This window comes from Nonomuraea sp. NPDC050227 (assembly GCF_044459705.1).
In the GTDB taxonomy this organism is placed as follows: domain Bacteria; phylum Actinomycetota; class Actinomycetes; order Streptosporangiales; family Streptosporangiaceae; genus Nonomuraea.
This window is the reverse complement of record NZ_JBITJF010000017.1, coordinates 1-220388: the sequence shown is the minus strand read 5'-3', so window position 1 is coordinate 220388 and position 220388 is coordinate 1. Positions and strand designations below refer to the sequence as shown.

Below are 220388 nucleotides of genomic sequence, written 5' to 3'. Positions count from 1 at the left end.
CTGGAGGCAGGCGCCCGGTCGCGGCCGGATCATCTCGTGGGCCTTATTGGTCACCTGGTCCGGCCCCATCTCATTGACCGTTCTTCATTAATCGAACAACTGAGTGATCAGGGGGACTGAAGTGGCGCAACCCCGAAGACCGGCCCAGCTCCGAACCGGAACGACCTACTAGAGCAACTGGAGCGCCGAACGTGGCGGGAAGCTACGCCAAGATCTTTAACGAGATCTGGGCAGACCCGGACTTCAGGTCCCTCAGCAGGGGCCAGCAGTGGCTGTACTTCGCGCTGATCAGTCAGCCGGAGCTGAACTTCGCCGGCGTGGTGACGACGACGGATCGCCGTCTCACGGGTTGCGCCGCGGGGTTCACGGTGGATGAGCTGCGGGCCGATCTGAAGGTGCTGGAGGCCCGCAGGTACGTCGTCGTGGACGACGAGCATGACGAGATCCTGGTCCGCTCCTACGTGCGCCATGACGGCGCGTGGCGGACCCCGAACGTCCTGACGAGCATCGTGCGGGCGGCGGTCGGTGTCCGGTCGACCGCCATCCGGGCCACCCTGGCGGAGGAGTTGGCGCGGCTTCCGCTCCAGGAGTTGTCCGGCAAGAAGGCCGAAGACATGCGGGCGTCGGTCACAAGGGTTATCGAAACCCTTAGGCCAAGGGTTGCCGCAACGGTTCCCGCAAGGGTTAGCCGAAGCGTTACGGCAAGGGTCACGGAGACCCTTCCGGAAGGGTTGGTTCAACCCTCGGCCCAACCCATTGCCGAACCCATCGTTGTTGTTGCTGTTGTAGGTGAAGAAGTTAAAGACCGTACTTCGGTCACTCTCCCTCACGATCCTTCGCCTCCTTCGGAGTCGGAGAGTGAGGGCGTTCTCATCGAGCTGCCGACCAAGCCGAAGATCGAGTGCGGCAGCGACCAGGATCCCGACTTCGTCGCCTTCTGGACGAACTACCCGCGCAAGGTCGGCAAGCCGTCCGCCCGCACCGCATGGCGCAAGGCGATCAAGGCCGGCGTGGACCCGAAGGTCGTGATCGAGGCTGCCGCCGCCTACCGGGACGACCCCGAGCGGCGACGTCGCGGCAAGCAGTTCACGCCGCACCCATCCACCTGGCTCAACGATGACCGCTACGAGCCTGACGAGGACGACGAAGACGACACCTGGACCTGGAGCGACGTCCAAGAGGCTGCCCCGGCGGAGTTCAACTGATGAACGACGACTACCGGGCGCTGCCCCACGACATCGACGCCGAGAAGGCCGCCCTCGGTGCTGCTCTGATCTCGCCGAACGCGGCTCACGCGGTGTTCTCCCACCTGTCGATGGATCACTTCTACCGACCTCAGCACAGGCTGATCTTCCGCGGCGTCGTCGACCTGTACCGGCGGGGCGAAGCCGTGGACGTGCTCACGGTGCGCGCCGAACTCAACAGGACCGGGACGCTGAGTCAGGCCGGTGGCGACATGTACCTGTCGGACCTGGCGGCGTTCGTGCCTACCGCTGCGAACGTGGGCTTCTACGTTGCCCGGGTTCGCGAGCTGGGCACGAAGGCGATCACGATCCAGGAGCTGTCCCGTATCGCGGGGGAGGGCTACAACGAGTCCATCAGCTCCGACGAGATGCTGGTCGCCACCGAGGACGCGCTGACCCGGTTTCGCGCGCTGGCGACGGATGAGAACCAGATCGAGGGGTTCTCGACGCTGGGCGCGTTCATCGACGAGGCCGACACCGAGTACGACTGGCTGATCCCGGGCGTGCTGGAGCGCATGGATCGCGTCATCGTCGTGGCCTCCGAGGGCGCCGGCAAGACGACTCTGGCCCGGCAGATTGCCGTCCAGCTCGCGGCCGGCGTCCACCCCTTCTCGCCGCACACGCGGATCCCGCCGGCGCGAACCCTGTACATCGACCTGGAGAACCCGCCCGCTCTGGTGCGGCGCAAGGTGCGCCAGCTCGTCAACCTGGGTCGGGAGCACTCCGGCTGGGACGACGACCGGGCGTGGAGGTGGACCCGGCCGGGCGGCATCGACCTTCGCAAGCCGCACGACCAGCACCTGGTGGACCGTGTGATCGAGCAGTCTCGCGCCGAGTTCGTCGCGATGGGGCCGCTCTACAAGACGTTCCTCGAAGGCGACGCGAAGGCCGAGACCGTCAACGGGCAGGTCGCCCGCATTCTCGACGGGTTCCGTGCCCGTCACGGTGTGGCCCTGTGGCTCGAAACGCACGCCCCGATGGAGCAGCAGGGCATGCGCTCTCTCCGCCCGATGGGGTCCGGCGTGTGGTCCCGCTGGCCTGAGTTCGGGCTGGCCCTGCGCAAGTCGAAGGACAGGCCAAGCCGGGTTCATCTGGAGCGGTTCCGCGGCGACCGCGACGAACGCGCCTGGCCGCACCACCTCGAACGCTCCAGCCCCTGGCCGTGGAGCGCCGTCTGGGACGGCGGTTTCCCGGTCGAAGAAGCAACCAGCGCTTGACGCCCTGAAAGGACTCTTGCTGTGACGGCACCTCCTGAGACCACTGCGGGCTTACTGAAGATCCGCGAGGACTGGCTGAAGGTCATCGCGATCGAGAGCCCGCACGGCGGGTTCGACATCGCCGTGGTGATCGACGGCTCTTACGACCGGCAGTACTACGACCCGGCCGACCTGAAAGAGACCTGGGCCAAGCGCCTGAAGGCGGCCCTGGCCGTGGACGGTCTTCCGCTGGGCGTCCCGCTGAGCCAGTGCCCGAACAAGGCGGCGCTGCTGGGCGGCGAGCCAATGCCGGCGCTTCCTGTCCCGTCCCCCGCTAGAGAGGAGACCCCTAACCATGGCTGACACCAAGATCGACACGCCCGCTGACCAGATGCGGTTGGCGGTTCGACGGCTGCGCTGCGATCACCGCTACCCGATCCAGCCGCCGCACGGCTCCCTCGCCCACCCCGGCCCCTGCCTGAACTGCGGCTTGCCGCACCCCGGCGACGAGCAGGTCCCCGAAGCGCTGGCAGGTGCGCTGGTCTTCCTACTGGACGAGCTGGCCCGCCAGTACGACATGCCGCCCTGTGACAAGCCGGACGGCTGCTGCAACGGCTGTGAGCGGCGCGACGACTTCGTGTACGCCAACGGCCTCGCCCAGATCATCAACGGAGACAAGGGATTTGCCTCATGAGCGACACCAAGATCACCCCGAATCCGTACAGCCCCTACGCCAACGCCGATCCGGAGTGGCGGCATCTGATCCCGTCGCTGTTCGGCATCGTCCCGGAGCCGGGCGTGCTGTGCCTGACCGCGTGCGACCGGATGGCGGTCGCGCCGGAGGAGGCGCTCAAGGACGCCACGGACGGGCTCGTCGGTGTGGAGAGCTTGCCGGATGGGCTGTGCCCGAGCTGCGTGGCCATGGCCAAGGCAGGCGAGGTGCCGGTCCCGGCGCGCTCCCAGGAGTGCCGCGAGTGCGGCGAGTTCGGCACGCAGGGCGAGTGGTGCGCTCTGTGCCGTCAGGACCTGCACGACGAGTGGTGGCCGACGCGAGAGGCGGCGAAGGCATGAGCCTACCCACCTACGGCGAGGTGTACGCGAAGGCCGCCGAAGGGTCGCCGTTCTCGAACTCGACAGAGGGCGACGCCTGGATCACCAACAACTGCCAGCGCTGCATCCACGACAAGCCCGCCCGCAACGACGACTACGAGAACGCCTGCCCGATCCTCGGAGTCGCCTACTGCGGGAAGACGCCCGCCGAGTGGATGCGCAAGGAAGGCTTCCGCCTGGGCGACCAGTACACGTGCCTGTTCTTCCGCGACGAGAACGACGGCGGGCCGGACGAGCCGACGCCGGTCCCGGACCCTCCCGGCCAACTCACGCTGTGCCCGCGAGAGCCGTTCGAGCGTCCGGGGCGGATGTTCGCCGACACGAAGCCGCAGGAGGTGTCCGTCCGTGGCTGACACCGAGAAGACCCTCAGCGACGAGCTGCGAGCCGCCGCCGCGAAGCTGCGCGAGGCGGCTGCTGACGCGCATGGTGGACCGTGGGGCATGGCTGACGTCGGCATCGCGGTGATCTCCGCTGACGTGCAGCCGTACGGCGCTCCGTGCGTCGCGGACCGCCTCTACGAGGGCGACGCACGATGGATGGTCCTCACGAACCCGCTCCTGGGTGAGCCTCTCGCCTCCTGGCTGGAGACGACGTCGCACGTCATCGACTCGTTCCGCCTGCCGACCCACCCACTGCACGAGCCGTGCGACGACCCGTGCTGCTACACCGCTCACCACGCTCTGGCTGTGGCTCGGGTCTTGAACGGGACCTCGACGTGATCGGCCTCGACATGTGGGCGGCCCGCCTCGTCAGAGCCCCGTGGGCCGACACCGCTCCCGCCGCTCCTGTCGTCGTCTCCGAGGTGGCCGAGTCGAGCCCGATGCTCACCACGTACGCCGACACCGTCTTGGAGGTGGAGGCGGCGGAGCTGGACGTGGTGGCTGACCTGGACCGGCTGACTGCTGGCGGGCTGTCGCCACTGGAGGCGTGCCGGGCGCTGTTCGGCGGAAGCGACGCGGAGGCGGGGGACGACTCGAACGGGATCGGCTCTAGCGGGCCCCAGAAGGCCGCTACGGGACGAGAAGAGGCGTCTCCGGTCTCCCTGTAGCGGACGGGTGGCTGAGAGCCCTTTAGAAGCGGCTCTCAGCGCTCCGAGATCAGAACTCCAGTCCTAATCAAGATCGACATGCAGCCTCTCAGGGGCCATGTTCGAGAGAGGAAGCGAACGATGAGCACAGAGACCATCACCGCCGCCATCGTCCCGTGGGGTCAGGTCGAGCCCGGCTGGGTCGTCCTGTCTCGCGGGCAGATCGTCACCGTCTGCGAGGTCTGGCAGAACTGGGAGAAGGGCGTGGGCCTGCTCATCCTGTGCCCCGCTACCTCAGACAGGGAGGAGCACGTCGAGCACCGTGAGGAGCACGCCGACGACCTCACGGCTGTGATCTCGCGGGCGGACGTTCGGCAGTCTGGGGAGGCGTCCCGATGACGCCACCGACAAAAGAAGTCGTCGAGCAGAGGGGGCTGATCCGCCGCTTCCGCCGCTGGCTGCTGGAGCCCCTGGCCCAGCCGTTCACGCCAGGGTTCATCGCCGTCACCGCCGCGCTCGGGCTGCCGGCCATGGCGTTCGGCTTCTGGTTCGGCCAGTACGCAATGGAGACGGGCAATGGGCGCGTGCTGGCCATCGTCCTGGTGTTCGCGCTCGCCGGGTTGGCGGACCTGTTCCGGAGGCTGAACCGGGCGCGGCGGTCGAGGTGACGGGCTACTCGCCGGCGGGCGTCTTGCGGGGGCGGCCGACCTTGGGCTTGGCGGGCGGCCAGTGCGGTTCTACGAGCTTCAGGGCGGCGTCGAGGTCTTCGCGGGCGAGGCGGAGGAAGGCGCGCAGGAAGTCGTCCATGGTGCGTTGCCGCTCGGCGAGCCCGTCTTTGACGGGGTCGTACTCGTCTGGCTGGGGGCGGAACGCCTTGGCGCTCAGGCGGTGCTCGGTCGGCATGAGATCAGTGTGCCAGAGGGGCTAGCCACCTTCTAGTGGGCGTGCTATGTTCATCTCAACAGAAGGTGGCTAGCCACCATACGGAGCCAAGGAGAACGAGATGCAGGTCATGGAGATCGGAACCCGGATCCGCTACTGGGACACCGACTATCCGGCGCTGGGCACCATCCTCCGGGCCCGCATCGACGGCCAGGGCGAGGACGCCGAGGCCGAGTACCTGATCCGGTGGGACAACGACCCCGACCAGGAGGGCCCCACCTGGTCCTGGTGGATGGAGATCGTCCCCGTCTAGCAGACCCCGAGGGCCCCGAGAGGGGCCCAACCCCCTCTCCCTGATCACCCGAAGGTGGTGAGAACATGTCCGACTTCGTCGCGCCGCCCGGTGCCAACGACGCCATCCGCGAGCACCTGGTCAACTCCGCTGAGATCGCCCGCCGTACGGGCGTCACCAAGCAGGCGGTCAGCCTGTGGATCACCCGCCACCAGTCGCTAGCGGAGCTCGTCATCACCTGGGTCGGCTCCCACAACCCGATGTTCTGGTGGCCGGAGGTCGAGGCCGAGCTGGGCCGGCTCGGCCTCCCCGGCGCCCAGGCTGGCGAACCCCGGTGCGGCGCAACCAGAGTCCACGACCAGAGGACACTCATCTGCGCCCGGGCGGAGGACCACGACGGCAGCCACATCGACCGCTACCGTCGCGCCCGCTGGGCCGACGGCGGCCCGGCGACCGACCTTGAGGGCCGGCCCCTGCTGGGCGGCACCGTCCCGACCTCGGACCCGCGGGCGTTCCGCCGTCGCAGGACCACCCCGGCCCGCCTTGGAAAGACCGGAGGCGCAGCATGACCCCCGTCCACCCGCCCGACCTGCACGGCCGGCCGTGCATCGCCTGCACCGACCCCGACGCGTACGAGGCGTGGCAGGCCACCCAGCGCTCCCACGCCGACCAGTACAGCGGGTGGGCTGAGACGCTCCGGGCCGCCGGCCAGGTGATGAAGGAGCGGTCCGTCTGGGCGGCCGTCCGCGGCGAGGACAGCGCCGACTACGCCATCCTCAACGTCCGGCTGTGCGGGGAAGCCAACGCTCTAGCGATGCGCGCCAACAGCATCCGCCACCACATGGAGGTGGTCGCGGCCAGCCACACCGAACCCGTCCAGACGACCCTCCCGGCATAGGAGGACGCGATGGTCGACAAGCTCGTCGCCACCGGCGACGCCGACGCTGACACCTACCTGCACATCGCCCGCGAGATGCGCGCATGGAAGGCCGCCCTACGCCTCGCCGAGGAGTACGTGGTGGACGGGCACCGGTACGAGAAAGTGCCGTGGCCGCGCGCCGAAACCGCCCTCAACCCCGTCGGGTACACGCTCGCCGCCGACGTCGTCGACCTCGCCCCGATCGCCATCGACTCCGCCCGCGAGCGTGCACGCCGGCACCTGGAAGCCGTACAAGCCCGCAACCCCGCGACGGCCGACCTGATCGCCGCTCACGCCGCCTACCTGCTCGGCCCCGAACCGAACGGAGACCCCCGATGAACCCGATCGTCATGCCCGACCGCACGACCGACCTGTACGTGTGGCTGACCGTCCGCGAAACCGCCGGCCCGTACCAGGTCGACGGCGCCCACCTGGACGAGGAGGCTGCCCGCGACCAGGCCGAGAAGCTCGCGGAAGCCGACTTCCCGCCCGGCACGGTGTTCTCGTGGGCGCCCGTCACAGGTGACGACCCAGACGGGCCGCAGGTGCTGTTCGCAGACACACCCGACCAGGAGGACGTGCAGACCCGCCACCAGGTGCACTGGCGGCCGGTCCGGCTCGGCGGCGAAGGCGAAGACTGACGACCCTCACGGGCGGGACCTTCGCTGTCCCGCCCGCCCCTGACCAGACCCCCTGAACGGAGACCGACCGATGACCGCCACGCTGACGCAGCAGCCGATCTACACCCTGGCCTGCGACGCGCCTGACTGCGGAGCCACCTTCGAGGCGAAGCATGACTTCGACCAGGGCAGCGATCGGGCGACCCGACGTGCTGCCCGCCGCGCTGGCTGGGATGTACCACCGCCGCGCGGCAAGGGCTCCCGCTCGCCGTACGACTTCTGCCCCGAGCACAAGCGCCGCTGACCTCTCGCCCTCTCCGCCTACACGGGAGAGACCGCAACCCAAGACCCCCGAGCAACCGAGAAGGCGACATGAGCAACGAACTCACCCCGAACGAGCGGGAGGTCCTCGCCGACGTGTTCGGCGACGACCCGACGTACAAGGAACAGGAGCGCGAGTACGTCGTCGTCTCCTACTGGCGGGGCAAGGGGAGGCTGTCCGCCCACGGCCCTTACCCGCAGCACCTCGCCGAGAAGAAGGCCAAGGCCGAGGGCGGCATCGTCGCCGAACGAGTCAAGACCACGACATGGGGACCATGGAGCCTCGCCTCTCCGGACTCCTCCTCCGAGGAGGGCTGACCCGATGCCTAAGGACACTCGCCGCTCGGGCTACCCGGCTGACGTTGCTGTCCCGGACTGGCTGCTGAACACCGCCGTCCGGGCCTGGCAGCAGAACCCCTCCCTGCCACTCAACGACCGCATGCGAGCGGTCCTCGTAGAAGCGCTCACCGAGTACCGGATCGCCTACTGGCCCGAGGAGGGCTGACCCGATGGCTACGATCTCCGCCGCGCAGCTCAGCCTCCTCCGCCGCTCCCACGAGGGCACCGTGTACGTGGACCGCGACCCGGGATCGTCACGCCCGGGAAGCGGCATCCACCGCCGCACCCTCGACGCTCTCCGAAACGCCGGCCTCCTCCGCAAGGGCGACTACGTGCCGTTGAAGGGCCGCCCGCTGGTCGTCACCACGAAGGGCGTAGCGCTCCTGATCCACCTCGGACAGACCCCTGCCCCGGAGGAGGGGTGACCCGTGGCCGACTTCAACATCCCTCGCGGCCCGATTGACTCCGAGCCGCTACGCGCCATACTCGCCGACCCCAGCGAGTCCACGCGCCTCGCCAAGACGGCCGCCCTCCAGACGGCGCTCGACGGTGTCGAACTTGGCGAGTGGGACCGCACCATCCTGGTCTGGTTGGCGGGATGGGAGCCTTCCACCGTCGCCGTCGTCTGCTCGTGGCTGCACCGGGTTAGGGAGGCGCCCCGTGGGTGACCGAGAGCCGAAGCGCATCCAGAGACGACGCACGAAGGGCTACAAGCTCCCCGAGGGGGCGGTCTGCGTAGACCGCACCACGAAGTGGGGCAACCCTGTTCGGATCACACCGGAGCGCAGCGAACGCGACGGCAGGCGCATGTACCGCGTCCACGGCAGCCCGATGGACATCAGCGGCGGACCGTCCTACAACGACCTGGAGACGGCACGCTACTTCGCCGCGAAGTTCTTCAAGTGGGACCTGCTCAACGGACGGTACGGAGACGCCTACCCGTCCCTGGACGAGATTCGACGCGAGCTGGCAGGCAAGGATCTCGCGTGCTGGTGTCCAGAGGGCCCCTGCCATGCGGACGTGCTATTGGAGATCGCGGACGGAGCGTACGCCGATGCCTGAGCCCATCCCAGCAGAAGCCGAACAGGCTGTCGCTGACGACCTCATGGAGGCGTTCGCCAACGTGCCGTTCCGCTTCTGGACCTGCCTCAATAAGGCGCACAAGGACGTCACCTGGAACGGCGACGTCGCCTCCTGCGACACGTGCGGGCTCACCTCAACCATGAAGGACGCCTGGACCAAGCTCGTCCGCGAGCACGAGCGCAAGAGGACCGCCGAAGAGATCGCCACCGCCATCGAGGCCCGCCGCTGCTCGATGGACCGCAAGTTCTGTGTCTCGTGCGTGTGCCGTCCCGAGGATGCTGCCCTCGCCCGCCAGATAGGAGAAGCCCGTGCCTGAGGACGTGACCATCGTCGTGGACGAGACAGAGGGCAGCCCCTTCGATCGGATCCGCCGCATCGCTGTCGGCGCTGCTAACGGCTGGGCGCTGGGGCCGAACGGCTTCTACCAGCAGCCACGGATGACGGGTGCTGACATCGCACATGGGCAGGTCCGCGCGGACCTGCTACACCTGCTGGAGCTGGGGCTCATCAGCATCGACGAGCAGCGCCTCAACGAGCTGCGCATGTACAAGCCGTGGAGGGAGGAGGACCGTGGCTGATGACCTCCGCCACCGCTACGCCGAAGCGCTCGCCGCGAAGTTCACCGAACCGGTCTACCGGTCCGACAGGGACGGCGAGAACGAGTGGGTCGAGAACCCTGAGCCCGCCGACCGGATCGACCAGACGCCGTACGTCATGGTCTCCGCAGGGGATGGGTGTCGGGCGTTCTACACGCCGTCGTGTGCCGAGCTCGCTGAGGTGGTCGCCGCTGTACGAGACGAGGAACTGGAACGGCTCCACGCCGTCCTCGCCCGTGTCCGTGCTCAAGCTGCAGAGTGGGCGCAGCTCGCCGAACGCGGAGACCCCTGTGCAGAGCGGGTAGACCTGGCTATTGCTGACTGTGGACGCGACGTCCTCGCCGCTCTCGACGCTAGCCTGCCCCCACCGAAGTCTCTCAAAGTGGAAGACGTGCCCATGGCCAGCGGAGGAGACTGAGACCGGCGGGCGAGACAGCAGTCCGCCCTGTTCAAGGAGGCCAAGTGACGCCGATGCCGAACGACCCGGACCTCTTGAGCGAAGCTCTTTGCAAGACCGCACTCGCCGGCGTAACCGTGAACACTCCCACGCAGGGACGGAACGAGGTCTACCACCTGCTGAACCACGAGCTCAGGCCGCTCTGTGGCTGCGGCGAAGCCGACGGGCGGCGTCTAATGGCCGTCGAAGCTCCCTGGATGCTCCGCTGTGGTAGGTCCGGGTGTCTGGAGCACTGGCGATTCATCAAGAAGGCCAACGAGGTGCTCGTCACAGCAGCAGGGGACTGCTATCACGACTACGTGGATTGCGAGGCGTTCCTGAACGGACGTCGCGGCAGCCTGCATGCGCAGTACCACCTGCATGATGTTGAACAGACGGACGTGTTCAAGGCTGAACGAAAAGGAAAGCGCCCTTGCCCGACCTGCCGGTGAGCGAGCTGCTCCTTAACCTCGATGAGCCTTCTACCCGAGAGCACGTCACCCGATGCGCCGCCTGCAAGCACACCCTGCGCACCCCTGAGTCTCGTGCTCTCGGCATCGGCCCTGACTGCGCGTCCAAGCTCGGCATCGCACCCCGCAAGCCTCTCCGGATCACTGGTGTCCCTACCGGGTGGGACGTGGAGGGACAGACAGACCTACTGGAGGAGACGTGACCCGCTACTTCCATCCGATGCACGTCTACGACACTAGGGACGGATGGACCTGGGGTGTGCTCGCCTACGAGGAGCCGGCCGGGTTCTGCGTGTGGGATGAGGGGCTTCAGATGTTCATCGGCGCAGGCATCACAGAGCCCGTGGCGATGCTCAGCCTGGGGGAGCCGTACGAGACCCCGGACGGCCGGATATGACCGCCGTCGAACACTTGTGGTCGGTCGATCAGGACGCCTACGAGGACGTCAGCGACGACGGACGGTACGTCGAGTGGAAGCCCACCGGGTACGCCTCGTTCCGCTGCTCGTGCGGCATCTTCGAGCACGGCCGCTCCGACATGATCGTGGCGCTCGCCAAGCTACACCTCGGCGAAGACGAGTTGTGAGACGATTACTGTCGTTCCCGCCACTCCGGCATACGCCAGACTCTCACTAGACAGCGAAAGCGGCCCTCCGCACCACCGGAGAGCCGCCTCGTCCCACTAGTCCTCGCCCACCGCAATGCCCTCATAAGCGGTCTCCTGTAAGCGTACTGCTCAGAGGGGGACAAAGTGGCCCTGGACTGCCCCGTCGCATCCTGCGACCGCACCATGCCCGGCTCGGCCCGCATCTGCGGAGCCTGTGAGGCCGAACTCGACCGCGAACTCGCCGCCGTCCCGGACCTGTGGGCGGACCTCGATCTCGCCATCACTAGGCAGACCCGCCTCACCAGCGGGGGAGTCGGCGGACGCGGCAACGAGAAGCCACTCCCGTGGAACGAACGAGCATCGGAGGCGGCTGACCATCTCGCCGTGATCCTGCTCGGCTGGACCCGAGTCCTCGTCGCCTCCGTCCACCCCTTGCAAGGCCCCGTCTGCGCCTCCTGCGACCACCCGTCGTGCACGTACATCCACCTCGGCCGCGAACCCCACCACGACCCCGTCCACGTTTCTCGTTGGCTCCGCAGGCACGCCGGCCCGCTCATCGCCCACCCCGCCGGCCCCGACGCCGTCGAGGAGATCCTTCTCGCCGCCAGGAACGCCCGCTACGCCACCGACGCCCCACCGCGGGATCTCGTCTACGCCGGCCCGTGCGACGCCTGCGAAGGCGACCTGTACGCCCGACCTGGCGCTGTGTCGGTCTGCTGCCGCTGGTGTGTGGACGAGGACGGGCAGCGGCCCCGCTACGACGTCCACGCCCGCCGCGAGTGGATGCTGAAAGCCCTCGAAGACCGACAGTTCGGCGCCCCGACGATCGCCCGCGCGCTGACGTCGCTGATCCGGCCGATCAAGCCCGCCCTGCTACACACCTGGATCTCCAGGGGCAAGCTCCAGCCGGCAGGGCTGGACGAGTCGGGGCGCATGGTTTTCCGCGTGGGCGACGTGATCGACCTCATGGCCTCGGGCGACACGAGGGGTCGTCAGCGTGACCTGGTAGTTGCGTAGACAACGATCAGGTGACATGATCCCTGGTGATAGCTTCGGCGAGAGCCGTCGAGAAGCCCGTCCATCTCCTCCCCGAGTGGGCGGGCTCTCGCCATTTCTGGGCTCCTATACGCCGCTAGAGACTTCAAGACGCGCGCCCTGTGCTGGAGGCGCGCTGCTCGCGTGACCACTCCTGCCCCCGTAGGTGACTGTCGCGTGAGCCGGGTTGGCGGCCCTCGTCCCGGCGAGGGAGCGGGGCCGCCAACCCACCCCCATATGCGTGCGGCCCTGACTAGCTGGGGGGTTGGGTCCAGGGCCGCACAACAACCCCCTACAGCCCCCTGGAGACACGCATGCCCCGGTTCAGGAAGAAGCCCGTCGAGATCGAAGCCATGCTCCTCCCCATCGACCCCACACCCGCGCAGGGCATGGAGGTCTACCAGTGGATCGAGCAGCACATCGGCTCCACCCAGCCCGCTGGTGAAGGCCCCGGATACAAGCCTGTCGCTACAGGGGTCACGATCGACCCCACCGACGGCCAGATCGTCATCCGCACCCTCGAAGGCGATATGAAGGTCAGTCCCGGCGACTACGTCATCCGCGGCGTTGCTGGAGAGTTCTACCCGTGCAAGCCGGACGTGTTCGCCGAGACGTACGAGGCGGTCTGAGATGGCAGAGACGACGACCGCCAAGCCGTACCTGTGGGCCGACGCTGATCGCCTGATGTGGCGTACGGAGTCAACCGGCGGCAAGATCGTCATGCCGCACGAGCCGTTCCTAACCTGGCTACGCTCGGAGAACATCGACCCCGCCAGGGCGAAGCGGTGCGAGGTCTACGAGGCCCGCGACGGCAAGCCGCCGTACGCGATCGTCACCCTGTACGAGCTGGACGAGAACGGCCGCAGAGTCCTCGACGAGGTACGCGAGGAATGCGTGACCTACACCGAGATCGTGCCCCTGTCGTCGCTGCCTCCCTTGACGGAGGTGTGAGCGGTGAAGGTCTACCTAGCGACCAGCGGGTCATACTCCGACTTCCGTGTCCAAGGAGTTTTCGCCCGCGAAGAGGATGCCGCAGCGTACGAACTCGGCGAGAGCGTCTCCGAGTACGAGCTGTGGGAAGGCCCGCAACAGGTCCGGGATTGGCACGAACTGACCTGGTACCCGGACCTGCCCGAGCCCGTGTATGAGCGGGACAGCTACTACGGCGGCACGATGAAGATGCCGAACCCGTATGAGGAAACCCTCGTCTACAACCGCCGTCACTACGACGGGGACGAGCGCCGAGTCGAGCACCACTGGAGGGACGCGGGCGGGGCTCACATCGGCTGCCTGAGAGTGTCCGGCTGGAGTCTGGAGCACATCCGCAAGGTGTTCGGGGAGCTGCGGGCCGAGTGGCTGTACTGCAAGTCGCTCGGCATGGTGTGGGACCCGAAGAAGTTCAAGTGGACGCCCGGCGAGGTGGACACCGATGTCTGACCTGCTCTCCTGGTTGAAGGCCACGATAGAGGGCGACAAGGCAGCAGCCGAGAAGGCGCAGCCGGGCCCCTGGCACATCGGCAAGGCGGTCGATCCGACCAGGCCGTGCAACGTGCACACCTTCCCCGGCGCGCGTGGAGTGGCTGACGAACTGCTGTGGCTCGATGCCGAGCACGTCGTTCGCCACGACCCCAGGGACACGATCGCCCGCTGCACGGCAGAACTGGCGCTGCTCGACGAGCACGCCGAAGCGAAGGCGCACTACGACAAGCACCTGTCAGCGCCAGCAGGGGAGCTATACGGCCTCTACTCGGCGATCAAGTGGCTGGCTTCCGGCTACCGCCATCGCGAAGGCTTCAACCCTGAGTGGCTGCGCGAATGAGCAGGTCAGAAGCCCTAAGCAATCCTTAGACCTCCGGGCGGGTATGAGGACACACCTACCGTGTGCGCCTTCGCTGGGAGCACCCGCCCGGAACAACCCCCCACCCTGGAGCCGGCATGGACGCCCTACAGCTCGACCTCGCCACGCTCGTAGGCCGCCTCCAGCAGGTGCAGGACGAAGGCGGCTGGGAGCACGCCTGCCCGATCGTGTTGGACCGCATCCTCACCTGCGACCTGCCACGCCTGCGCGAGCACCTCAGCGTGGAAGCTGCCGCGCTACTCGACGCCGGCTAGTAACCCGACTCGAATACCTGTTCGTCCTGCTGGGTATCCTCGCTTCCATGCCGCCCGTCGTGAAACTCCCAGCTCACCCCGCTGGAGCAGGTCACATCCTGGCGTGGCGGCAACGCGCCGACCGGACGTGGGAAGCACTGGTCGAGTACGTGATCGACGCGCCTGGTTTCCGCGGCGGCCTACAGAAACCCGCACAGTCATGGATGCCGGCACGCGAGGTCCAGCCCGTACAGGGCGAGGACTACAGCAGAGTGCCACGCACTAGGCAAGACGAATGACAGACCCGCTCTGCTCAGGAATCACCTTGAAGGTTCCGGTAACGGGCCCATCCTTCCTTCATCTCAGCACGCGTCCTGAGCCCCGTCCGCGCTTGTATTCGCGCCATGTACGTGTGAACAGTGGACAGAGTAACCTCAAGCCGCCGAGCGATCTGGCGGTCCGTGAGGCCCTGCACCACAAGATCCATACAGTCCTGCTCGCGCGGCGACAAGGTTCCCCACGTCTTATCAAGCTCGCCTCGAATACGTCCCAGTGACTCAGCAGCCGCAACGAGATCTTGCACTGCGTCCTGCCGCTCAGCCGCATCCAATTCCGGCGACACCACCTGATCGGCAAGGGTCGCCACCTGCTCCTCCTGCTTGGCTTCCACGGCAGCGAGGTCGATCTGTCCGCCAGGGAATTGCAGAGAGCTGACGCGGTCGATCAAACGCCCGAAGGCATCCCTGTGCCTCCGCATGACCAGCCACACCGCCAGGACGACAGCTACTGGCCACGCCACGGCGCCGACCAGGCCGGCAATGGCCTCGATCAACTTCGCCCAATCCGCCACACGCCGATACTGCCTGGCCCGTCAGGCTGCCGGTAGGGCTGTGGCTTGACCGTGACATCAAGAACCCTGCGGCTGATCCCCGCAGGTTAGACGGCCCCGAGCTCCCCGGACTCGGGGCCGTCGCCACACCTCACGTCAGAGCGAAGATGACCTTCTCCTGGTGAATGGTGCAGTGGTAGGACCGCAGGGGGCCGAACACGCCCACGAACGGCCCGCCCATCGGCAACTCCCTCGCGGGCACGACCCCCTCATCCACGAGGCCGTCGGTGTGGAACCCGGACGAGCAGCACCAGATCCCATCCAGGTTGGAGCTGGTCATCGGGTTGAGTGACCGGCGCTTGAGCAGGGTTACACCGTGTCGGATCATCGTCGAATCTCCTTCCGGGAGGGTGGCTAGCAGCACTGGATTGTGCATGCCGCCGGCGCTACTGTCCCCTCCTGCCGGTTTCGTCACTCTCGGTACAAGTCGGCACCCTCTGGATACCTACTCTGCGTAACGACAGCAGGAGCGTCTGACCCAGAACCCGCCTCGACGACTTGAACCCTTGGAGGCGACATGGGGCGGCAAGCCCGCAAATGCAAGGGCCGCAAGACCAACGGCGAACCCTGCAACAACTACGCCATCACCGGCGGCATGGTGTGCCACGCTCATGGCGGACGCGCCAAGCAGGTGAAGGCGAAGGCGGCCGAGAGGGTAGCGGAGGAGAAGGTGCGCGCCGCTCTGGCCCGCATGGATGTGGACCCGATCACCGACCCGCTGTCGGAACTGTCGAAGATCGCAGGCCAGGTCGTCGCCTGGAAGGACACGATCGCCGGCACCGTCAACGAGCTCACCAGCCTCCGCTACTCGACCGAGGGCGGGGAACAGCTCCGGGCCGAGGTCGCCTTGTTCGAGCGGGCGCTGGACCGGTGCGAGAAGTTCCTGTCGTCCATGGCCCGGCTCAACATCGACGAGCGTCTGGCCCGCATCTCCGAACGGCAGGCCGACATCATCATCAAGGCGATCACCGCGACCCTCGCCGAGCGAGGCTTGTCGGTGGAGGAGCAGGCGGAGGCGCGGCGTGACGTTGCTCGTAGACTCCGCGTTGCGTCGAGCGGCTGACGCCCTCGACGAGGCCGGCCAGCCGAGCCCGTACCTGAACGACCCGGTCGGCTGGGTTAAGGAACGGCTCGGCGGCCACCTGTGGTCCAAGCAGCGCGACATCGCCGAGAGCATCGTCCACCACCGCCGCACCGCAGTGAAGTCCTGCCACAACGCCGGCAAGAGCTTCCTCGCGGCGCAGATCGCCTGCTGGTGGATCGACGTCCACCCGCCCGGCGAAGCGTTCATTGTCTCCACCGCCCCGACCTACGCGCAGGTGCACGCCATCCTGTGGGAGGAGATCCGCAAGGCGGCGAAGAACCCGGCCGGCGACCCTCTCCCGGGCCGGGTGCTGCAGTCGGATGAGTGGAAGCTCGAAGACGGCACCCTGGTGGGGTGGGGCCGCAAGCCTGCGGACCAGGACCAGCACGGATTCCAGGGCATCCACCGCCGCTACGTCCTGGTCATCCTCGACGAGGCGTGCGGCATCCCCGAACAACTCTGGGTCGCCGTAGAAGCGATCACCACAGGTGCCGACTGCCGGATCCTGGCGATCGGTAACCCGGACGACCCGAACACGGAGTTCGGCAACGTGTGCCGGCCCGGCTCCGGCTGGAACACGATCCGCATCTCCGGGTTCGACACCCCAAACTTCACCAACGAGCCCTTCCCCGAGCACCTGCGACCACTCATGCTGTCGCCGGAGTGGGTGGAGGACAAACGGCGCCGCTGGGGCGAAACCTCGCCCCGGTACACGGCCAAGGTGCTGGGCGAGTTCCCCGAGGTCGGCGACGACACGCTGATCTCGCCGCGCTGGATCGAGGCCGCCCAGCAGCGGACGCTCAACCCGGGCCCGGTGAACGTGCTCGGCGTGGACGTGGCCCGCTTCGGCTCCGACCGGTCGGTGTTCTGCCTCGCTCGCGGCCCTGTCGCTCGCATCATTGGCGACCACGCACACGCCCGCACCACGGAGACGACTGGCAAGGTCATCGCCGCCAAGCGCGAGCACCAGGTGCACGAGATCCGCGTGGACGGTGTCGGCGTTGGCTCCGGTGTCGTCGACGAACTCTTGGAAGCAGGGCACGACGTCCTGGACATGCAGTCCGGTGCCGGCGCCATGGATCGGGAGCACTTCGCCAACGCCCGCGCCGAATGGTGGTGGGGGCTGCGCGAACGGTTCGAGCAGGGTGACATCGACCTCGACCCCGAAGACGACGAGCTCGCCGCACAGCTTGGGACGCTCAAGTACAAGTACACGGCCCGCGGCCAAGTCCTCATCGAGTCGAAAGACGACATGAAGAAGCGCGGCCTGCCCTCCCCGGACCGGGCCGACTCGGTGATGCTCGCCTACGCCCACGTACCTCCGCCTGACGAGATCGTCGACGGCGACGAACTCGACGACGAACTGGCGCTGAGCATCAGCCCGTACTGAGCTGAGGGAGGCCGCCGTGGGTATCGCCTCCCGACTCCAGGAGACCTTCTACCGGGTGACCGGCCGGACCGAACTGGCCGAGGTCGTCAAGGCCGAACGGCAGATGGTCGCCCACCTGCAAGAGTCGATCGCCGACCTTGAGGCCCGCATGTACGAGCCGGGGTGGCAGCGGCTCACCGCCACGGTGGAGGAGGAGTTCTCCCGGGGCGGGCTGGAGCAGATCACAGCGGTGTGCCGCATCATGACGATCAAGTCGCCGCTTCTCCGCCGCGGCCTGTCGCTCCGCACGGGCTACGTGTGGGGGCAGGGCGTCCAGATCAGCGCCCGCGCCACGGGGGAGCAGGGGCAGGACGTCAATAGCGTCGTTCAGCGCTTTTTGGACGATCCCGGGAACCGGCGCACGCTGACCGGCGACCAGGCGCACGAAGAGCTGGAACGGGCCCTCTATAGCGACGGCAACGTGTTTCTCGCCCTGTTCACCAGCCCGCGCACTGGACGGGTGCAGGTGCGGACGCTGCCTTGGGACGAGATCACAGACGTCATCTGCAACCCCGAAGACCGCAGCGAGCCCTGGTTCTACCGGCGCGAGTGGTGGCAGGACGTCCGCACCGACTCCGGCGTGATCCAGGAGAGGCGCGTCGCCTACTACCCAGCGCTCGGCTACAACCCGCCCCTCAAGCCGCGACGGCTGACGTTCCCCTACTACGGGGACAACCAGCTCGCCGAAGTGCTGTGGGACGCCCCCGTCTACCACGTGCGCGTCAACGCACAACTCGGCTGGAAGTTCGGGGTGCCCGACTCGTACGCCGCGGTCGACTGGGCGCAGGCGTACAAGTCGTTCTTGGAGGACTGGGCGACCCTCATCAAGGCGTTGTCACGGTTCGCCTGGCGCCTCACAAGCAAGGGCAGCAAGCAGGCCGCGGCCCGCGCCCGCATCGCACAAGCTCCAGCCACCGACCGCTACAGCGGAGATCCGCAGCGCGCCGGCGCCACGGCGTTGATGACGCCCGACATGAGCCTAGAAGCGATCCCCAAGAGCGGGGCAACGATCGACTCCGAGTCAGGCCGGCCTCTCGCCGCCATGGTTGCCGCCGCCCTCGACGTGCCGGTGACGATGCTGCTCGGCGACCCCGGCACCACCGGCGCCAGGGCGACGGCGGAAACGCTGGACACCCCCACCGAGCGAAGCATGGAGCTGCGCCGCTCCGTGTGGGCGGAAGCGTACCGGCGCATCCTCGACCACGTCATCGACCAGGCCGTCAAGGCTCCGCAAGGTGCCCTCAAGGGCAAGGTCGTGCGGGACGACGACAACATCGAGACCGTCGAGCTCGCCCAGGACACCGACCGGACGGTGGACATCTCGTTCCCCGACATCGACGACCTCGACCCCGGCGTCATCATCGACTCGATCACCAAGGCAGACGGCACTGGCTACCTGCCGCCCCTCGTTGTCGTACGCCTCCTCCTGGAAGCGCTCGGCGTGAGGGACGTCGAGTCCATCCTCGAAGCGCTGACCGACGAGGAAGGCAACTTCCGGCCCCCTGAAGGATTAGCGAAGGGTGCCGGCCAAGCTGCCATCGATGCCTTCCGTCGTGGGGAGGACCCGGCGGCGCTGCTTGCCGACCGCAAGCCAGGCCAGGCGAACGACGGGCCGGCCGATCCTGAGCAGGCCGACAAGCAGGACCAGGCCGACACCTCTGAGGATGACGACGAGGAGTAGGCGATGGCGATCACAGCAGAGACGCTGAGGATCGCCGAGCAGCTCCGCCGGCAGGTTGGCTTCATCGTGGACGGCGTCACCCGCTCCCTGACTGCTGCCTGGGTGAGGGCGTGGGATGAGGTGGTGTTCGATCTCGCCGCCGCGATCACCGAACTCCTCCAGATCGGCGACGGTCGGTGGCCGACGAGGCGGCAGATCGAGCGGACCAGCCGCGCCATGCGGGCATTGGACATCGTGGGGGCGAGCCTGGAACGCCTTGCCACCTTGACGCGCTCCCAGACCGCTACAGCAGCCGCAGAAGCCGCACGGGTGGGACTGCAGGGGCAGGGAGACCTGGTCGCCTCACAGCTCCCGTACGGGTCCACTCAAGCGCTCGCAGCCCGCTACAGGGCCCAACAGCCGGACACCATCGACGCGATCGTGCGCCGCACCGCCGAGCAGATCAACGCCGCACACTGGCCGCTCGCCGATGAGGCAACCGAGGCGATGAAGCGCGAGCTCGTGCGGGGCGTGGTGGTTGGCGACAACCCGCGCACCGCTGCGGCCCGCATGGTGAAGAACCTGGAAGGCGAGTTCAACGGCGGCCTGACCAGGGCGCTCAACCTCGCCCGCACCGAAACCCTTGATGCTCACCGGCAGGCCGCCGAGATCGGGCAGGAGCAGCACGGCGACGTCCTCGAAGGGTGGGTGTGGCATGCGGAGCTCAACTCCAGTAGGGGCCGGACCTGCCCGAGCTGCTGGGCCCTTCACGGGAAGGTCTTCCCGTTAAGCGTTCCGGGGCCGATCGATCACCAGCAAGGCCGCTGCAGCAGGACACCGAAGACCAAGAGCTGGGCGGATCTGGGATTCGACATCGACGAGCCTGACGACCTCATCCCCGACGCCCGGCAGGTCTTCAACGACCTGCCCGAGTCGGAGCAGGTCGCCATCATGGGCCGCCGCCGCCTCGACCTGCTCACGTCCGGCGACATCAGCTGGGACGACCTGTCCGAGCTGCGTACCACCGATGGATGGCGGGACTCGTACGGGGTGCGATCGGTCAAGGATCTGGAGCGCATCGCCTCCGGTCGCCAGCCGGAACCGCAGACACACGTCACGCCTCGACCGGCACCGCAGCCCGCGCCGGCCCCCGCTTCTGAACCCATGCGGGCAGTGCCGGAGGATGCGCAGCCCTACCACCGGACGCTCGACGGCATCGAAGACCTCGCCGACCTCGTCGAAAGCGGCCCGCCAGACGACCGGAGGCCGCTTGGCGGCGGAGCAGTCGCCGAGGTCGAACTACTCACCTATCCCGACGGCCGCCAGGTGGTCCGCAAAACGGCACGGCCCGGCTCAGGCGGAACGCAGGAGGCGGCGAGCGAGCAGCTCGCCAGCCTGGTTGCCCGCACGCTGGGCTTGCCGGCGCCGGGCGTCTACCGCAACTCCGACGACGCCATCTTCATGGAGTACGTCGCCGGCAAGACAGCTCAGGAGATCATGGGCTGGGGCGGCGACCTCACCCCGGACCTTCGGGCGGCGATCGACAGCAACGAGGGCGCCCTTCTCGGCCTCTTCGACGTGCTGATCTTCAACTGGGACCGCAACGCCGGCAACTGGCTGCTCGACGACCGGGGCCGTCTGGTGCCGATCGATCACGGTGTCGCCTGGACCGAGATGCCGTCCGAAAGCGTCGAGAGCCTGCTGGAGTACATCCAGTCGCCGTTCGCCGACCGGGTGACGGGTGACACCAACCCGTTCACGAAGGCAGACATCGCCGAAGTCAGGCAACGCCTCGAAGGGCTGAGGGCCGACTTCGACCACCTCGGCCACGGCTCCTGGATCGACTACGGGATGCAAGTCCTCGACCTGCTCGCCGACCGTGCACGAGGGCGCCGGAACCTGATCGCGAAGGTACGGTGACGTCGTGGCCGTCGTGGTGAACATCGTCAGCGTGCGGGACGGGCAGCTCGTCTCCCGCGCGACCTTGGCCGATGACGGAACCGTCACCTACCAGGGCGACGCCGCCCGGTCCGCTGTGCGCCGCTGGCTGCTCGCGAACCGTGGCCGCACCGAGGCCGACGCCATCCGTGCTCTCGCCGTCGACGGGTGGTCCAACGGCTACCTCATGGTGCAGCGCGACCAGTAGACCGCACCCTCCCTGACCTCTCGGCTGTCCCGTTCGCGCCCTCTCAGCTGCCCGGATGGAGGCTGATTGCGCCCTACGGGCCGCGTTGGCGTCGCGGTGTAGGGCGGGGAGCTAGCCAGCCCGCAGCGGCGGGACGGCCGACCTCTATCCATCCCGCTCGGAGGACCTGATGTCCGTGCCCGAACTCCTGACCATCATCGCCGCCCTGTGTCTGCTCGCCGCAGCCATCTACGCCGCCGTCCACAAGGCGTGGATTGCCGCGCTCGTGTGCACAGCCGGAACCCTGCTCGTCTTCGCCGGCTTCCTGCCTGACATCACCTGACCTGGAGGTCACCATGCCCGATCAGCAGGCGCTCACCGAGCGCGTGTCGCTCGCTGAGGCCGCCGGAGGGCAGGCCCCGAAGGGGCGCCGCTTCCGGGCACGCATCATCCAGGGCGACATCCAGGGCTCCAGCGGCTTCTATCCAGCGGAGATGCTCAAGCGGGACGCTGCAGTGTTCCGCGAGGGCCTGCCGGTATTTCTCGACCATCCGGGCGCCACCGAGTCCTACGACCGGCCTGAGCGGTCAGTCAGGGACCTCGCCGGCAAGCTCGCCTCTACCGCCGTGTACGAGCGGGACGGCCTGTATGCGGACGTCGAGGTGTACCCGCACTGGGCTCCGGTGGTTGAGGCCATGGCCGGCGACATCGGCATGAGCATCCGAGCCTCCGGGACGGTCGAGGCGTCGAAGGACGAGTCGATTCGTGGGCCGATCGTCACGTCGCTGACCGAGGCCGCGTCCGTGGACTTCGTGACCGCGGCTGGCGCTGGAGGGAAGGTCGTCGCTCTCCTGGAGTCCGCGAGGGCCCAGTCAGGAGACCTGCTCCGCAAGGCCACCGAAGCGCGTCCCTTCTCGGGCAGCCCCAGCGGCGGCGACATCCTTTCCTGGCGGGAGCAGCGCGCCCTCACCGAGGCGGCCAACGTCGGAGCGTGGCTCGAATCCCGCATCCACAGCATGTTCACCCAGCTCGCCGACGACATGTACGGCGACGGGCGCCTGACACGAGAAGAGCGCATCACCTGCTCCTCCGCGATCGGCGACGCCCTGGCCGCGTTCACCTCCCGCATCGAGGCCGACGCCGCCCACCTCTACCAGCGCGACCCGTGGCGAGAGCCCGAGGCCGTGCCTGCCGAAGTCGCTGAGACTACGGCCCCTGACGTACCGGCGCCGCCGGTCACCACCCTGAAGGAGGTAGCCCCCGTGAGCGGAGGCACCGCACAGGGCACGCCGAACGGCGGCCCGATCGACCTGAGCGAGGCGGCAGAACTGCGCACCGCCCTCGCCGAGACCAAGCAGAAGCTCGCCGAGGCCGAGCTGGAGATCGCCAAGTTGGGCGACCAGTCGCGTGAGCTGGCCGAGACCAAGGCGAAGCTGGAGGAGTCCACGCGGGAGAACCTGCGGCTCAAGGCCAACGACGCCGCTCGCGCCAAGACCGCGGAGACCCTGGCCGAGTCGACACTGCCTGAGACGGCGCATGAGCGCGTCATCGAGGCCGTTACCGGCAAGAACCTGCCCCTCAACGACGAGGGTGCTCTGGACGAGGCCGCGTTGGTCCGCAACATCAAGGCCGCGATCGAGTCCGAGCGCGCTTACCTGACCCGATTCGCTGAGGCGGCTGGCATCGGTCAGGTCCGCGGGCTCGGCGAGAGTGGCACCCCGCGGGTCAACGTGGAGTCCGAGCTGAACGACATCTTCGTGTCGCTCGGCATGAGCGAGAGTGCGGCCTCCGTCGCCGCGAAGGGGCGTGGCTGACATGGCTACCAACCGCGTGTTCGAGCACGGCCACCAGTTCGAGGCCAACGTCTCTGCCGTCACCGGCACCGGCGCCGGCGGCAAGGTGCTGTCCGGTGACCCCGTCGTCATCGGCCAGCTTCCGGCCGTCGCCCTCACCACCGAGGACGCCGACGGCATGGCCACCATCCAGACCGACGGCGTCTTCAACCTGCCGGTCAAGGGCGAAACCACCACCAACGCCGCCGTCAGCGTCGGCGACATCGTCTACTTCGACAGCGACAAGCTCAACAAGGACAACACCAACGGCGTCCGATTCGGCTACGCGCTGGAGGCCGTCTCCAGCGGTGCGACGACTCGTATCCGCGTCAAGGTCGGCTACTGAGGCCGGGAAGGACTACCACCACCATGACCGATCTGACGACCCTGCCGGACGAGGGCACCCGTCCCGCCGCAGAGGCCACCCCGGCGTGGCTGAAGGAAGGCGCCGGGCAGGGCATTCGTAGCCTGCGCGCCCGCCGCCAGGCCGACCCGAACTACGGGGGCAGGCTGGTGGAAGCGGCCCGCCTCTACCAGCGGGCTTGCCATGGCGACCGCAGAGCCCTGATCGACTTCGAGGAGGCGATGACCACCAGCGACTTCGGTCTGCTGTTCGCTGACATCCTCGACAAGCAGCTGCTGGGCGCCTACCAGGACTGGCCGTCCACGTGGCAGATGTACACGCGCCGCGGCACTGTGCGCGACTTCCGGCCGGTCAAGAGGTTCGCCCTTGACGGCGCGGCGTCCACCCTGGACGAGGTGCCGGAGCGCGGCGAGTACCCCGAGGCTGCGCTGATCGCATCCGAGTACGAGTACCGCGTCACCAAGCGGGGCCGCCGCCTCGACTGGACGTGGGAGATGCGCGTCAACGACGACCTGGACGCCTTCCGCGAGCTTCCGATCATCCTGGGGCGTGCGGCGAAGATGACCGAGGACAAGTTCGTCACCGGGCTGTACGCCAGTGCGAGCGGCCCGAACAGCACGTTCTTCTCCGCCGGGCACGGCAACGTCGTCACCGGCAACCCTGCGCTGTCCGTCGAGGCGCTTGAAGTCGCCATGACGGTGCTGGCGTCGCAGCGAGACAGCGACGGCAATCCCATCTTCATCGACAACCTCGTGCTTGTTGTCCCGCCTGCGCTTGAGGTCGTGGCCAACAACATCCTCAACGCTGTGCAGATCGACGCCGCGACTGGCGGCGGCGATGGCACGGGCCACAACCAGTTGCGCGTCAACAACTGGCTCGCCCGGCGCGTCAGCGTGGTCGTGAATCCGTGGCTGCCGATCGTCTCGGCCACTGCCAACGGCAACACTTCGTGGTATCTGATCGCCCAGACCATGGCCGGGAGGCCGGCGATGGAGGTCGGTTTCCTGCGCGGCTACGAGCAGCCGCAGGTGTTCGTTAAGGCCCCCGACTCGCTGCGCGTTGGCGGCGGGATGGCCGCAGTGGAGGACGGCGACTTCGAGACCGACGCCATCCGCCACAAGGTGCGCCACGTCCTGGGCGGCGTCCTGATGGACTACAAGATGGCCGTCGCCTCGAACGGCACCGGCACGCCGTGAGCCTGCCGCAGCCGCGCAACGCCACGGAGACGTACCTGGCTGCGATTAACGACCGGCTCGGCGAAATCCTCGACCGGCTCCCCGCACGCACGCAGGAGCCGGACGAGGGGCAGGTCGAGCTGCGAGAGCCGGCCACGCCGAACTCTGACAGCGACAAGCCCGCGGAACTGGCTGAGCCAACACCGCGGGCGCCTCGCAGACGAACGAAGAAGACAGGAGGGGCCTGATGGGCACCACCGCCAAGGGCGTGGCCGGCGGCCTCGCCAGCCTGAACGCGTCGGGCCGTGTTCCGGCGTCGCAGAAGATGCTCACTGCCACGGCGACGCTGGACTTCGCGTCCATCGCCGCGGGCGCTGTGGGCACGCTGACCGCTACCGTGACCGGCGCCGCGACGGGCGACTTTGTGATCGTCGCTCCGCCCGGCAACCTGACCGCCGGCCTGGTGCACTCGGCCTTCGTGTCCGCGGCGAACACGGTGACGGTCCGGATCATCAACGGCACCGCAGGCGCTGTCGACCCGGCGTCCGCTTCGTGGGGTATCGCCGTCATCCCCGCCTCCTAGGAGGTGCCGGATGGCGATCGACTACACCACCGACCGAGGCCGGGTCAGGCTGCTCATCCCTGATGTGGACGAGGCCAACCTGCTGCTCGCCGACGACCAGATCGACGCCTTCCTCTCGCTGGAAGGCTCAGTCAAACTGGCCGCTGCCCAAGCCTTGGACGCGATCGCCTCCTCCGAAGCGCTCGTGTCCAAGGCCATTCGCACGCAGGATCTGCAGACGGACGGGCCGAAGGTTGCTGCCGAGCTACGCGCACGAGCGTCAGAGCTTCGCCGTCAGGTCGACGAAGGCGTCGGCGACGACTCGGTGGGATTCGACATCGTCGACTTCGACCCGTACACCGGCTACCTCGGGTACGAGCCCTGCTGAGAGGAGGCTGCATGTCTCCTCTCGCAGGCCACCAGCCGATCGCGGCCAGGTGGTCCGAGCATCACAGGCCGGTTGCCACTGGTTCCCAGACGGGCCGCTGCACCATCACGCGGCCCGGCGTCGGGGAAGGCACAACCGACCCAGACGGAACCTGGCATCCACCTGCGGCAACGACGGTCTATTCGGGGCCATGCAGGATCACCGCGCCGTCCCCATCGTCGATCGTCGTGGTGGGGGAGCAGCAGACAGCCGTTGCCTCGTACGAGGTCGCGATCGAGTGGGACGCGGCCGAGGTCCTAGAACACGATCTCGTCACCCTGGACAGCGCCCCGGACCCGGCGATCGTCGGCAAGCAGCTCATCGTCACCGATATTGCGTATGCGACCGAACGATTCGAGCGGGTCCTGCGCGCGAAACTCAACCTCAGCGAACCGGAGGCGTGATGGGCTGGGACGTCTCCGAAGTCGACGGCCTGATCAAGCACATCGCTGCGGCACCCCCGAAGGCGGAAGCGCTCACTCGTGTCGTGGTCAAGAAGATCGCCTTCGATACCGTTGCCGGCGCACAGGGCCTCGTACCCGTCGACACCGGAAACCTGAAGAACACGATCGGCCAGGACTTCGACGACGACGGCATGGGCTTCGAGGCAGGCCCGACCGCCAACTATGGCGCCGACGTCGAGTACGGCACACAGCCGCACGAGATCCGACCCCGAGACGCCAAGGCCCTGCACTGGGTCGACAGCGAAGGCCAGGACATGTTCCGCCGCCGCGTCTGGCATCCCGGAACCGAGCCTCAGCCGTACATGCGGCCCGCGTTCGAGAAGGCCACAGCGCCGATCGACGACGTGATGTCACAGGTGGGGAAGAAGGCCCTCGAATGATCCCTGTCGCGCCGTCGACTCCGCACACCGATGCCGTGGTGGAAGCCATTGCCGCGATCCCCATGCTGGTCGACCGGGCCAAACTGCCATCAGGGGCGGGATGGCAGGGCACCCCGGGATCGTCAAGCTTCGTCCGGTACGCGGTCGTCTATCCGTTCCCTGGCACGCCTGAAGGCAACACGGCCGAACCGTACGAGTACCTGAACTATCAGGCGCAGATCAGCATCTTCGGTGCGACAGCAACCCAGGCCGAACGCGGGTTCGACGACGTGAATGCCGCCCTGATCGGCCGGCGCCTGGACGTCGCCGGGCGGTCCACTTACCCGGTCCAGGCACCCCCTGGTCAGAGGCCGTTGAGGCGGGACGACTCCCTGCCGACGCCTGTGTATATGGCGGTCGTGGAGATCCAGTTCAAGTCTCAGCCCGCCTGACCCCATCCCGTAATTCGTAGCCCGACACCGGCAGGTGCACGGGCTCTTCGGCATGCCCGAAAGGAGCCCGTAGTGGCTACCCGCACAGCTCAGGCGGTCACCGTCGCTGGTGTCACGCCCACCTACAACGCCGCGACGGCGACGACCGGAGACAAGGTGAAGGCCGGACCTCGCAACTGGGTCCACTACAAGAACGGCTCCGGTGCCGGTATCACCGCCACCGTGTCCGGTGTCGGTCAGACCTCCTACGGGGTGGATCAGCCCGACAAGGTCTACAACATCGCTGCTGGCGCGGAACTGCTGATTCCGCTGCTTCCCGAGTTCGGCGACCCGGACGACAACGGGCTGGCCACGATCATCTGCTCGTCCGTCACCAGCGTGACGTTCGCGGCGCTGCGGATCTGACATGCCGCGCAACCGGATCAAGGTCCGATCTAAGACGACGGGCCTCACCGCAGAGATCGCCGCAGAGGCGCTCGACCACTTCCCCGACTACGAGCCCGTCGAAGCTGCGCCGGAAGCGGTGTTCGTCGAGCCTGACCTCCCGCCTGCAGAGGCGGTCGAGACCCCCAAGACTTCGCGCCGCAGCACGGCGGCCAAGACCACTGAAGAGGAGTGACCCATGGCTGCCGACCTTCTGGGCGACGGCAACGTCAAGGTGACGTTCTGCCTGACGATCGCGAACATCTCCGCGCCGACCGCGGCCGAGTGCAATGCGGGCGTGGACCTGCAGGAGTACATCACCAAGGACGGGCTCGGCATCAGCCCCGAGCAGGCCGCGGTGGACAACACCGCCCTGGCTTCGCGGGACGAGACCGAGGACGCCGGTTCGGTGAAGTACTCGATCGAGCTGACTGTGAAGCGGAAGGAAGTCTCCGCCGAGGACATCGGCTGGAACACCCTCACCGACCGGACGCTCGGCTATCTCGTCGTCCGCCGCAACATGGCGCACGAGACCGCCTACGCTGCCGGCCAGCACGTCGAGGTGTACCCGGTCCGGTGCGGCCGGCCGAACATGCAGCCGCCGGAGCTGAACGCGGCGCAGCGGTTCGTGACGAAGATGTTCAACCACTCCACCTCCGACCCGGACGCGCTGGTGGCGGCATAGTGCAGAGCATCGACGACATCCTCGGGCAGATCCGTCTGCCCGAGCGTAGCTACCAGCTCTGCGTACGGCCGGACCTTCAGGCCCAGTGGGAGCAGGCCGAAGCGGAACTGGAGGCTGCCCAACGCGGCGACTCCGGCTCTCTCGCCGGCGTCAGCGCCGCGGCCAAGGCGGCTGCAAAGAGGGTGCAGCAGATCGAGGCGGAGATGGCCGAGCACACGGTCCCCATCACGCTGCGCGCTCTCACCCACAAAGCGTGGTCTGATCTGATCGCTGCGCACCCGCCCAGGGAGGACTCTGACGACGGGCTGTGGAACGCTGAGACGTTCAGCCGGGCGCTGCTTGCGGCGTGCGCGGTCGACCCGGAGATGAGTGTCGAACAGGCCACATCGTTGGTTGATCGTCTGCCGCTCGGCCAGTGGAACGGCCTGCAGGCGATGCTGTTCGACCTGAACGCGTCCGGTGTCGACCTCCCAAAATCCAGGCGAGCCTTCGAGATTCTCCGGAACTCGCGGAAGAAGTAGCACTCGCCGCCGCGTACGGGGTGCCGCGGTCGATCCTGCTCGGTCGGCAGCGCAAGTCTGTGATCGAGCGGGAGTACGACGAGAAGGGGCGCCTGGTTCGCGAGGTGCTGACTCACGATGCTGAGTGGCTGGAAGAGGATCTCGCCTACGCTAAGGCGCACCGGCGGAACAAGCTGGACGAGTGCCCTGCTTGCGGGCTCCCTCTCTCAGAGACGACCGATCCTGAGAATGAGGGGATGTACGAGGCTCCGCCCCCGATGCGGTGCCACGCCTGCACTCCTCTGGAGCACAGGAAGAACGAGTACAGAGAGTCCCCTCCGGGGCTGCTGTTCCGCGTCTACCTGAAGGTTCGGTCGGCCCTCAGATAGAGCGCAACATCGCGTGCATGATGGCGCCCAGCACGATCCCGCCGAGGCTAAGGATCATGCCTGCGATGGAGAGGGGCCGGTTGTTGGCGGTCCCGATTCGTGCCTTCGTGAGCCCCACCCCGGAGAAGATCACGCCCACGACGGCGAGCAAGATGCCGATCCGGGCGAGCAGCATGGTCAGGTCGCACACCACGGCCAGGATGCCGACGATCAGCCCCACGAGCCCTGCCCAGTTGTGGGTTGTGGGGGCTGGCATTGGGGGCCGGTAGCCGGGGGGCGGACCCTGCCACTGCTGCTGCTGTGGCTGTGGGGCGTACAGGCCCCCGCCTGGGTTGGGCGGCTGCTGCGGGTATTGCCCGTACGGCTGTGACGGCTGCTGCGGATACGGCTGGCCGTACTGGTCGTGAGGGCCGGGGTGCGCCATGTGGGGCTCCTGAGGGAGTAGGGGTGCGCGCGTAAGACGCGCCGACAGCGGGTGCGGTTTGCACCGTTACACGACAGGACCGCTCAAGTCCTGCAATCGCGCAATTTCGGGCTCCAGGGCGGAGGTGACTCCGCCGTGGCCGACCGCACCGTAACCGTCCGCCTCGATGCCGACGTCAAGCCGTACATGTCGGCGCTGGCCAAGGCAGAGGCGGCGACGAAGCGCCTGCGGGACGCCATGTCAGGCGACCTCAAGGTTGACGCCGACACCCGTGCGGCGACGGCGCAGATTCAGGCGCTGCAGCGCGAGGTAGACCGTCTCTCTGGCAAGAGGACCACTGTCTCCGCTGACGCGGATACGGCGCGGGCGCAGGCGGAGTTGGACGAGCTTCGGCGACGCCTGGACGAGCTCAATGTCCGCCGCGTGATGAATGTGGACCTGGACGACGGGGCTGCCCGGTCGGAGCTTGGCTCGATCCAGCGGGATCTGGAGAGGCTGAACGCCACCAGCGCCGATCCCAAGGTTCGTGTGGACTCTGCGGCTGCGCTGGCGCAGGTGCGCACGATCCAGTCGGAGATGGCACGGGTCGATGGCCGGTCGGCCAAGGTCAAGGTCGACGCTGACGTGAGCGGAGCCCTCCGCAACATCGCGATCGTCGCCGCGGCACTGGCGAGCCTGCCGTCTGCAGTGTCCATCGGTGTGGGCGTGGCGGGCTTGGGCGCGGCGTTCGGTGCGGCTGCTGCTGGCGCGGCAGGATTCGCCGCAGTTGCAGTGCCTGGGATCTCTCGGGTGACGGATGCGCTCAAGCAGGCCGAGACGGCTGGCGGCGGTGCCGGCGGCGCGATGAAGAGTGCCGCCCAGAAGGCCGCCGAGGCGGCGTCCGCTGCGCTGCGGCTGGCCGAGGCGCAGGACCGGGTCACCGACAGTGCCCAGGCGGTTAAGAGTGCTCAGCAGGCCGTACGGGACGCCATGGCCGGCGTTCGGTCCGCCCAGCAGGACGCGGCTCGGGCGGCAGAGGACGCCGCTGACCGGCAGGCTCAAGCGGCCGCTCGCATCGCCGACGCGGAGCGCTCTGTCCAGGACGCTCACCGCGCCACCCAGCGGGCGATCGAGGACCTCACGCGGGCACGTGAGAGGGCCCAAGAGCGAATCGAGGACCTTGCTCTGGCGACGGAGCGCGGGGCTCTCTCGGAGGAGAGGGCTCAGCTCAGCATCCGCCGAGCGCGGGCCGAGCTGCAGCGCATCCTGAACGATCCCAAGGCGTCCGCGCTGGATAAGGAAGACGCCGCGCTCCGGCTGCGAGAGGCCGAACTGTCTCTGCGCGAGATCCAGGAGCGCAACGGAGACCTCGCCAAAGAGCGCGAGGAAGCCGACCGGAAAGGCGTCGAAGGCTCAGACGAAGTCGTCGCAGCCAAGGAGCGGATTCTCGACGCCCAGCAGCGTGAGGCGGACGCTGAGCGGGCTCTCGCGGACGCTCGGGCGGAGTCGGCGCGTGCCGCCCGCGACGGGGCACGTGATGTCGCCGATGCGAACACTCGCGTCGCTGACGCTCAGCGGAAGGTGGCCGACGCCCAGCAGGCGCTGGTTAAGGCCCAGCGTGACCACCTGAGGGCCGTTCAGGCGCTCAAGGTTGAGCAACTCCAGCAGAAGGCTGCCCTGGAGCAGACTGGCGGCGCTGCTGGTGGGGCCGCGTCGAAGATGGCGGAGCTGTCGGCGGAGGAGAAGAAGCTCGCTGCGGCGATCAAGTCGTTCCAGGAGGACTACCTCGCCTGGCAGAGGTCGCTACAGCCGGACGTTTTCTCTGTCATTGAGAAGGGGCTCGACGTCCTCCGGGTCGGCATGGACCGGGCAACGCCGCTGGTCAAGGGAGGAGCAGCAGGTCTCGACCGGTTTGCCGACTCCGCGAAGAAGGCGCTGGAGTCCAAGGAATGGACCAACTTCTTCGACGACCTCGGACGACGGGCCCCCGACGCAATCGCCGGCCTCGGCAACGCCGCCATCAACGTGGCAGGCGGGCTGCGCGGCATCGTCGAGGGGTTCCTGCCCTACACGGGGCCCCTGACGGACTGGGTGGAGTCCATCACCCAGGACTTCGAGGACTGGGGGACCAACCTCAAGGACAGCCCCGAGTTCAAGGAGTTCCTGGCCTACGCCGCCGAGCAAGGGCCGAAGGTCGCAGAGATCGTCAGGAACATCGCCGAATTCATCGGCAACGTGGCTGCAGCCGGCGGCCAGCTTGGGCCTGGCGTTCTCGACTTCTTCGTGTCCTTGTCGGAGAAGCTGGCCTCTCTGCAACCTGCTCAGGTCGAAGCCATCGCGAAGGGTGTAGCGGCGATCTTCACGGCTGCCAAGCTGGGCACCACGCTCAAGCTCGGCGGGTTCGTGCTCCTCGCTGACGTGCTGTCCAAGATGAGTCCCGGCCAGATTCAGGCTCTCGCGATTGCCATCGTTGCGACTGTCAGCGCCGTGAAGGGCTACCAAGCCGTGACAGGCGCGGTCGAGTGGTGGCAGACCCTGTCCGGCAGCCTTGACAAGGCGGGCAAGTCTGCGGAGGGTGCCAAGGGCAGGTTCTCTGGCCTGTCGGGGACGCTCAAGGCCGGCGGCATGGCGGCGGTCCTGGCTGCTGTGGCGGTCGTCGCGGACAAGGTCGGCGATGCCCTTTCCGGCCTGAACCCGGACATCGATGGACTCGCCAAGCAGATGGCGAGCCTCGCGCAGCAGAGTCGGCCGGCCGCCGCTCAGCTCAACGTGTTCGGGTCGAACCTGGACACGCTGGCTGGCGACATGGCCCGATCTGGCACTTGGTTTGCGCCGGTGGTGGGCCAGTTCGAGTCCTTGGGGGACACGGTTGGTCGTCTGACGAGCAGTAACCCGTTCGCGCAGCTCACCACCGAGGTGGCGTCCATGGCGTCGTCCGTCACGGGCGACCTGTACAGCATGGACACGGGTCGGCAGAGGCTGGAGAACTTCGACAAGACCCTCACCCAGATGGTGCAGAGCGGCAACAGCAAGCAGGCCGCGGCTCTGTTCAACGAGCTTGCCAAGCAGGCTGGGCTCGCTGGCGGGGACGTGGACAAGCTGCGGGCTTTGCTGCCTGGCTACAGCTCGGCTGCTGCGGCTGCCCAGCAGGCGACGGCCCCGACCGGGGACGCGCTGAAGGATCTGGGGAACTCGGCGGATGGGGCGGCCACGAATGTGGACACGCTCCGCTCGGCGATCAGCCAGCTCACCAGCCTCACGGCTACTGCCATGCAGTCGGAGATCAACTACAAGCGGGCGGTGGATGACGCAGCCGCCTCCATCAGGGAGAACGGCCGAGCCCACGACACCAACAGCGAGGCCGGGCGTCGAAACCGTGAAGCGCTGATCGGGCTGGCGGAGAAGGCCAACGCCTACCGGGACGCTCTCATCGAGCAGGGCACTCCGCTCGATGAGGTGACTCGGAAGGTCGGCGCGCAACGGGATTCCTTCATCGGCCTGGCGGAGAAGATGGGCTTCTCACGCAAGCAGGCCGAGGAACTCGCAACCAAGTTGGGTTTGATCCCAGGCAACGTGAAGACGGACGTCAAAACGCCGGGCGGCAAGGAAGCCCTCGACCTCATCCGAGAGTACGAGAAGAAACTCCGAGAGCTCGACGGCAAGACGATCACCACCACGATCCGCGAGTACTACATCCGCAAGCAAGAGAACCTCAAGGCCCGCGCCGGCGGCATCTTCGCCTACGCCGAGGGCGGCATTCAACGGTTCGCTGCTGGTGGGCGTAGCACGCCGCCGAACATGGCGACCGGCCCGACCATCTTGTACGGGGAAGGCGCCGACCAAGAGGCGTTCATCCCGTACGAGCAGCGCTACAGGTCGAGGGCGATCGATCTACTCTCGCAGGTGGCGTCCGATTTCGGCCTGGAGGTTTACTCCGCTCAGGCCTCGCAGCAGGTGCAGAGCCTGACGAGCGCGATCGATGCGACGAGCATGCAGGTCGGTACCGGCCTGACAGGCGCGGTGAGTGCTCTGCAGGCGACGCTGGGGCAGGCTGGTTCGCTGACCTCGTCCATCTCGCAGGTCGGGGCCTCGGCGGAGCAGCTTGACCAGTCGTGGCTGGCTGGCTCGCAGGTCATCGGGGACTCGATCAACCTGCTCGGCGCGGGCGTGGACGGGCTATCCGGCAGCGTGTACGAGCTGACGCAGACGATGGCCGCGATCGGCTCCAAGGGCGCTGTGGGAGCGTCAGCGAAGAAGACCACGGGCTCCCTCAAGGGCAAGTCGGGCGGTTTCGTCGAGGGCAACCAGCCCAAGAAGCCGGCTGGTGGCATGGTGTCTGGCTCTCAGCCGGTCTCTGGGTATGCGTCGAGCGGTCCGGTGAACGCCAGCAAGGTGTCCAAGCCTCAGCAGATCTCGGGCTCCTACGGTGGCCTGGGCGGCTCGTACGGCGCGGGCTCGAACGGCTCGGGAAGTGCGAGCGTCGCCCCGCAGGTGACCAAGACGGTCAACTTCTACGGGACCACCGTGAAGGAGACGGTCGACTCCGACATCTTGTGGGCCAAGGCCGACCTGTACACGCGCGGCTGAGCCGCCTTTCAACATCAACACGTGAGGAGGGCAGGCTCAGCCATGCCTTGGGATCCAAACAGCGGCCAGACGTTCGGCGAGTACATGAGAGACGGGGAGCCGCTCGGAGAGGGCCGCACCGCTGACGTGGTCGTGGGGGAGCGCACCTTCCTGACCACTGATCAAGTGCGTGAGGGGACCCGCGACGACGGAACCCGCTTCCAGCATCGGATGGATCAGCGCGGCCATGAGGTGATCCGAGAGACCAGCCCGGACGGCCGCGAACGCCAGCACGTCCGCATCAACCTGCCTTAGGAGGGCGTTGTGGCGTTGCAAGACGGCGTGTTCTCCGACACGTGGATCAAGGCGCTCGGGAACACGATCGCTCTCGACCTGGATGACACCACGCCGGGCGTCCACAAGGGGGCGCTGTTCACGGGGTCGGTCGCGGGCGGCACGATCGATTTCGATCAGACAAACCCGGCGTACGGATCGAGCCCGTGGAACGCCAACGAGGCCAGTGGGCCCGGCTACACGGCAGGCGGTCTGAACATCACAGTGGTGTCCCTGGGCGTGCTGTCCACCGCGAACAAGATCGGGTGGAAGATCAGCACTCTGCTGTGGACGTCCACCACGATCACCGCAGAAGGGCTGCTCGTCTACACGTCGACCCTGTCCAATCGGGCGCTGCTGTACCGGTGGTTCGGTCAGCCCTACCCGACCGCTGACGGCGATTTCCAGATCACGTTCCACGCTGACGGCGTCTTCCGCGAGAAGCTGCGCGCCGCCGCCTAACTCCGCTGTTTCGACCTTCGACCCTCGCCGACGTGCGGGGGTTTTCGCATGTAAAGGGGGCCGAACGTGGCCAAGTCTGGATATTCGATCACGACGGAGGGGGCGGTGGCGCTGTCGGCTGCCACCGCCAAGACCATCCTGGGCGTCAAGAGCGGCGCGACGACCGCCAATCATGGCGTGGACTGGACCCGGTACAAGATCGGTTTCGATGGAACGTCCGCTGCTGCTGTTCCCGTCCTGGTCGAGCTGTGCGCGTGCTCTTTCGGGGCGAATCCGCCGGGAACCGCCAGCACGTCGGTGACGATCAACCAGGTGCGAGGTCGTCTGGCGTCGACCGGCTTCTCGGCGGCGAAGAACTGGACCACCGAACCGACCACGATCGTCGTCATCGACTCGTTCCTGCTGACACCGAACGGCGGCACCGTCCTGTACGACTTTCCGCTGGAGACGAACCCCGACTCGCCGCTCGGCGAGGGGTTCGTGATCCGCTGCACGGCACCTGCCGCAGTCAACGTCAGGGCGTCCATGGGCTTCGAGCGCTGCTGATGGCGATCGCGATTGCCACGTCGCCGCCGCTTGTCTCTACCGCCTCTGCGACGTCGCTGCCCACCGCCGCGTTCGACGCGCCCGCTCAGAGCCTGCTGGTCGCCTGCACGATGATCGGCGGCCTGGCTGCGCTGTCCAACTCCGGCGCCGCGCTGACGTGGACACAGCGGCACATCACCGCTGACAACAAAGACGCCATCTGGACTGCCCCCGTTCCCGATGCCCGAACAGGGATGACGGTGACGGTGGCGCGGGACACAGCCGCGACCTTCGTGGGCGGCTTCTCCGTGTACGTGTTGACCGGCGCCGGGCTGAGCAATCCAATCGGGGCGACCGGTAACGGCACCAGTACCACCAACAACATCACGCCGACCGGCTACAACTCCACGATCGCCAACTCGCGCGGGTTCGCTGTCGCCCGGGACACCGCTGCTGGCGGCACACCAACGTCGACCGATGACGAGCAGGCGTGGGTGCGCGGCATCAACACCGCCGGCATGAGCGTCGTCAAGGCAGCCAACACCGCCACCCCCGGCACAGGCGTGACGTTCAACTTCGATGCCTTCGGCACCTCCGCCGCGAACTGGACGTGGATCGCGGTGGAGATCACCGAAGAGCAGCCGATCCCCCCGACCCGCGTCTGGACGCCTCCGACCGCCGTGCATCGCGCTGCGAACTGGTAAGGGAGGGGTGCGGTGGCCCGCTCCGGACGCTCATTTCCGAACCGCCCCATCGTTGCCCGCCATCCCCGCATGTTCGGCAACAGCGTCACCCTCGGCGCGTTCGAGCTAGAGGTTGAGTTCCCGGCGATAGCGGTCACCACCCCGGACGCGCGGGTCCTGCTCGGCCCGTTCGAGACCGAGATTGAGTTCCCGCCTTTGGCGTTCTCGTACGATCAGCGGCCCACGCTGGGCGTGTTCGAGATCGGGGTCGAGTTCCCGCCGCTGTCGATCACAGTGCCGATCAAACCCGGCGACTCCCTGACAGGGGCGGCGGGGGAGGTCGAGTGGAACGGCACTCTGTGGGGGCCCAGCACGAGCGTAAGAGTGCTGCTGCCGGTGCAGGGGTGGATGGGCACACCGAACATCGACAACCTCAACGAGGAACGCCCCAACAGACACGGCGCGTGGGATGCGCGCAAGCTGGCCCAGCAGCGGCTGGTCACGCTGAAACTCCAACCGGACTCAGCGTCCGACCCGACGCAGATCGACACGCTTCTCGACCAGATCGCCGCAGTCACAGGCATCCCCGACAGTGAGGATCCTCTGCCGCTGGTCGTCAAGTCGTACGGGGAGCCGCGGCTGGCCTACGGGCAGATCATCGCCCGCGACATCGAGCTGGACGAGGCGTACAACGTGGGCTTGCCCACAGTGAGCGTGCTCGTGGCGTGCGCTGACCCGCGCCGGTACAGCTTGGAGCGGCGCGGCGCGACAGTGCCGTTGGAGAGCGTCACAGGGCTCGGAAACGCGGGCAACATCGCCACGCATCCGCTCATCCGGGTCGAAGGGCCCGCCGTGGATCCGACCCTGGCGAACCAGACGTCCGGCCGGATCCTGGAGCTGTCCATCACTCTGACCGGCGGACAGCTCCTAGAGATCGACACCGACAACGGCACGATCACCCTGGCAGGCGAGTCCCGCATGAGCGCCTTGACCGGCGCCAGCGTCCCGGTCCAAGACTTCGTCCTAGCGCCAGGACCGAACGACATCCAGTACAGCGCGACCAGCGGCGGAGCCAACGGCGCGGACTTCCTCTGGCGTGATGCCTGGCTGTAGGTGACGGGGGTGAGTGGTGCCCGCCGTCATCCGCTCGTGGACCCAAGGGATCGGCCCTAATACCGCGACGTGGCAGGTTAACGCCCCCACAGGCGTCACGGCGGGGATGTCGCTGCTGGCGTTCCTGAGTGTGGACGGGGGCGGCGTCGCCAACATCACCGGCGGCGGCACCTGGCAGCAGATCGGCCACATCGCCGGCACGCCGGGCGTCCTGACGGCGGTGGACGTCTGGTGGCGGCTCGGCACCAACGCCGAGCCGTCCCAGTACACGGTCAACCAGGCCGGCACCGCGGACGGCGTGTGCGTCGTCGTCGCCATCGCGGGGGCGGTCACTACTCAGCCGCAGGTCGGACTGGGGAATGCATTCACCAACAGCCAGGCGGCCATCTCGCCGTCGATAGTCCCGGCTACCTCTTCGGGATTGGAATTCCGGTTCGCCGCCGGTACCCCATCGAACGTGGCCGTCAGCTGGTCGACGCCAGTCGGCTTCGATGAGCTGGCGGACATCCAGTCTGAGGACGACGTGTCCGGGCAGGTCGTGTGGCGGCGTGTGTCGAGCACGACGGCAACGGGGCAGCAGTTCCACCTGGCGAACGCCAGCCTCCTGTGCCTGGCAGCGCTCGTCGTGGTCGTGGAGTCGTCCACGGCGCAGGTGCCGGACCCGCCCGTCGTGCAACCTTTCACACCAGGTCGCGGAACCAGCCGCTACCGGTATGTGGTCACCCGGCTGCTGGACCGCACCTACCTCGGCGACCTGGATCTGAAGGGCGTCTCGTTCGACAAGCGGATCTTGCAGGCGGGCAGCTTCAGCGCCACGATCCCGATCCCTAACCGGCGGGTCCGCTCTCAGGTGGCCGACATCATCCCGCTGGACGACACCGTCCTAGACCGCGGCCCTGGTGTGATCACGGTGCAGATCTACAGGGATGGCGATCCGTGGGGCGAGTACTGGATCACCGCAGCGACAATCGGGCGCTCCCGGAGGGGTACGCCTGCTGTGCAGCTCCGGGGCTCCACCCTGGACGCGTATCTCAGCCATGTCGAGATCCAGAACGATCTTTTTTACACCAACACGGACCAGATCGACATCGCGCGCGCCCTGCTCAATCACGCGCAGGCTCAGGCCGGTGCGAACATCGGCCTGGCCCTGCAATCGGGCACGTCAGGCGTGAAGCGGGACCGCACCTACTTGGACAGCGAGGGCGGCACCTACGGGCAGCGGCTCGTCGAGCTCGCCCAGGTCGACAACGGCTTCGAGTGGGCGATTGACCTCGCGCTCGTCTCCGGCGTGCTGGAACGTCAGTGGCGCTGGGGGTACCCGACGCTTGGGCAGGCCGAACCACAGCACGTCCTGGTGGATTCGGCGCACGGCGGCGACATCTTGGAGTGGAGTGAAGAGATTGACGCCCTCCGCGGGGCGACGAGGTGGCGGGCGCGCGGCTCGTCCATCTCGACGGACGCCTCTACGTCGGCGACTCCGCTCGTGTCCACCGTCGCGTCCGCGACCGCTCATCTGGCCGCAGGCTGGCCGCGGCTCGACCGGACGATCTCATATCCGACGGCGACCGTGCAGGCCACGTTGGACGATTACGCCGCGTTCTGGGCAGCGAAAGCGCCGGGCGCGCTGCGCGTGGACCAGGTGACGATCGCGCTCGGCGCCAACCCCACGCTCACGCCGAACAGTCTCGGCGACACGGCGATGATCAAGCTGGACAACGAGTGGCACGTCCGCCAGTCCCGGATCCGGCGCGTGATCGGCATGCGAGTCACCCCTACCAGCCGTGACTCCGGCAAAGAGGAAGCGCAGCTCGTGCTTGAGGGACAGGAGGCCCCGGGTGCCTGACGTTTTCCCCAACGATTTGATGGGCGAGATCCGGCAGCTCCAGCGAGATGTCGAGGAGCTCAAGGCCCTCATGCGTTCCCAGCCAGGCAAAACCGTCGCGTCGCAGGGGTGGGCCATGCACTCCATGACGGCACCCGACACCTCCGGCCTCCCATCAGGCGCAGGGCATGTCTACTTCCGGGGCGGCCTGCTGCGGTACCGCGCGGCTGGCAACGTCGGGGAGGTGACGCTCCCGGCGCCCGTCGTTCTGGCCGACATGGGTGACATCGCCACAGCCGATGCTGGATCGACGTACACGGCTACCGTGCAGCAGTTGATCAACGAGATCAAGACGGTAGTCAGGGCCTTCCGCGCCGACGCGCGCTCGAAGGGCCTCATGCAGTAGCTGCCCCCATAGTCGTGCCGTCCCGCTACCGAGGATGGGCGGGACGGCACCCCAATCACGAGGGGATGTGCATGAAGCGGTTCGTTCCCCTCGCCGAGCACCCGTTCGAGCTGCTGTTCGGGCTGCTGTTCCTGCTCAACGGGACAGCCATCTCGTTCGGGGCTGGACCACCTGCCAGCATCAACGCCACCCTCCCTCCCGCCGTCGTTCTGGCTTGGGGGGCGATCCAGCTACTGGCGGGGCTGCTCATCGTCGCCGGGATCATTCTGCGCTACTGGCGCCCAAGCCTGCTCCTGCTCGGGCTGCGCCTGGAAAGGGCCGGCTTGTGGCCGCTCGCCGCGGCTGTCTCCGTCTACGGAGTGGTCGTGGTCCGCTACGCCGGCGCCCCAGCCGTCTACACCGCGGGCGTGCTCGCCGCTGTCGCTGCCGCCTGCGCCGCGAGGGCAAGAACGCTGGCACGTCTGGAGAAGACCATCATCAAATACTCGGGAGGTGCGGGTGGCGACTGAGTGGCTGACGCCCGCGGTGATCACCTTGCTGGGCGGCGGCCTCACGTCAGCGCTTGGGGTACTCGTCAAATCTCGCATCGACTTGAAGAAGGCACGACTGGACGAGGAACGGCAGCCGATCGAGCTGGAGAACGTGTTCATCGGCGGCGCCGAGAAAGCTGTCGCTGCGCTACAGGTGGCGTTGGACCGGGCAGAGTCCACGATCAACCGCCTGGAGCAGGCGCTGACCGAACGGGATCAGAAGCTTCAAGAGCGCGACCTTCGGATCGCTGAGCTGGAGATGGAAGTGACCCGGACGCTGGCACGTCTGGCCCGGCTACAGGACCAGTGCGAGAAGCTGCAGACCCGTCTGGCTGACCTGCGGATCGATCCGCGTGAGGGAGAGACGCCGTGAGAGCTGGTGAGCCGCCCATCACCCGGCGTGCCGCGCACAACTCAGGAACCGGCAACAAGCCGCCGCGGCGGGTGGTCATTCACGCCACCTGCCCCGGCGTCGGCTATCCGGCCGCGTCAAAGAAGGGCGCTGCGTCAGGGACGGCGAAGTACTTCCAGATGCAGTCCTCAGGCGGCAGCGCCCACTACATCTACGACTCCTCCCGGCATGAGGAGCACTGCGTTCCCGAGAACACGATCGCCTGGCACGCGCCCCCGAATCCGCACACGATCGGGATCGAGATCTGCGGCGAAGCCTCTTACACGCGCGAGCAGTGGCTGTCGTCAGAGGTGTGGCCGGCGGTCGAGGAGGCCGCGGCCCGCACCCGGGAGCTGTGCCTGCGCTACGACCTGCCGATGAGGAAGCTGACCGTGGCGCAGGTGCGTGCGGGCGCGGCCGGCGTGTGCGGCCACGTGGACGTTTCTCTCGCCTTCCGGCAGACAGACCACAGCGACCCGGGCCGGCACTTCCCCTGGGACGAGTTCATGCATCTGGTCAACAGCGACGGCGAGGGGCCCGATCCTGTCACCTCGCGGACGGAGGACATCGTGAACGCTCTGCCCGTTCTGTCGGTTGGCGCTGACTGCTACGACGTGAAGACCGTCCGGGCGCTGCTGTTCGCCCGCGGTGGCCTCAACGAGAAGGTGTACGGCGGCGCTGTGGGCTTGCGCTCGTGGCAGGAGTCCACCAAGTACGACGCCGCCCTCAGCGAGGACGTGAAAGCCTTCCAGCGCCGCTCCAAGCTCGCCGATGACGGCGTGGTGGGCCCGCTGACGTACGCCGCTCTGCTGAGGGTGTCGTGAGCGACGGTCTTCTGGCCCGGTGGTGGCCGCTGCTCTACCAGACGTCTCTTCCACGGCATCCCGAGCTCGTGGAGGAGAGCACGCCTGAGCGCGTGCCGGGCCTCGTCGACGAGGCCAACTGACGAGCCCTCTGCGGCTCACCCAGAGCGTCCCCGCACGGCGGTGGGCGCTCTCTTCGTATTCACCTCATCGAGGAGCATCCTCAAAATGCGCATCACCAAGAGCGCGATCGTCCTGTCCGCTGCCGCCCTCGCGGCCGGTCTCGTCGGCGCTGTGCCGGCGTCTGCCACTGCTGACGTGCCGGGCCTGCAGATCACGCAGGTCGGCTACAACGCGTACGGCCCGGACACGATCTACAACCGCAATCAGGAGTTCGTCGACGTCAAGGCCGACGGGGCCGCGGGTCGTGCCGTGAACGTCACCGGCCTGACTGTGGCCGACCAGTGGGGCAAGTCCCACGAGGGCGCGGACGACAACCCGCACGGCTGCAACACCTACAAGGTGACGTCGTTGCCTGGCATCACTCCGATCGACGGCAACGTGCTCCTGCCTGCCGGGCACACGATCCGCGTCTACTCGGGCGCTGGCACGCCGTCCGTGTCCGCGGGCGGAACGGTGCACGCCGTCTACATGGACTCGCGGTGCGGCTACCACGGCCACATCTGGGGCAACGGCGGTGACACCGCCTGGATCACCCTCGGGTCGAACAGCGAGAGCTTCGCCTACGACTTCGACAACGGCTACACGGTCAAACCCTGAGGAGGGTGTCATGAACGTTGGTAAGTACGCGAAGACCTTCGTCGCCGCGCTGTTCGCCGCTGTGGTCGTCGCCAAGTCCGCGGTCACCGATAGTGTGATCTCTCCGCAGGAGTGGATCGACATCACACTGGCGGTGCTCACGTCTCTGGGCGTGTGGGCGGTGCCGAACGCTCGGCGGTCTGAGGACCTGCCGCGCTAGTCTGGTTTGTACGTCCGAGCATCCATCGGGGTAGCGTCCGGAGCGCCACTGGTTCGGCAGCCCGCCAGCGGCTTCCGCCCCCGGTCCAGGTCCGGCGCGAACCGCTGGCATTGGTTCGCCTACTCCGATGGATGCTCGGACCTCCTGCCTCTGCCACGGGAGACCGTGGCACCCGCATGAGCGGTACAGCGGCGGGACTCCAGCAAGAAGCCCTCGCTCTCCTTCGGGAGGGCGAGGGCTTCTTTGCGTTGTTCAGGGCTGTACGCGCTCGATCTCGATGGCCAGCACGCCGAGCGCTTCCTTCTCTGGCCCGTAGATGCGGCGAATGTTGGCGAGCTGCTGCTCACGCGAGGAGTCGGGATTCACGCGCTCCGGCCCCTCGGTGTCGAGCAGTTCCTCGAAGCTGTCGTAGACCGCAACCCGTACGACCTTGGTCAGGCACTCATCACCGTCGCATCGGAACAGGATGCGCTGCCCAGCGGCGAGGTCGCGCAGGTTCGAGTAGAGGACCCGGACCTCGACGGACTTGCGGCCAGCAGAGACCAGATCGAAGTAGGGGCGGTAGAGGTTCATGTCGCGTGCCGGGGTCTCCCTGCGCTGCCAGCCATCGAGGCTGAAGGCGTCGCCGCGCTGGTAGGCGCCAAGGCCGGCGCGGATGTAGGAGACGACGTCGCCAGGCAGATCGTCCAGGGGGAACCATTCGATCTTGTCGCACTTGCTCGGTTCGGCATTCACCGGTTCCCCACCCCATCGGCTCGTGGCGAAGAAGACGCCGATGCGGGCCTGGCCGTCGGGGTCGGCGTGGTGGCAGACGCCGGCGAAGTCGAGGTCTGCGGGGTTGATGTCGATGCCCAGCTCCTCGCGAGCCTCCCGTGCGGCCCCCTCAGGTAGGGTCTCGCCGGCGTCGAGGCAGCCCCCCGGGACGGACCAGAGGCCGTCGGCGAACCCCGTGTTGGCTCGCAGCAACAGCAGGACCTTGTCCCCCTCGATGAGGATCAGGTGGACGCCGACGTGGGGCCGGAACGGTTCAGGTGTGGACATGGCCGTGCTCCCCGTGGTGGCGATGAGTCGTGGGTGTCACGCTACGCGGCCACACGGGGAGCACGGGGTCTGTTTGCCGGGATGGATCTAGACGTCGCTGCCGGGCAGCTGGGCGCTGGCCATCGCGTGGACCATGGCGGCGAGGTGGTCGGCGAGCTGCTCCGGCGTGCGGTTGTCGGTGTGCAGGTGGTAGGCGGTGGAGTCAGTGTCGGCGATCTGGTCGTAGTGGTCCTGCAGCCGTCGCAGCAGGGCGCGGTCGGCGATGAGGTCGCGATCGGATGCGGTCTGGTCGGGTTTGCCGGTCATCCGCGCGGTCAGCTCGTCCAGGTCGGTGTGCAGGTAGACGGTCAGGTCCGGCTGGGCCAGGTAGCCGACGAAGGGCGCGATGGTCGCGACGACGGTGCCATTGTCGAGGCCGTGGACGGCGGAGTGGTTGGCTATAACGGAGTTGATGTAGCGGTCGGCGACGGCATGCCCGGTCTCCAGGGACTGGCGGGCCAGGTCGGAGGCGTGTAGCGCCCCGGCGAGGTAGAAGGCCAGCTGCGGTAGCGCCTGGGCGTGGGCGTTGATGTACGGCTGCAGATCAGAGACTGGGGCGGGCACCGTGTGGAAGGCACGGCAGTCCAGCCGTTCGGCGAGGTGTCGGGCGAGGGTGGACTTGCCGGATCCGCTGATGCCCTCCAGGACCACGAAGATGCCCGATCGTGCTGTCTTGGCCGGCTGGTAGGCGGCGGGCAGCTGGTTGCTGATGCCGGGGGCGATGATGGTCATCAGAGGGTCCCTTCGGTGAAGGCGTCCAGGTGGGCGGAGACGGCCGCCAGCAGGCCGGCCGGGTCTTGTGCGTACGGGGTGACGTCCAGGCGGAGGTCGGGGCGAAGTAGACACGGGCTGAGCTCGCCGGCCGAATCCAGGCGCAGCGCCCAGAACCCCTCGATGCACTGCGCTCGCTTGGGGCAGGTGGTGCACTGGCCGACGTGGTGGCGGCCGAGGGAGGCGTCGATGACCTCGATCGTCATTGGTCCGCGCTGGCCGGGGACGTTGAAAACGTGGCGCCCCTGTCCCGTACCGGAGGTGACGACCTCCCCGCTGGTGGCGATCGAGCGCAGGTAGGCGGTGATGTCCCCGGAGGGGACCTTGGCGCTCAGCTGGTTGTGGTCGGTGTCGACCAGCTCGATGATCTGCAAGCTGGTGCCGAGCTCGCGCGCGTAGGCGATGATGTCCATCACCTCGTGCGCGTTCTGCTCCTGCAGCAGCAGGTTCAGCTCGACGATCGGGATTACCTCGATGGCGGCCTCGATCCCGGCCTTGATCTTGGCGATGTCGCCCGGCTTGCCTTCCGCGATGGCGGCGATGGAGGCGTCGGAGAAGTAATGCAAGCTGACCTTGATCCGGTCGAGTGCGGTGGCGGCCAGCCAGTCGAGGTCCTTGGTGAGGGTGAGCCCGTTGGTGATGAGCGTGGTGGTGTAGTCGCTCATGTCGTGTGCGGGCAGGCCCTGCAGGATCGGGCGGGCCAGCGGGGACAGCAGCGGTTCGCCACCGGTGAAGAAGACGCGGCGGATCCCGGCGGCGGTCATCGCGTTGATCGCGGTCAAGAAGTCGTCGGCTCCCATCGCCCGCCGACGGGGCTGGATGGTCCGGTCGTGGTGGGTGATCCGGGGCGGGATCTCTCCTTCGTTGTGGCAGAACCAGCACCCGAGCTGGCAGCGGGGAGTGAGAGAGACTCGCAGCTGGCCGCCGCGGCGGGCGAAGTCGCCGCCCAATGGCGCCGCAGTGGGGAAGCCGAGCGCGGTCGGTGGCATGATGCCTCCTCTGGTCCGGTGTGACTCCAGAAAGCCCCGAACCGGTGCCCCATGCAGGCGCGCTTGCATAGGTCGGCAACGGTTTGCATGTACTGCAAACCGGCGTGCCTCCAAGGCGTTGGCCAGCTACGGTGAAGCGGGGACTCTCTTCTGTGGAGCAGCCGATGACACTGCGTCACGCTGGCGAGATCGTAAGAGCAGCTCGACAGGCCAAGGGCATGACGCTGGCCGATCTTGGCCGGTTGACGGGGTATTCCGCCTCTCAGGTCTCTCGCCTGGAGCGCGGAATCGTGCCCCTGACCGACACGGTGGTGCTGCGTAGTTTTGCTTCCGCGTTGGGATTGTCGCCAAGGGCGGTTGGGCTTCTCCCCGACGCCGGCGTCCACGCCGCGACGGATCACGCTGTTACACGCCGCCATGCTGCGGATACATTACGTGGTGGGAGTCATGACGACGAGGGGACCGATCCGATGCGGCGTCGCACACTGCTCACAGCAGCCGGACTGAGCATCCCGCTGTCCCTACTCCAACGCCTGGACGACGCCCTGGCGGTGCCGCCGCAACCGGACGGCATGGCCGAGCCGGCACAGATCGCCCAACGGCTACGGTCAGCGCGCCACCAGTTCGACGCTGCCGAACTGGCCGCCCTTGTAGCGGCCCTGCCCGGACTGCTCGCCTCAGCGCGAGAAGCAGCCGAACGGGCCGACAACCCGGCAGGGTGGGCGCTGGTCTCGGCGAGCTACAACCTCGCCACCGACACCCTCAACAAGATCGGCAACAAGTCGTCCGCCCGGCTCACCGCGGACCGAGCGATGCTGTACGCCGACCGGTCACAGGACCCCGTCGCCAAGGCGGCCTCGGCGCGCGCACTGGGCATGATGCTGCGCACCCAAGGCCGCCCCGACCTCGCCACCGCCGTCATGACCAACGGCATCGACCAACTGGCGACGACCGGACACCAGACGACTGCCCAAGCCAGCATGTACCTGCGGCTGCTGTGCGCCCGCGCCTACACCTACGCCTGGGCCGGAGACCGGCAGCGAGCCCTCGACGGCATCGCCGAGGCCGAGCAGGCAGCCGGCCGGATCCCGGCAATGAAGCCCACTGCCTTGCCGTTCGCGACGCTCTACCGCGTCGACATCCACTACGCGCTCGGCGATGCCGGCGCAGCCGTGCACGCCGCTCGGGACCTGCGAGACGAGATGTACCCGACGCCCGAGCGGCGCGGGCGTCTCCACACTGACCTCGCCCGCGCCTACTGGCGGTGGGGCAGGCCCGAACAGACCGCGGCCGAGCTGTTGGCGGCGTACCGGCACGCGCCGGCGGAGGTGCGGGATAGGCCGTCAATCCGGCGGATCGCGGCCGAGGTGGTGGAGCGCCACCCGTGCGTCGCTGGTGTGCGCCAGCTCGCCACGGCGATTGCCCGCCCTCCCGCTATGCCCGCCGCCATCTGACTGGCCTTCGGCAACGAGAAGCCCCCGCCCGGTCCTCGCGGATCGGGCAGGGGCTGCTTCGCGTTGTACGGCTACTGTTCGCGGTATCCCTCGCTCGTGAGGTCGACGCGCCGGTTGTGAAGGTAGCTCTCGACCTCGCCCGGGTCGGAGAACGAGCGGATGTCCTTGTCGCTGATGCCGTCCACCGTGAAATCCTCGGTCACCTCGTTGCCGTTGACAGTGATGGTGATCGTGTCCGTGCCCCAATCGGGCTTGTCGTTCTCGCGAGTGAAGGTGATCGTGCGCGGGGCCATGGTGACGATGCGGGTCGGCCACCCGGCTACCTCGGCCTCTCCCTCGATGACGTACAGCAGTTCGTCGTCGCTGTCGCCGTAGCCCTGCTCCGTTGCCCATGTCTGCGCGTCAGCGGGGAGGTCGTGCCAGGTGATGGTCGACTCGGCGAGTTCGGTTGCGCCCTCCGGCATCCGGTCGCCAGACGTGGCAGAGATGAGGGTGTACGTGGTCACGGTGGACTCCTGGGGGATGAGGTCGATGGGGACGATGGCTGCGACTCGGCGGCCGTGCCGGGTGATGTAGGTGATCTGTCCGGCGTACTCTGCGCGGTTCACCAGGTCCCCGAACTTGGCGCGTCCTTCGCGGAGGCCGATCTCGTTCTCGCTCACATCCATGAGAGTACACAGTTTGCATTGTGTACACAATAGGCTTTGGTCTGGGAAAACGAGAGGCTCGCCCCAAGCAGGGCGAGCCCCATGTGTCGTACGGCTAGCTCAGGCTCGACGCCAACGCCAGTACGGGTCGGAGCTCTTGTAGGTGCACTTGTAGCGGACCTTCGTCACCTTCGCGTACCCGTACCGCCCGTGCGCTGCTTTCGGACAGAACGCTCCCGGAGTGATGCACTCCCAATGGGACCCGACCTGCCGGTAGCAGGAGGCGGCGGCAGCGTTCACGTGCACTGTCGTCGCGGAAGCAGGCAGCGAAGCGACGGCGGGGGCGACCATAGCGGACCCGGCGAGGGCAGCGGACACGAGCAGGCGTCTGAGCACAGAGACTCCTGAGGTGGGGGATGGAACGTGACAAGGGTGAGACGCCGGCCGGTTGGCGGAAGTTGCCGGGAGTTGCTGTCCGGATGCGGACACAGAGAAGCCCTCACCCTGCCGTAGGCAGAATGAGGGCTCTTCCAGAAAGGGGACTACGCGTCGGCTAGGAGTCGATCGGTGGCGTCCGCGGGCGCCACATGCATCACCGCTCGCTGCGTCTCCCAACCGGGGGTTGCGTCGCCGATGCTGTGGATCGCGGAACGGAGGAAGCAGAGGGCCTTGACCATGGCGTCGGCAGGATCGTCGGCTTCGACGATCATCTGGACGTCCACCACTCCATCCGTGATGGTTGCGGCCAGATCAGGATCCTCGACTGCCGAATCGGTGTCTTCCAGGTCGAGTAGGGCGTTCATCAGGTCGTTGAGGCGCTCGTCGAATCCTGTGAGATCGCCGATGCACTGAACTTCCTGGATCGTCATGTACTTCATGGCGTGTCCTCGTCCCAACAGGTCGCTCTTCGCAGTTGGCCGAGCAGGTTCCTCTTGTAGTTGTTCCCCGATGGCGTGCACTTCACTGTCTTCATGTGAAGACCGCATGGGCACTTCATCATGAAGTACTTCTTTCCTTTATCGACATCCCAGCCTTGAGCCTCCGCGTCGGCCAGGACCTCTTCCAGCTCCTTGATCGGGTGTCGCGGTCTGACCACTTTGTCCACCTGTCGACGACTTCGAGTCTACGTTCCGGCCCAGTGCCCCGATAGACCGCCCCCGCCGTAGATTGGCATAGCGTGTGACGCGCGTCTTCCTTTTTTGGTTGACACCTGAAGATGCGGAAGTCCAGTCGCACACTCGTTCGGTCATAGGATCCTGGCGAACCACCACGCACCGGGGGAGACCGCCATGGCTGACTACGAACTGCCGCAGGATTTGATCGACGCGCAGAAGGCGTTCTACGCGGCCGAGGCGCGCTGCGCTGAGCTGGTAGCCGCTGAGCCCTCACCTGTCGCCATAGCGGCGCTGGAGGCGGAGCTGAGCGACGAGCAGCGTCAGGCCCTCGCCGCGGCGCGGGAGGAGCGGCTGCAGGCGGTCGAGGTGCTGCACCGGCATCCGTTCTGGAAGGATCTCCCGGCCGGCGACAAGATGAAGGTTCAGGCGAAGCTGCGCGAGGCCGCCAAGGGGTGAGCCCCGGCCCCATCGTGGGAAGGCCGGGGCTCACAAGCCGGCTACTGCTCGGCGACCAGCAGTGTCGTCGTGATCTCGCCGCTGCCTTTGCACATCGAGCAGGTCATGCCGTCCTTGACCTTGGCGCCCTTACAGTCCCAGCAGGTCTCGCGGATCTGGTCGGTGCTCATGGTGGTCTCCCTCTGTGGTGTCGGGTTGGGTAGTTGGTCCGTCAGACAGCGAGGTCGAGCTGCTGTAGGTGCTGGCGCTCCTGTGGTGTGAGCCCGCCGTAGATGCCGTACGGGATGTCCTCAGCGAGGGCGTAGGCGAGGCAGGCCGCGCGGGCAGGGCAAGCGGCGCAGATGCGTTTGGCGGGGCCGGCCGGGGCGCCATGCTCGGGGAACCAAGCCTCTGGGTCGGCCTCGACGCAGAACGCGCCATCCATCCACGAGGTGGCGGTCACATAGTCGTCCATGTCGGCGAGAGCGTCGATCAGCATGGGGCTTCCTTCGTCACTTTGAGTAGTTCGCGTGATGTCCACGGGATGTCTACGAGCGATGTCCCGGAGACATCGTTTGGACATCCACCCCCCGCGTACGCGCGCACGTGTGGAGAGGTCCGGGAGCGGGTGGGGCGGTCGCCGGGGGAGAGGGGCTCACTATCCGTCACTGTCCCCGCCTCCCGGGGTGTGGGACTCCAGTGGTGGCGCCGGGTCGGGCCCACCCTCTACCTGGGCCTCCCCGCCCCTGCCCGAGGGGCCATCTGGGGGTATCCGCAGCTGAGCATGTGGGCCTCCCTCGGCCGGCTTGGGGTCGTCTCCCCCTTCGGCTCGCCCGGACCGCAGCTCCTCCTCCGCCTCCAGCGCGCCCACGACCAGCTCGCGCTCCCCCGCGCTCCGCCGCCACTGCCCCTGCTTCGGCTGCTCGATCAGTCCCCTGCGCCGCCAGGCCGCCCGCCGTGCGCTCGCCCACGCGCGGCTGCGAGGCGAGACGGCGTCGTTGGACATCGCGGTGGTGACCAGGCCGGGGGAGAGGTGCACCTCCACCAGGGCCCGCAGGTGCGGGTCGGCGATCTCGGCCGTGAGCGCGTCCATCTCGCCGGGAGGCTCGATCGTCTCGCTCACCACCAGGCGGGGTCGGCCATCAGCAGCGGCCACACGCCGCCCCTTCCGGCCCGCGCGTTCCCTCGCCTCCCGGACCATCTCCCGCTGGCGGTCGCTGGCGTGCTGCAGCAGCGTGTCCGGCAGCCCCGCCCACCTGTCCCGGTAGAACGGCAGCCGGTCCGCGGTCGAGGGTTCCAGCGTGGGCGCGATCCCTTCCGTCGCCGCTGCGGCCTCCATCAGCATCACGTCCGTCACCTCCGGCGTGAACAGCAGCGTTGTGTCATCGGAGCCGGACGACTGGACGTAGAACGCTCCAGGAGGGAGCTCGCTCGTCCTGAACCGGTTCCAGCCGCGCAGCAGGAACTGGGAGTCTGCGTCGTTGCGGGTGCGGCCGGCGAAGCTCGTGGTGAAGTTCGGCAGCAGCTTTGGATGCACCGAATCCTGGTTGAAGTACTGGGTGGCGCCGTGAACGGCGAGGTTAAACGCCCGCCCTTCCGACGTCACCTTGTTGGTGTCCTCGACGATCGCCGCAGCTGCCTTGCGGGTTTTGGCCCAGATGACGCGCACCTCATCGGCGAAGATCTCCACAGCAGGCCACTCCCGGGTAGCGGGGAGGACCTGGTTGTGCTCGGGCAGCAGCAGCTCGGCGCGTAGGGGAATCATCGCCGCAGCGTCGGCCATCATCTCCGCGGCCTGCTCCTCCGTGACGGCGATCCGGTCGATCCGGGGCAGCAGGTGGGCGTACGCCTTGCCGCCCGACTTGAGGTCGATCACCCAGATGAGCTTCGGCGTGTAAGCAGCAAGCAGGGCCCGTAGGCGCAGCAGGTTGGACTTGGTGGAGCCCGTCTTGCCGCCGTACAGGCCGTGGATCGACCCGTAGCCCTCGACGAACGGCCACACGTAGAACGGCTCACCGTCGTCGGTGCAGCCCAGCCACACCGCGTCGTAGGCCGTCGTCGGCATCTGCGGCGGGTCGAACGCGACCGTGCGTGCTTCGATGCGGCCTTCCTGCCAGATCAGTACTGCTCGGGCGGAGGAGGTGTGCTTGGGGTCCTGCCTGATGTCGCGGATGCTGCCCTTCGGCCAGTGCATGCCGGTCTCGATGTGGCGGCGGGCGGCGGGCTTGTCGATGTCCTCCCGGGTGACGTTCACGGGCAGGCGGAGCGGGAAGGCCACCTGGCCGGCGCCGGTCACTTCGGGCCGGGTGACGGTGACGCCGGCGAACCCGTTCGCGGCGAACACCATCGGCAGGGTGGCAGCCCAGTTGCGGACGCGCTCGCGCAGGTGCCGCCATGCGCGCACGTCACGCGGCAGCCACCAGGCCGCGACAACGGCCAGGGTGAGGGTGAGCCAGGCCACGTTGAGGATCTCGGTCGGCCCCCACACGGTGGCCGCTGTCATCCACAGGCCGAGCACTACGAGCGCTCCGGCTACCGTGTCGGCCTGCACGGGCAGCACGCCCGTCCGGTCGACAAGCACTCGCGCTGCAGCGGCCAGAACAGCCATCGCCATGGCCACGGCTGCCCACGGGGCGGCCAGCAGGTGAGCGGCAGCAGCGAAGACGTACAACGCCGAGCACGCCCACCAGACGGCGTGGAGGTCCCGGTGCCGCCACAGCCGCCGTCCGATACGCCGGGCGAGCCACCATCCCGGTACTCGCGCCAGCCACCACAGGAGCGGAACCGGCCACACCAGCAAAAGGACAGGCAGCGGCAGGCGCACGAACCACGGCGCCTTGCCCTCAGGGAGGGGAGGTGCTGGCACCAGCTCAGTGCCTGTCCCGCCCTCGCGGTGAGCGGTCAGTGCTCCCCGGGCTGGGCGCCGCATCAGATGCCACAGCGTCGCGGCGACACCGACGAGGAGCAGTGACAGCAGCATCAGGTGTCCTCAGGGGAGGGGAGCGTCTGCGGCGGGTCGAGTGAGCCGATGCCGGCGGCGAGGACCACCAGGACAGCAGCGATGCCATGGAGAGCGTGCCAGCAGAACCGGGCGCACGCGGCCAGCAGGAGTAGGGCGACAACGACGGCGATCTGGAGTGAGCGGCCTGCGATCCGCCTCCATCCGCATGCCTGGAGTTGAGCGCGGATCTGGCTCGGGGTGAGCGCCTCGGGCGACACCTCGCGCACACCACACACGAGTAGGGCTAGGAACAGCCACGGCAGCAGAGTTATCACGCCATGCTCCGCCTCGGGTCGGCCTTACGTCGCTGACGCCACGGCAGCTCGGCAACCCACTCCTTGCGTTTACGGGAGGCGTGGGCGGGATCGACGTCCGCATGGGTGGCGAGATCCTTGACAGTGGGGTAGCGGTCTTCGGCGACTTCGCTCTCCCAGAAGTCACGCATGACCTGCGTCTTGGATGCGTCCCGAGGGTCTTCGTTGACTCCGTTGTTGACGCCGCCGCCGATCAATTCCGGGGTCAACAGCGGGGTCATGTACGGGTCGGCCGCAAGTAGCTGCGCAAGGTCGTACGAGGCGTTGTCGTTGACGTCGAACTTGAGTCCCCCGTTGACCGATTCGACGGTCAACGGGGAGGTCATCGGGAAGGTCAACTTACCCGCCTCTCGGGAGGGCGGAACGGCACCGTTGTTGACCTTGCCGTTGATCCCAGAATTGACCTGCGCCGAGGTTACGTCGAAGGTCACACGCTCGGTCAACGCCATCAGCGTCACCGCCGCCTTGTCGAGCGCGCGCTGGGTAGCCTCCGCCGAATCGAACCGCTGCTCCTGTTCGATCGCGGCGATGGCCTCGGCGCGCTTCTCCTGCGTGACGGGGTCGGCCCAGCGGGCGATCCGCTGACGGGCGACGAGGGCGTCAACGCTGCGCAGGGTGTCGATCTGGTCGAGCAGCGCCTGCTGAGCCGTCTCGTCGGAGGCGAGGCCGGCGTGCTCGACTGCCTGCGCGACCCTCTTGCGGAACAGGCCGAGCGCCTTGCGCCGCTTGCTGGGCTTGGCGTGCTGCTGGTCGTCCACCCGCAGGACGGCGAGCGCTGCTCGGCTGATGCGCCGCTGACGGTCGACGTCGCCCGCGGTCCTGTCGGTTGCCTCCGCTAGGCCGAGCCGCACTAGGACGCGTTCGGGGGTGAGCCGCCAGTTGATGCGGCCGGTGCCGCGGATGCGGTGGCGTTCGATGGCCATGCCGCGCTCCCAGAGCCAGGCGGCGACCAGCGGGGCGGCCAGGCGGAAGACGGCCTCGGGGAGGCTGCGGGCGTCCATGCTGGACAGGACGGCGGTCAGGCAGGTCAGCGCCCACACCGCGATGCCGTCGATGCCGGCGGAGAAGTTGGCGCGCATGTTGCGGCGGGCGCGTACGGCACTCGTGATGATCGCGACTTCGATGAAGGCGAACAGCAGCAGCCGCAGCGGCCCGTCGAGGCCCAGCACGTCCCCTGAGAAGCGCCACATGCCCTGCGCGGACACGCCCGTCGCGATGGACGCGGCCACGACCGTCAGCAGCTCCTCGATCGGCTTGCCGGAGAGGAGACGCCGGCCCTGCGCCATGAGGCCGCGCAGGAGGAAGACGGACAGGACGAGCCCGAGAATCCCGGCGATCCATGGGACGTACCACGGGACAGGTCCCGTTAATTCAAGTAGGTTCTGCATCGATCGGTCCTCTCGGTGATGCGGGAGTCCGGTTGCAGGGCCTCTCGCTCGGGTTGCAGCCTGAGCGGGAGGTCCTTATTCGTTTGTGGAGGTTGGTGGCCGTCCCTGGGGAGGTCCCGGCCCGCAGCGAGCGCCACGACTGGTGGAAGTCGGGCGGCGCGAGCCCTCCCTCAGGGGCGGCGTCTGCACCCCTGCCCTGGCCCCCTCCAGTACCAGGGCAGGGGTGGTCTAAGGGTCAGCGCCGAAGATGACGCAGATAGATGCCGTATGCCCTCTGCATCAGCGCGACGCGTAGATCACCTTCGGAGATGCGGCCCTTTGCCGCCGCCTTGGCGTAATCGCCGGTGATCGGCACGGGCCCCAACTGGTTCAGCATGTAGAGCAGAGTCACTGCAGCCAGCACGTCGCAGTCCTCGGCGGGCCGCCACGGCTTCGTCTGATGGCCTCGCCGGCCAGCCTCGGTGAGCCACCAGCCGCCTTCGGCGTCGATCTCGAAGGAGTAGACGGCACCTTCGGGAGCGATGGCGGCGAACTCGTCGCGGAAGTCGCGGGGGATCACGGCTTGTCCTTCGGTTCCGGAATGACCTGCTTGACCAGGTGGCCGGCTGCGCGCTTGCGGCAGGCAGTCCCAGTGGGGCCTTCCCAGTCGCCGTCGGCGTTCTCTTCGACGGTGTCGCCGCACGCCAGGCAGAAGAGGAAACCCATCACGCGCCTCCCGTCTGTCTGCACGGGGCGATGCTGCGACGCAGCCGGGCGGCGGTGAGGCGGCGCCACTGCCTGAACAGCAGCAGCTCGTCCTCGGCGCGGGCACGCCGCAGAAAGCCGTCTGGGCATGGCGAGTCGTGGCGCACGTCTTCAGCGGGGGGAGGCCCGTCATCTCCGCTGGAGGTGACCGGGCTCTCCCGGCTAGGCAAGTCGGGGAGGGCCATGGCACGACCATAGGCAGTTACTCATCAGTAGTCTAGGTAATAGTCTTCAAATCATCATCTGATGTCCTTAAGATCCCTAAGTAGATTGAGCTAAATGAAGGACTGATGGTAGGCAGACCTACCGTCGAACCGTGATCGACTATGAGTCGGAGTTCCCCGTGTACCTGCAGGTGGCGAACCTGATACGCGCCCGTATTGAGGCGGGGGAGTGGCAACCCCGAAAGCGGCTGCCAACGGTCACTGACCTGGTGCACGAGTACGGCGTCGCCCGCAACACGATGATGCAGGCGATCGAGCACCTGCGAGACCTCGGCATCATCTACACGGTCCGGAACCGTGGATCGTTCGTCCGCCTCGGGTCGGATCTCGTCACTGTCATCGAGCTGGGGCCTGGGGCTCGCAGCTTCTCGCGACTGGCGAACTCAGACGAGCGCGAGCGTCTGGAACTCGATGAAGACGGATGGGTCACCGTGATCGAATCAGGCGACGGGGCGATCGAGGTCTACCCGGCCGGCCTGGTCGAGATTCACGGCCCCCAGCAGTAGGAAGAACGAAGGCCGGTTCGCTCGCCTCGCGTCAGACCGGCCTGTGCCCTACTTCTCCTTCACGTTGCTCCGCCGAGCGTCTGTAGGACGCTAGCTGTGACCACGCGCTTGACTCCGCCCACCTCGATCACTTGGGCAGGGAACTCGCCCCGCTTGATCAGCTCGTATGAGTAGCTGCGGCTGATCCCAAACGCGAGGCCGGCGGTGGGTGGGTCCACGGTGGCGGGCCACTGCTTGATCTCGTTCAAGGTGGGGACATCGGCTGGCGGCTTCTCGGCGAGAGATAGCGAAGGGTGCGCCTCCAGGAAATCTGCGAGAGCTCGAAGTGCTGAGATGATTACGTCTTGGCTCACAGGCCACCGCGGTTCTTGGCTGCCTTCGCTTTGCGCATCTTGAGCGTCATTGCCTCGTAGTAGGCCGTCCTGGCGTTCGTGGCGCGCTTCACTCTCTCGGCGTACGGCATCGTGGAGTCGGGATCCACGCGCTCAAGCCAGTAGTCCAGCGATGCGGGGGAGCGTCGCCGCATGTTGACGGTGGCGGCCAAACGGTCGGTCTCCTTCGCCCAGCGGGCGTTGGCCGCGATGCGGGCGATAGTTCGTCGTTCAGCGGGAGTGGGCATGTACAGCCTCGGCTCTCACAAGTCGGCAGGCACCCAGAAGTAGCACTCCTCGCCGCTGGAGAACCCGCCATCTGTGGGAAGGATGGTGACAGTGATGTAGCCAGGTGCGTACGTCACCAGGTTGTTGGCGAGCGTCTCGCCGCCTTTGGAGACGCGCTCCCAGTAGCAGCCCTTCAGGCCCTTATCGAGGGTGCGGTAGCGGCCCGGCTTGATGCCTCTCTTGCCACCGACCTGGTGTTCGCCGTCGTCAAAGCCGCCCATGGCTTGCTTCCACGTCTTGATGTACTTGGGGCAGAAGTGCAGGACGGCGCTGCGCTCCACGGACCCGATCATGCTCTTGTAGGTGGCGATCCCTTCGACGTTGGGAGGATTTCCGCCCTGGTCGTCGTAGATCGTTTCTGAGCTGCCTTGGCCGCAGAAGTCGTGCCCGAAGCTGATCAGGTCTTCGTCGGTGGCGTCTTGGTAGCCTTCCGGGAGCTTCTTTCGGGCGTCCCTGATGAACGCCTTCTCCTTGCCGGTGAGCTGCCGGGTGGAAGTGGGTGTCTCGCTCGCGGCCCGTGTAGTGCTCTCCGTCGTCTCTGCGGGGAGGGAGGAAGCCGGCGTCGCGGCGGTGGGAGCTGCCGTGGTTGAAGTCGAGCAGGCAGTCAATGAGGCCGCGATCACGGCTATGCGGACCGTGCGTAAGCGCATGGCGTGACTCCAGAGACGGAAGGTCCGGACGAAAGAAGACGCGCTGCCGCCGACTGTGGAGTACACAAGAGAGCGGCGGCGTGGGCCCGACAGCTCCGTGAGGAATCTGCTTCCACGCCGCCGCGTTCACCCCCTCTTACCCTCGTTTGTCATGGGCATGCCTAGACACGCCTAGGCATGTCTGGGGCTGTCTGGGCGGTTCCCGGCGGACTGGGGGCGTCCTGGGATCACTACCGTTCTTCCATGATCAATTGGGAGCCTGATCCTGAGCGGCCTCGCTGGGTCCAGCTCATGGAGGTTCTCCGCACGCGGATCCTTGAAGGGGTCTACCAGCCGCGGACAAAGATCCCCAGCTTGACGCAGTTGACCCAGGAGTTCGGGGTTGGAATGAACACCGTGCGCCATGCAGTAACGGACCTGGAGGAGCAGGGGTACGTGCTGCCGGTGTCCTCGCTTGGCACGTTCGTTCGGCCGAAGGAAGGCTGGCCGAAGGTGTGACCTATCCGGTTGTCTGCGCGATCAGGAGTTGCTGGCATAGGACGGCAGACAGGGCGTCGAGGTCGGGCTGTAGGACGCAGTCATGCAGGCCGGCGGCGGCCTGTGCTGGCGTAGGGGGAGCGATGCGGACAGCCGTCCACATTTCATTCCGCCTGTGTCGAATGCGCCAGCCTGGATAGGTCTGCTCTATGAGGGCGAGCTTGTGATCTTCGGTGCTGTATGTGGGTTCTGGGTGGGATGACGTCATTGTCATTTGAAAGCTGCCCCCCTGGCCGCTTCTCGTTCCGGGTGTCCCGTCTTGCTCCCCCGTGTCGGGATCCGTTCATATTGCGTCATCTCTGGTTGATTCGGAAGGGTTCTTGAAGTCTCAACCATGACGGTCAAGTGACCGTCATGGTTACCTGCCATGTCTGGAGGGATTGCAGGGAGTGCCCGAGCGGTGGGAGTGGAATGGGAGTGGATCTCCGCGTTTCGCGTTGACGTGAGTTGAGATCCGTTGAGGCCGAACTTGGGCCTGAGCTGGGGGAAGAGTGTTTCGGTGCTGGTTCGCTACGGCGGATCGCGTTGTTCACACCGAAGAGGTCACTGGTTCGATCCCAGTATCGCCCACCAAGGTCAAGGGCCACATCCCAACATGGGAAGTGGCCCTTTTGATCTTTCCGGTGACCAGCTGAGTGACTGTCCCGCTCGGGGGCGTCACCAGGGAAGATCCGATCCATGACAGTCGCGCCGTCCTGGATGACGGGCTGGATCTGGTGCCGATAGACTTTCTTGGTGACTGCTGATCCGCTGGCATGTCCGATCAGCCGCGCGATGCTCTCGATGGGGACACCGTCTGCGGACAACAGTGACACGAAGCTGTGCCGCATCTCCCGAGGCGTCCAGTCGGCACCGACCAGACCGGCCCGCGTGATCACCCGGCGGAACTCGCGACGCACGTTGCCTGCGCTCATCATGGTGCCGTTCCGGGTGGCGAAGATCAGTCCCGCATCCTGACCATAGCCTGGGGCTGCGCCACGGACGTTCAGATGATCCCAGAGCGCGACCAGGGCCCGAACGCGTCGACGGGGAAGCCGGAGCGTACGGCGCGACTTGGGAGCCTTGGTGTCCCCGCCGGCACGCACCGACCGCCAGACATGGACGGCGAAGTCTTCGCGCTCCCAACCGTTCGAGCTGAGGCACACACCACTCAGGTTCCCTTCCTGGATCAAGGCAATGGGGCCGATCGTCACGCCGACCTCCAGTGAGGCCCGCGCATGCCTGCGAGTGCCCGGCTCGCTTGGGAGGCGTCCCCCCGTCACCTGCTGTCCTCTGGGAAGTGTCACGTGATCCGTCGTCACCGTGTAGGCATTCCCGCCCTCATAGTCACAAGCGTCTGCCTCTCCGCGCTGGCCGCCGGTGATCTCGGGGTGTTGTGGTGCATGACGTTGTTCGCGGCACCGGACGCGAGCGTCCAGGTGACGCGGCCGAACGTGGTCCTGTTGATCCTGGCGGGACTGGTGGTGGCCTGGCGTTGTGGGAGTTCCTGCCCGGGCCGCTGGCGGAGCAGGACCGGGACGCAATGCGGTTGCGCGTAGTGCTGTACGTCGCGGCGGCGTCCGCCCTGGTCACCCCGTTCCTGACGGCCTGGTCTCCGTGGGTGGCGGTGGTGACGTTCGCGCCGATGCTCGGGGTCGTGCTCCTGCTCTCTCCAGCCCTGGGAGGCACCCGAAGACATGTCCTCATCCTGCGTGTCAGCGGCGCCCTGGGATGCGGGTGCGCCGCCGTCGGCTTGGGGTTGGCGTTGGCCGGGCACGCAGTCGGAGCGCTCGCATCGGTCGCCGACTTGGCGTCCTTGATCTGGAACGTGCTGGCCCCGCGGGCGCAGCGGGACGACAACCGCTTCCAGCGGGCCACTGTCAAGTACGGCATCCTCGCTCTGGTGCTGCCCGTCGTGCTCACGATGGCGGGCACGACGACGTCGTGGCGGTCGCCGGTCTCCTGGCCGTGGTCTGGCTGGCCCGTTCCGCCGACTTCATGATCCCTGGTGCCGAGCGCAAGGCCGCGTAGCTGACCCACTACCTCTTTCGGTGGGACGACGGCAGCCGGGGGAGTGAGAGATTGAGTGACAAATTGAGTAAGACGTCAGGGAGGCCCGCCGCAGCGTGACCATGCACATGAGTGCCCACCAAATGTGGACCTGAGGAGCAAATACGCCTGATCACCTTGTCAATATGCCTGCTGCACACCGAAGAGGTCACTGGTTCGATCCCAATATCGCCCACTCGTCAGGTGCAGGTGGAGGGTTTTGAATGCTGTGTCCTGGGTTGAGTAGAGGTGGGTTACTGGAATCTTGTGCCACTTGATGAGAGGAAAGTGGCAAAGGACGACGGGGCTACCAGCCAGAGCTCCGGCGCAAGGTGCCGGCCCTTCTCGAGGCGGGGCGCAAGGTCACCGACCTGGCGCACGATCTGGAGATCAACAGTCAGACGATCCATACCTGGCGGTGGCAAGACCGCATCGATCGCGGCTTGGAGCCCGGCTTGACCAGCAGCGAGAAGGCCGAGCTGGTGGTCGCCAAGTGCCGCAGATGGCCTCCACCCGCCCGTGGTGGGCGTCGGAGACGACCAGGTGGACGCCGGACAGGCCGCGCGCCGTCAGGGTGCGCAGGAAGGCCAGCCGGTCGGCGCCGTCTTCGACCGGGTCGTCCTGACGTTGTCCGAGCCTGGTTCCGAGCCGGCTGTGGGCGGCATCCAGGGGCACGCCGTGAGCGCGCCCGGAAGGGAGGTGTTCTCGCGGGTCCTGGCCGCTGCGCCGGCACCCGGCAATGTCCGGGGCATCGGCATCCGTCCCCACGTTGTCGTCGACGCGCCGGCAGCCGGTGCCATGACGGGGGCGATCGCCAACCTGTCCGGCGGCGCGATCGTCGACTGGGCCGACCGGCTCCTGGCAGGTGATCGCCGAGCACCTCGCCGTCCTGGACGCCACGCTCGCCGTGGACGACGTGTCCTTGGACGCCGCGCTCAACGCTCCAACGAACACGATCTCCGAGAGCCATTCAACGGACGAAACAAAAAGGCAAATAAATGCGGCCGGTAAAGCGGGTCGCGCTCTCCTGCGGCCGGGAAACCGGCCTTCACCTCGCATTCAATTCATTTCCCATTCATCTGCAAGAGCATTTAGCGACTCTCGGTTCGCAGGAGAGCGGCGAGAGCGGAAGCGGGTTACGTGGGCACGCAATCGGAAGACCCGGCCATTCTGCGCGACATCGTGACCGCCGAACTCGGGCGCGCGGCCGCGCGGGAGTGGTCGATCGCCGAGGACGACCTGTGGTGCAAGGTCACTCCCGACGCCTACCCGATGCCCCACCAGGGATGGAAGCTGCACGTCTCCGCGACGATGCTCTCCGCCCCGGTGACGCTCGCCCGCGTCTCGCGAGTGCTCACCGAGGCCCGTTGCGCCTTCAAGTTCCCCGCCCGGCTGAGCGACTATTGGAAATTCCTCGAACCGCACTGCAGCCGGGCGCAGGCCGGGAAGTTCATCACCGCCTATCCCCTCGACGACGCCGAGTCGGTACGCCTGGCCGCCTTGCTCGATGACGTCACCCGGGGACTTCCCGGCCCGGTGATCCTTTCCGATCGTCCGTACCGGGCAGGCGGGATCGTCCACTACCGCTACGGCGCCTTCAGCGGGCATCGTGTGCTCGGCAACGATGGGTTCTACGAGATTCGGCTGCGTTCTCCGGAGGGCCGGCTCGTTCCCGACGAACGGCGGCCGAGTTTTTCCCCGCCGCCGTTCGCGATCTGCCCGTTCGAGGTTCCGGGGGTGAGCCGGCGCCCGCGGGCGTCTGCGGTGATGCTCAATGACCGGTTCATCGTCCGTAAGGCCGTACGGCATGCCAACCGGGGCGGCGTCTACCTCGCCGAGGACACCGCCACCGGCCACGAGGTCGTCGTCAAGGAGGGGCGTCCGCACGCGTGCGCCGATCTGAGCGGCCGCGACGCGCGGGATCGGATCGCGGCCGAACGTTCCTGCCTGGAGGACCTCGCCACGGCCGGGATCACGCCGGCCGTGGTGGACTTCTTCGAGCAGGGCGGCCACACCTTCCTCGTCGAGGAGTTCGTGCCGGGGATCACGCTGCAGCGCTGGTCGGACGAGAATGCCTGCCCCCTGGGCGAGGACGGGTTCGGCAGCGCGCCGGCTCAGGTCCTGCCCGTCATGAGCCGCCTGATCGCGTCGCTGAAGACGCTGCACGGCCGAGGCTACGTGTTCGGCGACCTGTCGCCGAACAACGTGATGATCTCGCCCGGCGGCGAACTACGGCTCATCGACCTGGAACACGCGGCCGTGCCGGGCACCACCGTCATGGTGGGCGGGACCCCCGGCTACCTCGCCCCGGAGCTGGCGGGCCACACGGGGGAGTTCCGGCCCGCCCCGCACGCAGCCGCCGACCTCTACAGCCTCGGCGCCATGGCGTACTTCCTGGCGGTCGGGGCCCACCTGGACCCGCCGGGCCCCGACCAGGCGGCCAGGGTGGCGGCGGTCGCAGCGGCCAACCCCACGCTCGCTCTGCTGCGACCGCTGGTGGAGGGCCTGCTGTCGGCAGAACCGGAGCGCCGCTGGTCGCTGGACAGTTGCCTCCGCTTCCTCACCGCGCTCGCCCCGGAGCGGGCCGCTCCCCACCACCGGTCCCGGCCGCCGCAGCGGATCGGCCGCCTGATCGACGACGGGATCGCGCACCTGGTGGAGACGATGGACACGGGCGAGGACGCCCCCTCGCCGTGGCCCGACACCGCCGACGGCGTCGAAGCCGATCCGTGCTCGGTCAACGGCGGCGCGGCGGGAATCCTCGGCGTCCTGACGCGGGCCGAACCGCACGTCCCGGCGACCGCCGAACTCGCCCGCTGGTTGAGGCGGCGGCTGGCGGCCGAGGACGTCTGGCCGCCCGGCCTTCACTTCGGGCGCTCCGGCGCGGTGTGGGCGCTGTACGACGCGGCGACGGCCATGGGCGACGCCGAGCTGGCCCGGTTCGCGGTGCGGACAGCGCGGCGGCTGCCCACCGACCACCCCAGCTCCGACATGACGCACGGACTGGCCGGATGCGGCACGGCGCTCCTGCACATCGCCCTGGCCTCGGGAGATCTCGCGCTACGGGACCGGGCCGCCGAGGCCTTCCAGAACCTGCACCAGGCGCGGTCGTACAGCAACGGCCACCCGCAGTGGCCGACGCCGCAGACGTTCGACTCGGGGCTGGCCGGGGCCAACCACTTCGGTTTCGCGCACGGCATCGCCGGCATCGGGACCGCGTTGCTCCACGCGGGCCGAGCCCTCCACCGGCCTGACTGGACGGCGACCGTCCACGAGATCGCCCGCGCCCTCCGCGAACACGCCGACGTGGACGGCGACACCGTCTGGTGGCCGACGCAGCGCGGCGACCTGTCTACAGTGCGCCCGCGCCGGCCGTACTGGTGCAGCGGCTCCTCCGGGATCGGCTCCTTCCTCGTGAGGTACTGGCGTGCCACCGGCGACCCGTCCGCGTTGGACCTGGCGCGCAAGGCCGCGGCGGCCGTGCACCGTACGCGATGGCAGTCAGGGCCGGTGCCGTGCCACGGACTGCCCGGCGACGGTGAATTCCTGCTCGACATGGCCGATTTCACCGGCGACGACCGCTACCGGCGGTGGGCGCGAGATCTGGCCGGATGTCTGGAGCTGCGCGCGGCCGATCGTCGCGGCCGCCTGCTCGTCCCCGGCCCCCGGGGAGACTTCCCGCCGACCTTTCTCGCCGGTACGGCGGGGATCGTCGCTTTCCTCCTCCGGCTGCGCGACCGGTGCGCCCGGTTGTGGATGCCGGAGGAGGCCCCCAGACTCGCCGCTCCCGCAGCGGGACGGCGATGACAGACGGCCGCACCACAGGCGGCCCCGGCATTCACAAGGAGGTGACGACCATGTCCTTCGACGTTGAGGACCTGCAGGCGCTCCAGGAGCTAGAGCCCGGCGCCAACGAGGCGCTCCGGCTGACCAACTGCATCAAGCACTTCGGCTGCACCGACAACTGACAGCCGAACCCGCCCGCCCGGACCCGGGCGGGCGGGGCCCTGTTCGATCCAGACGTCTGGTCAACAGCGTTCGGTCAAGAGACAAGGACAGGCCCGGCCCGTGCACGATCGTTCCCGCTTCGATTCGGAGCCGCCTCCCGCCCCCGGGACCTGGCGCAGGGTCGTACGGCTGTTCATGCCGCACCGGCTCGCCATCTGCTTCGTCGTCCTGCTCGTCGTGGCCTACTCCGCACTGAACGCCGCCGTGCCGTTGCTGACCCAGCTGGTCTTCGACCGGGCGCTGTTCGGCGCGGGCGGTCCCGACCTGCCGCTGCTCGCGCTGATCGCCGGACTGGCGGCGGCCACCGCCTGCGCGGTGGGCGTGGTGGACCTCGGCCAGACGTGGGTGTCGGCCCGCGTCGCGCAGCAAGTGGTGCACGCGCTGCGCGTGGAGCTGTTCGGCCGTCTCCAGCGCATGCCGCTGGCCTTCTTCGCCGCGACACGAGGCGGCGAGATCCAGTCGCGGCTGGCCAACGACACCGTCCAGATCGAGAACGCCGTCAAGGACACCTTGCCCAGCACGTTGTCCGGCGTGCTCGGATTCGTGGCCGCCGCCGGCGCGATGGTGGCACTGTCACCGCAGCTCGCGGGCGCCGCCCTGATCCTCACACCCGTCGTCGTCTGGGTGGCCTCCCGCTCCGGGCGAGCGCTCAAGAACCTGTCGGAGGTCAGCCAGCGCTCCCGCGCACAACTGTCGGCCATCGTGGCGGAGCGGCTGTGCCTGGGCGCCGTCATCCTGGCCAGGGTCCACGGCAGAAGCGCGGACGAGGCGGGCGGATTCGCCGCGGAGAGCCGGCGGCTGATCCGGCTCGGGGTACGGTCCGGGCTGGTGGCCCAAGGGGTGCTGAGCGCGGGACACGTCTTCTTCGTGCTGACCCCGTACCTGGTGTTCGTGGCGGCGGGCCTGTCCGACGGAATCACCCCGGGCACTCTGGTCGCCTTCACCGTGCTGCAGGCCAGGCTCTACCAGCCCCTTTGGCAACTCCTGCACATCTCCACCGACTTCCGCTCCGCCCAAGGAGCCTTCGAGCGGGTCTTCGACTACCTCGACATGCGGCCCGAGCCCGAGCTGGAGCCCGGGCCCGAGCCAACCCCGGACCTCGTCTCCGGGCCCGGCGCGCTGGCCGTCCATGAGGTCATGTTCCGGTACGCCGCGGCGGAGCGGGACCGTCCGGCGCTGGACGGTGTGAATCTCACCCTGCCGGCCGGATCCACCACGCTGGTCGTCGGCCCGAGCGGCTCGGGCAAGACGACACTCGGCCACCTGCTGGCCGGCCTGCACCCGCCCACCGAGGGGTCGGTCCTGGTCGACGGGGCAGAGATCGCCCGTCCGTCACCCGGACGCGTCTGCATCGCCACCCAGGAGCCCTTCCTCTTCCAGGGGTCGATCGCCGACAACCTCCGGTACGCCGCCCCCGACGCCACCGCGGACGATCTCGTGCGGGCCTGTCGGCTCACCCGCGTCCACGAGCGGATCACGGCACTTCCGGACGGCTACGACTCGCTGGTGGGAGAGCGGGGAGCGCTGCTGTCCGGCGGCGAACGACAGCGCATCGCCCTGGCTCGCGCGCTCCTGGCCGACGCGTCGGTGCTGGTACTCGACGAGGCCACCTCCGCCCTCGACCCAATGACCGAGCTGGAGGTCGTCGAGGCGGTCCTGGCCGAGCGGGCGGGACGGACGACGGTGATGATCACCCACAGGTTCGGCGTCCTGGAGTCCTTCGACACCGTCGTGGCCCTGGACGGCGGCCGGGTGGCGGAACACGGAGATCGCCTCGACCTGCTCGGCGACCGCCACGGGTGGTACGCGCGGATGGTACGCGCCCAGACCGGCGTCGCATAAGGACTCCGCCCTGCGCCCTGCACCGCGTCGAACCCGTCGCACAGGGCTTGAGCTGCACACGTCCTTCAGATGGCTACGACCGCGGTCCTCATCGCCCCTACGAGGGGTTCCAACAAGTGCATGCTCCGCGTCTCGGGGGAGGGGCTGGTCCGCCGCCGCCGGTGGCTCCGCGTCGAGCATTCGTGGGTGTCATTCCTGAGGACGATCTCCAGCGAGCTCTACCCTCCTGGGTTGAGCCGGAGGTCCTCCGCACGTCAGAGGCGGCGGGCGTACGCGGTTGGCAGCGTGAAGAGGGTGAAACGTGCACTCATCATCACCGCCCTGGCTCTCACGCTGGCCGGCTGCGGATCGACCCCGCCGCAGCGCCTGACCGTCCCGAAGCCGACGGGCCCGCATTCGGTGGGAACCGTCTCGGTCCACCTGGTGGATCAGTCCCGCCCGGATCCCTGGAACGGCTCCGGCAGGAGGCGGGAGCTGATGGTCAGCCTGTGGTACCCGGCCCGGGACGCGCAGGCCCATCCGGTCGCCCCCTGGATGCCGAGGGCGGCGGCGGACCGGTACCTGAAGATGAACGACCTGGAGCCTGGCTCGGTGCTGCTGGACAGGACCGACGGTCACGAGGGCGCGCCCGCCGACACGAGCCTGGGCAAGCTGCCGGTCGTCCTGTACTCGCCGGGCGCCAACGCCTCGCGCGCTTACGGGACCGGCGTCGTCGAGGAGCTGGCCAGCCGGGGATACGCGGTGGTCACCGTCGATCACCCCTATGACGCGGCGGTGGTGGAGTTCCCCGGCGGACGGGTGGAGACGGGGGCCGAGGTGACCGATTTCGCCAAGGCGGTCGACGTCCGGGTGGCCGACGTGCGTTTCGTCCTGGACAGCCTGCCTGCCCTGGAGGAGAAGGTGCCCGGCCGTGCCGGGAAGCCGCTCTTCGATCTCGCGCGGATCGGGATGTTCGGGCATTCGCTCGGCGGCGCGGCCACCTCCTCCGCCATGTACGCCGACCCGCGGATCAAGGCCGGGCTCGGCCTGGACGGCGCCGTCTTCGGCAAGGTGGCGAAGTCCGGCCTCGACCGGCCGTACATGGTCGTCGACACCGACGGGAAGGGCGGCATGGCCACCAATCCGACACTGCGTGCCTTCTGGGACGGGTTGCGGGGATGGCGGCTCAACGTGACGCTCAAGGGGGCGGCGCACAACTCCTTCGGCGACGACGTCCTGCTCATCCCCATGTCGGCCGGGCCGCTGGGGCTGGGGAAGGAGCAGTTGGAGGAGGTCGTCGGGACGATCCCGGCCGAGCGGGCGCTGGCCTTCCAGCGCGCCTACCCGCTGGCCTTCTTCGAGCAGACGCTGCGCGGCCGTCCGCAGGCGTTGCTGCGGGGCCCGTCAGCCGCCTTCCCCGAGGTCTCCTACCGCCGCTGACGGCGCCCGCCCGCCGGCCGTGACCACGCCGCCCTCGTAGGCGGCGATGACGAGCTGCGCCCGGTCGTGCGCGGCGAGCTTGGCCAGCAGGCTGCGGACATGGGTCTTGACCGTCGCCTCCCCGATGCCGAGCCGCTCGGCGATCCGCGGGTTGGTCAGCCCCCTGGCCACCAGCACCAGCACCTCGCGCTCCCGTCCGGACACCTGGGCCAGCCCCGCCGCCAGCCCGGCCGGGATCGCGGCGGGCTCGCGCCGGGCGAACTCCGCGATCAGCCGCGTGGTGACCGACGGGGCCAGCAGCGCCTGCCCCTCCCCGACGATGCGCAGCGCCGCCAGCAGGTCGCCGGGGCCGGTGTCCTTGAGCAGGAATCCGCTGGCTCCGGCGCGCAACGCCCCGTAGACGTATTCGTCGAGATCGAACGTGGTCAGCATCAGCACCCGTGTCCCGGCGGTCGCCGGGTCGGCCCGGATCAGCTCGGTGGCCCTGATCCCGTCGAGGCCGGGCATGCGGACGTCCATGAGCACCAGGTCGGGCCGCAGGTCGCGGGCCAGGTCCACGGCCTGCTGCCCGGTGCCGGCCTCGCCGGCGGTGGTCAGGCCGGGGGCGGTGTCGATCAGCCTGCGCAGGCCCGCGCGCAGCAACGCCTGGTCGTCGGCGATCAGTACCGTGAACGTGCTCACCTGTCGTCCTCCCCGGACCCGGACCCGGACCCGGACCCGCTCGGCAAGGGCAGTCTGGCGCGGACGGCGAAGCCGCCGCCGGGCTCCGGCCCGGCCGAGAACGTTCCGCCGTGCAGGGTCACCCGCTCTTCCAGCCCGGCCAGCCCGTGTCCTCCCGTACGCGGCGCACCCCCGCGACCGTCGTCGACGACCTCGACCACCACTTCCACCACTTCGCGCCGCGCCCGGGTGACGACGGTCACCCGGCACCGGGCCGGGCCGGCGTGTCGGAGCACGTTGGTCAGCGACTCCTGTACGAGGCGATGGACGACCAGGGCCGCCTCGCCGCCGAGCGCGAGGCCAGGCTCGACGTCGAGCTCCACCCGCACGTGACCGTCCGGGATCGCCGCGACCAGCTCACGCAGTCTGTCCACCATGCGCGGCGCGCCGTCGTCCCGATCTTCCGGGATGTCGCGGAGCAGGCCCAGAAGGCCGCGCAGGTCCGTGAGCGCCTTCCGGCTGGTCTCTTCGATGATCGACAACGCCTCCCCGGCCTCCTCGGGGTGCGTGGCGGCGACGTGGTTGGCGATGCCGGCCCGCATGGAGATCAGGCCCATGCTGTGGGCGACGACGTCGTGCACCTCACGAGCCACCCGCAGCCGTTCCGCCGTCGCCGCGGCCTGCGCCGACCGTGCGACGGCCTGCGCGGCGTACGCGCGCTGCTCCCGTACGGCGAGCCCGATCGTCCAGGCCAGGCCGAGCAGCAGCCAGGCGAATCCGCACACCGAGGCCGCCTCCGTCCAGGAGGGGGCGCCGATCGCGGCGCCGGCGGCGGTCACCGCCAGCGCGGCCACCAGCGCCGTCACCGCCGTCCGGCGCGCCCGCAGCAGCGCCACCGCGTGCAGGGCGACGGCCAAGGGCACGAACGCCTCCTGCCACCCGGCGAACGGCGCGATCACCGCCGCCACCAGGACCGCCGCGCACACCGGCACGGGCCACCGGCGCCGCACCGCCGTCGGCAGGCAGGCCAGCGCGATCACCGGCGCGGCCACGAAGGGCGGCACCCCGGCGGACTCGGGCGCCAGCACCGCCGGCACCGAGAACCCGGCGGCCAGGGCGACGGCCGCGAACACGTCGACGGCGACCCAGTGTCCCGGCCGCAGCCTGCGCGCGATCAAGGGACGCCGTTCGGCCATGCGCCCACCCTAGACGGGCCGGCCGCGGCGGCGGGCGTGACGTGGATCATGAAGGTGGGTCACGAAGCCGGTGATCTAGGGTGCGGGCATGTCGTACGTGCTCCACGGTGTCGTCGGTGAGTTCGACCGTCTCCGCTCACTTTCGGGAGAAGTGCCACGGGCTGTGGTGGCGCCTCTCGGGCAACGCCTGGGGCTGCTGCCGGTGACCGACGAGATCTTCGGCGAGCCGACCGCCGCGCGGCAGGAGAGCGGGCCGTTCACGCTCATGTCCCCGGGGCTCGCCGGAAGGCTGAAGGACTGGTCCCGCGGCGGCCAGGTCGCCTACGTGGAAGCGGACTTCTGGGGTGGCAGCGGCAGCCAAGCCGCCGCCCTGTGGGAGAACGGCCGTCGCGGCTGGGGGCCCGAGCACGCCTCGATCCAGGCCGGGCCGCCGCGCGACGACTGGCCGATCAACGCCGTGCTCGCGCGCCTCGGAGCGGTCAGAGCAGGTGCGGCGGACCTGTTCGACGCGGTCGGCCTCGGGCGGGAACGCGACCTGGAAGGGTGGCGCCGGGCGGCCCTGGATGCCCTGGACGCCCCCGGTTACGACGCGTGGGAGGCCGCATGCCGCGCCAGGCAGGAGGCCGACGCCCGCGCCGCCGCCGAACGTGACAGGTACGCCAGGCGTGACGACGTCCCCGTCGTGCTCGACGGCAGGACGGTGATGCGAATGCTCGGCCTCCCGCCCTCCCCGATGGTCGGGGCCGCGATCCGGCATCTCCAGGAGGTGCACCTGGAACGCGGTCCCCTCACCCGCGACGAGGCCGCCACCGAGCTCCGCCGCTGGGCCCGGAGCTTCCGGAGCACCCGATGATGCACGCTGCGCCCGGCGGGGCTGACCTGCCGGTGGCGTCCGCCCGAGCGCCAGGCCGAGACGGCCGCCCACGGCGATTTGGCCCAACCAAATGACCGGGAATTGGCTCTAGGTTGACGCCGATGTCGCCCCCCTAAGATCCACGATCATGAATTCTTATCCGATGCGTCTCATCGCCGCGGGCGCCTTCGTGGCGATGGCCGCGGCGGCCACACCCGCGTACGCCGCCGCGCCCGCCGGCGACGCCGTGGTGAACGGCTCGCTGGACAACGGGGTCAAGGGCTGGTGGGCGTCCAAGAACACGCCGATCAAGGTGACGGGCGGGCGGCTGTGCGCCGAGGTGCCCGCGGGGGGTGACAACGTGTGGGCCGCGATGGTGGGGCAGAGCGGCATCGAGGTCCGGGGCGGCCAGACCTACCAGTTGAGCTTCGAGGCGACCGCCACGAAGACGACGAGGATCAGGTCGCTGGTCCAGGGCGGCGGCACGAAGCCCGCCGCGATCGTGGACGGCTACCCCGAGGTCGGCGCCAGCTCCAAGAAGTTCACCTACGCGGCCACGGCCAAGGTGTCGGACTCGGAGGCTCAGGTGTTGTTCCAGGTGGGCGGTGCGGACGCGCCGTACACGTTGTGCCTGGACAATGTGTCTCTCGTGCCCGTGCACCAGAGCGTCGTGAACGGCTCGCTGGACAACGGGGTCAAGGGCTGGTGGGCGTCCAAGAACACGCCGATCGAGGTGACGGGCGGACGGCTGTGCGCCCAGGTCCCCGCGGGCGGTGACAACGTGTGGGCCTCGATGATCGGGCAGAGCGGCATCGCCGTGGAGGCCGGGAAGACGTACCGGCTGAGCTTCAAGGCGTCGGCGACGCGGCCGGTGAAGATCAGGTCGGTGGTCCAGGACAGCGGCTCGAAGCCCGCCGCGATCGTGGACGGCTACCCCGAGGTCGGCACCGGGTCCAGGACCTACTCCTACCAGAACACCGCCAAGACCTCGGACCAGGAGGCCCAGGTGTTGTTCCAGGTGGGCGGTGCGGACGCGCCGTACACGCTGTGCCTGGACGACATCCTGCTCACCGACTAGAACGTCGGCGCAGCGGTCCGGCCGTCCTGGCGCGAGCCCGGCGGACCGCTGCGTCGGTGGGGCCGCCGGTCACCGAGGCTCGTCCGGCACGCCGGTGACCGGCGCACCGCCCCGCGCCGCCGCGCGTGCCCGCTGCTTCTTCTCGCGGATGACCGCGTGGGCGTCGGCGACGGGGCCGAGGTGCCGGAGCTTGTCGGGATTGACGATCGAGCGGATGGTCTGGATGCGTCCGTCCAGGATGTCGAGCGTCCAGATGCTGACGATCTGACCGTCGCGGTCGCGGATGATCGCGCCCGGCTGGCTGTTCACCTCGTGCGCCTCCAGCACCGCGCCGATCCGGGCGAACGGCGCGACGGCGGCGGACAGCACGCGCGCCACCTTCGCGAGGCCGAGGACGGGCAGCGTGCTGCCGATCTTGCCGCCGCCGTCGTTGACCAGCCGGACGTCGGCGGCCAGCAGTTCCCGCAGCCCTTCGACGTCCCCCTCCCTGAGCGCGCCGAAGAACCGCCCGGCAAGCCGGTCCCGGGACCGGCGATCGGCCTGGAAGCGGGGGCGGCCCGCGTCCATGTGGCGGCGCGCCTGCACCGCGAGCTGGCGGCAGGCCGCCTCCGACCGCTCCACGGCTGAGGCGATCTCCCGGTGGCTGAAGGCGAACACCTCGCGCAGCACGAAGACCGCGCGCTCCAGCGGGCTCAGCCGCTCCAGCAGGATCAGCGCCGCCATCGACACCGAGTCGGCCAACTCCGCCGACCGCTCCGGGTCCTGGTAGGGGTCGGTCAGCAGCGGTTCGGGGAACCACGGCCCGACGTAGGCCTCGCGCCGGACGCGGGCCGAGCGCAGCACGTCGATCGAGATCCGGGTCACCGTCGCCGACAGGAAGGCCTTGGGCGAGTCGGGCTGGGCTGCGGCGCCCTCGTAGCGCAGCCAGGTCTCCTGGACGGCGTCCTCGGCTTCGCTCACGCTGCCCAGGATCCGGTAGGCGATCGCGAACAGCAGCGGCCGTAGCTCCTGGAACTCCTCGGTGCGGGTCACGCCGACCATTGGTACCACCATGGCTGGACAAAGGCGACAAAGTGTCGCAGGTCACACTCGCCCGAGCTCACATCCGTGCGGGGCTGTCTCGTCCAGGGGGTGTAACAGCTGAAAGGAGCACAGCATGCAGAAGGTCTGGTTCGTCACCGGCTCGTCCCGCGGCCTGGGCCGCAACTTCGTGGCGGCCGCCCTGTCGCGCGGTGACCGGGTCGCCGCCACCGCCCGGAGCACCGCGAGCCTGAAGGAACTGGTCGACGTCCACGGCGACGCGGTGCTCCCGCTGGAGATGGACGTGACCGACAGGGCCGCGGTCTTCGAGAGCGTGCGGCGGGCGAAGGAGCACTTCGGCCGGCTCGACGTCATCGTGAACAACGCCGGTTACGCCCAGGTCGGCGCGGTCGAGGAGCTGACCGAGCAGGAACTGCGCGACCAGCTGGAGACCAACCTGTTCGGCGCGGTGTGGGTGGTCCAGGCCGCGCTGCCGTACCTGCGCGAGCAGCGCTCAGGGCACATCATCCAGCTGTCCTCGGCCGCCGGGGTCATCGCCATGCCGCTCGGCGGCGCCTACCACGCCTCCAAGTGGGCCCTGGAGGGCCTGAACGAGGCGCTCGCCGGCGAGGTCGCCGAGTTCGGCGTCAAGGTGACCATCGTCGAGCCCGGCGGCTTCGCCACCCGGAACGGCAACAACCCCGACCCGCTCGCCAACGGCCACATGGCCACGACCGACCCGGCCTACGACGGTCTGCGCCAGCGCCTCGGTGCGATGGCGGGGAAGATGCCCGCGGGAGACCCGGCCGCCGCGGCGCAGGCGCTCCTGAAGCTCGTCGACTCCGCCAACCCGCCGATGCGGGTGCTGTTCGGCAAGGGCTTCCACCCGCTGATCCAGCAGGCCTACGCCGACCGGCTCCAGACCTGGGCCGACTGGCAGGACCTCTCGATCGAGGCGCACGGCCCGCTCCGAGCCGGCTGACCGGCCTGCCCGGTCCTGACCCCTGACAAGAACACCGGTCCTGACCCCTGACAAAAGTAAGGGTCCGAGCCTGTCTTTCGGGCATGTGGGGGGTGGTGGCGTCATTTCTACAGTTCTGTGCATGATCAGAACTCGCCGTAACCCCGCCCCCCTCCTCCTCGCCCTGACCCTGGCCCTCCCGGCGGCGGCCGCGGCGGCGGCGCCCGCCGCTGCCGCCTCCGCCGCGGGCATCTCCGACGTGCGCGTGGCGATCCCGCACCCCACCGGCCAGTACGAAGTCGGTCGCGACACCCTGCATCTCGTCGACGCCGACCGCCGCGACCCGTGGGTGCCCGCAGCAGCACGCGAGCTGATGGTCTCGGTGTACTTCCCGGCGCGCACCGGCGGGAGCGCCGCGCCGTACATGACCGTCGACGAGGCCCGGCTGCTCCTCAAGGGGCAGCGGCTCGACACCGTCTTCAAGCCCGGGCAACTCGCCGACGTCAGCACCAACGCGCACCTGAACGCCCGTCCCGTCGGCGGCCGGCACCCCTTGGTGGTGCTCTCCCCGGGCTTCACCCTCAACCGGGCCACCCTGACCACGCTCGCCGAGGACCTCGCCTCCAAGGGGTACGTCGTCGCCCTCGTCGATCACGCCTACGAGTCGTTCGGCACGACCTTCCCCGGCGGCCGTACCCTGACCTGCGTCGCGTGCGAGACGGTGGAGAGCGCCCCCTCCGACGAGGCGGAGAAGGAGCTGATGGCCAAGGCCGCGGTCAACCGGGCGGCCGACCTGTCCTTCGTGATCGACCGGCTGATCCGTCCCGCACGGTCCGCGCCCGCCTGGCGGCACTGGCAGATGATCGACCCGCGCCGGATCGGCGCCGCGGGCCACTCGCTCGGCGGCAACGCCGCGGCCGGTGTCATGGCCGCCGACCGGCGGGTCCGCGCCGGGGTGAACCTGGACGGCTCGTTCTTCGCCCCGGTCGCGGTCTCCGGCCTCGGCGGGCGGCCGTTCCTCATGCTCGGCACCAAGGTCCAGCACTCACCCGGCGCCGCCGACACCACCTGGACCCGGGACTGGCCCCGCCTGGACGGCTGGAAGCGCTGGCTCACCGTGGCCGACTCCGGCCACTTCACCTTCATCGACCTGCCCATCCTGGGCGCCCAGGTGGGGATCGTCGACCCGGCCGCGCCCCTGTCGGGCAAGCGGTCAGGCGAGATCACCACGTCGTACGTCGGCGCCTTCTTCGGCCGGCACCTCCGCGGCGAGCAGCAGCCCCTGCTGGACGGCCCGTCCGCCGCCAACCCGGAAGTGGCCTTCCAGAACCCCTGAGGCCGGGCCGGCCGCCTGTGCTCGCCGGCGCGCCCTGTCCGCGGGGCTGCCGAACGGGCTTCCGCCCCCGGCCTCCAGGTGGTCGCGCAGACTCGTCATGTAGTGCCGCCAGCTGCGGCTGCACATGCCGAAGCACTCCAGGTCCCGGCTCAGGCCCCGGTGGTGGAAGACGAGCTCGGACGTGCCGTCGTCGGCCGGGGTGACGGTGAAGGTGGGCCTCGTGCCGATCCAGTCAGGCAGGAAGGGGCAGTCGACGACGGTCCAGCGCACCGACGTCGGCCGGGTCGCCTCCTCGACGTGGATCACGAGGGGCTCGGGGGCGTTCATGAGGAACCGGAGCTCGCCGCCGGTCGTGCCGGACCCGGTCGCCGGGTTCCACCATGCCGCGAGGCCCGTGACGGTGGTGAGCGCGTCGAAGAGGGCGTCGGGAGAGGCCTTCACCCGCATGGTCGTCCGGTAGTCCGCAGTGCTGGTCATGGCCGGGTCCTTTCAGTGGTCGGAGGCCGATGCCGCGGCGGCGATCGGTTCGAGCTCCGCGGCCAGCTCGTCGAGCTCGTCCGGGCTGAGCACGTCGTACGCCGGCGCGGCCAGTTCGTCGGTGAGCGCCTCGATCCGCTGCTTGATCTCGCGGCCGGCGTCGGTGAACCCGCCGGCGGCGTCCACGAGGCCGCGGTCGCGCAGCCCGTCGACCACGGCGGTCAGCCGGGCCTTGGGCAGGTGGTGGATCCGGCCGAACTCCTCCGCCCGCATCCCGAGGGAGACGGCCATGAGGACGTGGGCCTCGGTGCCGCCGATGCCGTGGGCGACGAGGGCGGCGTTGTGGCCGTCCCCGCGGTGCTCCCGCAGCAGCGTCGCCGCGTGCCAGAGCCTGGCGACCGGCTCCTCGGGCACGTCGAGCGCCCGCAGCCCGGCGTACAGGGGCCGGCCCTCGGCCGGCGCGCTGAGCCCGGCCCGGGTGGCGAGGTCGGCGGCCCGTGCCAGACCGGGCGAGCCGGCGAGCTCCCCGATCAGCTGCCGCAGGGCGGCGGCGCTGCCCTGTTCGCGCACGGTGATCGCCTCCTGCGGAGTGATCTTTCCCCACACCCAGGGGATGTGGCGGGCCACCTCGCCGTCGGCGAAGTTGTAGAAGACCGCGTGGACCACCTCGGCCGGTGCCAGGCCCAGCGGGGCGGCGCGGCCGGCGAAGTAGCCGTCCCAGTAGTTGCGCATGCCGACGGCCAGGAACGCCTCGTTGGCCACCTCGGAGAAGGTGGCGGTGGCGATCGGCTCGGTGAGCTCGAACATGCGGTGGATCCTGGCCTGCGGGTGGTGCTGCATCGGTCGGCGTCTCCCTCGGTCGTGCTGGTCGTGACAGCCCCTCGTGGCGACTGTTCACCCTGGCTACGAACGACGCGGCCCGGATCCGACAACTCCGGCCGATAATTTTCCGCCCTGATTGTGATCTACGTTGTAAAGGCGACGGCTCTGGGGGCAGGTTTCCCGATGGGAGGATTCAATGTAGGTTAGCCTAACCTAACTAAGGAGCTCTGTGGTGGTTGATCCTTTTCGTGCCTTCGACGTCCGGGTTCGGGGCCTGCGGCGGCTGAGCCCGTCGTTCCTCCGCGTCACCTTCACCGGGGATGACCTGCACGAGTTCGCGGACAACGGGTACGACCAGCGCGTCAAGCTGGTCCTGCCGACCCCCGGCGCGGGCGTCACGCGCTTCCCGCGCGGAGCCGACTGGTTCAAGCAGTGGTACGCCCAGGGCGACGAGCGCAACCCGCTGCGCACCTACACCGTCCGCGCGGTCCGCCCGGAGGCGGCCGAGGTCGACATCGACGTCGTCCTGCACGACGACTGCGCCGGGCCCGCCGGGCCGGCCGCCCGCTGGATCGCCGCCTGCGAGCCGGGCTCGCAGGCGGCGATCTTCGGCCCGAACGGCCTCTACGACGGCTTCCACGGCGGCCTGGAGTTCCGGCCGCCCGCAGGCTTCGGCACCGTGCTGCTCGCCGGTGACGAGACCGCCGTCCCGGCGATCGTCGGCATCCTGGAGCGGCTGCCCGCCCATGTCACCGGCGAGGCCCTGCTGGAGGTGCCGCGCGAGGAGGACTTCCTCCCGGTCGCCGGCGCGCCGGGCGTGCGGGTCACCTGGCTCGCCCGCGGCGACGCTCCCTGGGGCGCCCGCCTGGAGCCCGCCGTCGCGGAGGCCGCCGCCAGGCTCCTTCCGGCCGGCGCGGCAGGCGCCGAGCCCGAGGAGATCGACGTCGACGCCGAGATCCTCTGGGAGATCCCCGAGACCGGCGACGGCCCCTGCTACGCGTGGCTGGCCGGCGAGGCGGCCGTGATCAAGCGGCTGCGCCGCCACCTGGTCTCCGAGCGCGGCATGGACCGTAAGGCCGTGGCCTTCATGGGCTACTGGCGTCAGGGCCGCTCCGAGGACGCGTGAGCCCGCCATGACGACCGCCCCCCTGCCCCCGGACCGCTCCGGTCCCGCGCTCACCGGCACTGACCTGTGTCTCGGCTACGCGGGTCGTCCCGTCGTCGACGGCGCCTGCGTCAGCCTGGTCACCGGCGCCGTCACCGCCCTGGTCGGCCCGAACGGCAGCGGCAAGTCCACCCTGCTGCGCGCCCTGGCCCGGCTGCACCGCCCCGACTCCGGCGAGGTCCGGCTGGCCGGCGGCGCCGACGCCCTGGCCCTGTCCGCCCGCGACTTCGCCCGCCGGGTGACGCTGCTGGCGCAGAGCCGTCCCACCCCGACCGGCGTGCGCGTCAAGGACGTGGTCGGCTACGGCCGCCACCCCCACCGCGGCCGCTGGCGCGCGGGCGACCCCGGCGGCGAGGCCGCGATCGAGCACGCCATGGAGCTGACCGGCGTGCGCGCCATGGCCGGACGCGCCGTCGACGAGCTGTCCGGCGGCGAGATGCAGCGCGTGTGGCTGGCCACCTGTCTGGCCCAAGACGCCGGGGTGCTCCTGCTCGACGAGCCCACCACCTTCCTCGACCTGCGCTACCAGGTCGAGCTGCTCGAACTCGTGCGCGACCTGGCCGACCGGCATGGTGTGGCCGTCGGCGTCGTCCTGCACGACCTCAACCAGGCCGCCGAGATCGCCGACCGGGTCGTGCTGCTCCAGGGCGGCCGGGTCCGCGCCGCCGGCGCGCCGCCTGAGGTGCTCACCGAGGACCTGCTCACCGAGGCCTACGGCATCCGCGTCGAGGCCACGATCGACCCGCTCACCGGACTGGTCCGCACCAGGCCGCTGGGCCGCCACCTGGCGATGAAAGGCTGAAAGATCCCCATGCGTTCCCTCCCGGCGGTCATGGCCGCCATGTTGCTGCTGACCGCCTGCGGCACGACGGAGCCCCCCGCCGCCCCCGCGGCCCGGGAGCCGTCGGCGGGCGCCGCGGCCCCGATCACCGTGACCGACGCCCGCGGCAAGCGGGTCACCCTCGACAGGCCCGCGACCCGCGTCGTCGGCCTGGAATGGGGGGAGGTCGAGATGCTGGTCGCCCTCGGGGTCCAGCCGGTCGGCGCGGCCGACGTCAAGGGCTACGGCACCTGGGTCACCGCGGCCCCGCTCGACGCCTCCGTCAAGGACGTCGGCACCCGCCAGGAGCCCAGCGTCGACTCCATCGCCGCCCTCCAGCCGGACCTCGTCGTCATGGAGTCCGACGACTCCGCCCTCATCGGCCAGCTGGAGAAGATCGCCCCGGTCGTCGTCGCCAAGGGCAGCGACGCCGCCGCGAACCTCACCCGCATGCGCGACGACCTCACCCTGCTCGCCACCGCCGTCGGCAGGACGGAGCAGGCGACCAAGGTGATGGCCGACTTCGACGCCGCCATGGCCGACGGCAGGGCCAGGATCGCCGCCTCCGGCTCGGCCGGGCAGAAGTTCATGATGGCCGACGGCTGGAAGGACGGCAGCAAGATCTCCATCCGCCCGTTCGGCAAGGGCGCCCTGGTCTCCGACGTGGCCGAGCGGCTCGGCCTCACCAACGCCTGGACCGGCCAGGTCGACGCGCAGTGGGGCCTCGGCAGCACCGACGTCGAGGGCATGACCGCGGTCAAGGACGAGAACCTGCGCTTCTTCTACAACGCCTCCGACGGCGTGGACGTCTTCGCCGACCTGGCGGGCAACTCCCTGTGGAGGTCGCTGAGCTTCGTCAAGCGGAACCAGATCACCAAACTGCCCGACGGCATCTGGACCTTCGGCGGCCCCCTGTCGTGCCGGCAGTACGCCGACGCCCTGGTGAAGGCCTACGCCGGGTGATCACCGCAGTCGAGGCCCCCGCGACGCCGCTGCGCAGGCTCGGCGTCGCGGGGGCCTTCCTCGTGACCCTGGCCGTCATCGCGGCCCTCGCCGTGCTGCACCTGACGCAGGGCACCTCCGACACCGACCTGTTCGCCCTCGACGAGCAGGCGATGAACGTGCTGGTCGCCGCCCGGCTGCCGCGGCTGCTGGCGGCGGTCAGCGTCGGCGTCGCGCTCGGCGCGGCGGGCGCGCTGCTGCAGTCGGTCGCGCGCAACCCGCTGGCCTCGCCCGACACCCTCGCCGTCAGCAACGGCGCGTACCTGGCGGTCGTGCTGGCCGCCACCTTCGGGCTGAGCCTGCCGGCCTTCCTGTCCGGCGGCCTGTCCTTCCTCGGCGGCTTGGCCGCGGCCGCTCTGGTGCTCGCCCTGTCGGCCGGCGGCAGGACCGGCACCACCCGGCTGATCCTGGCCGGCTCCGCGACCGCGCTGGCCCTGCAGTCGGCGACCACCCTGCTCATGATTCTCTTCCAGGAGGAGAACACCGGCCTGTTCGCCTGGGGCAGCGGCTCGCTCGTGCAGAGCGACCTCGGTGGCGTCACCCAGATGGCCCCGGTGATCGTGGTGGCGGTCGGGGCGGCCGTCGCCCTCGGCTCCCGCCTCGACATCCTCGGCCTGGGTGACGACACCGCCTCGGTGCTGGGCGTCGACGTCCGGCGGTTGCGGCTGACCGTCGTCGTGCTCGCCGTCCTGCTCTCGGCCGCCGCGGTCACCGTGGCCGGGCCCGTCGGCTTCGTGGGGCTGTGCGCGCCGGTCGTCGTGCGCCTGCTGGCCCGGCGGCTGCCCGGGCTGGGCCGGCATCGCGTCCTGGTGCCGCTCTCGGCGCTGGCCGGCGTGGTCGTCCTGCTCGCCGCCGACGTCGCGCTGCGGTTCGTGCTCGGCGCGCAGGCGGGGGTGGACGTGCCGCCTGGCGTGGTGACCGCGATGCTGGGCGCGGGCGTGCTCATGTGGCTGGCCCGCCGGCACCGCGACGCCGGTCCGGCCCGGCGGCCGCCGACCGTCCGCGCCGCCGACCCCGGCCGCGCCGCCTTCGCGGTGATCCTGCTGTCCGGTACGGCGCTGCTGGTCCTCGCCGTCGTGCTGGGCCTGCTCGGCGGCGACACCTGGTTGCTGCTCGGCGACGTCGCCAACTGGCTGTGGGGCAGGACCGGCAGGGCGCTGACGTACGTGCTCGACCAGCGCTGGCCGCGCGTCGCGGCGGCGGTCCTGGCCGGTGCGGCGCTCGCCGTCTCCGGCGCGGCCTTCCAGGCCGTCTCCCGCAATCCGCTGGCCGAGCCGGGCGTGCTCGGCATCACCGCGGGCGCGGGCGCGGCGGCCGTCGCGACGCTCACCCTCGTGCCCATGGCCGGGATCGCCGTGGTGTCCGGCGCGGCCGGGGTCGGCGCGCTCGCCGCCTTCGCCCTGGTCCATCTGCTGGCCTGGCGCGGCGGGCTCAGCTCCGACCGGCTCGTGCTCATGGGCATCGGCGCGCACGCGCTGTTCAACGCGGTCACCGTGCTGATCATCGTCAAGTCCGACCCGTGGAACACCGCCAAGGCGCTCACCTGGCTCTCCGGTTCCACCTACGGGCGGGTTCCGGCCCAGCTCCTGCCGGTCGTCGTGGCGCTCGCGCTCTTCCTCCCGCTCGCTCTGTGGCTGCGGCGCGACCTCGACCTGCTCGCGCTCGACGAGGACACGCCCCGGGTGCTCGGGGTGCCGCTGGAACCCGTGCGGCTGCTCGCGCTGGGCGGCGCCGTGCTCGTCACCTCCACCGCGGTCTCGGCCGTCGGCGTGGTGGGGTTCGTCGGGCTCGTCGCCCCGCACGCGGCCCGCGCGCTGGTCGGCGGCAGGCACGTGCGGCTCCTGCCCGCGGCGGCGGTGCTGGGGGCGGTGCTGGTGAGCCTGGCCGACACGCTGGGCCGTACCGTGATCGCGCCCGCCCAGGTGCCGGCCGGGCTGGTCACCTCGCTGCTCGGCACGCCGTACTTCGTGTGGCTGCTCTGGCGCTCGCGCGCCGGGGGCCGGGCCGCCGCACCGTGAGGTTCCCGGGCGTGCGGGTTCACGCCCACTCGGCGCCGAGCAGCCGTTCCAGCTCGGCCTGCGTCCGGTCGGGGTCGTAGCCGGGGACGGCCTCGCGCATGAGGTCGTGGGTGCGCCGCTGGACGTCGGCGGCCGCCGCCCGTACCGCCGCGAGCGTCTCCTCGGCCAGGTCCTGGCCGCCCAGCCGCAGGGCGCGCTGGTCGTAGCGGACGTCGAGGACGCGTCCGTCGGCGTCGACGGTCACCCGCACGTGGCCCGACGGCCCCTCGCCGGTGCCGATGACGGCCCGCAACTCCTCCTGCGCCGACTCCAGCCAGGCCAGCATGCGCTCGCCCCGGCGGGCGGCCTCGTCGAGCTCGCGTTCGCTGATGTTGGCGGGGTCGATCTCCGGCCCGAACACGCTTCGCCTCCTAGTAAAGGTCGTTGAGTGCCTGCTCGACCCGCGCGCGTACGAAGGTCTCGTCCAAAGGCGCGGGCACGGCGGCGGTGGCGTCCCGCACCCCGTCGGCGATCTCCCGCGCCTGCCGCGCGGCGTCGTCCTGCGCGGCCCGCAGCACCTCGGCGGTCTTCCTGCCGAGCGCGGCCTCGTCCAGGCGCAGCGCCCGCGGGTCGATGCGCAGGCGGGTGGGGACGCCGTTGCCGTCGGCGGACGCCTCGACCAGCCCGTCGTCGCTCTCCGCGCGGCCCTCCACCCGGCCGATGGACGCCCGCGCGTCGTGCAGCGCCCGGATGGCGCGGCGGCTCTGGGCGACGTACTCGTGCAGGTACTCGGCGTCGTCCTCAGGAGCTGGTGAACGCATGTCGAACCCCCGACAGTCAGTCACGTGAACGTTCAGTGTAGAGGTAAACCTCTGTGCCGGAATTGACTGGATATGCTTTCTGGGCATGACGGGATTTGAGATCGCCGCGGGGGCGGTGGGTCGTGACGGCGCGTACGTCACCGACCATGGGGCGAACTACGACGCCGCGGTCACGCGGCTGCGGCAGCGGGGGAGCGGCGCCCGGACGTTCGGCGGCGAGGGGCTGTTCGCCACCATCATCGCCACCTACAACGAATGCCTGCAGACCTCGCTCGACGCGCTGACGGGGATCGGCGGGCAGATCGCCGAGACCGGCGAGGGGCTGCGCACGGTGGCGAGGAACACCCGGGCGGCGGAGAGCGCCACCGTCGAGAGCTTCGAGAGCCCCGCATGGCGGTGACGCTCGACCCGCACGTGGCGGGCTTCCTCAACCTCATCGGTTTCCCCTGGCCGAACGACAACGAGGACGAGTGGCGTCTTGAGGCCGACGACTGGCGGGTCGTCCTCGCCGCGTCGTCGGCCCAGGGCGCCGCGGCCGACGAGTCGGTCCGCAACGCGGGGCAGTCCTACCAGGGCGACTCGGCCACGCACCTGGCCGGCCACTGGAACCAGGTCGGCGACGGCGGCGGCCACATCTCCCAGGCCGCCTCGGCGGCGAAGGTCGCCCCGGCCGTCCTCGACGGCACCGCGAACGTGGTCAGCGCGGTCAAGCTGGCCGTGGGCACGCAGGCCGCGTACGGACTGACCGCCGCCACCCAGGCGCTGCTGTTCGGCGGCGCCGCGGGCGGCATGATCGCCCTCGCCCGCATGCAGATGACCCGCCACGCCGTGGGCAGGGTGGCGCTCGAAGGCGCCGAGGGCACCGCCAGGGGCCTGGCCCCGGTGCTGAGCGGCCGGGTGACCGAGACCATGCGCCGCATCATGAAGGAGATGGAGAAGCGGCCGCACGCCCGCGACGGCATGCTCCAGATCCGGCGCAGGCGCGGCGGGGGCGGCGGCGGCAAGGGCGGGAAGGGGGGCGGCTACGACCCGAACGCCTCGGCGAGCTTCGACAACGCCGCGCAGCGGATGCACGGCAGGTTGCCCAACAGCAACGACGTCAGCAAGATGACACCGGAGCAGGCGAGGCAGGCGGCGGCCGAGGTCAAGGACAGCATCCTCACGCGGAAGATGAACGAGGCCAAGCTCGGCAGGGACTCCGGGCACGCCGCCCGGCTGGAGCAGGAGCAGCAGCTCCTGAGAGACCTTGAGCGCAAGGCCAACGAGGGGAAATAGCACCACATGCAGACACAGACGGGCGACGACCTGATGGCGCGCATCCTCGCCCGCCCCGCCGACGACGAGGCCCGCGGCCAGGCCGCCAACGACCTGCTCAACGAGCTGTTCGACGGCTATCCCGTCGAGAACCTGCGCGTCCTGCTGCGCAGCGGCGACGACGACGCCGTGCAGACCGGCGCCTGGCTGCTGTCGGAGCTGGGCGAGCCGGCCGAGCCGCTGCTCGACGAGGTCCCCGCCCTGCTGGCCCACCCGCGCACCCAGGTGCGGTTCTTCGCCGTCGAGTTCGTGCTGCTCGCCGCGGACGAGCGGCACGCCGGCGTCATCGCCCAGACCCTCGCCCTGAGCCGGACCTCCGACACCGCCATCCGGTGGAAGGTCCTGCACTTCCTGGCGATGGCCTCGACCGAACAGCTCATGGCGGGGCTGTCCCGGCTGGCCGACCCCGAGGTCGGACGGCTCGCGGCCGGGCTGGTCGCCGCCGACGCCGAGGACCCCGACCCGGGCGAGGTCGTCGCCGCGCTGGAGGGCGACGACCCGGTGGCCCGCCTGTTCGCCGCGGCGATCGCGACGCGCATGGCCGAGGACGACGCGGCGTTGCTGCGTCTCGCCGCCAGGGTGAAGGACGAGGAGGTCAGTTCGTTCGCGCAGTGGCAGCTCATGCGGCTCCAGGGCTAGCGCGCCCGCCTCACCGGCCGTCGAGGAGGAGCGGCGGCAGGATCAGCAGCCAGAAGACGGCGACGGCCACGCAGCTGATCAGGGTGCGGGCGAGGCGTGACGGGGCTCGCCGCCGGCGGATCGGCGTGTCCACGGCCCTGGTCACCGCGGCTCGGACGCGGAGCCCAGGTTCTGCTCCAGCCGTTCGATGCGCTCGATGAGCGGCTGCAACTGCTGCCGCACCGCCACGGCCAGCGCCTGCGCCGGATCGCCGGCGGCCGACGTCTGGGCGCGCAGGTGCACGTAGCCGGCCAGGGCCGCCGTGACGGCCCGGCGGACCAGGCGGGACTCGGCGCCCAGCGCCCGCAGGACCTGGCCGGCGGTGCCGTCGGGCTCGGTGATCAGCCCCAGGAGCAGGTGTTCGCAGCCGACGTAGTTGTGGCCCATCGCGGTCGCCTCGGTGACCGTCAGTTCGAGGGCGCCGGCGGCGGCGTCGCTGAAGTGCACCACCGGGTTCCCGCCGGCCCCGCCTTCCTCGCCGGTCGGCCGCCGGTCCAGGTCGCGCTGGACCTGGGCGGGGTCGATGTCGACCGCTCTGAGCACGTGCAGCGCCAGGTTCTGCCCCTCGGCCAGCATCCCGGCCAGCAGGTGCCCGGTGCCGACGGCCGGCGCCGCGTCTGCGCGGGCCCGGTCGATGGCCAGCTTGACGACCGTGCGGGCGCGGTCGGTGAAGCGTGGCAGCCGTTCGGCCAGGTCGCCGGCGTCCAGCTCGCCGAGGGCGGTCTGGCGGATGGCGGTGATCCTGCGCACCGCCTGCTCCAGCGCGCGCTGGCAGATCGCCGACACCGGGACGCCGGCGGCCTTGACCGCCTCGGCCAGCTCGTCGGGGAGGTACACGTTGATCTTCGGCATGGCGACGCCTTTCCAGCCTTGGGGGTATCGGCGGGTTACCTCCTACCTATACACCCATGGGGGTTAGCTGTTCCAGACGTTATGCCCCCATCGTGCTCAAGGCGTGCCGGGAGCTGGAGCGCGAAGGGCGGGTCGAGGGGCGGCCGGGGATCGGATCGCCGTACCGGCTGACCGGCCGGTACGCGGCGCACGTCAGCGGACGGGCGGATCCCACCAGGTCAGGTTGGCGGCGGCCTGGGACACCGGTTCGATGATCTCCCACGCCTCGGCGATGCGGCCGCCGTCCAGGCGCCAGATGTCCACGACCACGATCTCCGGTCCGCCGTCCGGCGCCTGGCGGCGTGAGTGCATCACGACGTGGTCGCCGTCGGCCAGCACGTGGTCGATCTCCACGCGCATGCCGGCCAGCGGGACGAGCGCGGCACGCACGGCGCCGAGCCATTCCGTCTTGGTCGAGGCCGCCGAACCGGGCCGGTGGTGGCGGAAGTCGTCGCTCAGCAGGGGCGCGAGCGCGTCGACGTCGCCCGTCCCGATCAGTTCCGTCAGCGCGCGCTGCACGACGGCCTTGTTGTCGTTCGTCATGGGGGACACTCTGGCCAGCCCTGCCGGGGATGTCGATGAAAAGGGATTTCATGGCGGACGTCCAGTAGTCTCGGCGGCCATGCGGACTGTCGGGGACATGTTGCGGCAATGGCGGCACCGCCGGCGGCTCAGCCAGCTCGATCTCGCGATCGCCGCCGGCGTCTCGGCCCGGCACGTGAGCCTGGTCGAGACCGGTAAGTCCAACCCGAGCCCCGAGATGATCCTGCGGCTGGCCGACCGGCTGGACGTACCGCTGCGGGAGCGCAACCGGCTGCTGCTCGCCGCCGGCTTCGCCCCCCGGTACGCCGAGCAGCCGCTCACCGGGGACGCGCTGTCGACGGCCGGGGAGGCGATCGCGCGGGTGCTGCGCGCCCACGAGCCGTACCCGGCGGTCGTCCTCGACCGCCGGTGGAACATCGTGATGAGCAACCGGGCCATCGACCCGTTCCTCGTGGACGTCGCGCCCGACCTGCTGCGCGCGCCGGTCAACATCGTCCGGCTGGGGCTGGCGAGCGGCGGGCTCGCTCCCCGGATCGTCAACCTGCCCGAGGTGCGCGCGGTGCTCCGGGCCCGGATCTCACGCCAGCTCGCCGTCGCCCCCGACGCCGAGCTGCAGGCGATCTACGAGGAGCTGCTCGCGCCGGGCTTGGAGGAGGCGGGCCGGTCGGCCGAGTCGGAGGTCACCGTCCCGATGATCTTCCGGTTCGGCGACGCCGAACTGCGGCTGTTCTCGACCACCACCACGTTCGGCACCCCGATGGACATCACGCTGGACGAGATCTCGATCGAGTCGTACTACCCGGCCGACGCCGAGACCGCCGCCTATTTCGTGAAGTTCGGCGCGGAGGTGCTGGCGGGGGAGTGACCGCGTGGGCGGGTTCTCCCGGGATGGACCGGGTACCCCCGATCGGCGATGACGTTCGTCATCGCCGATCGTCCACTTCCGCATCTGCCGGTCGGACGGCGGCGCGGCGGAGACTTTCCGGCGACGGCGACTTCGTGCCCCCTTCGGATCCTCCCGGAGAGAAGGGGCCTCGACGTCTGAGCACTCCGGAAGGGAAGACTCCGATGAGCAAGGTCATCAGCGCCCACGCGGTGTCGGTCGACGGCTTCATCACCGGCCGCGACCCCGGCGCCGGGCGCGGCCTCGGCGACGCGTCCATGCTGTTCGACTGGTACTTCGACGGCGACACCCCCAGCCAGGTCTTCGACGGGTTCAAGCTGAGCGCGCCCAGCGCCCGGCTCTTCGACGCCCTGGCCGGCCGCGTCGGCGCGATCGTCGCCGGACGCCGCACCTACGACGACTCCGACCACTTCGGCGGCGGCAGCCCCCACCCGGGCGTCCGCCTGATCGTCCTCAGTCACCGCCCGGCGCCGGAGATCACCGGCCGCCAGACGCTGGTCACCACCGGCGTCCACGACGCGATCGCCGCCGCCCGCCAGGCCGCCGGCGGCAAGGACGTCGGCCTCATGGGCGGCGGCGTGGTCACCGAGGCGCTGCGGGCGGGCCTGGTCGACGAGGTCGTCCTGCACCAGGTGCCCGTCCTGCTCGGCGGCGGCCGGCCGTTCTTCGGTGAGCTGCCGGAGCACGTACGCCTGCGCCTGGTCGAGGCCGTGCCCGCGCCGGGCGTGACCCACCTGCGCTACGAGGTGGCCCGATGATCCTCGTCACCGGAGGGCTCGGCATGATCGGCGCGCACACCGCCCGCGCGCTCGCCGACCTCGGACGCCGGGTCGTCGTCACCGCGCACCGCCGGGCCGAGGTCCCCTCGTTCCTGGCCGGCCGGGTCGCCGTGGAGCCGCTGGACGTCACCGACCGGGACGCCTTCCTGGCCCTGGCCGCCCGCCACGACGTCGGCGACATCGTCCACCTGGCCGGCGGCATCCCGGGCGCGGACCCGGTGGACTTCTTCCGCGCCGACACCACCGGCCTGCTCAACGCGCTGGAGGTGGCGCGGGCCAGGGGCGTGCGCAGGTTCGCCGTCGCCAGCAGCCTGGGCGTCTACGCCGGGCGGCCGGAGACCCGGTGGCACGAGGAGCTGCCGCTGCCCGCCGCGGACCTGCCGCACCCGATCGTCGCCCTCAAGAAGGCGGCCGAACCCCTGATCACGCACGGCCTCCTGGGCAGCGGGGTCCAGCCGGTCGTGCTCAGGATCGGCAGCGTGTGGGGGCCGCTGATGGACCCGGAGTCGCCGTTCAACCACATCCCGCCGTACGTCGGCGCCGCCCTGCGGGGCGAGCGGCCGCCGCCGCTGCACGCCGGCGACGGCGGCGACACCTGCTACGCGCCCGACGCCGGGCGCGCGATCGCCCTGCTGATGACCGCGCGAGCCCTGCCGCACACCGTCTACAACGTCTCCAGCGGCCGGCCGTTCACCAACCGCGACCTGGCCGACGCCGTACGGGCGGCCGTCCCCGGCTCCCGGCCCGGCCTCCTGCCCGGACGATCCGGCCCTGACGGGGACGACCCCTGCCTCGACATCGCCCGGCTCACCCGCGACACCGGCTTCGAGCCGGCCTTCGACCTGGCCGCGGCGGTCGCCGACTACGTCGCCTGGCGCGCCCGCAACCCCCGCTAGCGCGACCGGGCGAGCGGCCCGGGGTCAGACCACCTCGAAGGTGCTCATCATGGCCATGTCCTCGTGTTCGAGGTTGTGGCAGTGCAGGACGTACCGGCCTCGGTAGCCGGTGAAGCGGGTGATGATCTCCACGGTCTGCGCCTCCCGCAGCTCGACGGTGTCCTTCCACTCCGGCGGGCCGTCCGGCCGTTCGCCGCCGACCGAGAGCACCTGGAAGGGCGCCAGGTGCAGGTGCACGGGGTGGGCGACGTCGCTGGTCACCCGCCAGATCTCCACCTGGCCGAGCTTGGGCCGGGCATCGACGCGGCGCACGTCGAAGGGCTTGCCGTTGATCAGCCAGCCGGTGTGGCCGCGCAGGTCGCCGCTGCTGAACTCGAAGTCGCGGGTCACCGCGGCCGAGGCCGGGTCGAGGCGTTCGACGGTGGACAGGACCTTGGGGATCGCCGAGTCGTCGCGGGCGTCGCGCTCGACGGTGAACCGCATCACCCGGGCCTGCGGCCCTTCCCCGAGCAGGTTGCGCAGCTCGACGTGGTCGCCGACCCGGTAGGCGGCGAAGTCCACGATCACGTCCGCGCGCTCCCCGGGCGCCAGCCGGATCCGCTGGAGCGGACGCGGCGCCGCCAGCAGGCCGCCGTCGCTGCCGATCTGGGTCAGGGTGCCGCCGGGCGACAGGGCCAGCTCGTACGTGCGGGCGTTGGAGGCGTTGAGCAGCCGCAGCCGGTGGCGGGCGCGGTCCACGCCGAGCCGCGGCCAGGGCGCGCCGTTGACCAGGATGACGTCCCCCAGCACGCCGCCCATGAACGCCTCGCGGGCGCCGGGGCCGTCCTGCCTGCCGGGGTAGGGCATCGTCCCGTCGGCCTGGAAGGCGCGGTCGCAGATCAGCAGCGGCACGTCCCGATCGCCCGACGGGAGCGGCAGCCGGTCCTGCTCGTCGTCGTCCACGATGAAGAAGCCGGCCAGGCCGCGCCAGACCTGCGGCCCGGTGTAGTCCATGCGGTGGTCGTGGTACCACAGCGTGGCCGCGCGCTGCTCCAGCGGGAAGACGTGGTCGCGGTGCGCGCCCGGCTGCACCAGGTCGGTGGGGAAGCCGTCGGACTCGGGCGGGGTGTGCCCGCCGTGCAGGTGGGTGACCGTCGGAGCGGGCAGCCGGTTGCCGACGCGCACGACGGTCCGGCGGCCGGAGCGCGCCCGGATGGTGGGGCCGGGGAACTGCCCGTCGTACCCCCAGACCGGGGTGCGCAGGCCCGGCAGGATCTCCACCTCGGCCGGACGCTGGAGGAGTTCGTAGTAGTCGGCGCCCGCGTCCGTCCTGGCCGGTCTGGCCACGGCGGGTCGCGGGAGCGGCACGGCGTACGGCGCGGGCAGCGGCGCCTGGCTGGTCATCAGCTGGGGCAGCGGCGTGCGGGTCAGCAGCGAGCAGCCCGAGACGCCCGAGACGCCCAGCGCCGCGCCCACGCCGAGCAGCCGCAGCGCCTGCCGCCTGGTCATGCCGGTCATGCCGGTCATGCCGGTCATGCCGACGTCGTCCGGAGGCGGCCGGCGGACCAGACCCGCGCGGTCTGCACCATGCTGCCGCCGAACATCAGCACGCCGAGCGGCACGTGCACGCCCTTCACGTGCGCCATGCCCAGCGCCATCTGGACCAGCGTCGCCACCAGCATGCCGACGGCGGCCAGGATGGCCGCCCGCTGCTTGGTCATCACCGCGGCGACCAGGTACAGCAGCACGGTGGCCGCGACGGCCATCGCCGTGGCGCTGTGGGCGGCCCGGCCGCCCGGCGAGCTGAGCAGCAGCCCGGCGGTGACGGCCTGCAGCAGCAGGGCGACGGTCTGCGCGGCGAGCGCGATACGCAGGAACATGACGTTCTCCTAACGGGACGAGGTCGAGGGACGGGCGGCGACCGCGGCGACGACGACCAGCACGAAGGCGGCCAGCGCGGTCAGGGTGCGCAGGGTGTGGAACAGCTCCCACCGATGGAAGACCTCCGCGTGGCCGGCCGGCACGGAGCCGGCGGCCCACTCGCGGAACCGCGCGTGCAGCGGGACGTTGCCGAACACGGTGATCAGCAGCGAGGCCACCGCCAGCGCGGCGGCGCCGGAAGCCAGCCGGCGCGGCAGGTCGCGACCGGCGAGCGCCAGCCCGAACGTGGTCAGGATCGCCAGGGCCATCGCGCTCTGCATGACCGGCTCGTTGACCTTCATCATCGTGGTGTGGAAGGTCAGGCGCACGTCCAGCGGCACGGCGCCGAACGTGGGCACCACGTTGGCGGCGCCGTATCCGAACGCGCCCGCGAGCAGCCCGGTCGCCAGCAGCGCGGCGCCCTGGAGGTACCTGACTCGGGTTCTCATGTCTGGTAATCGTCGTCCGGCCGGGGCTTCGTGGCGTCCCACCGGCGGACTCATCTGCCGCTACCCCAGCGGGATCAAATGCCGGCCGCGTCTACGACGACGGATGTAGTGCCGCGCTACCGCGCCGTACCGACCGGCGCCGTAAAAAGGCCCGTGACCAGGGCGTTCCTGGTCACGGGCCGGGGTGTACGCGGGGCCGTCAGGCGTCGCAGAACCAGCCGTTCTCGACCCAGCCGTTGACGTTGACGTTGCCGTAGGCGAAGCCGTACACCCATTCCTTGTAGGCGCCGTCGAAGCCCTTGACGGTGAAGGTCTGGCCCCGGTGGAGGGTGCCGACGAAGTCGCGGACCATCAGGTCGTCCGCGCACACCGTCAGCCGGCGGCCGACGTCGTCCGCCCCCGCGTACGGGTACGGTCCGGCGGCCTGGGCCACCCCGCCGCTCACGGCGAGCACCGCCGCCAGCGTGCCCGCGCCGACGATGAGCCGTGCGATGTGCTTGCGCGTTTTCATCGAAACCGGTCGTCCTCTCTCGGTCCTTCGGGAATGTCCGTGCGGCAAGCTACCCGGCCAGGCCGAAAAATGGGGGGTTTCCGATATTTCCGGGCGTTAACGAAGGTAGGAGGCGCCGTTGAGGTCGAGGACGGTGCCGCTGGCCCACTCGGCCGCCGGCGAGGCCAGGTAGAGCACGGCGGCGGCGATCTCGTCCGCCTCCCCGACCCGGCCGAACGGGCTCTGCGCGCGGATCGCGTCCCCCGCGGGCGGTTTGAGGTGCTCGGTGGTCATGTCCGTCGCCACGAAGCCGGGGGCCACGGCGGCGACCGCGATGCCGTGCGGGGCGAGGGCGACGGCCAGCGACTGGCTCATCGCGTTCAGGCCCGCCTTGCTGGCCCCGTAGCCGGGGGCGTCGGGCTCGCCGCGGAAGGCGCCGCGGGAGCTGACGTTCACGATGCGGCCGCCGGCGCGCATGTGGCGCAGCGCGCACCAGGCCAGGTTGGCCGGGCCCATCAGGTTCACCTCGAACGCCTGGCGCCAGGCGGCCTGCCACTCCTCGTACGACGTCGTGGTGATGGGGTGGAGATGGTAGACGCCCGCGTTGTTGACCAGGACGTCGAGCCCGCCCAGCGCCCCCGCCGCCTCGTCGGCCATGCGCCGCACGCCCTCGGGGTCGGCCAGATCGGCCTGGACGACGACGTGCCCCGAACCGGCCAGCTCGCCCAGCACGCCCTCGGCCGCCCGCGCGGAGTCGCGATGGTGGACCGCGACCCGGTCACCCTGGGCGGCGAACGCGATCGCCACCGCCCTGCCGATGCCCCTGGACGCTCCCGTGACGAGTACCGCGCGACCGCTCACCCGCCGCACCCTAGCAGCCGCCCGCCGAAGGCTTCCGCGGGCCCCGCAGGCGCCGGGTCAGCCGCCGTGTTCGGCCCAGTCGTGCAGGGCGTCGACGGTGCCGGAGGCGTCGAGGTTGAGCGCCGCCTCGATCAGCGCCAGATGCGTGAACGCCTGCGGGTAGTTCCCCGCCATGTGCCCGTCGCCGGTCATCTCCTCGGCGAACAGCCCGAGCGGCTCGGCCCGCGCGCACAGCGTCTCGAACCGGTCGCGGGCCTCGGCCGTCCGCCCGGCCAGCACCAGCGCCGAGACCATCTCGAACGAGCACATCAGGAACGCCCCCTCCGGCCCGTCCACGCCGTCGCGGGTGGTCTCGGGGTCGTAGCGGTGCACGAGCGCGCCGCCCTCGCCCAGGCGGGCCTGGATGTGGTCGAGGGTGCCGAGCACGCGGGGGTCGTCGCCGTCCAGGAAGCCGAGCAGCGGCAGCCGCAGCAGCGAGCCGTCGGCCTGCTCGGACCCGTAGGACTGGGTGAAGGCGCCGACGTCGGCGTTGTAGCCGCGCTCCAGCAGCTCGGCGCGGACGGCCGCGCGCTCGGCCCGCCACTGCGCCAGGGGCAGGCCGGGCTCGCCGGTCGCCTCCGCCAGCCGGACCGCGCGGTCGAAGCAGACCCAGGCGTACAGCTTGGAGTAGGTCCAGTGACGTTCGCCGCCGCGCACCTCCCAGATGCCGGCGTCCGGCTCCCGCCACCGCTCGCGGGCCCGCTCCACCAGCCGCCACAACACCGGGCCGCCGCTCAGCTCGCCGGTCACGCCGTGGTAGGCCATGGCCGCGTCCAGGATGTGGCCGTAACCGTCGAGCTGATGCTGACCCGCGGCGCCGTTGCCGATGCGCACCGGACGCGAGCCCGCGTACCCCTCCAGATGGCCGAGGACGGTCTCGTCGGCGACCGGCCCGCCGCCGACGCCGAACACCGGCGGCAGGTCGCCCTCGTGGATCGCGCACTGGCCGAGCAGGAACGTCAGGTAGCGGCCCGCCTCCTCGCGATGGCCCAGGCGCAGCAGCGCCAGCACCATGAGCGCGGCGTCGCGGTGCCACACGTAGCGGTAGTCCCAGTTGCGCTGCCCGCCGAGCCACTCCGGCAGCGACGTCGTGGGCGCCGCGAGCAGCCCGCCGCTCTCGTCGAACAGCAGCCCGCGCAGCACGACCGCGCTGTGCCGCACCTGCCGCGCCCCCACCCCGTCGTAGGCCGACCGCGACGACCACGACCGCCACGACCGCACGGTGTCGGCCAGCAGCCGCTCGGGGTCGCTGACGGGCGCGTGCCCCTGACCCGCGTAGTCGAGCGCGACCGCCCACGACTCGCCCGCGCCGAGCGTGGTCTCGGCCATGAGCCCTGTCGTCGGCCCTTCCGCCGGTTCCGCCATGCCGGTCAGCAGCAGGCCGGACTCCTCGGCCAGCACGCCGTCGCGCGGCGTCCAGCGGGCCTCGCGGGTGGCGTAGTCGGGCCTGGCCAGCACCCGCGAGCGCACGACCGCCCGCCCCCTCTCGCACCTGGCCCACCGCACCAGCAGCCGGACGGGCACCACGCCGCTGCCGCCCGTCCCCGGCGGCGACGTGGCGAAGAAGTCGTGCACCACGACCTCGCAGTCGCGGCCGACCCAGCGGGTGCGCAGCACCAGCGTCTCCTCGACGTAGCCGCGCCCCTCGACCCGCGCGCCGGCCACGTCGAACTCCCACGCCCCGCCGAGCCGCCGGTCGAGGATGCGCGCGAACACGCTCGGGCCGTCGAAGCGCGGCGCGCACATCCACTCCACCGCCCCGCCGGGCGCGACCAGTGCCGCCGTGTGACAGTCCGACAGGAACGCGTACGCCCCGATCGGTGGAAATCCCCCGGCCATCCGTGCACCCCGTACCTCTTCATCGCGCCCCCCGTGCCGGGTTGCCCGATGTCGCCGCAGATTAAACGGGGTGCGCGGGCAGCCGCCGGTCGAGCAGGAGCGCGCCGCGGCCCGGCAGCAGGGAGGCGCACCACTCGCGCAGCGCGGCCGGCCGGGGGCCGCCGACGTCGGCGGTGTCGAGCAGGTCGGCCCAGTCGAGCAGCGACTCGGCCAGCATGAGGGGCACGCCGCTGCGTTCGTGCACCTCGGCGGCGGCCTCGAAGTGCTCGCTCGCCCGCGCCGGGTCGCCCATCGTCACGCACAGGTGGGCCAGGTAGTGGTGGCCGCAATGGTGGGCGACCGTGCCGTGGCCGAACGTCTCGCCGTCGGCGGCCAGCGACGCGTACAGCCGTTCGGCCAGCTCGGGACGGCGCAGGTGCGCCGCGGCCACGGCCAGGTTGTCCAGGGCGGGCCGGTGGGCCATGTTGCGCGGCGGCACGCCGCCGCGGTCGGCCAGGATGCGGTCGAGCAGCGGCCCGGCCTCCTCGTCGCCCATCTCGCACAGGTAGCGCAGCACGGCGTGCACCGGGTCGACGCGCGGCGCCTGGGCGGCGCGGCGCAGCCGGTCGCGCAGCTCCCACAACCGGCCCTGCAGCCGGCGGATCTCGGAGATCTGCTCGGAGTAGATGGCCACGGCCTCCAGGCGGCGGCCGATCTCGGTGCCGAGCCGCATGGCCGACAGCGCCTCGGTCTCGGCCTGGGCCAGGTCGCCCTGCATGAGCGTCAGGCCCGCCCTGGAGTAGCCGATCAGCCAGTTGAGCTGCGGCTGGGCCAGCCGGCGGGCCAGCTCGTCGGCCTGGTCGAGCAGCGTCGCGGCGCGCGCGGTGTCGCCGCTGTCCAGCACCGGCGGGGTGCGCTGGACGTAGGCGTGGAACAGCGCCAGGTCGTCGCCCGTGCGGCGGGCCGCCTCCAGCATCTCGTCGCCGTCGCGGTGGCGCTGGTGCAGCGGGTCGGCCGGGATGATCGTCAGGCTGCGCATGCCGAGCACGCTGGCCAGCGTGCGCGGGTCGCCCGACTTGCGGGCCAGCGCCACCGCCTCGTCGCTCAGCGCGAAGCGCCGCTCGCCGTCGGGCGCCCAGATCAGCTCGGAGGCGAGCAGGGCGGCCAGCAGCGCCCGGGTGCTGAGGTCGGTCGAGTCGACCAGCTTGCGCGCCTCGGTCAGCAGCGCGATGCGGCGCTGGTCGGGGGCGGCGGAGATGCTGGAGAAGCCGCGGTCGCCGCCGAGCGCGGCCACCACGATCAGGTCGTCGCGCCCGCACTCCCTGGCCAGCTCGGCGGCCTGGTGCAGGGTCTCGCGCGCCTCCGGGTGCCCGGCCAGCCACATCGCCCGGCCGCAGTCCATCAGCAGCTCGGCACGCCGTTCCGGGGAGGCGCCGGGGAAGTCCGCCAGCAGGCCGAGCACCCGCTGGTACCAGGTGACCGCCTCGCGGTGGGCCAGCCCGGCCAGCGCGTGGCGGGCCGCCTGCACGCCCGCCTCGGCGGCCTCGGCCGTCCGGCGCGGATCGCGGCCGTGCTCGGCGGCGGCCAGCAGATGGGTGGCCACGACGTACGGGCGCGACTCCATGGCCTGCGGGTCGGCCTGGCACAGGGCGTCGGCGACCCGGCCGTGCAGCAGCCCGGCGCGGGGGGCCGACAGCGTGGCGTACAGGGCGGTACGGGTCAGCTCGTGGGAGAACTGGCACTGGCCGCCGTCGGCCATGGTCACCAGGCCCGCGCCCATGGCCTCCTCGACGGCGGCCACGAAGCGCGCCTCGTCCAGGCCGAGGCCCAGGCGCAGCGCGGCCGACTCCATGCGCTCGCCCACGGCCAGCAGGCTGACCAGGTCGCGGGCGTCGGGGTGGAGCTGCGCCAGACGCGCCCGGACCATGCGGGTGACCGAGTCGGGGACGGTCAGCGCGTCGAGGTCGGCGCCCGCCGCCAGCTCCCTGGCCACCTCGGTGACCAGGAACGCGTTCCCGCCGGTGATCCGGTACAGCAGCTCTGGGTCGCCGTCGCTGCGCACCTCCGACAGGGCCCGGCTGACCTCGTCCATGCCGAAGGAGGAGACCTGCACCAGGCGGCCGCCGGCGGTCAGCTTGTGCAGCTCGGGCATCGCCGACTCGACGGGCACCGGGCGCGAGGTGGCCAGGATCAGCAGCGGCAGCGAGTCGGCGTCCCACATCAGGGAGTGCAGCATCTGCAGCGACTCCAGCGTCGCCCACTGCAGGTCGTCGATCACCAGCAGCACCGGCCGCACGGTGGCCAGGCGCTCGATGAGCGTGCGGGCCGCGGCCATCAGGTGGTAACGCTCGGAGACCGGCTCGGTGGCGGGCGGCACGGCCAGCGACAGCGGGGGAGCGGCCAGCGAGGGCGCCAGCCGGACGAGCTGCCCGCACTGCTGGTCGACCCCGGCCCGCAACAGCAGCGCCGGCGAGGTGCGGGCCAGCCGCTCGACCGCCCCGGCGATCGGCTCGTACGCCTGCCGCGCCGGATCGGTGCACCGCCCCGCCAGCACGGTGAACTGCCGCTTGAGCGCCCGCCGCGCCACGACCGAGGCCAGCCGGGTCTTGCCGACGCCCGGATCGCCCTGGAGGATCACCAGCCCGCTGCCGAACTCGGCCGCCCCCAGCTCCTCCTCCAGCGCCCGCAGTTCCTCGTCCCGGCCGACGAACGGCAGCACGTGCCCGCTGTCCAGCCAGGGCGCCAGCCCGCCGGCGTGCTGGTTGTCGGCGCTCTGCCAGTGGAGCTCGTAGGTGTGCATCGGCTCCCGCAGGCCCTTGCCCGGCAGCCGGCCCAGGTCCTTGAACTCGTGCCGGCTGCGGCCCTGGGCCAGCCGGCGCACCAGGTCGGTGCAGAGCACCTGGCCGCCCTCGGCCACCGCGACCAGCCGGGCCGCCTCGACCGTGGGCAGCCCGCTGACGTCGTCGGCGCCCCAGCACACGTCGCCCGCCGCCAGCGCGGCCCTGATCGAGATCTTCTCCAGCGCCCGCTCGTTCTCGGCCGCGACGGCCTGCTCGACGGCGATGACCGCGTCGAGCCCGGCCGTGGCCGAGCCGAACACCGCCATCAGCCCGTCGCCGAGGCTCTTGGTGAACGTCGAGCCGCTGGCCGTCACCACCGAGTGCAGGAGCTGGTAGAGCCGGCGGAAGACGACGTTGGCGCGTTCCTCGCCCAGCCTGATCCGCAGGGCTGTGGAGCTGACCACGTCGGTGAACAGGATGGTGGCCGTGGTCAGCGTGCCCGGCTCGTGCGGGGTGCTCACGCGGGTGGTCCCTCCTTCCGCACGGGGGCCCTGGCCGCCTTGCCCACGCCCCTCCGCACGCCCTTGCGGACGCTGTGGCGGAGCCTGCGGGTGCGGCGCGCCGTCTTCGACTGCCGGACGCGCCACTGGGCGGCCAGCTCCTCGGGGATCTGGAAGGCGGCGTGGCCGCCCGAGTAGCGGTCGATCATGGCGATGACGATGTGCTTGCCCGCCCGGCGCACCAGCCAGCGCACCACCGCGTCGACCGGGCCCATCAGGCGGCCGTACCGGTTGCCGGCCCTGGCCGCGGCGAACAGCGCGTTGAACCACCACGCCGGCGGCGGCACGTCGAGCAGCGCCGGGACCTGGGCGGCGTTGTGGCGGGCGTCGCGGAAGACCCAGTGCACCAGGCTGCGCGGCAGCTTGCGCCAGCCCAGGTGCATGAACTCCTCCATCTCCGCCAGCAGCACGGCCATCAGCCTGCGGCCCTCGTCGCTCGACTCGTACAGGCGGCCGAGCCGTTCGCTGACCGGCGGCACGTCGTCGAGGGTGAGCGGCCGGTCGCGGCACGCCTCGACGCCCATGAGGTGGCCGAAGACGCTCCACGTGTACAGGTGGGCGGCCTTGTCGTCGTCGCTGAGGCGCACCCCCATGCTCTCCAGAGCCTCCCACGTGACGACCGAGAAGTCGAAGATGGTGGCCAGCAGCAGTTCCTGGTTGACCGGCGGGCCGAACCTGGCGGTGTCCCAGTCGTCGCCGAAGTGCTCGGTGGCCAGCGCGCGCACGAACGAGTGCAGGATGCGCAGCCCGATCGCCGTCGTGTGCCCGGGACGGCCCGGCGTCAGGCTGTCGGTGGCCTTCAGGCCCATGACGTCCACCAGCATCTGGCCGGTCTCGGCGACCCGGCGGGTGAGGCTGTGGGTGGCCAGGTCGGACACGCCGGCCAGCACCTTGGCGCTGGAGATCTCGACGTAGGCCATGGGCAGGCACTTGCAGAACAGCGCGACCGACTGGTACAGCCCGTAGTCGGAGAAGACGGCCTGGCCGCGGGCCAGCAGCTCGGCGTCCTCGCCCCACTCGGGCAGGTCCTTGCCGAAGTCGATGGCGTCGAAGATGGCCGAGGGGCCGGTCTCGCCCGAAGGGGCCCGCGCCTCCCGCTTGGCCCGGCCGAGCTCCACCACGACCGCGCGCAGCAGGGACAGCGCGTTCTCCCCTGCGGGCCTGGTCTCCAGGTAGCCGGCCACGATCTTGTCGATGTCCGGGTCGGCCTGCTGCCGTAACTGCCGGAAGCGTTCCGCCGGCCAGCGCTCGGCGGGGCCGTTGTCGTGCTCGTTCATGTTCCCCGTACTCCAGATCCGGTCAGAGACCTCCGCGTTTGCGCAGCGCCTCGACGTCCAGCAACGTGATGGTCCGCCCCTTCATGGCGATGAGGCCGCGGGCGGCGAGCGACTGCAGGGCCCGGTTGACCGCCGGGCGGGACGCGCCGATCAGCGCGGCGAGGTCCGACTGGGTCAGCCCCGGCATGTCCACGACCGGGCCCTGGGTCTGGCCGCGCTTGACCGACAGTTGCAGCAGCAGCTTGGCCAGGCGCCCGCCCAGGTCGAGGAAGGCCAGGTCGGCGGCCTGCCCGGTGAGCCTGCGCACCATCTGCCCGAGCATGCGCAGGAACTCGTCGGCGAGCCCGGGATGCTCCCGCATCAGCTCCAGCAGCCGCGCCCTGGGCAGCGCGAAGATCCAGCAGGGGCGCACGGCGATGATCGACGCCGACCGCGGCGAGTCGTCCAGAAGCGCCATCTCGCCGAAGGTCTCCGCCCGGCCCAGCATGTTGAGCACGATCTCGTCGCCGTGCTCGGTGGTGAAGACGACCTTCACCAGGCCGTCGAGCAGCACGTACAGGGATTCGCCCGGATCGCCCTGGTGCAGGATGATCTGCCCGTTGCGGTATCTGCGCGCCACCCCGGCGCGCACGGTGCTGGTGATCCCGGCCGGTCCGAGCACGCGGAACAGCGGGACCTCCGCCAGCACGGCGGCGACCGCCTGGACGTCGTGTGGAACCGCCCCGCTGCTGGCGCTCATGGAAGAACTTTAGGACGCCAACGCCGATCGGGCAGTAAGTGGTAAGCGATCTCCCGAATGTGACGAGCGCCACACCCGCACTGTGTCGTCCGCGACAGTGCGCGAAGGCCGCCGGGAGCACCGTTGGGGGGCCGGTCGAACGAGGTTGACCCCCGAGGACCCCGGCCGGCGGGGAGACGATGATGCAGTTGGATACGTTGGAGCGCCGCGACACCGCCACGCTCGTGTCGGACGCCCAGGAGGGCGACGCCCAGGCGTGGGAGCGGCTGGTCGAGGAGTTCACGCCGATGCTGCGGTCGAGGATCCGGCGCTTCCGGCTCGGCCACGAGGACGCCCAGGACGTGCTCCAGACCACCTGGTTGCTGGCCTGGCAGAACCTCAAGAGCGTCGAGGACCCCCAGCGCATGCCCGGCTGGCTGGCCACGATCGCCTTCCGCGAGTGCCTGAAGCTGACCAGGCGCACCCGGGAAATCTGCACGCCCGACCTCGACACGCTCGGCAGCACGGACGACGTGGACAGGGAACTGGCCAGGATCTGGCTGGCCGGCACGCTGGAGGAGCTGGTCGAGGAGCTGCCCGCGGCCCAGCGCGTGCTGTTTCGAGCACTCACGGAAACCTCCGAGCCGCACTACGTGGACGTCGCCCGCCGGCTGGGCCGGCCGGTCGGCAGCATCGGCCCCACCCGCGCCCGCTGCTTCGCCAGGCTGCGCGGGCTCCTGCAGGACCGCGAGATCACCAGGGACTTCCTGGACTGAGTCCTAGTTTCCTGACCGGTCAAGAGGGATCGCCTCCAGGAAGGGCTCGAAGTCGAAGCGCGCCATCTCGTAGGCGTCGGGATCGGTCTCCTCGGGGAAGGCGTACATCTTGCGCCGCGTCCCGGGGAGCAGCCGGTCGGCCCGCGGCGCCTCGGGGACCGGCTCCGGCAGCGTGCCGCGGGCCGTCTCCGCCTCCAGGGCCGCGGTGAGCTCCGGCCCGAACGGCGGGTCGTAGAGCGCGCCCACCCGCTGGTAGGTGCGGAAGTAGCCGACGATGAAGCGCATGCGGTCGGGGTAGGACACCCAGTCGGTCACCCCGGCCGTGGCCTGCTCGACGTCGTCCGGGATGAACTCCTCGGCGAGCTTGCGCACCTTCTCGTTCCTGATCGGCCGCCAGGCGAGCGCCATGTCCACGCCCGGCGGCGGGGCCAGCGGCCGGCCGACCCTGACGTCGCTGAGCGGCGTGCGCACGGCGAACAGGTGACGGGTGTACAGCGAGGACCACTTGGCCTCCAGCACGCGCGTCAGCCACGGCTGGTCCTCGTGCCGGGCGCTGAACAGGGGGAAGCGCGGGTAGGGCCGCCGGGTCACCAGCGAGCGCAGCGACCGCCACGACATCCGGGTCAGCCACCGCACCGGCCGGTACAGCACCAGCTCCAGAGCCTTCTGCGCGCGCTTCTGCTCGTAGGCCGACAGCGCCACGCTGGCCCCGAACATCAGCTCGGCCCGCTCGTCGGGGTCGGTGGCCGCGTGCGCCTGCCGCAGCAGCAGGGCGGCGTCCCGCAGGTAGCGCTCGTCGGCCTCCTCCAGCAGCCCGGACAGGAACTCTGGCGGCATCGGCGTGTTCTCCGACTCCGGGCTCACCTTGACGTAGCAGTCGGGCGTGCCGTTCCACAGGTTGGCCGCCAGGCTCGCGGTCTCCAGGAAGATCGCCCGGTTGGCCAGCGCCAGCCCGAGCCGGTAGCTGGGGCCGAGCAGGGTCAGCAACATGGCGCGGAACAGGCGGCGCAGGCGCGCGGGCACGTGCAGCCGGTCGCCGAAACCGGTCAGGAAGGGCGAGCCCGGAGTCAGGTCGAGGCTCTCGGCGACCGCCTTGGAGGTCCATTTGGCGTAGCAGTACCAGTTGGTCGCGTCCTGGCCCAGGTGCTGGGCGAGGTCCCCGGCGACACGGTGGTAGCCATGGGCGATGACCATGGCCTCAAGCGCAGGGTTCCTGTCCTTGCAGGCGGCGATGCGCAGCACGTCGTCCGCCGTCATCGGAGCGCCTGGCGCAAGCGCTTGTTCCACTTCGGACATGAGGTCTCCCGTCAGTGGTCCCCCCTGGGACCGTCGATCCTCACCGGGTCAGAGCGCGTCCGGTGACGTGAGATACAGGGCGGCGGTCCCGCTTTCCCCGTGACCGCCGCCCGGAGCGTAGGGCGGGTGACTTGCGGTGCGGTTGCAGGGCGATCCGAGCCCCTGCCGGAGCGCCCGCCGCCCCGGGAGGGGCCCGGGGCGGCGGCCGGCTACTCCAGCACCGAAATCTTGCTGATCACGACGAAGCCGCCGAGCGCCCCCGCGGAGCCGGCGGCCGTCGTCGTGGTGAGGTTGACCACCAGGTCATAGGTGCCCGGGCCGAGCTGGCCGCGCATCGGGACCGACGCGGTGTACCGTCCCGAGCCAGGGGTGAACGTCATCTCCACGGGAGGCGAGGGATGACGGGTCTCACCACCTCCCAGCAGGTCGGCGATGATCTCCACATGCCACCGTCCGGCCAGCCAGTCGACCAGCTCGCCGGCGACCTCCCAGCTCACGTCAACGGTCCAGCCCTCGCCGCATCTCACGACGTTCGTGGGCTGGGCGCCCGGGTCCACAACCTGACCGTGCAGCACGCCGCTCAACTGCTCGGCCGGAACCTTCATCACCTGGAACTCACCGGTCGCCATGTCGCTGTCTCCTTTCCGGGGGGAACCAGGTCCCCGTACGGAGAGGCAGAGCGGTGGGACAGCCGGGTAAATACCGGGTGTATTCAAGGACACAATGCCGGGACATACCGCCCGGCCACTACGGTGGAGGCGTGATCCACGACCGCCCGGACCCCGCGTCGAGGGCCCGGCTCGCCGCCGGATGGCTCGCGCTCGCGGGCGGCTCCCCGGCCGCGCGGGCCGCCGGCGCCGAGCTGATCGCCCGCTGGGCCGAGCCCCACCGCCGCTACCACACCCTCGCCCATCTCGCCGCCGTGCTGGCCGCCGTCGACGACCTGGCGGGGGAGGCCGCCGACCCCGCCGCCGTGCGCCTGGCCGCCTGGTTCCACGACGCCGTCTACGAAGGCAGGCCCGGCTGGGACGAGGAGCGCAGCGCCCAGCTCGCCCAGGCGCGCCTGCCGCGCTGCGGGGTGCCGCCCGGCCGGATCGCCGCGACCGCCCGGCTGGTCCGCCTGACCGCCGCCCACGACACGGTGGCCGCCGGCGACCGCGACGGGGCCGTGCTGTGCGACGCCGACCTGGCCGTGCTGGGCCGCCCCGGCTACGACGCCTACGCCGCCGACATCCGCCGCGAGTACGCGCACGTGCCCGACGACCTGTTCCGGCAGGGCCGCGCGCAGGTGCTGCGCAGGCTGCTGGCCGCGCCGCGGCTCTACCGCACGGACCGGGCCCGCGAGCTGTGGGAGGAACCCGCCCGCGCCAACATGACCACCGAGCTGGCCCGCCTCGCGGGAGGCTAGGGCACGCCGGCGTCGTGGCGCTTGCGGCGGCGCAGACCGGCGGCGATCAGGCGGCGCAGCAGCTCGCGCGAGCTGACCGGCTCGGCGCCCAGCGACACCGCCCGCGCGTGCACGGTCTCCGGGACGTCGTAGTGGTCCCGGTCGAAGGCCCGGCCCGGCACCCCGAGCCGGGCCGCGAACGCGTGGAGCTCCTCCAGCGAGCTGTCGCTCACCAGGTGCGACCACATCAGGCCGCGCGGCCCCGGCCAGTCGGGGGGATCGATCAGAACCGTCACGCCCTCAAGGGTAGGACCCTGCCGCGCACGCCCAGCTCGCCCAGATCGGGCACCACGACGTGCGCGCCGTGCCCGGCCAGCGCGGCGGCGTCGCCCGGACCGTCCCGGGTGACCGCCACGACCAGCCCGAAGCCGCCCTTGCCGCCCGCCTGGACGCCCGGCAATGCCGCGTCCACCACGGCGGCCTGTCCGGCGGGCAGCGCCAGGCGGCGCGCGGCCTCCAGGAACAGGGCGGGGTCCGGCTTGCCCGGCAGGTTCATCAGGGCCGCGTCGCCACCATCCACGACCAGGTCGAACAGGTGCGCCACGCCCGCGGCGGCGACCAGCCGGCGGCCGTGCAGGCTGGCCGAGACGGCGGCCGTGCGGGCGCCCCGGTGGCGCAGCTCGTGCAGCAGGGCCACGGTGGCGGGGAAGGCGGCCACGCCGTACTTGTCCACCTGCGCGAGGAAGATCTGGTCCTTGGCCAGGCCGAGCCCGTGCACGGTGGGCGCGCCCGGCTCGTCCTCGGGACCGCCTTCGGGCGCGGTGAGGCCGCGCGCGGCCAGGAAGGTGCGCACGCCGTCGAGCCGCGGCCGGCCGTCGACGTGCCGGAGGTAGTCGTCACGGATGTCGAACGGGTCGCAGCGGCCGCGCAGGAAGGCGTCGAAGACGTGTTTCCAGGAGGCCGCGTGCACCCGGGCGGTGTCGGTGACCACGCCGTCGATGTCGAACACCACGGCGCGGATCGAGGCCAGATCGATGACGGGCTCGTTCACACTGTGAACGTAACCGCTCTACCAGGCGACGGGTAGCTCCTTGACCCCGTACACGATGGCCAGCTCCCTGAACGGCACCTCGCCCGAGACGTGCAGGTCCGGGAAGCGGCGCAGCAGGGCGGGGAAGGCGATGCGCATCTCCATCTGGGCGAGCGGCGCGCCGATGCAGCGGTGGATGCCGTGGCCGAAGGCCAGGTGCGAGCGGGCGGTCTCGCGGCCCGGACGCACCTCGTCCATGTCCGGGCCCAGCGAGGGGTCGCGGTTGGCGCCGGTCAGCGAGCACAGCACCATCTCACCCTTCTTGATCGGCACGCCGTGCAGCTCCAGGTCCTCGCGGGCGAAGCGCGGGAAGGCCACCTGCACGACCGTCATGTAGCGCAGCAGCTCCTCGACGACGTCGTTGACGTAGCCGTCCACCTCGCGCACCTTCGCGGCCTGCTCGGGGTGGCGCATGAGCCAGAGCGCGCCGAGCGCGAGCATGCTGGTGCTGGTGTCGTGGCCGCCGGTGAGCAGGCCGTCGGACATGCTGGCCAGCGTGCGGTCGTCGAGGTCGTCGCCGTGCTCGCGCAGGAGCTGGCCGAGCAGGCCCTCGCCGGGATCGCGCCGTTCGCGGGCGACCAGGTCCACCAGGTACGCCATCGCGTCGTTGATCGCCTGAAGGGACGCCTCGGGGCCGGCCGACAGGTCGAACCGGTCCTTGCTGATCCTGACGAAGTCGGCGCGCTCCTCGTACGGGACGCCGAGCAGCTCGCACACCACCAGCGACGGGATCGGCAGCGCGAAGTCCTCGACCAGGTCCGCGGGCGGGCCCTTGGCCTCGATGCGGTCCAGGTGCTCCTCGACCATCGCCTCGATGCGCGGCTCCAGCCGGCGCAGGCGGCGCATGGTGAACTCGGGGGTCAGGTACTTGCGCAGCCGCGTGTGCTCGGGCGGGTCCCGGAAGCCGAGGCCGCCGGGGTCCTCCTGGTTGGAGCCCAGGCCGGAGATGCCGGCGAAGTCGTTGCTGAACCGCTCGTGGTCGCCGAGCACACCGCGTACGTCCTCCCAGCGCGTGACCAGGTGCACGGTCTGGTCACCGGGGATCTTCATGGGGAAGACGGCGTGCTCGGCCCGGATGCGGCCGAGCTCGGCGACCGGGTCGAAGTCCTCGCGCATGAACTGGACGAAGGGGAACTCTGAGTCAGACATGGATATCCGTCCTGCTGGGATACATCGCACTATGTTGGGATAAATCCCTCGGTAGATGGTCCCATCCGGACAGGCGGCTGTTGCCCTCCGAAAGGACGAAATTGCCGCTCACTCTCACGTCCCACCTGGCCACCCGCCCGGTCGTCCATCTGGCCGCGCGTCCCGCCGCCCGCCGCGTGATCCCGTGCGGGAGGCCGTGCGGTAGGCGGGGGTGCGCCTCATTGTGCGCCGGGTCGCGGGCCGCCGACTAGCCACAACCCCCTTCTGGTACGGCGTGTGTCACAGGAACCGGTGGGAGACAGGGGAAATCGGTGGCGTTTGGCGTACAAGGGGGCGACAGTCTGCGATGATCTCGTCCCAAGACAAGCTGGAGTTGAGCCTCGCGGATAGTGACTGATGCCGACATTTGAGGAAATAGCAGCCTTCGTCGCCGAGAAGCCGTTCGCCACCGCCGTCATCGCCCTGCTGGGCCTGGCCGGGCTCGTGCTGGCGTTCCTGGTGCTCCGGATGGCCTGGCGCGCGGGCACCTGGTTATTCGCCCGCTACGTCGCCCCCCGTCCCGTCGAGGACGTGCTCACCGTCGTCGCAGCCTCCATCGCCACCGGCGTGTCCGCCCAGGGCATGTGGCGCTTCTCCGGCGACGTGCTGGGCCTGGACGGACCGCTCCGGCTGCTGCTGTTCGCCTTCATCGAGGTCGCCATCATCACCTCGGCCGTCCGCGCCCGCCGCAACATGCGGGAGAACTTCTCCGCCGGCATCGACGGCATCGCGGTCTGGGCGCTGACCTGCCTGACCGCCGTCCTGTCCAGCATGGACGCCCGCAGCCTCCCCGAGGCCGTCTTCCGCCTGGCCGCCCCGCTGGTCGCCGCCTGGCTCTGGGAGCGCGGCATGGCCATCGAACGCCACCGCATCCGCGGCACCGGCCGCATCAACTGGCGCCTGACCCCCGAACGCCTGCTCGTCCGCATGGGCCTGGCCGAGGTCAGCGACCGCACCGCCTCCGAGGTCGACGCCCACCGCCGGCTCACCCGCGTCGCCCTGGCCGCCAAGCGCGCCAAGGCGCTGCGCGACAGCGGCGCCTCCGAGCGCAAGATGCGCGGCGCGCTGGCCAGGCTCGACAAGGCCATGGACCAGGCCGTCGAGCACACCGGGCTGGCCGTCGACCAGCAGCGTCAGGAGGCGCTGCTGGCCCAGATCGCCGCCCTGTACAACACCACCGCGCTCATCGACGCCGACCCGCGCGTGCCGTGGGAGCCCGAGGCCGACCACCGTCCCGTGCCCGCCCGCCCGGCGCTGCCGCCCGCGCTGGCCCAGCTCGTCGAGGACGAGGACGAGGACGTCGAGGTGTTCGACGCCACCCCCCAGGTCGTCGACACCGCCCAGCGCGCCGCCCAGATCAGGGCCGCCCGCGAGTTCTGGGACCGGCAGATCGCCAAGCGCATCGTGCCGCGCTCGGTGGACATCGCCCAGGAGATCGGCGTCCCGCTGGCCACCGCGCGCGAGTATCGTGCCCTGTGGAAGCTGGAGCCGCAGGCGCACGCCCTGATCGAGGCTCTGTACCAGCAGCACGGCATCGTCGACACCGGCGCCTTCCCGGCCATCGCCGACGACGGGCGGGTGCTGGCCAAGTAGGGGAGCTCGGTTGCGGGAGCGCACGCTCGAACGCGTCAGGAAACTCCTGGCCAAGGCCGAACGCACGGACAACGAGCACGAGCGGGCCACCTTCCTGGCGGCCGCCTCCGCCCTGATGGCCAAGTACGGCATCGACACCCTCCCGCCGCCCGGCACCCGCCAGACCCCCGGCGACCGGATCGTCACCCTGCCCGCCCCGTGGGCCAGGGAGAAGGCCCGCCTGGTCAGCCTGGTGGCCCAGGCCGTCCGCTGCCGTCCGCTGCTGATCGGCCGCGGCGACGGCGGCCAGCGGGTGCACGTGTTCGGCTTCGCCGCCGACCTGGAACGCGCCGACGTGCTGGCCACGTCGCTGCTGCTGCAGATGGCCTCCGGCCTGGCCCGCGTACGGCCGCCGGGCGAGCTCGCCGCCGCGCGGGCCTACCGGCGCTCGTGGCTGCTGGGGTTCACCGACGAGGTGTACCGGCTGCTGCGCGAGGCCGAGTCGCGCGCCGCGACCGAGGCCGAGGCCGCCGGGGCCGGCACCGCGCTGGTGCTGGCCGACCGCCGGGCCGAGGTCGACCTGGCGGTGGCCGCCCACTATCCGCGCATCCGCATGTCCGTCCCGACGACCAGCGGCACGGGCTACCGCGCGGGCGTGCTGGCGGGCCGGCACGCCGACCTCGGACGCGCCGGCATGCCCACCGCCACCGCCCGCGAACTGCCCCGCTGAGCCGCCCGGCCGCTCAGCCGCCCGGCCGCTCAGCCCAGCGCGGCCGAGACCAGTGAACGGGCCTCCTCCTGCACCTTGGCCAGGTGGTCGGGGCCCTTGAAGGACTCGGCGTAGATCTTGTAGACGTCCTCGGTGCCCGACGGGCGGGCGGCGAACCAGGCGTTCTCGGTCGAGACCTTCACGCCGCCGAGCGCCGCGCCGTTGCCGGGGGCCGTCGTCTGCACCGCCGTGATCGGCTCGCCGGCCAGCGACGACGCCGTCACCTGGTCGGCCGACAGCTTGGCCAGCACCGCCTTCTCCTCGCGGGTGGCGGGCGCGTCGACCCGGGCGTAGGCGGGCTCGCCGAACCGCTCGGTCAGGCGGCGGTAGTGCGCGCTCGGCGACTCGCCGGTCACCGCCAGGATCTCCGAGGCCAGCAGGGCGAGGATGAGGCCGTCCTTGTCGGTGGACCAGGGGGAGCCGTCGCGCCGCAGGAACGAGGCCCCGGCGCTCTCCTCGCCGCCGAACCCGAGCGAGCCGTCGAGCAGCCCGGGGACGAACCATTTGAAACCGACCGGCACCTCGTACAGGCGCCGGTCGAGCGAGGCGGCGACCCGGTCGATGACGCCGCTGCTCACCATCGTCTTGCCGACCCCCGCCGCGGCGGGCCAGCCTTCGCGGTGGGCGTACAGGTAGGAGATGGCGGCGGCCAGGTAGTGGTTGGGGTTCATCAGGCCGTCGGGGGTGACGACGCCGTGGCGGTCGGCGTCGGCGTCGTTGCCGGTGGCGATGTCGTACCTGTCGCGCTGGGCGATCAGCGACGCCATCGCGTACGGCGACGAGCAGTCCATGCGGATCTTGCCGTCCCAGTCGAGCGTCATGAACCGCCAGGTGGGGTCGACCAGCGGGTTGACCACGGTCAGGTCGAGGCGGTGGCGCTCGGCGATCTCGCCCCAGTAGGCCACGCTCGCCCCGCCCAGCGGGTCGGCCCCGATGCGCACCCCGGCCGACCTGATCGCGTCGAGGTCCACCACGGACGGCAGGTCGTCGACGTACGCGCCGAGGAAGTCGTAGCGGCCGGCCGCGTCGAGGGCCTTGGCGTAGGAGATCCTGGACACGCCCTTCATGCCGTCGGCCAGCAGCTGGTTGGCGCGGTCCTGGATCCAGGAGGTGGCGTCGGTGTCGGCGGGGCCGCCGTGCGGCGGGTTGTACTTGAAGCCGCCGTCGGAGGGCGGGTTGTGCGACGGCGTCACCACCACGCCGTCGGCGAGCCCGGACGTGCGGCCCCGGTTGTGCCGCAGGACGGCGTGCGAGACGGCGGGGGTCGGCGTGTAGCCGTCGCGGGAGTCGATCAGCACCTCGACCCCGTTGGCCGCGAACACCTCCAGCGCCGACACGCGGGCGGGCTCGGACAGCGCGTGCGTGTCGATGCCCAGGAACAATGGCCCGTCGGTGCCCTGGGAGGCGCGGTATTCGCAGATGGCCTGGCTGGTGGCCAGGATGTGGTCCTCGTTGAAGGCCGTCCGCAGCGAGGACCCGCGGTGGCCCGACGTGCCGAACGCCACCCGCTGCGCCACCTCGGCGGGGTCGGGGTGCAGGGCGTAGTAGGAGGTCACCAGCCGGGCGACGTCGACCAGGTCGGCGGGCTGGGCGGGCTGTCCTGCGCGATCGTGCGTCATGAGGCCACTTTACAAATCCGCCCCCTTCGTACGGGTGAGCGCGCCCGGCGGCGTGGGAAGATACAGGCGCGTCTGCCTCCAGAACGGAGTTCTGTTTCCATGCGTTTCGGATATTTCCTGAATGAACGGCAAGGGCCCGACCCGCTCGGCGCGCTCCGCGACGAGATCGCCCAGGCGGCCGAGGACGGCTTCGCCTCCGCCTGGCTGTCCCACATCTTCGGCCTCGACGCCCTCACCGCGCTGGCCGTGGCCGGCTCCCAGGTGCCCGGCATCGAGCTCGGCACCTCCGTCGTGCCCACCTACCCGCGCCACCCGGCGGCCCTGGCCCAGCAGGCGATGACGGCCAACGCCGCGCTCGGCGGCCGGCTGGCGCTCGGCATCGGCCTGTCGCACCAGGTCGTCATCGAGCACATGTTCGGCCTCAGCTTCGAGCGCCCCTACCGCCACATGAAGGAGTACCTCGACGTGCTGCTCCCGGCCAGCCGGGGCGAGCAGGTCAAGGCGGCGGGCGAGACGATCAGGGCCGACGTGCGGCTCACCACGCCGGGCGCGGGCTTCCCGGTGCTCATCGCCGCCCTCGGCCCGCGCATGCTGAAGCTGGCCGGCACGGTCGCCGACGGCACGGTGCTGTGGATGACCGGCCCGAAGACGGTGGCCGAGCACGTCGCCCCGACCATCACCGCCGCCGCCGCGGAGGCGGGCCGCCCGGCGCCGCGGATCGTCTGCGCGCTGCCCGTCTGCGTCACCGACGACCCCGCCGCGGCCGTCGAGCGCGCCAACGAGATCTTCGCCGTCTACGGCACGCTGCCCTCCTACCGGGCCATGCTCGACCGCGAGGGCGCCGCCGGGCCCGGGAACGTCGCGGTGGTCGGCGACGAGGAGTCGGTGCTCGCCCAGCTCGAACGGCTGCGCCAGGCCGGGGTGACCGACTTCGTCGGCGCGACCTTCGCCGAGCGGGAACGCACCCGTGAGCTGCTCATCGGCGCGTCGAAGGGTTCATAGGGGGACATCTCAATAAACTCCGGCAAGGTGAAGCGCTTGCTGCATGGCATAGACGTGTCGAACTGGCAGGGCTCCGTCGACTGGGCCGGTCACGCCGAGGCCGGGGTCTCCTTCGCCTTCGCCAAGGCCACCGAGGGCGGCGACTGGACCGACCGGTGGTTCGCCCGCAACTGGTCAGGAATGCGCGAGAGCTGGCTGGTGTGCGGGGCGTACCACTTCGCCCGGCCCAAGGGCGACCCGATCGAGCACGCCCGGCACTTCCTGGCGGTGCTCAGGTCGGCGGGCGGCCTGCGCAGGGGCGACCTGGTGGCGCTCGACCTGGAGACCGGCGACGGGCAGCGCCCCGAGCAGGTCGCCAGGTACGCGCGCCGCTGGTGCCACCACGTCGAGCGGCACGCCGGCCTGCGGCCCTTCATCTACACCTTCCACTGGTTCGCCCGCTCGGGGAACTGCGCCGGCCTGGCCGACTACCCGCTGTGGATCGCCTCCCCCGAGAGGCCGCGCGGCGAACCCCTCGTGCCGCCGCCGTGGCGCGACTGGACAATCCACCAATATGCCAGCAGTCCGCTCGACCGGAACATCTTCCATGGCACCCGCCAGGACCTGACAAGGCTGGGGTTTCACCCGCGATAGCATCGGTGTTCACCATCGAACCAGCCTCGGTGCCGCACATCGAGCGCGATCCAAGGGAGACACCGTGTCAGCCGAGCTACGCATCACCCTCGCCGGAGCCGAGCGTGTGGTCGCGGCCGGCACGACGGCCGGTGAGGCGCTGGAGGCCGACGGCCGCACCGTCATCGCGGCCCGGGTCAACGGCGAGCCGCGCGACCTCGCCCACCCGCTGGCCCAGGACGACGTGGTCGAGCCGATCGAGGTCTCCAGCGAAGACGGCCGGGCCATCGTCCGCCACTCCACCGCGCACGTCATGGCGCAGGCGGTGCAGGAGCTGTTCCCCGAGGCCAAGCTGGGCATCGGCCCGCCCGTGGAGAACGGCTTCTACTACGACTTCGACGTCAAGCAGGCGTTCAACCCCGACGACCTCAAGCGCGTCGAGAAGCGCATGCGGGAGATCGTCAAGCAGGGACAGCTGTTCTCTCGCCGGGCCGTCAGCGACGACGAGGCGCGCGAGGAGCTGGCCGGCGAGCCGTACAAGCTGGAGCTGATCGGGCTCAAGGGCGGCGCGGCCGACGAGGAGAGCGTCGAGGTCGGGGCCGGGCAGCTCACGATCTACGACAACCTCGACGCCAAGACCGGCGAGCTGTGCTGGAAAGACCTGTGCCGGGGGCCGCACGTGCCCTCCACCCGGTCGATCCCGGCGTTCAAGCTCATGCGCTCCGGCGGCGCCTACTGGCGCGGCAGCGAGAAGAACCCGCAGCTCCAGCGCATCTACGGCACCGCCTGGGAGTCCCGCGACAAGCAGGACGAATACCTGAAGATGCTGGAGGAGGCCGAGCGGCGCGACCACCGCAGGCTCGGCGCCGAGCTCGACCTGTTCTCCTTCCCCGACGAGCTGGGCTCGGGCCTGGCGGTCTTCCACCCCAAGGGCGGCGTGATCCGCAAGGTGATGGAGGACTACTCGCGGCGCAGGCACGAGGAGGCCGGCTACGAGTTCGTCAACACCCCGCACATCACCAAGGAGAACCTCTACCAGGTCTCGGGCCACCTCGACTGGTACAAGGACGGGATGTTCCCGCCCATGGAGCTGGAGGGCGCCCGCTACTACCTCAAGCCGATGAACTGCCCGATGCACAACCTGATCTTCAGGGCGCGCGGGCGGTCCTACCGCGAGCTGCCGCTGCGGCTGTTCGAGTTCGGCACGGTCTACCGCTACGAGAAGTCCGGCGTGGTCCACGGCCTGACCCGGGTACGCGGCCTGACCCAGGACGACGCCCACATCTACTGCAGCCGCGAGCAGATGCGCGACGAGCTGACCTCGCTGCTGCGCTTCGTCCTCGACCTGCTGCGCGACTACGGCCTGGAGGACTTCTACCTCGAACTGTCCACCAAGGACCCGGAGAAGTTCGTCGGCTCCGACGAGGTGTGGGAGGAGGCCACCACCACGCTGCGCGAGGTGGCCGAGGCCGAGAACCTCCACCTGGTGATGGACCCGGGCGGCGCGGCCTTCTACGGGCCGAAGATCTCCGTCCAGGTGCGCGACGCCATCGGCCGCACCTGGCAGATGTCCACCATCCAGCTCGACTTCAACCTGCCCGAGCTGTTCGACCTGCAGTACCAGGCGGCCGACGGCTCCCGGCAGCAGCCGGTCATGATCCACCGGGCGCTGTTCGGCTCGGTCGAGCGGTTCTTCGGCGTCCTGGTCGAGCACTACGCCGGGGCGTTCCCCGCGTGGCTGGCGCCGGTGCAGGTGGTCGGCATCCCGATCGCCGACGCCCACGTGCCCTACCTCCAGGACGTCGCCAAGCGGCTGCGCGAGCGGGGCATCAGGGTCGAGGTCGACGCGGCCGACGACCGCATGCAGAAGAAGATCCGCAACGCCCAGAAGGCGAAGGTCCCGTACATGCTGCTGGCCGGCGACGACGACATCGCCAACGGCGCGGTGTCCTTCCGTTACCGCAACGGCGAGCAGAAGAACGGCGTGCCCGTCGAGGAGGCCATCGCCGAGATCGTCAACGCCGTGGAACGCCGCGTCCAGGTCTGACCCGCCGCTCCAGGCCCGGCGAGCCTTCCCGGCCTGCCGGGCCTGAGCCGTGCTTCGGGCGGCCCAGGCCCGGCCGGGTGTCAGTGCCGGCCGGGTGTCAGTGCCGGCCGGGTGTCAGCGGGGGAACAGGCGGAAGGCGACCGCCGGGCGGCCGTCGAAGCGTTCGGCGGCCTCCCGCGCGGAGCCCTCGATCAGCTCGCGGGCGTAGACCTCCGGGGCCTGGTCGGTCAGGGCCTCGATGTAGGCGCGGTGCTCCAGCAGCGAGCGCACGCCCCGCTCCAGACCGTCGGTGACGTCCACGGCGTGGGTGGGGGAGTTGGAGCCGGCGACGGCGACCCAGCGCACGCCGTTCCAGGGCGCGGCGTCGGTGTCGGGAAATATCCAGCGATTTCCGGCGTCTCCGGCGGCGTCCAGCACGGCCCGGCCCACCGCCCGGTGGTCGGGCGTGTTCCAGTACGTGCCGCCCCACGTGTCGTCGGGGTTGAGGGTGATCACCAGCTCTGGGCGGTGCCTGCGGATGGCGGCGGCGATGTCCCTCCTGAGCGCCGTCCCGTACTCGACGACCCCGTCGGCGTGGTCGAGGAACTCCACGGTGGTCACCCCCACCACGGCGGCGCTGGCCCGCTCCTCGCGCTCGCGCACCGGCCCGCACGCGGCGGGGTCGAGCGTGTCGATGCCCGCCTCGCCGCGGGTGGCGATCAGGTAGGAGACCTCGCGCCCGGCGTCGGTCCAGGTGGCGACGGCGGAGGCGCAGCCGTACTCCAGGTCGTCGGGGTGGGCCACGACGGCCAGGGCGCGCTGCCAGTCGGCGGGCATGGGTTCGAGTCGCTGTGCCATGCCCTCACCCTAGGCCCGTCGCGGAGGGCGGAGGATCACGCCGGAAGAGCGGCCCCTCGGCGCGGGGTCCTATGCTGCTTGGTATGCACGATCAGGCAGGAGCCGGGGCGCCCGACAACTTCCAGCGGCTGTGGACCCCGCATCGCATGGCCTACATCAAGGGCGAGAACAAGCCGACGGGCACCGGGCCGGGCGACGGCTGCCCGTTCGACGAGATCCCCCGGATGAGCGACGAGGACGGCCTGATCGTGGCCAGGGGAGAGGTCGTCTACGCCGTCCTCAACCTCTACCCGTACAACTCCGGCCACCTGATGGTCGTGCCCTTCCGGCACGTGTCCGGCTACGACGAGCTGACCCAGGCCGAGGTCGCCGAGCTGGGCGAGTTCACCCAGCGGTCGCTGCGCGCGCTGCGCAAGGCAAGCGGCGCGCAGGGCTTCAACGTGGGCATGAACCTGGGCCAGGTCGCGGGCGCCGGCATCGCCGCCCACCTGCACCAGCACGTCGTGCCGAGGTGGGGCGGCGACACGAACTTCATGCCGGTCGTGGCCCAGACGAAGGTGCTGCCCCAGCTCCTGCACGACACCCGGCAACTGCTGGCCGACGCCTGGGAGGACTGACGACACCGGTCGCGGCGCCGGCCTGAGGCGCCGGCCGGCGGCGTCGATCCCGGGCCCGCCGCCCGAGGCGTCAGTCGCCGGCGTGGGCCAGGTGGGAGGGGGCGGGGGCCTCGGCCGGGTGTTCGCGGCCGAGCGCGCCGATGCCCGCCGCGAGCAGCAGCGGCACGGCCAGCGCCAGAGCCATCGACAACACCGCGGCGCCCGAGTCGTTGACCAGCATCCCGATCACCCCGCTGACCAGCGTGCCGATCAGCCCGGCCCGCAGGGCGGGGGAGTGGCGGAACGCCGCGGGCACCACGCCCGCGCTGGCCTGCTCGGGCCGCAGGATCGCGTAGACGAGGAAGGCCACGGCCGCGATCACGATGGGCATGAGGTTGGGGCTGAGCAGCGTGGCCAGCATGGCCTGGAGCTTACGGAAGATCACCTCGAACGCCTCGCCGCTGAGCACCTGGCCCACGAACCTGCCCAGGTGCGTCTGCTCGTCGGGCGGACGCAGGTAGTTGAGCACGGCGAACGTCATCACGATCACCGCCCCGGCCACGCAGAACGCCCCCAGCTTCACGATCGACACCCGCTTGCCGGCCACCAGCAGCGCGGTCACCGCGATGCCCGGCACGAACGCGATCACGCCGCCGAAGTCGCTGCCCATGCCAGAGCCGCCCAGCACCATCGCGAACGCCCCGAGCACCACGATCGCGGCCACCCCCGGCCGCCCCGGCCAGCGGTGGGCGATCACGGTGGTGGCCAGCAGCGTGCCGGTGGCCAGCAGCGCGAACGGGATGTTGCCCAGGCCGTAGTAGCGGGCCCCGACCTCGGCGCTGTAGCCCATGACGCTGTTGAGCTGCAACGTCGTGCCCGTCAGCAGGTCGCCGGCGAGCGTGAGCGCGGTGATGCCGGCAACCACGGCGAGCGGGCCGAGCGGACGACGCCGCCAGGGCCCGCCGAAGGCCAGCGCGGTGACCACGACGACCCAGCCCAGCACCCCGGCGACCAGTTGCGGCAGGGTGGACCAGGGCAGCAGGTTGACCAGGTAGCTGGAGACCGGCAGGGCGGCCAGCGCGACCGCGGCCAGGCGCACCGGCGACAGGCCCTTGCGCCGCCGCAGCAGCAGGAACGCGACCACGTAGAACAGCACCTGCAACACCGCCACGACGGTGAAGTAGACGCCCTTGACCGACCGGATGGCCTGCGCGGTGGCGTCGGCCCGGCGCAGCCGGTCGATCGTCGCACCGGCGTCGCCGAGTTGCAGCGGCACCCCGACGACCGTGGCCGGCGCCGGCACGCCGAGCCGGGCCAGCACGGTCGCGGTCAGGTCGGGCAGGATCGAGATGTCGGCGCGGCGGGTGGAGGCCGCGCCCAGCAACCGCCCCTGCGCCCCCGGCTCACGCAGCGCGGCCACCCGCAGGTGCGGCACGGAACCGTGGTCGGACAGGCCGGCGAGCAGCACGGTGGTGCCGGGCGGCAGGATCGACAGCAGCGCGCCGGCCTTGGCGTCGGCCAGGCGCAGCGCGTCGCGGCGCTCCTTCGGGCCGAGCTGCTCGGGCACCTTGGGCAGCTTGCCACTGGCCAGGTAGGGGTGGACGAGGTCGTCGACGTCCATGGCGATCAGCGGGCACTGCTCCAGGTCGGCCGTGCGGACCTGGAGCGGGGAGGCGTGGTAGCGCTGCACCGCGCCCTGCCGGTCGGCCAGCGCGAGCGCGGCGCCGGGGCCGATCGCGATCGAGCACCGGCCCGCGGCCTTCAGCGCCTCGCCCAGCGTGCCCGCGTTGCGCTGCCCGGCCACGTCGATGAGGTAGCGGTAGTCGGGGATGACCGCGCCCGCCCCCCGGGTCTCGGGGGCGGGAGGCGCGCCGCAGGCGTAACCGGCGGCCGACCTGGTGCCGGCCGACACCGTGAGCCAGCCGTCGTAGGGGCAGGTGATGTTGCTGACCGTGCGCACCGACAGCGAGCCGATCGCGCTGCCACGCGTCAGCTCCCACAGGTTGGGGGCGTCGGCCTGGTTGACGTCGTCCCAGCTGAGGCCGGAGACGCCGATGAGCGCCACCCTGCCCGCGCCGGGAGCCGAGCCGCCGGCCGTGGCCGTGCCCTGCAGGCCGAGCAGTACGGAACCGGCCAGAACGGCCAGCACCACGAGCGCGCGCCTCACCCCGACGACCTCCCGCGATCGATGACGTCCGTGGCACGCTAGAGCACGTCGCGATCCGGCGCCACCGATTCCCCTACCTTCTCACGGGCGGCGGCGGGCGCGGTCCGTCAGCCGCGCACGGGGGTGAGCCAGTGGCGGTAGCGGTCGTCGCGCCCGTGCACGGCGGCCTCGTAGGCGTCGTGCAGCTTGCCGGTGACCGGTCCGGGGCCGCCGAACTCGCAGTGATCGACCGCGCTGACGTGCACGATCCCGGCCGCCGTGCCGCAGACGAAGATCTCGTCGGCCGTGTACAGGTCGGTGCGCAGCAGGTCCTCCCGGGTGACCGTCAGCCCCAGGTCGGCGGCCAGCCGCGCGACGGTGTCCTGCGTGATGCCCTCCAGCGCGCCGGCGTGCGGCGGAGGCGTGGTCAGCACGCCGTCGCGCACGACGAAGACGTTGGCGCCGGTGCACTCGCTGACGTTGCCGGCCGCGTTCAGCAGCACCGCCTCGTCGAAGCCCGCCTGCATGGCCTCGGACTTGGCCATCACCGAGTTCAGGTAGGGGCCGGTGGCCTTGGCCGCGGTCGGCGTCACCCGGTGGTCGTTGCGCTGCCACGAGCTGGTCATCAGCCGCACGCCCGCCTCCAGCAGCGCGCCCCACTCCCAGGACGCGATCGAGACCACCGTCGGGCAGCCGCGCGCCGCCACGCCCATCTCGCCGTAGCCGCGGTGGGCCAGGTGGCGGATGTAGCACGAGGACTGGCCGTTGGCCGCGACCGTGGCCAGCGTGGCCGCGCGCAGCTCCTCCAAGGTGTACGGCAGCGGCATCCCGATGATCCGCGCGCTGCGCGCCAGCCGCCGCAGATGTTCGTCCAGCCGGAACACCGCCGGGCCGTCCGGCGTGTCGAAGGCCCTGGTGCCCTCCAGCACGGCGGTGCCGTAGTGCAGGGCGTGCGTCAGGACGTGCACCCGGGCCTCGCCCCAGGGCACCAGCTCGCCGTCCATCCAGATGTGCTCGGCCTCGCGCATCGTGCCGCTCCTCTCCGTAAATGGCCGCCAACAATCACAAGATGTAGGCCAATTCATTGATAAGTGGCACAGTAACCGGATAATAGTGGCGTGGGAAGAGAAGAAAACCTTGTCACCCTGGTCCGCGACCGGCTCCGGCTCCACGAGGGCACGGCCAGCCGGCGGCTCGCGGGCGCGCTGACCGACCTGGCCCAGACCGGCGCCATCGCCCCGGGCACCCGCCTGCCCTCCGAGCGCGACCTGGCCCAGGCGGTCGGGCTCAGCCGCGGGACGGTCGCCGCCGCCTTCAACGCCCTGTGCGAGGAGGGCCTGTGCGAACGCCGGCACGGCAGCGGCACGTACGTGCTGGGCGTCCCGACGTTCGGCGGCCTGCTCCAGGGCGGCGCGGTGCTGGCCGACCTGTCGACCTCGGTCGTCCCCGACCCCTCGCACCTGGCGGCGCCCCCGCTGGACGCCGCCGCCCTGATGCGCGCGCCGAGCGGCCACGGCTACGACGCCATGGGCGACTCGCGGCTGCGCGCCGTCCTGGCCGCCCTGGACGCCGGGCCGCACCGCGAGATCCTGGTGACCTCGGGCGCCCAGCAGGGCATCGACCTGGCGGCCCGGGTGCTGCTGCGGCCCGGCGACCGCGTGCTGGTCGGCGACCCGGCCTACGGAGGCGCGCTCAGCGTGTTCCGGCGCGCCGGGGCCCACGCCGTCCCCGTGGACCTCACCGACCCGGACGCCGTGCGCGACGCCCTGGCCCGCCACCGCCCGGCCGCCGTGTACGCGCTGCCGGTGGACAACCCGACCGGCCGCGTGGCCGACCTGCGGCACGTGGCCGAGCTGGCCGCGGCGGCGGACGTCCCGCTGGTGGAGGACCGGACCCTCGCGCCCGTGGTGTTCGACGGCCGGACGCCTCCGGAGCCGCTGGCCCAGGCCCATCCGCACGGCACGGTGACGGTGGGCTCGTTGTCGAAGGTGTTGTGGGGCGGCCTGCGGGTGGGCTGGCTCACCGCCCCCGAGCCGCTGCTGGCCCGGCTGCTGGAGGCCAAGCTCGACGCCGACCTGGCCACCAGCGCCGTCTCCCAGCGGCTGGCCGCCGACCTGCTCGACGGCGACCCCGTGCCGGCCTGGCTGGCCGAGCTGGCCCGCCGCCGCGACCACTTCACCGCCGCGCTGTCCGCGCGCCTGCCGTCGTGGACCTGGTCACGCCCGGAGGGCGGCCTGTCGGTGTGGGTCCGGCTGCCGGGCGCCGACACCGACAGGTTCGCCGCCGTCGCCCGCGAGCAGGGCGTGGCCGTCGCCCCCGGCTCGCTGTTCTCCCCCGACGGCCGCCACCGCGACCGCCTGCGCCTCAGCTTCGCCCTGCCGCCCGCCCTCCTCGACCAGGCGGTCGCCGCCCTGGCCCGCGCCTGGCAGCAGACCGGCCGCTGAGCTCCCCGCCTGGGACACGGCGACGCCACGCCGGATCCCCGGCGTGGCGTCGGCGGACGAACGTGGCGGGACGGGCCTCGGCTCAGCCCACCTTGACCTTCACCGGCTTGCTCTCGTGGTGCTGCCGGTCGAGCGAGGTGATCAGGTACGTGCCCGGCTTGGCCGAGTACGACGCCGTCGTCACCACGGCCGCCAGGTTGCGGGCGTCGGTGGTGTGGCAGTCCTTGCCCGACTCCGGCACCCGGTACACCGCGTAGGCCCGCGCCCCCTCGGACGGCGTCCAGGACACGGTGGAGCCGCTCGCCTTGACGCCGGCCGGCTTGCCGGGGGCCTCGCCGCCGCGGTCCTCCATGATCGGCAGCAGCGCCGGACGGCTGTAGTGCTCCTTGGCCACCCGGTCGATCGCGCCGAGCGGGTTGGTCAGGAGCTGCTTGGCGCTGAAGTAGATGTCGCCGTCGACCTGCTCGTAGCGCCGGTTCACCGTCAGGTGCGCCGACAGCTCGCCCGGGTTGGCCCAGGCGGCGTTGGTCCTGGTGCCGACCTGGTAGAGCGCCTGGCCGATGTAGAGCTGGACGTCGGTGCCCTTGACCGCGCCCGCCCACCAGGCCGTCAGCGTCTTGTAGTCGGCCGCCTTGAAGCCGCGCGGCCAGTAGAGCTGCGGGGCGACGTAGTCGACCGTGCCGTCCTCGATCCAGGAGCGGGCGTCGGCGTAGATCGAGTCGTAGGCGGACATGCCGGCCGTGGCCGACCCGTCGGGGTCGTTGGACTTGTTGCGCCAGATGCCGAACGGGCTGATGCCGAACTTCACGTGGTTCTTCGTGCCGTGGACGGCCGCGTCGACCTTGGCCACCAGCTTGTTCACGTTGTGGCGGCGCCAGTCGGCCAGCTTCCGGCCCTTGCCGTACTTGGCGAAGGCCGCCTTGTCGTCGAACGTGCCGCCGCCGCCCGGATAGGGATAGAAGTAGTCGTCGAAGTGCACGCCGTCGACGTCGTAGCGGCTGACCACGTCGGTGATGACCTTGGTGACGTGCTCGCGCACCTGCGGCAGGCCGGGGTTGTAGTAGAGGCCGCCGCCGTACTTGACCGTCCAGTCGCGGTGCTGCTTGGCCGGGTGGTTCGCCGGGAGCTTGGACAGGTCGGCGGTCTCGGCCGCGCGGTAGGGGTTGAACCAGGCGTGGAACTCCAGGTTGCGCTTGTGGGCCTCGTCGATGAGGAACGGGAGCGGGTCCCAGCCCGGGTCCTTGCCCGCGGTGCCCGTCAGGTACTGCGACCAGGGCTCCAGCGAGGAGCGGTAGAGCGCGTCGGAGGCGGGCCGGACCTGGACGAAGACGGCGTTGAGATTGCGCTTGACCGCGCTGTCGAGGATCTTGACGTACTCGGCCTTCTGGCGGGCCTGGCCGAGGCCGGCGCGCGAGGGCCAGTCGATGTTCTTGACCGTCGCGATCCACACCCCGCGCAGCTGGCGCTTGGGGTAGCGGGGGTCGGGCTTGCAGGCCGCCGTCGCCTCGGCGGTGGCGGGGGCGGTGGTCGTCGTCTTCTTGGTCGCTGCGGGGCTCTCGGTCGCGCCGGGGCCGAACACGTAGGCGGCGCTGGTGGTCACGACCGCGAGGGCTGCAGCGGCTAGGAGTGGGCGTCCAGTTCGCATAGTGCAAACCAGTCTGGCAGCTGCTCCCGCGTGATCGGACCTGAAAAAAGAAATGCAGTCGTGATGCTTCTGTTACGAAACGGTAGATGTGTGATCAAACGTGCGGGCCGGGAGGGACATGCCGCCCTCCCGGCTCAGCGCCGCTCAGTCCGTACCCCTTACTCGGTGGCCGCCACCTTGCTCGCCAGGTTCGGCGGCAGCGGCTCGTAGCGCAGGAACGTGCGCGTGAACGTCCCGGTGCCGTGCGACATCGAGCGCAGGTCGATGGCGTAGCGGGTGATCTCCAGCTCGGGCACCTCGGCCTTGACCAGCGTGCGCCCGGTGCCCACCGGCTCGGTGCCGAGCACGCGCCCGCGCCGCGAGGACAGGTCGGACATCACCGAGCCCACGTGGTCGTCGGCCACCAGCACCGACAGCTCGTCCACCGGCTCCAGCAGCAGGGTCGGGACCTTCGAGGCCGCCTCCTTCAGCGCGAGCTGGCCCGCGATCTGGAAGGCCATGTCGGAGGAGTCGACCGAGTGGGCCTTGCCGTCGTAGAGCGTGACGCGCACGTCCACCATCGGGTAGCCGGCCACCACGCCGCGCTCCATCTGGGCCCGCACGCCCTTCTCCACCGACGGGATGAACTGCCGGGGCACCACCCCGCCGACGATCTTGTCCACGAACTCGAACCCGCCGCCCGAGGGCAGGGGCTCGACCTCCAGGTGGCAGATCGCGTACTGGCCGTGGCCGCCGGTCTGCTTGACGTTGCGGCCCATCGCCTGGCACCGGCCGCCGAACGTCTCGCGCAGCGGCACCCGCAGCTCGATCCGCTCGACCTCGACGCCGTGCCGGTTGGCCAGGCGGTCGAGCAGCACGTCGGTGTGCGCCTCGCCCATGCACCACAGCACGAGCTGCCGGGTCTCGGCGTTGTTCTCCAGGCGCAGCGTCGGGTCCTCGGCCACCAGCCGGCCGAGCGCCTGGGCCAGTTTGTCCTCGTCGGCCTTCGACTTCGCCCTGATCGCCACCGGCAGCAGCGGATCGGGCATCTGCCAGGACGTCATCAGCAGCGGACGGTCCACCTCCGACAACGTGTCGCCGGTCTCGGCCCGCGACAGCTTGGCCACGGCCACGATGTCCCCGGCCGAGCCCTTGGCCGCCGGGCGCTGGGTCTTGCCCAGCGGGCTGGTCAGCGTGCCGATGCGCTCGTCGACGTCGTGGTCCTCGTGCCCGCGGTCGGCCAGGCCGTGGCCGGAGACGTGCACGGTCATGTCGGGGCGCAGCGTGCCGGAGAAGACGCGGACGAGGCTGATGCGGCCCACGTACGGGTCGCTGGTGGTCTTGACGACCTCGGCCACGAGCGGGCCGTCGGGGTCGCACGCGATGCCGCCGACCGGCTTGCCGGACAGGTCGGTGATCTCGGGCATCGGGTGTTCCAGCGGCGAGGGGAAGCCCTGGGTCACCAGCTCCAGCAGCTCCGTCATGCCCACCGCGTGGCCGTCGCCGAGCCCGCTGCACAGCACCGGGAAGAAGCTGCCGCGGGCGACCGCCTTCTCCAGGTCGTCCACCAGGACCTTGGTGTCGATGGGCTCGCCCGCCAGGTAGCGGTCCATGAGCGACTCGTCCTCGCTCTCCTGGATGATGCCCTCGATCAGCTCGCCGCGCCGCTCGTCGATCTGCGCCTCGTACTCGGCGCCCGGCTCCTTCTCGGTGCGGGCGCCGGTCGCGTAGTTGTAGAACTTCTGCGACAGCAGCCCGATCAGGCCGTTGACGTGCCCGTTGGTGATCACCGGCAGGTAGAGCGGCGCGACGCCGTCGCCGAAGACGTCCTGGCAGGTGGCCAGCACCTCGTCGAAGTCGGCGCGCTGGTGGTCGATCTTGGTGATCACGACCGCCCTGGGCATGGCGACCTGGGCGCACTCCTCCCAGAGCATCTGCGTGAGCCCGTCGATCCCCTCGGAGGCCGACACGACGAACAGGGCGGCGTCGGCGGCGCGCAGCCCGGCGCGCAGGTCGCCGACGAAGTCGGCGTAACCCGGGGTGTCGAGCAGGTTGATCTTGATGCCGTTGTGCACGAGCGGCGCCAGCGCCAGGTTGACCGACCGCTGCTGGCGCACCTCGACCTCGTCGAAGTCGGTGACCGTGTTGCCGTCCTCCACCCGGCCCGGCCGCTGGACGGTGCCCGTCGCCGCGAGCAGCTGCTCGACCAGGGTGGTCTTGCCCGCTCCCGAGTGGCCGACCAGCACGACGTTGCGTATCGCGTCCGCCCTGTCGGCCGTGGGTGCCCTGCCCGCGGCTCCCATGGCCCCGCCGGAGTTCCTTTCCGCCACTTCGCCTCCCACGTCGTCGGTGCATCCAACGCCGCGCCCGCGCGGAGGGTGTCAGGAACCGCATGGACGCGGTGTGTTCACCAAATACCCCTGTGGCGAATATCACAAGGGGTGCGGGGCAAAGAAAGTGGCCGCTCACGTGATGGCCTACGATCGGACCGCGATGCTCAAACTCCTGCGACCGGCCATGACCCGGATACTCACCCCGCTGGGCAGGGCTCTCGTCGGCCGCGGGATCGGCCCGAACGCCGTCACGGCGATCGGCACCCTCGGCACGGTGATCTCGGCCCTGCTCCTGTTCCCGCTGGGCCAGCTGGCCTGGGGGGCGCTGCTCATCACCGTCTTCGTGCTGTTCGACCTGCTCGACGGCGTCGTGGCCCGGCTGGGCGGCAAGGGGGGCACCGTCTGGGGCGCCTTCCTCGACTCCACGCTCGACCGGGTGGCCGACGCCGCCATCTTCGCCGGCCTGATCATGTACTTCGTCGCCGGGGGCGACACGCTGATGGCCGGCGTGACGCTGGCCTGCCTCGTCGCCGGGTCCCTGGTCTCCTACGCCAAGGCCAGGGCCGAGGGCCTCGGGCTCACCGCGGACGTGGGGCTGGCCGAACGTCCCGAACGGCTGGTCGTGGCCCTGGTCGCGACCTTCTTCTCGGGGGTCGGGGTGCCGTACGTGCTGCCGCTCGGGATGTGGCTGCTGGCGGCGGCCTCCACCATCACCGTCGTGCAGCGGGTCGTGCACGTCCACCGGCAGACGAGGGAGCGATGAGCGAGAAGACCTCCATCGGCGACCGCCTCGTGGCGGCGGGCTTCGCGGCGGGCTGGAAACTGGTCCCGCTGCTGCCCCAGCGGCCCACGGCGGCGGTCTTCCGCCTCCTGGCCGACCGGGTGTGGCGCAAGCGCGGCAAGTCCGTGCGCCGCCTGGAGTCCAACCTGGCCAGGGTCACCGGCATCGACGCCGGCAGCGCGGAGCTGCGCGAGCTGAGCAGGGCCGGCATGCGCTCCTACTTCCGCTACTTCCACGAGGTCTTCCGCCTGCCCTCGATCCCGCGGCCGGAGATCGTCCGGCGCACCCACGTCATCGGGGCCGAGCACATCCACGACACCCTGGCCACGGGCCGGGGCGTGGTGCTGGCCCTGCCGCACATGGGCAACTGGGACGCGGCGGGCGCCTGGCTGGTCGGCGTCGGCCATCCGTTCACCACGGTCGCCGAGCGGCTGAAGCCCGAGTCGCTGTTCCGCCGCTACGTCGCCTTCCGCGAAGGGCTCGGCATGGAGGTGCTGCCGCTCACCGGCGGCGACGGCCACAACTTCGGCACCCTCGCCGGCCGCGTGCGCAAGGGCGGCGTGGTCTGCCTGCCCGCCGAGCGCGACCTGACCAAGAGCGGCATCGAGGTGCGCTTCTTCGGCGCCACCACCAAGGTGCCGGCCGGGCCGCCGCTGCTGGCCGTCCAGACCGGCGCCGCGCTGCTGCCGGCCACCGTCTACTTCGTGGGCGACGACTGGGGCATCCACATCCACGAGGAGATCCCGGTGCCGGCCGAGGGCACCCGGCAGGAGAAGGTGGCGGCCGTCGCCCAGGCCATGACGGACGTCTTCGAGAAGGGCATCGCCGAGCACCCGGAGGACTGGCACATGTTGCAGCGGCTCTGGCTGGAGGACCTGCCGAAATGAAGGTCGGCATCGTCTGCCCCTACTCCTGGGACATGCCGGGCGGGGTCAAGCAGCACATCGACGACCTGGCCCAGGCGCTGATGGCGCAGGGGCACGAGGTCTCGGTCATCGCGCCCGCCGCCGACGACGACGAGCTGCCCCCGTACGTGACGGGCGCCGGCCGGGCGGTGCCGGTGCCCTACAACGGGTCGGTGGCCCGGATGTCGTTCGGGTTCCTGTCGGCCGCGCGGGTGCGGCGCTGGGTGCGTACCGGCGACTTCGACGTGCTGCACATCCACGAGCCGCTGATCCCGAGCCTCGGCGTGCTGGCCTGCTGGGCGGCCAAGGGGCCGATCGTGGCCACCTTCCACGCCTCCTTCACCCGCTCGCGCGCCATCGCGGTGGCCGAGCCGCTGCTGCGCAGCGCGCTGGAGAAGCTGAGCGGCCGCATCGCGGTCTCCGACGCGGCGCGCAAGAGCCTGGTCGAGCAGTTCGGCGGCGACACCGTGCTGATCCCCAACGGGGTGACCGTGGCCCGCTACACCGAGGCCGAGCCGCTGCCCGGCTGGGGCCCCGACGGCGCCACCATCGGCTTCCTCGGCCGCATGGACGAGGAGCGCAAGGGCCTGCCGATCCTGCTCGACGCCTTCAACGCCCTGGCCGCCGAGCGTCCCGGCCTGAAGCTGCTCATCGCCGGGCCCGGCGACGCCAAGGACGTCTACGACAAGGTGCCCAAGCCCTTCCACGAGCGGGTCACCGTGCTCGGCATGGTGAGCGAGGCCGACAAGATCCGCGCCTACCACTCGGTCGACGTGTTCTGCGCCCCCAACACCCGGGGCGAGAGCTTCGGCATCGTGCTGGCCGAGGCCATGGCCTCGGGGGCGACGGTGCTGGCCAGCGACATCCCGGCCTTCCGCAAGGTGCTGGGCGAGGGGCAGGCCGGCGCGCTGTTCGCCAACGGCGACGCCGCCTCGCTCGCCCGCGAGGCCGCCGCGCTGCTCGACGCGCCCGAGCGGCGCGCCAAACTGGCCGCCGAGGCGCTGGTGGCGGTCAGGAAGTACGACTGGTCCACGGTCGCCCGCGACGTGGTGCGCGTCTACGAGACGGTGACCACCAGCGGCGCGGGCCGGGTGGAGGAAGACCTGTGACCGCCCGCCGAGAGCTCCTGTAGGGAACCGCTGTGACATCCACCATGATCGTGCTGATCGTGGGCATCGTCGTCGTGCTCACGGCCGTCTACATCTCCTGGCGCGCGGGCCGGCTCGACCGCCTGCACATCCGGCTCGAACTGGCCCGCGAGGCGCTGGACGCCGCGCTCATGCGGCGCCGGGCCGTGGTGCTCGAACTGGCCGGCTCGCGCCTGCTCGACCCCGCGACCTCGCTGGTGCTGGCCGCCGCCGCCCACGAGGCCAGGATCGCCGGGCCCGAGGAGCGCGAGCACGCCGAGAGCGACCTGTCGCGGGCCCTGCGGGCCGCGGTGGACCAGGAGCGTTTCCGGGAGAAGCTGGCCGAGGCGCCCGGCGGCGGCGACCTGCTGGAGGAGCTCGACGCCGCGGTGGCCAAGGTCGTCTATTCGCGCCGGTTCTACAACAACGCGGTCGGGGTCACCCGTACGGCGCAGCGGCGCTGGCTGGCCAGGACGCTGCGATTGGCCGGTCACACCGAGTTCCCGGAATTCTTCGAGATTGATGACAATCCGCCCGCAACTATGTCGCCTGAATGACCAAATGTGGGGAGGCCGGTAAGCTTCTCCCGATTTCTGGGCAAAGGCGAGGAGTTGTTGCAAGGTGCGGCTATCCCGGATGATCTCGGTGACTCTGGCAGGGGCGGCCGTGCTGGGGCCCGTCGCGGCCTGCTCGTCCGACGAGCCTCCCGCGTCCGGCAAGGCGCCGCAGGCGGCCACCGCCGCCCCCTCGGAGGAGCCCACCGAGCAGGCCGAGGGGCACCCGTTCACCGGGCAGCCCTTCGAGGAGCTCAAGCCGGTGCTCGCGGTGAAGATCGAGAACACCGCCGCGGGCAAGCCCCAGCTCGGGCTCAAGAGCGCGGACGTCGTCTACGTCGAGCAGGTCGAGGCCGGCCTGACCCGGCTCATGGCGATCTTCTCCTCGAAGATCCCGGCCAAGGTGGGCCCCGTGCGCAGCGCCCGCATCTCCGACCTGCACATCGTCCCGCAGTTCGGCAAGCCGGCGTTCGCTTACTCCGGCGCGCAGACCAAGATGTTGCCGTTCATCGCCAAGGCCCCGCTGTACGACGTGGGCGACACCCGCAACCCCGGCGCCTACTTCCGCCAGCCGGGCCGCTACGCCCCCTACAACCTGTTCGCCAACACCAGGAAGCTGCTGTCGGGCGCCCCCAAGGCCACCGAGGCCAAGGACATCGGCTTCACCTTCGGCGACGCGCCCGCCGAGGGCGGCGTGGACAAGAAGTCGTACACCGTCAGGTGGCCCGCGGCGCGCTTCACCTTCGCCTGGTCGGAGGCCAAGAAGCAGTGGCTGATCTGGCAGGACGGCAAGAAGGACATGGCGGCCGAGGGCGGCCAGCTCGGCGCGCCCACGATCGTCGTGCAGTACACCAAGACCGAGCGCTCGCAGTTCCACGACTTCCACCAGAGCTACACCCCGCTCGTGCACACCACCGGCAAGGGCAAGGCCGTCGTGCTGCGCGACGGCAAAGCCTACGCGGCCAACTGGGAACGGGAATCGGAGGAGACCGGTACGACGTTCACCACTGAGAGCGGCGAGCCGATGAACTTCGCCCCCGGCCAGGTCTGGATCGCGCTCGCCAGCCGCAAGCCCGTCACCCCTTGATAGACCGTTCTGTATAAGTTGAGCGGCAAATCCTGACATCGTGGCATGTCGGGGGAGGGGTCCATCAGGACCTACGATGGGTTTGATAACTTACCGTCCGCCCTGAGAGCCCGTGAGGAAGACCGTGTCCAGCACGCCTGAAAGCACCCCCGTCACCGGAACGGCCCGCGTCAAGCGCGGCATGGCCGAGATGCTCAAGGGTGGCGTCATCATGGACGTCGTCACCCCCGAGCAGGCCAAGATCGCTGAGGATGCCGGCGCCGTCGCCGTCATGGCCCTTGAGCGTGTGCCCGCCGACATCCGCGCCCAGGGCGGCGTGTCCAGGATGAGCGACCCCGACATGATCGACGGCATCATCGCCGCCGTGTCGATCCCCGTCATGGCCAAGGCCCGCATCGGCCACTTCGTCGAGGCCAAGGTCCTGCAGTCGCTCGGCGTCGACTACGTCGACGAGTCCGAGGTGCTCACCCCGGCCGACTACGCCAACCACATCGACAAGTGGCAGTTCACCGTGCCCTTCGTCTGTGGCGCCACCAACCTGGGCGAGGCCCTGCGCCGCATCACCGAGGGCGCGGCCATGATCCGCTCCAAGGGCGAGGCCGGCACCGGCGACGTCTCCAACGCCGTCACCCACATGCGCACCATCCGCGCCGAGATCAGGCGCCTCACCACGCTGGCCGAGGACGAGCTCTACGTGGCCGCCAAGGAGCTGCAGGCCCCCTACGAGCTGGTCGCCGAGGTCGCCAGGAACGGCAAGCTGCCGGTCGTGCTGTTCACCGCGGGCGGCATCGCCACCCCGGCCGACGCCGCCATGATGATGCAGCTCGGCGCCGAGGGCGTGTTCGTCGGCTCGGGCATCTTCAAGTCGGGCGACCCGGCCAAGCGCGCCGCGGCCATCGTCAAGGCCACCACGTTCTACGACGACGCCGACGTCGTCGCCAAGGTCTCGCGCGGTCTCGGCGAGGCCATGGTCGGCATCAACGTCGACGAGATCCCGCAGCCGCACCGGCTGGCCGAGCGCGGCTGGTGAACCGGCGCGTCGTCGCAGGTCGGCGGCCCGCCGTAGGTCCATGATCGTCATGTGACGATGAAAAGCTTCGTAAGAGGCGGCATTCGCGAAGGATGTCGCCTCTTTCGTGTTGTCCGCGGTTCACCGGCCTGTCATGAGACTCGGTCAGGCTACGGGCGTCCCTCACCCTTGATCGTCCCGAGGAGCGCACCGTGTCCCAGCTGAACCGACGGCACTTCCTGGTCACCGGCCTGGCGGCGGGCGCCGCCGCCGCGATCCCCGCCACCGCGGCGAGCGCCGAGCCGGACCCCGCCGCAGAGACCGCGCAGGCACTGGCCTCGCGCGGGCTGACCACCGACCCCTTCACGCTCGGCGTGGCCTGCGGCGACCCCGACCACGAGGGGTTCGTGCTGTGGACCAGGCTGGCGCAGAACCCGCTGGCCGAGGACGGCTTCGGCGGCATGCCGCAGCGCCCGTTCCCGGTGCAGTGGCAGGTCTACGCCGACGAGCGCGGGCGCCGCGTCGTCCGGTCGGGGGTGGCCGTCGCCGTGCCGGAGTGGGGGCACAGCGTGCACGTCGAGGTCGACCGGCTGAGCTCGGACCGGGACTACTGGTACCGCTTCCGCGTCGGCCCGTACGTCTCGCCCATGGGACGGGCGCGCACGGCCCCCCACCCGCTGTCCTACGGCGGCGCGCTGTCGATGGCCTTCGTCTCCTGCGCCCAGTACGAGCACGGCTGGTTCACCTCCTACCGCAGGCTGGCCGAGGAGCACCCGGACCTGATCCTGCACCTGGGCGACTACCAGTACGAGTACACCAAGGACACCTACACCATCCCGGGCGGCAACGTCCGCGACCACGAGGGCCCCGAGACCGAGACCCTGGCCGGCTACCGCCAGCGGCACGCCCAGTACAAGGCCGACCCCGACCTGCAGGCCGCGCACGCCGCCGCGCCCTGGCTGGTCGTCTGGGACGACCACGAGCTGGACAACAACTGGGCCGACGAGGTGCCGGAGAAGCCGGAGGTGCCCCAGCCGGACTTCCTGGCCCGCCGCGCCGCCGCCTTCCGCGCCTACTACGAGAACATGCCGCTGCGCCGCACGTCGATCCCGCGCGGCATCGACATGCAGCTCTACCGGCGGATCCGGTGGGGCAGGATGGCCACTTTCCACATGATGGACACCCGCCAGTACCGCGACGACCAGGGCTGCGGCGACGGCTACCGCGACTGCCCGGCCGCCGTGGACCCGGCGCGCTCGATCACCGGCGCGGCGCAGGAGCAGTGGCTGATCGACGGCTTCCACCGCTCGCGCGCCCAGTGGGACATCCTGGGCCAGCAGGTGTTCTTCGCCCAGCGCGACAACAACGCCGGCCCCGCCAAGATCACCTCGATGGACGCCTGGGACGGCTACGTCGCCTCCCGCCGGCGCATCACCCAGGGCTGGGTGGACGCCGAGGTGCGCAACCCGGTGGTGCTGACCGGCGACGTGCACGCCCACTGGGCCAGCGACCTCAAGCTCGACTACGACGACCCGACCGGGCCCACCGTGGGCTCGGAACTCGTGGCCACCTCCATCACCACGGGCGGCGACGGCGCGGACTCCGACCCGGCGACGCATCCGTACCTGACGATCAACCCGCATCTGAAGTTCTACAACAACCAGCGCGGATACGTGCTGACGAAGATCGAGCGCGACCTGCTCACGGCCGACTTCAAGGTCGTGCCGCAGGTGCGCGAGCCTGGGGCGCAGGCGTACACGCGGGCGACGTTCGTGGTGGAGGACCGGGTGCCGGGGGTGCGGCAGACGTACCTGCGGCCGCTGGACCCGGCGATCGGCGCCAGGAAGCAGGTGACGGTGGAGGACACCGTCCGGCTGGAGACCGAACGCCCGTAGCCCTGAGGCAGGCGGCGTCCCCGGGGGCTGGGACGCCGCCTTTTCTTCGCCCGGAATATTAGCCAGGCTAAGTTAGTTGGGCTAAGCATGAGGGAAGATCCCACCCAGATGGCCGAGCAGGTCTCCAAGGTGCTGCGCCACCTGGTCCTGCTGCTGCGGCGCTCCAGCGCCGGCCAGCCCGTCACCACCCAGCAGTACGCCGTGCTCGGCTCGCTCGAACACGGCCCGCGCCGGATGACCGAGCTGGCCGAGGAGCACGCCGTCCAGCTGCCGACCATGACCGTGCAGATCAACCGGCTGGAGTACGCGGGCCTGGTGGCGCGCGGCTCCGACCCGGCCGACGCCCGCGTCAGGACGGTCGAGCTCACCGGCGAGGGCCGCGACCGGCTGCACGCCGTGCGCCGGGCCAGGATCGCCCGCCTCGCCCAGGACCTGGCCGCGCTCACCGACGACGAGCGCGACGTTCTCGCGGCGGCCCTGCCCGTCCTGGCCAAGCTCGGCATCGACAGAACCACCCAGTAAGGGGACAACATGCAAACCGGCGGCGGAATCCTGCGCCAGCCGATGTCCGTCTGGGCCACCGCGTTCGCCGCGGTCGTGGCCTTCATGGGCATCGGCCTCGTCGACCCCATCCTGCCCTCCATCGCCCAAGGGCTGCACGCCACGCCCAGCCAGGTGTCCCTGCTGTTCACCAGCTACTTCCTGGTCACCGCCGTGGCCATGCTGATCACCGGCTGGGTCTCCAGCCGCATCGGCGGCAAGCGCACGCTGCTGGCCGGGCTGGCGCTTGTCGTGGTGTTCGCCGCGCTGGCCGGCACCTCCGGCAGCGTCGCCGAGCTCGTCGGCTTCCGCGCCGGCTGGGGTCTGGGCAACGCCCTGTTCGTGGCCACCGCGCTGGCCGTCATCGTCGGCGCGGCCAGCGGCGGCGCGGAGTCGGCCATCATCCTGTACGAGGCCGCGCTCGGTCTCGGCATCTCGGCCGGCCCGCTGGTCGGCGCGCTGCTCGGCGACTGGAACTGGCGGGCGCCGTTCTTCGGCACCGCCACGCTGATGGCCGCCGGTTTCGTGCTGATCGCCACCCTGCTCAGGACGGGGCCGAGGCCCGCGGTCAAGACCAGGCTCAGCGCCCCCATCCGGGCCCTGGCCCACGGCGGGCTGTCCACGACCGCCTTCACCGCCCTGTTCTACAACTTCGCCTTCTTCACGATCCTCGCTTTCACCCCGTTCATCCTGCACATGTCGCCGTACGGCATCGGCGCGGTGTTCTTCGGCTGGGGCGTCTGCGTGGCGCTGGCCTCGGTGTTCGGCGCGCCGCCGCTGCAGCGCAGGATCGGCTCGGTGAACGTGCTGCACCTGGCCCTGGGCCTGCTCGCGCTCTTCCAGGTCGGCATCGCCGTGTCGGGGACGGCCGGGGCGCACGTCGGCATCATCGTGTTCACCGTCCTGTCCGGCATCCCGATCGGGCTGAACAACACCGTCTTCACCGAGTCGGCCATGGAGGTCTCCGACGCCCCGAGGCCCGTCGCCTCGGCCGGATACAACTTCGTGCGCTGGATGGGCGGCGCGCTGGCGCCGTTCGTCGCGACCAAGCTCGGCGAGGAGACCGGCATCGCCGTCCCCTACGTCGTCGGGGCCGCCTGCTGCGCGATCGGCATGGCCTTCCTGTACGCCCGCCGCCACCACCTGAGCGCCCTGGCCCGCGTGGACGCCGTCCAGGCCGCCGCCTGACTCCGCTTTTACGCCAGAGTGCTCTGGTAGGAAGATGCCGGGCCATCATGGTGTTGAATTGTCGGAAACCGGACCTTAACGGAAGGATCGCTGTGCCCACGATCGGTGTACTCGCTCTCCAGGGAGACGTGCGCGAGCATGCGCGCATGCTCCAGGAGGCCGGCGCGTCGGCCGTCGCCGTGCGCCGCCCGGCCGAGCTCGACGCGGTCGACGGCCTGGTGATCCCCGGCGGCGAGTCGACCACCATGTGGAAGCTCGCCGACACCTTCGACATGCTGGAACCGCTGCGGATGCGGATCAAGGAGGGCCTGCCCGCCTACGGCTCGTGCGCCGGCATGATCATGCTGGCCGACCGCATCGAGGACGGCATCGAGGGCCAGCAGACCATCGGCGGCATCGACATGGTGGTCAGGCGCAACGCCTTCGGCCGCCAGGTGGACTCGTTCGAGTCGGACCTGGACTTCGCGGGCGAACGCGTCCACGCTGTGTTCATCCGTGCTCCGTGGGTGGAATCGATCGGCACTGACGTTCAGGTGCTGGGCACGGCCGAGCCTGGGGATAGGATCGTCGCGGTCCGTCAAGGGCCGTTGCTCGCGACCTCGTTCCACCCGGAGCTGACCGGGGACACGCGCGTGCACCGTTACTTCGTAGACATGGTGAGGGAGCTCTAGGTAATGTCCGGCCACTCCAAATGGGCGACGACGAAGCACAAGAAGGCCGCGCTCGACGCCAAGCGCGGCAAGCTGTTCGCGAAGCTCATCAAGAACATCGAGGTGGCGGCACGGACCGGTGGCCCTGACCCGGACGCCAACCCCACCCTCTTCGACGCCATCTTCAAGGCCAAGAAGAACTCCGTGCCCAACGACAACATCGAGCGGGCGCGCAAGCGCGGCGGCGGTCTGGAGGCCGGCGGCGCCGACTGGCAGACCATCATGTACGAGGGCTACGCGCCCGGCGGCGTCGCGGTGCTCATCGAGTGCCTCACCGACAACCGCAACCGCGCCGCCTCCGAGGTCCGCGTCGCGCTGACCCGCAACGGCGGCTCGCTGGCCGACCCGGGCTCGGTGTCGTACATGTTCAACCGCAAGGGCGTCGTGATCGTGCCCAAGAACGGCCTCGACGAGGACACCGTCCTGATGGCCGTGCTCGACGCGGGCGCCGAAGAGGTCAACGACATGGGCGACTCCTTCGAGGTCGTCTCCGAGGCCGGCGACCTCGTGCCGGTCCGCAAGGCGCTCCAGGAGGCCGGCATCGACTACGACTCGGCCGAGTCGAGCTTCCTGCCGACGATGAGCGTGCCGCTCGACGAGGAGGGCGCCAAGAAGGTGTTCCGCCTGATCGACGCGCTGGAGGACAGCGACGACGTCCAGAACGTCTACGCCAACTTCGACGTCTCCGACGACGTCCTGGCCGCCCTCGACTGATCCCGCGCCACCGAGGGCCCGGGGGCGACCCCGGGCCCTCGCTCTTTCCCGGGGCCGGTTTCCGCCCTTGACCTGGCACTTGCCGGGCCCGCGGGTGTTCGACACCAAATGCCCACCCGGCCGTTACGCGTGCGCCCGCGCCCTGACGCGGCTAGGGTCGGGCGACGTGAATTCCCCCATCCCACCGACTCCTGTCCCCGTGCCCCCGGCCGCCCGGCCACCGGCGTCCTACCGCGCGCTGGGCTGGCTGCTGGCCGTGCCCGCCCTGCTCGGCACCCTGATCACGCTGGTCCTGCCGACGGTCCAGACGATCGTGCTCAGCCTGCACAGCGGCGGCGTGCTGCAGCCGAGCAGGTTCGTGGGCCTGGACAACTACGGCAAGGTGCTGGGCGGCGAGGAGTTCTGGCGGGCGCTCGGCTTCACGCTCTCGCTGACCGTGGGGCCGCTGCTGGTGGCCGTGGCCGTGGGGCCGCTGCTCGCCCTGGCGCTCGACCGGGGCGGCGCCCTGGTGCGGCGCGCGGGCCTGGTCGTGTCGTCGCTGGCGATCGTCACGTTCTCGCCGATCGGCGTGGCGGCGGCCTGGCTGCGGGGGACGTCGCCCGACGGTCCGGGCATCGCCACGCTGGCCGAGGGCCTGCGCGACCCCGCCACGGCCCCGGGGACGCTGCGGCTCGTCGTCGTGGCCGCCACCTTCGGGGTGGTGTGCGCGCTGGCGCTGACGGCGTTCCTGCCCGCGCTGCGCGGCGGCACCGCCGGGCGCGCCACGGTCGTGGTGGGTGTGCTGGTGGCGCTGGCGACCGTCGCCGTGGGGGCGCAGGCGTTCTCGATCGGCATGGCGCTCACCCGGGGAGGCCCTGAGCGCGCCACACAGACCCTCGCGGGCCTCCAGTACGACTTCGCCTTCAGAATGGCCCAGTTCGGCCCTGGGGCGGCCGTCGCGGCCCTGACGGGCGTGCTTCTCGGCGTGCTCGGCGTCGTCGCGGTGGTCGCCGCGGTGGCCGCCCGCCTCCGTGTCACCGTGCTCCCCGAGCGGGATCGGCGTGGAGCGTTCCCCGGCTCGGATCCCGGGCGGGCGCGGGCCGGAGGCGGCGTCGCCGCCGGGGCCGTCGCGCTGGTGCTGGTGGTGGCGGTCGGGCTGGTCTGCGCCTGGCCGTGGATCTCCGGCGTGCTCGCGGGCGGCGACGGCGCCGCGTCCGGCGGGCTGCGCGCGCAGGTCAACACCTGGGTCCCCGCCGTGGCCGGCGCGCTGGTGTCGGTCGGCGTGGCCTACCTGGCCGCCCTCGGCATCGGCGGCCTGCGTCCCCTGGGCGCGCGCAGCGAGTGGCTGCTGCTGCCGTTCGCCCCGTGGCTGTTCGTCGGCACCGGCCCCCTCGGCGTGGCCGACTGGCAGAACATGCGCAACCTGCGTCTCGTGGACACCTTCTTCGCCCTGTTCCCGCCGCTGCTGGTCAGCGTCCCTGCGCTGCTGGTGCTGACGCTGCTGTGCAAGGGGCTGGCCGAGCGGAACGACCGGGACTTCTTCGGCGGCGTCCTGCTGCCGTCCCTGCCGATGGCGGGCGTGCTGGCCGGCGCCGTCACGCTGGTCAACGCCCAGGACGTGCTCTGGCCGCTGCTGGTGGCCCAGAGCCCGGAGCTGTTCACCGTGCCCGTCGCGCAGATGGGCCGGCTCGGCGGCTTCCACGGCGTCCCCGACGTCGGCGCGAGCACCCCGCTGGTCGTCGTCGTGGTCGCGCTGGCCGCCGTCGTGGCCGCCCAGCTGCGGTACCTCGACAGGCTCGCCGTCAGCGTAAACGGATCGCGACCCGCCCGTACCAGCCCGTAGGTTGAGTGGTTGTGGAAATTCGCGATCTCACCCCTGACGACCTCGACGACGTTCTCGACCTGCGTAAACGTTCCTTCGGCCCGATCTCCGGCGCGGAGGCCGAGCGGTGGCGCCGCACCGTGACGCCCACGCTCGGCGAGGGCCGCTACCTGGGCGCGTTCGAGGGCGGCAGGCTCGCCGCCTCGGCCCGGCTGCGCGGCTTCACCCAATGGTGGTATGGCCGTCCGCAGCCCATGGCCGGCGTCGCGGGGGTCACCGTCAACCCGGAGGACCGCGGTCACGGCGTCGGCACCGCCATCATGCGCGCCGTCATCGACCGCGCCGCCGCCCACGGCGACGCCGTCTCGGCGCTCTACCCGGCCACCACGCCCCTGTACCGCTCGCTCGGCTACGAGCACGCCGGAGCCCGGCACATGATCACGCTGCCCGCCGAGTCGCTGCGCCGCATCAGGCCGTCCGGCGAGGTCAAGCTGCGCAGGATGGGCCCCGCCGACGCCGCCGAGGTCGTCTCCCTGCTCCACCGCACGCACGAGGCGGCCCGTTCCAGCGGCCCCGTCGCCTGGGACGAGAACGCCTGGCGCGTCTGGCTGTCCAACGAGGACGACTTCCTCTACCTGGCCCCCGACGGCTACCTCGTCTACCGCTGGAACGGCGACGACATGCACGTCGAGAACCTGGTCGCCGGGTCGGGGGAGACGGCCAGGGCGCTGTGGTCGATGGTGGGCAGCTCGTCGTCCATCGCCAGGAAGGTCACCGCGCCGGTCGCCCCCGACGACCCGGTGCTGTGGCTGCTCGGCGAGCGCTCCACCGACCGCGTCACGCAGGTGCGCTGGATGTTCAGGGTGCTCGACGTGGCCGCGGCCGTGGCGCGCAGGGGCTTCCCCGCCGCCGTCACGGGCGGGGCCGCGGTCTCCGTGGACGACCCGCTGCGCGGCGGCGGCTCCTTCCGGCTGGAGTTCTCCGGCGGCTCCGGCACGGCCGTCCCGGCCACTCCGGCAGACGGCGGGGGCGCGGCGCTGAGCGTCGGCGGCTTCTCCGCCCTGTACGCGGGCGTGCCCACCGCGACGCTGCGCAGGACCGGCCTGATGTCCGGCGACGACCGTCACGACGAGCTGCTCGACACGGCCTTCGCCGCCAAGCCGTACATGCTCGACTACTTCTGACGGGCCCGCCCGCCGTTCGCGGCGGGCGATTCACGGTGCGCGGCCAGCTCGGCCGGGGTAGAGTCTCGTGCCGAACAGATGTTCGGCGGCGCGGGAGGCAAGCCGGTGCGGGTGATGGGCGTCGATCCGGGGCTGACCCGGTGCGGCCTGGGCGCGGTCGAGGGCCGGCCGGGCGCGCCGCTGTCGCTGGTGGCCGTCGGGGTGGTGCGCACGGGTTCCGACGAGGAGCTCGGCGCCCGGCTGGTCGGCATCGAGGCCGGCATCGAGCGGTGGCTCGACGAGGTCCGTCCCGACGCCGTGGCCGTGGAGCGCGTCTTCGCCCAGCACAACGTCCGCACCGTCATGGGCACCGCGCAGGCGGCCGGGATCGCCGTGCTGTGCGCGGCCCGGCGCGGGCTGCCGGTCGCGCTGCACACGCCCTCGGAGGTCAAGGCCGCCGTCACCGGCAGCGGCACGGCCGACAAGAAGCAGGTCGGCACGATGATCACCCGGCTGCTGCGGCTGGCCGAGATGCCCAAGCCGGCCGACGCCGCCGACGCGCTGGCCCTGGCCATCTGCCACATCTGGCGCGGCGGCGCCCAGCACCGGCTGGCCGAGGCCATGGCCCGCGCCGGCAAGGGGCGCTGACCCGTGCGGCAAGCGCGGGCCGGCCGTTTCGTGGAGTTCGTGGAGAAGGAGACCGAGTCGTGATCGCGTCGGTGGCGGGCAGGGTGGCGTCGGTCGCGCCCGACGGAGCCGTGATCGAGGTCGGGGGCGTCGGCATCCTCGCCCACTGCACCCCCGGCACGCTGGCCACGCTGCGCGTGGGCGAGCAGGCCAGGCTGGCCACGTCGCTGGTGGTGCGCGAGGAGTCGCTGACCCTCTACGGCTTCGCCGGCGACGACGAGCGGGCCGTCTTCGAGATGCTCCAGACGGCCAGCGGCGTCGGCCCCAAGCTGGCGCTGGCGATGCTCGCCGTCCACACGCCCAACGCGCTGCGGGTGGCCGTGGCCGCCGCCGACCTCAAGGCGCTCACGCGGGTGCCGGGCATCGGGCAGAAGGGCGCCCAGCGCATCGTCCTGGAGCTGAAGGACCGGCTCGGCACCCCCGAGGAGGCCGTCAACGCGGCGATCGGCGGGGAGCGGCGCGCCGCCCTGTGGCGCGAGCAGGTGCACTCCGGCCTGGTGGGCCTGGGCTATTCGAGCAAGGACGCCGACGAGGCGGTGGCCGGGGTCGCGCCGGAGGCCGAGGCCGACCTCGCCGCCGGGCGCCAGCCGCAGGTGGCCGCGCTGCTGAAGGCCGCGCTCCGGTCGCTCAGCGTACGATGATCATGAAGTCCGAGACGACGCCCCGGCGCGCGGGAAGGAGCGGTGGCCATGAACTATGAGCGCGAGCTGGTCTCCGCCGACGCCGGCGGCGACGAGCTGCAGATCGAGGCGGCGCTGCGGCCCAAGCGGCTGGGCGAGTTCATCGGCCAGGGCCGGGTGCGCGAGCAGCTGTCCCTGGTGCTGGAGAGCGCCATGCGCCGGCAGCGTCCGCCCGACCACGTGCTGATGAGCGGGTCGCCCGGCCTGGGCAAGACCACCCTGGCCATGATCATCGCGGCCGAGCTCAACATGCCGCTCCGCATCACCTCCGGCCCCGCCCTGGAGCGGGCCGGCGACCTCGCCGCCATCCTGTCCACGCTGACGGAGGGCGAGGTGCTGTTCATCGACGAGATCCACCGCATGGCCAGGCCCGCCGAGGAGATGCTCTACCTGGCCATGGAGGACTTCCGGGTCGACATCGTCGTGGGCAAGGGGCCGGGCGCGACCGCGATCCCGCTCGACATCGCGCCGTTCACGCTGGTCGGCGCCACCACGCGGGCCGGCCTGCTGCCGGCGCCGCTGCGCGACCGGTTCGGGTTCACCGCCCACATGGACTTCTACGAGGTCGGCGAGCTGGAGCAGGTGCTCCACCGGTCGGCGCGGCTGCTCGGCGTCGTCCTGCCCGAGGAGGGCGCCCACGAGATCGCCCGGCGGTCGCGCGGCACGCCCCGCATCGCCAACCGGCTGCTGCGCCGCGTCCGCGACTTCGCCGACGTGCGCGCCGACGGAGTGATCGATCGAGACATTGCCTCGGCCGCGCTCAATCTTTACGAAGTCGACGCCGAAGGGCTCGACCGGCTCGACCGGGCGGTGCTCGGGGTGCTGCTGCGCAAGTTCGGCGGCGGTCCCGTCGGTCTCTCCACGCTCGCCGTGGCCGTGGGGGAGGAGCCCGAGACCGTCGAAGTGGTGGCCGAGCCGTTCCTCGTGCGGCAGGGGCTGCTGGCCAGGACCCCGCGCGGCCGGGTCGCGACCGCTTCCGCCTGGACACACCTGGGTATGACACCACCGCCGGACGCTTTCGGGGCCGCCGTTTCACCGTGATCACGAAACGGTTGCAACCATTTCAAATCGGGAACTTCCCCGCGCGCCGAATCGCTGCCTCGTTGCCGCGTTTCATAACAACCGCCTACACTCCGTGCCTTGGCTGGCTGTGTAGGCTGACGGGCTGAGCGGCGCGGCCCGAGAGCTACGCAACGGAATTTCCGGCGCGAGGCCGGTGTCAAATTCTTGAACGACTATGGAAGGTCGCCCCTATGGACATGGGACAACTCGGAAGCATCCTGCCGCTGATCCTTCTGGTGGTGGTGTTCTACTTCCTGCTGATCCGTCCGCAGCGCAAGCGCCAGCAGGAAGCGCAGCAGATGCAGAACTCCTTGACCCCGGGCGCCCGCGTCATGACCACGACCGGCCTGTTCGCCACGGTCGTCGCGGTGGACAACGAGGACGTCGTGCTGGAGGTCGCGCCCGGCATCGAGACGCGCTGGGTCAAGGCGGCCATCGGCCGGGTGGTCCAGCCCGGTGACGCTCCGGTGGTGGCCGACGAGCCGGTCGTGACCGACGTGGCCGACGGTGACGCCAAGGAGTCCGACACGACCGTCGAGCCCAACGGCGATCAGGGCTCCAGCAGCAAGCAGTCCTGACTAAGCTCTGCGACAAACCCCTATCTGAGAGAATCGACGACCAGTGGCCCGACCGACCAGCCGCCACAGCCGACCAGGGCGCACGCTCTTGGTGCTGCTGGCGCTCATCCTCGCCCTGGGCGGGACGATGTTCCTGCAGAAGGCGTTCACGCCGAAGCTGGGACTCGACCTCGCCGGCGGAACGACGGTGACGTTGTCACCCGTGACCCAGTCCGGTCAGTCTCCGCCTGAAGAGATCCTCGACCGCGCGGTCAACATCATCCGCGACCGGGTCAACGGCACCGGCATCTCCGACGCGGAGGTCGCCAAGTCCGGCGACAACATCATCATCTCCATCCCGGGCGTCGGACAGAGCGAGGCCATCAAGCTGGTCGCCACCACGGCGGAGCTGCGCTTCCGCCAGGTGCTCGCCATGGAGGCCACGCAGGTCCCGCAGAACCTGACCACCGAGGCGCCCACGCCGGGCGCCTCGCCGTCTGCCAAGCCGTCCTCGACCGCCAGGCCGTCGGGCAAGCCGTCCGGCACGCAGTCGGCGACCACGCCGAGCGCGTCCCCGACGGGCAAGGCGCTGTCGTCCGCGCTGACCGCGCCGACGCCGGGCGCCACGCCCGAGGCCACGCAGACCGGCCGCGGCCAGACGGCCCAGAACCAGACGGGTCAGAAGCAGAACACCAAGGGCAAGAACGCCACGCCGACGCCGTCGCCGAGCACGCCGCCCGCGCAGCCGAACCAGGACCCCAACGCCGGCATCAACACGCAGGGCATCGACCCCGCGGTGCTGCAGCAGTTCCACAAGCTCGACTGCTCCGACCCCAAGAACCGCGGCCAGGGCGTCCAGGACGACCCGAACAAGCAGTACGCGGCCTGCGAGACCGACGGCAGCTACAAGTACGTCCTCGACGTCGCCAAGGTCGTCGGCACCGACATCGACACCGCCTCGGCCGGCGTGCGCCAGGGCACCGTGGAGTGGATCGTCCAGCTCGACTTCAAGAGCAAGGGCGCGGGCGAGTGGAGCAAGCTCACCACCACCGCCTACAACGCCCAGGAGCCGCGCAACAAGGTGGCGGTCGTCCTCGACGGCGTGGTCATCACGGCCCCCAACATCATCAGCCCGATCCCCGGCGGCCGCGCCGAGATCACCGGCGGCTTCGACCAGGTCAGCGCCACCAACCTGGCCGACCAGCTCAAGTACGGCGCCCTCCCGCTGAAGTTCCAGCGCAGCTCGATCGACACCGTGTCCTCGACGCTCGGCGCCGACCAGCTCGAAGGCGGCCTGATCGCCGGCATCATCGGCCTCGGCCTGGTGGTCGTCTACTCGCTGCTGTACTACCGCGGCCTCGGCATCGTCGCGGTGCTGAGCCTCGTCGTGGCCTCGATCCTGACGTACACGGCGGTGGTCGTGCTCGGCCACAACGCCGGCTTCCGGCTCTCGCTGCCGCACATCATCGGCCTGGTGGTCTCGATCGGCATCACCGCCGACTCCTTCATCGTGTACTTCGAACGCATACGTGATGAGATGAAGGAAGGTCGGCGGACGCTTCGCGCGGCCGTCGAGGTGGCCTGGGTCCGTGCCCGGCGCACGATCCTGATCGCCGACGCCGTCATGTTCATCGCCGCCATCGTGCTGTACTTCCTGGCGGTGGGCGGTGTGGCCGGGTTCGCCTTCGCGATGGGCCTGACCACGCTGATCGACATCGTGGTGGTGTTCATGTTCACCAAGCCGTTCATCGCCCTGCTGGCGAGGCTGAAGTTCTTCGCCAAGGGCCACCCGCTGTCCGGCCTCGACGCAGAGCGCATGAGCACCGAGCCGGCCGCCACGACCACTCCGCAGGAGGCCTGAGATGGGACTGGGGCGTCGCCTCTACCGCGGCGAGATCGATGTCGACTTCGTCGGCAAGTGGAGGCTCTGGTACAGCCTGTCCGGCCTGCTGCTGGCCGTCTCCCTGGCCGGCATCCTGTTCAACGGGCTCAACCTGGGCGTCGAGTTCAAGGGCGGAACGGTCTTCACGTTCCCGGCCAGCAGCGGCACCGTCGAGGAGGTCCGCGAGGACTTCCGCACGCAGGGCGCCCACCAGGTGATCGTGCAGCGGGCCCGCGACAACTGGCGGGTCACCACCGAGACCCTGACGGAGTCGACGCTCAACCAGATGCAGACCACGATCGCCAAGGAGTACAAGGTCCCGGTCAAGGACGTCAGCGTCCAGTCGATCGGCGCCTCCTGGGGCGGTGAGGTCTCCCAGAAGGCCTGGATCGGCCTGGGCGTCTTCATGCTGGCGATCATCCTGTACCTGTCGATGGCGTTCGAGCCGAAGATGGCGTTGTCGGCGATCGTCGCGCTCATCCACGACCTCGTCATCACCGCCGGCGTCTACGCCTGGTCGGGCTTCGAGGTCACGCCGGCGACGCTGCTGGGCTTCCTGACCATCCTCGGCTACTCGCTCTACGACGCGGTCGTGGTGTTCGACATGATCAAGGAGGTCACGGCCAAGCTGGGCACGACCTCCAAGATGACGTACTCGATGGCGGCCAACAACGCGCTCAACCACACGCTGATCCGGTCGCTGAACACCTCGCTGGTCGCGATCCTGCCGGTGGCGGCCATCCTGTTCATCGGCACCACGCTGCTCGGCGCGGGCACGCTGAAGGACCTGTCGCTGGCCCTGTTCGTCGGCATGATCGTCGGCACCTACTCGTCTCTGTGCGTGGCCACGCCGATGCTGGTGACGCTCAAGGAGCGGGAGCCGAAGTACCAGGCCATCGCGCGCCGGCTCGCCTCCACCACCGGCAAGGGGGCGAAGGGTTCCAAAAGCGCAGCCGTAGCGAAGGGCTGAGCCCCGTCCGTGGCTCGTCACGGCGCCCCCGTCCGTCAGGGCGGGGGCGCCGTCGCGTTCAGGGGGGCCGTGCGGCGCCGGATGGGGTCGTGGGGCACCCCGGGCTGGGCTCGTTCCCGGCGGGCGTCTGAGGCCCGTCACAGGCCGTCCGGGACGTCGCGAGGTCCGAGGAGGGTCCGGAGTAGGCCATCATGGAGCGCGGCACCCACGAGGAAGGCGATGGAAGCACGATGAGCGAGCTCAGCCAGTTGATCCTGGACCGGATCAGGGACGTCCCCGACTATCCCAAGCCCGGCGTGCTGTTCAAGGACATCACCCCGCTGCTCGGCGACCCCGTCGCGATGGCGGCCGTGGTGGAGGAGCTGGCCGGCCTCACCGAGGTGGACAAGATCGTCGGCATCGAGGCCAGGGGCTTCATCCTGGCGGCGCCGGTGGCCTACCGGGCGGCGGCCGGGTTCGTCCCGGTGCGCAAGAAGGGCAAGCTGCCGGCCGCGACGCTGGAGGAGTCCTACGACCTGGAGTACGGCTCGGCCACCATCGAGGTGCACCGCGACGCCTTCGCGCCCGGCGACCGGGTGCTCATCGTCGACGACGTGCTGGCGACCGGCGGCACGGCCAAGGCCACCATCGAGCTCGTCGAGCGGGCTGGCGCGCACGTGGTCGGCATCGCGGTGCTGATGGAGCTGGCCTTTCTCAAGGGGCGCGAGCGTCTGCCGGCCGTCGACCTGCACTCCCTGGTGATCGTCTGAGACGGCCCGAGCGAGTCCGGGTTCCCAGCCTGGATACACTGGGGGGATCTGGACTCGAACGTGAGGAGTCTGAGTGCCCCGTGATGTGGTCGCGCCCGACGTAACCGACGCAGGTAATGCCGACGCGCCCGGCGTTCCTGCGGTGCGTCGACGGCGGTTTGGGGGTGGGGCCATGAATCCGGTGCTGGAGCCGCTGTTCCGCACGGTCCGGGCCACCCATCCCAAGGCCGATCTGCGCCTGATCGAACGCGCCTACGACATGGCCGCCTACCACCACCGCGACCAGAAGCGGAAGTCGGGCGACCCCTACATCACCCACCCGCTCGCCGTGGCGACGATCCTGGCCGAGCTGGGCACCGACGACGAGACGTTGTGCGCCGCGCTGCTGCACGACACCGTCGAGGACACCGCCTACAGCCTCGACGAGCTGCGCGCCGACTTCGGCGACACGATCGGCTCGCTGGTCGACGGCGTCACCAAGCTCGACAAGGTCAAGTTCGGCGACGCGGCGCAGGCCGAGACCGTGCGCAAGATGGTCGTGGCGATGTCGCGCGACATCCGCGTGCTGATCATCAAGCTCGCCGACCGGCTCCACAACATGCGCACCATGCGCTACCTGCCCGAGCACAAGCGCCACCAGAAGTCCCGCGAGACGCTGGAGATCTTCGCTCCGCTGGCCCACCGGCTCGGCATGAACACGATCAAGTGGGAGCTGGAGGACCTCGCGTTCGCCATGCTCTACCCCAAGCGCTACGACGAGATCGCGCGCATGGTGTCCGAGCGCGCGCCGCGGCGCGACCTGTTCCTGCAGGAGGTCATCGAGAAGGTCTCCGGCGACCTGCGCGAGGCCAAGATCCGCGCGGTGGTCAAGGGCCGGCCCAAGCACTACTACTCCGTCTACCAGAAGATGATCGCCCGCGACGTCGCCTTCGACGACATCTACGACCTGGTGGGCATCCGGGTCCTGGTCGACAGCGTGCGCGACTGCTACGCGGCGCTGGGCACGATCCACGCGCGCTGGAACCCGGTCCCCGGCCGGTTCAAGGACTACATCGCGATGCCCAAGTTCAACATGTACCAGTCGCTGCACACCACGGTGATCGGTCCCGAGGGCAAGCCGGTCGAGCTGCAGATCCGCACCCACGCGATGCACCACAGGGCCGAGTACGGCGTGGCCGCCCACTGGAAGTACAAGGAGGAGGTCGGCGCGCCGGGGCCCACCGGAAAGGTCAAGCCGGGCAGCGACATGGCCTGGCTGCGCCAGCTCCTCGACTGGCAGAAGGAGACCTCCGACCCGGGCGAGTTCCTGGAGTCGCTGCGCTTCGACCTGTCGGTCTCCGAGGTCTACGTGTTCACCCCGAAGGGCCAGGTCATCGCCCTGCCCGAGGGCGGCACGCCGGTCGACTTCGCCTACGCCGTCCACACCGAGGTCGGCCATCGCTGCATCGGCGCGCGCGTCAACGGGCGGCTGGTGCCGCTGGAGTCGCGGCTCGGCAACGGCGACACGGTCGAGATCTTCACCTCCAAGTCGCCCGACGCCGGGCCGTCGCGCGACTGGCTGAAGTTCGTCAAGTCCGGCCGGGCCCGCAACAAGATCCGGCAGTGGTTCTCCAAGGAGCGCCGCGAGACCGCGATCGAGGCGGGCAAGGAGGCCATCGGCCGCGCCATGCGCAAGCAGGGCCTGCCGCTGCAGCGCCTGATGTCCGGTGAGGCGCTGCTGGCGCTCGCCCGCGACCTGCGCTATCCCGACGTCTCGGCGCTCTACGCGGCCGTGGGGGAGGGGCACATCGCCGCGCAGGCGGTCGTGCAGAAGCTCGTGGCCTCGATCGGCGGCGTGGAGAGCGCCGAGGAGGACATCGCCGAGACGTCCCTGCCGACCCGGCTGCGCGGCCGTCCGCGCGGCGGCGGCGCGGGCGTGGTCGTGGCGGGCGATGCCGACGTGTGGGTGCGCCTGTCCAAGTGCTGCACGCCGGTGCCCGGCGACGAGATCGTCGGCTTCGTCACCCGCGGCCACGGCGTGTCCGTGCACCGCGCCGACTGCACCAACGTCCAGCAGCTCAGGGAGCAGCCCGACCGGCTGGTCGAGGTGAGCTGGTCGCCCGGCGACGACAGCGTGTTCCTGGTGGCCATCCAGGTCGAGGCCCTCGACCGGCCGCGCCTGCTGTCCGACGTCACGCGCACCCTGTCCGACCAGCACGTCAACATCCTCAGCGCGTCCGTGACGACCTCGCGCGACCGGGTGGCGATCAGCAAGTTCACCTTCGAGATGGGCGACCCGAAACACCTGGGCCACGTGCTCAAGGCCGTGCGCAGCATCCAGGGCGTCTTCGACGTCTACCGGGTGAGCGGCGCCGGCAGCTGAGCGGCCGCGGGTCAGCCCTTCAGGTCCGGCAGGTTGACCACGATGGCCTCCTGCGTGCTGCGCGCGATCACCACGACGGCCTCCCGCTCGGGGTCGGGGTTCTCCTCGCGGTGCGGGGTGTAGGGCGGCACGTAGACGTAGTCGCCGGGGGCCGCCTCGATGCGCCGCTCGCGGCCGTCCTGGAGGAAGACGAAGCGCGGCGAGCCGCTGACGACGTAGATGGCGGTCTCCGAGGCGCCGTGGTGGTGGTCGGAGGAGCGGGTGGCGGGCGCGACGTGCGTCTGGCCCATCCACAGGGCCGAGGAGCCGGCCGTGGCCCCGCTGACGGCGGCCAGCCTGCGCATCCCGGCGCTCTGCGCCGTGTCGCCCGACAGCGCGTCCGAGGCGATGTGACGCAGCGGGAGGTGGAAGGGGTCGCCCTCGGCCCGGTAGCCCTCCCACAGGCGCCCTCCGGCCCGTTCCAGGACGCCTGAGGCCACCGAGGTCAGCAGCTCCGGGTCGGAATGGGCCGCCAGCAGCTCGTCGGCCAGCGCCGGGTCGTGCCCGCGCAGCTCGCGCAGCAGCCACTTGCCGTTGCCCCGCCACCTGCCGCCCACGTCGAGGGCCAGCCTGGCGGTCTCCTGGACCACCTGCCAGCGGATGAACAGCTGCTCGCCGGGGTCGGTCGCGCCGGCCAGGTCGTCGAGCAGGTCGGACAGGGCGTACCGGGCCTGGTCGGCGCGGGCGGCGGCCAGGCCGCCGGGACCGGCGGCCAGCCGGTCGCCGAGCGCCGCCTGAAGGTCGCTGGCCCGGCCGCCGGTGCGGTCGACCAGCACCGCGCCGTCGGCGCACATGCGGGCCACGCCCGGCTTGCGCTCGGCCAGGTCGCGGTCGACGTAGGCGTCGAGGCTGGTCTCGCTGTGGACGTACAGCTCGACGGGCCAGCCGTGCCAGCGCAGGGACTCGCGGTAGGGCACGGCCAGCCCGTCGAGCACCACCACGACGTCGAGGTCGGAGGTGCTGGTGCGGCGCTCGGTGAGCACGCTGCCGCCGACGAAGGCGTACAGGGCGCCGGGGAACAGCTCGTCGACGAGGGCGCGCGCGACGCTGACGGGGTCCATGCCGTCAGCGTAGGACCCCGGCCGCCTTCCGAAGATCGGTTCAGCTGAACTCGGTCAGCGTGCGCTCGGCCTCCTCCAGCCATGAACGGCGGGCGACCAGCGCCTCCTCGGCCTCCTTGACGTCCTTGGCCCGGCCGGCGGCCTGCGCCTTGGACAGCCGCTTCTCCAGCTGCTCGATGGAGGCGCGCAGCTGGTCGACCGTGCTCTGGGCGCGGGCCCTGGCCTCGGGGTTGGACCGCTTCCACTCGGCGTCCTCGGCCTTGCGCACGGCCTCGTCGACCTTGCGCAGCCCGCCTTCGAGCCGGTCGCGCTGCTCGCGCGGCACCGGTCCGGCGGCCTCCCAGCGCTCCAGGACGTGCCGCAGCGCCGCCCTGGCCGTGCGCGCGTCGGTGACCGGGAGGATCTTCTCGGCCTCGGCCAGCAGCTCCTCCTTGACCTCGGCGTTGGCCGCCAGCGAGGCGTCGCGCTCGGCGAAGACCGCCGAACGGGCCTGGAAGAACTGGTCCTGGGCGGCCTTGAAGCGGCCCCACAGCTCGTCCTCGGCCTCGCGCGAGGCGCGCCCGGCGGTCTTCCACTGCTGCATCAGCTCGCGGTAGATCGCCGCGGTCGTGCCCCAGTCGGTGGAGCCGGCCAGGGCCTCGGCCTCGGCGACGATGCGCTCCTTGGCCGAGCGCACGCCCTCACGCTGCTCGTCCAGGCCCGCGAAGTACTGCTTGCGGCGCTTGGCGAAGGCGGTGCGGGCGGCCGACAGCCGCTTCCACAGCGCGGCCTCGGTGACCCGGTCGATCCGGTCGGCGGCCTTCCACTCCTCCACGAGCTGGCGCAGCCGTTCGCCGCCCGACTTCCAGTGGGTGGTCTCGTCGGCGATGCGCTCGGCCTCGGCGACGATGCGCTCCTTGACCGCCCTGGCCTCGGCGCGCGCCTGGTCGCGGGCGGCCTTGACCTCCTCGCGGCGATGGCCGACCAGCTCGGTCAGCCCGTCGAGGCGGGCCGTCAGCGCCGCCAGGTCGCCCACGGCGTGGGCGTCGGCGACGGCCTCGCGCAGCTTGGCGATGCTCGCCTCGGCCTGCGCGGGCGCCAGGTCGGTGCCCTTGACCCGCTGTTCGAGGAGCTGTACCTGGCCGGACAGCTCGTCGTACTTGCGATGGAAGTAGGCCAGTGCCTCTTCGGGTTCACCGGCCTGCCAGGAGCCGACGGCCCGCTCTCCCTCAGCCGTACGCACGTAGACGGTGCCGTCGTCGTCTACCCGGCCCCACGGGTCGGTGCTCACCGTGTCCTCCCGCACTATCCATCAGACCCTTCGGGACTACTTCGTCCCTAGTTTGTATTACGTCAGCTCTTGCCGGCGATTGTCACGTCTTTGATTTCGAGGGTTTGCTTCGGTGCTCCGGTCCCATCTCCCATGTCAGCGATGACGCCCGCTTTGTTCACCTTGTCCAGGATGTCGAGCCCCTTGGTGATCGTACCCACCGGCGTGTAATCCGGGGTGAGTCCGAGATCGCCGTAAACGAGGAAGAACTGGCTCCCCGTGCTGCCCGGCGCCGAGGTCTTCGCCATCGCCACCGTGCCGCGCTTGTACGTGGCCCCCTGGAGGTTCTCCTCGGCCATCACGTAGCCGGGGCCGCCCGCGCCGTCCTGGCTCTTGCCGTCGGCCTTGGCCGTCGGGTCGCCGCACTGCAGCATGGGGAACTTGTCGCTGCCGAGCCGGTGGCACTTGCTGCCGTCGTAGAACTTCTTGCTCGCCAGGAAGGCCAGCGAGTTGGTCGTGCACGGCGCCTTGGCGTTGTCGAGCTCGACCACGATGTCGCCCAGGTTCGTGGCGAGCGTCATCGTCTTCTTGGCCGGCTCGGTCTTGACCTTGGTCGGCGGCATGCCGACGTCCTTGACCTGGCCGCCGGCGGCCTCCTTGACGTAGTCGCAGGTGCCGGTCGCCGCGTTGTACGGCTTCGGCCCCGTGCTGGCCGCGGCCGACGCGGTGTCCTGCGGGGCCGAGGCCGAGGGCGAGGCGGACGCCTCGGTCGTCGAGTCGCCGCCGCCGAGCAGCGCGACCGCGGCCACGATGCCGCCCACCACGACCACCACGCCGACCGTGGAGCCGATGATCGCGGTGCGCTTGGCCTTCTGCTCGCGCTCGATGCGGCGCTGCATCTGCCGCTCGTAGTGCTCACGTGCCAGCTGCTTCTGCCGGTCCTTGCCCGTGGCCACCGCTTTGCCTCCCATAGTCAATCAACTGAGGTGGGCGAATCGTATCGGCCAATGGGTAATGATTCGCAGCCCGGCGACCCGCACCGGTACCCTTCGGTTACATTCCCATTGGCTTTTCGACGAGATCACCTGAGGCAGATGCTCATCGCAGGCTTCCCCGCAGGGGCCCTCCAGACCAATTGTTACGTCGTCGCGCCCGCGGCCGGCGAGGAGTGCGTGATCGTCGATCCGGGCCAGGACGCGGCCGAAGGCGTCGACGAGCTGCTGCGCGAGCACCGGCTCAAGCCGGTCGCGGTGCTGCTCACGCACGGCCACCTCGACCACGTGTGGTCGGTCGCCCCCGTCTGCGGCGCGCGCGACGTCCCCGCGTGGATCCACCCCGACGACCGCCACCTGCTGAGCGACCCCTCGGCCGGCTGGGGCGGCGGCGTCTCGCTGTTCGGCGACATCAGGCTGAGCGAGCCCGACGACGTGCGCGAGCTGTCCGACGGCGCCGCGCTCAGCCTGGCGGGCCTCGATCTCGTGGTCGACCACACCCCGGGCCATACCAGGGGGTCGGTGAGCTTCCGGCTGCCCGGCGACGAGATCATGTTCTCGGGCGACCTGCTGTTCGCCGGCTCCATCGGCCGCACCGATCTTCCCGGCGGCGACTACGCGACCATCCTGAGCAGCCTGGCCACCAAGTGCCTGCCGCTGCCTGACGATACGGTCGTCCTGCCGGGCCACGGACCACAGACCACGATCGGCCGCGAGCGCGCCACCAACCCTTACCTGAAGGAAGCGGCGCCGCAGGCCGGTCCCACACGAGGGATCTAATGAGCTTCCAAGCACCCAAAGGCACCTTCGACTGGCTGCCGCCCAGCTCCGAGGCCATCCTGGCCGTGCGCGAGGCACTGGCCGCGCCGCTGCGGCAGGCGGGCTACGGCTACGTCGAGACCCCGGTCTTCGAGGACACCGAGCTGTTCAAGCGCGGCGTGGGCGAGTCCACCGACGTGGTGTCGAAGGAGATGTACACCTTCCCCGACAAGGCGGGCAGGTCGCTGACCCTGCGCCCCGAGGGCACCGCCTCGGTCGTGCGCGCCGTGCTCCAGCACAACCTGCACAACGGCCAGCTCCCGGTCAAGCTGTGGTACTCCGGCAGCCAGTTCCGCTACGAGCGCGCCCAGAAGGGCCGCTACCGCCACTTCTGGCAGGTCGGGGCCGAGGCCCTCGGCTCGGAGGACCCGGCGCTCGACGCCGAGCTGATCCTGCTCGGCGCGCGCGGCTTCGCCTCGCTCGGCCTGCGCCAGGTCAGGCTGCTGCTCAACTCGCTCGGCGACCGCAACTGCCGCCCCGCCTACCGGGCCGCGCTCCAGGACTTCCTGCGCGGGCTCGACCTCGACGAGGAGACCAGGGCCCGCATCGACATCAACCCGCTGCGGGTGCTCGACGACAAGCGGCCCGAGGTGCAGGCCCAGCTCACCGGCGCGCCGCTGGTCGTCGACCACCTGTGCGCGGCCTGCAAGGCCTACCACGAGGAGGTCCGCTCGCTGCTGACCGCCTCGGGCGTGGCCTTCGAGGACGACCCCCGGCTGGTGCGCGGGCTCGACTACTACACGCGCACCACGTTCGAGTTCGTGCACGGCGGGCTCGGCTCCCAGTCGGCCGTCGGCGGCGGCGGCCGCTACGACGGGCTCAGCGAGATGCTGGGCGGCCCGCCGCTGCCCAGTGTCGGCTGGGCGCTCGGCGTCGACCGCACGTACCTGGCCATGGAGTCCGAGGGTCTGCTCGGCGAGGCCGCGCCGGGCCGCGTCCAGGTGTACGGTGTCCCGCTGGGCGACGACGCGCGCCGCCGCATGTTCCTGCTTATCTCCGAGCTGCGCGAGGCGGGCGTCAGCGCCGACATGGCCTTCGGCGGCAAGGGGCTCAAGGGAGCGATGAAGGGCGCCGACAGATCCGGCGCCCGCTTCGCGCTGATCCTGGGCGAGCGAGACCTCGCGGCCGAGGCCGTGCAACTGAAGGACCTGACCACCGCAGAACAGACCCAGGTGCCGCTGGCCCAGGTCGCCGACGTTTTGAAAGGGAAAGTGCAGTGATCCGCACGCATACGGCCGGGTCGCTCCGTGAGGAGCACGCCGGGCAGCAGGTGACGCTCGCAGGATGGGTGGCCCGCCGCCGTGACCACGGCGGCGTTGTCTTCATCGACCTGCGCGACGCCTCCGGCTCGGCGCAGGTGGTCTTCCGCGAGGAGGACCACGCCCACGACCTGCGCGCCGAGTACTGCGTGCAGGTGGTCGGCCAGGTCAGGGTGCGCCCGGAGGGCAACGAGAACCCCGAGCTGCCCACCGGCGCGATCGAGGTCGTGGCCGAGCGGGTCGAGGTGCTGAGCGAGTCCGCGCCGCTGCCGTTCCCCATCGAGGGCAACGTCGGCGTGTCGGAGGAGGCCCGGCTCAAGTACCGCTACCTCGACATCCGCCGCCAGCAGGTCGCCGCCGCCATGCGCACCCGCTCCAAGGCCACCTACCTGGCCAACGAGGTGATGCACGAGCTCGGCTTCGTCTACGTCGAGACCCCGACGCTGACCCGCTCGACCCCCGAGGGCGCGCGCGACTTCCTGGTGCCGGTCCGCCTGCAGCCCGGCAACTGGTACGCCCTGCCGCAGTCGCCCCAGCTGTTCAAGCAGCTCCTCCAGGTCGCCGGCCTGGAGCGCTACTACCAGCTCGCCAAGTGCTACCGCGACGAAGACCTGCGGGCCGACCGCCAGCCCGAGTTCACCCAGATCGACGTCGAGATGTCCTTCGTCGACCAGGAGGACGTCATCGAGGTCGGCGAGAAGCTGGTCGGCCGCCTGTGGCGGGAGATCCTCGGCTACGAGATCCCCATGCCGCTGCCGCGCATGACCTACGCCGACGCCATGGCCCGTTACGGCTCCGACAAGCCCGACCTGCGCTTCGGCCAGGAGCTCGTCGAGATGACCGACTACTTCTCGGCCACCTCCTTCCGCGTCTTCCAGGCCGACTACGTCGGCGCGGTGGTCATGCCGGGCGGCGCCTCGCAGACCCGCAAGGAGCTCGACGGCTGGCAGGAGTGGGCGCGCAGCCGCGGCGCCAAGGGCCTGGCCTACGTGCTGGTCCAGGAGGACGGCACGCTCGGCGGCCCGGTCGCCAAGAACCTGTCGGAGCAGGAGCTGTCCGGCCTGGCCGCCAAGGTCGGCGCCGCCCCCGGTGACGCGATCTTCTTCGCCGCCGGCGCCCGCTCGGCCTCCCGCGACCTGCTGGGCGCGGCCCGCCTGGAGATCGGCCGTCGCTGCGGCCTGATCGACGAGTCGCAGTGGTCGTTCCTGTGGGTGGTCGACGCCCCCATGTTCGAGGAGGACGGCGAGGGCGGCTGGACGGCCGTGCACCACCCGTTTACCGGCCCCAAGCCGGAATGGGCCGACAACTTCCAGGACCACCCGGGCGAGGCCCTGGCCTACGCCTACGACATGGTCTGCAACGGCATGGAGATCGGCGGCGGCTCGATCCGTATCCACCGGGCCGAGATGCAGCAGCGGGTCTTCGACGTGCTCGGCATCTCCAAGGAGGAGGCCGAGAGCAAGTTCGGCTTCCTGCTTGAGGCGTTCAAGTACGGCCCGCCCCCGCACGGCGGCATCGCCTACGGCTGGGACCGGATCTGCATGCTGCTGTCCGGCGGCGACTCGATCCGCGACGTGATCGCGTTCCCGAAGACCGCCTCCGGCTTCGACCCGCTGACCGGCGCGCCGACGCCGATCACGGCCGACCAGCGCAAGGAGGCGGGCGTCGACGCCCAGCCCAAGTCCGAGGCCTGACACGACGACGGCGGGCGCCCCCTTTCGCAGGGGGCGCCCGCCGTCGTGTTGCGCGTGCTACCGCACGGTGACGCGCTTGATGATGATCGGGTTCTTCGGCGCGGTCGAGCCGCCGTCGCCCACGATGTCGTCGCCGTTGACGATGACGCCGTCCTTGGCGACCTTCTCGATGATCTCCAGGCCCGAGCGGACCATGCCGAGCACCGAGTACTGCGGCTCCAGCTGGCCGTTCTCGTCCGACAGCGAGATCGCGAACTGGCTGCTGTTCTGCCCCGCCGCGCCGTCGGGCTGGGTCAGGAACACCACGCCCTTGGTGTAGGGCATGCCGACGGCCTCGTCGCCGTACACGTAGCCGGCCGTGCCCTGCCCGTCGGTCGGGTTCCTGCCGTCGGCCTTGGCCTGCGGGTCGCCGCACTGCAGCAGGAACAGGCCGGCCGTTTCCGGGGTCACCAGCCGGTGGCACTTGGTGTTGTTGTAGAAGCCCTTCCTGGCCAGGAACGCCATCGAGTTGACCGAGCACGGGGTCGCGTTCGCGTCGACGTCGATCACGATGTCGCCGTGGTTGGTGCTCACGGTCATCGTCTTGAGCTTGAGGTTGGGCCGCTTGCCCGGCAGGCCGACGAACTTGTTGGGCGCGGACTCGTCCCGCTTGTAGGTGCACGACACCTTGCCCGCCTGCTTCGGCGGCGTGGTGCTCGGCAGCGACGTCGGCGCGGGGATGCTGGTGCTGGCGGAGGGCGAGGGCGTGCTCGCCGCCGCGGCCGTCTTCTTGTCGTCGCCCATCAGGGTGGTCGCGGCGAAGATGCCGCCCGCCACCACGACGACGGCCACGCCCGCGCCGATGAAGGTGTTCCGCCTGGCTTTGGCGGTCTGCTCGGCCGCGCGCCTCGCCTGCCGCTCCTTGTGCTCCCGGGCCAGCTCGCTCTGGCGGTCGTCGCCGCTCACCGGTTGTCTCCTTCATCTTTGCCGACACATGACCAAACAACTCCGCGAATGCTACCGGCCTCCGATATGTGCCGGGCGTAAGTGGCGGAAGCCGCAGAGTGGGGCAAGTGAGGAGAGAACCATTTCGCGGGCAGATACGTAGTCCAGGTGAGCCCTCCAAGGAGTGACCGTGTTCGACCAGATCCTCGGCCTGCCGGCCCATCCGCTGATCGTGCACCTCGCCGTGGTGCTGACGCCGCTGCTCGTCCTCGTGGGCGGGGCGTACGCGCTGGCGCCTCGCGTGCGGGCCGTGACGGCGTGGGCGGTGGTGCTGCTGGCCGTGGCCGCCCCCGTGGCGGTCCTGGCGGCCAAGGAGAGCGGGGAGAGCCTCAAGCGGGCCCGCTTCACCGGCGTGGAGGGCCCGCTCGGCGCGCGGGTCGCCGTCCACGAGGGCTTCGCGACCCCGCTGCTGCTGTCGGCGGCCGGGCTCGCCGCCGCCTGCCTGGCCCTGGTGTACGCCACCACCCCCGCGCGCGGCTCGCTCACCCGCGACCGGTTCGGCAGGCCCGTCACGCTGGCGCTGTCGGCGCTGACGGTCGTCCTGGCCGCCGTGGCGGGCTACTTCTGCTTCCGGGCGGGCGACTCCGGGGCCAGGGCCGTGTGGGCCGCGGCGGGTCTGACCGGCGTGTAATCTCGCGTTGTGGATAGCCTGTTCGATTCGGCGGCTGAGGAGGCCACCCCGCAACCCCTCGCGGTGCGGATGCGCCCGCGCACCCTCGACGAGGTGATCGGGCAGCGGCATCTGCTGGGCTCCGGCACCCCGCTGCGGCGGCTGGTCGAGAGCGAGGCCCCCATGTCGCTGTTCCTGTGGGGCCCGCCCGGCACCGGCAAGACGACCCTGGCCTACGTCGTCTCCAACGTCACCAAGCGCCGCTTCGTCGAGATCTCCGCCGTCTCGGCCGGCGTCAAGGACGTGCGCGCCGCCATCGACAACGCCCGCCGCGAGCTGGGGATGAGCGGCCGGCAGACCGTGCTGTTCGTCGACGAGGTCCACCGCTTCAACAAGGCCCAGCAGGACGCGCTGCTGCCGGCGGTGGAGAACCGCTGGGTCACCTTCATCGGCGCCACCACCGAGAACCCGTACTTCTCCGTCATCTCGCCGCTGTTGTCGCGCTCGCTGCTGCTCACGCTGGAGTCGCTGTCCGACGACGACGTGCGCGCGGTCCTGGAGCGGGCGGTGGCCGAGCCGCGCGGCCTGGGCGGGCGGGCCCGGCTCGCGCCCGAGGCCCTCGACCACCTGGTGCGCCTGGCCGGCGGCGACGCGCGCAGGTCGCTGACCTACCTGGAGGCCGCCGCCCTGCTGGCCGACGACATCACCGTCGAGGTGGTGGAGAAGGCCGCCGACAAGGCGGCGGTGCGCTACGACCGCCAGGGCGACCAGCACTACGACGTGATCAGCGCGTTCATCAAGTCGATGCGCGGCTCCGACGCCGACGCGGCCCTCCACTACCTGGCCCGCATGATCGAGGCCGGCGAGGACCCGCGCTTCATCGCCCGCCGCATCGTCATCTTCGCCTCCGAGGACGTCGGCATGGCCGACCCCACCTGCCTGCAGACGGCGGTGGCCGTGGCCCAGGCCGTGCAGCTCATCGGGCTGCCCGAGGGGCAGATCAACCTGGCGCACGCCGTCATCCACTGCGCGATGGCGCCCAAGTCCAACGCGGTCGTGAAAGCCATCGGCGCGGCGGTCGGCGACGTCCGCAAGGGCCTGATCGGCCAGGTCCCCGGCCACCTGCGCGACGCCCACTACCCGGGCGCGGCCAAGCTCGGCCACGGCGGCGGCTACAAGTACCCCCACGACTTCGACCACGGCCTGGTGCGCCAGGACTACGCGCCCGAGCAGGTCCGCGACCGCCGCTACTACGAGCCCACCAGGCACGGCGCCGAGGCCCCGGTGGCCGACCGCTGGGCCCGGATCCGCGACTTCCTGCGCGGCTCCTGAGCCCCGCCCGCGCGCTAGATTGAGCGCCATCATGACCGACCACCGCGCGAGCTTCGACGCCCGCATCACCTTCGGCAACGGCGGCGACCTCGCCGTCCACGGCTTCCGCGTCGACCTGCCCGGCCCCGACGCCGCCGAGGACGAGATCGCCGCGCTGTTCGTGGCCTCGCTCGGCCTGCTGATGACCGACGGCGTCGAGCTGGACAACGTCGAGATCTTCGCCGAGCCGCACAAGGGCACCAGGGGAGGGCCCTCCGACCGCGCCGCGCAGGCCGCGCCGGCGGCCGGGGGAGCGCTGGTCGAGCTGGCCCGCCCGCCCGCCGACGGCGGCACGTACCTGGTGGCGCCCGGCGGCGACCTGACCGGGCTGCCCCTGGCCCGCACCGCCGAACTGCCCGCCGTGGTGGTGCGCGTGGCGGGCGCCGAGGCGCGGGAGATCGGCGTGGGCGCGCTGGCCGCCTTCGACGTGCGCGGCAGGGCGGTGCTGCTGCACACCGGCGCGCCCGGCGGGGGGCGGCTCACCCCGGAGGCCGCCTCGTGGCTGGCCGGGCGCGGCGCGTCCCTGGTCGGCACCGACGCCGACGGACTCGACGGCCTCCACGGCGTCGGGGGGTCGGCGGCTCTGGACGTGCTGCTGGCGGCGGGCGTGCCGGTCGTGGAGCGGCTGGCCGGGCTCGACCGGCTGCCGCCCACCGGCGCCCTGTTCACGGCCGCGCCGCCGCTCCTGGAGGGCGTCGGGCGGGTTTCCGTACGCGCCTTCGCCCGCGTCCCCGAGGCGTGACAGGAGGCGTGACAGGAGGCGGGCCGGGTGGCGGAACGCCTGGTCGGAGCGGCATGTGATCGGTCACGGAAGTGTCCGCAGGTGGCCTCGCCGCCGGATCCGGCCCGTTTTCCTCACTAACCTTGTCGCCGGGACGCGATAGGGTTCATGCCGTTCCGGCCCAGCGTACGAGGGAGATGAGCGGATGCTTACCGCTGGAGAGGTCGCCGGGCTGATCGCGGCCACGGGCTGGATTGTCCTGGTCTGCGTTCTCGCCATGGTGCTCGTCAAGCTCGCCAGGCTGCTCACCGAGACCACCAAGGCGGTCTCCGACCTGAACAACCGCCTGGTGCCGCTGCTCGACGACGTGAGCGTCACGGTCAACGAGACCAACAGGCAACTCGTCGCCGTCGAGGCCATCGCCCAAGACGTCAAGCAGGTCAGCGCGCACGCCGCCAAGCTCAGCGCGGTGACGCAGACCATCTTCACCGGCCCGTTGATCAAGGTGTCGTCGCTCGGCTACGGCGTGCGACGCGCCATCGAGGCCCGCAGGCCCGCCCGGGTGAGGCGGTCCCGGTGATCAGACGGCTGTTCTACCTCTCGCTCGGCGCGTTCCTCGCCTTCTGGGTGATGCGCAGGCTGCAGGCGCTGCACCCGACCCACGTCGTGCGGCGCACCGCCGACGGCGCGGCGGGGATGCTCGCGCGGGTGAGAGACTTTACCTCTGACGCGCTAGGCGAGGCCGCCGAGCGCGAAACCCAGTTGCGGGTGCGCTTCGGGCTCGACAACGCTGAAATCGACAACTGACTACCAGCAAAGGATGGCCACAATGGAGTCGGCAGAGATAGCCCGCCGCTTCCTGCGCTTCTTCGAGGAGCGTGGGCACAAGGTCGTGCCCTCGGCCAGCCTGATCGCTGAGGACCCCACGCTACTCCTGGTTCCTGCCGGTATGGTGCCGTTCAAGCCGTACTTCCTGGGGCAGCGCAAGCCTCCGGCGTCACGGCTGGCCACCGCGCAGAAGTGCGTGCGCACGCCCGACATCGAAGAGGTCGGCAAGACCACCCGGCACGCCACCTTCTTCCAGATGCTGGGCAACTTCTCCTTCGGCGACTACTTCAAGTCCGAAGTGATCCCGTTCGCGTGGGAGCTGCTCACCAGGTCCGAGTCCGACGGCGGCTTCGGCTTCCCCGAGGAGCGGCTGTGGGCCACCGTCTACCTTGAGGACGACGAGGCCTACGACATCTGGCGCAACAAGGTCGGCCTGCCCGAGAGCCGCATCCAGCGCCGCGGCCTGGAGGACAACTACTGGCACATGGGCGTGCCCGGCCCCGGCGGCCCCTGCTCGGAGATCTACTACGACCGCGGCCCCGAGTACGGCAAGGAGGGCGGCCCCGTCGCCGACGAGGACCGCTACCTCGAGGTCTGGAACCTCGTCTTCATGCAGTACCAGCTCAGCCAGGTCCGCACCAAGGTCGACTTCGACATCTCCGGCGAGCTGCCGGCCAAGAACATCGACACCGGCATGGGCCTGGAGCGCATGGCGACGATCCTGCAGGGCGTCGACAACCTCTACGAGATCGACACCACCTACAAGATCCTCGACAAGGCGGCCGAGCTCACCAAGACCCGCTACGGCCGCGACCACCGCGCCGACGTGAGCCTGCGCGTGATCGCCGACCACGTGCGCACCGGCACCATGCTGGTCGCCGACGGCGTCATGCCCGGCAACGAGGGCCGCGGCTACGTGCTGCGCCGCATCCTGCGCCGCTCGGTGCGCAACCTGCGCCTGCTCGGCTCCGGCGACGAGCGCTACATGCACGAGCTGACCGACGTCGCGATCAACGTGATGGGCGAGCAGTACCCCGAGCTCAAGGCCGACGCGCCGCAGATCCACGCGGTCATCGACGCCGAGGAGACGTCCTTCCTCGGCACCCTCCGCACCGGCACCGCGATCTTCGACGTGGCCGTCGAGGAGACCAAGCGCAAGTCCGGCTCGACGCTCTCGGGCGACCAGGCCTTCCAGCTTCACGACACCTACGGCTTCCCCATCGACCTCACCCTGGAGATGGCGGCCGAGCAGGGCCTGAAGGTCGACGAAGAGGGCTTCCGCCGCCTGATGAAGGAGCAGCGGCAGCGGGCCAAGGCCGACGCGGCGGCCAAGAAGACCGGCAACGCCGACATCTCGGTCTTCGGCCACCTGCTGGAGAAGGCCGGCAAGATCGACTTCCTGGGCTACGACGAGACCGAGGCCGAGACCACCGTCGTCGGCATCCTGGTCGACGGCGTCAGCGTGCCGGCGGCCGGCGCGGGCACGACCGTCGAGATCGTGCTCGGCCGCACCCCGTTCTACGCCGAGGGCGGCGGCCAGCTCGCCGACCAGGGCGTCATCCGCACGGCGGGCGCCGAGGTCGAGATCCTCGACGTGCAGTCGCCGCTCAAGGGCCTGATCGTCCACCGCGGCAAGGTCCGCAGCGGTGAGCTGAAGGCGGGCGACGAGGCGCAGGCCGAGATCGACGTCGAGCGCCGCCGGGCCATCTCGCGCAGCCACAGCGCCACCCACCTGGTCCACCGCGGCTTCAAGAACGCGCTGGGCGAGACGGCCGCGCAGGCGGGCTCGGAGAACTCCCCGGGCCGTTTCCGCTTCGACTTCACCGCGGCGGGCGCCGTCCCGGCCAGCGTGCTGCGCGACGTCGAGGACGAGGTCAACGCGGTGCTGATCAACGACCTCAAGGTCAACGCGTTCTACACCTCCCAGGCCGAGGCCAGGGCGATGGGCGCGCTGGCGATGTTCGGCGAGAAGTACGGCGACGAGGTCCGCGTGGTCGAGATCGGCGACTACTCGCGCGAGCTGTGCGGCGGCACGCACGTCCACAGCTCCGGGCAGCTCGGCCTGGTCAAGGTGCTGGGCGAGCAGTCGGTCGGCGCGGGCGTGCGCCGGGTCGAGGCGCTGGTCGGCATCGACGCCTTCCGCTTCCTGGCCCGCGAGAGCGTGCTGGTGGCCCAGCTGTCCGAGCAGCTCAAGGCGCGCCGCGAGGAGCTGCCCGAGCGCATCGAGGGCATCGTCACCCGCCTGCGCACCGCCGAGAAGGAGCTGGAGAAGGTCCGCTCGGCGCAGGTGCTCCAGGTGGCCGGCGAGCTGGCGTCCCAGGCCCGTGACCTGCACGGAGTCTCCGTGGTGACACACCGCGCGCCTGATGGCACCGGCGCCGACGACCTGCGTAAGCTCGCGCTTGATGTGCGTGGCAGATTCCCGGCCGACCGGCCGGCGGTCGTGGTGATCGCCGGCGCCCCCTCCGACCGGCCCGTGGTGGTCGCCGCGGTCAACGAGGCGGGGCGCGAGCGGGGGCTCAAGGCCGGAAGGCTGGTCGGCGTCGCCGCCAAGGCTCTTGGGGGTGGCGGTGGCGGCAAGGACGATGTCGCGCAGGGCGGCGGTACGCGGCCCGAGGCGATCGGCGACGCGCTCGGCCTGGTCGAACAGGCCATCGGCGAGCAGATCGGATGACATGAGGTTCGGTTCGCGGATCGGCGTCGACGTCGGTTCCGTCCGCATCGGCGTGGCGCGCAGCGATCCCAGCGGGACGCTGGCCACGCCGGTCGAGACCGTACGCCGGGGCAAGGGCGACCTCGACCGCCTCGCCGAGATCGTCGCCGAGCACGAGGCGATCGAGGTGATCGTGGGGTTGCCCACGTCGCTGTCCGGGCGTGAGGGGCAGGCGGCCGGGCTGGCCCGCGCGTTCGCCGCCGAGCTGGCCGGCCGGCTGGCGCCCACGCCCGTGCGGCTGTTCGACGAGCGGCTCACCACGGTCGCGGCCCAGCACGGGCTGCGGGCCAGCGGCGTACGCGCCAAGAAGCAGCGCGGGGTCGTCGACCAGGCGGCCGCCGTCGTGCTGCTCCAGGACGCCCTCGACTCCGAACGCGCCACCGACAGACCACCAGGCAGGCCCGTCGAACCGCCCCCCGCGGCGGCCGACGGACCTGCCTCATGACCGGGCGGCACCACGAGGCCCGTCACGAGGCCCGTTGTGAGGGCATGGTTCGTGCGCAGGCCCCGATCTCGCCCGCCGGGCGTCCGACCGGCGAGGTGGCCGCGTGAACACCACCTCCGACGACGACGGCGGCGAGGTGATCCCGTTCCTGCGGTCGGACTCCGAGCAGGAGACGCCCCCGGCGGCCGAGGAGCACCCTGGAGCCAGCCCGCGGCCGGCGGGTGGCGACTCTGCCAGGAGCATGCCGCACCCGCTGGGCGAGGGGGCTGCCGACAGCGGCCCGCACCCGCTGGGCGAGGGGGCCGCCGGGAGCATGCCCCACCCGGTGGGCGAGGAGGCTGCTGGGAGCATGCCCCACCCGCTGGGTGAGGGGGCTGCTGGGAGCATGCCTCACCTGGCAGGTGAGGCGTCTGCGGGGAGCGGCTCGCGCCCGGTGGCTGAGGAGGCTGCCGGGAGCAGTCGGTCGTCGCGCCGTGGCCGGGCCCTGGGCAAGGCGGGGCTGGTCTCCGCCGCGCTGGTCGCCGCCCTGGTGGCGGCGGGCGCGGGCGTGCTCACGGTGGTCAGGCCGTACCTGAGCCCCGAGGACTTCGAGGGCATGGGCAGCGGGACGGTCACCGTCCGCATCCCGCCCGGGGCGAACGCCGAGGAGATCGGCACGGCGCTGGCCGACGCCGGCGTGGTGGCCAGCTCGCGTTCGTTCGTGAACGCGGCCCAGGAGCGGGCCGTGGCCAACCGGCTGCGTCCCGGCCACTACCGGCTGCGCAAGGGCATGGCCGCGGGCGCGGCGCTCGACCTGCTGCTCGCGCCCGCCTCCCGGCTCGTCAGGCGAGTGGCGGTGCCGGAGGGGCTGCGCGCGGGCGAGGTGCTGCGGCGCGTCGCCCAGCTGGCCGCGCTGCCGCTGAAGGAGCTGCAGAGCGTGGACAAGAGCCTGCTCGGGCTGCCCTCGTACGCGCCAGGGATCGAGGGTTTCCTGTTCCCCGCCACGTACGACGTCGAGCCCGGCGACAAGGCGGTGGACGTGCTGGCCGCCATGGTCGAGCGGTGGGGCGTGGCCGCCCGGCAGATCCACCTGGCGGAGGGGGCCCGGCGGCTCGGCCTGACCCCGCTGGAGGCGCTCACGGTCGCCAGCCTGGTGCAGGCGGAGGGCGGCACCGACGCCGATTACCCCAAGATCGCCAGAGTGATCTACAACAGACTCAAGAGCAACACCCCGCTGGAGCTCGACACCACGGTCCTGTACGCGCAGAACCGCCGGTCACTGAAGGTCACCGAGAGCGACACCAAGGTGAACTCGCCCTACAACACCTACCACCGCCGCGGGCTGCCGCCGGGGCCCATCGCCAATCCGGGGGAGAAGGCGCTGCTGGCGGCCCTGAATCCGGCCGCAGGTGATTGGCACTGGTTTGTGACGACGGATCCGGCGCATAGAATCACCAAATTCACCAACAAAGAGAGCGAGTTCGTGAGATACCGGGAAGAGTTGAACAAGAACCTCGGGACGGACTGATGTTCGGCGGGACCCCCCCTGTGCCCGCGCAAAAGCCCCATACCGGGTCATGCGCCCTCTTCCCATCCCCTAGCATGGCTACCCAGAGTGATCTCCGCTGGTCGTGGGAGCATGCCCGGCGGATCCCCCCGTTTCGCCCGGTGAGCTCCGCCGGTTCGGCACAACCGCTTGACGCCGAACGGGCCGTACCGGGAGATTGGCCAGCGCAGCTATGAGCGATCTCGATCTGAACTCCCTGCTCGGCACCGAGGACGACGAGGGCCGGTCCCGGCGCCGTGCCCGCGGCTCCGGCAAGCGCGGCGGCAACCGCCGGCGGCGCAGACGTCGTAACCGCGGCGGCTTCATCGCGCCGTTGCTCGCCTTCGTCGTGCTGGCGGGCATCATCGGCGGCGGCGGCTACTACGGCTACCTGTGGGTCAGCGACGCCCTCGTGCCCGACGACTACACCGGCCAGGGCACCGGCGAGGTGATCGTCGAGATCAAGGACGGCCAGAGCGCGTCGGAGGTCGCCGAGGAGCTGGTGCGCCTCGGCGTCGTGGCCAGCGCCAGGGCGTTCAGCACCGCCATCGGCAACGCCGGCAAGAGCGGGTCGCTGCAGCCCGGCCAGTACAAGATGCGCAAGAAGATGGCGGCGGCCGACGCGGTGGCGATGCTGAGCCCCGAGAACAAGCTGCTGGCCAAGGTGGGCGTCAAGGAGGGCCTGCGGCTGTCCGACACGCTGACCACGCTGGCCAAGGCCACGGGCAAGCCGGCCAAGGGCTTCGCGGCCGCGGCCAAGGACACCGCCGACCTCGACCTGCCGTCGTACGCCAAGGGCAAGCTGGAGGGCTACGCCTTCCCGGCCACCTACGAGTTCCCGCCCAACGCCACCCCGGCCCAGATCCTGGGCACGATGGTCAAGCGGTTCAACCAGACGGCCGACGAGGTCGACCTCGAAGGCGGCGCCAAGGCCCTGGGCCGCAAGCCCCAGGACATCGTGGTCATCGCCAGCATCATCCAGGCCGAGGCCGGCCGGTTCGAGGACATGCCCAAGATCGCCCGCGTCATCTACAACCGGCTCGACCGCGACCCGGAGATGAAGCTGGAGATGGACAGCACGGTCATGTACGCGCTCAACAAGTACCGCACCGCCGCCACCATCGCCGAGACGAAGACCAAGAGCCGGTACAACACGTACATGTACCTCGGCCTGCCGCCGGGCCCGATCTCGAACCCGGGCCAGCACGCCATCGAGGCGGCGCTCAACCCGGCCAAGGGCGACTGGCTCTACTTCGTCGCCACCGACCCCAACAGCCGCGTCACCAAGTTCGCCACCACCGAGGCCGAACGCCAGGCGCTGCTGGCCGAGTACAAGCGGAACGGCGGCTGACCTCCGCCGCGGGAGCCGTCCGACGACCGGCGGCCCCGCGGCGTGGTAGGAGTAGGGACCGTGTTTCCGGAAGGAGTGTCGATGCGGGCTGCGGTCATGGGCTCGCCGATCGGGCATTCGCTCTCGCCCCACCTGCACAGGGCCGCCTACGCGGCGATGGGGCTCGACGGGTGGAGCTACGAGGCGATCGAGTGCGACGAGGCGCGGCTGCCCGGCCTGCTCGCCGGGCTGACCCCCGTGCGCGGGCAGCACGACGGTGAGGAGCAGGGCGGCGAGCGCGTCTGGGCCGGGTTGTCGCTGACGATGCCGCTCAAGCGCGCCGTGCTGCCGCTCCTCGACACCGTCTCCGACCTGGCCGTCGAGGTGGGCGGGGCCAACACCGTGGTCTTCGCCGACGGCCTGCGCCACGGGCACAACACCGACGTTTACGGCATCGAGCAGGCGCTGGCCGAGGCGGGGGTGCCCGCGCCGCGGTCGGCGACCGTGCTGGGCGGCGGCGCCACGGCCGCCTCGGCGCTGGCGGCCCTGCGCAACCTGGGGCTGTTCGCGGCCACGCTGCTGGTCCGCGACCCGGCCAGGGCGGGGGAGACCGCCGAGGTGGCCGAACGGCTGGGCGTGGCGCTGGCGGTGGAGACGTTCGACAAGCTCGACGCGTACACCGGGGTGGACCTGGTGGTCTCCACGCTGCCCGCGGGGGCCGCCGACGCCTTCGCCGGACGGCTGGCCCGCGTGCCGGCGCTGTTCGACGTGGTCTACGCCCCCTGGCCCACCAGGGCGGCCACGGCCGTCCGCGACGCGGGCGGCACGGTGGTCGGCGGCTTCGCGATGCTGCTGCACCAGGCGGCGCGCCAGGTGGAGCTGATGACCGGCCGCCCGGACGTGCCGGTCGAGGCCATGCGCGCGGCGGGCGAGGCCGAGATCGCCCGGCGGGCCGCGGCCCGTCCGCAGTGATCTTCCCGGAGATTACCCGCGCCGACGGGATGATTCGAGGCGCCTGCGTGGTTGTGGTAATGTAGCTCTCTGATCGGTCCGGCATGCCTTGCTGGACGCGCAAGCGGAGGTCTCCCTCCCACCCGAGTCGCCGAAAGGTGGCCGGGTCCAGGATCACGCCGGACTCTCCGGGGAGCTCGAGGCCACGAAGCCACAGAGCTCAGTGGCCCCGCATGCGCGACGTGCGGGGCTTTTCGCGTCTTCGGCGCGGAAGGCCCCCGCCACGACGAGCACGTAGGGATCGCAAACCTAGGAGGCCCCATCAGCACTGAGCCCCGCATCAACGAGCGTATCCGAGTTCCCGAGGTTCGCCTCGTGGGCCCGAACGGCGAGCAGGTCGGCATCGTCAGCATTCACGACGCGCTGAAGCTCGCCCAGGAGGCCGACCTCGACCTCGTCGAGGTCGCGGCCACGGCTCGACCGCCCGTGTGCAAGCTCATGGACTACGGCAAGTTCAAGTACGAGTCCGCGATGAAGGCGCGCGAGGCGCGCAAGAATCAGGCGCACACGATCATCAAGGAGATCAAGCTCCGGCCGAAGATCGACCCGCACGACTACGAGACCAAGAAGGGTCACGTGGTGCGGTTCCTCAAGGCGGGGGACAAGGTCAAAGTCACGATCATGTTCCGCGGACGTGAGCAGTCCCGGCCGGAGCTCGGCTTCCGGCTGCTGCAGCGGCTGGCGGAGGACGTCCAGGAGCTCGGGTTCGTGGAGTCCCAGCCCAAGCAGGACGGCCGTAACATGATCATGGTGATCGGTCCGCACAAGAAGAAGGCCGAGGCCAAGGCCGAAAAGGCTGCCGCCAAGGCGCAGCGTGGCGAGGAGCCTTCCGGGTCGGAAGAGGAGTCTTCCGTACCGGAAGCGGAACCTTCCGTACAGGAAGCGTGACCTGCGGCTGGGGTTAGCCTTACACCACGCGCCCCGGCAGCCACCGGCAGACGAACAAGCCGCGACCGGGCCGGCCAGCACCGGCCCGGCCACCGGCACGACCGAATTGAGGAGAGACGGCGACATGCCGAAGATGAAGACGCACAGCGGTGCGAAGAAGCGGTTCCGGCTCACCGGCACCGGCAAGCTCAAGCGCCGCCGCGCCAGCCGCGCGCACTACAACGAGTGGAAGTCGTCCACGCTGACGCGTCGTCTCAAGGGTGAAGTCGTCGTTTCGCCGGCAGACACCAAGAAGATCAAGAAGCTGCTCGCCAAGTAGCGCGAACCCCCGGGGAGAAGAAACATGGCACGCGTGAAGCGGGCGCTCAACGCCAAGAAGAAGCGCAAGGTCGTCCTCGACAGGGCGAGCGGTTACCGTGGCCAGCGGTCGCGGCTGTACCGCAAGGCCAAGGAGCAGATGCTCCACTCGATGACGTACGCCTACCGGGACCGCAAGGACCGTAAGGGTGCGTTCCGCCGTCTGTGGATCCAGCGGATCAACGCCGCTGCCCGCGCCAACGGCATCACCTACAACCGCCTGATCCAGGGCCTGCGCCTGGCCAACATCGAGGTCGACCGCAAGATCCTCGCTGACCTCGCGGTCAACGACGGCGCGACCTTCGCCACGCTCGTCGAGGCCGCCAAGAAGGCGCTCCCGGCGAACGTGAACGCTCCGGCCACCGCGAGCTGAGGTCGCCTTCAGACACAGAGGGCCCACCGTCACGGTGGGCCCTTTTGCTGTATCCACGCACGATCAGGGGGAGAGCATGGCCGGGTCCGAGCTGACCAACGTGAAGTCGCCGAGGGTGAAGGCCGCACGCAGGCTCACCAAGCGCGCCTTCAGGGAGCAGGACCGCAGGTTCCTGGCCGAAGGGCCGCAAGCGGTGCGCGAGGCGCTCAAGCTCGACGGGGTGACGCTGGAGCTGTTCACCACCGCCGAGGCCGAGCTGCGGCACGCCGAGCTCATCACCCAGGCCACGCTGCAGGGGGTGCCCGTCCACCGGGCCAGCGGCGAGGTCATGTCGGAGCTGTCCCAGACGGTGACCCCGCAGGGGCTGCTGGCGGTGTGCCGGCTGGTGCACGTGCCGCTGGAGGAGGCGCTGGCCGGGGAGCCGAAGCTGGTCGCGATGCTGGCGCACGTACGCGACCCGGGCAACGCCGGCACCGTCATGCGGGCGGCCGACGCCGCCGGGGCGGACGCGGTGATCTTCACCGACGCCTCCGTCGACCCCTACAACGGCAAGTGCGTGCGCGCCAGCGCGGGCAGCCTGTTTCATCTGCCGGTCGTCATCGGTGCACCGGTCGCCGCCGCCGTGCGTCAACTGAGGGAGCGGGGCATGCGCGTGCTGGCGGCCGACGGCGCGGGCAAGCACACGCTCGACGACGTGGATCTTTCCGGACCGACTGTGTGGATCTTCGGGAACGAGGCCTGGGGACTGCCGGAGGAGATACGCGCCGAGGCGGACGATGTGGTCAGAGTGCCCATCTACGGACAGGCTGAAAGTCTCAACCTGGCCACCGCCGCGGCGGTGTGCCTTTACTCCTCCGCCAGGGCTCAGCGAGTGCCCTAGGCGGCCGGAAACCCGCTATTGTCGGCGTTGTAGGCGGAGGAGGCGAGGTCGTGCACGGCGCAGAAACCGACGGGCGAGTCGTGGCCGCAGCGTGCACGATCTCCATCGACGACCTCCCCGACGGTCTTATCGTGACCGACCGATATGGGTGCGTGCTGGCCGTCAACCGGGCCGCCGCCCGGCTCACCCGGGTCGCCATGGAGCGCGCCGTGGGCCGGGAGATGAACGAGGTCTTCCCCTTCCGCGACCACGACGGGCGCGAGTGGTGGAAGGCGCTCGATCCCGAGGGCGGGCTGCGTACCAGGACCAGGGTGCCCGAGCGGCCGCTGCACCTGCCGGGCGGCCAGGAACTCTACGTCGCGGCCCGGCTGGTGCGCGAGCCCGAGCGCGGCGGCGAGGTCGAGCGCGTCACGATCACCCTGCGCGACGGCGGCGCCCGCGCCCGGCTGGAGCGCAGCCGCGCCGACCTGGTCTCCACCGTGGCCCACGAGCTGCGCTCGCCGCTGACCAGCGTCAAGGGCTTCACCGCCACCCTGCTGGCCAAGTGGACGCGCTTCACCGACGAGCAGAAGCGCGTCATGCTGGAGACCGTCAACAACGACGCCGACCGCGTCACCCGGCTCATCACCGAGCTGCTCGACGTCTCGCGCATCGAGTCCGGGCGGCTGGAGGTGCGCCGCCAGGTCGTCGACGTGCCGGCCAGGGCGCGCCGGCTGGTCGCCGGCCGGGTCGCGGCGGGCGACTCGGAAGACCGCTACCGCCTGATCGTCGGCGACCGTTTGCCGGAGATGTGGCTCGACCAGGACAAGATCGACCAGATTCTGGGTAATCTGGTGGAGAACGCGGTGCGCCACGGGCGTGGCACCGTGACGATCGAGATCGAGTCCGTCGGATGGGGAGTGGCCGTGTCGGTGCGCGACGAGGGCGAGGGCATCGAGCCCGAGCTGGCTCCGCGCGTCTTCCGGCAGTTCTGGCGGGGCGGCAACAGCCGCCGGCGCGGCGGCACCGGGCTCGGCCTGTTCATCGTGAAGGGCCTGGTCGAGGCGCACGGTGGCACGATCACCGTGCAGCGTGCGCCCGAGGGCGGCGCGGAGTTCCGATTTACCGTGCCCACCGGCACACCCGACTTCGCCACGGTCTGAAGCCCCGAGCGGCTCGACACCCGTCGAAGTCGGTCCGGTGGGCGGGCCCCACTAGACTCATTTCCGCTCAAGCCCTGGATACGGAGCTCACTCTTGTCTGACTACGACCCCGTCGAGGTGACGCCGTTGCATGCCGACGAGCTGTCCCGCATGGAGGCCGACGCCCTCACGGCGATCAAGGCGGCCGACAGCCTCGACGCACTCAAGCAGGCCAGGCTGGCGCACGCGGGCGACCGCTCGCCCATCGCCCTGGCCAACCGCGAGATCGGCGCCCTGCCGCCGGCCGCCCGCGCCGAGGCCGGCAAGCGCGTCGGCGGCGCCCGCAGAGCGATCAACGAGGCGCTGGCCGCCCGCCAGGCCGAGCTGGAGGCCGAGCGCGACGCCCGGGTGCTCGTCGAGGAGACCGTCGACGTCACCCTGCCGTGGGACCGGCGGCCGCGCGGCGCCCGTCACCCGCTGACCACGCTGCAGGAGCGCGTCGCCGACGCGTTCGTCGCCATGGGCTACGAGGTGGCCGAGGGCCCCGAGCTCGAAGGCGAGTGGTTCAACTTCGACGCGCTCAACATCGCCACCGACCACCCCGCCCGCTCCGAGCACGACACGTTCTTCGTGGACTCCACCGAGTCGGGCATGGTGCTGCGCACCCAGACCTCGCCGGTGCAGATCCGCGCGCTGCTCCAGCGCGAGCTGCCGGTCTACGTCATCTCGCCGGGCAAGACGTTCCGCACCGACGAGCTCGACGCCACCCACACCCCGGTCTTCCACCAGACCGAGGGGCTGGCCGTCGACGAGGGCCTGACCATGGCCCACCTCAAGGGCACGCTCGACAGGTTCGCCGAGGTCATGTTCGGCGAGGGCATCACCACCCGGTTCCGGCCGAACTACTTCCCCTTCACCGAGCCGTCCGCCGAGATGGACCTGAAGTGCTTCGTCTGCCGCGGCGCCTCGGCGATCCCCGGCAACCCGCCGTGCCGCACCTGCAAGTCCGAGGGCTGGATCGAGTGGGGCGGCTGCGGCATGGTCAACCCGCGGGTGCTCATCGCCTGCGGCGTCGACCCCTCGCGCTACTCCGGGTTCGCGTTCGGCATGGGGATCGAGCGCACGCTGATGTTCCGCCACAACGCCGAAGACATGCGAGACATGATCGAGGGGGACGTGCGCTTCACGCTCCCGTTCGGAATGGAGATCTGATGAAGGTCCCGCTCTCCTGGCTGCGGGAGTACGTCGATCTCCCGGCGGCCACCGCGCACGAGGTGGCCGACAGGCTCACCATGGCCGGGCTCAAGCTGGAATCCATCACCTCCTACGGCCACGACGTCAAGAACGTCGTCGTCGGCGAGGTGCTGGAGATCGAGGAGCTCACCGGCTTCAAGAAGCCGATCAGGCACTGCAAGGTCGAGGTGGGCGAGGCGACGCCGCGCGAGATCGTCTGCGGCGCCACGAACTTCGTCGCCGGCGACCGCGTCCCCGTCGTGCTGCCCGGCGGCGTGCTGCCGGGCGGGTTCGAGGTGGGCGCGCGCAAGACGTACGGGCGCATGTCCGAGGGCATGATCTGCTCCGAGCGCGAGCTGGGCCTCGGCGACGACCACAACGGCATCATGGTGCTGCCCGCCGGCACGCCCATCGGCACCGACGTGGTCGAGCTGCTCGGCCTGCGCGACGACGTGATCGAGCTGGAGATCACGCCCGACATCGGCTACGCGCTGTCCGTCCGCGGCGTGGCCCGCGAGGTGGCCACCGCGTTCGGCGTGGCCTTCCGCGACCCGGCCGACGTCGAGGTGCCCGCCGAGAGCGAGCCGTCCTGGCCGGCCTCCATCGGCGACCCGACGGCCTGCGACCGGTTCGTGCTGCGCGAGGTGCGCGGCTTCGACCCGGCCGCCCAGAGCCCGCTGTGGATGCGGGTGCGGCTGAGCCGGTCCGGCATGCGCCCGGTGTCGCTGGCCGTCGACATCACCAACTACCTGATGCTGGAGCTGGGCCAGCCGCTGCACGCCTTCGACCGGTCGAAGCTGACCGGCGAGATCGTCGTCCGGCGGGCCCGGGAGGGCGAGCGGCTGGAGACGCTCGACCACGTCGTGCGCGAGCTCGACCCCGACGACATCCTCATCACCGACCAGTCGGGCCCGATCTCCATGGCGGGCACGATGGGCGGCCTGGAGACCGAGATCTCCGACGGCTCGACCGACATCGTCATCGAGGCCGCCCACTTCTCGGCCACCGGCATCTCGCGCGAGTCGCGCCGGCACGGGCTGGTCTCGGAGGCGTCCAAGCGGTTCGAGCGCGGCGTCGACCGCGAGCTGCCGCTGGTCGCCTCGTGGCGGGCGGTGCGCATGCTGGCCGAGCTGGGCGGCGCGACCGTGCAGCCCGGCGTGACGCACGCCGAGGTCGACGTCACGCCGGCGCGCATCGCGATCCCGGCCGGTCATCCGTCGGCCGTGGCGGGCGTCCCGTACTCCAAGGAGGTCGTCGTCGGCCGCCTGGAGCAGGTGGGCTGCCTCGTGACCGACGGCGACGACCCGGCCGTGCGCCAGGGCGGCGTCGACCCGACCGGCGTCGTGACCGGCGGCGAGCTGGCCGCCAGGCTGGCCGTCACCGGCCCCGACATGATCACGGTCACCCCGCCGTCGTGGCGGCCCGACCTCACCGACCCCAACGACCTGGCCGAAGAGGTCATCCGGCTCGAAGGCTACGACCGGCTGCCGTCGGTGCTGCCCAGCGCCCCGGCGGGCGCCGGGCTGACCGAGGGGCAGCGGCTGCGCCGGCGGGTTGGCCGGGCGCTGGCCGAGGGCGGCTACGTCGAGGTGCTGAGCTACCCGTTCATCGGGGCCGACGACTTCGACCGGCTGCAGCTGCCCGCCGACGACGCGCGACGCCGGGCCATGCGCCTGGCCAACCCGCTGTCGGAGGACGAGCCGCTGATGCGCACGACGCTGCTGCCCGGCCTGCTCAAGACGCTGGTCCGCAACGTCGGGCGCGGCTTCGGCGACGTGGCGCTGTTCGAGACGGGCGCGGTCTACCGGCCCCGGGAGAACGCCCCCGCCGCCGCTCCGGTGCTCGGCGTCTCGCGCCGTCCCACCGAGGAGGAAGTGGCCTCGATCGAGGCGGCGCTGCCCGACCAGCCGCTGCGGGTCGCGGTCGTGCTGGCCGGGGAGTTCGAGCGGTCCGGCTGGTGGGGCTCCGGCCGGCAGGCCTCGTGGGCCGACGCCGTGCAGGCCGCCCGGCTGATCGCCGCCGAGTCGCGGGTCGAGCTGTCCATCAGCGCCGACCAGCACGAGCCGTGGCACCCGGGCCGGTGCGCCGCCCTCTACGTGGGCGACACGCTGGTGGGGCACGCCGGTGAGCTGCACCCGCGGGTCATCGAGGCTTACGGGCTGCCGCCGCGCACCGCGGCCATGGAGCTGGAGCTGTCGCGGCTGGAGTCGGCCATGCCGGGGCCGGTGCAGGCGCCGCCGGTGTCCCCGTACCCGGTGGCGACGCAGGACGTGGCGCTGATCGTGCCCGACTTCACGCCGGTGGCCGACGTGGAGGCGGCGTTGCGCGACGGGGCCGGCGAGCTGCTGGAGTCGGTGCGGCTGTTCGACGTCTACGCGGGTGAGCAGGTGGGCGAGGGGAACAAGTCGCTCGCCTACACGATGCGGTTCCGGGCGGCGGGCCGTACGCTGACGGTCGAGGAGACGACGGCGGCCAGGGACGCGGCGGTGGCGATGGCGGCCGACCGCGTGGGAGCCCAGCTCCGCAGCGCCTGAGCCGATCAGAAGGGGCCGGTACGGATCGTCGTACCGGCCCCTTTGTCATGTGTTCAACGTGCTGAGGTCGATGTCGATGTCGAACGGGACGGTCAGTTGGAGCCGGTCGTGGTGGATGCCCGTGCAGACGTAGGCGCCGGTGGCGAGGTTGAGCTCGTAGACGTAGACCACCGGCAGCGCGCCCGCCCTCTCGACGCGCCAGAAGTGGGGGATGCCCGCCTCGGCGTAGAGGGTGGGCTTGCGCTTCCTGTCGCGCACCTCGGTGACGGGCGAGACCACCTCGACGGCCAGGACGACATCCTTGGCCTGGTAGCAGGTCAGCGCTTCGTCGGCAGGCGCCTGCGGCCCCAGGACGATCAGGTCGGGCTCGGGCCGCTGTTCGGGCGCGAGCTTCACGGCCATCTCCTGGCACACCTGGAGGTGGTCGGGTGCGGCATCGGCGAGCGCTCGGTGCAGACCGAAGACCATGTCGTGGTGAAAGCGGTGCCGGGGGCCCACGAAGACGAGGCTTCCGTCGATCAGCTCTGTGTGCGGAGGCAGATCCGGGATGTGATCGAGGTCCTCGGCGACGTAGCCCTGCGGCGGAGGGAAGGCCCAGTCGGGGAGGATCGCTTCGGCAGGCATCGTCCAACGCTAATCAATGCACTCCGCTCACGCCTCGGGAACGAACGTACGCGTGTGCAAGTCGCGGGAGAATGTGGGGCATGAGGGAGTTGCTGGTGTTCGGCGAGCGTGGGGATGCCGAGGAGGTCGCCGAGACGCTGGGGGAGTGGTTCCCGGGGCTCGGGGTGCCGCGGGTGGTGCGGGAGACGCTCGCCGGTGAGGACGACGCCGAGGACGCCCAGTGGCTCGTCGTCGTGGAGGGGCTCGACGAGCAGGCCCTCGGCCAGGTGGATGAGCTGGTGGAGCGGTACGACGGCTGGCGGGAGCGGGAGTAGGGCGGCCCCGGCAAGTGGAGCCCCCCGGCCGGTGGAACGGCCGCTCGGGGAGGGCAGGGTCAGGTCGGTGGAACGGCTGCCCGGGGTGGGCCGGGCAGGTCGGTGGAACGGCTGCCGATGGCGGGCCGGTCAGGCCGGGGTGGGGTGGTCGGATGACTGCTCGACGCGGCGGGCGCGTTCGGCGATCGCGTGTTCGTCGGTTCTGGCGTCGTAGCGGCGGAATCCGGGCAGGGCGGCGGCCAGGCCCAGGACGGCGCCCACGCACAGCAGGCCGCCCGCGCCCAGCGAGAAGCGGGTGCCGCCGAAGTTGGCCATCAGGCTCGCGCGGGCGTTGCCCAGCATCGGGCCGCTGGCGTACGACAGCAGCTCGATGCCCGCCAGCCGCCCGCGCAGCTCCTGGGGGATGGTCTGGTTCCACATCGTCGTACGGAAGATGCCGCTGATCATGTCGGCCGCGCCGGCCAGCGCGATGCACAGGAAGACCAGCCACACGGTGGGAGCCAGCGCGGTCAGCGTCATCGCCACGCCCCACAGCGCCGCCGCGACGATCACGCCGAGGCCCTGCCGCTGGACGCGGGCCGTCCAGCGGCCGGTCACCGAGGCGGCCAGGGCGCCCACGGCGGCGGCGGAGTACAGCAGGCCGAGCGACTCGGGCGAGCCCAGCTCGTCGGCCAGGAACGGGAACAGCGCATTTGACATGGCGAACACCATGGCCGCGATGTCCACCAGGTACGTGCCCATGAGGTCGCCGCGGCCGGTGGCGTAGCGCACGCCCTCGACCAGAGAGCTGAGCGAGGCGGGCGCGGCGTCCTCGACGGCGGGCAGCGACCTGATGCGCCACAGCAGCGCCAGGGAGAGCACGAAGGTCGCCGTGTCGATGGCGTAGGCGACGTGCGTGCCGAGGTGCACCAGCAGCAGGCCGCCCAGCGCCGGGGCGACGATCGCGCCGACGTTCCAGCGCAGGCTGTTCAGCACCGCCGCCGCGGCCTGCTGGTCGTGCCGGACCACCTGCTGCATCACAGCCTCCAGGCTCGGACGCTGCAGGCAGGCGATGCCGGTGGACAGGGCGCCCATCACGTACAGAACCCAGACCTGCGGGTGGGGGAGCATCGCGTTGACCACAAGGGCGGCGGTGGTGACCAGCAGGCCCAGCTCGCTCAGCACGATGATCCGGCGGCGGTCGAGCGCGTCGGCGATCGCGCCGCCCCACAGCCCGCACACCACCATCGGCACGAACTCCGCCAGGCTCATCATCCCGACCGCGACGTAGGAACCGGTCAGCTCCTTCATCTGGTACGGCAGCGCCACCATGGTGATCATCGTGCCGAACATGGTGACGACGCCCGCGCCGAACAGCAGGCGGTAGTCGCGGGAGTCGCGCAGCGGGCTCAGGTCGGGGGAGAGATGACGGAGCAGGCGCATGAGTGGTGCGGGCACGAAGTCTGATTGTCCGACCACGTCCGCGACGAGGGCAAATCATTTAGGCACGGCGAAGGCCCCCGGGGGAACCGGGGGCCTTGGCGGGAGGGGTGTCAGGCGGCGGGCACCTTGTCGAGGAAGCCGAGGACCCTGCGGATCCGGCCGTCCTCGGCCAGCTCGACCACGTCGAAGCCGACGGCCAGGGGCTCCTCGCCGGCCGGGCCCAGGTGCCAGGTGAAGCGGGCGATGTGGTGGTGGGCGTCGAACACCTCGCCCGGCGTGAACACCAGGCCGGGGAACATGCCCTGCGCGCCCTCGATCACGGCGGCGATCCCGGCGTGCCCGGCCACGTCGGCCATCGGGTCGGTGTAGGTCGCGTCCTCGGTCCACAGCTCGGCGACGGCCTTGGCGCGGGCGTCGGCGTCGGTCTCGTTCCAGGCGGCGATGTAGCGCTCGACGAGTTCGGCGGTCATGATGATCTCACTTTCTTCCAGAAGTTCTTTCAACGGTTCTGAGGAGACGGTTCTCAGGAGACGGTTCTCAGGAGGGGCGTCAGCGGCGGGCTTTGCGCAGGCCGGTGATCTGCAGCTCGGCGAACAGCCCCACGACCAGGGCCTGGGCGATGGCCCAGACCGCGCCGAGCGTGCTGAACTCGAGCGCGCCGGTCACGACGGCGGCCACGCTGCCCAGGGTCCAGGCGATGTTCAGGCCGATGACGGCCTTGACGGCGGCCGGGTTGATCGCGGGGCGGGAGGCCAGCAGGCCGACGGCGGCGCCGTACACGAGCAGGAAGATCCCGATCTCGCGCAGCAGGCCCGCGCCCGGCCCGAGCAGGTCGCTCGCGGGGCCGGCCAGGGCCAGGTAGACCAGCCCGTTGACGCCGGTGACGACGGCGTCCGCAACAAGAGCGAGGCGCAGGAACCTGGTCCGGTCGGCGGTGACGGTGAGGGCGGTCATCTTGGCTCCTTCAAGTGCTGGTTGCGACACTTGAACGATGTCAGCCGGGGCGTAGGGGCCGCGATTACGCGCCAGGTAATGAACTCCGCGAACCGGCCGCCGACCTGCGGGTTCTCCGGAGAAAATGAACGGGGCGCCCCCTTGCGGAGGCGCCCCGGAGGGGTTTCAGGAGGGTGCGGGTCCCAGAAGCACGGTTCGAGAGTGTGGCGTCAGGGGGTCGCGTCCCGGGAGCGGGGTTCGGGAGTGGTGTTCCGATCGTGCGGCGGCTCCCGAGGGGTCAGGAGCCGAGGACCTCGCGGCGCAGGTGGGTCTTGAGGATCTTGCCGCCGGGGTTGCGGGGCAGCTCGCCCTCGCGGAACCACACGTGCGCCGGGATCTTGAACTTGGCGATCCGGTCCGCCAGGAACGAGCGCAGCTCCTCGGCCGTGACCGATTGGCCCGCCGCCGGCCGGATCACCGCGCCGACCTCCTCGCCCAGCTCGTCGTGCGGGACGCCGATCACCGCCACGTCGTCCACCGCCGGGTGCTCGAACAGGGCGGCCTCGACCTCGGCGCAGTAGACGTTCTCGCCGCCCCTGATCACCATGTCCTTGGCGCGGTCCACGATGTAGACGAAGCCCTCCTCGTCGATCCTGGCCAGGTCGCCGGTGTGCAGCCAGCCGTCCACGAACGTCTGCGCCGTGGCCTCGGGCTGGTTCCAGTAGCCCATGATCACGTTCGGGCCGCGCACGCACAGCTCGCCCACCTCGCCGGCGGGCAGCTCGGCGCCCATGGGGTCCACCACGCGCACGTCCACGACGGCCGAGGGCATGCCGATGCTGTCGGGCCTGGCGTGGTACTCGGCGCCGCCGTTGCCGATGGCCAGGGCGGTCGTCTCGGTCATGCCGTAGCCGTTGGAGGGGGCGCGGTCGGGCAGGTTCGTGGTGATGCGCTCCAGCAGCTTGGGCGGGGCGGGGGCGCCGCCGTAGCCGAGGGTGGTCAGCGACGACAGGTCGTACTTGCCGAAGTCGGGGTGCGACATGAGCTGCCAGGCGTTGGTCGGCACGCCGATCATCGTGGTGACGCGTTCCCGCTCGATCAGCCGCAGCGCCTGCTCGGGGTCCCACTTGTACATGAGCACCACGCCGCCGCCGGTGAACATCGAGGTGATCATGGCGGAGAAGCAGCCGGTGACGTGGAACAGCGGCACGGTCAGCAGCGTCACCCGGCGCACGCTCGCCGCCGCGCCCGCGTCCTTGCCGGCCATGGTGACCGAGCGGACGAGGCCGTAGGCCACGGTCATGGGGGACTGGCCGAGGTTGCGGTGGCTGCCCAGCGCGCCCTTGGGCCGGCCGGTGGTGCCGGAGGTGTAGAAGATCGTCGCCGGGTCCTCGGGGGACAGCTCGACGTCGGGCAGCCGCACGTCGGCGGTGACCTCGCCCAGCACGTCGCCGAACGACCGCGCGCCCTCGGGCGCCTCGCCCCTGGTCACGATCATCGGCACGCCCGTGGAGGCCAGCCTGACCGCCCGCTCGCCGTCGGCGATCAGCACCTTGGCCCCCGAGTCGCGCACGCCGTAGGCCAGCTCGGCCTCCGTCCACCAGGCGTTCAGCGGTACGGCGATGGCTCCGGCGGCCAGCGCCGCCGAGAACGAGACCACCCATTCCGGGTAGTTGCGCATGGCGATGGCGACGCGGTCGCCCTTGGTGACGCCGTACTCCTCGACCAGGCGGCGGGCGAGGGTGGCGGCGCGGCGGAAGTGCTCCTCGAAGGTGATGTGCTCGTCCTCGTAGGCCAGGAAGACCTGCTCGCCGTGGAACCTGCTGGTCTCCAGCAGGGCGCGGAAGTGTGCCGGCGCGTGCTTCCACGTGCGTACCCCGGTGTCGCCGATCTCCTCGGTCTCGAAAAGCTGGCCGGGGCCGGTGAGCTGGGCTTGGACCTGGGCGTGCGAAAGGGACATGCGCAGAACTCCCGCATCAGACGATTCTTCTGGACTTTCACAGTACCGACCGGTAGGTACGTCGCGCTAGAGCAGCCAAAACCCCGGGGGCAGGTGGCCGTGAAAGTTTCATCTAGAAGCCGATATTTTTCGCTTGCCAACTGCTCTTTTGGCAGCGGCGCGCGATCGGCATTGACCGCTCTCCTGCATGTCAATACCGTCTGCGATGCGATCCGCTGGGGATCGAAAGGTTTCGGAATCGAGTGCCTGCCTCCGGAGGTAGATGCCCGTGCTCTCGTCCCTGTCCGTCAGAGTCCTCGCGCTGCTGGGGATTCTCGCAGCATTCCTCCTCCCCGCCACCTCGGCCGACGCCTCGGCGCCCCTGCGCTCGCACGCGTCCGCCAAGGGCAAGTTCATCGGCACGGCGCTCGCCACCACCCCGCTGTCCGGCGAGACCTCCTACCGCACCATCGCGGCGACCGAGTTCAGCCAGGTCACCCCCGAGAACGCGATGAAGTGGGACGCCACCGAGCCCAGCCAGGGCCAGTTCAACTACTCCGGCGCCGACGCGATCGTCGCCTTCGCCGCCCAGAACGACCAGCAGGTGCACGGCCACACCCTCGTGTGGCACAACCAGACGCCGGGCTGGGTGCAGGGCCTGAGCGCGACCGCGATGCGCGCGGCCATGCAGAACCACATCGCCAACGTCGTCGGCCACTTCGCCGACAACCCGGCCGTCGTCTCCTGGGACGTGGTCAACGAGGTCTTCGAGGACAACGGCAACCTGCGCACGTCGTTCTGGTACAACACGCTGGGCTCGGGCTACATCGCCGACGCCTTCCGCGCCGCGCGCGCCGCCGACCCCGACGCCAAGCTGTGCATCAACGACTACAACACCGAGGGCATCAACGCCAAGAGCACGGCGATCTACAACCTGGTCTCCTCGCTGCGCCAGCAGGGCGTGCCGATCGACTGCGTCGGCTTCCAGTCCCACCTGGCCATCCAGTACGGCTTCCCCAGCGACTTCCAGCAGAACCTGCAGCGCTTCGCCGCCCTCGGCGTCCAGGTCCGGATCACCGAGCTGGACGTGCGCATGCAGACCCCCAGGGACGCCGGCAAGGACGCCACCCAGGCCACCTACTACCGCAACGTCGTCAACGCCTGCCTCGCGGTGACCGCCTGCCAGGGCGTCACGATCTGGGGCTTCACCGACAAGTACTCCTGGGTGCCCGACACCTTCCCCGGCCAGGGTGCCGCGCTGATCTACAACGAGAGCTACCAGCAGAAGCCGTCGTACACCGCCGTGCACGACGCCCTGGCCGGCGGCGCCGGCACCGACACCACCCCGCCCAGCACGCCGGGCGCCCCCACGGCGGGCAACGTCACCGCGGGCTCGGCCACCCTCACCTGGGCCGCCTCCACCGACGCCGGCGGCAGCGGCCTGGCCGGCTACGACGTCTACCGCGAGCAGGGCGGCACCGACACCCGGCTCGGCCAGTCCACCGGCAACAGCATCAACCTGACCGGCCTGACCGCGGGCACCCAGTACCAGGTCTACGTGCGGGCGCGCGACGGCGCGGGCAACCTGTCCGGCGAATCCCCGTCGGTCACCTTCACCACCCTCACCGGGGGCGGCGGAGGCGGCTGCACCGCCGCCGGCACCGTGCAGACCCAGTGGAGCGGCGGGTACGTCATCCAGCCCGTGACCGTCACCAACACCCGCACGTCCCAGATCAACGGCTGGACGGTCACCTTCACCCTGCCCGCCGGGCACACCCTGACCGGCTCCTGGAACGCCGCCGTCACCGTCAGCGGGCAGAACGTCACCGCCAGGAACGCCGGGTACAACGGCACGCTCGCGCCCGGCGCGAGCACCAGTTTCGGGTTCCAGGTCAGCAGGCCGGGCGGCGACACCGCGACGCCGTCCGCCTACACCTGCGCCTGACCCGCGCAACCTCCCCGGGCGGACATGGCCACCGCCCGGGGACCCGCGCGGACATGGCCACCGCCCGGGGACCCGCGCGCCGGCGCGGCGGGGGCACGGGAGGGTGCCCGAACGGGGCCCTTGGTGGGGCCTGCGCGCGGTGGTACACAGTGCACATGGCAGAGATCATCCTGTTGCACTCCGCACAGGGCCTGCGACCGGGGGTAATAGGGGCCGCGGAGGCGCTTCGCGCGGGCGGGCACGTCGTGCGCACGCCCGACTACTACGACGGCGAGGTCTTCGACGACCTCGAATCCGGACTGCGCAAACGGGACGCGATCGGCTTCGACGAGCTCGCGCGCCGCTGGCGGGAGATCGCCGCGCAGGTGCGCGGACCGGTCGTGTTCGCCGGGTTCTCGCTGGGCGGGTTCGGGGCCCAGCTCCTGGCCGCCACGCATCCGCTGGCCCGGGGGCTGCTGCTCTACCACGGCTGCGCGGCCGTGGCCGAGGTGAGCGCGCAGGGGTGGCCGGTCTCGGTGCCGGTGCAGCTCCACTACGCGGAGGGCGACCCGTGGGTGGACGCCGGTGACGTCCGCAGCCTGCGGACGGAGCTCGGGCCGTTATTCGAGTGCTTCATTTATCCGGGAAATGTGCACTTGTTCGCCGATCCCGATCTTCCCGGATACTCCGAAGAGTCGGCGGCGCTTATGTGGAAACGATCCCGCGACTTTATTGCGCGGATATAAGGCGATTCGCGGATATTTCGTACTTGGGTCTATCAAAAGGGGCGATCTTTACTTTATGATCTCATCGGCCCATCAAGATCGACGGAAGGATCGCTCGTGACGATCGAGATCAAGAAGGTCGAAGAAGTCGAGACCACCGGAAACAGCAACAGCTGCTGACCTCTTCGGGCCTCCCGCGACGCGGCCCGACCCCGCGGGAGGCCCTCACTCGCCCGGGAGCCGCCTTCATGCCCAGGATTCAGGTGAATCCGGTCTTCCCCCTGTTCATCGACGACGCCCGCGGGCGCGTACGGCTCGGCGACTTCCCCCCGACCGGCCAGATCCTCGACCCGGCGCCGCCACCCCTGCGCCGCCTGCTGCGCCTGTGCGCCGAGACCCCCGTCGAGCAGTCCGACCTGTACGACCTCCTCGACGACCTCACCCCCGCCGAGATCGACTCGGCCGTCGAACAGCTGCGCGCGGCCCGCTTCCTGGTCACCGACGCCGAGCTGGTCACGCTCGCCGCCGACGCCAGACTGTCCAGGTTCGCGCTGTTCATGGCCATGTTCCAGCCGGCCGACCGGGCCGTGGCCGCGCTCGGCGACCTCGCCGGCCGGCACGTGGCGGTGCTCGGCGCCGGCGCGATCGGCGGCCAGGTCGCCCTGCACCTCGCCACCTCCGGCGTCGGCCGCCTGACCCTGCTCGACGACGACCGCGTCGAGATCGGCAACCTGCACCGCCAGCACCTCTACACCGTCCGCGACCTCGGCCAGCCCAAGACGGCCGCGGCCGCCCGCCGGCTGCGCGAGCACTGCCCGGACGTCCGCGTCACGCGCGTCGAGCGGCGCATCACCGGACCCTCCGACGTCGTCACCGACGCCGACCTCGTGGTCAACACCGTCGACACCCCGCAGCCGCACATCCGCCGCTGGGTCAACGAGGCCTGCGTGCGGGCCGGCACGCCGTTCGTCACCGGCGGCTTCAACCAGCACGTCGGCCTGCTCGGCCCGCTGGTCGTGCCCGGCAAGACCGGCTGTCTGGCCTGCCAGGAGGCCGCCCTGGCCGCGCGGTACGGCTCCACCGTCCTGCCGGCCAACGACAACCCCGGACGGGCCATCCCGTCGTTCGGGCCGTTGTGCGGGATCGTGTCGGGCATGCTCGCGTCCGAGGTGATCCGCTTCCTGACCGGCACCGGCGACCCCGCCGTCGAGGGCCGCAGCCTCTGGCTCGACCTGCTCACGCTGACCACCACGGCCTACGACTTCGACCGCCGCGACGGCTGCGAGGTGTGCGGGTGAAGGCCGAGCCGCTGACGGACCTGTCGTTCCTCAGCGTGGTGGCCGACGGCCCGGACGACTACGTCATCGGCAACGGCGAGACGTTCGTCAACGTGCCCGGCGTGGCGGCGGCCGTGGTCGAGGCGCTCGACGGCACCAGGACGGCCGCCGAGGCCCGCGCCCTGGTGCTGGCCGAAAGCGGTCTGGACGTGGACGTCGCCGAGTTCGTGACCGGGCTCGGCGCGGCCGGGCTGCTCAGCCGGCCCCGGCGTCCGCCCAACCTGTGGGACCGGATCAGGCCCGGCCACGTGGCCTGGCTGTTCTCCCGCCCGGCGCACGCCGTGCTGGCCGCGCTGACCGTGTGCGCCCTGGCCGCGGCGGTCGCCAGGCCCGGCGTGCTGCCGTCGTTCTCCTCGCTGGTCTGGTCGGACAGCCTCACCTTCACCGTCGCCTTCGCCGCGGGCTCCTGGCTGCTGGTGCTGGTCCACGAGCTCGGCCACATCGCCGCGGCCCGGTCGCTCGGCGTGCGGGCCGAGCTGTCGCTCGGCACCCGCCTGCAGTTCCTCGTCGTGCAGACCAGGATCACCGGCATCTGGGGCGTGCCCAGGCGCGCCCGCTACCGCGCCCACCTGGCGGGCATGCGGGTGGACTGGTTCCTCGCCTGCGCCGGGACCTGCGTCCTGTACGCCGCCGACCTGCCCGTGGTGCGGCTGGTGGTGGTCATCTGCCTGTCGCAGATCGCCTGGCAGTTCCTGTTCTTCATGCGCACCGACGTCTACTACGCCATCGCCAACGCCGGCGGCAACAAGAACCTCATGGCTGACGCGCAGGCGTACCTGCGGGCGCGGCGCACCCGTACGGCGCCGCGCGGCGTCCGGGTGTACGCCTGGTTCCTCGTGGCAGGGCGGGTGCTCGGGCTGGCCTTCTTCGCGCTCTACACGGTCCCGGTGACGGTCGCCGTGTGCCGCCGGGCCGTCGAGGAGCTGCCGGGCTGGCAGCCGGTCGCCGCTCTGGCCGTGGTCGGCGCCGGCTGGGCGCTCTACCTGGCCGTCCTGGGCCGCCGCCTGCTCGCCTCGATCCGCCGCCCGGCCTCCTGAGAAGGCCGACGCAGGGCGCACGGTCCCGTTCTCCTGAGAGGGCCGGCGCAGGCCGCACGGTCCCGTCCTCCTGGGAGGGCCGGCGCAGGTCGGCACGGTCCCGGCCGCCCCCTCCGCGGCCGGGACCGTGGCGATCAGGCGCCCCCGCGGCTCCTGGCGACGACCTCCTCCGTGGTGAGCGGCGCCTTCGGGTGGTGCGTCAGGCACATGGGCACGCGCGCCTTGGCGAACCCGCCGCCCTCACCGGCCACGTAGAACTCGCCCGCGCCCAGCCGGGAGATGTCCGGCACGTCGCCGCCGCCCTTGAACTGGGCCATCTCCCTGGCCGCGCTGATCTGGATCGGCGCGTTCAGCAGGCCGAAGAACTGCGTGGCGCAGTTGCCGGGGATCTGGTTGTGCAGCCCCTTGGGCGCCTGCGTGGCGAAGACCAGGCCCAGGCCGTACTTGCGGGCCTGGGAGGCGAGCAGCACCGTGCTGCGGGTGGAGACCGACGCGCCTCCCGCCGCGGGGGCGAACGTCTGCGCCTCGTCCATGACGAACAGCGCGCCCAGCGGACGGTCCTGGGCGGGGTGCCGCTTGAACCAGACGAACAGCTCCATCTGCAGCCGGCTGACGAAGCTCTGCCGCTGCTCCAGGCCCGGCAGCCCGGCCAGGCTGATCACCGAGACGCGGGCCCGCCGGCCCGGCGGCGGCGTCACCAGCAACCCGGGATCGACCGGCTCGCCGGCCCCGCCGAACAGCGGGTCGTTGTCCATCGCCGCGGTCAGCGACTGGGACAGGTCCGCCGCGATGCGCCGGGCGCTGGCCAGCTCGCTCACCCCGTCCGGCAGGTCGGCCAGGTACGCCGCGAACCCTCTCAGACTGGTCGCGCCGCCGCCTCCGTAGGCGGCCAGGGCCCGCCTGAGCACGGCCTGCCCGCGCAGCGCCTTCTCGGTGTTGGCGTCCAGCCTGACCCGCGGCACGATGAACGCGACCGCGGCCTCGACCGCCTCGGCGAACTCGTCGGGGTCGCCGGCCAGGCTCGCCAGGTCGGGCAGCGGCTGGAAGCTCAGCGGGCGTCCGCCCGTCCGTCCCGGCGTCCAGACGGTGACCTCGGTGGCCGCCAGGTACTCCTCGGCGCGGCGGGCGTCGCCCTCCGCCCACGTGCGCGGCGGCTCGGGCCACGGCTCGTCCAGCCGGGCCAGGTCGTTGTTCGGGTCCAGCACGATCGAGGAGACGCCGCGCAGCGCGCACTCCTCGACCAGCCGCCTGATCAGCACGGTCTTGCCCGAGCCGGAACCGGCGAAGATCGCGGTGTGCTTGCGCAGCGCCTCCAGCGCGATCCGCACCGGCTCGCCGTCCGCGATCCGCCGCCCGATCGTCAGGGAGTGGTCCTGGTCGCCGCCGTCCTGGCTGCGCGCCGTGACGGGGATCCCGGGGGCCGGTACGGCGGGAACGCTCCACGCGTCGGCCAATGCCTCGGTGAGGAAGCCGATCCCGGACGTCGGCCGCCGCGCGGCGAGCCAGGCGGCCAGGTCCGGCGGGCTCTCCGCGACCAGGGCGCGCAGCGCGGCGAGGGTCAGCAGGTCCTGGCGGCTCATCCGCAGCGTCCTGCCGCCCGCCCGCTCGAACGCCGCGATCGCCTCCCGCGTCGCCGGCCCCGGCGACCACGGGGTGTCGCGCAGCAGGAACAACCGGCGTTTGGGCACCTCCGCGTCGAGTCCGGCCGCCACGCACGCCTTGCGGAGGCGGTTCAGCGCCGCGTTGCCGTGCGTCGCGCTGACCGCGCGGAAGGCCCAGTGGACCTCGTCCTCCCTGCTCTCGTCGAGCGTGCGGCGCAGCCGGGCGTGCAGCGGGGGCTTGGCGCTCGGCGGCGGGTCCAGGCTGAAGGCCCGGCCGGCCTCACCCCGCTCGGCGATCCACGCGGACAGCCCGGCGGCCAGCAGCGCGGGCATCGCGGTGTCCTCACTGGCCTGGTCGATCACCGGAGCCTGCGCGGCCGCCAGCAGCTCGGCGAAGCGGGCGTCGAGCGCGGCGAGATCGGCGGCGCCGGCCGCCGCGACAGGGCCGGCGTGGTCGGCAGGACGCGGCGCCGCCTCCGCCGTGAACCCGGTCAGCTCCCTGACCTCGCCCTCCAGCAGGCAGGCGCGGACGTGCCGGTCGATCCGGATGAGCAGCTCGCGCGGGGTGAACCCGGGCGCCTGCTCGAACGCCTCCGGCCGGACCGGCCACGTCGGGTAAGGCGGCTTGACGCCCGCCTCGCCGTACTGCACCTCGAAGCGCGTGGCGACCAGGGAGCGGGCGGTGGCCGCGTCGGGGATGGTCATGAGCGGGACCGCCTGGCGGAAGCGGTCGCGCACGGTGTCGACCGCCACCTGCTCGATGAGCGCCCACGTGGCGGGGATGCAGGTCACGACCGTCAACGTCCGGCGGGTGACCTCGCGCAGCGCCATCAGGCCGCCCGCGATGCGCTCGATCATGAGCTGCTCGGCCGGGTCGTGCCCGGCGCCGCCGTAGGTGGTGACCCGGGACTGGGCGACGAGCGGGTCGATCTGGTCCACCGCGACGATCGTGGGGCCGGTGAGCGCCATCAGCCGCGAGAGGTCCCTGACGATCTCCTGCGGCGTGCGCCCGAGCTGCCGGATGCCCCAGCGGGCCCGCTCGCCCGGCTCGCCCTCGGGCGCCGACGACAGGTACGACTCCCCGAGGTCCTGCAGCCCCGGATCGTCTCCGGCCAGCAGGACCAGGGCGCGCGCGGCGTCCTGGCTGTCGCGGCCGACCTGGCCCCCGACGCGGCGGAACGCGGTGACGAAGGCGTCCAGCTCGTCCCGGGTGAGGCCGCGCTTGCCGGTGATCGAGCGGCGGGCCATGCGGGACAGCCCCGCCATGATGGCCAGGCGGTCCAGGAGCACGGTGAGCTGCGTCTGCCCGTCGTGGCGGGGCCGGGAGAGGCTGTCCAGCAGGGAGACCACGATGCTCTCCCAGAACCCCTTGGCGTCCAGCAGGCCGACCAGGACGAAGTAGCCGTCCTCGCGCTGGGCGCGTTCGCGCAGCCAGCCGAGCAGGTGGGTCTTGCCGGTGCCGCGCTGGCCCTGCACGACCACGCCGATGGGGCTGCTGTCCGGCCGGTGGGCGGCCTCGGCCAGCCCGTCGAGGAGGATCTTCGTCGACGCGCCGTGCAGGCCGTCGACGTGGAAGGGGGAGCGGCGCCACACGTCGTCGGCGCCCTCGGTGTAGTTGAACGTCAGCGCGGCCAGGTCCGCGATGCCGCCGCCGCTCACAGCTCGCCGATCCACAGCAGATGCTTGTCCTGCCCGCCTATGATCACCGCCGCTTCGCGGTCCTCGGGCGTGAGCGTCTTCTGGTTCGACTCCGGGACCAGGTTCACGTCCGGGAGGCGTTCCATCAGGACGAGCGTCTCGTCCACCTCGTGCTTCGGCACGGCGGGGAGCAGCCGCCGGAGCGGGGTCAGGCTCACCCACGAGCCGGGCGCGGCGGCCAGCTCGGCGTACGCGGCCCGGATGCGGGACTCCAGACCGGCGGGAACGACGTCCGGCTCCGGCTGGAAGATCTCCGACAGCCGCTGGTCTGTGCGCCGCATGAACCGGGGCAGCCATTCGAGCAGGGCCCGCGCGATGGCCCCCGACGAGCCGGTCTGCGGCGGGATCGCCCCCGCCCGCAGGTCCTCGGCCAGCCTGGCCCACCCGGAGTCGGTGAGCACGTGCACGAAGGCGCGGCCGCCCCTGGGCCGGTGGCTCTCGACCAGCTTCAGGTCGTTGAGCTTCAGCCGCCGCTGACCGTCGATGGTCAGCCTGTAGTGCTCCTTGAGCTCGCTGTTGGAGACCTCGCGGGCTTCGACGGCCAGCACCAGCAGGGCAGTGAACTCGGGCAGGGTCAGCCCTTTGTCCGGCATATCTCATCCTTCCGCTCTGCGGCGGTTCCGCAGAAACTGGCCGATCTGACGGACGACGGTGTCCATGTCAGTCATCACCTGAGCATCGGGAAAGCGCAGCACGGCGTAACCGTCGAGTTGCAGGAGCACGTCCCGCTGCCGGTCCGCGGCGAACTTGGCCGGCGCCCGGTGGTCGGGGCCGTCGATCTCCACGACGCACCGCTCCCGCTCCCAGAGCAGGTCCACCCGGATCGGCACGTCCAGCGGCCCCGGCCGGTACGTCTGGTTCCAGGCCCGGCCCCCGGCCCACGCCCGCGCGGACAAGGCGGCCTCCAGCGCCCGCTCGCTCGCGCTGCCCGGATGCGGCCTGCCCGCCACCGGCGGATACGCGACGGCGGGCGCCCGATCGGCGGTCGCGGGAACCGGGACGGCCTCGCGGGCGTCGCCAACGGCTGCGGGGAGCGGGGTGGCGATCGTCCGCACGCGGTCGTCGTGCAGGGGCGCGCCCGCCAGCCAGACGCCGGCCCGGCCCCGGTGCGCCAGCCACTCGCACCCGGCGACCAGCACTTCCCGGGCCGCCGCGCCGAGCCCGTCCGGCACTCGTACCAGGACCGCCAGCCGGGCCCGGCCGAAGCTGTCGGCCAGCACTCTGACCAGCCCCGCCGCCCGGACCTCCGGCGCCAGAGCGCTGGGTGCGCCCGTCAGCGCCCGCCGGGCCAGCTCGGCGAGGAACGGCCCGAAGTGGCCGGTCACCGAGGCCCTGCGCAGGGCCAGCGCCTGGACCGCGGCCACGTTCACCCCGGACGGGCCCTCGATGCCCTCGGCCCCCGGTAACCAGGCCGGGAACAGCGCGATGGCCGCCTTGTCCAGCTCACGCAGGACGGAGGCGGCCAGGTCGGCGACGGAACGTTCCTCGGCGGCGAAGTAGGTGACGACGGCCGGGGCGTCGTCCGGCAGGGGATCGAGGGCCAGCGCCACGGCGTCGGGGTCGGCGTCGAGCCGTACCACCTGGCCGATCGGCAGCTCTGCCCACGACGGCACGGCTTCCCTGCCCTCACAAGATCGGAAACGTCGTCACTTGGGAGGGTAACCCCGTCCCTAGCGGGCTGTCACCCAGACCGGGGACGCAGCCTCCACGGACGGAACGTGGGCGCGGGTCAGCAGGGCCTGGGACACGCTCGCCTTCACCAGGGCCGCCGTCCGCACCACCGGGACGAGCGTGAGCGCGAACAGCAGGCCCACCGCCGTGTTGAACACCACGAACGGCACGGTTCCGGTGCCGAGGCCGAGCAGGGCGGGCAGGCCGCCGTCCACGCCGGGGATCGCGGCGATCGCCCAGCCGTAGACCGGGAAGGTCAGGCCGAGCAGCGCGCCCGCCCACCACACCGCGCTCACGACGGCGGCGGCCAGCGAGACCGGGAAGGTGATGATCGCGTGCAGCAGGTCCATCGCCGCCTGGCCGGAGGCCAGCGGGTTCATCATGCGGCGGAAGGAACCCGCCCCCGCGGGGGTCTGCGCGTAGCGGGGGCGGGCGATCGGGTGGCCGAGCACTCCGGGGAGCGCGGCGCGCTCCAGGTCGGCGAAGTGGCGGGCCATGGCGGCGGTGGCGGCCAGGACGGGCAGCCCGACGAACACGACCGCCGAGCCGAGACCGGCCGAGACTCCGGCGACGGCGAGGGTGAAGGAGGCGGCGGCCGTGGGGAGGCCGAGCAGGGTGTAACGGGTGTCGGTGGCGACGCGGTGCTGGAGGGTTGTCATGGCTACGACGCTACGGGCCCGGCGGGGGAGCGCTCGATCCTGGCGGCGGGCCATTACGTGGTAGGGCGGGCCCTACCGCGCCTCCCGGCGGACCCCTGGGGAAACGGTCGCCGCTACCGCGGCTGGTCCACCCGGATCACGGTCAGCTCCTGTGGACGCACCGGCTCCCGGCAGTGCGCGCACACCGTGAGCGGCTCCAGGGGCTCGCCGCACGAGTGGCGCCACACGGTGGGCGGCTCGCCCTCGGTGACGTACCGGTCGCCCCAGTCCATCAGGGCGAGCAGGACCGTGTGCAGGGCCTGGCCCGACTCGGTGAGGACGTACTCGTGGCGCGGCGGGTGCCGCTCGTACGGCACCCGCTCCAGCAGGCCCACCTCGACCAGCTTGCGCAGCCGGGCGGTGAGGATGTCGCGGCTGGCGCCGGTGTTGCGGGCGATCTGGTCGAAGCGGCGCACCCCGAGCATGATCTCGCGCATCGCCAGCAGGCTCCACCGCTCGCCCACGACGGCCAGCGCGTTGGCGATCGAGCACTCTCTCGGGCGGGACAAGGCCCCTCCGCTCAGGTAGGTCCGGATTTCCAACTTACCATCAGGCGGCCCGTCCAGGGATGGCGGCGAGCAGCTCGCGGGTGTAGTCGGCGCGCGGCGAGCCGAAGATCTCGGCCGCCGTGCCGCTCTCCACGATCCGGCCCGCCTGCATCACGTGCACCCGGTGCGAGATCATCCGGACGACGGCCAGGTCGTGGCTGATGAACAGGTAACTGAGCCCGAGGTCGCGCTGCAGCTCGGCGAGCAGCTCCAGGATCTGGGCCTGGACCAGCACGTCCAGCGCGGAGACGGCCTCGTCGAGCACGACCAGCTCGGGGGAGAGCGCCAGCGCCCGCGCGATGGCCACCCGCTGCCGCTGGCCGCCGGACAGCTCGTGCGGCAGCCGCTCGGCCACCGACGCCGGCAGCGACACCTTCTCCAGCAGCTCGGCGACGGTCCGCGCGCGCTCGGCCGGGGTGCCCACCCGGTGCACGCGCAGCGGCTCGGCGATCGACTTCTCGACCGTGTAGCGGGGGTCGAGCGAGGCGTACGGGTTCTGGAAGACCGGCTGCACCCGGCGGCGGAAGGCGAACAGCTCCCGGCGGCCGAGCGAGGTCAGGTCGGTGCCGTCGAACAGGATCCGGCCGGAGGTGATGCCGTCCAGGCCGAGCAGCAGGTTCGCGGTGGTCGACTTGCCCGAGCCCGACTCGCCCACGACCGAGACGGTACGGCCGCGCGGGATCGTGAAGGAGACCCCGTCCACCGCCGTGAACTCCCCGGCGCCGCCCCGCAACGGGAACACCTTGCGCAGGTCCTCCACCACGACCAGGTCCTCGGCGCTCTCCTCGGGGCCGGGCTCGGCCACCCGCACCGACGACAGGCTCGGCACGGCCTTCAGCAGCCGCCGGGTGTACTCGTGCCGCGGGTCGGCCAGCAGCTCGGCCGCCGGGCCGGTCTCCACGATCTCGCCCCGGTACATGACGGCCACCACGTCGGCCCGCTCGGCGGCCAGCGCCAGGTCGTGCGTGATGAGGAAGACGGCGGTGCCCATCTCGGCGGTGAGCTGCCCGAGCTGGTCGAGGATGCGCCGCTGCACGGTCACGTCGAGGGCCGAGGTCGGCTCGTCGGCGATGAGCAGCTTGGGCCGGCAGGCCAGGCCCATGGCGATGAGCGCCCGCTGCCGCATGCCGCCGGAGAACTCGTGCGGGTACTGCCCGGCCCGCCGCTCCGGCTCGGGGATGCCGACCATCTCCAGCAGCTCGGTCACGCGCCCGCGCGCCGCCCTGCCCGCGGCCAGGCCGTGCACCTCCAGGGCCTCGGCGATCTGGTCGCCGATGCGCATGAGCGGGTTGAGGTTGGACATCGGGTCCTGGGGCACCAGGCCGATGCCCGCGCCCCGGACGGCGGTCATCTCGCGCTCGCTCACCCCGGCCAGGTCGCGGCCGTCGAACAGCACCTGGCCGGTGGTGATGCGGCCGCCCGCGGGCAGCAGCCGGTTGACCGCGGCGGCCGTGGTGGACTTGCCCGAGCCCGACTCGCCGACCACGGCCACGGTCTGTCCCGGCAGGATCTCCATCGAGACGTTCTTGACGACGGTGACGTCCTGCTTGCGGGTGCGGAAGGCGACGGAGAGGTCGCGGATCTCCAGGAGCGGGGTCATGCGGTCCTCGATCGGTGGGTGATGGCCTGCAGCAGGCCGGTCCAGAGGGCGTCGGTGGGCGTCGGCGCGGCCGTCGTCAGCAGGCGGTTGCTCGCCAGCGCGATCGCGACGTCCCGGCCGGGGACGAACCCGACGGCGCACCCGACGTAGCCGGGGTGGCCGAGCACCGTGACGGTCTCCTCCCGCAGGTCGAGCCGGTAGGTGCGGAAGCCGAGCGCCTGGCCGGGGTCGGGGCCGGGGGTGAAGAACTCGCGGGCGACCTCGGGCCGCCACAGCCGGTCGTGCTCCTCGTAGCGGGACAGGGCGGTGGCGTACCGCAGCAGGTCCGGGACGGTGGAGAACAGTCCGGCATGGCCCGCCACGCCGCCGAAGGCGTGGTAGGCGTTGCCGTCGGCGACCTGGCCGAGCACGGGCTCGTGCCGCCAGCCGGCGAAGTCCGCGCTGCGGAAGGGCACCGGGTACGGCTCGGAGGTGTCGAGCATGCGCATCTCGACCCGGTCGTCCAGGGCGCTCATGGCCGCCTCGGGCCCCGCCGGCCGCGCGTACGTGGTGCCGGCCAGCCCGAGCGGCCCGGTGACCAGCTCGGCCACCGCCCGGTCCAGCGACGTGCCGGTGACGCTCTCGACCACCCGGCCGAGCAGGATGAAGCCCAGGTCGGAGTAGTGCCGTTCGCGGCCGGGCGCGTAGCGCGGGGCGGGCATCCGCGGGTCGAGGTACATCGGCCACCACTCCCACAGCCCGGCCCGGTGCAGCAGCAGGTCCCGCACGGTGACCTGGTCGGGGCAGCCCTCCGGCAGGTACGCGGCCGCCCGCTCGTCCAGGTCCACCAGGCGGTCGGAGACCAGGCGGAGCAGGGCCGTCGTGGTGGCGACGACCTTGGTGACCGAGGCCAGGTCGTGGTGCGTGCCGAGGGTCATGGGGGCCTCGCCGGCCAGAGCGCCGCCGTCCGTCCGGCGCACGGTGCGGTGGCCGGTGCACTCGGTCAGGTCGAACCACGGCGTGCGGGCCGCCCGGACCAGGCCCGCGGGCGGACCGGGTTCCGGGCTCACCGGTCCGGGGCCGGGCGGCGCGGCGGGAGCCGGGGTCATCGGCGCAGCACCAGCGAGCGCGGCGGCGTGGTCAGCGGGGCGGGCAGGACGAGCGGGCCCGCGCCCGGCGTCAGCGTGCCGAGCACCCGGGCGGCCTGCGCGCCCGTGCCGCCGGGGACGGTGCCCGGCAGGCCGTGGGCGGTCAGCCAGCCGATGAGCGCGAAGGCGATGGCCTCCTTGTCGTCGGCCGGGGCGCCGAGCTCGTCGGACAGCGACACCCGCACGCCGGGCAGGGCGGCGCGCAGGCCGTCCATGATGACCGGGTTGCGGCAGCCGCCGCCGGAGACGACCAGCACGTCCACGCCCGCCGCGGCGACGTCGGCCGCCACCGTGCGGACGGTCAGCTCGGTCAGCGTCGCCACCAGGTCAGGGCCGGACGGCTCGCGGCCCGCCCTGGCGATCGCCGCCTCGACGTAGGCCAGGTGGAACAGCTCCTTGCCGGTGCTCTTCGGCGCGGCCAGCCGGTAGTACGGCTCGTCGAGCAGCACGTCGAGCAGGCGTTCGTCCACCTGGCCGGAGGTGGCGATCCGGCCGTCCTCGTCGTAGCCGCGCGGGTTCAGGCCGCGACCGGACACCACGGCGTCGACGAGGGCGTTGGCCGGGCCGATGTCGTAGGCGCTCAGGCCGCCGTCGCGCACGACGGTCATGTTGGAGATGCCGCCCAGGTTGAGCGCCGCCGCGCCGCCCGCACCGCCCGTGCCGCCCGTGCCGCCCGTGCCGCCCGTGCCGCCCGTGCCGCCCGTGCCGCCCGTGTGTCCGTCCGACAGCAGGCCGCCGAGCAGCAGGTCGTCGAGCACGGAGACCAGCGGGGCGCCGTGCCCGCCCGCGGTGATGTCGCGGATGCGCACGTCCGACAGCACGGGCGCGCCGGTGCGCTCGGCGATCCAGGCGGGCTGGCCGATCTGCAGGGTGCCGCGCGCGTGCGCGCCCTCCACCCAGTGGAAGACCGTCTGGCCGTGCGAGACGATCAGGTCGGCCGGACCGGCCTGCTCGGCCGCGGCCGCGGCGGCCTCGGCGAAGCACTGGCCGATGAGCGTGTCGAGCACGCACACCTCGGCCAGCGTGACGGGCGCGGGCGGCAGCGCGGCCACCAGCCGGGCGCGCAGCTCGTCCGGATAGGGGGTGCTCGCGGCGTGCAGCACGCGGCCGGTCAGCACGTCGCCGTCGAGGCCGAAGTCGACCAGGGCCACGTCGATGCCGTCGTGCGAGGTGCCGGAGATCATGCCGAGGATCTTCATGCCGACTCTCCCAGCGCCACGCGCAGCCGTCCCTCGCTGCGGTCCAGCAGCGCCGCCGCCTCCTGCGGCCCGAGCCCGAGCCGGGCGCCGAGCACCGCCTGCTTGACGTTGAAACCGTGCTGGTCGAGCACCTGTTCCGCCTCCTCGCGGTCCACACCGGCGATCGTCCGCACGATCCTGATCGCCCGTTCCCGTAGCTTGCCGTTGCTGGCCTTGACGTCGACCATCAGGCTTCCGTACGTCTTGCCGAGCCGGACCATGACGATGGTCGAGAACATGTTGAGCACGAGCTTCTGCGCCGTGCCCGCCTTGAGCCGGGTCGAGCCGCTGACCACCTCGGGCCCGACCAGCACCTCGATCGCGTGCTCGGCCTCGGCGCTGAGCGGGGTGCCCGGGTTGCAGGACAGGCCGACGGTCAGCGCGCCGCGCTCGCGGGCCCGCCGCACCGCCCCCAGCACGTACGGCGTGCGCCCGCTGGAGGCGATGCCCACCACCGTGTCCAGCGGCCCGACGCCGGCCGCGTCGATCGCCGCCGCGCCGGCCCCCGCGTCGTCCTCGGCGCCCTCGCACGGGTGCACGATCGCCCGCTCGCCGCCGGCGATGACGGCGAAGACCTGCTCGGGCGGGGTGCTGAAGGTGGGCGGGCATTCGGAGGCGTCCAGGACGCCGAGCCGGCCCGGCGTGCCCGCGCCCACGTAGACCAGCCGGCCGCCGGCCCGTACCAGCTCGGCGGCGGCCTCGATGGCCGGGGTGATCTGCGGCAGCGCCGCGGCGACCGCGGCGGGGACGGTGGCGTCGGCCGCGTTCATGGTCGCGGCGAGCTCGGCCACGCTCATGGTGTCGATGCCCGCGAAGCGCGGGTCGGCCGATTCCGTGGTCAGTTCTGAGAGGTTCACCGCTTGCCTCGGGTTCTGGGGTCGAGAGTGTCACGCAGGCCGTCGCCGAGCAGGTTCAGGCCCACCACCAGCAGCACGACGACCGCGCCCGGCGCGATCAGCGTCCAGGGGGCGACGAACACCAGGCTGCGCGCCTCGAAGATCATCGAGCCCAGCGAGGGGGCGGGCGGCGGCGTGCCCAGGCCGAGGAAGCTCAGCGACGCCTCGGTCAGCACCGCCCACGACAACGACAGCGCCACCTGGATGACGATGATCGAGGTGATGTTGGGCAGCACGTGCCTGAGCATGATCTGCCAGCGGCTCTGGCCGGTGGAGACCGCGGCCTTGACGTACTCGATCTCCCGCAGGGAGAGCACGGGGCCGCGCGTGACACGGATGAAGATGGGGACGTACACGATCGCGATGGCGACGGCGACCGTGAACCAGTTGCGGTCCAGCACCGAGGCCAGCGAGAGCGCGAGCAGCAGCGGCGGGAACGCGAACAGCACGTTCGTCACGCCGCCGATGGCGCCGTCGGCGAAGCCGCGGTAGAAACCGGACACCAGGCCGCCCAGCGTGCCGACCACGGTGGCGAAGGCCACCGCGACCACCGCGATGAGCGCCGAGTTGCCGACCCCGGCCGCCACCCGGGAGAAGACGTCCCGGCCGAACTGGTCGGTGCCGAACAGGTGCGTCCCGGACGGCGACAGGAACCGCTCGGGCGGGTTCTGGGCGATCGGGTCGTAGGGGAGCAGCCCGGCGTACGACAGCGCCGCCACCACGGCCAGCACCAGCAGCACGATCGTGCCCGCCAGCATGGCGGGGCTCCTGCGCAGCGCGGTCACGACGCCCTCACCCGCGGGTCGATGATCCGGTACAGCCCGTCGGTCAGCAGGTTGACCAGCACGAACGCCAGCGCGATGACCAGGACCGTGCTCTGCACGACCGCATACTCCTTCTGCTGGATGCCGAGCAGCACCTGCCGGCCCACGCCGGGCACGGAGAAGATCTGCTCGACCACGACCGCGCCGCCGAGCAGGTAGCCGAACTGCAGCCCCGTCATCGTCACGATCGGCACCAGCGCGTTGCCCAGCACGTGCCGGACCTGCAGGCGGCGCGGCGGCACGCCCTTGGCGCGGGCGGTGCGCACGAAGTCCTCCGAGCGCACCTCCAGCACCGCCGTACGGGTGGTGCGCAGGATCGGCGCGGCGATGCCGAAGCCGAGCACGAGCGCGGGCAGGAACATCTGCTGCAGGTTGAGCAGCGGGTCCTCGGCGAGCGTGGCGAAGCCCTGGCCGTTGGGGTTGAAGCCGAACGACGCCGCGAAGATCGACAGCAGCGTCGTGGCCAGCAGGAACGCCGGGACCGACAGCCCGGCCAGGCTCACGACCTGGCCGAAGGCGTCCCGCGGCGAGTTCGTCCTGGACGCCGACAACATGCCGAGCGGCACGCCCAGCAGCAGCGCCAGCACGATCGAGAACACCGCCAGCTCGAACGTCACCGGCAGCGAGTGCAGCGTCATCTCCAGCACGCCCTGCTGCGAGCGGGCCGAGTAGCCGAAGTTGCCGGTGAGCATGTTGCCCAGCCAGGAGAAGAACTGCGTGACCGGCGACTGGTCCAGCCCGTAGTACTGCTCCAGGGCCACGCGCTGCGCCGGGGTGAGGGCAGCCGCCTCCGTGCCGAGCCCCGCGGTGATCTGGTCGCCCGGGATCGCCCGGAGCATGACGAAGACGAACACGGCCACCCCGAACAGGGTGCCGATCGTCGAGGCCACGCGCCGGACGGCCCGGCCTGCGAGGATCCGGCGCATCAGGCGACGGACGTCGTGCGCAGGTACTGCAGCGACCCGCTGACCATCGGTACGAACCCGGACACGTTGGAGGTGGTGCCGGTGTAGGTGTAGCTGGTGAACAGCCAGATCCAGGGCGCGTTGGCCTCCAGCTCGGCCGAGACCTTCTCGTAGATCGCCTTGCGGGCGGCCGGGTCGGTCGTGGCCTTGCCTTCGGCGAACAGCTTGTCCAGCTCCGGCGAGCTGTACCCGGCGACCTTGTTCAGGTTGCCCTTGCTGGTGAAGTAGCGGCCGTAGGAGCCGTCGGGGTCCGGACGCCCGCCGTTGAGCGCGACGGCCGCGTCGAAGTCGGCCGCCACCCAGCGGTCCACGAACGCGCCGGACTCCAGCACCTCCAGGTCCAGGGTGATCTTGGCTTCGGCGAGCTGCGCCTTGAGGTTCTGGGCCTCGTTCACGGAGGTGGCGTACTCGCCCTGGGAGACGATGGCCTTGACCGTCACGCCGCCGGACTTGCCCGCCTTGCCGAGGTACTCGGCGGCCTTGGCCAGGTCGCGGGTCGGGCAGGGACGCTTGGCCGGGTCGGACTTGAAGGCCGGGGCGGTGATCGGCCCGGTCACCTCGCCCTCGCCGAGCGCGGCGGTGTCGAGCACCTGCTTGCGGTCGATCGCGCACTGGATCGCCAGGCGCACGTTGACGTCCTTGAGGTCGCCGCGCTGGGCGTTGAGCTGGAGGGCGTGGTAGCTGAGCTGCGGCGTCTTGGTGACGGTGATCGTGCCGCCGCCCTGCGCGGTCTGGGCGACCAGCGGGTCGTTGAAGACCGCGAGCTGCACGTTGCCCGACTGCATGGCCGAGACGATGGACGACTCGTCCGGGATCACCCGGAACTCGACGCTGCCCACCTTCGGCTTCTCGGCGCCCCAGTACTTGTCGTTCCTGGCCAGCGTCAGCGACTGGCTCGGGACGCGCTTGCCCAGCGTGAACGGGCCGGTGCCGTTGGGGGTGGCGTTGAGCTTCTCCTCGGTGTCGTCGGAGGAGAGCATCGCCATGTTGACGGTGGCCAGGTTCGCCGGGAGCGCGGCGTCGGGGCCGGTCAGCTCCAGCACCACCGTGCTCTCGTCGGGGGCCTCGACGGACTTCACCGACGCCAGCGACGCCCGCGCCACGGCCGCCGTCTTCTCGTCCATGATCTTCTCCAGGGACGCCTTGACGTCCTTGGAGTCGAAGGCGCTGCCGTCGCCGAAGGTCACGCCCTTGCGCAGGGTGAGGGTCAGCTTCTTGCCGTCCTCGGACGCCTGCCACGACTCGGCCAGGCCCGGCACGACGTTCAGGTCCTTGTCGAACTCGGTGAGGGTGCCGTAGATGTTCTGCAACACGTTCACGGCCGTGAACTGGGTGGCCTTCCACGGGAAGAGCGTGTCGGGGTCGGAGGTCACGCCGACGACCAGGGCGCCGCCGGACTTGCCCGTGGCGCCGGTGCTGGTCGCGGGCCCGGAAGATGATGAACAGGAGGTCAGGGCGATGGACAGCACTGCGGCGGCGCCGATCGCGGAGAGCGCGCCACGGGGCATGTGGTCTCCTCAGGGGCAGTAGGTCATAAAATTACGCAGACCCTACCACTGGTGTACTAAATTTCCTCAACAGGGATGGATGACGAATGGTCGAGGACGACGGAAGCCTGCTGATCCGCATCCGTGCGGCCATGCCCGCATTACGGCCGTCGGAGCGGCGCATCGCCGAGACGTTCACCGGCGACCCGGCCGCCGCCGCGAACCTGTCCATCGCCGAGCTGGCCGCCCGCTGCGCCACCTCGACGACCTCGGTCGTGCGCTTCTACCAGCGCATGGGATACGCCCACTTCAAGGACTTCCGGATCGACCTGACCAGGGCCGCCGCCCGGGAGGAGCTGACCACGTCGAGCCTGCCGGAGGTGTCGGGCGACATCGACCGCCACGACAGCCTGGAGGGCATCGTCTCCAAGGTCGCCACCAACGAGACGCTGTCCATCGCCGACACGGCCCGTTCCCTGGACATGGGGGCCCTGGGCCGGGCGGTCGCCCTGCTGCTGGCCGCGCGCCGGATCGACACCTTCGGCGTGGGCGCGAGCGCGCTGGTCGGCCTCGACCTGCAGCAGAAGCTCTCGCGCATCGGGCGTACCGCGATCAACTGGCACGACGCCCACTCGGCCTGGACGTCGGCGGCCACGCTCGACGCCGGCTGCGTGGCCGTCGCGGTCTCGCACACCGGCGCGACCGTGGACACGGTCGAGTTCCTGGCCATCGCCCGCCGGTCGGGCGCGGCCACGGTGGCGATCACGAACTTCCGCGACTCGCCGCTGGCCGCCACCGCCGACGTGACGCTGACGACGGCCGCCCGCGAGACCCAGTTCCGCTCCGGCGCGCTCGGCAGCCGCATCGCCCAGCTCATGGTCGTCGACTGTCTGTTCACCGGCGTGGCCGCGGCCAGTTACGACGAGTCGATGGCGGCCCTGCGCAACACCTATGCGGTCGTCCACGACCGGACGGTGCACAAGCGGGGGTGAACCGGCCTGACCAGCATGGAAGTCTTTCTTTGGCGGCACGTGAACCTAGTGACAAAAAGTGATGACACGGCTACTTTAGGTTGACATTCTGGTGGTGAGGCATCGTCTACCAGGAGAGACACCACATGCAGCTGATCACCCGTGCCGACTGGCACGCCAAGAAGCCCACCACCAGTTACACCCGGCTGGCGTCCACCAGGGGCGTCAAGATCCACTACACCGGCGGGAAGGTGCCCTCCGACCTGCCGGACGCCGACAACCACGACAAGTGCGTCGACCTGGTCAGGGACATCCAGCGCATGCACATGTCCGGCGGGCGCGGCGAGACCTACATCGACCTCGGCTACAACATGGTGTGCTGCCCGCACCGGCGCACCTTCATGGGCCGGGGTCCGCACGTCCTGCCCGCCGCCAACGGCCCGGGGCTCAACTCCGGCCACTACGCCGTGCTCGCCCTGCTCGGCAACACCGGGTTCACCGAACCGAACGACGACCTGCTCAACGCCCTCGTCGACGCCATCGAGTACCTGCGCGAGCACGGCGACGCCGGCGACGAGGTCAAGGGCCACCGGGACGGCTACGACACCGACTGCCCCGGCGACCCGCTCTACCACTGGGTGCGAGGGGGCGCCGAACGCCCCTGAGCCGCATGCGTCCCCGAGGACACCCCGCGAGCGGCGGCCGCCACGGACGTCCATGGCGGCCTCGACGGCCACCGCGTGCGCGATGAGAGGCGGGGCGCTAGACCAGGCGGCCCACGTGGGCGAGTGCCTGCTTGAGCAGCACGCCCTGGCCGCCGGTCATCTCCTGCTGCACGGCCGGCGAGGACGCCTCCTCCGGGGTGAACCAGACCAGGTCCAGGGCGTCCTGCCGGGGCCGGCAGTCACCGGCGACGGGCACGATGTAGGCCAGCGACACCGCGTGCTGGCGCGGGTCGTGGTACGGCGTGACGCCCGGCGTCGGGAAGTACTCCGCGACCGTGAAGGGCTGCGGCGAGACGGGGATGCGCGGAAGGGCCACCGGCCCGAGGTCCTTCTCCAGGTGGCGCAGCAGCGCGTCGCGGACGCGCTCGTGGAGCAGCACCCGCCCCGAGACCAGCGCCCGGCTGACCGTGCCGTCCGCCGCGATCCGCAGCAGCAGGCCCACGCGGGTCACCACGCCGGTCTCGTCGACGCGTACCGGCACGGCGTCGATGTAGAGGATCGGCAACTGGCCGCGCACCGACTCCAGCTCTTCGGGTGCCAGCCATCCAGGCGCGGTTTCGGTCTTTTCGGTCATCTGCCGATCGTATGCCCCCCGCCGCCACTGACAGCGTAAGCCCCACCGACCGATCCCCGGACGGGGTCAGGCCCGCCTGGCCGGCCTGCTCCTGCCCGCGATCCAGGACGCCGTGCAGACGACCAGCACGATGCCCATGAACGGCAGGTACTCGGCGACTCTTCTCATGACAGATCACGCTCCGCTCTCGACTTGGCGAGCCGCCGGCGTTGCGGCTCGACGGTGTACCGGGGGTCGCACGCCGAGGCCGTCCCGGCGTGGAAGATCCCGAACCGGGTGCACACCGACCCGGCCAGCAGGGCCGCCCCCGCGGCCACCGCCGCGACCCTGCTGCGCGCGCCCAGGCCCTGACCGAGCAGGGCGCCCGCGACCGACAGCGCCTGGCCCGTCCTGAGCAGGCGGCTGCGCCGCAGCGGCTCGGCGGTCAGGCCCATCCGGCGTTCCATGCGGACGGCCGCCGCGCACTCCAGGGCCGCCCCCAGCAGCGCCGCACGCCGGGCCGGGCCCGCCTGCGCGACCGGCGCGGCCAGCATGCCGAGCCCGCCCGCCGACGCGGCGGCCGAGCCCGCGAACAGGAACGGCATCTCCCTGAACCCGTCGTGCCAGGCCGGGACGGCGGTGTCGCAGATCAGCGCGGCGGTGTAGGTGGCCAGCGCCGGCCCGGTCAGCCCGGCCCCCACCGTGGCCGCCCGGCCCAGCCGGGGGAACCGCCCGGTCACCCCGGTGAGCGCGGCCAGCCCGGCCTGCGGCCCGTACGCGGTCAGGATCCAGGTGCCGACGCTCATCGGCGAGGTCACCTTGAACACCCGCAACATGTTCAGGAAGCGCGACGGCTTGCCCAGGTCGTGGATCAGCGAGTACAGCGAGCCGCCGACCGCGCCCAGGGCGGCGACCTTGGCGGCGCGGGCCAGCGCCGGGCGTCCGGTCAGCTCGGCGGCGGCGGCCAGCGTGGAGGAGGCGCCGGCCAGGCCGCCGAGGAACAGGTAACCGGCGATGTCGTGGTCGCTCCAGGGCGTGCTGTTCAGCACCGGCAGGCCGTAGTAGGAATCCGCCTCCGGCTCGGGCGGCCGCAGCGAGCGGCTGCCGCGGCCCGCCGAGCCGGGCGTGGCCTCGCGCTCGGTGCGCAGGCCGGGCGCGTCGTCCAGGCGCACGTCGGTCTGGTTGCTCATCCGCCCCTCCTCCAGGCCGCCGCGGCGGCCATCCCGGCCAGCAGGACCAGCGCCGCCGCGCCGGCGTGCCGCCACATCGACGGCAGGTCCGCGGTGGTCACCACGGGGTCCGGCGGCAGGCCGTACACCTGGGGCTCGTCCAGCAGCAGGAAGAAGGCGCCGGTGCCGCCCACCCCGTCGGCCGGGTCGTGGCCGTACAGGCGGGCCGAGGACACGCCCGCCGCGCGCACCTGCTCCAGACGGCGGTCGGCGCGCTCGCGCAGCTCGTCCAGCTCGCCGAACTGGATGGAGTCCGTCGGGCACGTCTTGGCGCAGGCCGGCTCCTGGCCGACCTCCAGCCGGTCGTAGCACATCGTGCACTTGGCGGCCGTGCCGGTCTCCGCGCGCCGGCCGATCACCCCGAACGGGCAGGCGGGCACGCAGTAGCCGCACCCGTTGCAGACGTCCTCCTGGACGACGACCGTGCCGTACTCGGTGCGGAACAGCGACCCGGTCGGGCAGACGTCCAGGCAGGCCGCGTGCGTGCAGTGCTTGCACACGTCGGAGGCCATCAGCCAGCGGAAGTCCAGGTCACGGGCGCCGGTCTCCTGGTGGCCCAGCGGCTTGCGCTGCTCGACGAACGCCACGTGCCGCCAGGTGTCGGCGCCGAGCCCGACGGAATTGTCGTAGGACATGCCGGTGAACAGCAGCCCGTCCTCCGGCACCGCGTTCCACTCCTTGCAGGCCACCTCGCACGCCTTGCACCCGATGCAGACGCTGGTGTCGGTGAAGAAGCCCATGCGCCTGGGCGGGTCGTCGTAGCCGGCGTCGAGCGGCGCCCGGTCGAGGTCGAAGGCCACGGCTCACACCTCCGTTCCGGTGTGCTCGGTCACGCCCGCCCGCCGCCGGTAGGCCAGCACCAGCTCCGGCAGGGCCGGGCCGCGCGGCCTGCGCCCGGGACGGATGTCCGCCGACAGGGCCTTGACCTCCTGGATGTGGGAGTTGGGGTCGAGCGAGATGGCCGACAGCTCGTTGGCCGCGTCGCCGGTGGCCAGGCCGTTGGGGCCGAAGTGGAAGGGCAGCCCGATCTGGTGCAGGACCTTGCCGTCCAGGTGCAGCGGCGCCATCCGGTCGGTGACCAGCACGCGGGCCTCGATGGCGCTGCGCGCGGTGACGATCGTGGCCCACTCGCCGTGCACGAGCCCGCGCTCGGCGGCCAGCTCGGGCGAGACCTCGCAGAACATCTCCGGCTGCAGCTCGGCCAGGTACGGCGTGTGCCGGCTCATGCCCCCCGCCGTGAAGTGCTCGGTCAGCCGGTACGTGGTCACCACGTACGGGTAGACCGACGCGCCCGGCTCGGTCCCGCTCGGCTGGTACCGGTTGTCCTCGTGCCGGTAGAGCTTGCGGGCCGGGTTGCGCTGCCGCCCGTAGAGCGGGTTGGCGACCGGCGAGTCCTGGGGCTCGTAGTGGCTGGGCAGCGGGCCGTCCACCACGCCCGAGGGGGCGAACAGCCAGCCCTTGCCGTCGGCCTGCATGATGAACGGGTCGATGCCCGACAACGCCGCCGGTCCCTGCGCCCCCGGCTCGGGCCGGTAGGACGGCGGTTTGCGCTCCTCGAAGTCCGGCACGTCGAGCCCGGTCCAGCGGCCGGCGCCCGCGTCCCACCAGACGAGCTTCTTGCGCTCGCTCCACGGACGGCCGTCCGGCGCGGCCGAGGCCCGGTTGTAGAGCACCCGCCGGTTGGCCGGCCACGCCCACGCCCACTCGGCGGCCACCCAGTCCTGCTCGGCGGCCGGTTTGCGGCGGGCGGCCCGGTTGACGCCGCCGGCGTACACGCCGCAGTAGATCCAGCAGCCGCACACCGTCGAGCCGTCGTCCTTGAGCTGGCTGTAGCCGTCGAGCGGTCGGCCCTCGGCGTCCCAGCCGTTGATCTCGGCGAGCACCGCCTCGGCGACCGGCTCGGCCGTCTCGCCCTCGACGGGGTAGTCCCAGGTGAGGTCGAGCAGGGGCCGGTCCATCGGGTCGGCGGAACCGGCCAGCTTCTGCCGGATGATCCGCCCGAGGTGGTACATGAACCACAGGTCGCTGCGCGCGTCGCCGGCCGGCTCGACGGCCCGGTGGTGCCACTGCAGCCAGCGGTTGGTGTTGGTGAAGCTGCCGCTCTTCTCGGTGTGGGCCGCGGCGGGGAAGAAGAACACCTCGGTGCCGATCCTGGACGTGGTCAGCTCGCCCGTCTCGATCTCGGGGCCGTCCTTCCACCAGGTGGCGCTCTCGATCAGGTTGAGGTCGCGCACCACCAGCCAGTCGAGCTCGGCCATGCCCAGACGTTGCATCCGGGAGTTGGCCGAGCCCACCGCCGGGTTCTCGCCGAGCAGCAGGTAGCCCTTGCAGGTGCCGTCGAGCTGCGCGAGCACCGTGTCGTAGGTGCTGTGCGAGCCGGTCAGGCGCGGCAGGTAGTCGAACCGGAAGTCGTTGTCGCGCGTGGCCGCCGGGCCCCACCACGCCTTGAGCAGGCTCACCAGGTAGGCGGGCATGTTCGCCCAGAAGCCGCGGCAGGAGGCGTCGGCGCGCAGGAAGTCGCGCATCTTCTCGTGCTCGTGGGCGTGCGGCATCGGGATGTAGCCGGGCAGCAGGTTGAACAGCGTCGGGATGTCGCTGGAGCCCTGGATGCTGGCGTGCCCGCGCAGCGACTGGATGCCGCCGCCGGGGCGGCCGATGTTGCCCAGCAGGAGCTGCAGGATGCTGGCGGTGCGGATGAACTGGGCGCCGTCGCTGTGCTGCGTCCAGCCCACCGCGTAGACGAACTCGGCGGTCCGCTCCGGCCCAGAGTTCTCCGTCAGGTGGCGGCAGACCTGGGCGAACAGCTCCGGCGGCACCCCGCACACCTGCTGGACCATCTCCGGCGTGTAGCGGGCGAAGTGGCGGCGCAGCACCTGCAGCACGCAGCGCGGGTGCCGCAGCGTCTCGTCCCGCCGCGGCTCGCCGCTCAGCGGGACGCCGGTGCCGCCCTGCACCTCGGCGCGGCCGGCCGGGAGGCTGCCCGCCGGGCGGTCGTAGTCCTCGTCCCGCTCGCCGGAGGCCGCGACGGTCTGCATGCCCTCGTACTGCCAGGTGTCGTCCTCGTAGCAGCGGTTCTCGGCGTCGAAGCCGGAGAACAGGCCGTCGAGGTCCTCGGCGTCGCGGTAGTCCTCGCGCAGGATGGTCGCCGCGTTGGTGTAGTGCAGGACGTAGTCGCGGAAGAACAGCTCGTTCTCCAGCACGTGGTTGACGATCGCGCCGAGGAAGGCCACGTCCGAGCCCGCCCTGATCGGCACGTGCAGGTCGGCCAGCGCGCTGGTGCGGGTGAAGCGCGGATCCACGTGGATGACCACCGCGCCGCGGGCCTTGGCCTCCATCACCCACTGGAACCCGACCGGATGCGCCTCGGCGAAGTTCGACCCCTGGATCAGCACGCAGTCGGAGTGCTGCAGGTCCTGCAGGAACGTCGTGGCCCCGCCGCGCCCGAACGACGTGCCGAGCCCCACCACGGTCGAGCTGTGGCACACCCGCGCCTGGTTCTCGATCTGCACCACGCCGAGCGCGGTGAGCAGCTTCTTGATGAGGTAGTTCTCCTCGTTGTCCAGCGTCGCGCCGCCCAGGCTGGCGATGCCCATCGTGCGGGCCACCCGGCGGCCCTTGTTCTCCCACCCCCAGGTCGCCCGGCGGGTGGCGATGATCCGGTCGGCCACCATGTCCATGGCGGTCTCCAGGTCGAGCTCCTGCCAGTCGGCGGCGTGCGGCGGGCGGTACAGGACCTTGCTCAGCCGTCCGGAGCCGGTGGTGAGCTGGAGGCTGGAGGCGCCTTTCGGGCACAGCCGGCCCCGGCTGATCGGGGAGTCGGGGTCGCCCTCGATGTGCACGACCTTCTCATCACGGACGTAGACGTTCTGGGCGCAGCCCACCGCGCAGTACGGGCACACCGACTTGACCACGCGGTCGGCGGCGGCCGTCCGGGCCGGGTGCGCGCCCGTGCGCGGCGACTTCACCGCGGCGGCCCGGCCGAGCTTGTCCTTGCCGGTGAGCTGCCGCAGCAGCGGCCAGGAGAACCCCATGCCGCTCACGCGCCCGTCTGGCGCATGCGCCGGTCGCTCCAGGCCCGCTCGCGCATCCAGGCGCGCACGTCGCCGCGCTCGACCGGCCCGACCTCGCGCGGGTTGACCAGGTGCTGGGTACGCCCGGCGAGCAGGCCCGGCCGCCCGCGCCGGCGTGCCACCGCGTCGCTCCCGTCGGCCGGCACGCCCGTCGCGATCAGGTACGCGCGCCCCGCGGGCACGCCCAGCAACCTGGCGATCTCGGCGTAGTCCAGCCCCTGCGACAGCAGCCGCAGCACCCGCTCCTTGCTCGGCATCGTTCCCCCCGGCGCCCGTGCCCCCCGGTTCCGGTCCTCCCCTTCGCAGGCAGGAGGAAACCCGAAGTCCCAGGTCAAAGGCGTACTTGGGGGGACAGTCGGCGTCAGGCCAGGCGGGCAGCGGCCTCCGTCCAGGCGGCGGCGTCGCCGGAGGGCTCGTACCGGCGCAACTCCTGCGTGTCGGCCACCAGCGCGCGCATCCCGGCCAGGTCGGCGACCAGCCCGGCCGTGCGCGCCTGCACCAGGACGTTGCCGAGCGCGGTCGCCTCGGCCGGCCCGGCCACGACCGGCAGCCCGCAGGCGTCGGCGGTGAACCGGCACAGCAGCTCGTTGCGCGACCCGCCGCCCACCAGGTGCACGACCTCCACCTCGCGGCCGGACAGCTCCATCGCCTGCCGGATCGCGTTGCGGTGCCCGAGCGCCAGGCTCTCCAGCACGCAGCGGACGATGCCCGCCGGCGTCGAGGGAGGACGCTGCCCGGTGCGGCGGCACTCGGCGGCGATCCGCGCGGGCATGTCGCCCGGCGGCAGGAACACCGGCAGGTCGGGGTCCACCACGGCGGCGAACGGACGTTCGCGCGCCGCCGCCGCCAGCAGGTCGTCCAGCGAGGAGCCGGGCCAGGCCCGCAGGCACTCCTGCAACAGCCACAGCCCCATGACGTTGCGCAGGTAGCGGACGGTGCCGTCGATCCCGGCCTCGTTGGTGAAGTTGGCCGCCCGGCCCGCCTCGGTGAGCACGGGGGCGGGCAGCTCCACCCCGGCCAGCGACCAGGTGCCGCACGAGACGTAGGCGAACGCGGGCCCGGCGGCCGGCACGGCGGCCACGGCCGAGGCGGTGTCGTGCGAGGCCACCGCCCGCACCGGCGCCGAGAAGCCGATCTCCGCCGCGACGTCGCGGCGCACCCCGCCGATCGGCTCGCCCGGCTGCCGCAACCGGGGGAAGATCCCCTCCGGCAGGCCCAGCCGGTCGATCAGCGGCACCGCCCAGGACCGGGTGCGCACGTCGAGCAGGCCGGTGGTCGAGGCGTTGGTCACCTCGGCGCCGATCTCGCCGGTCAGCCAGTAGCCGATCAGGTCGGGGACGAGCAACATCGTCGCGGCCCCGTCCAGCCGGTCGGCCAGGAGCTGGTAGATCGTGTTGAACGGGAGCACCTGCAGCCCGGACACCGCGTACAGCGCCTCGGCCCCGATCAGCTCGGCCACCTGCCCGGCCACCCCCCGCGTACGGTCGTCGCGGTAGTGGACCGGGTTGCCGAGCAGCGCGCCGGTCTCGTCCAGCAGGCCGTAGTCGACGGCCCAGGAGTCGACCCCGATCGAGGTGACCGGCCCGGCCGCGCGCAGACCGGCCAGGATCTCGCGGTAGAGGCCCAGGACGTCCCAGTGGAGGCGGCCGGCCAGGCGGACCGGGCCGTTGGGGAAGCGGTGGACCACGGACGTGGCGAGCCCGTCCGACAGGTCGGCGACCAGCACCCGGCCGCTGGAGGCCCCCAGGTCCACGGCGGCGAATCGGCTCATTGGGTGGACTCCCTCGCGACCAGTTCGGGCTGGAACATGATGTGCTGGTGGGCGTGCTCGGCCGGGTTGTCGCACTCGTCCAGCAGCAGCTCGGTGGCGATGCGGCCGAGCTGGTACGTCGGCTGCCGCATCGAGCTGAGCGACACGGCCGAGGCGGCGGCGAACTCGATGTCGTCGTAGCCCATCAGCGCCACGTCGTCGGGCACCCGCACCCCGGCCCGCAGCAGGGCCCGCAGCACGCCCAGCGCGAGCAGGTCGTTGGCGCAGAACACGGCCTCGGGCAGGCCGTCCGCCATCAGGTCGGCGGCGGCCTTCTCGCCCGCGCGGGCGGTCATCGCGGCCGCCCCGACCACCCGCAGCGAGGCGGGGTCGAGCCCGGCGGCGGCCAGCGCCTGCGCCGCGCCCCGCCGCCGCTCGGCGCACTGCCGGATGGTCAGCGGCCCGGTCACGTACGCGACGTTTTTCCCGCCCCTGGCCAGCAGATGCCGCACCGCGGCCCGGCCGCCCGCGACGTCGTCCACCGCGACCGCGCACTGGTCGGGCCGGTGGGCCGGATGGTCGACGAGCACGACGCTGATGCCGCGCTCGCGCAGCCGGTCCAGCCGGGCCGGGTCCTCGCCGGACGGGGTGATCAGCACGCCGCGCACCCGCTGCTCGGCCAGCACGCCGAGGTTGCGCTCCTCCTTGTCCGGGGAGCCGGCCGAGTTGCCGAGGATCACCGCGTAACCCAGCTCGCTGGCGACGTCCTCGACCCCGGCGGCGACCTCGGTGAAGAACGGGTTGCCGATGTCGATGACGCTCAGGCCGATCGTCCTGCTGTGGCCGGCGCGCAGGGTCGAGGCCGAGCCGTGCCGGACGAAGCCGAGCTCCCGGATCGCGGCCTCCACCCGTTCGCGGGTCGCCGGGGCGACCTTCGCCGGTCTGTTCAGGACGTTGGAGACCGTCCCGGGGGAGACGCCGGCGCGGGCGGCGACGTCCTTGATGCTGACCATGGCCATGGCGCCACATTAAAACGTACCAACGGTGAGGTTGGCCAGTGCCACCGATCTGACCGGGCGACGCATTGACAGCGTCCCCGTGTGATCGTAGTTTCCTCCGCGACAGATTAAAACGTTTTGAAGAGGGGTGACCGTGCGACGCGTCTGCTTCCTGCTCAAGGTCCGTCCCGAGCGGCTGGCGGAGTACCGCGAACGCCACCGGGCCGTCTGGCCGGACATGCTCGACGCGCTGCGCCGCGCCGGCTGGCACAACTACTCGCTCTTCCTGCGCGCCGACGGCCTGCTGGTCGGCTACCTGGAGACCGCCGACTTCGAGGCCGCCAGGAAGGCGATGGAGGCCACCGAGGTCAACGCCCGCTGGCAGGCCGAGATGGCGCCCTTCTTCGAAGACCTCGACGGCCGGCCCGACGAGGGCATGCGGCCGCTGGACGAAGTGTTCCACCTGGACTGATCGGGAAGTCATGACCACTGACATCAAGGCCGCCCTGCGCGCGCTGCACATCGAGACGCCCTCGTGGGCGTACGGCAACAGCGGCACCCGGTTCAAGGTGTTCGCGCAGCGGGGCGTGCCGCGCGACCCGTACGAGAAACTGGCCGACGCCGCCCAGGTGCACGCCCACACCGGCGTCGCGCCCACGGTCGCCCTGCACATCCCCTGGGACAAGGTGGCCGACTACGGCCACCTGGCCGCCCACGCCCGCGAGCTCGGCGTCGGCATCGGCGCGATCAACTCCAACGTCTTCCAGGACGACGCCTACATGCTCGGCAGCGTCACCAACCCCGACCCGGCGGTCCGCCGCAAGGCGCTGGCGCACCTGCTGGAGTGCGTGGACATCATGGACGCCACCGGCTCGGACACCCTCAAGCTCTGGTTCTCCGACGGCACCAACTACCCCGGCCAGGACGACATCCGCGCCCGCCAGGACCGCCTGGCCGAGGCCCTGTCCGCGGTGTACGCCCGGCTCGGCGAGGGACAGCGCTTCCTGCTGGAGTACAAGCTGTTCGAGCCCGCCTTCTACACCACCGACGTGCCCGACTGGGGCACCGCCTACGCCCACTGCCTCAGGCTCGGCCCCAAGGCGCAGGTCGTCGTGGACACCGGCCACCACGCGCCGGGCGTCAACATCGAGTTCATCGTGGCGTTCCTGCTGCGCGAGGGGAAGCTCGGCGGCTTCGACTTCAACTCCCGCTTCTACGCCGACGACGACCTCATGGTGGGCGCGGCCGACCCGTTCCAGCTCTTCCGCATCATGTACGAGGTCGTGCGCGGAGGCGGTCTGGCGGCGGGCGTGGCGTTCATGCTCGACCAGTGCCACAACATCGAGCCCAAGATCCCCGGCCAGATCCGCTCGGTCATGAACGTCCAGGAGGCCACGGCCAAGGCGCTGCTCGTCGACCGGGACGCGCTGGCCGCCGCCCAGGCCGGGGGAGACGTGCTGGGCGCGAACGCCGTGCTCATGGACGCCTACAACACCGACGTGCGGCCGCTGCTCGCCGAACTGCGCGAGGAGACGGGCCTCGCGCCCGACCCGATGGCCGCGTACGCCAAGTCCGGATATTTCGAGAAAATCGCTGCCGAGCGCGTCGGCGGCACGCAGGCCGGCTGGGGGGCCTGACCATCATGGACGTCATCAACGAGCTCCTGGACCGCTCCCACCGCCTGGGCGCCGACCCGCGCAACACCAACTTCGCCGGCGGCAACACCTCCGCCAAGGGCCGCGCCGCCGACCCGGTCACCGGCCAGGACGTCGACCTGCTCTGGGTCAAGGGCTCCGGCGGCGACCTCGGCACGCTCAAGGAGGCGGGGCTGGCCGTCCTGCGCCTGGACCGCCTGCGCGCGCTGGCCGCCGTGTACCCCGGCGTCGAGCGCGAGGACGAGATGGTCGCCGCCTTCGACTACTGCCTGCACGGCAGGGGCGGCGCCGCCCCCTCGATCGACACCGCCATGCACGGCCTGGTCGAGGCCGCCCACGTGGACCACCTGCACCCCGACGCCGGGATCGCCCTGGCCACCGCCCGCGACGGCGAGGAGCTGACCCGGCGCGTCTTCGGCGACCGCGTGGTGTGGGTGCCGTGGCGGCGGCCCGGCTTCCAGCTCGGCCTGGACATCGCCGCCGTCAAGGAGGCCAACCCGCAGGCCATCGGCTGCGTGCTCGGCGGCCACGGCGTCACCGCCTGGGGCGCCACCTCGCAGGAGTGCGAGGCCCGCTCCCTGGAGATCATCCGCACCGCCGAGGAGTACCTGGCCGCGAACGGCCGTCCCGACCCCTTCGGGCCGGTGCTCCACAAGCCGCTGCCCGAGGACGAACGGCACGCGCGGGCCGCCGCGCTGCTGCCGGTCGTGCGCGGGCTGGCCTCCTCCGACGCGCGGCAGGTCGGCCACTACACCGGCACCCCGGAGGTGCTGGACTTCCTCTCCCGCGCCGAGCACCCGCGCCTGGCCGCGCTCGGCACGTCCTGCCCCGACCACTTCCTGCGCACCAAGGTCGCCCCGCTGGTCCTGGACCTGCCGCCGGACGCGCCCCTGGACCAGGCGGTCGCCCGGCTGCGCGAGCTGCACGCCGCCTATCGCGCCGACTACACCGCCTACTACGAGCGCCACGCCACCCCGGACTCGCCGCCGATGCGCGGCGCGGACCCGGCGATCGTGCTGGTGCCCGGCGTCGGCATGTTCTCCTTCGGCAAGGACAAGCAGACCGCCCGCGTGGCCGGCGAGTTCTACGTCAACGCGATCAACGTCATGCGCGGCGCCGAGTCCGTCTCCGCCTACGCGCCCATCCCGGAGTCGGAGAAGTTCCGGATCGAGTACTGGGAGCTGGAGGAGGCCAAGCTGCGCCGGATGCCGAAGCCGAAGCCGCTGGCCGGGCGGGTGGCGCTGGTCACCGGCGCGGGCTCGGGCATCGGCGCGGCGACCGCGCGGCGGCTGGCCGCCGAGGGCGCGTGCGTGGTGCTCGCCGACCGCGACCAGGCCGCCGCGGGGAAGGTCGCCGCCGAGATCGGGGCCGGGGCGTACCGGGCGTCCGACGTCGCGGTGGCCGTGGAGGTGGACGTCACCTCCGAGGAGCAGGTCGTGGCCGCCGTACGGGCCGCCGTGCTCGCCTTCGGCGGCGTGGACCTGGTGGTGAACAACGCCGGCCTGTCGTTGTCGCGCTCCCTGCTGGAGACCAGCCTGGACGACTGGGACCTGCAGCACGACGTGATGGCGCGCGGCTCGTTCCTGGTCTCCCGCGAATGCGCCCGGGTGCTGATCGATCAGGCGATGGGCGGGGACATCGTCTACATCTCCTCCAAGAACGCCGTCTTCGCCGGGCCGAACAACGTCGCCTACGGCGCGGCCAAGGCCGACCAGGCCCACCAGGTCCGCCTGCTGGCCGCCGAGCTGGGCGAGCACGGCGTCCGCGTCAACGGCGTCAACCCCGACGGCGTGGTGCGCGGCTCGGGCATCTTCGCCTCCGGCTGGGGCGCCAACCGCGCGGCGGTGTACGGCGTGGAGGAGGAGCGCCTGGGCGAGTTCTACGCCCGGCGCACCCTGCTCAAGCGCGAGGTCCTGCCCGAGCACGTGGCCGCCGCGGTCTACGCGCTCACCGGCTCCGACCTGACCCACACCACGGGCCTGCACGTCCCGGTGGACGCGGGCGTCGCCGCCGCCTTCCTCAGGTGAGCCCGGGTGGCGGCCTCACGAGTAGGCCGCCACCACCCCCACGACCATCAGCAGCGCCCCGGCGGCGGTGACCACGCAGCCCGCCGCCACGGCCGCCCGCCTGGCCCGCCGCCCCGCCCCGGCCCAGTAGAGCAGCACGTAGGGCAGGAACCCGATCCCGCCCAGCCCCACCGCGGGCAGGGCCATCGCGGCCAGCACGCCCCTGGTCCCGGCCGGCGCCGCCCGGTCGCCCTCGGGCGTGAGCTGCGCCCGCGTCACGTCGCCCGCCGCGGAGTCGGGGGAGGCGTCCACCGGGACGGACGGGCCGCCGGAGTCGGGCGTGAACCGCCCCTTGCAGTCGTAACGCCCCTGGCCCAGGTCGGCGCAGGAGAGCACGGTCAGCGTCCCCGGCGTGCCGGTCCGCCCGGTGGCCAGCCGGAAGTCCTGGACCGACAGCACCGCCGGCAGCACGCAGATCCCCACCCACAGCAGCACGATGACGGCGCGCCCGAACGGCCCGGGACCGGGCCCGCGCGACGGGGTGACGAAGGTGAGATCGGGCAGGAAGTCGCTCATGCCCGGCAGCATCCCGCCCGCCACTTGGGATTGGCCTGGAAAGGACTGGGACATGGACCCGTCACCGGCGCGGGCCGTCCCGGCTTGCATAATCATCCTCTTGAGTGCATCATCTTCACAAGCAAGGTCATGAGACAGGGTGCATAGTTATGCAGGAGGGCCGGATGAGAGCAGCGATCGCGGGAGCCAGCGGCTACGCCGGAGGTGAGCTGCTCCGCCTCCTGCTCGGCCATCCCGAGTTCGAGATCGGCGCGCTCACCGCGGCCTCCAGCGCCGGCAGCCTGCTCGGCGCCCACCAGCCGCACCTGCCGCAGCTCGCCGACCGCGTTCTGGAGGAGACCACGCCGGGCGTGCTCGCCGGGCACGACGTGGTCTTCCTCGCGCTGCCGCACGGCCACTCGGCCGCCGTCGCCGCCGAGCTCGGCGAGGACACGATCGTGGTCGACTGCGGCGCCGACCACCGGCTCGCCGACCCCGCGGCCTGGCAGGAGTTCTACGGCGGCGACCACGCCGGCACCTGGCCCTACGGCCTGCCCGAGCTGCCCGGCCAGCGCGAGGTGCTGCGCACGGCCCGGCGCGTCGCCGTCCCCGGCTGCTACCCGACCTCGGTGCTGCTGGCCCTGTGGCCCGCCTTCGCCGCGGGCCTGGCCGGTCCCGACGTCGTCGTGGTGGCCGCCAGCGGCACCAGCGGCGCGGGCAAGGCGGCCAAGCCCCACCTGCTGGGCAGCGAGGTCATGGGCTCGGTCAGCGCGTACGGCGTGGGCGGCGTCCACCGCCACACCCCCGAGATGGAGCAGGGGCTGTCCGCCGTCGCCGGCGCCCCCGTACGCGTCTCCTTCACCCCCACCCTGGCGCCCATGAGCCGCGGCATCCTGGCCACCTGCACCGCCCCCGCCGCCCCCGGCCTCACCCGCGAGTCGCTGCGCACCGCCTACGAGGTCGCGCTCAAGGCCGAGCCGTTCGTCCGGCTCCTGCCCGAGGGCGTCTGGCCGGCCACCTCCATGACGTACGGCGCCAACACCGCCGCCCTCCAGGTGACGCTCGACGAGCGCGCCGGCCGCGTGGTCGCCGTCATCGCCATCGACAACCTCACCAAGGGCACGGCCGGAGGCGCCGTCCAGAGCGTCAACCTCGCCCTCGGCCTGCCGGAAGAGCTCGGCCTTCCCCTGACAGGAGTTGCTCCATGAGTGTCACCGCCCCACTGGGCTTCCGGGCCGCGGGCATCGCCGCCGGCATCAAGTCCGGCGACGCCCGCGACCTGGCCCTCGTCGTCAACGACGGGCCCAGCCGCGCCGCCGCGGGCGTCTTCACCGCCAACCGCGTCAAGGCCGCTCCCGTGCTCTGGTCGCAGCAGGTCCTGGCGGGCGGGCGGCTGCGCGCGGTGGTGCTCAACTCCGGCGGCGCCAACGCCTGCACCGGCCCCGAGGGCTTCCAGGACACCCACGCCACCGCCGAGAAGGTCGCCGAGGTCATCGGCGACAGCGCCGGCGAGATCGCGGTCTGCTCCACCGGCCTGATCGGCGAGCGGCTGCCGATGGAGGCCCTGCTGACCGGCGTCCAGACCGCCGCGGGCCAGCTCTCCCGCGACGGCGGCCTGGCCGCCGCCGACGCCATCCGCACCACCGACACCGTCTCCAAGATCTCCTTCAAGCGGGCCGACGGCTACATGGTCGGCGGCATGGCCAAGGGCGCCGGCATGCTCGCCCCCGCCCTGGCCACCATGCTCTGCGTGATCACCACCGACGCCGACCTGACCAGCGAGGAGCTCGACACGGCGTTGCGCGCCGCCACGGCGACCACCTTCGACCGGCTCGACTCCGACGGCTGCATGTCCACCAACGACACCGTGCTGCTGCTGGCCAGCGGCGCCGCCGGGGTCAGGCCCGACCTGGCCGAGTTCGGGCAGAAGGTGCAGGAGGTCTGCGCCGACCTGGCCAGGCAGCTGCTCGTGGACGCCGAGGGCGCCTCCAAGGCGATCGCCGTCGAGGTCGTCGGCGCCGCCTGCGAGGACGACGCCGTCGAGGTGGGCCGCACCGTCGCCCGATCCAACCTGCTCAAGTGCGCCATCCACGGCGAGGACCCCAACTGGGGCCGCGTCCTGGCCGCCGTCGGCACGACGAAGGCCGCCTTCGAGCCCGACCGCGTCAACGTCGCCATCAACGGCATCTGGATCTGCCGCGACGGCTCCGTCGGCGACGACCGCTCCAAGGTCGACATGCGCCCCAGGGACGTGACGATCACCATCGACCTGTCGGCCGGCCGCCACAGCGCCACGATCCACACCACGGACCTGACCGCCGAGTACGTCCACGAGAACTCGGCGTACTCCTCGTGAGGGCCGTCACCGCGGCCACCAAGGCCGAGGCGCTGATCGAGGCGCTGCCCTGGCTGACCCGCTTCCACGGCGCGACCGTCGTCATCAAGTACGGCGGCAACGCCATGACCGACGAGTCCCTCAAGGAGGGCTTCGCCGAGGACGTCGTGTTCCTGCACCACGCCGGCCTGCGCCCGGTCGTCGTCCACGGCGGCGGCCCGCAGATCAGCAGCGCCCTCGACAGACACGGCATCGAGTCCACCTTCACCGCCGGCCTGCGCGTCACCACGCCCGAGGCCATGCAGGTCGTCAGGATGGTCCTGGTCGGCCAGGTGGGCCGCGACATCGTCGGCCTGGTCAACCGGCACGGCCCGTTCGCCGTCGGCATGTCCGGCGAGGACGCCTGCCTGTTCACCGCCGAGCGCAAGCCCGCGCTCGTCGACGGCGAGCCGGTGGACATCGGCCAGGTCGGCGAGATCGTCAAGGTCGATCCGGGCGCGGTGCGCGCGCTGATCGACGACGGCCGCATCCCGGTCGTCTCCAGCGTCGCCGCCGGCGTCGACGGAGAGATCTACAACGTGAACGCGGACACCGCGGCCGCCGCGCTGGCCGTGGCGCTCGGCGCGCAGAAGCTGATCGTCCTCACCGACGTCGAGGGCCTGTACGCCAACTGGCCCGACGACACCGACGTGATCGACCAGCTCGACGCCGACGAGCTGGAGAAGCTGCTGCCCACGCTGTCCAGCGGCATGGTCCCCAAGATGGAGGCGTGCCTGACCGCCGTGCGCGGGGGAGTGCCCCAGGCGCACGTCCTCGACGGCCGCGTGCCCCACTCGATGCTGCTGGAAATCTTCACCAACGAAGGAATCGGAACCATGGTGATGCCCTCATGAGCCTCCACGAGCGGTTCGAGCAGGCATTCATGCCCAACTACGGCGTCCCCCCGATCGCCCTGGCCCGCGGCGAGGGCACCCGCGTCTGGGACGTCGACGGCAAGGAGTACCTCGACTTCATCGGCGGCATCGCGGTCAGCTCGCTCGGCCACGCCCACCCCGCCCTGGTCGAGGCCGTCTCCAAGCAGGTCGCCACGCTCGCCCACACCAGCAACCTGTTCCTGCACGAGCCCGAGGTGCTGCTCGCCGAGCGGCTGCTCGGCCTGCTCAACGCGCCCGCCCGGATCTTCTTCGCCAACTCCGGCACCGAGGCCAACGAGGCCGCCTACAAGCTCGCCCTCAAGTACGGCAAGCGTGAGGGCCGCTCCTACTTCGTGGCCGCCGAGAACGGCTTCCACGGCCGCACGATCGGCGCCCTGTCGCTGACCGGCAAGAAGGCCATCCGCGACCAGTTCGGCCCGTTCCCCGTCGACGTGCGCTTCGTCCCGTACGGCGACGCCGACGCGCTCAAAGAGGCGGTGACCGGCGACTGCATCGCGGTGTTCCTGGAGCCGACGCAGGGCGAGGCCGGCGTCGTCCCGCCGCCCGAGGGCTACTTCGAGGCCGCCCGCGAGATCTGCGACGCCACCGGCGCGCTGCTGGTCGCCGACGAGATCCAGTCGGCGATCGGCCGTACCGGCCACTGGTTCGCCCACCAGGCCGACGGCGTCACCCCCGACATCCTGACCCTGGCCAAGGGCCTCGGCGGCGGCCTGCCGATCGGCGCGTGCGTCGGGTTCGGCGAGGCCGGCCGGCTGTTCGACAAGGGCGACCACGGCTCGACGTTCGGCGGCAACCCCGTCTCGTGCGCGGCGGCGCTGGCCGTGCTGGACTACCTCGACCTCGACCACGTCAAGTCGGTCGCCGCCGGGCTGCGCGGCGGCCTGGAGGCCGTCCGCCACCCGCTGCTGAAGGGCGTGCGCGGGCGCGGGCTGTGGCTGGCCGCCGTCCTGACGGAGGAGCGGTCCGCGCGCGTGCAGCAGGCCGCCGCCGAGGCGGGCTTCCTGGTCAACGCCCTCCAGCCGGACGCCGTACGCCTCGCGCCGCCGCTCGTGGTCACCCACGAGGAGGTGACCGCCTTCGTCGAGGCGTTCCCCGCGATCCTCGAGGAGGCGTCGGCGTGACCAGGCACTTCTTGCGGGATGACGACCTGACGCCGGAGGAGCAGACGGAGGTCCTCGACCTGGCCGCGGCGATGAAGAAGGACCGGTTCGGCTACCGGCCGTTCGAGGGCCCGAAGACGGTCGCCGTCCTGTTCGACAAACCCTCGGCCCGCACCCGCGTCTCCTTCCACACCGGCATCGGCGAGCTCGGCGGCCTGCCGCTCGTCGTGGACAACGTCGCGGTGCTGATGGGCAGGGGCGAGCCGACCGCCGACATCGCCCGCGTGCTCGACCGCCAGGTGGCCGCCATCGTGTGGCGCACCACCGGGCAGCGACTCGTCGAGGAGATGGCCGCCGCCTCGGCGGTGCCCGTCGTCAACGCGCTCACCGACGACTTCCACCCCTGCCAGATCCTCGCCGACCTGCAGACCGTCCGCGAGCGGCTGGGCGGCACGGCCGGGCTGACGCTGACCTACGTCGGCGACGGCGCCAACAACATGGCCCACTCCTACCTGCTCGGCGGCGCCACGGCCGGCATGCACGTACGGATCGCCGCCCCGGCCGGCTACCAGCCCGACGCCGTGATTCTCGGCCAGGCCGCCGCCGTCGCGGCCAGGACCGGCGGATCGGTGGCCGCGATGACCGACCCGGCCGCCGCCGTCCAGGGGGCGCACGTGATCGCCACCGACACGTGGGTGTCCATGGGACAGAGCGGCGAGCAGGAGCGGGCGGCGGCGTTCGCGCCGTACCAGGTGAACGCCGGGCTGCTGGAGCACGCCGCGCCCGAGGCGATCGTCCTGCACTGCCTGCCCGCCTACCGCGGCAAGGAGATCACCGCCGACGTCCTCGACGGGCCGGCCAGCGTCGTGTGGGACCAGGCGGAGAACCGGCTGCACGCCCAGAAGGCCCTGCTCCACTGGCTGGTGACCCGCGGATGACCATCCCGATGACCAAGGCCGCGCGGCAGGCGAAGATCACCGACCTGCTGCAGCGCAAGGCCGTGCGCTCCCAGCCGGAGCTGGCCAAGCTGCTGGCCGAGAGCGGCGTCGAGGTCACCCAGGCCACCCTCTCCCGCGACCTGGACGAGCTCGGCGCGCTCAAGCTGCGCGCCGACGACGGCTCCCTGGTGTACGCGCTGCCCGGCGAGGGCGGCGACCGCATCCCGCTCACCAGGACGGGCGGCGGCGGCGAGACCCCGGCGGCGCGGCTGCACCGCATCGCCGAGGAACTGCTGGTGGCCGCCGAGGCCTCGGCCAACCTGGTCATGGTCCGCACCCCGCCGGGCGCCGCCCAGTTCCTCGCCTCCGCCATCGACCACGCCGACTGGGAGTCGATCCTCGGCACCGTGGCGGGCGACGACACGATCCTCGTCATCAGCCGGGATCCGGCGGGCGGCCAGGCCGTCGCCGAGGCGCTGCTGCGCGTGGCGGACCGGCGTGGCTGAACCGGTCGCCGGGATCGCGGCCGCCCCTGACGCAAAGAAGGGCTGAGTTGCACTATGGTCGCGTGGGAAATGGAGGAGATGACGGTGAGTGATGGCAAGCCGATGCGGCTGTGGGGCGGGCGCTTCGAGAGCGGTCCGTCCGACGCGCTGGCCCGGCTGTCGGTGAGCGTGCACTTCGACTGGCGGCTGGTGCCGTACGACCTGGCGGCGTCCAGGGCGCACGCCCGCGTGCTGCACAGGGCGGGGCTGCTGAGCGACGAGGAGCTCGAGCGCATGATCGGCGCGCTCGACGACCTGGAGGCCGCCTGCAAGGCGGGCGAGTTCCGCCCGACCGTGGCCGACGAGGACGTGCACACCGCGCTGGAGCGCGGCCTGCTGGAGCGGCTCGGCTCGCTCGGCGGCAAGCTGCGCGCGGGCCGCAGCCGCAACGACCAGATCGCCACCGACCTGCGCCTCTACCTCCGCGACCACGTGCGCAGCATCGTCTCCCGCCTGGTCGAGCTGGAGACCGCGCTGATGGCCCAGGCCGAGCAGCACGCCGAGACCGCCGCGCCGGGCATGACGCACCTGCAGCACGCCCAGCCCGTCTCCTTCGGCCACCAGCTCCTGGCCCACGTCCACGCCTTCACCCGCGACATCGACCGCCTCACCGACTGGGACAAGCGCGCCGCGGTCTCCCCGCTCGGCTCCGGCGCCCTGGCGGGCTCCTCGCTGCCGCTCGACCCGCAGGCCGTGGCCGAGGAGCTCGGCTTCTCCGCCGCCGCGCCCAACTCGATGGACGCCGTCGCCGACCGCGACTTCGCCGCCGAGTTCCTGTTCGACGCGGCGATGATCGGCGTGCACCTGTCGCGGCTGGGCGAGGAGATCGTCCTGTGGGCCTCGCAGGAGTTCCGCTGGATCGAGATGGACGACGCCTACTCCACCGGCTCGTCGATCATGCCCCAGAAGAAGAACCCCGACGTCGCCGAGCTGGCCCGCGGCAAGTCCGGCCGCCTGATCGGCAACCTCATGTCGATGCTCACCACGCTCAAGGGCCTGCCGCTGACCTACAACCGCGACCTGCAGGAGGACAAGGAGCCGGTGTTCGACTCGGTCGACACGCTGCTGCTCGTCCTGCCCGCGATGGCCGGGCTGGTCGCGACCATGCGCGTCAACACCGCCCGCATGGAGGCCTCGGCCCCCGACGGCTTCGCCCTGGCCACCGACCTGGCCGAGCTGCTGGTGCGGCGCGGCGTGCCGTTCCGCGACGCGCACGAGGCCGTCGGCCACCTGGTGGTCTGGTGCCAGGTCAACGACAAGGACCTCGGCGACCTGAGCGACGACGAGCTGGCCAAGGTCTCGCCGCACCTGACGCCCGACGTCCGCGACGTGCTCAACGTGCCCGGCGCGCTCGCGGCCCGCAAGGCCCACGGCGGCACCGCGCCCGACCGCGTACGCGACCAGCTCGTCGCCCTGCGCGAGGCGGTCGACGCGCAGGCGGCATGGGCCTCGGGCAACTGAGCGCCGCGCCGCTGCCGCGGAGTTTCTTCGACCGGCCCTCGCACGAGGTCGCGCCCGACCTGCTCGGACGCGTCCTCGTGCACGGCCCGGTCGCCGTCCGGCTCACCGAGGTCGAGGCGTACGGCGGCCCCGGCGAGGACCCGGCGGCCCACACCTACCGCGGCAGGACCCCCCGCAACGCCGTCATGTTCGGCCCGCCCGGCCACCTGTACGTGTACTTCACCTACGGCATGCACTTCTGCGCGAACCTCGTCTGCCTGCCCGAGGGCCACGGCTCGGCCGTGCTGGTCCGCGCCGGCGAGATCGTCGCCGGCCTGGACGAGGCCCGCACCCGCCGCACCCCCACCGGCGGCCGGGGCGGGCGGGTCCCGGACCGTGACCTCGCCCGCGGCCCCGCCCGGCTGGCCGTCGCGCTGGGCCTGCTGCGCGAGCACAACGGCCTCGACGCGATCTGGGAAGGCGCACCCGCCGCCCTCGATCCCCTGACCAGGCACTCCGGGCGGTTTGGTCACGGGCCGGAGCACGCGACCTGGCTCACCGGCCTGCCCCACGGGTCGGCCGCCGTGCTGGAAGGCCGGCCCGCCGACCCCGGCACGATCAGGTCAGGCCCGCGCACCGGCGTCTCGACCGCCAAGGAGACCCCGTGGCGGTTCTGGATCGACGGCGACCCGACCGTCTCGCCGTACCGGGCTCACGTGCCGCGCCGGCGCAGCTCCGCGGCCACCTCCGTGGGGGAGACGCCCAGCTCGTGAGCGCTGAAGACGTGCAGGTGGTCGCCGGTGTCGATCTCCAGCATCTCGCTGCGCAGCCCGAACCGCCTGCGCACGTCCACCGTGACGTCCTCGATCGCCGCCCAGGGCACGTGCCGCCGGCCGGCGAACCCGTGCACCACCGTGATCCCGTCCGCGTCGGCCGACAGCCGCACCGGCACCAGCACGTCGCGCAGCCCCATCCCGCCCACCAGCACGGCCGCCGGCACCGCGAGGATCACCCCGCGCACGTCCCCGGCCACCCACCAGAAGACGGCGAGCCCGGCGCACGCCAGAGCCCCTAAGATCTTGAAAACGGCCAGCTCGCGACGGACCCTCCACATGGACACCGAGCGTATCCAAGTGGCGCGCCGGCACACCGATCGGGCAGGCTAAAGGCACCGACTCCGACTCAGGGAAGCCACATCACCGTGACCGACATCATCGACGACCTCGCGTGGCGAGGATTGATCGCCCAGTCCACCGACCTCGACGCCCTACGCGCGTCCATGGCCAAGGCACCGATCACGGTCTATTCCGGTTTCGACCCCACAGCGCCGTCCCTGCACATCGGCCACTTCGTGCCGCTGCTCACGCTGCGCCGCCTGCAGCTCGCCGGGCACAACCCGATCGGCCTGGTCGGCGGCGCCACCGGCCTGATCGGCGACCCGAGCGGCCGCAACACCGAGCGCTCGCTCAACTCCAGCGAGATCGTCGCCGAGTGGGTGGAGCGCCTGCGCGGCCAGGTCGGCAAGTTCCTCGACTTCGACGCGGAGTCCAACCCGGCCCGCCTGGTCAGCAACCTCGACTGGACCGGTGAGCTCAGCGCCATCGACTTCCTGCGCGACATCGGCAAGCACTTCCCGGTCAACCGCATGCTCGCCAGGGAGTCGGTCTCGGCCAGGCTCGCGGGGGAGGGGCTCAGCTACACCGAGTTCAGCTACCAGATCCTGCAGTCCAACGACTACCTGGAGCTGTTCCGCCGCTACAACTGCACCCTGCAGATCGGCGGCAGCGACCAGTGGGGCAACATCACGGCGGGCGCCGACCTGATCCGCCGCATCGAGGGCGGCCACGTGCACGTCCTGACCCAGCCGCTGATCACCAAGGCCGACGGCACCAAGTTCGGCAAGACGGCGGGCGGCGCGCTCTGGCTCGATCCCGAGATGACCTCCCCGTACGCCTTCTACCAGTACTTCCTCAACTCCGACGACCGGGACGTGATCCACTACCTGAAGGTGTTCACGTTCCGCAGCCGCGAGGAGATCGAAGAGCTGGAGAAGGCGGTCGCCGAGCGTCCCTTCGCCCGCGAGGCCCAGCGCACGCTGGCCGAAGACCTCACCGAGCTGCTCCACGGCCGCGCCGAGCTGGAAGCGGTCATGGCCGCGTCGAAGGCGCTGTTCGGACAGGGGTCGCTGGAGGACCTGCCCGCCGCCACGCTGGAGGCCGCCCTGGCGGAGGTCCCCAAGGCCACCGTCGCCGAGCTCGGGGCGTCCTTCGTCGACCTGCTGGCCGACAGCGGGCTGGTCGAGTCGAAGTCGGCGGCCAGGCGCGCGGTCAAGGAGGGCGGCGCCTACCTGAACAACGTCAAGATCACCGACGAGGCGTACGTGCCCGAGGCGTCCGACCTGCTGGCGGGCCGGTTCATGGTCCTGCGCCGCGGCAAGAAGTCGATCGGCGGCGTCGAGGTCGCCTGATCCCCACCGGCGAGGCGGGCCCTCCGGGGCCCGCCTTCCGCATGGCCGGGCGGGTCCTGCGAGGCCCACCCTGTTGTATGGCGAGGCGGCCCCCCAAGGAGGCCCACTGCCGCATGGCGAGGCGGCGCCCCGGGAGGCCCCTCTGTCCTATTTCCGGGCTGACGTCCGCGTCGGCGTCCGTGCTGGTTTCCGTTCTGGCTTCCGTTCGAACAGGGCCACCGTCAGCCCCGGCAGATCCGCCGAGTGCTTGACCGACACGGGCTCGAACCCCGCCTGCCTCACCTGCGCCACCCGCGGCACGGAGTCGCCCTGCAACCCCGCCTGCTTGGTGCCCCGCCACACCACCCAGACCCGGTCGCGCCCCTTCAACGCCGCCGCGACCTCCGACCTTTCGGGGTAGCCGAACCCGTCGGCGTCCGGCACGTCCCCTGTCTTCAGTACGTCGTCCGGCATCGCCGCGTCCGCGTAGTAGTCGAACCCGGCCCGGAGCTGGCTCTGCCCGTACACGATCGCGTCCTCCGGCTCCGCCTTGACCACTCGCAACGCCCACGGGATGTTCTCGAACCGCCCGTTCTCCTCGCGTACCGTCACATGCTCGGAAGCCGCGAGCAGACCCCCCACCAGCACGAGGGCCACCCCCGCCGGCACCGGGAACCGCGGCACCCCCGCCACAGCCACCCCCGCCAGCAGCGCGAGGGCGGGCGCCGTCACGAACAGGTACCGGTCCACGTACGCCGGCGTCACCAGCTGCGAGACCGCGAGCAGCAGCAGCGGCGGCAACACCAGCCACCCCACCCCCGCAACAGCCCACCGACCACCTTCCCCGGCCACCGGATCAAGCCCCGCGAAACCGTCACCTTCCCCCCGCACCCGCTCAGCCCCCGCAGAACCGTCATCCAGCCCCCGCACCCGGTCAGGCCCCGCGGAACCGTCACCATGCCCCCACACCTGGTCAGGCTCCGCGGACCCGTCACCCTGCCCCCGAGCCTGACGAGCCCCCGCCGGCCGGCTCCCGTCGTCGCGCACCTGATCACGGCCCGCCGTCGACTTCCAGAGCACCACCGCACCGGCCAGCGCGACCGCGAACAGCAGCACCCCGGCCCCGGTCGAGCCCGCCGCCATCTTCGGGAACTTGAGCCAAACCTCCGGCCCCCGCTGCGGGATCCAGCTGATCGCGTGTCGCTCCCCGAACCCGACCAGTCCCAGCACGACCGCGGGCAGACCTCCGATCCCCAGCGCCACCGCCATCCGCATCAGCACCCCACGCCGCGCCAGGGCGAGGTGCGCGGGCACCGCCAGCACCGCGAACAGATGCGTGCAGCACACCAGCGCCACCGCCACCCCGTACGCCACCCACCTCCGCCCGCTCGGCCGCTCCACCGCCCGGTGCAGCGCCCAGAACGAGAACACCACCGCGGCCGCCGCGAACGCGTAGGACCTGGCGAAAGCCCCGTAATAGGAGACGGACGGCAGGATCGCGAACAGCGCCGCCCCGATCACGCCCGCCCGCACACTGTGCAGCCGCCTTCCGAGGTCGGCGAGGAACCAGGCCGCCACCCCGATCGCCACCGCCGACGGCAGCCGCAACCACAGCTCAGCCGTGCCGGCCTTAATCCAGAAGTGCATGAACAGGTAGTACGGCAGGAAGTGCCCGTCGATGTTCCGGGCCAACTCCCACAAGCCCGCCAGTGACCGGGAAGCCGCGCTGATGGTGGCCAGCTCGTCACCGTTCAGGGTGGCCGCCCCCGTCCCCGAGAACGCCACCGCCCCCGCGACCAAAGCCATCCACCAAGGGGCAGAGGAACGCAGACGGGTCGCAGGTCGAACCGAGGGGGCAATTGTGGCGGCAGTGGTCACCGGGGCAGAATACGCGCCCCTCCGAACCCCCGCCCTGCACTCTGGACCCGACAACCGTCCGAGCGACCTGACCTCATCACCGCCTCCACGCGCCCGTCACTGCCTTCGTCGCGAACGCGCTGGAGCACCGGCCACAGAACACAACCCCGCACCTCAGAGCAGCAAGTACTGCAGTCTCTCCCGCTCCCCGCCCGCAAGACCCCCAACGAGCCACCCCACCCCACTGCCTCCGCCACATCGGGCCGACCGCACTCTCACCTCCTACCACCCTTCTCCAACCCCCTTCGAACTCGCTGATCACCCCCTCCCACCGCCAATCGCCACCCCTCGCTGCGAGCCCGCCCTCGCCGACGATGGCTCGCGCAGCACACGGTGACGAGCACACTCATCCCGCGCTCCGCCACGCTCCCGTCCGTCGATTTGACGTGTCGTGGATCGCGACCTAATCTTTCACTTCGTCCCGGGAGCGAGCCGGACGCCGATCAGGCGGACGGGCCCCAGGACAAGCCCCTTGAGATGACAAGCCACCTCGGTCGAGGCGCTTCAACGCGCTTTGGCATGGGTTGTCCTCTGGCGCCCGAAGCACGCCGAATAATCGGTTGATTCGACAAGTGCCGGATGACACGGTAAGTTACGAGGGTTGCCTCGGAAGCGGGCATCCAATCCTAGACAGGTTTGGCCCGGTTTGTTCAAGTCTCCGGATTTGACACGAAATCGGCGGGCCTGCTAAGATTAAGAATACGAAATGAACGCCTCTGAGCGGGGATCCGGGAACGGGTTCTGGTGAGGAAGTACGCGTCCGTTTCTTGAGAACTCAACAGTGTGTTAAAAGCCA

At 71.0% G+C, this 220388-nt stretch carries 237 protein-coding genes and 2 pseudogenes (1 of these 239 running past the window's edge); 158 read left to right on the top strand and 81 right to left on the bottom strand.

Annotation, left to right across the window (positions count from 1 at the left end; all coding sequences use genetic code 11):
* The 11 genes from ACIBK9_RS47365 to ACIBK9_RS47315 all read left to right on the top strand — a co-directional run.
* On the top strand, window positions 1–91 hold the end of the coding sequence (locus ACIBK9_RS47365) for an endonuclease domain-containing protein (RefSeq protein ID WP_397165698.1). Its footprint begins 428 nt before the window's first position; 91 of the gene's 519 nt are visible here — the last part of the coding sequence; its start codon lies off the left edge, out of view; the stop codon is at window positions 89–91.
* Between the two features lie 100 nt (window positions 92–191).
* Complete coding sequence (locus tag ACIBK9_RS47360) at window positions 192–1205, top strand: hypothetical protein (protein ID WP_397165696.1); 1014 nt, start codon at window positions 192–194, stop codon at window positions 1203–1205.
* Entirely contained in the window at window positions 1205–2461 is a 1257-nt protein-coding gene (locus tag ACIBK9_RS47355) for a DnaB-like helicase N-terminal domain-containing protein (protein ID WP_397165694.1), read from the top strand. The genes ACIBK9_RS47360 and ACIBK9_RS47355 overlap by 1 nt, the downstream gene beginning before the upstream one ends.
* Before the next feature lie 21 nt (window positions 2462–2482).
* Window positions 2483–2803: a hypothetical protein gene (locus ACIBK9_RS47350; protein ID WP_397165693.1), complete on the top strand. Its 321-nt coding sequence runs from the start codon at window positions 2483–2485 to the stop codon at window positions 2801–2803.
* Window positions 2796–3134, top strand: coding sequence for a hypothetical protein (locus tag ACIBK9_RS47345; protein ID WP_397165692.1), 339 nt, complete (start codon window positions 2796–2798; stop codon window positions 3132–3134). Before ACIBK9_RS47350 ends, ACIBK9_RS47345 begins: the two co-directional genes overlap by 8 nt.
* Window positions 3131–3511 (top strand): hypothetical protein, encoded by a 381-nt coding sequence (locus ACIBK9_RS47340; protein ID WP_397165690.1) that lies wholly within the window; start codon window positions 3131–3133, stop codon window positions 3509–3511. Before ACIBK9_RS47345 ends, ACIBK9_RS47340 begins: the two co-directional genes overlap by 4 nt.
* Window positions 3508–3903 carry a hypothetical protein gene (locus tag ACIBK9_RS47335; RefSeq protein ID WP_397165688.1) on the top strand — a complete coding sequence of 132 codons (396 nt, stop codon included), beginning with the start codon at window positions 3508–3510 and terminating at the stop codon, window positions 3901–3903. Before ACIBK9_RS47340 ends, ACIBK9_RS47335 begins: the two co-directional genes overlap by 4 nt.
* Window positions 3896–4270, top strand: a complete 375-nt coding sequence (locus tag ACIBK9_RS47330; protein ID WP_397165687.1) for a hypothetical protein — start codon at window positions 3896–3898, stop codon at window positions 4268–4270. The genes ACIBK9_RS47335 and ACIBK9_RS47330 overlap by 8 nt, the downstream gene beginning before the upstream one ends.
* Window positions 4267–4599, top strand: a complete 333-nt coding sequence (locus ACIBK9_RS47325; protein ID WP_397165686.1) for a hypothetical protein — start codon at window positions 4267–4269, stop codon at window positions 4597–4599. The genes ACIBK9_RS47330 and ACIBK9_RS47325 overlap by 4 nt, the downstream gene beginning before the upstream one ends.
* Window positions 4600–4719: 120 nt before the next feature.
* On the top strand, window positions 4720–4977 hold the full coding sequence (locus ACIBK9_RS47320) for a hypothetical protein (protein ID WP_397165684.1): 258 nt from the start codon (window positions 4720–4722) through the stop codon (window positions 4975–4977).
* The gene (locus ACIBK9_RS47315; protein WP_397165682.1) at window positions 4974–5246 is read left to right on the top strand and encodes a hypothetical protein; all 273 of its coding nucleotides are present in this window, start codon (window positions 4974–4976) and stop codon (window positions 5244–5246) included. The genes ACIBK9_RS47320 and ACIBK9_RS47315 overlap by 4 nt, the downstream gene beginning before the upstream one ends.
* A gap of 4 nt (window positions 5247–5250) precedes the next feature.
* Here the strand turns inward: ACIBK9_RS47315 and ACIBK9_RS47310 are convergent, their stop codons facing one another.
* On the bottom strand, window positions 5251–5481 hold the full coding sequence (locus tag ACIBK9_RS47310) for a hypothetical protein (protein ID WP_397165680.1): 231 nt from the start codon (window positions 5479–5481) through the stop codon (window positions 5251–5253).
* A gap of 109 nt (window positions 5482–5590) precedes the next feature.
* Here ACIBK9_RS47310 and ACIBK9_RS47305 point away from each other — a divergent pair, with 109 nt between their 5' ends.
* The 24 genes from ACIBK9_RS47305 to ACIBK9_RS47190 all read left to right on the top strand — a co-directional run bounded on the left by ACIBK9_RS47305 (window position 5591) and on the right by ACIBK9_RS47190 (window position 14289).
* The gene (locus tag ACIBK9_RS47305; RefSeq protein ID WP_397165679.1) at window positions 5591–5773 is read left to right on the top strand and encodes a hypothetical protein; all 183 of its coding nucleotides are present in this window, start codon (window positions 5591–5593) and stop codon (window positions 5771–5773) included.
* Window positions 5774–5838: 65 nt separating this feature from the next.
* Window positions 5839–6321 carry a hypothetical protein gene (locus ACIBK9_RS47300; RefSeq protein WP_397165677.1) on the top strand — a complete coding sequence of 161 codons (483 nt, stop codon included), beginning with the start codon at window positions 5839–5841 and terminating at the stop codon, window positions 6319–6321.
* Entirely contained in the window at window positions 6318–6650 is a 333-nt protein-coding gene (locus ACIBK9_RS47295) for a hypothetical protein (protein WP_397165676.1), read from the top strand. Before ACIBK9_RS47300 ends, ACIBK9_RS47295 begins: the two co-directional genes overlap by 4 nt.
* A 9-nt stretch (window positions 6651–6659) precedes the next feature.
* Window positions 6660–7010, top strand: coding sequence for a hypothetical protein (locus tag ACIBK9_RS47290; protein ID WP_397165674.1), 351 nt, complete (start codon window positions 6660–6662; stop codon window positions 7008–7010).
* Window positions 7007–7312, top strand: coding sequence for a hypothetical protein (locus ACIBK9_RS47285; RefSeq protein WP_397165672.1), 306 nt, complete (start codon window positions 7007–7009; stop codon window positions 7310–7312). The genes ACIBK9_RS47290 and ACIBK9_RS47285 overlap by 4 nt, the downstream gene beginning before the upstream one ends.
* A gap of 70 nt (window positions 7313–7382) precedes the next feature.
* Window positions 7383–7595, top strand: coding sequence for a hypothetical protein (locus tag ACIBK9_RS47280; protein ID WP_397165671.1), 213 nt, complete (start codon window positions 7383–7385; stop codon window positions 7593–7595).
* A gap of 68 nt (window positions 7596–7663) precedes the next feature.
* Window positions 7664–7930: a hypothetical protein gene (locus ACIBK9_RS47275; protein ID WP_397165669.1), complete on the top strand. Its 267-nt coding sequence runs from the start codon at window positions 7664–7666 to the stop codon at window positions 7928–7930.
* Window positions 7931–7934: 4 nt separating this feature from the next.
* A complete protein-coding gene (locus ACIBK9_RS47270) occupies window positions 7935–8117 on the top strand; it encodes a hypothetical protein (protein WP_397165667.1) in 183 nt (60 codons plus the stop codon).
* A gap of 4 nt (window positions 8118–8121) precedes the next feature.
* A complete protein-coding gene (locus ACIBK9_RS47265; protein ID WP_397165665.1) occupies window positions 8122–8376 on the top strand; it encodes a hypothetical protein in 255 nt (84 codons plus the stop codon).
* Window positions 8377–8379: 3 nt separating this feature from the next.
* Window positions 8380–8619: a hypothetical protein gene (locus ACIBK9_RS47260; RefSeq protein ID WP_397165663.1), complete on the top strand. Its 240-nt coding sequence runs from the start codon at window positions 8380–8382 to the stop codon at window positions 8617–8619.
* Window positions 8612–9013: a DUF4326 domain-containing protein gene (locus ACIBK9_RS47255; RefSeq protein ID WP_397165662.1), complete on the top strand. Its 402-nt coding sequence runs from the start codon at window positions 8612–8614 to the stop codon at window positions 9011–9013. Before ACIBK9_RS47260 ends, ACIBK9_RS47255 begins: the two co-directional genes overlap by 8 nt.
* The gene (locus tag ACIBK9_RS47250; protein ID WP_397165660.1) at window positions 9006–9350 is read left to right on the top strand and encodes a hypothetical protein; all 345 of its coding nucleotides are present in this window, start codon (window positions 9006–9008) and stop codon (window positions 9348–9350) included. Before ACIBK9_RS47255 ends, ACIBK9_RS47250 begins: the two co-directional genes overlap by 8 nt.
* Window positions 9343–9612: a hypothetical protein gene (locus tag ACIBK9_RS47245; RefSeq protein WP_397165659.1), complete on the top strand. Its 270-nt coding sequence runs from the start codon at window positions 9343–9345 to the stop codon at window positions 9610–9612. Before ACIBK9_RS47250 ends, ACIBK9_RS47245 begins: the two co-directional genes overlap by 8 nt.
* Window positions 9605–10048, top strand: a complete 444-nt coding sequence (locus ACIBK9_RS47240) for a hypothetical protein (RefSeq protein ID WP_397165657.1) — start codon at window positions 9605–9607, stop codon at window positions 10046–10048. The genes ACIBK9_RS47245 and ACIBK9_RS47240 overlap by 8 nt, the downstream gene beginning before the upstream one ends.
* Before the next feature lie 44 nt (window positions 10049–10092).
* Window positions 10093–10518, top strand: coding sequence for a hypothetical protein (locus tag ACIBK9_RS47235; protein WP_397165656.1), 426 nt, complete (start codon window positions 10093–10095; stop codon window positions 10516–10518).
* Entirely contained in the window at window positions 10515–10739 is a 225-nt protein-coding gene (locus ACIBK9_RS47230; RefSeq protein WP_397165850.1) for a DUF6011 domain-containing protein, read from the top strand. Before ACIBK9_RS47235 ends, ACIBK9_RS47230 begins: the two co-directional genes overlap by 4 nt.
* Complete coding sequence (locus ACIBK9_RS47225) at window positions 10736–10933, top strand: hypothetical protein (protein ID WP_397165654.1); 198 nt, start codon at window positions 10736–10738, stop codon at window positions 10931–10933. Before ACIBK9_RS47230 ends, ACIBK9_RS47225 begins: the two co-directional genes overlap by 4 nt.
* Entirely contained in the window at window positions 10930–11121 is a 192-nt protein-coding gene (locus tag ACIBK9_RS47220; protein ID WP_397165653.1) for a hypothetical protein, read from the top strand. The genes ACIBK9_RS47225 and ACIBK9_RS47220 overlap by 4 nt, the downstream gene beginning before the upstream one ends.
* 165 nt (window positions 11122–11286) lie before the next feature.
* Window positions 11287–12159, top strand: a complete 873-nt coding sequence (locus tag ACIBK9_RS47215; RefSeq protein ID WP_397165651.1) for a hypothetical protein — start codon at window positions 11287–11289, stop codon at window positions 12157–12159.
* A 332-nt stretch (window positions 12160–12491) separates the two neighbouring features.
* Window positions 12492–12806, top strand: a complete 315-nt coding sequence (locus tag ACIBK9_RS47210; protein WP_397165649.1) for a hypothetical protein — start codon at window positions 12492–12494, stop codon at window positions 12804–12806.
* 1 nt (window position 12807) lies between these two features.
* A complete protein-coding gene (locus ACIBK9_RS47205) occupies window positions 12808–13128 on the top strand; it encodes a hypothetical protein (protein WP_397165647.1) in 321 nt (106 codons plus the stop codon).
* A 3-nt stretch (window positions 13129–13131) separates the two neighbouring features.
* On the top strand, window positions 13132–13614 hold the full coding sequence (locus tag ACIBK9_RS47200; RefSeq protein ID WP_397165645.1) for a hypothetical protein: 483 nt from the start codon (window positions 13132–13134) through the stop codon (window positions 13612–13614).
* On the top strand, window positions 13607–13996 hold the full coding sequence (locus tag ACIBK9_RS47195) for a DUF6221 family protein (RefSeq protein WP_397165643.1): 390 nt from the start codon (window positions 13607–13609) through the stop codon (window positions 13994–13996). The genes ACIBK9_RS47200 and ACIBK9_RS47195 overlap by 8 nt, the downstream gene beginning before the upstream one ends.
* Window positions 13997–14112: 116 nt before the next feature.
* Window positions 14113–14289: a hypothetical protein gene (locus ACIBK9_RS47190; protein ID WP_397165641.1), complete on the top strand. Its 177-nt coding sequence runs from the start codon at window positions 14113–14115 to the stop codon at window positions 14287–14289.
* A 292-nt stretch (window positions 14290–14581) separates the two neighbouring features.
* Here the strand turns inward: ACIBK9_RS47190 and ACIBK9_RS47185 are convergent, their stop codons facing one another.
* Both ACIBK9_RS47185 and ACIBK9_RS47180 read right to left on the bottom strand, forming a co-directional pair.
* Window positions 14582–15118, bottom strand: a complete 537-nt coding sequence (locus tag ACIBK9_RS47185; RefSeq protein WP_397165639.1) for a LuxR C-terminal-related transcriptional regulator — start codon at window positions 15116–15118, stop codon at window positions 14582–14584.
* Between the two features lie 130 nt (window positions 15119–15248).
* Window positions 15249–15485, bottom strand: coding sequence for a hypothetical protein (locus ACIBK9_RS47180; protein ID WP_397165637.1), 237 nt, complete (start codon window positions 15483–15485; stop codon window positions 15249–15251).
* A 189-nt stretch (window positions 15486–15674) separates the two neighbouring features.
* Here ACIBK9_RS47180 and ACIBK9_RS47175 point away from each other — a divergent pair, with 189 nt between their 5' ends.
* The 19 genes from ACIBK9_RS47175 to ACIBK9_RS47085 all read left to right on the top strand — a co-directional run bounded on the left by ACIBK9_RS47175 (window position 15675) and on the right by ACIBK9_RS47085 (window position 29087).
* Complete coding sequence (locus ACIBK9_RS47175; RefSeq protein WP_397165636.1) at window positions 15675–16220, top strand: hypothetical protein; 546 nt, start codon at window positions 15675–15677, stop codon at window positions 16218–16220.
* A complete protein-coding gene (locus ACIBK9_RS47170) occupies window positions 16180–17631 on the top strand; it encodes a hypothetical protein (protein WP_397165634.1) in 1452 nt (483 codons plus the stop codon). The genes ACIBK9_RS47175 and ACIBK9_RS47170 overlap by 41 nt, the downstream gene beginning before the upstream one ends.
* 55 nt (window positions 17632–17686) lie before the next feature.
* A complete protein-coding gene (locus ACIBK9_RS47165) occupies window positions 17687–19351 on the top strand; it encodes a hypothetical protein (RefSeq protein WP_397165632.1) in 1665 nt (554 codons plus the stop codon).
* Between the two features lie 3 nt (window positions 19352–19354).
* Complete coding sequence (locus tag ACIBK9_RS47160) at window positions 19355–21250, top strand: hypothetical protein (protein ID WP_397165631.1); 1896 nt, start codon at window positions 19355–19357, stop codon at window positions 21248–21250.
* Window positions 21251–21254: 4 nt separating this feature from the next.
* Window positions 21255–21476 carry a hypothetical protein gene (locus ACIBK9_RS47155; RefSeq protein ID WP_397165630.1) on the top strand — a complete coding sequence of 74 codons (222 nt, stop codon included), beginning with the start codon at window positions 21255–21257 and terminating at the stop codon, window positions 21474–21476.
* A gap of 169 nt (window positions 21477–21645) precedes the next feature.
* On the top strand, window positions 21646–21798 hold the full coding sequence (locus ACIBK9_RS47150) for a hypothetical protein (protein WP_397165629.1): 153 nt from the start codon (window positions 21646–21648) through the stop codon (window positions 21796–21798).
* Window positions 21799–21811: 13 nt separating this feature from the next.
* Entirely contained in the window at window positions 21812–23269 is a 1458-nt protein-coding gene (locus tag ACIBK9_RS47145) for a hypothetical protein (RefSeq protein WP_397165628.1), read from the top strand.
* Between the two features lies 1 nt (window position 23270).
* Window positions 23271–23633, top strand: a complete 363-nt coding sequence (locus tag ACIBK9_RS47140) for a capsid cement protein (RefSeq protein WP_397165626.1) — start codon at window positions 23271–23273, stop codon at window positions 23631–23633.
* 23 nt (window positions 23634–23656) lie between these two features.
* Window positions 23657–24847 carry a Mu-like prophage major head subunit gpT family protein gene (locus ACIBK9_RS47135; protein WP_397165624.1) on the top strand — a complete coding sequence of 397 codons (1191 nt, stop codon included), beginning with the start codon at window positions 23657–23659 and terminating at the stop codon, window positions 24845–24847.
* A 226-nt stretch (window positions 24848–25073) separates the two neighbouring features.
* On the top strand, window positions 25074–25409 hold the full coding sequence (locus ACIBK9_RS47130) for a hypothetical protein (protein ID WP_397165622.1): 336 nt from the start codon (window positions 25074–25076) through the stop codon (window positions 25407–25409).
* Window positions 25410–25419: 10 nt separating this feature from the next.
* Window positions 25420–25776: a hypothetical protein gene (locus tag ACIBK9_RS47125; RefSeq protein ID WP_397165621.1), complete on the top strand. Its 357-nt coding sequence runs from the start codon at window positions 25420–25422 to the stop codon at window positions 25774–25776.
* An 11-nt stretch (window positions 25777–25787) separates the two neighbouring features.
* Window positions 25788–26219: a DUF6093 family protein gene (locus tag ACIBK9_RS47120; RefSeq protein WP_397165619.1), complete on the top strand. Its 432-nt coding sequence runs from the start codon at window positions 25788–25790 to the stop codon at window positions 26217–26219.
* Window positions 26219–26659, top strand: a complete 441-nt coding sequence (locus tag ACIBK9_RS47115) for an HK97 gp10 family phage protein (RefSeq protein ID WP_397165618.1) — start codon at window positions 26219–26221, stop codon at window positions 26657–26659. Before ACIBK9_RS47120 ends, ACIBK9_RS47115 begins: the two co-directional genes overlap by 1 nt.
* Window positions 26656–27090 (top strand): hypothetical protein, encoded by a 435-nt coding sequence (locus ACIBK9_RS47110; protein ID WP_397165617.1) that lies wholly within the window; start codon window positions 26656–26658, stop codon window positions 27088–27090. Before ACIBK9_RS47115 ends, ACIBK9_RS47110 begins: the two co-directional genes overlap by 4 nt.
* A gap of 72 nt (window positions 27091–27162) precedes the next feature.
* Window positions 27163–27495, top strand: coding sequence for a hypothetical protein (locus tag ACIBK9_RS47105; RefSeq protein WP_397165615.1), 333 nt, complete (start codon window positions 27163–27165; stop codon window positions 27493–27495).
* Window position 27496: 1 nt separating this feature from the next.
* Entirely contained in the window at window positions 27497–27709 is a 213-nt protein-coding gene (locus ACIBK9_RS47100; RefSeq protein ID WP_397165613.1) for a hypothetical protein, read from the top strand.
* A 3-nt stretch (window positions 27710–27712) separates the two neighbouring features.
* Window positions 27713–28198, top strand: a complete 486-nt coding sequence (locus ACIBK9_RS47095) for a hypothetical protein (RefSeq protein WP_397165612.1) — start codon at window positions 27713–27715, stop codon at window positions 28196–28198.
* A complete protein-coding gene (locus ACIBK9_RS47090) occupies window positions 28198–28719 on the top strand; it encodes a hypothetical protein (RefSeq protein ID WP_397165610.1) in 522 nt (173 codons plus the stop codon). The genes ACIBK9_RS47095 and ACIBK9_RS47090 overlap by 1 nt, the downstream gene beginning before the upstream one ends.
* A gap of 59 nt (window positions 28720–28778) precedes the next feature.
* Window positions 28779–29087, top strand: coding sequence for a hypothetical protein (locus ACIBK9_RS47085; RefSeq protein WP_397165608.1), 309 nt, complete (start codon window positions 28779–28781; stop codon window positions 29085–29087).
* Here the strand turns inward: ACIBK9_RS47085 and ACIBK9_RS47080 are convergent.
* Window positions 29080–29307, bottom strand: coding sequence for a hypothetical protein (locus ACIBK9_RS47080; RefSeq protein ID WP_397165606.1), 228 nt, complete (start codon window positions 29305–29307; stop codon window positions 29080–29082). The two genes, ACIBK9_RS47085 and ACIBK9_RS47080, sit on opposite strands and share 8 nt — an antisense overlap.
* A gap of 339 nt (window positions 29308–29646) precedes the next feature.
* Between ACIBK9_RS47080 and ACIBK9_RS47075 the strand changes: the two genes are divergently transcribed.
* Complete coding sequence (locus ACIBK9_RS47075; RefSeq protein WP_397165604.1) at window positions 29647–34077, top strand: hypothetical protein; 4431 nt, start codon at window positions 29647–29649, stop codon at window positions 34075–34077.
* 36 nt (window positions 34078–34113) lie between these two features.
* Here the strand turns inward: ACIBK9_RS47075 and ACIBK9_RS47070 are convergent, their stop codons facing one another.
* Entirely contained in the window at window positions 34114–34305 is a 192-nt protein-coding gene (locus ACIBK9_RS47070) for a hypothetical protein (RefSeq protein WP_397165603.1), read from the bottom strand.
* A 75-nt stretch (window positions 34306–34380) separates the two neighbouring features.
* On the opposite strand from ACIBK9_RS47070, the gene ACIBK9_RS47065 reads away from it, so the two are divergent.
* From ACIBK9_RS47065 to ACIBK9_RS47010, 12 genes are all read left to right on the top strand, one after another.
* Complete coding sequence (locus tag ACIBK9_RS47065; protein WP_397165601.1) at window positions 34381–34851, top strand: hypothetical protein; 471 nt, start codon at window positions 34381–34383, stop codon at window positions 34849–34851.
* 66 nt (window positions 34852–34917) lie between these two features.
* A complete protein-coding gene (locus tag ACIBK9_RS47060; protein WP_397165599.1) occupies window positions 34918–35397 on the top strand; it encodes a hypothetical protein in 480 nt (159 codons plus the stop codon).
* Window positions 35397–36080, top strand: a complete 684-nt coding sequence (locus ACIBK9_RS47055; protein WP_397165597.1) for a hypothetical protein — start codon at window positions 35397–35399, stop codon at window positions 36078–36080. Before ACIBK9_RS47060 ends, ACIBK9_RS47055 begins: the two co-directional genes overlap by 1 nt.
* Before the next feature lie 69 nt (window positions 36081–36149).
* Window positions 36150–37172 carry a phage distal tail protein gene (locus ACIBK9_RS47050; protein WP_397165595.1) on the top strand — a complete coding sequence of 341 codons (1023 nt, stop codon included), beginning with the start codon at window positions 36150–36152 and terminating at the stop codon, window positions 37170–37172.
* A gap of 16 nt (window positions 37173–37188) precedes the next feature.
* On the top strand, window positions 37189–39015 hold the full coding sequence (locus ACIBK9_RS47045) for a hypothetical protein (protein ID WP_397165594.1): 1827 nt from the start codon (window positions 37189–37191) through the stop codon (window positions 39013–39015).
* The gene (locus ACIBK9_RS47040) at window positions 39008–39400 is read left to right on the top strand and encodes a hypothetical protein (protein ID WP_397165592.1); all 393 of its coding nucleotides are present in this window, start codon (window positions 39008–39010) and stop codon (window positions 39398–39400) included. Before ACIBK9_RS47045 ends, ACIBK9_RS47040 begins: the two co-directional genes overlap by 8 nt.
* A gap of 71 nt (window positions 39401–39471) precedes the next feature.
* Complete coding sequence (locus tag ACIBK9_RS47035; protein ID WP_397165591.1) at window positions 39472–39909, top strand: hypothetical protein; 438 nt, start codon at window positions 39472–39474, stop codon at window positions 39907–39909.
* The gene (locus ACIBK9_RS47030; protein WP_397165589.1) at window positions 39899–40303 is read left to right on the top strand and encodes a hypothetical protein; all 405 of its coding nucleotides are present in this window, start codon (window positions 39899–39901) and stop codon (window positions 40301–40303) included. The genes ACIBK9_RS47035 and ACIBK9_RS47030 overlap by 11 nt, the downstream gene beginning before the upstream one ends.
* The gene (locus ACIBK9_RS47025; protein ID WP_397165587.1) at window positions 40300–41145 is read left to right on the top strand and encodes an N-acetylmuramoyl-L-alanine amidase; all 846 of its coding nucleotides are present in this window, start codon (window positions 40300–40302) and stop codon (window positions 41143–41145) included. The genes ACIBK9_RS47030 and ACIBK9_RS47025 overlap by 4 nt, the downstream gene beginning before the upstream one ends.
* Complete coding sequence (locus tag ACIBK9_RS47020; RefSeq protein ID WP_397165585.1) at window positions 41142–41267, top strand: hypothetical protein; 126 nt, start codon at window positions 41142–41144, stop codon at window positions 41265–41267. Before ACIBK9_RS47025 ends, ACIBK9_RS47020 begins: the two co-directional genes overlap by 4 nt.
* A gap of 85 nt (window positions 41268–41352) precedes the next feature.
* Complete coding sequence (locus tag ACIBK9_RS47015; RefSeq protein ID WP_397165584.1) at window positions 41353–41904, top strand: hypothetical protein; 552 nt, start codon at window positions 41353–41355, stop codon at window positions 41902–41904.
* Window positions 41905–41914: 10 nt separating this feature from the next.
* Window positions 41915–42103 carry a hypothetical protein gene (locus tag ACIBK9_RS47010; RefSeq protein WP_397165582.1) on the top strand — a complete coding sequence of 63 codons (189 nt, stop codon included), beginning with the start codon at window positions 41915–41917 and terminating at the stop codon, window positions 42101–42103.
* Window positions 42104–42355: 252 nt separating this feature from the next.
* On the opposite strand, the gene ACIBK9_RS47005 is transcribed toward ACIBK9_RS47010, so the two are convergent.
* The 3 genes from ACIBK9_RS47005 to ACIBK9_RS46995 all read right to left on the bottom strand — a co-directional run bounded on the left by ACIBK9_RS47005 (window position 42356) and on the right by ACIBK9_RS46995 (window position 44943).
* The gene (locus ACIBK9_RS47005) at window positions 42356–43144 is read right to left on the bottom strand and encodes an NUDIX domain-containing protein (RefSeq protein ID WP_397165581.1); all 789 of its coding nucleotides are present in this window, start codon (window positions 43142–43144) and stop codon (window positions 42356–42358) included.
* Window positions 43145–43231: 87 nt separating this feature from the next.
* Window positions 43232–43915 carry a dTMP kinase gene (locus ACIBK9_RS47000; RefSeq protein WP_397165579.1) on the bottom strand — a complete coding sequence of 228 codons (684 nt, stop codon included), beginning with the start codon at window positions 43913–43915 and terminating at the stop codon, window positions 43232–43234.
* A complete protein-coding gene (locus tag ACIBK9_RS46995) occupies window positions 43915–44943 on the bottom strand; it encodes a radical SAM protein (RefSeq protein ID WP_397165578.1) in 1029 nt (342 codons plus the stop codon). The genes ACIBK9_RS47000 and ACIBK9_RS46995 overlap by 1 nt, the downstream gene beginning before the upstream one ends.
* A 164-nt stretch (window positions 44944–45107) precedes the next feature.
* Here ACIBK9_RS46995 and ACIBK9_RS46990 point away from each other — a divergent pair, with 164 nt between their 5' ends.
* Complete coding sequence (locus ACIBK9_RS46990; protein ID WP_397165577.1) at window positions 45108–46397, top strand: helix-turn-helix domain-containing protein; 1290 nt, start codon at window positions 45108–45110, stop codon at window positions 46395–46397.
* A gap of 71 nt (window positions 46398–46468) precedes the next feature.
* On the opposite strand, the gene ACIBK9_RS46985 is transcribed toward ACIBK9_RS46990, so the two are convergent.
* Both ACIBK9_RS46985 and ACIBK9_RS46980 read right to left on the bottom strand, forming a co-directional pair.
* Window positions 46469–47059: a type II toxin-antitoxin system prevent-host-death family antitoxin gene (locus ACIBK9_RS46985; RefSeq protein ID WP_397165575.1), complete on the bottom strand. Its 591-nt coding sequence runs from the start codon at window positions 47057–47059 to the stop codon at window positions 46469–46471.
* 527 nt (window positions 47060–47586) lie between these two features.
* Entirely contained in the window at window positions 47587–47922 is a 336-nt protein-coding gene (locus ACIBK9_RS46980; protein WP_397165573.1) for a hypothetical protein, read from the bottom strand.
* 411 nt (window positions 47923–48333) lie between these two features.
* Between ACIBK9_RS46980 and ACIBK9_RS46975 the strand changes: the two genes are divergently transcribed.
* Window positions 48334–48615 (top strand): hypothetical protein, encoded by a 282-nt coding sequence (locus ACIBK9_RS46975; RefSeq protein WP_397165572.1) that lies wholly within the window; start codon window positions 48334–48336, stop codon window positions 48613–48615.
* Window positions 48616–48656: 41 nt separating this feature from the next.
* On the opposite strand, the gene ACIBK9_RS46970 is transcribed toward ACIBK9_RS46975, so the two are convergent.
* The 6 genes from ACIBK9_RS46970 to ACIBK9_RS46945 all read right to left on the bottom strand — a co-directional run bounded on the left by ACIBK9_RS46970 (window position 48657) and on the right by ACIBK9_RS46945 (window position 54002).
* Window positions 48657–48785 carry a hypothetical protein gene (locus ACIBK9_RS46970; RefSeq protein ID WP_397165570.1) on the bottom strand — a complete coding sequence of 43 codons (129 nt, stop codon included), beginning with the start codon at window positions 48783–48785 and terminating at the stop codon, window positions 48657–48659.
* Window positions 48786–48826: 41 nt separating this feature from the next.
* A complete protein-coding gene (locus ACIBK9_RS46965) occupies window positions 48827–49093 on the bottom strand; it encodes a WhiB family transcriptional regulator (protein ID WP_397165568.1) in 267 nt (88 codons plus the stop codon).
* 159 nt (window positions 49094–49252) lie between these two features.
* Window positions 49253–51388 carry a hypothetical protein gene (locus ACIBK9_RS46960; RefSeq protein WP_397165566.1) on the bottom strand — a complete coding sequence of 712 codons (2136 nt, stop codon included), beginning with the start codon at window positions 51386–51388 and terminating at the stop codon, window positions 49253–49255.
* A 478-nt stretch (window positions 51389–51866) separates the two neighbouring features.
* A complete protein-coding gene (locus ACIBK9_RS46955; RefSeq protein ID WP_397165565.1) occupies window positions 51867–53297 on the bottom strand; it encodes a hypothetical protein in 1431 nt (476 codons plus the stop codon).
* Between the two features lie 235 nt (window positions 53298–53532).
* On the bottom strand, window positions 53533–53856 hold the full coding sequence (locus ACIBK9_RS46950; RefSeq protein WP_397165563.1) for a hypothetical protein: 324 nt from the start codon (window positions 53854–53856) through the stop codon (window positions 53533–53535).
* Window positions 53853–54002, bottom strand: a complete 150-nt coding sequence (locus ACIBK9_RS46945; RefSeq protein ID WP_397165561.1) for a hypothetical protein — start codon at window positions 54000–54002, stop codon at window positions 53853–53855. The genes ACIBK9_RS46950 and ACIBK9_RS46945 overlap by 4 nt, the downstream gene beginning before the upstream one ends.
* Before the next feature lie 355 nt (window positions 54003–54357).
* On the opposite strand from ACIBK9_RS46945, the gene ACIBK9_RS46940 reads away from it, so the two are divergent.
* Window positions 54358–54771, top strand: coding sequence for a GntR family transcriptional regulator (locus tag ACIBK9_RS46940; RefSeq protein WP_397165559.1), 414 nt, complete (start codon window positions 54358–54360; stop codon window positions 54769–54771).
* 349 nt (window positions 54772–55120) lie between these two features.
* Here the strand turns inward: ACIBK9_RS46940 and ACIBK9_RS46935 are convergent, their stop codons facing one another.
* Together ACIBK9_RS46935 and ACIBK9_RS46930 are read right to left on the bottom strand one after the other, a co-directional pair.
* Window positions 55121–55315: a hypothetical protein gene (locus ACIBK9_RS46935; protein ID WP_397165558.1), complete on the bottom strand. Its 195-nt coding sequence runs from the start codon at window positions 55313–55315 to the stop codon at window positions 55121–55123.
* 90 nt (window positions 55316–55405) lie between these two features.
* Window positions 55406–56080, bottom strand: a complete 675-nt coding sequence (locus ACIBK9_RS46930) for a hypothetical protein (RefSeq protein ID WP_397165556.1) — start codon at window positions 56078–56080, stop codon at window positions 55406–55408.
* A 243-nt stretch (window positions 56081–56323) separates the two neighbouring features.
* On the opposite strand from ACIBK9_RS46930, the gene ACIBK9_RS46925 reads away from it, so the two are divergent.
* On the top strand, window positions 56324–56578 hold the full coding sequence (locus tag ACIBK9_RS46925; RefSeq protein WP_397165554.1) for a GntR family transcriptional regulator: 255 nt from the start codon (window positions 56324–56326) through the stop codon (window positions 56576–56578).
* Window positions 56579–56958: 380 nt separating this feature from the next.
* Here the strand turns inward: ACIBK9_RS46925 and ACIBK9_RS46920 are convergent, their stop codons facing one another.
* Window positions 56959–57810 carry a tyrosine-type recombinase/integrase gene (locus ACIBK9_RS46920; protein ID WP_397165553.1) on the bottom strand — a complete coding sequence of 284 codons (852 nt, stop codon included), beginning with the start codon at window positions 57808–57810 and terminating at the stop codon, window positions 56959–56961.
* 329 nt (window positions 57811–58139) lie between these two features.
* Between ACIBK9_RS46920 and ACIBK9_RS46915 the strand changes: the two genes are divergently transcribed.
* A complete protein-coding gene (locus ACIBK9_RS46915; protein WP_397165552.1) occupies window positions 58140–58598 on the top strand; it encodes a hypothetical protein in 459 nt (152 codons plus the stop codon).
* A 509-nt stretch (window positions 58599–59107) separates the two neighbouring features.
* On the opposite strand, the pseudogene ACIBK9_RS46910 reads toward ACIBK9_RS46915, so the two are convergent.
* A pseudogene (locus tag ACIBK9_RS46910) lies at window positions 59108–59704 on the bottom strand (transposase); the annotation flags it as partial.
* An 81-nt stretch (window positions 59705–59785) separates the two neighbouring features.
* Here ACIBK9_RS46910 and lanL point away from each other — a divergent pair.
* The 3 genes from lanL (at window position 59786) to ACIBK9_RS46895 (ending at window position 65914) form a co-directional block, all read left to right on the top strand.
* On the top strand, window positions 59786–62452 hold the full coding sequence (gene lanL / locus ACIBK9_RS46905) for a class IV lanthionine synthetase LanL (RefSeq protein ID WP_397165550.1): 2667 nt from the start codon (window positions 59786–59788) through the stop codon (window positions 62450–62452).
* 261 nt (window positions 62453–62713) lie between these two features.
* On the top strand, window positions 62714–64495 hold the full coding sequence (locus tag ACIBK9_RS46900) for an ABC transporter ATP-binding protein (RefSeq protein WP_397165548.1): 1782 nt from the start codon (window positions 62714–62716) through the stop codon (window positions 64493–64495).
* 294 nt (window positions 64496–64789) lie between these two features.
* Window positions 64790–65914 (top strand): alpha/beta hydrolase family protein, encoded by a 1125-nt coding sequence (locus ACIBK9_RS46895; RefSeq protein WP_397165546.1) that lies wholly within the window; start codon window positions 64790–64792, stop codon window positions 65912–65914.
* On the opposite strand, the gene ACIBK9_RS46890 is transcribed toward ACIBK9_RS46895, so the two are convergent.
* Both ACIBK9_RS46890 and ACIBK9_RS46885 read right to left on the bottom strand, forming a co-directional pair.
* Entirely contained in the window at window positions 65879–66595 is a 717-nt protein-coding gene (locus ACIBK9_RS46890) for a response regulator (RefSeq protein WP_397165544.1), read from the bottom strand. The two genes, ACIBK9_RS46895 and ACIBK9_RS46890, sit on opposite strands and share 36 nt — an antisense overlap.
* Window positions 66592–67770: a sensor histidine kinase gene (locus ACIBK9_RS46885; RefSeq protein ID WP_397165543.1), complete on the bottom strand. Its 1179-nt coding sequence runs from the start codon at window positions 67768–67770 to the stop codon at window positions 66592–66594. The genes ACIBK9_RS46890 and ACIBK9_RS46885 overlap by 4 nt, the downstream gene beginning before the upstream one ends.
* A gap of 163 nt (window positions 67771–67933) precedes the next feature.
* Between ACIBK9_RS46885 and ACIBK9_RS46880 the strand changes: the two genes are divergently transcribed.
* On the top strand, window positions 67934–68623 hold the full coding sequence (locus ACIBK9_RS46880) for a hypothetical protein (RefSeq protein ID WP_397165542.1): 690 nt from the start codon (window positions 67934–67936) through the stop codon (window positions 68621–68623).
* Window positions 68624–68786: 163 nt separating this feature from the next.
* Entirely contained in the window at window positions 68787–69701 is a 915-nt protein-coding gene (locus ACIBK9_RS46875) for a carbohydrate binding domain-containing protein (protein ID WP_397165540.1), read from the top strand.
* Between the two features lie 69 nt (window positions 69702–69770).
* Here the strand turns inward: ACIBK9_RS46875 and ACIBK9_RS46870 are convergent, their stop codons facing one another.
* Window positions 69771–70733, bottom strand: a complete 963-nt coding sequence (locus ACIBK9_RS46870) for an RNA polymerase sigma-70 factor (RefSeq protein WP_397165848.1) — start codon at window positions 70731–70733, stop codon at window positions 69771–69773.
* 124 nt (window positions 70734–70857) lie between these two features.
* On the opposite strand from ACIBK9_RS46870, the gene ACIBK9_RS46865 reads away from it, so the two are divergent.
* Together ACIBK9_RS46865 and ACIBK9_RS46860 are read left to right on the top strand one after the other, a co-directional pair.
* Window positions 70858–71703: an SDR family NAD(P)-dependent oxidoreductase gene (locus ACIBK9_RS46865; RefSeq protein ID WP_397165538.1), complete on the top strand. Its 846-nt coding sequence runs from the start codon at window positions 70858–70860 to the stop codon at window positions 71701–71703.
* A 121-nt stretch (window positions 71704–71824) separates the two neighbouring features.
* A complete protein-coding gene (locus tag ACIBK9_RS46860; protein ID WP_397165536.1) occupies window positions 71825–73018 on the top strand; it encodes an alpha/beta hydrolase family protein in 1194 nt (397 codons plus the stop codon).
* A gap of 84 nt (window positions 73019–73102) precedes the next feature.
* On the opposite strand, the pseudogene ACIBK9_RS46855 reads toward ACIBK9_RS46860, so the two are convergent.
* A pseudogene (locus ACIBK9_RS46855) lies at window positions 73103–73495 on the bottom strand (SRPBCC domain-containing protein); the annotation flags it as partial.
* Between the two features lie 12 nt (window positions 73496–73507).
* Window positions 73508–74335, bottom strand: coding sequence for a MarR family winged helix-turn-helix transcriptional regulator (locus ACIBK9_RS46850; RefSeq protein WP_397165535.1), 828 nt, complete (start codon window positions 74333–74335; stop codon window positions 73508–73510).
* A 214-nt stretch (window positions 74336–74549) separates the two neighbouring features.
* Here ACIBK9_RS46850 and ACIBK9_RS46845 point away from each other — a divergent pair, with 214 nt between their 5' ends.
* From ACIBK9_RS46845 to ACIBK9_RS46830, 4 genes are read left to right on the top strand one after another with little or no spacing between them, the layout of a single operon-like run.
* Entirely contained in the window at window positions 74550–75443 is an 894-nt protein-coding gene (locus ACIBK9_RS46845) for a siderophore-interacting protein (protein ID WP_397165533.1), read from the top strand.
* A 7-nt stretch (window positions 75444–75450) separates the two neighbouring features.
* A complete protein-coding gene (locus ACIBK9_RS46840; protein WP_397165531.1) occupies window positions 75451–76284 on the top strand; it encodes an ABC transporter ATP-binding protein in 834 nt (277 codons plus the stop codon).
* Between the two features lie 9 nt (window positions 76285–76293).
* Window positions 76294–77265, top strand: a complete 972-nt coding sequence (locus ACIBK9_RS46835) for an ABC transporter substrate-binding protein (protein WP_397165529.1) — start codon at window positions 76294–76296, stop codon at window positions 77263–77265.
* Complete coding sequence (locus ACIBK9_RS46830) at window positions 77262–79322, top strand: iron ABC transporter permease (RefSeq protein WP_397165527.1); 2061 nt, start codon at window positions 77262–77264, stop codon at window positions 79320–79322. Before ACIBK9_RS46835 ends, ACIBK9_RS46830 begins: the two co-directional genes overlap by 4 nt.
* A gap of 19 nt (window positions 79323–79341) precedes the next feature.
* On the opposite strand, the gene ACIBK9_RS46825 is transcribed toward ACIBK9_RS46830, so the two are convergent.
* A complete protein-coding gene (locus tag ACIBK9_RS46825; protein WP_397165525.1) occupies window positions 79342–79722 on the bottom strand; it encodes a YbaB/EbfC family nucleoid-associated protein in 381 nt (126 codons plus the stop codon).
* Window positions 79723–79732: 10 nt separating this feature from the next.
* Window positions 79733–80146 (bottom strand): YbaB/EbfC family nucleoid-associated protein, encoded by a 414-nt coding sequence (locus ACIBK9_RS46820; protein ID WP_397165523.1) that lies wholly within the window; start codon window positions 80144–80146, stop codon window positions 79733–79735.
* Window positions 80147–80207: 61 nt separating this feature from the next.
* Here ACIBK9_RS46820 and ACIBK9_RS46815 point away from each other — a divergent pair, with 61 nt between their 5' ends.
* The 3 genes from ACIBK9_RS46815 to ACIBK9_RS46805 are packed head-to-tail and all read left to right on the top strand — an operon-like array spanning window position 80208 to window position 82075.
* On the top strand, window positions 80208–80522 hold the full coding sequence (locus tag ACIBK9_RS46815; RefSeq protein ID WP_397165522.1) for a hypothetical protein: 315 nt from the start codon (window positions 80208–80210) through the stop codon (window positions 80520–80522).
* Window positions 80513–81397, top strand: a complete 885-nt coding sequence (locus ACIBK9_RS46810) for a hypothetical protein (protein WP_397165520.1) — start codon at window positions 80513–80515, stop codon at window positions 81395–81397. The genes ACIBK9_RS46815 and ACIBK9_RS46810 overlap by 10 nt, the downstream gene beginning before the upstream one ends.
* Window positions 81398–81403: 6 nt before the next feature.
* Window positions 81404–82075, top strand: coding sequence for a hypothetical protein (locus ACIBK9_RS46805; RefSeq protein ID WP_397165518.1), 672 nt, complete (start codon window positions 81404–81406; stop codon window positions 82073–82075).
* Between the two features lie 10 nt (window positions 82076–82085).
* On the opposite strand, the gene ACIBK9_RS46800 is transcribed toward ACIBK9_RS46805, so the two are convergent.
* The 3 genes from ACIBK9_RS46800 to ACIBK9_RS46790 form a co-directional block, all read right to left on the bottom strand.
* A complete protein-coding gene (locus tag ACIBK9_RS46800; RefSeq protein WP_397165517.1) occupies window positions 82086–82208 on the bottom strand; it encodes a hypothetical protein in 123 nt (40 codons plus the stop codon).
* A gap of 8 nt (window positions 82209–82216) precedes the next feature.
* Entirely contained in the window at window positions 82217–82966 is a 750-nt protein-coding gene (locus ACIBK9_RS46795) for a Clp protease N-terminal domain-containing protein (protein ID WP_397165515.1), read from the bottom strand.
* Between the two features lie 192 nt (window positions 82967–83158).
* A complete protein-coding gene (locus ACIBK9_RS46790; RefSeq protein WP_387665031.1) occupies window positions 83159–83548 on the bottom strand; it encodes a nuclear transport factor 2 family protein in 390 nt (129 codons plus the stop codon).
* Between the two features lie 79 nt (window positions 83549–83627).
* On the opposite strand from ACIBK9_RS46790, the gene ACIBK9_RS46785 reads away from it, so the two are divergent.
* The 3 genes from ACIBK9_RS46785 (at window position 83628) to ACIBK9_RS46775 (ending at window position 86127) form a co-directional block, all read left to right on the top strand.
* Window positions 83628–84413, top strand: a complete 786-nt coding sequence (locus tag ACIBK9_RS46785) for a helix-turn-helix domain-containing protein (RefSeq protein WP_397165513.1) — start codon at window positions 83628–83630, stop codon at window positions 84411–84413.
* A 203-nt stretch (window positions 84414–84616) separates the two neighbouring features.
* Complete coding sequence (locus tag ACIBK9_RS46780; RefSeq protein WP_397165512.1) at window positions 84617–85210, top strand: dihydrofolate reductase family protein; 594 nt, start codon at window positions 84617–84619, stop codon at window positions 85208–85210.
* Window positions 85207–86127, top strand: coding sequence for an NAD-dependent epimerase/dehydratase family protein (locus tag ACIBK9_RS46775; RefSeq protein WP_397165510.1), 921 nt, complete (start codon window positions 85207–85209; stop codon window positions 86125–86127). Before ACIBK9_RS46780 ends, ACIBK9_RS46775 begins: the two co-directional genes overlap by 4 nt.
* A gap of 24 nt (window positions 86128–86151) precedes the next feature.
* On the opposite strand, the gene ACIBK9_RS46770 is transcribed toward ACIBK9_RS46775, so the two are convergent.
* The 9 genes from ACIBK9_RS46770 to ACIBK9_RS46730 form a co-directional block, all read right to left on the bottom strand.
* A complete protein-coding gene (locus ACIBK9_RS46770; protein ID WP_397165509.1) occupies window positions 86152–87642 on the bottom strand; it encodes a multicopper oxidase family protein in 1491 nt (496 codons plus the stop codon).
* Entirely contained in the window at window positions 87639–87986 is a 348-nt protein-coding gene (locus tag ACIBK9_RS46765) for a hypothetical protein (RefSeq protein ID WP_387665044.1), read from the bottom strand. Before ACIBK9_RS46765 ends, ACIBK9_RS46770 begins: the two co-directional genes overlap by 4 nt.
* 9 nt (window positions 87987–87995) lie before the next feature.
* Complete coding sequence (locus ACIBK9_RS46760; protein ID WP_397165507.1) at window positions 87996–88475, bottom strand: anthrone oxygenase family protein; 480 nt, start codon at window positions 88473–88475, stop codon at window positions 87996–87998.
* Window positions 88476–88674: 199 nt separating this feature from the next.
* Window positions 88675–88986 (bottom strand): hypothetical protein, encoded by a 312-nt coding sequence (locus ACIBK9_RS46755; protein WP_397165505.1) that lies wholly within the window; start codon window positions 88984–88986, stop codon window positions 88675–88677.
* Between the two features lie 96 nt (window positions 88987–89082).
* Window positions 89083–89826, bottom strand: a complete 744-nt coding sequence (locus ACIBK9_RS46750) for an SDR family NAD(P)-dependent oxidoreductase (RefSeq protein ID WP_397165503.1) — start codon at window positions 89824–89826, stop codon at window positions 89083–89085.
* A 57-nt stretch (window positions 89827–89883) separates the two neighbouring features.
* A complete protein-coding gene (locus ACIBK9_RS46745) occupies window positions 89884–91704 on the bottom strand; it encodes a glycoside hydrolase family 15 protein (RefSeq protein WP_397165501.1) in 1821 nt (606 codons plus the stop codon).
* Between the two features lie 61 nt (window positions 91705–91765).
* Complete coding sequence (locus ACIBK9_RS46740; RefSeq protein ID WP_397165499.1) at window positions 91766–94984, bottom strand: ATP-binding protein; 3219 nt, start codon at window positions 94982–94984, stop codon at window positions 91766–91768.
* A complete protein-coding gene (locus ACIBK9_RS46735; RefSeq protein ID WP_397165497.1) occupies window positions 94981–96300 on the bottom strand; it encodes an oxygenase MpaB family protein in 1320 nt (439 codons plus the stop codon). The genes ACIBK9_RS46740 and ACIBK9_RS46735 overlap by 4 nt, the downstream gene beginning before the upstream one ends.
* Window positions 96301–96322: 22 nt before the next feature.
* On the bottom strand, window positions 96323–97039 hold the full coding sequence (locus ACIBK9_RS46730; RefSeq protein WP_352361358.1) for a Crp/Fnr family transcriptional regulator: 717 nt from the start codon (window positions 97037–97039) through the stop codon (window positions 96323–96325).
* Between the two features lie 188 nt (window positions 97040–97227).
* Between ACIBK9_RS46730 and ACIBK9_RS46725 the strand changes: the two genes are divergently transcribed.
* Window positions 97228–97794: a sigma-70 family RNA polymerase sigma factor gene (locus ACIBK9_RS46725; protein WP_352327786.1), complete on the top strand. Its 567-nt coding sequence runs from the start codon at window positions 97228–97230 to the stop codon at window positions 97792–97794.
* A 3-nt stretch (window positions 97795–97797) separates the two neighbouring features.
* Here the strand turns inward: ACIBK9_RS46725 and ACIBK9_RS46720 are convergent, their stop codons facing one another.
* Together ACIBK9_RS46720 and ACIBK9_RS46715 are read right to left on the bottom strand one after the other, a co-directional pair.
* The gene (locus tag ACIBK9_RS46720) at window positions 97798–99051 is read right to left on the bottom strand and encodes a hypothetical protein (RefSeq protein WP_397165495.1); all 1254 of its coding nucleotides are present in this window, start codon (window positions 99049–99051) and stop codon (window positions 97798–97800) included.
* 248 nt (window positions 99052–99299) lie between these two features.
* On the bottom strand, window positions 99300–99719 hold the full coding sequence (locus tag ACIBK9_RS46715; protein ID WP_397165494.1) for a hypothetical protein: 420 nt from the start codon (window positions 99717–99719) through the stop codon (window positions 99300–99302).
* A 131-nt stretch (window positions 99720–99850) separates the two neighbouring features.
* Between ACIBK9_RS46715 and ACIBK9_RS46710 the strand changes: the two genes are divergently transcribed.
* Window positions 99851–100498, top strand: coding sequence for a metal-dependent phosphohydrolase (locus tag ACIBK9_RS46710; RefSeq protein ID WP_397165492.1), 648 nt, complete (start codon window positions 99851–99853; stop codon window positions 100496–100498).
* Here ACIBK9_RS46710 and ACIBK9_RS46705 read toward each other — a convergent pair.
* From ACIBK9_RS46705 to ACIBK9_RS46695, 3 genes are read right to left on the bottom strand one after another with little or no spacing between them, the layout of a single operon-like run.
* Window positions 100495–100773, bottom strand: coding sequence for a DUF4031 domain-containing protein (locus ACIBK9_RS46705; RefSeq protein WP_397165491.1), 279 nt, complete (start codon window positions 100771–100773; stop codon window positions 100495–100497). The two genes, ACIBK9_RS46710 and ACIBK9_RS46705, sit on opposite strands and share 4 nt — an antisense overlap.
* Entirely contained in the window at window positions 100770–101528 is a 759-nt protein-coding gene (locus ACIBK9_RS46700; RefSeq protein ID WP_397165489.1) for an HAD family hydrolase, read from the bottom strand. The genes ACIBK9_RS46705 and ACIBK9_RS46700 overlap by 4 nt, the downstream gene beginning before the upstream one ends.
* A gap of 18 nt (window positions 101529–101546) precedes the next feature.
* A complete protein-coding gene (locus ACIBK9_RS46695; protein ID WP_352322574.1) occupies window positions 101547–102716 on the bottom strand; it encodes a cytochrome P450 in 1170 nt (389 codons plus the stop codon).
* 396 nt (window positions 102717–103112) lie between these two features.
* On the opposite strand from ACIBK9_RS46695, the gene ACIBK9_RS46690 reads away from it, so the two are divergent.
* Together ACIBK9_RS46690 and ACIBK9_RS46685 are read left to right on the top strand one after the other, a co-directional pair.
* Complete coding sequence (locus tag ACIBK9_RS46690) at window positions 103113–104348, top strand: hypothetical protein (protein ID WP_358285701.1); 1236 nt, start codon at window positions 103113–103115, stop codon at window positions 104346–104348.
* A gap of 10 nt (window positions 104349–104358) precedes the next feature.
* Complete coding sequence (locus ACIBK9_RS46685) at window positions 104359–105057, top strand: DUF2786 domain-containing protein (RefSeq protein WP_397165486.1); 699 nt, start codon at window positions 104359–104361, stop codon at window positions 105055–105057.
* A gap of 29 nt (window positions 105058–105086) precedes the next feature.
* On the opposite strand, the gene pgm is transcribed toward ACIBK9_RS46685, so the two are convergent.
* Window positions 105087–106715: a phosphoglucomutase (alpha-D-glucose-1,6-bisphosphate-dependent) gene (gene pgm / locus ACIBK9_RS46680; protein ID WP_397165485.1), complete on the bottom strand. Its 1629-nt coding sequence runs from the start codon at window positions 106713–106715 to the stop codon at window positions 105087–105089.
* A gap of 99 nt (window positions 106716–106814) precedes the next feature.
* On the opposite strand from pgm, the gene ACIBK9_RS46675 reads away from it, so the two are divergent.
* From ACIBK9_RS46675 to thrS, 3 genes are all read left to right on the top strand, one after another.
* A complete protein-coding gene (locus tag ACIBK9_RS46675; RefSeq protein ID WP_352361378.1) occupies window positions 106815–107717 on the top strand; it encodes an LLM class F420-dependent oxidoreductase in 903 nt (300 codons plus the stop codon).
* Between the two features lie 36 nt (window positions 107718–107753).
* The gene (locus tag ACIBK9_RS46670; RefSeq protein WP_352361380.1) at window positions 107754–108350 is read left to right on the top strand and encodes a glycoside hydrolase family 25 protein; all 597 of its coding nucleotides are present in this window, start codon (window positions 107754–107756) and stop codon (window positions 108348–108350) included.
* 64 nt (window positions 108351–108414) lie between these two features.
* Window positions 108415–110376, top strand: coding sequence for a threonine--tRNA ligase (thrS, locus tag ACIBK9_RS46665; RefSeq protein WP_358285709.1), 1962 nt, complete (start codon window positions 108415–108417; stop codon window positions 110374–110376).
* 114 nt (window positions 110377–110490) lie between these two features.
* Here thrS and ACIBK9_RS46660 read toward each other — a convergent pair whose 3' ends face one another.
* A complete protein-coding gene (locus tag ACIBK9_RS46660) occupies window positions 110491–111213 on the bottom strand; it encodes a PIG-L deacetylase family protein (protein WP_387665082.1) in 723 nt (240 codons plus the stop codon).
* An 83-nt stretch (window positions 111214–111296) separates the two neighbouring features.
* Here ACIBK9_RS46660 and ACIBK9_RS46655 point away from each other — a divergent pair, with 83 nt between their 5' ends.
* Window positions 111297–111830 carry an HIT family protein gene (locus tag ACIBK9_RS46655; protein WP_397165483.1) on the top strand — a complete coding sequence of 178 codons (534 nt, stop codon included), beginning with the start codon at window positions 111297–111299 and terminating at the stop codon, window positions 111828–111830.
* Window positions 111831–111900: 70 nt separating this feature from the next.
* Here ACIBK9_RS46655 and ACIBK9_RS46650 read toward each other — a convergent pair whose 3' ends face one another.
* Together ACIBK9_RS46650 and ACIBK9_RS46645 are read right to left on the bottom strand one after the other, a co-directional pair.
* Window positions 111901–113976 (bottom strand): hypothetical protein, encoded by a 2076-nt coding sequence (locus tag ACIBK9_RS46650; RefSeq protein WP_397165481.1) that lies wholly within the window; start codon window positions 113974–113976, stop codon window positions 111901–111903.
* Window positions 113977–114083: 107 nt separating this feature from the next.
* Window positions 114084–114983 carry a branched-chain amino acid transaminase gene (locus tag ACIBK9_RS46645; protein ID WP_397165479.1) on the bottom strand — a complete coding sequence of 300 codons (900 nt, stop codon included), beginning with the start codon at window positions 114981–114983 and terminating at the stop codon, window positions 114084–114086.
* Window positions 114984–115073: 90 nt separating this feature from the next.
* Between ACIBK9_RS46645 and ACIBK9_RS46640 the strand changes: the two genes are divergently transcribed.
* Complete coding sequence (locus ACIBK9_RS46640; protein ID WP_397165477.1) at window positions 115074–116399, top strand: PLP-dependent aminotransferase family protein; 1326 nt, start codon at window positions 115074–115076, stop codon at window positions 116397–116399.
* 82 nt (window positions 116400–116481) lie between these two features.
* On the opposite strand, the gene ACIBK9_RS46635 is transcribed toward ACIBK9_RS46640, so the two are convergent.
* Together ACIBK9_RS46635 and ACIBK9_RS46630 are read right to left on the bottom strand one after the other, a co-directional pair.
* Entirely contained in the window at window positions 116482–117999 is a 1518-nt protein-coding gene (locus tag ACIBK9_RS46635) for a glycoside hydrolase family 10 protein (RefSeq protein ID WP_397165476.1), read from the bottom strand.
* A gap of 203 nt (window positions 118000–118202) precedes the next feature.
* Window positions 118203–120353 (bottom strand): elongation factor G-like protein EF-G2, encoded by a 2151-nt coding sequence (locus ACIBK9_RS46630; protein ID WP_358285725.1) that lies wholly within the window; start codon window positions 120351–120353, stop codon window positions 118203–118205.
* Window positions 120354–120516: 163 nt separating this feature from the next.
* On the opposite strand from ACIBK9_RS46630, the gene pgsA reads away from it, so the two are divergent.
* From pgsA to ACIBK9_RS46525, 21 genes are all read left to right on the top strand, one after another.
* On the top strand, window positions 120517–121119 hold the full coding sequence (pgsA, locus tag ACIBK9_RS46625) for a phosphatidylinositol phosphate synthase (RefSeq protein WP_397165474.1): 603 nt from the start codon (window positions 120517–120519) through the stop codon (window positions 121117–121119).
* The gene (locus ACIBK9_RS46620) at window positions 121116–122024 is read left to right on the top strand and encodes a phosphatidylinositol mannoside acyltransferase (protein WP_397165472.1); all 909 of its coding nucleotides are present in this window, start codon (window positions 121116–121118) and stop codon (window positions 122022–122024) included. The genes pgsA and ACIBK9_RS46620 overlap by 4 nt, the downstream gene beginning before the upstream one ends.
* Entirely contained in the window at window positions 122021–123151 is a 1131-nt protein-coding gene (locus tag ACIBK9_RS46615) for a glycosyltransferase family 4 protein (RefSeq protein WP_352361402.1), read from the top strand. The genes ACIBK9_RS46620 and ACIBK9_RS46615 overlap by 4 nt, the downstream gene beginning before the upstream one ends.
* A gap of 32 nt (window positions 123152–123183) precedes the next feature.
* Window positions 123184–123726: a hypothetical protein gene (locus tag ACIBK9_RS46610; RefSeq protein WP_357703256.1), complete on the top strand. Its 543-nt coding sequence runs from the start codon at window positions 123184–123186 to the stop codon at window positions 123724–123726.
* A gap of 79 nt (window positions 123727–123805) precedes the next feature.
* A complete protein-coding gene (locus ACIBK9_RS46605) occupies window positions 123806–124810 on the top strand; it encodes a DUF3048 domain-containing protein (protein ID WP_358285731.1) in 1005 nt (334 codons plus the stop codon).
* Window positions 124811–124922: 112 nt separating this feature from the next.
* A complete protein-coding gene (gene pdxS / locus ACIBK9_RS46600; protein WP_352322555.1) occupies window positions 124923–125840 on the top strand; it encodes a pyridoxal 5'-phosphate synthase lyase subunit PdxS in 918 nt (305 codons plus the stop codon).
* A 191-nt stretch (window positions 125841–126031) separates the two neighbouring features.
* Window positions 126032–127714 (top strand): alkaline phosphatase D family protein, encoded by a 1683-nt coding sequence (locus tag ACIBK9_RS46595; RefSeq protein ID WP_397165470.1) that lies wholly within the window; start codon window positions 126032–126034, stop codon window positions 127712–127714.
* Between the two features lie 87 nt (window positions 127715–127801).
* Window positions 127802–128236: a MarR family winged helix-turn-helix transcriptional regulator gene (locus tag ACIBK9_RS46590; protein WP_397165468.1), complete on the top strand. Its 435-nt coding sequence runs from the start codon at window positions 127802–127804 to the stop codon at window positions 128234–128236.
* 9 nt (window positions 128237–128245) lie between these two features.
* The gene (locus ACIBK9_RS46585) at window positions 128246–129442 is read left to right on the top strand and encodes an MFS transporter (protein ID WP_397165466.1); all 1197 of its coding nucleotides are present in this window, start codon (window positions 128246–128248) and stop codon (window positions 129440–129442) included.
* A gap of 47 nt (window positions 129443–129489) precedes the next feature.
* A complete protein-coding gene (gene pdxT / locus ACIBK9_RS46580) occupies window positions 129490–130113 on the top strand; it encodes a pyridoxal 5'-phosphate synthase glutaminase subunit PdxT (protein WP_387665108.1) in 624 nt (207 codons plus the stop codon).
* A 3-nt stretch (window positions 130114–130116) separates the two neighbouring features.
* On the top strand, window positions 130117–130866 hold the full coding sequence (locus ACIBK9_RS46575; protein ID WP_352322550.1) for a YebC/PmpR family DNA-binding transcriptional regulator: 750 nt from the start codon (window positions 130117–130119) through the stop codon (window positions 130864–130866).
* 166 nt (window positions 130867–131032) lie between these two features.
* Window positions 131033–132688 carry a carbohydrate ABC transporter permease gene (locus ACIBK9_RS46570; protein ID WP_397165464.1) on the top strand — a complete coding sequence of 552 codons (1656 nt, stop codon included), beginning with the start codon at window positions 131033–131035 and terminating at the stop codon, window positions 132686–132688.
* 11 nt (window positions 132689–132699) lie between these two features.
* A complete protein-coding gene (gene eis / locus ACIBK9_RS46565; protein WP_397165463.1) occupies window positions 132700–133851 on the top strand; it encodes an enhanced intracellular survival protein Eis in 1152 nt (383 codons plus the stop codon).
* 105 nt (window positions 133852–133956) lie between these two features.
* Entirely contained in the window at window positions 133957–134478 is a 522-nt protein-coding gene (ruvC, locus tag ACIBK9_RS46560) for a crossover junction endodeoxyribonuclease RuvC (RefSeq protein WP_352361457.1), read from the top strand.
* 59 nt (window positions 134479–134537) lie between these two features.
* Window positions 134538–135158: a Holliday junction branch migration protein RuvA gene (gene ruvA / locus ACIBK9_RS46555; protein ID WP_358285749.1), complete on the top strand. Its 621-nt coding sequence runs from the start codon at window positions 134538–134540 to the stop codon at window positions 135156–135158.
* A gap of 48 nt (window positions 135159–135206) precedes the next feature.
* Window positions 135207–136238, top strand: coding sequence for a Holliday junction branch migration DNA helicase RuvB (gene ruvB / locus ACIBK9_RS46550; protein WP_397165461.1), 1032 nt, complete (start codon window positions 135207–135209; stop codon window positions 136236–136238).
* Between the two features lie 212 nt (window positions 136239–136450).
* Complete coding sequence (gene yajC, locus ACIBK9_RS46545; protein ID WP_397165459.1) at window positions 136451–136837, top strand: preprotein translocase subunit YajC; 387 nt, start codon at window positions 136451–136453, stop codon at window positions 136835–136837.
* Window positions 136838–136880: 43 nt separating this feature from the next.
* Window positions 136881–138677: a protein translocase subunit SecD gene (secD, locus tag ACIBK9_RS46540; protein WP_397165457.1), complete on the top strand. Its 1797-nt coding sequence runs from the start codon at window positions 136881–136883 to the stop codon at window positions 138675–138677.
* A gap of 1 nt (window position 138678) precedes the next feature.
* A complete protein-coding gene (secF, locus tag ACIBK9_RS46535) occupies window positions 138679–139668 on the top strand; it encodes a protein translocase subunit SecF (protein WP_352361431.1) in 990 nt (329 codons plus the stop codon).
* Window positions 139669–139898: 230 nt separating this feature from the next.
* The gene (locus tag ACIBK9_RS46530; protein ID WP_358285759.1) at window positions 139899–140417 is read left to right on the top strand and encodes an adenine phosphoribosyltransferase; all 519 of its coding nucleotides are present in this window, start codon (window positions 139899–139901) and stop codon (window positions 140415–140417) included.
* Window positions 140418–140589: 172 nt separating this feature from the next.
* Complete coding sequence (locus ACIBK9_RS46525; RefSeq protein WP_352330550.1) at window positions 140590–142779, top strand: bifunctional (p)ppGpp synthetase/guanosine-3',5'-bis(diphosphate) 3'-pyrophosphohydrolase; 2190 nt, start codon at window positions 140590–140592, stop codon at window positions 142777–142779.
* A gap of 11 nt (window positions 142780–142790) precedes the next feature.
* Here ACIBK9_RS46525 and ACIBK9_RS46520 read toward each other — a convergent pair whose 3' ends face one another.
* From ACIBK9_RS46520 to ACIBK9_RS46510, 3 genes are all read right to left on the bottom strand, one after another.
* Complete coding sequence (locus ACIBK9_RS46520; protein ID WP_397165455.1) at window positions 142791–143879, bottom strand: cupin domain-containing protein; 1089 nt, start codon at window positions 143877–143879, stop codon at window positions 142791–142793.
* 40 nt (window positions 143880–143919) lie between these two features.
* Window positions 143920–145149 carry a DUF349 domain-containing protein gene (locus tag ACIBK9_RS46515; RefSeq protein WP_352361439.1) on the bottom strand — a complete coding sequence of 410 codons (1230 nt, stop codon included), beginning with the start codon at window positions 145147–145149 and terminating at the stop codon, window positions 143920–143922.
* Window positions 145150–145211: 62 nt separating this feature from the next.
* Complete coding sequence (locus ACIBK9_RS46510) at window positions 145212–146099, bottom strand: peptidylprolyl isomerase (protein WP_397165453.1); 888 nt, start codon at window positions 146097–146099, stop codon at window positions 145212–145214.
* Between the two features lie 123 nt (window positions 146100–146222).
* Here ACIBK9_RS46510 and ACIBK9_RS46505 point away from each other — a divergent pair, with 123 nt between their 5' ends.
* The 3 genes from ACIBK9_RS46505 to aspS are packed head-to-tail and all read left to right on the top strand — an operon-like array spanning window position 146223 to window position 149892.
* Window positions 146223–146900 carry an MBL fold metallo-hydrolase gene (locus ACIBK9_RS46505; RefSeq protein ID WP_364340882.1) on the top strand — a complete coding sequence of 226 codons (678 nt, stop codon included), beginning with the start codon at window positions 146223–146225 and terminating at the stop codon, window positions 146898–146900.
* Entirely contained in the window at window positions 146900–148159 is a 1260-nt protein-coding gene (hisS, locus tag ACIBK9_RS46500) for a histidine--tRNA ligase (RefSeq protein WP_397165452.1), read from the top strand. The genes ACIBK9_RS46505 and hisS overlap by 1 nt, the downstream gene beginning before the upstream one ends.
* The gene (gene aspS, locus ACIBK9_RS46495; RefSeq protein WP_358285771.1) at window positions 148156–149892 is read left to right on the top strand and encodes an aspartate--tRNA ligase; all 1737 of its coding nucleotides are present in this window, start codon (window positions 148156–148158) and stop codon (window positions 149890–149892) included. The genes hisS and aspS overlap by 4 nt, the downstream gene beginning before the upstream one ends.
* A 57-nt stretch (window positions 149893–149949) precedes the next feature.
* Here the strand turns inward: aspS and ACIBK9_RS46490 are convergent, their stop codons facing one another.
* A complete protein-coding gene (locus ACIBK9_RS46490) occupies window positions 149950–150837 on the bottom strand; it encodes a peptidylprolyl isomerase (protein WP_387665133.1) in 888 nt (295 codons plus the stop codon).
* A gap of 169 nt (window positions 150838–151006) precedes the next feature.
* Here ACIBK9_RS46490 and ACIBK9_RS46485 point away from each other — a divergent pair, with 169 nt between their 5' ends.
* The 17 genes from ACIBK9_RS46485 to ACIBK9_RS46405 all read left to right on the top strand — a co-directional run bounded on the left by ACIBK9_RS46485 (window position 151007) and on the right by ACIBK9_RS46405 (window position 168816).
* Window positions 151007–151507 carry a hypothetical protein gene (locus ACIBK9_RS46485; protein ID WP_397165450.1) on the top strand — a complete coding sequence of 167 codons (501 nt, stop codon included), beginning with the start codon at window positions 151007–151009 and terminating at the stop codon, window positions 151505–151507.
* A gap of 9 nt (window positions 151508–151516) precedes the next feature.
* On the top strand, window positions 151517–152818 hold the full coding sequence (locus tag ACIBK9_RS46480; protein WP_364340872.1) for a replication-associated recombination protein A: 1302 nt from the start codon (window positions 151517–151519) through the stop codon (window positions 152816–152818).
* A gap of 31 nt (window positions 152819–152849) precedes the next feature.
* The gene (locus tag ACIBK9_RS46475; RefSeq protein ID WP_397165448.1) at window positions 152850–153599 is read left to right on the top strand and encodes a hypothetical protein; all 750 of its coding nucleotides are present in this window, start codon (window positions 152850–152852) and stop codon (window positions 153597–153599) included.
* A gap of 184 nt (window positions 153600–153783) precedes the next feature.
* Window positions 153784–154158 carry a DUF948 domain-containing protein gene (locus ACIBK9_RS46470; protein WP_352327837.1) on the top strand — a complete coding sequence of 125 codons (375 nt, stop codon included), beginning with the start codon at window positions 153784–153786 and terminating at the stop codon, window positions 154156–154158.
* On the top strand, window positions 154155–154385 hold the full coding sequence (locus tag ACIBK9_RS46465) for a hypothetical protein (RefSeq protein WP_397165447.1): 231 nt from the start codon (window positions 154155–154157) through the stop codon (window positions 154383–154385). The genes ACIBK9_RS46470 and ACIBK9_RS46465 overlap by 4 nt, the downstream gene beginning before the upstream one ends.
* 22 nt (window positions 154386–154407) lie before the next feature.
* On the top strand, window positions 154408–157080 hold the full coding sequence (alaS, locus tag ACIBK9_RS46460) for an alanine--tRNA ligase (RefSeq protein ID WP_397165445.1): 2673 nt from the start codon (window positions 154408–154410) through the stop codon (window positions 157078–157080).
* A 1-nt stretch (window position 157081) separates the two neighbouring features.
* A complete protein-coding gene (gene ruvX / locus ACIBK9_RS46455; RefSeq protein WP_352327834.1) occupies window positions 157082–157564 on the top strand; it encodes a Holliday junction resolvase RuvX in 483 nt (160 codons plus the stop codon).
* 103 nt (window positions 157565–157667) lie between these two features.
* The gene (mltG, locus tag ACIBK9_RS46450) at window positions 157668–159071 is read left to right on the top strand and encodes an endolytic transglycosylase MltG (RefSeq protein WP_397165444.1); all 1404 of its coding nucleotides are present in this window, start codon (window positions 157668–157670) and stop codon (window positions 159069–159071) included.
* A gap of 211 nt (window positions 159072–159282) precedes the next feature.
* Window positions 159283–160440, top strand: coding sequence for an endolytic transglycosylase MltG (gene mltG, locus ACIBK9_RS46445; RefSeq protein WP_397165442.1), 1158 nt, complete (start codon window positions 159283–159285; stop codon window positions 160438–160440).
* 81 nt (window positions 160441–160521) lie between these two features.
* A complete protein-coding gene (locus tag ACIBK9_RS46440) occupies window positions 160522–161391 on the top strand; it encodes a shikimate dehydrogenase (protein ID WP_397165441.1) in 870 nt (289 codons plus the stop codon).
* 300 nt (window positions 161392–161691) lie between these two features.
* Entirely contained in the window at window positions 161692–162318 is a 627-nt protein-coding gene (gene infC, locus ACIBK9_RS46435) for a translation initiation factor IF-3 (protein ID WP_397165847.1), read from the top strand.
* A gap of 124 nt (window positions 162319–162442) precedes the next feature.
* On the top strand, window positions 162443–162637 hold the full coding sequence (rpmI, locus tag ACIBK9_RS46430) for a 50S ribosomal protein L35 (RefSeq protein ID WP_125635662.1): 195 nt from the start codon (window positions 162443–162445) through the stop codon (window positions 162635–162637).
* Between the two features lie 24 nt (window positions 162638–162661).
* The gene (gene rplT / locus ACIBK9_RS46425; RefSeq protein ID WP_358285792.1) at window positions 162662–163048 is read left to right on the top strand and encodes a 50S ribosomal protein L20; all 387 of its coding nucleotides are present in this window, start codon (window positions 162662–162664) and stop codon (window positions 163046–163048) included.
* 76 nt (window positions 163049–163124) lie between these two features.
* On the top strand, window positions 163125–163928 hold the full coding sequence (locus ACIBK9_RS46420; RefSeq protein ID WP_357986153.1) for an RNA methyltransferase: 804 nt from the start codon (window positions 163125–163127) through the stop codon (window positions 163926–163928).
* 50 nt (window positions 163929–163978) lie between these two features.
* Window positions 163979–165070 (top strand): ATP-binding protein, encoded by a 1092-nt coding sequence (locus tag ACIBK9_RS46415; protein ID WP_352364892.1) that lies wholly within the window; start codon window positions 163979–163981, stop codon window positions 165068–165070.
* Window positions 165071–165220: 150 nt separating this feature from the next.
* On the top strand, window positions 165221–166261 hold the full coding sequence (gene pheS / locus ACIBK9_RS46410; protein WP_352364980.1) for a phenylalanine--tRNA ligase subunit alpha: 1041 nt from the start codon (window positions 165221–165223) through the stop codon (window positions 166259–166261).
* A complete protein-coding gene (locus ACIBK9_RS46405) occupies window positions 166261–168816 on the top strand; it encodes a phenylalanine--tRNA ligase subunit beta (RefSeq protein ID WP_397165439.1) in 2556 nt (851 codons plus the stop codon). The genes pheS and ACIBK9_RS46405 overlap by 1 nt, the downstream gene beginning before the upstream one ends.
* Before the next feature lie 45 nt (window positions 168817–168861).
* Here the strand turns inward: ACIBK9_RS46405 and ACIBK9_RS46400 are convergent, their stop codons facing one another.
* Window positions 168862–169440, bottom strand: a complete 579-nt coding sequence (locus tag ACIBK9_RS46400; protein ID WP_397165437.1) for a Uma2 family endonuclease — start codon at window positions 169438–169440, stop codon at window positions 168862–168864.
* 80 nt (window positions 169441–169520) lie between these two features.
* Here ACIBK9_RS46400 and ACIBK9_RS46395 point away from each other — a divergent pair, with 80 nt between their 5' ends.
* Window positions 169521–169754, top strand: coding sequence for a hypothetical protein (locus ACIBK9_RS46395; RefSeq protein WP_358285799.1), 234 nt, complete (start codon window positions 169521–169523; stop codon window positions 169752–169754).
* A 129-nt stretch (window positions 169755–169883) separates the two neighbouring features.
* Here the strand turns inward: ACIBK9_RS46395 and ACIBK9_RS46390 are convergent, their stop codons facing one another.
* From ACIBK9_RS46390 to ACIBK9_RS46375, 4 genes are all read right to left on the bottom strand, one after another.
* Window positions 169884–171191, bottom strand: coding sequence for an MFS transporter (locus ACIBK9_RS46390; protein WP_397165436.1), 1308 nt, complete (start codon window positions 171189–171191; stop codon window positions 169884–169886).
* 95 nt (window positions 171192–171286) lie between these two features.
* Window positions 171287–171646: a nuclear transport factor 2 family protein gene (locus ACIBK9_RS46385; protein WP_358285803.1), complete on the bottom strand. Its 360-nt coding sequence runs from the start codon at window positions 171644–171646 to the stop codon at window positions 171287–171289.
* A gap of 79 nt (window positions 171647–171725) precedes the next feature.
* Entirely contained in the window at window positions 171726–172130 is a 405-nt protein-coding gene (locus ACIBK9_RS46380) for a hypothetical protein (protein ID WP_397165435.1), read from the bottom strand.
* A gap of 277 nt (window positions 172131–172407) precedes the next feature.
* Window positions 172408–174069 (bottom strand): class I adenylate-forming enzyme family protein, encoded by a 1662-nt coding sequence (locus tag ACIBK9_RS46375; RefSeq protein WP_397165433.1) that lies wholly within the window; start codon window positions 174067–174069, stop codon window positions 172408–172410.
* Window positions 174070–174331: 262 nt separating this feature from the next.
* Between ACIBK9_RS46375 and ACIBK9_RS46370 the strand changes: the two genes are divergently transcribed.
* The 4 genes from ACIBK9_RS46370 to ACIBK9_RS46355 all read left to right on the top strand — a co-directional run bounded on the left by ACIBK9_RS46370 (window position 174332) and on the right by ACIBK9_RS46355 (window position 179071).
* Window positions 174332–175993 (top strand): endo-1,4-beta-xylanase, encoded by a 1662-nt coding sequence (locus ACIBK9_RS46370; protein ID WP_397165431.1) that lies wholly within the window; start codon window positions 174332–174334, stop codon window positions 175991–175993.
* Window positions 175994–176148: 155 nt separating this feature from the next.
* A complete protein-coding gene (locus ACIBK9_RS46365) occupies window positions 176149–176718 on the top strand; it encodes a dienelactone hydrolase family protein (protein WP_387665173.1) in 570 nt (189 codons plus the stop codon).
* A 227-nt stretch (window positions 176719–176945) separates the two neighbouring features.
* Window positions 176946–177995, top strand: coding sequence for a TOMM precursor leader peptide-binding protein (locus ACIBK9_RS46360; protein ID WP_397165429.1), 1050 nt, complete (start codon window positions 176946–176948; stop codon window positions 177993–177995).
* Window positions 177992–179071: a hypothetical protein gene (locus tag ACIBK9_RS46355; protein WP_397165427.1), complete on the top strand. Its 1080-nt coding sequence runs from the start codon at window positions 177992–177994 to the stop codon at window positions 179069–179071. The genes ACIBK9_RS46360 and ACIBK9_RS46355 overlap by 4 nt, the downstream gene beginning before the upstream one ends.
* 134 nt (window positions 179072–179205) lie before the next feature.
* Here ACIBK9_RS46355 and ACIBK9_RS46350 read toward each other — a convergent pair whose 3' ends face one another.
* The 12 genes from ACIBK9_RS46350 to ACIBK9_RS46295 all read right to left on the bottom strand — a co-directional run bounded on the left by ACIBK9_RS46350 (window position 179206) and on the right by ACIBK9_RS46295 (window position 193445).
* Window positions 179206–182346 (bottom strand): ATP-binding protein, encoded by a 3141-nt coding sequence (locus ACIBK9_RS46350; RefSeq protein WP_397165425.1) that lies wholly within the window; start codon window positions 182344–182346, stop codon window positions 179206–179208.
* Window positions 182328–182963: a hypothetical protein gene (locus ACIBK9_RS46345; RefSeq protein WP_397165423.1), complete on the bottom strand. Its 636-nt coding sequence runs from the start codon at window positions 182961–182963 to the stop codon at window positions 182328–182330. The genes ACIBK9_RS46350 and ACIBK9_RS46345 overlap by 19 nt, the downstream gene beginning before the upstream one ends.
* A gap of 3 nt (window positions 182964–182966) precedes the next feature.
* On the bottom strand, window positions 182967–183983 hold the full coding sequence (locus ACIBK9_RS46340; protein WP_397165421.1) for an endonuclease domain-containing protein: 1017 nt from the start codon (window positions 183981–183983) through the stop codon (window positions 182967–182969).
* A gap of 57 nt (window positions 183984–184040) precedes the next feature.
* Complete coding sequence (locus tag ACIBK9_RS46335; protein ID WP_397165419.1) at window positions 184041–184700, bottom strand: sensor domain-containing protein; 660 nt, start codon at window positions 184698–184700, stop codon at window positions 184041–184043.
* A 113-nt stretch (window positions 184701–184813) separates the two neighbouring features.
* Entirely contained in the window at window positions 184814–185248 is a 435-nt protein-coding gene (locus ACIBK9_RS46330) for a helix-turn-helix domain-containing protein (protein ID WP_358285834.1), read from the bottom strand.
* Window positions 185249–185288: 40 nt separating this feature from the next.
* A complete protein-coding gene (locus tag ACIBK9_RS46325) occupies window positions 185289–186887 on the bottom strand; it encodes an ABC transporter ATP-binding protein (protein WP_397165417.1) in 1599 nt (532 codons plus the stop codon).
* Window positions 186884–187975, bottom strand: a complete 1092-nt coding sequence (locus tag ACIBK9_RS46320) for a serine hydrolase domain-containing protein (RefSeq protein WP_397165415.1) — start codon at window positions 187973–187975, stop codon at window positions 186884–186886. The genes ACIBK9_RS46325 and ACIBK9_RS46320 overlap by 4 nt, the downstream gene beginning before the upstream one ends.
* Entirely contained in the window at window positions 187972–189213 is a 1242-nt protein-coding gene (locus ACIBK9_RS46315) for an anhydro-N-acetylmuramic acid kinase (protein WP_397165414.1), read from the bottom strand. The genes ACIBK9_RS46320 and ACIBK9_RS46315 overlap by 4 nt, the downstream gene beginning before the upstream one ends.
* Window positions 189210–190109 (bottom strand): N-acetylmuramic acid 6-phosphate etherase, encoded by a 900-nt coding sequence (gene murQ / locus ACIBK9_RS46310; protein WP_397165413.1) that lies wholly within the window; start codon window positions 190107–190109, stop codon window positions 189210–189212. Before murQ ends, ACIBK9_RS46315 begins: the two co-directional genes overlap by 4 nt.
* Window positions 190106–190933 (bottom strand): ABC transporter permease, encoded by an 828-nt coding sequence (locus tag ACIBK9_RS46305; RefSeq protein WP_352364933.1) that lies wholly within the window; start codon window positions 190931–190933, stop codon window positions 190106–190108. The genes murQ and ACIBK9_RS46305 overlap by 4 nt, the downstream gene beginning before the upstream one ends.
* A complete protein-coding gene (locus ACIBK9_RS46300; protein ID WP_352364935.1) occupies window positions 190930–191898 on the bottom strand; it encodes an ABC transporter permease in 969 nt (322 codons plus the stop codon). The genes ACIBK9_RS46305 and ACIBK9_RS46300 overlap by 4 nt, the downstream gene beginning before the upstream one ends.
* A complete protein-coding gene (locus ACIBK9_RS46295; protein ID WP_397165412.1) occupies window positions 191898–193445 on the bottom strand; it encodes an ABC transporter substrate-binding protein in 1548 nt (515 codons plus the stop codon). The genes ACIBK9_RS46300 and ACIBK9_RS46295 overlap by 1 nt, the downstream gene beginning before the upstream one ends.
* Before the next feature lie 86 nt (window positions 193446–193531).
* On the opposite strand from ACIBK9_RS46295, the gene ACIBK9_RS46290 reads away from it, so the two are divergent.
* Together ACIBK9_RS46290 and ACIBK9_RS46285 are read left to right on the top strand one after the other, a co-directional pair.
* Window positions 193532–194416: a MurR/RpiR family transcriptional regulator gene (locus ACIBK9_RS46290; protein WP_397165410.1), complete on the top strand. Its 885-nt coding sequence runs from the start codon at window positions 193532–193534 to the stop codon at window positions 194414–194416.
* 125 nt (window positions 194417–194541) lie between these two features.
* A complete protein-coding gene (locus ACIBK9_RS46285; RefSeq protein WP_358285861.1) occupies window positions 194542–195060 on the top strand; it encodes a peptidoglycan recognition family protein in 519 nt (172 codons plus the stop codon).
* Window positions 195061–195157: 97 nt separating this feature from the next.
* Here ACIBK9_RS46285 and ACIBK9_RS46280 read toward each other — a convergent pair whose 3' ends face one another.
* The 7 genes from ACIBK9_RS46280 to ACIBK9_RS46250 form a co-directional block, all read right to left on the bottom strand.
* Entirely contained in the window at window positions 195158–195694 is a 537-nt protein-coding gene (locus tag ACIBK9_RS46280) for an NUDIX hydrolase family protein (protein WP_397165409.1), read from the bottom strand.
* Between the two features lie 164 nt (window positions 195695–195858).
* On the bottom strand, window positions 195859–196863 hold the full coding sequence (gene nrfD, locus ACIBK9_RS46275; protein WP_397165407.1) for an NrfD/PsrC family molybdoenzyme membrane anchor subunit: 1005 nt from the start codon (window positions 196861–196863) through the stop codon (window positions 195859–195861).
* On the bottom strand, window positions 196860–197642 hold the full coding sequence (locus tag ACIBK9_RS46270) for a 4Fe-4S dicluster domain-containing protein (RefSeq protein ID WP_352364982.1): 783 nt from the start codon (window positions 197640–197642) through the stop codon (window positions 196860–196862). Before ACIBK9_RS46270 ends, nrfD begins: the two co-directional genes overlap by 4 nt.
* Window positions 197643–197705: 63 nt before the next feature.
* Window positions 197706–200933: a formate dehydrogenase gene (gene fdh / locus ACIBK9_RS46265; protein ID WP_397165845.1), complete on the bottom strand. Its 3228-nt coding sequence runs from the start codon at window positions 200931–200933 to the stop codon at window positions 197706–197708.
* A gap of 5 nt (window positions 200934–200938) precedes the next feature.
* On the bottom strand, window positions 200939–201229 hold the full coding sequence (locus ACIBK9_RS46260; RefSeq protein ID WP_352364948.1) for a hypothetical protein: 291 nt from the start codon (window positions 201227–201229) through the stop codon (window positions 200939–200941).
* A gap of 104 nt (window positions 201230–201333) precedes the next feature.
* A complete protein-coding gene (locus ACIBK9_RS46255; protein ID WP_397165405.1) occupies window positions 201334–202743 on the bottom strand; it encodes a rhamnulokinase family protein in 1410 nt (469 codons plus the stop codon).
* Window positions 202740–203741, bottom strand: coding sequence for a LacI family DNA-binding transcriptional regulator (locus ACIBK9_RS46250; protein ID WP_397165403.1), 1002 nt, complete (start codon window positions 203739–203741; stop codon window positions 202740–202742). Before ACIBK9_RS46250 ends, ACIBK9_RS46255 begins: the two co-directional genes overlap by 4 nt.
* Window positions 203742–203874: 133 nt before the next feature.
* Between ACIBK9_RS46250 and ACIBK9_RS46245 the strand changes: the two genes are divergently transcribed.
* The 3 genes from ACIBK9_RS46245 to ACIBK9_RS46235 are packed head-to-tail and all read left to right on the top strand — an operon-like array spanning window position 203875 to window position 207402.
* Complete coding sequence (locus ACIBK9_RS46245; RefSeq protein ID WP_397165401.1) at window positions 203875–204192, top strand: L-rhamnose mutarotase; 318 nt, start codon at window positions 203875–203877, stop codon at window positions 204190–204192.
* A 10-nt stretch (window positions 204193–204202) separates the two neighbouring features.
* Window positions 204203–205357, top strand: a complete 1155-nt coding sequence (rhaI, locus tag ACIBK9_RS46240; protein ID WP_387665220.1) for an L-rhamnose isomerase — start codon at window positions 204203–204205, stop codon at window positions 205355–205357.
* Between the two features lie 5 nt (window positions 205358–205362).
* Entirely contained in the window at window positions 205363–207402 is a 2040-nt protein-coding gene (locus tag ACIBK9_RS46235) for a bifunctional aldolase/short-chain dehydrogenase (RefSeq protein WP_397165399.1), read from the top strand.
* A gap of 15 nt (window positions 207403–207417) precedes the next feature.
* Here ACIBK9_RS46235 and ACIBK9_RS46230 read toward each other — a convergent pair whose 3' ends face one another.
* Window positions 207418–207957, bottom strand: coding sequence for a hypothetical protein (locus tag ACIBK9_RS46230; protein ID WP_397165398.1), 540 nt, complete (start codon window positions 207955–207957; stop codon window positions 207418–207420).
* A 164-nt stretch (window positions 207958–208121) separates the two neighbouring features.
* Between ACIBK9_RS46230 and argC the strand changes: the two genes are divergently transcribed.
* The 8 genes from argC to ACIBK9_RS46190 all read left to right on the top strand — a co-directional run bounded on the left by argC (window position 208122) and on the right by ACIBK9_RS46190 (window position 216002).
* The gene (gene argC / locus ACIBK9_RS46225) at window positions 208122–209144 is read left to right on the top strand and encodes an N-acetyl-gamma-glutamyl-phosphate reductase (protein ID WP_397165396.1); all 1023 of its coding nucleotides are present in this window, start codon (window positions 208122–208124) and stop codon (window positions 209142–209144) included.
* Window positions 209141–210292, top strand: coding sequence for a bifunctional glutamate N-acetyltransferase/amino-acid acetyltransferase ArgJ (gene argJ, locus ACIBK9_RS46220; protein WP_397165394.1), 1152 nt, complete (start codon window positions 209141–209143; stop codon window positions 210290–210292). The genes argC and argJ overlap by 4 nt, the downstream gene beginning before the upstream one ends.
* The gene (gene argB, locus ACIBK9_RS46215) at window positions 210289–211164 is read left to right on the top strand and encodes an acetylglutamate kinase (RefSeq protein WP_364340797.1); all 876 of its coding nucleotides are present in this window, start codon (window positions 210289–210291) and stop codon (window positions 211162–211164) included. Before argJ ends, argB begins: the two co-directional genes overlap by 4 nt.
* Window positions 211161–212327: an acetylornithine transaminase gene (locus tag ACIBK9_RS46210; RefSeq protein WP_397165392.1), complete on the top strand. Its 1167-nt coding sequence runs from the start codon at window positions 211161–211163 to the stop codon at window positions 212325–212327. The genes argB and ACIBK9_RS46210 overlap by 4 nt, the downstream gene beginning before the upstream one ends.
* On the top strand, window positions 212324–213244 hold the full coding sequence (argF, locus tag ACIBK9_RS46205; protein WP_397165391.1) for an ornithine carbamoyltransferase: 921 nt from the start codon (window positions 212324–212326) through the stop codon (window positions 213242–213244). Before ACIBK9_RS46210 ends, argF begins: the two co-directional genes overlap by 4 nt.
* The gene (locus ACIBK9_RS46200; protein ID WP_352330310.1) at window positions 213241–213750 is read left to right on the top strand and encodes an arginine repressor; all 510 of its coding nucleotides are present in this window, start codon (window positions 213241–213243) and stop codon (window positions 213748–213750) included. Before argF ends, ACIBK9_RS46200 begins: the two co-directional genes overlap by 4 nt.
* Before the next feature lie 78 nt (window positions 213751–213828).
* On the top strand, window positions 213829–215250 hold the full coding sequence (gene argH, locus ACIBK9_RS46195) for an argininosuccinate lyase (RefSeq protein ID WP_358285899.1): 1422 nt from the start codon (window positions 213829–213831) through the stop codon (window positions 215248–215250).
* Window positions 215232–216002, top strand: coding sequence for a DNA-3-methyladenine glycosylase (locus ACIBK9_RS46190; RefSeq protein ID WP_397165388.1), 771 nt, complete (start codon window positions 215232–215234; stop codon window positions 216000–216002). The genes argH and ACIBK9_RS46190 overlap by 19 nt, the downstream gene beginning before the upstream one ends.
* Here ACIBK9_RS46190 and ACIBK9_RS46185 read toward each other — a convergent pair.
* Window positions 215942–216343, bottom strand: coding sequence for a PH domain-containing protein (locus ACIBK9_RS46185; RefSeq protein WP_352330053.1), 402 nt, complete (start codon window positions 216341–216343; stop codon window positions 215942–215944). The genes ACIBK9_RS46190 and ACIBK9_RS46185 overlap by 61 nt on opposite strands.
* Before the next feature lie 87 nt (window positions 216344–216430).
* On the opposite strand from ACIBK9_RS46185, the gene tyrS reads away from it, so the two are divergent.
* Window positions 216431–217696, top strand: coding sequence for a tyrosine--tRNA ligase (tyrS, locus tag ACIBK9_RS46180; protein WP_352330051.1), 1266 nt, complete (start codon window positions 216431–216433; stop codon window positions 217694–217696).
* Between the two features lie 147 nt (window positions 217697–217843).
* On the opposite strand, the gene ACIBK9_RS46175 is transcribed toward tyrS, so the two are convergent.
* On the bottom strand, window positions 217844–219481 hold the full coding sequence (locus tag ACIBK9_RS46175; protein ID WP_397165385.1) for a glycosyltransferase family 39 protein: 1638 nt from the start codon (window positions 219479–219481) through the stop codon (window positions 217844–217846).
* Window positions 219482–220388: the final 907 nt, after the last annotated feature.

Bases quoted from the DNA above. Each gene is read 5' to 3' on its own strand.
- ACIBK9_RS46380 (WP_397165435.1), bottom strand. From the start codon at position 172,130: ATGACCGCCCTCACCGTCACCGCCGACCGGACCAGGTTCCTGCGCCTC.
- ACIBK9_RS47100 (WP_397165613.1), top strand. From the start codon at position 27,497: ATGCCGCGCAACCGGATCAAGGTCCGATCTAAGACGACGGGCCTCACC.
- ACIBK9_RS47015 (WP_397165584.1), top strand. From the start codon at position 41,353: ATGCGCATCACCAAGAGCGCGATCGTCCTGTCCGCTGCCGCCCTCGCG.
- ACIBK9_RS47190 (WP_397165641.1), top strand. From the start codon at position 14,113: ATGGACGCCCTACAGCTCGACCTCGCCACGCTCGTAGGCCGCCTCCAG.
- ACIBK9_RS46420 (WP_357986153.1), top strand. From the start codon at position 163,125: ATGGCCGGGTCCGAGCTGACCAACGTGAAGTCGCCGAGGGTGAAGGCC.
- ACIBK9_RS46795 (WP_397165515.1), bottom strand. From the start codon at position 82,966: ATGCCGAAGATCAACGTGTACCTCCCCGACGAGCTGGCCGAGGCGGTC.
- ACIBK9_RS46925 (WP_397165554.1), top strand. From the start codon at position 56,324: ATGATCAATTGGGAGCCTGATCCTGAGCGGCCTCGCTGGGTCCAGCTC.
- ACIBK9_RS46370 (WP_397165431.1), top strand. From the start codon at position 174,332: ATGCCCGTGCTCTCGTCCCTGTCCGTCAGAGTCCTCGCGCTGCTGGGG.
- ACIBK9_RS47010 (WP_397165582.1), top strand. From the start codon at position 41,915: ATGAACGTTGGTAAGTACGCGAAGACCTTCGTCGCCGCGCTGTTCGCC.
- secF (WP_352361431.1), top strand. From the start codon at position 138,679: ATGGGACTGGGGCGTCGCCTCTACCGCGGCGAGATCGATGTCGACTTC.
- ACIBK9_RS46285 (WP_358285861.1), top strand. From the start codon at position 194,542: ATGCAGCTGATCACCCGTGCCGACTGGCACGCCAAGAAGCCCACCACC.
- ruvB (WP_397165461.1), top strand. From the start codon at position 135,207: ATGAACTATGAGCGCGAGCTGGTCTCCGCCGACGCCGGCGGCGACGAG.
- ACIBK9_RS46605 (WP_358285731.1), top strand. From the start codon at position 123,806: ATGATCTCGGTGACTCTGGCAGGGGCGGCCGTGCTGGGGCCCGTCGCG.
- ACIBK9_RS46440 (WP_397165441.1), top strand. From the start codon at position 160,522: ATGCGGGCTGCGGTCATGGGCTCGCCGATCGGGCATTCGCTCTCGCCC.
- mltG (WP_397165442.1), top strand. From the start codon at position 159,283: ATGAGCGATCTCGATCTGAACTCCCTGCTCGGCACCGAGGACGACGAG.
- ACIBK9_RS47135 (WP_397165624.1), top strand. From the start codon at position 23,657: ATGACCGATCTGACGACCCTGCCGGACGAGGGCACCCGTCCCGCCGCA.
- ACIBK9_RS46975 (WP_397165572.1), top strand. From the start codon at position 48,334: ATGGCTGACTACGAACTGCCGCAGGATTTGATCGACGCGCAGAAGGCG.
- ACIBK9_RS46510 (WP_397165453.1), bottom strand. From the start codon at position 146,099: ATGGGAGGCAAAGCGGTGGCCACGGGCAAGGACCGGCAGAAGCAGCTG.
- ACIBK9_RS46760 (WP_397165507.1), bottom strand. From the start codon at position 88,475: ATGAGAACCCGAGTCAGGTACCTCCAGGGCGCCGCGCTGCTGGCGACC.
- alaS (WP_397165445.1), top strand. From the start codon at position 154,408: ATGGAGTCGGCAGAGATAGCCCGCCGCTTCCTGCGCTTCTTCGAGGAG.
- ACIBK9_RS47180 (WP_397165637.1), bottom strand. From the start codon at position 15,485: ATGATCCGACACGGTGTAACCCTGCTCAAGCGCCGGTCACTCAACCCG.
- ACIBK9_RS46505 (WP_364340882.1), top strand. From the start codon at position 146,223: ATGCTCATCGCAGGCTTCCCCGCAGGGGCCCTCCAGACCAATTGTTAC.
- ACIBK9_RS47275 (WP_397165669.1), top strand. From the start codon at position 7,664: ATGAGCAACGAACTCACCCCGAACGAGCGGGAGGTCCTCGCCGACGTG.
- ACIBK9_RS47355 (WP_397165694.1), top strand. From the start codon at position 1,205: ATGAACGACGACTACCGGGCGCTGCCCCACGACATCGACGCCGAGAAG.
- ACIBK9_RS46270 (WP_352364982.1), bottom strand. From the start codon at position 197,642: ATGGGCTTCTTCACCGACACCAGCGTCTGCATCGGGTGCAAGGCGTGC.
- ACIBK9_RS47305 (WP_397165679.1), top strand. From the start codon at position 5,591: ATGGAGATCGGAACCCGGATCCGCTACTGGGACACCGACTATCCGGCG.
- ACIBK9_RS46190 (WP_397165388.1), top strand. From the start codon at position 215,232: ATGGGCCTCGGGCAACTGAGCGCCGCGCCGCTGCCGCGGAGTTTCTTC.
- ACIBK9_RS47220 (WP_397165653.1), top strand. From the start codon at position 10,930: ATGACCGCCGTCGAACACTTGTGGTCGGTCGATCAGGACGCCTACGAG.
- ACIBK9_RS47295 (WP_397165676.1), top strand. From the start codon at position 6,318: ATGACCCCCGTCCACCCGCCCGACCTGCACGGCCGGCCGTGCATCGCC.
- ACIBK9_RS47315 (WP_397165682.1), top strand. From the start codon at position 4,974: ATGACGCCACCGACAAAAGAAGTCGTCGAGCAGAGGGGGCTGATCCGC.
- ACIBK9_RS46585 (WP_397165466.1), top strand. From the start codon at position 128,246: ATGCAAACCGGCGGCGGAATCCTGCGCCAGCCGATGTCCGTCTGGGCC.
- ACIBK9_RS46850 (WP_397165535.1), bottom strand. From the start codon at position 74,335: ATGCAGCACCACCCGCAGGCCAGGATCCACCGCATGTTCGAGCTCACC.
- ACIBK9_RS46675 (WP_352361378.1), top strand. From the start codon at position 106,815: ATGCGTTTCGGATATTTCCTGAATGAACGGCAAGGGCCCGACCCGCTC.
- ACIBK9_RS46695 (WP_352322574.1), bottom strand. From the start codon at position 102,716: ATGTCTGACTCAGAGTTCCCCTTCGTCCAGTTCATGCGCGAGGACTTC.
- ACIBK9_RS46915 (WP_397165552.1), top strand. From the start codon at position 58,140: ATGCGGTTGCGCGTAGTGCTGTACGTCGCGGCGGCGTCCGCCCTGGTC.
- ACIBK9_RS46955 (WP_397165565.1), bottom strand. From the start codon at position 53,297: ATGCAGAACCTACTTGAATTAACGGGACCTGTCCCGTGGTACGTCCCA.
- ACIBK9_RS46860 (WP_397165536.1), top strand. From the start codon at position 71,825: ATGATCAGAACTCGCCGTAACCCCGCCCCCCTCCTCCTCGCCCTGACC.
- ACIBK9_RS47310 (WP_397165680.1), bottom strand. From the start codon at position 5,481: ATGCCGACCGAGCACCGCCTGAGCGCCAAGGCGTTCCGCCCCCAGCCA.
- ACIBK9_RS47145 (WP_397165628.1), top strand. From the start codon at position 21,812: ATGCCCGATCAGCAGGCGCTCACCGAGCGCGTGTCGCTCGCTGAGGCC.
- ACIBK9_RS46770 (WP_397165509.1), bottom strand. From the start codon at position 87,642: ATGACCGGCATGACCGGCATGACCGGCATGACCAGGCGGCAGGCGCTG.
- ACIBK9_RS47210 (WP_397165649.1), top strand. From the start codon at position 12,492: ATGCCCCGGTTCAGGAAGAAGCCCGTCGAGATCGAAGCCATGCTCCTC.
- argH (WP_358285899.1), top strand. From the start codon at position 213,829: ATGACGGTGAGTGATGGCAAGCCGATGCGGCTGTGGGGCGGGCGCTTC.
- ACIBK9_RS46575 (WP_352322550.1), top strand. From the start codon at position 130,117: ATGTCCGGCCACTCCAAATGGGCGACGACGAAGCACAAGAAGGCCGCG.
- ACIBK9_RS46345 (WP_397165423.1), bottom strand. From the start codon at position 182,963: ATGCCGGACAAAGGGCTGACCCTGCCCGAGTTCACTGCCCTGCTGGTG.
- rpmI (WP_125635662.1), top strand. From the start codon at position 162,443: ATGCCGAAGATGAAGACGCACAGCGGTGCGAAGAAGCGGTTCCGGCTC.
- ACIBK9_RS47335 (WP_397165688.1), top strand. From the start codon at position 3,508: ATGAGCCTACCCACCTACGGCGAGGTGTACGCGAAGGCCGCCGAAGGG.
- ruvX (WP_352327834.1), top strand. From the start codon at position 157,082: ATGAGGTTCGGTTCGCGGATCGGCGTCGACGTCGGTTCCGTCCGCATC.
- ACIBK9_RS46755 (WP_397165505.1), bottom strand. From the start codon at position 88,986: ATGAAAACGCGCAAGCACATCGCACGGCTCATCGTCGGCGCGGGCACG.
- ACIBK9_RS47095 (WP_397165612.1), top strand. From the start codon at position 27,713: ATGGCTGCCGACCTTCTGGGCGACGGCAACGTCAAGGTGACGTTCTGC.
- ACIBK9_RS46255 (WP_397165405.1), bottom strand. From the start codon at position 202,743: ATGAGCCGATTCGCCGCCGTGGACCTGGGGGCCTCCAGCGGCCGGGTG.
- ACIBK9_RS46930 (WP_397165556.1), bottom strand. From the start codon at position 56,080: ATGCGCTTACGCACGGTCCGCATAGCCGTGATCGCGGCCTCATTGACT.
- ACIBK9_RS47195 (WP_397165643.1), top strand. From the start codon at position 13,607: ATGTCTGACCTGCTCTCCTGGTTGAAGGCCACGATAGAGGGCGACAAG.
- ACIBK9_RS47055 (WP_397165597.1), top strand. From the start codon at position 35,397: ATGGCGATCGCGATTGCCACGTCGCCGCCGCTTGTCTCTACCGCCTCT.
- ACIBK9_RS46475 (WP_397165448.1), top strand. From the start codon at position 152,850: ATGACCGACCACCGCGCGAGCTTCGACGCCCGCATCACCTTCGGCAAC.
- ACIBK9_RS46745 (WP_397165501.1), bottom strand. From the start codon at position 91,704: ATGGCCGGGGGATTTCCACCGATCGGGGCGTACGCGTTCCTGTCGGAC.
- ACIBK9_RS46325 (WP_397165417.1), bottom strand. From the start codon at position 186,887: ATGACCCCGCTCCTGGAGATCCGCGACCTCTCCGTCGCCTTCCGCACC.
- ACIBK9_RS46290 (WP_397165410.1), top strand. From the start codon at position 193,532: ATGGTCGAGGACGACGGAAGCCTGCTGATCCGCATCCGTGCGGCCATG.
- rhaI (WP_387665220.1), top strand. From the start codon at position 204,203: ATGACCACTGACATCAAGGCCGCCCTGCGCGCGCTGCACATCGAGACG.
- ACIBK9_RS46200 (WP_352330310.1), top strand. From the start codon at position 213,241: ATGACCATCCCGATGACCAAGGCCGCGCGGCAGGCGAAGATCACCGAC.
- ACIBK9_RS47150 (WP_397165629.1), top strand. From the start codon at position 21,646: ATGTCCGTGCCCGAACTCCTGACCATCATCGCCGCCCTGTGTCTGCTC.
- ACIBK9_RS47300 (WP_397165677.1), top strand. From the start codon at position 5,839: ATGTCCGACTTCGTCGCGCCGCCCGGTGCCAACGACGCCATCCGCGAG.
- pdxT (WP_387665108.1), top strand. From the start codon at position 129,490: ATGGTGTTGAATTGTCGGAAACCGGACCTTAACGGAAGGATCGCTGTG.
- ACIBK9_RS47130 (WP_397165622.1), top strand. From the start codon at position 25,074: ATGGGCACCACCGCCAAGGGCGTGGCCGGCGGCCTCGCCAGCCTGAAC.
- argC (WP_397165396.1), top strand. From the start codon at position 208,122: ATGAGAGCAGCGATCGCGGGAGCCAGCGGCTACGCCGGAGGTGAGCTG.
- ACIBK9_RS47345 (WP_397165692.1), top strand. From the start codon at position 2,796: ATGGCTGACACCAAGATCGACACGCCCGCTGACCAGATGCGGTTGGCG.
- ACIBK9_RS46470 (WP_352327837.1), top strand. From the start codon at position 153,784: ATGCTTACCGCTGGAGAGGTCGCCGGGCTGATCGCGGCCACGGGCTGG.
- nrfD (WP_397165407.1), bottom strand. From the start codon at position 196,863: ATGAGCAACCAGACCGACGTGCGCCTGGACGACGCGCCCGGCCTGCGC.
- ACIBK9_RS46995 (WP_397165578.1), bottom strand. From the start codon at position 44,943: ATGCCACCGACCGCGCTCGGCTTCCCCACTGCGGCGCCATTGGGCGGC.
- ACIBK9_RS46395 (WP_358285799.1), top strand. From the start codon at position 169,521: ATGAGGGAGTTGCTGGTGTTCGGCGAGCGTGGGGATGCCGAGGAGGTC.
- ACIBK9_RS46775 (WP_397165510.1), top strand. From the start codon at position 85,207: ATGATCCTCGTCACCGGAGGGCTCGGCATGATCGGCGCGCACACCGCC.
- ACIBK9_RS47290 (WP_397165674.1), top strand. From the start codon at position 6,660: ATGGTCGACAAGCTCGTCGCCACCGGCGACGCCGACGCTGACACCTAC.
- ACIBK9_RS46315 (WP_397165414.1), bottom strand. From the start codon at position 189,213: ATGAAGATCCTCGGCATGATCTCCGGCACCTCGCACGACGGCATCGAC.
- fdh (WP_397165845.1), bottom strand. From the start codon at position 200,933: ATGGGGTTCTCCTGGCCGCTGCTGCGGCAGCTCACCGGCAAGGACAAG.
- ACIBK9_RS46990 (WP_397165577.1), top strand. From the start codon at position 45,108: ATGACACTGCGTCACGCTGGCGAGATCGTAAGAGCAGCTCGACAGGCC.
- ACIBK9_RS46210 (WP_397165392.1), top strand. From the start codon at position 211,161: ATGAGCCTCCACGAGCGGTTCGAGCAGGCATTCATGCCCAACTACGGC.
- ACIBK9_RS47070 (WP_397165603.1), bottom strand. From the start codon at position 34,305: ATGGCCGCGCTGATCCATCCGATGCTGGAAGCGGGTTCCGTCGTCGCG.
- ACIBK9_RS47115 (WP_397165618.1), top strand. From the start codon at position 26,219: ATGGGCTGGGACGTCTCCGAAGTCGACGGCCTGATCAAGCACATCGCT.
- ACIBK9_RS46320 (WP_397165415.1), bottom strand. From the start codon at position 187,975: ATGACCCCGGCTCCCGCCGCGCCGCCCGGCCCCGGACCGGTGAGCCCG.
- ACIBK9_RS47265 (WP_397165665.1), top strand. From the start codon at position 8,122: ATGGCTACGATCTCCGCCGCGCAGCTCAGCCTCCTCCGCCGCTCCCAC.
- ACIBK9_RS46400 (WP_397165437.1), bottom strand. From the start codon at position 169,440: ATGCCTGCCGAAGCGATCCTCCCCGACTGGGCCTTCCCTCCGCCGCAG.
- ACIBK9_RS47125 (WP_397165621.1), top strand. From the start codon at position 25,420: ATGGCGATCGACTACACCACCGACCGAGGCCGGGTCAGGCTGCTCATC.
- ACIBK9_RS47160 (WP_397165631.1), top strand. From the start codon at position 19,355: ATGGCGATCACAGCAGAGACGCTGAGGATCGCCGAGCAGCTCCGCCGG.
- pgsA (WP_397165474.1), top strand. From the start codon at position 120,517: ATGCTCAAACTCCTGCGACCGGCCATGACCCGGATACTCACCCCGCTG.
- ACIBK9_RS46360 (WP_397165429.1), top strand. From the start codon at position 176,946: ATGCCCAGGATTCAGGTGAATCCGGTCTTCCCCCTGTTCATCGACGAC.
- ACIBK9_RS46840 (WP_397165531.1), top strand. From the start codon at position 75,451: ATGACGACCGCCCCCCTGCCCCCGGACCGCTCCGGTCCCGCGCTCACC.
- ACIBK9_RS46295 (WP_397165412.1), bottom strand. From the start codon at position 193,445: ATGCCCCGTGGCGCGCTCTCCGCGATCGGCGCCGCCGCAGTGCTGTCC.
- ACIBK9_RS47050 (WP_397165595.1), top strand. From the start codon at position 36,150: ATGTTCGGCAACAGCGTCACCCTCGGCGCGTTCGAGCTAGAGGTTGAG.
- ACIBK9_RS46815 (WP_397165522.1), top strand. From the start codon at position 80,208: ATGACGGGATTTGAGATCGCCGCGGGGGCGGTGGGTCGTGACGGCGCG.
- ACIBK9_RS47140 (WP_397165626.1), top strand. From the start codon at position 23,271: ATGGCTACCAACCGCGTGTTCGAGCACGGCCACCAGTTCGAGGCCAAC.
- ACIBK9_RS46655 (WP_397165483.1), top strand. From the start codon at position 111,297: ATGCACGATCAGGCAGGAGCCGGGGCGCCCGACAACTTCCAGCGGCTG.
- ACIBK9_RS46945 (WP_397165561.1), bottom strand. From the start codon at position 54,002: ATGGGTTTCCTCTTCTGCCTGGCGTGCGGCGACACCGTCGAAGAGAAC.
- ACIBK9_RS46520 (WP_397165455.1), bottom strand. From the start codon at position 143,879: ATGGACCCCGTCAGCGTCGCGCGCGCCCTCGTCGACGAGCTGTTCCCC.
- ACIBK9_RS46970 (WP_397165570.1), bottom strand. From the start codon at position 48,785: ATGAGCACCGACCAGATCCGCGAGACCTGCTGGGACTGTAAGGGCGCC.
- ACIBK9_RS46690 (WP_358285701.1), top strand. From the start codon at position 103,113: ATGCCGACATTTGAGGAAATAGCAGCCTTCGTCGCCGAGAAGCCGTTC.
- ACIBK9_RS46835 (WP_397165529.1), top strand. From the start codon at position 76,294: ATGCGTTCCCTCCCGGCGGTCATGGCCGCCATGTTGCTGCTGACCGCC.
- hisS (WP_397165452.1), top strand. From the start codon at position 146,900: ATGAGCTTCCAAGCACCCAAAGGCACCTTCGACTGGCTGCCGCCCAGC.
- argJ (WP_397165394.1), top strand. From the start codon at position 209,141: ATGAGTGTCACCGCCCCACTGGGCTTCCGGGCCGCGGGCATCGCCGCC.
- ACIBK9_RS46590 (WP_397165468.1), top strand. From the start codon at position 127,802: ATGAGGGAAGATCCCACCCAGATGGCCGAGCAGGTCTCCAAGGTGCTG.
- rplT (WP_358285792.1), top strand. From the start codon at position 162,662: ATGGCACGCGTGAAGCGGGCGCTCAACGCCAAGAAGAAGCGCAAGGTC.
- ACIBK9_RS47250 (WP_397165660.1), top strand. From the start codon at position 9,006: ATGCCTGAGCCCATCCCAGCAGAAGCCGAACAGGCTGTCGCTGACGAC.
- ACIBK9_RS46765 (WP_387665044.1), bottom strand. From the start codon at position 87,986: ATGTTCCTGCGTATCGCGCTCGCCGCGCAGACCGTCGCCCTGCTGCTG.
- ACIBK9_RS47320 (WP_397165684.1), top strand. From the start codon at position 4,720: ATGAGCACAGAGACCATCACCGCCGCCATCGTCCCGTGGGGTCAGGTC.
- ACIBK9_RS46780 (WP_397165512.1), top strand. From the start codon at position 84,617: ATGAGCAAGGTCATCAGCGCCCACGCGGTGTCGGTCGACGGCTTCATC.
- ACIBK9_RS46185 (WP_352330053.1), bottom strand. From the start codon at position 216,343: ATGTGGAGGGTCCGTCGCGAGCTGGCCGTTTTCAAGATCTTAGGGGCT.
- ACIBK9_RS46250 (WP_397165403.1), bottom strand. From the start codon at position 203,741: ATGGCCATGGTCAGCATCAAGGACGTCGCCGCCCGCGCCGGCGTCTCC.
- ACIBK9_RS46230 (WP_397165398.1), bottom strand. From the start codon at position 207,957: ATGAGCGACTTCCTGCCCGATCTCACCTTCGTCACCCCGTCGCGCGGG.
- ACIBK9_RS46525 (WP_352330550.1), top strand. From the start codon at position 140,590: ATGAATCCGGTGCTGGAGCCGCTGTTCCGCACGGTCCGGGCCACCCAT.
- ACIBK9_RS46405 (WP_397165439.1), top strand. From the start codon at position 166,261: ATGAAGGTCCCGCTCTCCTGGCTGCGGGAGTACGTCGATCTCCCGGCG.
- pheS (WP_352364980.1), top strand. From the start codon at position 165,221: ATGGAGGCCGACGCCCTCACGGCGATCAAGGCGGCCGACAGCCTCGAC.
- ACIBK9_RS47175 (WP_397165636.1), top strand. From the start codon at position 15,675: ATGGGGCGGCAAGCCCGCAAATGCAAGGGCCGCAAGACCAACGGCGAA.
- ACIBK9_RS46645 (WP_397165479.1), bottom strand. From the start codon at position 114,983: ATGCGCGAGGCCGAGCACATCTGGATGGACGGCGAGCTGGTGCCCTGG.
- ACIBK9_RS46660 (WP_387665082.1), bottom strand. From the start codon at position 111,213: ATGGCACAGCGACTCGAACCCATGCCCGCCGACTGGCAGCGCGCCCTG.
- ACIBK9_RS46300 (WP_352364935.1), bottom strand. From the start codon at position 191,898: ATGCGCCGGATCCTCGCAGGCCGGGCCGTCCGGCGCGTGGCCTCGACG.
- ACIBK9_RS47270 (WP_397165667.1), top strand. From the start codon at position 7,935: ATGCCTAAGGACACTCGCCGCTCGGGCTACCCGGCTGACGTTGCTGTC.
- ACIBK9_RS46720 (WP_397165495.1), bottom strand. From the start codon at position 99,051: ATGACGGCGGACGACGTGCTGCGCATCGCCGCCTGCAAGGACAGGAAC.
- ACIBK9_RS46280 (WP_397165409.1), bottom strand. From the start codon at position 195,694: ATGACCGAAAAGACCGAAACCGCGCCTGGATGGCTGGCACCCGAAGAG.
- yajC (WP_397165459.1), top strand. From the start codon at position 136,451: ATGGACATGGGACAACTCGGAAGCATCCTGCCGCTGATCCTTCTGGTG.
- ACIBK9_RS46235 (WP_397165399.1), top strand. From the start codon at position 205,363: ATGGACGTCATCAACGAGCTCCTGGACCGCTCCCACCGCCTGGGCGCC.
- ACIBK9_RS46865 (WP_397165538.1), top strand. From the start codon at position 70,858: ATGCAGAAGGTCTGGTTCGTCACCGGCTCGTCCCGCGGCCTGGGCCGC.
- ACIBK9_RS46805 (WP_397165518.1), top strand. From the start codon at position 81,404: ATGCAGACACAGACGGGCGACGACCTGATGGCGCGCATCCTCGCCCGC.
- ACIBK9_RS46175 (WP_397165385.1), bottom strand. From the start codon at position 219,481: ATGGCTTTGGTCGCGGGGGCGGTGGCGTTCTCGGGGACGGGGGCGGCC.
- ACIBK9_RS47285 (WP_397165672.1), top strand. From the start codon at position 7,007: ATGAACCCGATCGTCATGCCCGACCGCACGACCGACCTGTACGTGTGG.
- ACIBK9_RS46885 (WP_397165543.1), bottom strand. From the start codon at position 67,770: ATGGCCGAACGGCGTCCCTTGATCGCGCGCAGGCTGCGGCCGGGACAC.
- ACIBK9_RS46530 (WP_358285759.1), top strand. From the start codon at position 139,899: ATGAGCGAGCTCAGCCAGTTGATCCTGGACCGGATCAGGGACGTCCCC.
- ACIBK9_RS46735 (WP_397165497.1), bottom strand. From the start codon at position 96,300: ATGAACGAGCACGACAACGGCCCCGCCGAGCGCTGGCCGGCGGAACGC.
- ACIBK9_RS47340 (WP_397165690.1), top strand. From the start codon at position 3,131: ATGAGCGACACCAAGATCACCCCGAATCCGTACAGCCCCTACGCCAAC.
- ACIBK9_RS46965 (WP_397165568.1), bottom strand. From the start codon at position 49,093: ATGCTGATCGACGCTCTCGCCGACATGGACGACTATGTGACCGCCACC.
- ACIBK9_RS46715 (WP_397165494.1), bottom strand. From the start codon at position 99,719: ATGGCGACCGGTGAGTTCCAGGTGATGAAGGTTCCGGCCGAGCAGTTG.
- ACIBK9_RS46620 (WP_397165472.1), top strand. From the start codon at position 121,116: ATGAGCGAGAAGACCTCCATCGGCGACCGCCTCGTGGCGGCGGGCTTC.
- ACIBK9_RS46785 (WP_397165513.1), top strand. From the start codon at position 83,628: ATGCGGACTGTCGGGGACATGTTGCGGCAATGGCGGCACCGCCGGCGG.
- ACIBK9_RS46375 (WP_397165433.1), bottom strand. From the start codon at position 174,069: ATGTCCCTTTCGCACGCCCAGGTCCAAGCCCAGCTCACCGGCCCCGGC.
- ACIBK9_RS46875 (WP_397165540.1), top strand. From the start codon at position 68,787: ATGCGTCTCATCGCCGCGGGCGCCTTCGTGGCGATGGCCGCGGCGGCC.
- ACIBK9_RS47205 (WP_397165647.1), top strand. From the start codon at position 12,808: ATGGCAGAGACGACGACCGCCAAGCCGTACCTGTGGGCCGACGCTGAT.
- ACIBK9_RS46730 (WP_352361358.1), bottom strand. From the start codon at position 97,039: ATGAGCGCCAGCAGCGGGGCGGTTCCACACGACGTCCAGGCGGTCGCC.
- ACIBK9_RS47110 (WP_397165617.1), top strand. From the start codon at position 26,656: ATGATCCCTGTCGCGCCGTCGACTCCGCACACCGATGCCGTGGTGGAA.
- ACIBK9_RS46385 (WP_358285803.1), bottom strand. From the start codon at position 171,646: ATGACCGCCGAACTCGTCGAGCGCTACATCGCCGCCTGGAACGAGACC.
- ACIBK9_RS46980 (WP_397165573.1), bottom strand. From the start codon at position 47,922: ATGAAGTACATGACGATCCAGGAAGTTCAGTGCATCGGCGATCTCACA.
- ACIBK9_RS47120 (WP_397165619.1), top strand. From the start codon at position 25,788: ATGTCTCCTCTCGCAGGCCACCAGCCGATCGCGGCCAGGTGGTCCGAG.
- ACIBK9_RS46260 (WP_352364948.1), bottom strand. From the start codon at position 201,229: ATGCCGAGCAAGGAGCGGGTGCTGCGGCTGCTGTCGCAGGGGCTGGAC.
- ACIBK9_RS46790 (WP_387665031.1), bottom strand. From the start codon at position 83,548: ATGACGAACGACAACAAGGCCGTCGTGCAGCGCGCGCTGACGGAACTG.
- ACIBK9_RS46335 (WP_397165419.1), bottom strand. From the start codon at position 184,700: ATGACAACCCTCCAGCACCGCGTCGCCACCGACACCCGTTACACCCTG.
- ACIBK9_RS46615 (WP_352361402.1), top strand. From the start codon at position 122,021: ATGAAGGTCGGCATCGTCTGCCCCTACTCCTGGGACATGCCGGGCGGG.
- pgm (WP_397165485.1), bottom strand. From the start codon at position 106,715: ATGACGCACGATCGCGCAGGACAGCCCGCCCAGCCCGCCGACCTGGTC.
- ACIBK9_RS47005 (WP_397165581.1), bottom strand. From the start codon at position 43,144: ATGTCCACACCTGAACCGTTCCGGCCCCACGTCGGCGTCCACCTGATC.
- ACIBK9_RS47035 (WP_397165591.1), top strand. From the start codon at position 39,472: ATGAAGCGGTTCGTTCCCCTCGCCGAGCACCCGTTCGAGCTGCTGTTC.
- ACIBK9_RS47280 (WP_397165671.1), top strand. From the start codon at position 7,383: ATGACCGCCACGCTGACGCAGCAGCCGATCTACACCCTGGCCTGCGAC.
- ACIBK9_RS46810 (WP_397165520.1), top strand. From the start codon at position 80,513: ATGGCGGTGACGCTCGACCCGCACGTGGCGGGCTTCCTCAACCTCATC.
- ACIBK9_RS46365 (WP_387665173.1), top strand. From the start codon at position 176,149: ATGGCAGAGATCATCCTGTTGCACTCCGCACAGGGCCTGCGACCGGGG.
- ACIBK9_RS47000 (WP_397165579.1), bottom strand. From the start codon at position 43,915: ATGACCATCATCGCCCCCGGCATCAGCAACCAGCTGCCCGCCGCCTAC.